At 60.6% G+C, this 180962-nt stretch carries 176 protein-coding genes, 1 tRNA gene and 1 other RNA gene (1 of these 178 only partly in view); 74 read left to right on the top strand and 104 right to left on the bottom strand.

What is annotated here, in order from left to right:
- The 7 genes from CHEJ32_RS0105515 to CHEJ32_RS0105485 all read right to left on the bottom strand — a co-directional run.
- Window positions 1-795, bottom strand: a 795-nt coding sequence (locus CHEJ32_RS0105515) for an elongation factor Tu (RefSeq protein WP_028032971.1), incomplete at its 3' end; no start/stop codon positions are given.
- A 60-nt stretch (window positions 796-855) separates the two neighbouring features.
- Window positions 856-2946, bottom strand: a complete 2091-nt coding sequence (gene fusA, locus CHEJ32_RS0105510; protein WP_028032970.1) for an elongation factor G — start codon at window positions 2944-2946, stop codon at window positions 856-858.
- 27 nt (window positions 2947-2973) lie between these two features.
- Entirely contained in the window at window positions 2974-3444 is a 471-nt protein-coding gene (gene rpsG / locus CHEJ32_RS0105505; RefSeq protein ID WP_028032969.1) for a 30S ribosomal protein S7, read from the bottom strand.
- A gap of 58 nt (window positions 3445-3502) precedes the next feature.
- Window positions 3503-3874, bottom strand: coding sequence for a 30S ribosomal protein S12 (gene rpsL, locus CHEJ32_RS0105500; protein ID WP_028032968.1), 372 nt, complete (start codon window positions 3872-3874; stop codon window positions 3503-3505).
- Window positions 3875-4324: 450 nt separating this feature from the next.
- The gene (locus CHEJ32_RS0105495) at window positions 4325-4630 is read right to left on the bottom strand and encodes a hypothetical protein (protein WP_028032967.1); all 306 of its coding nucleotides are present in this window, start codon (window positions 4628-4630) and stop codon (window positions 4325-4327) included.
- A 62-nt stretch (window positions 4631-4692) separates the two neighbouring features.
- A complete protein-coding gene (locus CHEJ32_RS0105490) occupies window positions 4693-4908 on the bottom strand; it encodes a hypothetical protein (RefSeq protein ID WP_028032966.1) in 216 nt (71 codons plus the stop codon).
- A 17-nt stretch (window positions 4909-4925) separates the two neighbouring features.
- A complete protein-coding gene (locus CHEJ32_RS0105485) occupies window positions 4926-5312 on the bottom strand; it encodes a DUF2188 domain-containing protein (protein ID WP_245260979.1) in 387 nt (128 codons plus the stop codon).
- 134 nt (window positions 5313-5446) lie between these two features.
- Here CHEJ32_RS0105485 and xth point away from each other — a divergent pair, with 134 nt between their 5' ends.
- A complete protein-coding gene (xth, locus tag CHEJ32_RS0105480) occupies window positions 5447-6235 on the top strand; it encodes an exodeoxyribonuclease III (protein WP_028032964.1) in 789 nt (262 codons plus the stop codon).
- A 24-nt stretch (window positions 6236-6259) separates the two neighbouring features.
- Here the strand turns inward: xth and CHEJ32_RS0105475 are convergent, their stop codons facing one another.
- From CHEJ32_RS0105475 to pcsA, 9 genes are all read right to left on the bottom strand, one after another.
- Window positions 6260-7039, bottom strand: a complete 780-nt coding sequence (locus CHEJ32_RS0105475) for a tetratricopeptide repeat protein (protein ID WP_156936615.1) — start codon at window positions 7037-7039, stop codon at window positions 6260-6262.
- A 4-nt stretch (window positions 7040-7043) separates the two neighbouring features.
- Window positions 7044-8768, bottom strand: coding sequence for a dihydroxy-acid dehydratase (gene ilvD, locus CHEJ32_RS0105470; RefSeq protein WP_028032962.1), 1725 nt, complete (start codon window positions 8766-8768; stop codon window positions 7044-7046).
- 292 nt (window positions 8769-9060) lie between these two features.
- Window positions 9061-9702 carry a glutathione S-transferase family protein gene (locus CHEJ32_RS0105465; RefSeq protein ID WP_028032961.1) on the bottom strand — a complete coding sequence of 214 codons (642 nt, stop codon included), beginning with the start codon at window positions 9700-9702 and terminating at the stop codon, window positions 9061-9063.
- A gap of 138 nt (window positions 9703-9840) precedes the next feature.
- Window positions 9841-10914 carry a BMP family ABC transporter substrate-binding protein gene (locus CHEJ32_RS0105460; protein WP_028032960.1) on the bottom strand — a complete coding sequence of 358 codons (1074 nt, stop codon included), beginning with the start codon at window positions 10912-10914 and terminating at the stop codon, window positions 9841-9843.
- Window positions 10915-10993: 79 nt separating this feature from the next.
- Window positions 10994-11908, bottom strand: a complete 915-nt coding sequence (locus CHEJ32_RS0105455) for an ABC transporter permease (protein WP_028032959.1) — start codon at window positions 11906-11908, stop codon at window positions 10994-10996.
- Entirely contained in the window at window positions 11901-13013 is a 1113-nt protein-coding gene (locus CHEJ32_RS23970; RefSeq protein ID WP_034657879.1) for an ABC transporter permease, read from the bottom strand. Before CHEJ32_RS23970 ends, CHEJ32_RS0105455 begins: the two co-directional genes overlap by 8 nt.
- Complete coding sequence (locus CHEJ32_RS0105445; protein WP_034657878.1) at window positions 13013-14593, bottom strand: ABC transporter ATP-binding protein; 1581 nt, start codon at window positions 14591-14593, stop codon at window positions 13013-13015. The genes CHEJ32_RS23970 and CHEJ32_RS0105445 overlap by 1 nt, the downstream gene beginning before the upstream one ends.
- Before the next feature lie 84 nt (window positions 14594-14677).
- Entirely contained in the window at window positions 14678-15655 is a 978-nt protein-coding gene (locus tag CHEJ32_RS0105440) for a quinone oxidoreductase (protein ID WP_028032957.1), read from the bottom strand.
- Window positions 15656-15657: 2 nt separating this feature from the next.
- Window positions 15658-16389, bottom strand: a complete 732-nt coding sequence (pcsA, locus tag CHEJ32_RS0105435; protein ID WP_028032956.1) for a phosphatidylcholine synthase — start codon at window positions 16387-16389, stop codon at window positions 15658-15660.
- 293 nt (window positions 16390-16682) lie between these two features.
- Here pcsA and CHEJ32_RS0105430 point away from each other — a divergent pair, with 293 nt between their 5' ends.
- Together CHEJ32_RS0105430 and hspQ are read left to right on the top strand one after the other, a co-directional pair.
- Window positions 16683-17876: a UbiH/UbiF family hydroxylase gene (locus CHEJ32_RS0105430; protein WP_034657926.1), complete on the top strand. Its 1194-nt coding sequence runs from the start codon at window positions 16683-16685 to the stop codon at window positions 17874-17876.
- Between the two features lie 83 nt (window positions 17877-17959).
- Complete coding sequence (gene hspQ / locus CHEJ32_RS0105425; protein ID WP_198023818.1) at window positions 17960-18292, top strand: heat shock protein HspQ; 333 nt, start codon at window positions 17960-17962, stop codon at window positions 18290-18292.
- Between the two features lie 79 nt (window positions 18293-18371).
- On the opposite strand, the gene CHEJ32_RS0105420 is transcribed toward hspQ, so the two are convergent.
- Window positions 18372-18989, bottom strand: coding sequence for an invasion associated locus B family protein (locus CHEJ32_RS0105420; protein ID WP_028032953.1), 618 nt, complete (start codon window positions 18987-18989; stop codon window positions 18372-18374).
- A gap of 348 nt (window positions 18990-19337) precedes the next feature.
- On the opposite strand from CHEJ32_RS0105420, the gene CHEJ32_RS0105415 reads away from it, so the two are divergent.
- Entirely contained in the window at window positions 19338-21080 is a 1743-nt protein-coding gene (locus tag CHEJ32_RS0105415; protein WP_245260995.1) for an extracellular solute-binding protein, read from the top strand.
- An 8-nt stretch (window positions 21081-21088) separates the two neighbouring features.
- A complete protein-coding gene (locus CHEJ32_RS0105410; protein WP_028032951.1) occupies window positions 21089-21769 on the top strand; it encodes a DsbA family oxidoreductase in 681 nt (226 codons plus the stop codon).
- 70 nt (window positions 21770-21839) lie between these two features.
- Here CHEJ32_RS0105410 and mfd read toward each other — a convergent pair whose 3' ends face one another.
- Window positions 21840-25349 carry a transcription-repair coupling factor gene (gene mfd, locus CHEJ32_RS0105405; RefSeq protein WP_028032950.1) on the bottom strand — a complete coding sequence of 1170 codons (3510 nt, stop codon included), beginning with the start codon at window positions 25347-25349 and terminating at the stop codon, window positions 21840-21842.
- Window positions 25350-25359: 10 nt separating this feature from the next.
- A complete protein-coding gene (locus CHEJ32_RS0105400; protein ID WP_028032949.1) occupies window positions 25360-25647 on the bottom strand; it encodes a succinate dehydrogenase assembly factor 2 in 288 nt (95 codons plus the stop codon).
- A 104-nt stretch (window positions 25648-25751) separates the two neighbouring features.
- On the opposite strand from CHEJ32_RS0105400, the gene recG reads away from it, so the two are divergent.
- Window positions 25752-27860, top strand: a complete 2109-nt coding sequence (recG, locus tag CHEJ32_RS0105395; RefSeq protein ID WP_028032948.1) for an ATP-dependent DNA helicase RecG — start codon at window positions 25752-25754, stop codon at window positions 27858-27860.
- Window positions 27861-27866: 6 nt separating this feature from the next.
- Here recG and CHEJ32_RS0105390 read toward each other — a convergent pair whose 3' ends face one another.
- The 6 genes from CHEJ32_RS0105390 to CHEJ32_RS0105365 all read right to left on the bottom strand — a co-directional run bounded on the left by CHEJ32_RS0105390 (window position 27867) and on the right by CHEJ32_RS0105365 (window position 36342).
- Entirely contained in the window at window positions 27867-28571 is a 705-nt protein-coding gene (locus CHEJ32_RS0105390) for a DUF502 domain-containing protein (RefSeq protein WP_028032947.1), read from the bottom strand.
- A 110-nt stretch (window positions 28572-28681) separates the two neighbouring features.
- Window positions 28682-30505 carry a glutamine--fructose-6-phosphate transaminase (isomerizing) gene (gene glmS / locus CHEJ32_RS0105385; protein WP_028032946.1) on the bottom strand — a complete coding sequence of 608 codons (1824 nt, stop codon included), beginning with the start codon at window positions 30503-30505 and terminating at the stop codon, window positions 28682-28684.
- Window positions 30506-30654: 149 nt separating this feature from the next.
- Window positions 30655-31786, bottom strand: a protein-coding gene (gene prfB, locus CHEJ32_RS0105380; RefSeq protein ID WP_156936613.1) for a peptide chain release factor 2 whose coding sequence is annotated in 2 segments (ribosomal slippage) — window positions 30655-31719 and window positions 31721-31786 — 1131 coding nt in all. Because the reading frame shifts where the segments join, the coding sequence is not laid out codon by codon here.
- Window positions 31787-31903: 117 nt separating this feature from the next.
- Entirely contained in the window at window positions 31904-32338 is a 435-nt protein-coding gene (locus CHEJ32_RS0105375) for a cupin domain-containing protein (RefSeq protein WP_028032944.1), read from the bottom strand.
- Window positions 32339-32425: 87 nt separating this feature from the next.
- Complete coding sequence (locus CHEJ32_RS0105370) at window positions 32426-34882, bottom strand: penicillin-binding protein 1A (protein WP_028032943.1); 2457 nt, start codon at window positions 34880-34882, stop codon at window positions 32426-32428.
- A 197-nt stretch (window positions 34883-35079) separates the two neighbouring features.
- Entirely contained in the window at window positions 35080-36342 is a 1263-nt protein-coding gene (locus CHEJ32_RS0105365; RefSeq protein WP_084032689.1) for an N-acetylmuramoyl-L-alanine amidase, read from the bottom strand.
- Window positions 36343-36897: 555 nt separating this feature from the next.
- Between CHEJ32_RS0105365 and CHEJ32_RS0105360 the strand changes: the two genes are divergently transcribed.
- The 7 genes from CHEJ32_RS0105360 to aat all read left to right on the top strand — a co-directional run bounded on the left by CHEJ32_RS0105360 (window position 36898) and on the right by aat (window position 45003).
- Window positions 36898-39564, top strand: coding sequence for a ribonuclease E/G (locus CHEJ32_RS0105360; RefSeq protein ID WP_028032941.1), 2667 nt, complete (start codon window positions 36898-36900; stop codon window positions 39562-39564).
- A gap of 169 nt (window positions 39565-39733) precedes the next feature.
- On the top strand, window positions 39734-41122 hold the full coding sequence (locus CHEJ32_RS0105355) for a M48 family metalloprotease (protein WP_034657924.1): 1389 nt from the start codon (window positions 39734-39736) through the stop codon (window positions 41120-41122).
- A gap of 70 nt (window positions 41123-41192) precedes the next feature.
- Window positions 41193-41948: a DsbA family protein gene (locus tag CHEJ32_RS0105350; protein ID WP_028032939.1), complete on the top strand. Its 756-nt coding sequence runs from the start codon at window positions 41193-41195 to the stop codon at window positions 41946-41948.
- A gap of 120 nt (window positions 41949-42068) precedes the next feature.
- Entirely contained in the window at window positions 42069-42506 is a 438-nt protein-coding gene (aroQ, locus tag CHEJ32_RS0105345; protein ID WP_028032938.1) for a type II 3-dehydroquinate dehydratase, read from the top strand.
- Between the two features lie 26 nt (window positions 42507-42532).
- On the top strand, window positions 42533-43012 hold the full coding sequence (accB, locus tag CHEJ32_RS0105340) for an acetyl-CoA carboxylase biotin carboxyl carrier protein (RefSeq protein ID WP_028032937.1): 480 nt from the start codon (window positions 42533-42535) through the stop codon (window positions 43010-43012).
- Between the two features lie 20 nt (window positions 43013-43032).
- Complete coding sequence (accC, locus tag CHEJ32_RS0105335) at window positions 43033-44376, top strand: acetyl-CoA carboxylase biotin carboxylase subunit (RefSeq protein WP_028032936.1); 1344 nt, start codon at window positions 43033-43035, stop codon at window positions 44374-44376.
- A gap of 15 nt (window positions 44377-44391) precedes the next feature.
- Window positions 44392-45003, top strand: a complete 612-nt coding sequence (gene aat, locus CHEJ32_RS0105330; RefSeq protein ID WP_028032935.1) for a leucyl/phenylalanyl-tRNA--protein transferase — start codon at window positions 44392-44394, stop codon at window positions 45001-45003.
- 80 nt (window positions 45004-45083) lie between these two features.
- Here aat and CHEJ32_RS23965 read toward each other — a convergent pair whose 3' ends face one another.
- The 4 genes from CHEJ32_RS23965 to gatB all read right to left on the bottom strand — a co-directional run bounded on the left by CHEJ32_RS23965 (window position 45084) and on the right by gatB (window position 48047).
- On the bottom strand, window positions 45084-45506 hold the full coding sequence (locus CHEJ32_RS23965; protein WP_034657873.1) for a DUF2155 domain-containing protein: 423 nt from the start codon (window positions 45504-45506) through the stop codon (window positions 45084-45086).
- A 75-nt stretch (window positions 45507-45581) separates the two neighbouring features.
- Window positions 45582-45980, bottom strand: coding sequence for an NADH:ubiquinone oxidoreductase subunit NDUFA12 (locus tag CHEJ32_RS0105320; protein ID WP_028032934.1), 399 nt, complete (start codon window positions 45978-45980; stop codon window positions 45582-45584).
- Window positions 45981-46066: 86 nt separating this feature from the next.
- A complete protein-coding gene (locus tag CHEJ32_RS0105315; RefSeq protein ID WP_245260976.1) occupies window positions 46067-46555 on the bottom strand; it encodes a GNAT family N-acetyltransferase in 489 nt (162 codons plus the stop codon).
- Window positions 46548-48047 carry an Asp-tRNA(Asn)/Glu-tRNA(Gln) amidotransferase subunit GatB gene (gatB, locus tag CHEJ32_RS0105310; RefSeq protein WP_028032932.1) on the bottom strand — a complete coding sequence of 500 codons (1500 nt, stop codon included), beginning with the start codon at window positions 48045-48047 and terminating at the stop codon, window positions 46548-46550. Before gatB ends, CHEJ32_RS0105315 begins: the two co-directional genes overlap by 8 nt.
- A gap of 280 nt (window positions 48048-48327) precedes the next feature.
- Between gatB and CHEJ32_RS0105305 the strand changes: the two genes are divergently transcribed.
- Window positions 48328-48585, top strand: coding sequence for a YjhX family toxin (locus CHEJ32_RS0105305; protein WP_028032931.1), 258 nt, complete (start codon window positions 48328-48330; stop codon window positions 48583-48585).
- Between the two features lie 36 nt (window positions 48586-48621).
- On the opposite strand, the gene CHEJ32_RS0105300 is transcribed toward CHEJ32_RS0105305, so the two are convergent.
- Together CHEJ32_RS0105300 and CHEJ32_RS0105295 are read right to left on the bottom strand one after the other, a co-directional pair.
- Window positions 48622-49053, bottom strand: coding sequence for a CBS domain-containing protein (locus CHEJ32_RS0105300; RefSeq protein ID WP_028032930.1), 432 nt, complete (start codon window positions 49051-49053; stop codon window positions 48622-48624).
- A gap of 87 nt (window positions 49054-49140) precedes the next feature.
- Entirely contained in the window at window positions 49141-49872 is a 732-nt protein-coding gene (locus CHEJ32_RS0105295) for a rhomboid family intramembrane serine protease (protein WP_028032929.1), read from the bottom strand.
- 366 nt (window positions 49873-50238) lie between these two features.
- On the opposite strand from CHEJ32_RS0105295, the gene CHEJ32_RS0105290 reads away from it, so the two are divergent.
- Window positions 50239-50871: a PAS domain-containing protein gene (locus CHEJ32_RS0105290; RefSeq protein ID WP_028032928.1), complete on the top strand. Its 633-nt coding sequence runs from the start codon at window positions 50239-50241 to the stop codon at window positions 50869-50871.
- On the opposite strand, the gene CHEJ32_RS23960 is transcribed toward CHEJ32_RS0105290, so the two are convergent.
- Window positions 50868-51449 carry a hypothetical protein gene (locus CHEJ32_RS23960; protein ID WP_156936612.1) on the bottom strand — a complete coding sequence of 194 codons (582 nt, stop codon included), beginning with the start codon at window positions 51447-51449 and terminating at the stop codon, window positions 50868-50870. The genes CHEJ32_RS0105290 and CHEJ32_RS23960 overlap by 4 nt on opposite strands.
- A gap of 189 nt (window positions 51450-51638) precedes the next feature.
- Between CHEJ32_RS23960 and CHEJ32_RS0105280 the strand changes: the two genes are divergently transcribed.
- Both CHEJ32_RS0105280 and CHEJ32_RS0105275 read left to right on the top strand, forming a co-directional pair.
- The gene (locus tag CHEJ32_RS0105280) at window positions 51639-52241 is read left to right on the top strand and encodes a PilZ domain-containing protein (RefSeq protein ID WP_051469484.1); all 603 of its coding nucleotides are present in this window, start codon (window positions 51639-51641) and stop codon (window positions 52239-52241) included.
- 261 nt (window positions 52242-52502) lie between these two features.
- A complete protein-coding gene (locus tag CHEJ32_RS0105275) occupies window positions 52503-53117 on the top strand; it encodes a transglutaminase-like cysteine peptidase (protein ID WP_028032926.1) in 615 nt (204 codons plus the stop codon).
- Window positions 53118-53290: 173 nt separating this feature from the next.
- Here CHEJ32_RS0105275 and CHEJ32_RS0105270 read toward each other — a convergent pair whose 3' ends face one another.
- From CHEJ32_RS0105270 to CHEJ32_RS0105240, 7 genes are all read right to left on the bottom strand, one after another.
- On the bottom strand, window positions 53291-53836 hold the full coding sequence (locus tag CHEJ32_RS0105270; RefSeq protein WP_028032925.1) for a gamma carbonic anhydrase family protein: 546 nt from the start codon (window positions 53834-53836) through the stop codon (window positions 53291-53293).
- A gap of 53 nt (window positions 53837-53889) precedes the next feature.
- The gene (locus tag CHEJ32_RS0105265) at window positions 53890-54099 is read right to left on the bottom strand and encodes a DUF3126 family protein (RefSeq protein WP_028032924.1); all 210 of its coding nucleotides are present in this window, start codon (window positions 54097-54099) and stop codon (window positions 53890-53892) included.
- Window positions 54100-54188: 89 nt separating this feature from the next.
- A complete protein-coding gene (gene cysE / locus CHEJ32_RS0105260) occupies window positions 54189-55007 on the bottom strand; it encodes a serine O-acetyltransferase (RefSeq protein WP_028032923.1) in 819 nt (272 codons plus the stop codon).
- Between the two features lie 135 nt (window positions 55008-55142).
- Entirely contained in the window at window positions 55143-55943 is an 801-nt protein-coding gene (locus tag CHEJ32_RS0105255; RefSeq protein WP_051469463.1) for an aspartyl/asparaginyl beta-hydroxylase domain-containing protein, read from the bottom strand.
- Between the two features lie 96 nt (window positions 55944-56039).
- Window positions 56040-56807 (bottom strand): alpha/beta fold hydrolase, encoded by a 768-nt coding sequence (locus CHEJ32_RS0105250; RefSeq protein WP_028032921.1) that lies wholly within the window; start codon window positions 56805-56807, stop codon window positions 56040-56042.
- Window positions 56808-56824: 17 nt separating this feature from the next.
- Window positions 56825-57310, bottom strand: coding sequence for a DUF192 domain-containing protein (locus tag CHEJ32_RS0105245; RefSeq protein WP_028032920.1), 486 nt, complete (start codon window positions 57308-57310; stop codon window positions 56825-56827).
- A gap of 38 nt (window positions 57311-57348) precedes the next feature.
- Complete coding sequence (locus CHEJ32_RS0105240; protein WP_028032919.1) at window positions 57349-57942, bottom strand: cold-shock protein; 594 nt, start codon at window positions 57940-57942, stop codon at window positions 57349-57351.
- A 217-nt stretch (window positions 57943-58159) separates the two neighbouring features.
- Between CHEJ32_RS0105240 and gloA the strand changes: the two genes are divergently transcribed.
- Complete coding sequence (gloA, locus tag CHEJ32_RS0105235) at window positions 58160-58600, top strand: lactoylglutathione lyase (protein WP_028032918.1); 441 nt, start codon at window positions 58160-58162, stop codon at window positions 58598-58600.
- 68 nt (window positions 58601-58668) lie between these two features.
- Window positions 58669-60201, top strand: coding sequence for an acyl-CoA carboxylase subunit beta (locus CHEJ32_RS0105230; protein WP_028032917.1), 1533 nt, complete (start codon window positions 58669-58671; stop codon window positions 60199-60201).
- Between the two features lie 10 nt (window positions 60202-60211).
- Here CHEJ32_RS0105230 and CHEJ32_RS23955 read toward each other — a convergent pair whose 3' ends face one another.
- Entirely contained in the window at window positions 60212-60475 is a 264-nt protein-coding gene (locus tag CHEJ32_RS23955) for a hypothetical protein (RefSeq protein WP_156936611.1), read from the bottom strand.
- Window positions 60476-60733: 258 nt separating this feature from the next.
- Between CHEJ32_RS23955 and CHEJ32_RS0105220 the strand changes: the two genes are divergently transcribed.
- On the top strand, window positions 60734-61009 hold the full coding sequence (locus tag CHEJ32_RS0105220) for a hypothetical protein (RefSeq protein ID WP_028032916.1): 276 nt from the start codon (window positions 60734-60736) through the stop codon (window positions 61007-61009).
- Window positions 61010-61025: 16 nt separating this feature from the next.
- Here the strand turns inward: CHEJ32_RS0105220 and CHEJ32_RS27655 are convergent, their stop codons facing one another.
- Window positions 61026-61361, bottom strand: coding sequence for a hypothetical protein (locus tag CHEJ32_RS27655; RefSeq protein ID WP_051469461.1), 336 nt, complete (start codon window positions 61359-61361; stop codon window positions 61026-61028).
- A gap of 275 nt (window positions 61362-61636) precedes the next feature.
- Between CHEJ32_RS27655 and pncB the strand changes: the two genes are divergently transcribed.
- On the top strand, window positions 61637-62941 hold the full coding sequence (pncB, locus tag CHEJ32_RS0105210; RefSeq protein ID WP_028032914.1) for a nicotinate phosphoribosyltransferase: 1305 nt from the start codon (window positions 61637-61639) through the stop codon (window positions 62939-62941).
- A 155-nt stretch (window positions 62942-63096) separates the two neighbouring features.
- Here pncB and cckA read toward each other — a convergent pair whose 3' ends face one another.
- Window positions 63097-65697, bottom strand: coding sequence for a cell cycle histidine kinase CckA (gene cckA, locus CHEJ32_RS0105205; RefSeq protein ID WP_028032913.1), 2601 nt, complete (start codon window positions 65695-65697; stop codon window positions 63097-63099).
- A 191-nt stretch (window positions 65698-65888) separates the two neighbouring features.
- Between cckA and CHEJ32_RS0105200 the strand changes: the two genes are divergently transcribed.
- Window positions 65889-66743 carry a flagellar biosynthetic protein FliO gene (locus tag CHEJ32_RS0105200; protein ID WP_028032912.1) on the top strand — a complete coding sequence of 285 codons (855 nt, stop codon included), beginning with the start codon at window positions 65889-65891 and terminating at the stop codon, window positions 66741-66743.
- Window positions 66744-66819: 76 nt separating this feature from the next.
- Here CHEJ32_RS0105200 and CHEJ32_RS0105195 read toward each other — a convergent pair whose 3' ends face one another.
- Window positions 66820-67599, bottom strand: coding sequence for a GGDEF domain-containing protein (locus CHEJ32_RS0105195; protein WP_028032911.1), 780 nt, complete (start codon window positions 67597-67599; stop codon window positions 66820-66822).
- 113 nt (window positions 67600-67712) lie between these two features.
- The gene (gene miaA / locus CHEJ32_RS0105190) at window positions 67713-68591 is read right to left on the bottom strand and encodes a tRNA (adenosine(37)-N6)-dimethylallyltransferase MiaA (RefSeq protein ID WP_028032910.1); all 879 of its coding nucleotides are present in this window, start codon (window positions 68589-68591) and stop codon (window positions 67713-67715) included.
- A 27-nt stretch (window positions 68592-68618) separates the two neighbouring features.
- Here miaA and serB point away from each other — a divergent pair, with 27 nt between their 5' ends.
- Window positions 68619-69506: a phosphoserine phosphatase SerB gene (gene serB, locus CHEJ32_RS0105185; protein WP_028032909.1), complete on the top strand. Its 888-nt coding sequence runs from the start codon at window positions 68619-68621 to the stop codon at window positions 69504-69506.
- 119 nt (window positions 69507-69625) lie between these two features.
- Here serB and CHEJ32_RS0105180 read toward each other — a convergent pair whose 3' ends face one another.
- From CHEJ32_RS0105180 to CHEJ32_RS0105150, 7 genes are all read right to left on the bottom strand, one after another.
- Complete coding sequence (locus CHEJ32_RS0105180; RefSeq protein WP_028032908.1) at window positions 69626-71041, bottom strand: DegQ family serine endoprotease; 1416 nt, start codon at window positions 71039-71041, stop codon at window positions 69626-69628.
- A 366-nt stretch (window positions 71042-71407) separates the two neighbouring features.
- Window positions 71408-71593 (bottom strand): DUF2065 family protein, encoded by a 186-nt coding sequence (locus tag CHEJ32_RS0105175; protein ID WP_028032907.1) that lies wholly within the window; start codon window positions 71591-71593, stop codon window positions 71408-71410.
- Between the two features lie 47 nt (window positions 71594-71640).
- Window positions 71641-72627: a protease modulator HflC gene (hflC, locus tag CHEJ32_RS0105170; RefSeq protein WP_028032906.1), complete on the bottom strand. Its 987-nt coding sequence runs from the start codon at window positions 72625-72627 to the stop codon at window positions 71641-71643.
- Window positions 72627-73751: an FtsH protease activity modulator HflK gene (gene hflK / locus CHEJ32_RS0105165; protein WP_028032905.1), complete on the bottom strand. Its 1125-nt coding sequence runs from the start codon at window positions 73749-73751 to the stop codon at window positions 72627-72629. Before hflK ends, hflC begins: the two co-directional genes overlap by 1 nt.
- A 139-nt stretch (window positions 73752-73890) precedes the next feature.
- Window positions 73891-74394: a dihydrofolate reductase gene (locus tag CHEJ32_RS0105160; protein WP_028032904.1), complete on the bottom strand. Its 504-nt coding sequence runs from the start codon at window positions 74392-74394 to the stop codon at window positions 73891-73893.
- Window positions 74395-74420: 26 nt separating this feature from the next.
- Window positions 74421-75215, bottom strand: coding sequence for a thymidylate synthase (locus CHEJ32_RS0105155; protein ID WP_028032903.1), 795 nt, complete (start codon window positions 75213-75215; stop codon window positions 74421-74423).
- 87 nt (window positions 75216-75302) lie between these two features.
- Complete coding sequence (locus tag CHEJ32_RS0105150) at window positions 75303-75614, bottom strand: DUF2853 family protein (protein ID WP_028032902.1); 312 nt, start codon at window positions 75612-75614, stop codon at window positions 75303-75305.
- A gap of 123 nt (window positions 75615-75737) precedes the next feature.
- On the opposite strand from CHEJ32_RS0105150, the gene ssrA reads away from it, so the two are divergent.
- Both ssrA and CHEJ32_RS0105145 read left to right on the top strand, forming a co-directional pair.
- Window positions 75738-76102, top strand: a transfer-messenger RNA (tmRNA) gene (gene ssrA, locus CHEJ32_RS26595).
- An 80-nt stretch (window positions 76103-76182) separates the two neighbouring features.
- Window positions 76183-78696: an ATP-binding cassette domain-containing protein gene (locus CHEJ32_RS0105145; RefSeq protein ID WP_084032680.1), complete on the top strand. Its 2514-nt coding sequence runs from the start codon at window positions 76183-76185 to the stop codon at window positions 78694-78696.
- A 196-nt stretch (window positions 78697-78892) separates the two neighbouring features.
- Here the strand turns inward: CHEJ32_RS0105145 and CHEJ32_RS0105140 are convergent, their stop codons facing one another.
- Together CHEJ32_RS0105140 and CHEJ32_RS0105135 are read right to left on the bottom strand one after the other, a co-directional pair.
- The gene (locus CHEJ32_RS0105140; protein WP_028032900.1) at window positions 78893-79339 is read right to left on the bottom strand and encodes a DNA polymerase III subunit chi; all 447 of its coding nucleotides are present in this window, start codon (window positions 79337-79339) and stop codon (window positions 78893-78895) included.
- A complete protein-coding gene (locus CHEJ32_RS0105135) occupies window positions 79340-80827 on the bottom strand; it encodes a leucyl aminopeptidase (protein WP_028032899.1) in 1488 nt (495 codons plus the stop codon).
- Between the two features lie 300 nt (window positions 80828-81127).
- Between CHEJ32_RS0105135 and lptF the strand changes: the two genes are divergently transcribed.
- The 6 genes from lptF to rsmA all read left to right on the top strand — a co-directional run bounded on the left by lptF (window position 81128) and on the right by rsmA (window position 88667).
- Window positions 81128-82309 carry an LPS export ABC transporter permease LptF gene (lptF, locus tag CHEJ32_RS0105130; protein ID WP_028032898.1) on the top strand — a complete coding sequence of 394 codons (1182 nt, stop codon included), beginning with the start codon at window positions 81128-81130 and terminating at the stop codon, window positions 82307-82309.
- Window positions 82306-83388, top strand: a complete 1083-nt coding sequence (gene lptG, locus CHEJ32_RS0105125) for an LPS export ABC transporter permease LptG (protein ID WP_028032897.1) — start codon at window positions 82306-82308, stop codon at window positions 83386-83388. Before lptF ends, lptG begins: the two co-directional genes overlap by 4 nt.
- On the top strand, window positions 83388-85751 hold the full coding sequence (locus CHEJ32_RS0105120) for an LPS-assembly protein LptD (RefSeq protein ID WP_028032896.1): 2364 nt from the start codon (window positions 83388-83390) through the stop codon (window positions 85749-85751). Before lptG ends, CHEJ32_RS0105120 begins: the two co-directional genes overlap by 1 nt.
- Before the next feature lie 90 nt (window positions 85752-85841).
- A complete protein-coding gene (locus CHEJ32_RS0105115; RefSeq protein ID WP_051469460.1) occupies window positions 85842-86780 on the top strand; it encodes a SurA N-terminal domain-containing protein in 939 nt (312 codons plus the stop codon).
- Between the two features lie 52 nt (window positions 86781-86832).
- Window positions 86833-87843 (top strand): 4-hydroxythreonine-4-phosphate dehydrogenase PdxA, encoded by a 1011-nt coding sequence (gene pdxA / locus CHEJ32_RS0105110; RefSeq protein WP_034657868.1) that lies wholly within the window; start codon window positions 86833-86835, stop codon window positions 87841-87843.
- Entirely contained in the window at window positions 87840-88667 is an 828-nt protein-coding gene (rsmA, locus tag CHEJ32_RS0105105) for a 16S rRNA (adenine(1518)-N(6)/adenine(1519)-N(6))-dimethyltransferase RsmA (RefSeq protein WP_028032893.1), read from the top strand. Before pdxA ends, rsmA begins: the two co-directional genes overlap by 4 nt.
- A 28-nt stretch (window positions 88668-88695) precedes the next feature.
- Here rsmA and gmk read toward each other — a convergent pair whose 3' ends face one another.
- From gmk to fabD, 7 genes are all read right to left on the bottom strand, one after another.
- The gene (gene gmk / locus CHEJ32_RS0105100) at window positions 88696-89352 is read right to left on the bottom strand and encodes a guanylate kinase (RefSeq protein ID WP_028032892.1); all 657 of its coding nucleotides are present in this window, start codon (window positions 89350-89352) and stop codon (window positions 88696-88698) included.
- A 2-nt stretch (window positions 89353-89354) separates the two neighbouring features.
- A complete protein-coding gene (locus CHEJ32_RS0105095) occupies window positions 89355-90242 on the bottom strand; it encodes a YicC/YloC family endoribonuclease (RefSeq protein WP_028032891.1) in 888 nt (295 codons plus the stop codon).
- A gap of 31 nt (window positions 90243-90273) precedes the next feature.
- The gene (gene mltG / locus CHEJ32_RS23950; RefSeq protein WP_034657866.1) at window positions 90274-91461 is read right to left on the bottom strand and encodes an endolytic transglycosylase MltG; all 1188 of its coding nucleotides are present in this window, start codon (window positions 91459-91461) and stop codon (window positions 90274-90276) included.
- Window positions 91462-91562: 101 nt separating this feature from the next.
- Complete coding sequence (gene fabF, locus CHEJ32_RS0105085; protein WP_028032890.1) at window positions 91563-92819, bottom strand: beta-ketoacyl-ACP synthase II; 1257 nt, start codon at window positions 92817-92819, stop codon at window positions 91563-91565.
- A 47-nt stretch (window positions 92820-92866) separates the two neighbouring features.
- On the bottom strand, window positions 92867-93103 hold the full coding sequence (locus CHEJ32_RS0105080; protein WP_011581104.1) for an acyl carrier protein: 237 nt from the start codon (window positions 93101-93103) through the stop codon (window positions 92867-92869).
- A gap of 175 nt (window positions 93104-93278) precedes the next feature.
- Window positions 93279-94016: a 3-oxoacyl-[acyl-carrier-protein] reductase gene (gene fabG / locus CHEJ32_RS0105075; RefSeq protein ID WP_028032889.1), complete on the bottom strand. Its 738-nt coding sequence runs from the start codon at window positions 94014-94016 to the stop codon at window positions 93279-93281.
- Between the two features lie 28 nt (window positions 94017-94044).
- Window positions 94045-94983 (bottom strand): ACP S-malonyltransferase, encoded by a 939-nt coding sequence (fabD, locus tag CHEJ32_RS0105070; RefSeq protein WP_028032888.1) that lies wholly within the window; start codon window positions 94981-94983, stop codon window positions 94045-94047.
- A gap of 342 nt (window positions 94984-95325) precedes the next feature.
- On the opposite strand from fabD, the gene CHEJ32_RS0105060 reads away from it, so the two are divergent.
- From CHEJ32_RS0105060 to CHEJ32_RS0105045, 4 genes are all read left to right on the top strand, one after another.
- On the top strand, window positions 95326-96252 hold the full coding sequence (locus tag CHEJ32_RS0105060; RefSeq protein WP_028032887.1) for an ABC transporter ATP-binding protein: 927 nt from the start codon (window positions 95326-95328) through the stop codon (window positions 96250-96252).
- Window positions 96249-97010 (top strand): ABC transporter permease, encoded by a 762-nt coding sequence (locus CHEJ32_RS0105055; RefSeq protein WP_028032886.1) that lies wholly within the window; start codon window positions 96249-96251, stop codon window positions 97008-97010. Before CHEJ32_RS0105060 ends, CHEJ32_RS0105055 begins: the two co-directional genes overlap by 4 nt.
- Window positions 97011-97278: 268 nt before the next feature.
- Window positions 97279-97638 carry a nuclear transport factor 2 family protein gene (locus tag CHEJ32_RS0105050; protein WP_028032885.1) on the top strand — a complete coding sequence of 120 codons (360 nt, stop codon included), beginning with the start codon at window positions 97279-97281 and terminating at the stop codon, window positions 97636-97638.
- Window positions 97639-97657: 19 nt separating this feature from the next.
- Complete coding sequence (locus CHEJ32_RS0105045; RefSeq protein ID WP_028032884.1) at window positions 97658-97969, top strand: hypothetical protein; 312 nt, start codon at window positions 97658-97660, stop codon at window positions 97967-97969.
- 36 nt (window positions 97970-98005) lie between these two features.
- Here the strand turns inward: CHEJ32_RS0105045 and CHEJ32_RS0105040 are convergent, their stop codons facing one another.
- The gene (locus tag CHEJ32_RS0105040) at window positions 98006-98806 is read right to left on the bottom strand and encodes a class I SAM-dependent methyltransferase (protein WP_034657862.1); all 801 of its coding nucleotides are present in this window, start codon (window positions 98804-98806) and stop codon (window positions 98006-98008) included.
- A gap of 321 nt (window positions 98807-99127) precedes the next feature.
- Here CHEJ32_RS0105040 and rpsF point away from each other — a divergent pair, with 321 nt between their 5' ends.
- The 3 genes from rpsF to rplI all read left to right on the top strand — a co-directional run bounded on the left by rpsF (window position 99128) and on the right by rplI (window position 100612).
- Complete coding sequence (gene rpsF / locus CHEJ32_RS0105030) at window positions 99128-99574, top strand: 30S ribosomal protein S6 (RefSeq protein ID WP_028032882.1); 447 nt, start codon at window positions 99128-99130, stop codon at window positions 99572-99574.
- Complete coding sequence (gene rpsR, locus CHEJ32_RS0105025; protein WP_011581252.1) at window positions 99574-99822, top strand: 30S ribosomal protein S18; 249 nt, start codon at window positions 99574-99576, stop codon at window positions 99820-99822. Before rpsF ends, rpsR begins: the two co-directional genes overlap by 1 nt.
- A 202-nt stretch (window positions 99823-100024) precedes the next feature.
- Window positions 100025-100612, top strand: a complete 588-nt coding sequence (gene rplI / locus CHEJ32_RS0105020) for a 50S ribosomal protein L9 (protein ID WP_028032881.1) — start codon at window positions 100025-100027, stop codon at window positions 100610-100612.
- 58 nt (window positions 100613-100670) lie between these two features.
- Here rplI and CHEJ32_RS0105015 read toward each other — a convergent pair whose 3' ends face one another.
- From CHEJ32_RS0105015 to CHEJ32_RS0104990, 6 genes are all read right to left on the bottom strand, one after another.
- Window positions 100671-102212 carry a DHA2 family efflux MFS transporter permease subunit gene (locus CHEJ32_RS0105015; RefSeq protein WP_028032880.1) on the bottom strand — a complete coding sequence of 514 codons (1542 nt, stop codon included), beginning with the start codon at window positions 102210-102212 and terminating at the stop codon, window positions 100671-100673.
- 33 nt (window positions 102213-102245) lie between these two features.
- Window positions 102246-103394 (bottom strand): HlyD family secretion protein, encoded by a 1149-nt coding sequence (locus tag CHEJ32_RS0105010; protein ID WP_028032879.1) that lies wholly within the window; start codon window positions 103392-103394, stop codon window positions 102246-102248.
- A gap of 15 nt (window positions 103395-103409) precedes the next feature.
- Complete coding sequence (locus CHEJ32_RS0105005) at window positions 103410-103892, bottom strand: MarR family winged helix-turn-helix transcriptional regulator (RefSeq protein WP_028032878.1); 483 nt, start codon at window positions 103890-103892, stop codon at window positions 103410-103412.
- Between the two features lie 268 nt (window positions 103893-104160).
- Window positions 104161-105471 carry a homoserine dehydrogenase gene (locus CHEJ32_RS0105000; RefSeq protein WP_028032877.1) on the bottom strand — a complete coding sequence of 437 codons (1311 nt, stop codon included), beginning with the start codon at window positions 105469-105471 and terminating at the stop codon, window positions 104161-104163.
- Between the two features lie 38 nt (window positions 105472-105509).
- Window positions 105510-106727 (bottom strand): LL-diaminopimelate aminotransferase, encoded by a 1218-nt coding sequence (locus tag CHEJ32_RS0104995; protein WP_028032876.1) that lies wholly within the window; start codon window positions 106725-106727, stop codon window positions 105510-105512.
- A 71-nt stretch (window positions 106728-106798) separates the two neighbouring features.
- Entirely contained in the window at window positions 106799-107137 is a 339-nt protein-coding gene (locus CHEJ32_RS0104990) for a hypothetical protein (RefSeq protein ID WP_028032875.1), read from the bottom strand.
- Window positions 107138-107214: 77 nt separating this feature from the next.
- Between CHEJ32_RS0104990 and CHEJ32_RS0104985 the strand changes: the two genes are divergently transcribed.
- The 3 genes from CHEJ32_RS0104985 to CHEJ32_RS0104975 all read left to right on the top strand — a co-directional run bounded on the left by CHEJ32_RS0104985 (window position 107215) and on the right by CHEJ32_RS0104975 (window position 110800).
- Complete coding sequence (locus tag CHEJ32_RS0104985; RefSeq protein WP_028032874.1) at window positions 107215-109041, top strand: alpha/beta hydrolase; 1827 nt, start codon at window positions 107215-107217, stop codon at window positions 109039-109041.
- A gap of 686 nt (window positions 109042-109727) precedes the next feature.
- The gene (locus CHEJ32_RS27035; protein ID WP_245260974.1) at window positions 109728-110582 is read left to right on the top strand and encodes a D-Ala-D-Ala carboxypeptidase family metallohydrolase; all 855 of its coding nucleotides are present in this window, start codon (window positions 109728-109730) and stop codon (window positions 110580-110582) included.
- A gap of 142 nt (window positions 110583-110724) precedes the next feature.
- Window positions 110725-110800: transfer RNA gene (locus tag CHEJ32_RS0104975), tRNA-Glu, on the top strand.
- Here CHEJ32_RS0104975 and CHEJ32_RS27995 read toward each other — a convergent pair.
- From CHEJ32_RS27995 to CHEJ32_RS27030, 4 genes are all read right to left on the bottom strand, one after another.
- On the bottom strand, window positions 110760-111536 hold the full coding sequence (locus CHEJ32_RS27995) for a tyrosine-type recombinase/integrase (protein WP_371179786.1): 777 nt from the start codon (window positions 111534-111536) through the stop codon (window positions 110760-110762). The two genes, CHEJ32_RS0104975 and CHEJ32_RS27995, sit on opposite strands and share 41 nt — an antisense overlap.
- A gap of 332 nt (window positions 111537-111868) precedes the next feature.
- Window positions 111869-112126, bottom strand: a complete 258-nt coding sequence (locus CHEJ32_RS26580) for a hypothetical protein (protein ID WP_084032678.1) — start codon at window positions 112124-112126, stop codon at window positions 111869-111871.
- Between the two features lie 135 nt (window positions 112127-112261).
- Window positions 112262-112537 carry an HNH endonuclease gene (locus CHEJ32_RS27990; RefSeq protein WP_028032871.1) on the bottom strand — a complete coding sequence of 92 codons (276 nt, stop codon included), beginning with the start codon at window positions 112535-112537 and terminating at the stop codon, window positions 112262-112264.
- A gap of 623 nt (window positions 112538-113160) precedes the next feature.
- Window positions 113161-113469 carry a hypothetical protein gene (locus CHEJ32_RS27030; RefSeq protein ID WP_028032868.1) on the bottom strand — a complete coding sequence of 103 codons (309 nt, stop codon included), beginning with the start codon at window positions 113467-113469 and terminating at the stop codon, window positions 113161-113163.
- Window positions 113470-113882: 413 nt separating this feature from the next.
- Here CHEJ32_RS27030 and CHEJ32_RS0104935 point away from each other — a divergent pair, with 413 nt between their 5' ends.
- Together CHEJ32_RS0104935 and CHEJ32_RS0104930 are read left to right on the top strand one after the other, a co-directional pair.
- Complete coding sequence (locus CHEJ32_RS0104935; RefSeq protein WP_198023817.1) at window positions 113883-114089, top strand: hypothetical protein; 207 nt, start codon at window positions 113883-113885, stop codon at window positions 114087-114089.
- Between the two features lie 105 nt (window positions 114090-114194).
- Window positions 114195-114800: a BRCT domain-containing protein gene (locus tag CHEJ32_RS0104930; protein ID WP_034657852.1), complete on the top strand. Its 606-nt coding sequence runs from the start codon at window positions 114195-114197 to the stop codon at window positions 114798-114800.
- Window positions 114801-115348: 548 nt separating this feature from the next.
- Here the strand turns inward: CHEJ32_RS0104930 and CHEJ32_RS0104925 are convergent.
- Window positions 115349-115798, bottom strand: a complete 450-nt coding sequence (locus CHEJ32_RS0104925) for a hypothetical protein (protein ID WP_028032864.1) — start codon at window positions 115796-115798, stop codon at window positions 115349-115351.
- A gap of 102 nt (window positions 115799-115900) precedes the next feature.
- Here CHEJ32_RS0104925 and CHEJ32_RS23930 point away from each other — a divergent pair, with 102 nt between their 5' ends.
- From CHEJ32_RS23930 to CHEJ32_RS0104910, 3 genes are all read left to right on the top strand, one after another.
- On the top strand, window positions 115901-116137 hold the full coding sequence (locus CHEJ32_RS23930) for a hypothetical protein (RefSeq protein ID WP_034657851.1): 237 nt from the start codon (window positions 115901-115903) through the stop codon (window positions 116135-116137).
- Window positions 116138-116390: 253 nt separating this feature from the next.
- On the top strand, window positions 116391-117095 hold the full coding sequence (locus CHEJ32_RS23925) for an SOS response-associated peptidase (RefSeq protein WP_051469454.1): 705 nt from the start codon (window positions 116391-116393) through the stop codon (window positions 117093-117095).
- The gene (locus CHEJ32_RS0104910) at window positions 117092-117331 is read left to right on the top strand and encodes a hypothetical protein (protein WP_034657848.1); all 240 of its coding nucleotides are present in this window, start codon (window positions 117092-117094) and stop codon (window positions 117329-117331) included. The genes CHEJ32_RS23925 and CHEJ32_RS0104910 overlap by 4 nt, the downstream gene beginning before the upstream one ends.
- 222 nt (window positions 117332-117553) lie before the next feature.
- On the opposite strand, the gene CHEJ32_RS23920 is transcribed toward CHEJ32_RS0104910, so the two are convergent.
- Complete coding sequence (locus tag CHEJ32_RS23920) at window positions 117554-118150, bottom strand: GntR family transcriptional regulator (protein WP_156936609.1); 597 nt, start codon at window positions 118148-118150, stop codon at window positions 117554-117556.
- 176 nt (window positions 118151-118326) lie between these two features.
- Window positions 118327-118656: a hypothetical protein gene (locus CHEJ32_RS0104895; RefSeq protein WP_028032862.1), complete on the bottom strand. Its 330-nt coding sequence runs from the start codon at window positions 118654-118656 to the stop codon at window positions 118327-118329.
- A gap of 203 nt (window positions 118657-118859) precedes the next feature.
- Between CHEJ32_RS0104895 and CHEJ32_RS0104890 the strand changes: the two genes are divergently transcribed.
- From CHEJ32_RS0104890 to CHEJ32_RS0104860, 7 genes are all read left to right on the top strand, one after another.
- On the top strand, window positions 118860-119246 hold the full coding sequence (locus CHEJ32_RS0104890; RefSeq protein WP_028032861.1) for a rhodanese-like domain-containing protein: 387 nt from the start codon (window positions 118860-118862) through the stop codon (window positions 119244-119246).
- A 479-nt stretch (window positions 119247-119725) separates the two neighbouring features.
- Window positions 119726-121120, top strand: a complete 1395-nt coding sequence (locus CHEJ32_RS26125; RefSeq protein WP_028032860.1) for a hypothetical protein — start codon at window positions 119726-119728, stop codon at window positions 121118-121120.
- On the top strand, window positions 121120-122382 hold the full coding sequence (locus CHEJ32_RS0104880; RefSeq protein ID WP_028032859.1) for a glycosyltransferase: 1263 nt from the start codon (window positions 121120-121122) through the stop codon (window positions 122380-122382). Before CHEJ32_RS26125 ends, CHEJ32_RS0104880 begins: the two co-directional genes overlap by 1 nt.
- Window positions 122383-122441: 59 nt before the next feature.
- Window positions 122442-123692: a glycosyltransferase gene (locus tag CHEJ32_RS0104875; RefSeq protein ID WP_028032858.1), complete on the top strand. Its 1251-nt coding sequence runs from the start codon at window positions 122442-122444 to the stop codon at window positions 123690-123692.
- Window positions 123692-124867, top strand: a complete 1176-nt coding sequence (locus CHEJ32_RS0104870; protein ID WP_028032857.1) for an HlyD family secretion protein — start codon at window positions 123692-123694, stop codon at window positions 124865-124867. Before CHEJ32_RS0104875 ends, CHEJ32_RS0104870 begins: the two co-directional genes overlap by 1 nt.
- Window positions 124864-125874, top strand: coding sequence for an NAD-dependent epimerase/dehydratase family protein (locus CHEJ32_RS0104865; protein ID WP_028032856.1), 1011 nt, complete (start codon window positions 124864-124866; stop codon window positions 125872-125874). Before CHEJ32_RS0104870 ends, CHEJ32_RS0104865 begins: the two co-directional genes overlap by 4 nt.
- Window positions 125875-125945: 71 nt before the next feature.
- Window positions 125946-127325 carry a nucleotide sugar dehydrogenase gene (locus CHEJ32_RS0104860; protein WP_051469450.1) on the top strand — a complete coding sequence of 460 codons (1380 nt, stop codon included), beginning with the start codon at window positions 125946-125948 and terminating at the stop codon, window positions 127323-127325.
- 19 nt (window positions 127326-127344) lie between these two features.
- Here CHEJ32_RS0104860 and CHEJ32_RS0104855 read toward each other — a convergent pair whose 3' ends face one another.
- Window positions 127345-128433 (bottom strand): AbrB family transcriptional regulator, encoded by a 1089-nt coding sequence (locus CHEJ32_RS0104855; RefSeq protein ID WP_028032854.1) that lies wholly within the window; start codon window positions 128431-128433, stop codon window positions 127345-127347.
- A gap of 253 nt (window positions 128434-128686) precedes the next feature.
- On the opposite strand from CHEJ32_RS0104855, the gene CHEJ32_RS27645 reads away from it, so the two are divergent.
- Entirely contained in the window at window positions 128687-129058 is a 372-nt protein-coding gene (locus CHEJ32_RS27645; protein ID WP_245260971.1) for a hypothetical protein, read from the top strand.
- A gap of 334 nt (window positions 129059-129392) precedes the next feature.
- Here CHEJ32_RS27645 and hdaA read toward each other — a convergent pair whose 3' ends face one another.
- From hdaA to CHEJ32_RS0104830, 3 genes are read right to left on the bottom strand one after another with little or no spacing between them, the layout of a single operon-like run.
- Entirely contained in the window at window positions 129393-130097 is a 705-nt protein-coding gene (gene hdaA, locus CHEJ32_RS0104840) for a DnaA regulatory inactivator HdaA (protein WP_028032852.1), read from the bottom strand.
- Complete coding sequence (locus CHEJ32_RS0104835; protein WP_028032851.1) at window positions 130097-131233, bottom strand: AI-2E family transporter; 1137 nt, start codon at window positions 131231-131233, stop codon at window positions 130097-130099. Before CHEJ32_RS0104835 ends, hdaA begins: the two co-directional genes overlap by 1 nt.
- A complete protein-coding gene (locus CHEJ32_RS0104830; protein ID WP_028032850.1) occupies window positions 131205-131762 on the bottom strand; it encodes a CDP-alcohol phosphatidyltransferase family protein in 558 nt (185 codons plus the stop codon). Before CHEJ32_RS0104830 ends, CHEJ32_RS0104835 begins: the two co-directional genes overlap by 29 nt.
- A 190-nt stretch (window positions 131763-131952) precedes the next feature.
- Between CHEJ32_RS0104830 and purM the strand changes: the two genes are divergently transcribed.
- The gene (gene purM / locus CHEJ32_RS0104825) at window positions 131953-133017 is read left to right on the top strand and encodes a phosphoribosylformylglycinamidine cyclo-ligase (protein ID WP_028032849.1); all 1065 of its coding nucleotides are present in this window, start codon (window positions 131953-131955) and stop codon (window positions 133015-133017) included.
- Entirely contained in the window at window positions 133014-133718 is a 705-nt protein-coding gene (gene purN, locus CHEJ32_RS0104820) for a phosphoribosylglycinamide formyltransferase (RefSeq protein WP_028032848.1), read from the top strand. Before purM ends, purN begins: the two co-directional genes overlap by 4 nt.
- Before the next feature lie 71 nt (window positions 133719-133789).
- On the opposite strand, the gene CHEJ32_RS0104815 is transcribed toward purN, so the two are convergent.
- Complete coding sequence (locus tag CHEJ32_RS0104815) at window positions 133790-135892, bottom strand: molybdopterin oxidoreductase family protein (RefSeq protein WP_028032847.1); 2103 nt, start codon at window positions 135890-135892, stop codon at window positions 133790-133792.
- A 77-nt stretch (window positions 135893-135969) separates the two neighbouring features.
- On the opposite strand from CHEJ32_RS0104815, the gene CHEJ32_RS0104810 reads away from it, so the two are divergent.
- The 3 genes from CHEJ32_RS0104810 to CHEJ32_RS0104800 all read left to right on the top strand — a co-directional run bounded on the left by CHEJ32_RS0104810 (window position 135970) and on the right by CHEJ32_RS0104800 (window position 138248).
- Complete coding sequence (locus CHEJ32_RS0104810; RefSeq protein WP_028032846.1) at window positions 135970-136818, top strand: 23S rRNA (adenine(2030)-N(6))-methyltransferase RlmJ; 849 nt, start codon at window positions 135970-135972, stop codon at window positions 136816-136818.
- Window positions 136819-136906: 88 nt separating this feature from the next.
- The gene (locus tag CHEJ32_RS0104805) at window positions 136907-137344 is read left to right on the top strand and encodes a hypothetical protein (RefSeq protein ID WP_028032845.1); all 438 of its coding nucleotides are present in this window, start codon (window positions 136907-136909) and stop codon (window positions 137342-137344) included.
- Window positions 137345-137597: 253 nt separating this feature from the next.
- Window positions 137598-138248 (top strand): ribonuclease T2, encoded by a 651-nt coding sequence (locus CHEJ32_RS0104800; protein ID WP_028032844.1) that lies wholly within the window; start codon window positions 137598-137600, stop codon window positions 138246-138248.
- Between the two features lie 73 nt (window positions 138249-138321).
- Here the strand turns inward: CHEJ32_RS0104800 and CHEJ32_RS0104795 are convergent, their stop codons facing one another.
- Window positions 138322-139014 carry an outer membrane protein gene (locus CHEJ32_RS0104795; protein WP_371179780.1) on the bottom strand — a complete coding sequence of 231 codons (693 nt, stop codon included), beginning with the start codon at window positions 139012-139014 and terminating at the stop codon, window positions 138322-138324.
- A 359-nt stretch (window positions 139015-139373) separates the two neighbouring features.
- On the opposite strand from CHEJ32_RS0104795, the gene CHEJ32_RS0104790 reads away from it, so the two are divergent.
- The 5 genes from CHEJ32_RS0104790 (at window position 139374) to CHEJ32_RS0104770 (ending at window position 143484) form a co-directional block, all read left to right on the top strand.
- The gene (locus tag CHEJ32_RS0104790; RefSeq protein WP_028032842.1) at window positions 139374-140129 is read left to right on the top strand and encodes an SDR family oxidoreductase; all 756 of its coding nucleotides are present in this window, start codon (window positions 139374-139376) and stop codon (window positions 140127-140129) included.
- Window positions 140130-140155: 26 nt separating this feature from the next.
- Entirely contained in the window at window positions 140156-142090 is a 1935-nt protein-coding gene (gene uvrC / locus CHEJ32_RS0104785; RefSeq protein WP_245260991.1) for an excinuclease ABC subunit UvrC, read from the top strand.
- A 63-nt stretch (window positions 142091-142153) separates the two neighbouring features.
- Window positions 142154-142762: a CDP-diacylglycerol--glycerol-3-phosphate 3-phosphatidyltransferase gene (gene pgsA, locus CHEJ32_RS0104780; RefSeq protein WP_371179779.1), complete on the top strand. Its 609-nt coding sequence runs from the start codon at window positions 142154-142156 to the stop codon at window positions 142760-142762.
- Window position 142763: 1 nt separating this feature from the next.
- Window positions 142764-143015: a molybdopterin converting factor subunit 1 gene (gene moaD, locus CHEJ32_RS0104775; RefSeq protein WP_028032839.1), complete on the top strand. Its 252-nt coding sequence runs from the start codon at window positions 142764-142766 to the stop codon at window positions 143013-143015.
- Between the two features lies 1 nt (window position 143016).
- Window positions 143017-143484: a molybdenum cofactor biosynthesis protein MoaE gene (locus tag CHEJ32_RS0104770; protein WP_028032838.1), complete on the top strand. Its 468-nt coding sequence runs from the start codon at window positions 143017-143019 to the stop codon at window positions 143482-143484.
- Between the two features lie 50 nt (window positions 143485-143534).
- On the opposite strand, the gene ndk is transcribed toward CHEJ32_RS0104770, so the two are convergent.
- Window positions 143535-143957, bottom strand: a complete 423-nt coding sequence (ndk, locus tag CHEJ32_RS0104765) for a nucleoside-diphosphate kinase (RefSeq protein ID WP_028032837.1) — start codon at window positions 143955-143957, stop codon at window positions 143535-143537.
- A 212-nt stretch (window positions 143958-144169) separates the two neighbouring features.
- Between ndk and CHEJ32_RS0104760 the strand changes: the two genes are divergently transcribed.
- The 5 genes from CHEJ32_RS0104760 (at window position 144170) to CHEJ32_RS0104740 (ending at window position 146649) form a co-directional block, all read left to right on the top strand.
- On the top strand, window positions 144170-144682 hold the full coding sequence (locus CHEJ32_RS0104760) for a DinB family protein (RefSeq protein WP_028032836.1): 513 nt from the start codon (window positions 144170-144172) through the stop codon (window positions 144680-144682).
- 197 nt (window positions 144683-144879) lie between these two features.
- Window positions 144880-145560, top strand: coding sequence for a TetR/AcrR family transcriptional regulator (locus tag CHEJ32_RS0104755; RefSeq protein WP_084032675.1), 681 nt, complete (start codon window positions 144880-144882; stop codon window positions 145558-145560).
- A 121-nt stretch (window positions 145561-145681) separates the two neighbouring features.
- Window positions 145682-146218 carry an SspB family protein gene (locus CHEJ32_RS0104750; protein WP_028032834.1) on the top strand — a complete coding sequence of 179 codons (537 nt, stop codon included), beginning with the start codon at window positions 145682-145684 and terminating at the stop codon, window positions 146216-146218.
- A gap of 3 nt (window positions 146219-146221) precedes the next feature.
- A complete protein-coding gene (locus tag CHEJ32_RS0104745; protein WP_028032833.1) occupies window positions 146222-146416 on the top strand; it encodes a DUF4169 family protein in 195 nt (64 codons plus the stop codon).
- Complete coding sequence (locus CHEJ32_RS0104740; RefSeq protein WP_028032832.1) at window positions 146413-146649, top strand: ribbon-helix-helix domain-containing protein; 237 nt, start codon at window positions 146413-146415, stop codon at window positions 146647-146649. The genes CHEJ32_RS0104745 and CHEJ32_RS0104740 overlap by 4 nt, the downstream gene beginning before the upstream one ends.
- Before the next feature lie 5 nt (window positions 146650-146654).
- Here the strand turns inward: CHEJ32_RS0104740 and CHEJ32_RS23910 are convergent, their stop codons facing one another.
- A complete protein-coding gene (locus CHEJ32_RS23910; protein ID WP_051469448.1) occupies window positions 146655-150539 on the bottom strand; it encodes an AsmA family protein in 3885 nt (1294 codons plus the stop codon).
- 79 nt (window positions 150540-150618) lie between these two features.
- On the bottom strand, window positions 150619-152028 hold the full coding sequence (locus CHEJ32_RS0104730; RefSeq protein ID WP_028032831.1) for an FAD-binding oxidoreductase: 1410 nt from the start codon (window positions 152026-152028) through the stop codon (window positions 150619-150621).
- Between the two features lie 225 nt (window positions 152029-152253).
- Between CHEJ32_RS0104730 and CHEJ32_RS26570 the strand changes: the two genes are divergently transcribed.
- A complete protein-coding gene (locus CHEJ32_RS26570; RefSeq protein ID WP_245260988.1) occupies window positions 152254-152445 on the top strand; it encodes a hypothetical protein in 192 nt (63 codons plus the stop codon).
- Between the two features lie 14 nt (window positions 152446-152459).
- Here CHEJ32_RS26570 and CHEJ32_RS0104720 read toward each other — a convergent pair whose 3' ends face one another.
- Window positions 152460-153335 carry a dienelactone hydrolase family protein gene (locus tag CHEJ32_RS0104720; protein WP_028032829.1) on the bottom strand — a complete coding sequence of 292 codons (876 nt, stop codon included), beginning with the start codon at window positions 153333-153335 and terminating at the stop codon, window positions 152460-152462.
- A gap of 196 nt (window positions 153336-153531) precedes the next feature.
- Here CHEJ32_RS0104720 and CHEJ32_RS0104715 point away from each other — a divergent pair, with 196 nt between their 5' ends.
- Entirely contained in the window at window positions 153532-156087 is a 2556-nt protein-coding gene (locus CHEJ32_RS0104715; protein ID WP_028032828.1) for an ATP-dependent helicase, read from the top strand.
- Window positions 156088-156134: 47 nt separating this feature from the next.
- On the opposite strand, the gene CHEJ32_RS0104710 is transcribed toward CHEJ32_RS0104715, so the two are convergent.
- From CHEJ32_RS0104710 to CHEJ32_RS0104700, 3 genes are all read right to left on the bottom strand, one after another.
- Window positions 156135-156608: a hypothetical protein gene (locus tag CHEJ32_RS0104710; RefSeq protein ID WP_028032827.1), complete on the bottom strand. Its 474-nt coding sequence runs from the start codon at window positions 156606-156608 to the stop codon at window positions 156135-156137.
- A gap of 169 nt (window positions 156609-156777) precedes the next feature.
- Window positions 156778-157230 (bottom strand): hypothetical protein, encoded by a 453-nt coding sequence (locus CHEJ32_RS0104705; protein WP_028032826.1) that lies wholly within the window; start codon window positions 157228-157230, stop codon window positions 156778-156780.
- A gap of 75 nt (window positions 157231-157305) precedes the next feature.
- The gene (locus tag CHEJ32_RS0104700) at window positions 157306-157929 is read right to left on the bottom strand and encodes a DapH/DapD/GlmU-related protein (protein ID WP_034657844.1); all 624 of its coding nucleotides are present in this window, start codon (window positions 157927-157929) and stop codon (window positions 157306-157308) included.
- Between the two features lie 281 nt (window positions 157930-158210).
- Here CHEJ32_RS0104700 and CHEJ32_RS0104690 point away from each other — a divergent pair, with 281 nt between their 5' ends.
- Window positions 158211-158789, top strand: coding sequence for an SCO family protein (locus CHEJ32_RS0104690; RefSeq protein WP_028032824.1), 579 nt, complete (start codon window positions 158211-158213; stop codon window positions 158787-158789).
- Between the two features lie 22 nt (window positions 158790-158811).
- Window positions 158812-159684, top strand: a complete 873-nt coding sequence (locus CHEJ32_RS0104685) for a 50S ribosomal protein L11 methyltransferase (protein WP_028032823.1) — start codon at window positions 158812-158814, stop codon at window positions 159682-159684.
- 58 nt (window positions 159685-159742) lie between these two features.
- On the opposite strand, the gene CHEJ32_RS0104680 is transcribed toward CHEJ32_RS0104685, so the two are convergent.
- Window positions 159743-159925, bottom strand: a complete 183-nt coding sequence (locus CHEJ32_RS0104680; protein WP_028032822.1) for a hypothetical protein — start codon at window positions 159923-159925, stop codon at window positions 159743-159745.
- 218 nt (window positions 159926-160143) lie between these two features.
- Between CHEJ32_RS0104680 and CHEJ32_RS0104675 the strand changes: the two genes are divergently transcribed.
- Window positions 160144-161970, top strand: coding sequence for an aminopeptidase P family protein (locus tag CHEJ32_RS0104675; protein WP_028032821.1), 1827 nt, complete (start codon window positions 160144-160146; stop codon window positions 161968-161970).
- On the opposite strand, the gene CHEJ32_RS0104670 is transcribed toward CHEJ32_RS0104675, so the two are convergent.
- From CHEJ32_RS0104670 to mraY, 16 genes are all read right to left on the bottom strand, one after another.
- Complete coding sequence (locus CHEJ32_RS0104670) at window positions 161967-162272, bottom strand: AzlD family protein (protein ID WP_028032820.1); 306 nt, start codon at window positions 162270-162272, stop codon at window positions 161967-161969. The genes CHEJ32_RS0104675 and CHEJ32_RS0104670 overlap by 4 nt on opposite strands.
- A complete protein-coding gene (locus tag CHEJ32_RS0104665; protein WP_028032819.1) occupies window positions 162269-162994 on the bottom strand; it encodes an AzlC family ABC transporter permease in 726 nt (241 codons plus the stop codon). The genes CHEJ32_RS0104670 and CHEJ32_RS0104665 overlap by 4 nt, the downstream gene beginning before the upstream one ends.
- 90 nt (window positions 162995-163084) lie before the next feature.
- Window positions 163085-165196, bottom strand: a complete 2112-nt coding sequence (gene ligA / locus CHEJ32_RS0104660) for an NAD-dependent DNA ligase LigA (RefSeq protein WP_028032818.1) — start codon at window positions 165194-165196, stop codon at window positions 163085-163087.
- A 136-nt stretch (window positions 165197-165332) separates the two neighbouring features.
- Window positions 165333-167009, bottom strand: coding sequence for a DNA repair protein RecN (recN, locus tag CHEJ32_RS0104655; RefSeq protein ID WP_028032817.1), 1677 nt, complete (start codon window positions 167007-167009; stop codon window positions 165333-165335).
- An 11-nt stretch (window positions 167010-167020) separates the two neighbouring features.
- Window positions 167021-167887 (bottom strand): outer membrane protein assembly factor BamD, encoded by an 867-nt coding sequence (locus tag CHEJ32_RS0104650; protein ID WP_034657841.1) that lies wholly within the window; start codon window positions 167885-167887, stop codon window positions 167021-167023.
- 173 nt (window positions 167888-168060) lie between these two features.
- Window positions 168061-169044 (bottom strand): UDP-3-O-acyl-N-acetylglucosamine deacetylase, encoded by a 984-nt coding sequence (gene lpxC / locus CHEJ32_RS0104645; RefSeq protein WP_371179777.1) that lies wholly within the window; start codon window positions 169042-169044, stop codon window positions 168061-168063.
- A 228-nt stretch (window positions 169045-169272) separates the two neighbouring features.
- A complete protein-coding gene (gene ftsZ / locus CHEJ32_RS0104640; RefSeq protein WP_028032814.1) occupies window positions 169273-170937 on the bottom strand; it encodes a cell division protein FtsZ in 1665 nt (554 codons plus the stop codon).
- A gap of 63 nt (window positions 170938-171000) precedes the next feature.
- Window positions 171001-172314, bottom strand: a complete 1314-nt coding sequence (gene ftsA / locus CHEJ32_RS0104635) for a cell division protein FtsA (protein WP_028032813.1) — start codon at window positions 172312-172314, stop codon at window positions 171001-171003.
- Entirely contained in the window at window positions 172311-173210 is a 900-nt protein-coding gene (locus CHEJ32_RS0104630) for a cell division protein FtsQ/DivIB (protein WP_084032673.1), read from the bottom strand. Before CHEJ32_RS0104630 ends, ftsA begins: the two co-directional genes overlap by 4 nt.
- Window positions 173198-174124: a D-alanine--D-alanine ligase gene (locus CHEJ32_RS0104625; RefSeq protein ID WP_028032811.1), complete on the bottom strand. Its 927-nt coding sequence runs from the start codon at window positions 174122-174124 to the stop codon at window positions 173198-173200. The genes CHEJ32_RS0104630 and CHEJ32_RS0104625 overlap by 13 nt, the downstream gene beginning before the upstream one ends.
- Window positions 174125-174450: 326 nt before the next feature.
- Window positions 174451-175416, bottom strand: a complete 966-nt coding sequence (murB, locus tag CHEJ32_RS0104620) for a UDP-N-acetylmuramate dehydrogenase (protein WP_028032810.1) — start codon at window positions 175414-175416, stop codon at window positions 174451-174453.
- Window positions 175413-176810, bottom strand: a complete 1398-nt coding sequence (gene murC, locus CHEJ32_RS0104615) for a UDP-N-acetylmuramate--L-alanine ligase (RefSeq protein WP_028032809.1) — start codon at window positions 176808-176810, stop codon at window positions 175413-175415. The genes murB and murC overlap by 4 nt, the downstream gene beginning before the upstream one ends.
- Window positions 176807-177934, bottom strand: a complete 1128-nt coding sequence (gene murG, locus CHEJ32_RS0104610; protein ID WP_028032808.1) for an undecaprenyldiphospho-muramoylpentapeptide beta-N-acetylglucosaminyltransferase — start codon at window positions 177932-177934, stop codon at window positions 176807-176809. The genes murC and murG overlap by 4 nt, the downstream gene beginning before the upstream one ends.
- Window position 177935: 1 nt before the next feature.
- Window positions 177936-179090 carry a putative lipid II flippase FtsW gene (ftsW, locus tag CHEJ32_RS0104605; RefSeq protein WP_028032807.1) on the bottom strand — a complete coding sequence of 385 codons (1155 nt, stop codon included), beginning with the start codon at window positions 179088-179090 and terminating at the stop codon, window positions 177936-177938.
- Window positions 179087-180490 carry a UDP-N-acetylmuramoyl-L-alanine--D-glutamate ligase gene (murD, locus tag CHEJ32_RS0104600; protein WP_028032806.1) on the bottom strand — a complete coding sequence of 468 codons (1404 nt, stop codon included), beginning with the start codon at window positions 180488-180490 and terminating at the stop codon, window positions 179087-179089. The genes ftsW and murD overlap by 4 nt, the downstream gene beginning before the upstream one ends.
- Window positions 180491-180495: 5 nt before the next feature.
- On the bottom strand, window positions 180496-180962 hold the end of the coding sequence (gene mraY / locus CHEJ32_RS0104595; protein WP_028032805.1) for a phospho-N-acetylmuramoyl-pentapeptide-transferase. The gene runs 616 nt beyond the window's last position; the window shows 467 of its 1083 coding nt (coding positions 617-1083); its start codon lies beyond the right edge, outside the window; its stop codon occupies window positions 180496-180498.

The following is a 180962-nucleotide window of genomic DNA, read 5'->3' as shown; positions in this document are numbered from 1 at the left end:
CTGGTCGAGCAGCTTGCGGAACATCTCGACGCCCGTCACCGTCGTCTTCGAGGTCGGACGGATGCCGACGATCTCGACTTCCTCACCGACCTTGACAACACCGCGCTCAACGCGACCCGTCACCACCGTGCCGCGGCCGGAGATCGAGAACACGTCCTCGATCGGCATCAGGAACGGCTGGTCGATCGGGCGCTCCGGCGTCGGGATGTAGGCGTCCACTTCCGCCATCAGCTGGCGGACCGCATTCTCGCCGATCTCCTTGTTGGAGTCCTCGAGCGCCGCAAGCGCCGAGCCCTTGATGATCGGAATGTCGTCGCCCGGGAACTCGTATTTCGACAGAAGCTCGCGAACCTCAAGCTCAACCAGATCCAGAAGCTCCGGATCGTCAACCTGGTCGACCTTGTTCAGGAACACAACGATCGCCGGAACGCCGACCTGGCGGGCCAGAAGAATGTGCTCGCGCGTCTGCGGCATCGGGCCGTCGGCCGCCGAAACCACCAGGATCGCGCCGTCCATCTGCGCCGCCCCCGTGATCATGTTCTTCACATAGTCGGCGTGGCCAGGGCAGTCCACGTGGGCGTAGTGACGGTTCTCCGTCTCGTACTCCACATGCGACGTCGAGATCGTGATGCCGCGTGCCTTCTCCTCAGGCGCCGCGTCGATCTGCTCATACGCCTTGAACTCGCCGAAAAACTTCGTGATCGCTGCCGTCAGAGACGTCTTGCCATGGTCGACGTGACCAATCGTCCCGATGTTCACATGCGGCTTCGTACGCTCAAATTTACCTTTGGCCATGTGAGGTCTCCGTTACTTTCCTGCCTGGTCAGGCCTTCTTTTGGTGAGCCCTTCGGGCGATCACGCGAATTTCTTCTGGATCTCCTGCGCAACCGCGCTGGGGACCGGCTCATAGTGGTCGAACTGCATCGTGTACTGGGCGCGGCCCTGCGACATCGAACGCAGATTGTCGACATATTTGAACATGTTCGCCAGTGGCACCATGGCATTCACGACAACGGCATTGCCGCGCGCCTCCTGCCCCTGGATCTGACCGCGCCGCGAATTCAGATCGCCGATCACGCTACCGACATACTCTTCCGGCGTGACCACCTCGACCTTCATGATCGGCTCGAGGAGCTGCGCACCGGCCTTCTGGGCGCCTTCGCGGAATGCCGCACGAGCAGCGATTTCGAAGGCGAGCACCGACGAGTCGACGTCGTGATAAGCACCGTCCACGAGCGTGGCCTTCACGCCAAGCATCGGGAAGCCGGCAATCGGACCGGAGGAAAGAACGCTTTCCAGCCCCTTCTGAACGCCGGGAATGTACTCTTTCGGCACCGAACCACCGACGATCTTGGATTCGAACACGAAATCCTCGCCCTCGGGATTGGGCTCGAAAATGATCTTGACGCGGGCGAATTGACCCGAGCCGCCGGTCTGCTTCTTGTGCGTGTAGTCGATCTCGGCAACCTTGGTGATCGTCTCACGATAGGCCACCTGTGGGGCACCGACATTCGCCTCGACCTTGAACTCGCGCCGCATGCGGTCGACGATAATGTCCAGGTGAAGCTCACCCATGCCGGCGATGATGGTCTGCCCGCTCTCCTCGTCGGTCTTGACACGGAAGGACGGATCCTCGGCGGCGAGACGATTGAGCGCGAGGCCCATCTTCTCCTGGTCGCCCTTGGTCTTCGGCTCGATCGCGATCTGGATGACCGGCTCGGGGAATTCCATGCGCTCCAGAATGACCGGCTTCAGCGGATCACAGAGCGTATCGCCCGTGGTGGTCTCCTTAAGACCGGCAAGCGCCACGATATCGCCGGCGAACGCCTCTTCGATGTCCTCACGGGAGTTGGAGTGCATCTGCAGCATGCGACCGATGCGCTCGCGCTTGCTCTTAACGGTGTTCTCGAGGGACACGCCCTTCTTGAGCACACCGGAATAAATGCGGCAGAAGGTAAGCGAGCCGACGAAGGGGTCGTTCATGATCTTGAAGGCGAGCATAGAAAGCGGCTCGCTGTCATCGGCATGACGCTCGATCGGCTCTTCCGTCTTGGCGTCCACGCCCTTGATGGAAGGAATATCCACCGGCGACGGCAGGAAATCCACCACGCCATCAAGAAGCGGCTGCACACCCTTGTTCTTAAAGGCGGTACCGCAGAACACCGGATGGAATTTCACTCCGATGGTGCCGATACGGATCAGGCGACGCAGCTCGTCATTCGACGGGATCGTGCCCTCGAGATAGGCCTCGAGCGCAGCCTCGTCCATTTCGACAGCGGCCTCGATCAGCTTCTCGCGATATTCTTCGGCCTTAGCCTGCAGGTCGGCCGGGATATCGACGACATCCCAGGACGCGCCAAGCGACTCTTCGTGCCAGATCAGCGCCTTCATCTCAATGAGATCGACGACGCCCTTAAACTCGGTCTCCGCACCGATCGGAAGCTGCATCGCCACCGGAAGGGCGCCGAGGCGCGACTTGATCATGTCGAGGCAGCGATAGAAATCAGCGCCGACCTTGTCCATCTTGTTGCAGAAGATCATGCGCGGAACATGATACTTCTCAGCCTGCCGCCAGACAGTCTCGGTCTGCGGCTCGACGCCCGCATTGGAATCGAGCAGCGCGATGGCGCCGTCCAGCACCCGAAGCGAACGCTCCACTTCGATGGTGAAATCCACGTGGCCCGGCGTATCGATGATGTTGAACCGACGCTGCCTGCCATCACGACCCTTCCAGAAGGTCGTCGTCGCGGCCGACGTGATCGTGATCCCGCGCTCCTGCTCCTGCTCCATCCAGTCCATGGTAGCAGCGCCGTCGTGGGTTTCGCCGACCTTGTGCGACTTACCCGTGTAGTACAGGATGCGCTCCGTCGTCGTCGTCTTACCGGCGTCGATATGCGCCATGATACCGAAATTTCGGTAGTCTTCGATCTTATATTCGCGGGCCATCGTGGGGTCCTCTTCTTCTTACCCGCCTTACCAGCGGTAATGCGAGAATGCGCGGTTGGCCTCGGCCATCTTGTGCGTATCTTCGCGCTTCTTCACGGCAGTGCCACGATTGTTGGAAGCATCCATGAGCTCGCCGGAAAGGCGTTCGACCATGGTCTTCTCGTTGCGGCCGCGCGCAGCCGAAATCAGCCAGCGGATGGCGAGCGCCTGGCGGCGCTCCGGACGTACATCCACCGGAACCTGATAGGTGGCACCACCCACGCGACGGGAGCGGACCTCCACATGCGGCGCAACATTGTCGAGGGCCTGATGGAAGATCGCCACCGGCTCTTGCTTCGTCTTGTCGCGCACCTGATCGAGCGCGCCATAGACGATTTTCTCGGCAACGGACTTCTTGCCCTCGTACATGATGGCGTTCATGAACTTGGTCACAACCACGTCGCCGAATTTCGGATCCGGGTTGATCTCGCGCTTTTCTGCACGGTGACGTCGGGACATCTTCTTCGTCTCTCACCTTCGAGGCCTGGCGCCAATAAGCGCCGAAGCCGGGTAACCCTTACTTCGGACGCTTCGCGCCGTATTTGGAGCGACGCTGCTTACGGCTCTTCACACCCTGCGTATCGAGCACGCCACGGATGATGTGATAGCGCACACCAGGAAGGTCCTTCACGCGCCCGCCGCGGATCATCACCACGGAGTGCTCTTGCAGGTTGTGACCCTCACCCGGAATGTAGCCGATCACCTCAAAGCCGTTGGCGAGCCGAATTTTCGCCACCTTGCGCATGGCCGAGTTCGGCTTCTTCGGCGACGTCGTATAGACGCGCGTGCACACACCGCGCTTTTGCGGGTTCGCCTCCATGGCGGGCACTTTGTTGCGCTTCACCGGCGCTTGGCGCGGCTTGCGGATCAGCTGGCTTACGGTCGGCATCAAACCTTCCCTTGTTACAATCTCGTGTCCTGAGCGAGTTCGGGTTCCGTCCTGGACGAAACATCGTTCCTAACGCAAATTCGGGCATCAAACCGCAGTCATGCGGTCCGGCCCGAATATATGCAGAGGAAGCGTACTCCGCTTCTTGCCCCGGAAGTCTGTCGCTCGTTAAAACGAACCCTGTTTGAGACTCAAGCTCCGGAACGCGTCGTTCCGAAAAGAAAGGCCTCACATCGGCTCAGACGAGGCGGGTAATACGCGCAACAGGCCCACCCGTCAAGCCCAGGTCGCAATTATCTTGCGCCGATATCGATATGGGCCACGATGAGGAGCGCGCAGTAGAACGACCGCCGCGCTTATCCATATGGGGAGTCCGCAGACGGCTTTCCAGCCCTCGCGGGATGATGAGTCTAATGGATTACGAAGCGATGAACGATATCGGGCGGCCGGTCAGTCCTCGGACCAGCTTCCAACGGCTTCCGGGACAACAGCAGGCCTTTCAGCAGGCACACCGAAGCGCCCACGATGCGGAGACCAGCCCCTTTCTCCCAGCATGTTGAAGCTGTCGCAGCTTATTAAATTCCGCAGCAGGATCGTTGCCTGCTTGATTATATAGTTGCGACCGACATCGTTGCCGGTGGGAATCGTACAGGGAACCCGCACCGACACCGATTCGCCTTGGTCTCCCAGGAACACCACATTCACCCATGCGCTGTTCTTGTTTTCCCGGCAAACAACGGTGTCGATTATGTGCAACTGCCTTCCTCCGCTGTTGTGCGACAACGGATGAGAGGCGAATTGGTTCCGTGATTCTGCTGTCAGCGCGGGCTTTGGGGAGTTGTCGGCGCGGTTTCCTCAGTCTGCGTAGGCGCGGCGTCCTGGTCAGGGCCGCCGGACGGACTGTCCGAGGCCGTCCGAAACCCACCATCGTAAAGCAGGAACAAAGCCAGCACCACGACAACGATTGCAGCGGTGATCAGAATCGCCCGCTTATCGCTGCGCCTCCCGCTCGGCTCCCGTTTATTATCTGCCATGCTTATATCGATCCTGTTCAGTGGCGGGCGGCCTGCTGATCGACCTCTGTTTCCGGCCTGCTATCGCCGGTTTCCAGCTCTTCGTGCCAGCGTCCAGCCCCATCCTGGTACTGGATCATCTCGTCGCTGCCAGCGGCCTGATGGGCGGCGGCGGCCCGCTCGGCGGCTTCCGTGGCCTCCTGCACCGTGGGATAGGTCTCGGAAAAGACGTCGCCCACTTTGTAGGCCCAGCCACCATCATGCTCCACCACCTCGTACACCACCTTCCTTGGGCGCGATTCCGGCCTCTCTCGGCCTCGCCGGTCCCGGCGCATATCCTGGAGCAGCGCACGGGGGCGCGTGGAGCGGGACCGCCACAAGCGATAGATGCCGTAAATTCCGAGGGCTGCGATCAGAGCGCGCATTGAGATCTCCGTTTGTCGAATCTCGCCCCCAACCATTGCCTCCGGCAGTTGTTCCGCGGTACGCAGCCTTACCGAGATATCCCTATGATGACGTTCTCTAGTCTGAACTCCGACCAAGCTTGGACCTCCCGCTCATGAAGATCGCCACCTGGAACATCAACGGTGTCAAGGCGCGCATAGAGAATCTCCTGCATTGGCTGCAGGAGGCTTCGCCAGACATCGTCTGCCTGCAAGAGATCAAGTCAGTCGACGAACAGTTTCCCCGCGAACCCGTGGAGGCGCTGGGCTATCACGTCGAAACGAACGGTCAGAAGGGCTTCAACGGCGTTGCGATTCTTTCTCGGATCCGGTTCGACGAGGTGAACCGCGGCTTGCCGGGAAATGATGGCGACGAGCAGGCAAGGTTCATCGAAGGTGTCTTCTCGACAAACGCAGGCGTGCTGCGAGTCGCGTCGCTCTACCTTCCCAACGGCAATCCTGTTGCCAGCGAGAAGTTCGCTTATAAGCTCGCCTGGATGGACCGGCTGGAACGCTGGACGAGGGCGCGCCTCATGCTTGAAGAGCCGCTGGTGCTCGCCGGCGATTACAACGTGATTCCCGAACCCGCTGATGCGAAGAACCCGGAAAATTGGCTGGGAGACGCACTTTATCAGCCAGAGAGCAGGCAGGCCTTTCGTCGGCTCTGTAATCTCGGGCTAACCGATGCGCTGCGTGCGGCAACCGACGAATCCGGCACCTTCACATTTTGGGACTATCAGGCCGGAGCTTGGCAAAAGAACAACGGTATCCGCATCGATCATCTGATGTTGTCCCCGGAAGCGGCGGATCGGCTCGTCTCCGTTTCCGTGCAGAAGCACACGCGTGCTTGGGAAAAACCGTCCGACCACGTTCCCGTCGTCGCCGAACTAGAGATCGCGGCATAGCCGAGAGCAGCGTCTGCTCTCGGCTTATTCCATCCCGTTTGCAAGATAATCCTCGGCCAGCGCAATCGCTGTGCGGCGGTCCGATTCGCCGGCCAGCGCGAAAGCCTCTTCCTGCATCGCGCGAATCCAACCGACATCGCCGGGCGCCGCCTGCTCCAGCGCTGCAGTCATCAAGGCCAAGCCACGCACGACCTTTCCGCTCTGAAAAAGAAGGTTGCCCAATGTCGCCCGCGCCCCGACATGCCCCTTCTCCGCCGCCAGCTGCAGCCATCTTGCAGCTTGCTGGACGCTCTTCGCGCCTCCCTCGCCCGTGAGGAACATGCGGCCGAGTTCGAACTGAGCATCTGCATTCCGATATGTCGCCGCCGCGCGCATATAGTATTCGAGCGCGACAGCCGGGTTTGGCGTCACCGGCGTGCCGGGAATGCCACGGCGCAGGTAATTGCCGACTGCCAAAAGCGCGTCTGAAACATAGCTCTCGTCTCGGCTTCCCGGCTGGACATCCTGCTGGGCAACGGCTGCGAAGAACTTGAACGCTTCGTAATCGTTGCGCGCTACGCCATCGCCTTCGGCATACATACGGGCGAGCTTCCAGCGTGCACCCACCTGGCCGTTTTCAGCGGCATAGCGATAGGCCTCGACCGCCTCTTGCTTCTCGCCACGCTTATAGGCCGAGAAGCCGAAGCGGAACATCGCCAGCGGATTGCGCGATGGCGGCTGCACCACGAGTTTCTCGTCGAGGGCGAGCGCCGGGCCAAGCGTCCCGAACAAGACCAGGGCTCCGGCAAATAACCGGGCCGTCATATGCCTATATGTCCGCATAGCAGTGCGTTTCTTTCCCGGCGCCGGGATGTGTGACCGCGCCATAGCGCGCTGACCCCACGGTCTGCGCATATTTCCAGATCGCGCCGGACTGGTAATCAGTCTCGCGCGGCCTCCAGGCAGCGCGGCGCTCATCGAGTTCCGCCTCGCCTAGAGCAACGTCGATTGTACCCGCGACCGCATCGATGGTGATGATATCGCCATCTTCAAGAAGCCCGATCGGCCCGCCTACGGCTGCTTCCGGGCCCACATGGCCGATGCAGAAACCCCTGGTCGCACCCGAAAAGCGGCCATCCGTGATTAGTGCCACCTTGTCGCCCATCCCCTGCCCATAGAGGGCGGCCGTGGTGGCAAGCATTTCGCGCATGCCAGGGCCGCCCTTGGGACCCTCGTAACGGATAACCAGCACCTCGCCTTCCCTGTAACGGCGCTCGGACACGGCGGCAAAACATGCCTCTTCCGAATCAAAGCAGCGCGCCGGGCCGGAGAAGCGCAGATTCTTCATCCCGGCCACCTTCACGATGGCTCCCTCGGGCGCAAGATTGCCCCGCAGCCCGACCACGCCGCCGGTAGGGCTCAATGGCTGGTCGGCGGGATACACGACATCCTGCGCTTCGTTCCACTCGACCCGCTCCATGTTCTCCGCGAGGGTCCGGCCGGTGACCGTCAGGCAATCACCATGCAGATAGCCGTGCTCAAGCAGCGTCTTCATGAGCAGCGGAATACCCCCAGCCTCGAACATGTCCTTGGCCACGTATTTGCCGCCGGGCTTCAAATCGGCGACGTAAGGAGTTCTCTTGAAGACCTCCGCGACATCGAACAGGTCGAACTCGATCCCGGCTTCATGCGCGATGGCCGGCAAATGCAACGCCGCGTTCGTCGATCCGCCGGAGGCGGCCACGACGGCTGCCGCATTCTCCAGCGCCTTCCGGGTGACGATGTCGCGCGGGCGGATTTGGCGTGCGACCAGTTCCACCACCTTTTCGCCGGCGGCGTAATTGAAACGGTCCCGCATCTCGTACGGAGCCGGGGCGCCGCAGGAATATGGCAGGGCGAGCCCGATCGCCTCCGCGACCGTCGCCATGGTATTTGCCGTGAACTGGGCGCCGCAGGACCCGGCCGAAGGACAGGCCGCCTGCTCGATCTCTGTCAGTTCTTCGTCGGAGATGGAGCCCACCGAGTGCTGGCCGACGGCCTCGAAGACGTCCTGCACGGTAATCTGCCGCCCGCGATAAGTGCCCGGAAGGATCGAACCGCCATAGATGAAGATCGACGGCACGTTGAGCCGCACCATGGCCATCATCATGCCCGGCAGCGACTTGTCGCAACCGGCAAGCCCCACCAGGGCGTCATAGCAATGGCCGCGCATGGTGAGTTCCACCGAATCGGCGATGACCTCGCGCGATGCCAGCGAGGCCTTCATCCCTTGGTGGCCCATGGCAATACCGTCGGTGACGGTGATCGTGGTGAATTCACGCGGCGTGCCCTTCGCCGCTGCCACCCCCTTCTTGACCACCTGCGCTTGGCGCATCAGGGAAATGTTGCACGGGGCGGCCTCGTTCCAGCAGGTTGCCACCCCCACGAGCGGCTGAGCGATCTCCTCCGCCGACAATCCCATCGCATAGAGATAAGACCTGTGCGGTGCGCGCTCGGGCCCTACAGTGACGTAGCGGCTGGGCAGCTTTTCCTTCGAGATCGCACGAGCGTCCATTATCACCTTTGCCGCCTCGCGGCCTCTTCTCTAAACGCACAGTTACGCAAGGTGCAGTCGAGAGCTTTCTCGGTGCGCCTGTTTTATGGCGGGAAGTTGACGACCAGTCCCCGCTTCCTTTTAGCCTAATGCATCTTGAGAAAGTGTTGCCGGAGCGCAACAGAAAGTTAATGGTTACATAATCCTTAATGCAGCAGAGCGCGCCCTTGAACGGGCGCGCCCCTATCCCGGGCGACATCCCATTACAGGGGGCGCGCTGCGCAATCCGCTGTTGGAGCTCGATCGATGTGGCCTAAGGCGTATTCCCCTGGAACAACGCCTGGAAGGCTGGAACCTGCGCCGCCAGCTCGGCATCTCTTTCCTGACTGCGCTTGAAGGCAGGTCGATCCGTCACACGGGACACATAGTCCTTGAACACCGGTTTTTCCGGTAGCCCCTTAAGGATGTTCATCGTGTAATTGATCCCCATGCCCAGGATCACGTCGGCAGCGGTGAACCGCTCACCTGCCGCGAATGGCGCCGCCGACAGCTTGCGCTCCAGGTAGGAGACCGCGTCATCGTACAGGCCAAAGGAATAATCGTTGCTGATATAGCTCAGCCCGTGGACCTTGGCAGAGACTGCCGGATCAAACACCGCGTCATGATAGACGAGTGTCGTGAGATAAGCCGCCCTGCTTGGATCGTTGATCGGCGGTGCAAGGCCGGCCTGGGGAAACTGATCGCTCAAATAAATGGTGATGGCGGCGCGTTCGGTGACGATGGTTCCGTCATGATCGATTGCCGGAACCTTCTTGCTGGGCTGGATCAGACGATAGTCCTCAGGCGCGCCAGCGCGAATGTCCACGAGTTCCATCCTATAGTCGGTGCCTAGTTCCTCCAGGAGCCAAAAGATGGCGGAAGAGCGGGACCAGGGAGCGTGATAGAAGGTCAGCATGTTACTCTCCTTCGGGTGACGGCCATCACCCTATCAAAGATCTGCTGACATCTTACTGTCAGGACATCATCGATGCGGGCAAGAAAAAAGGGGCAGCACAAGCTGCCCCTTTCTTACGCCTGCTGCGAACAAATGTACTCAGTTCGGCAGCTTGTCGTCGATTCCTTCGACATAGAAATTCATGCCGAGCAGGGTGGGATCATCGGCCACCTCGCCTTCGGCAAGCCAAGGCGAACCATCCTGCCTGTTGATCGGACCCGTGAACGGATTGAAGCCCGAGCGGATCTTGTCTTCAGTCTCCTGGGCCAAGGCCTTCACATCGTCGGGCATGTTCTGATAGGGCGCCATCACCACATGGCCCTCCTTGAAGCCGCCCCAGACGTCCACCTGCTCCCAGGTCCCGTCCTGCACGGCCTTTACGCGCTTGACGTAGTACGGGCCCCATTCGTCCACGATCGAGGTGAGCTGGGTCTCGGGGCCGAACTTGATCATGTCGGAGGCCTGACCGAACGCCTTGATGCCGCGCTCCGCCGCTACCTGCATAGGCGCCGTTGAGTCGGTGTGTTGGGTGATGATGTCGACGCCCTGATCGATCAGAGCCTTTGCGGCGTCAGCCTCCTTGCCGGGATCGAACCAGGTGTTCGCCCAGACGACCTTGACCTTGAAGTCCGGATTGACCGACTGTGCTCCCAGCATAAAGGCATTGATGCCCATCACGACTTCGGGAATGGGGAAGGAAGCGATGTAGCCCGCTACATTCGCCTTCGACATCTTCGCGGCAATGACGCCTTGTACGTAGCGGCCCTCATAGAAGCGCGAATTATAGGTGGAGACGTTCGGATGATCGCGCTTGTAACCGGTCGCGTGCTCGAATTTTACATCCGGGAAGCGTCCGGCGACCTTGTTGGTTGCGTCCATGTATCCGAAGGACGTCGTAAAGATGATATCACAGCCGGAACGTGCGAAGCGCTCGATCGCGCGCTCCGCATCCGCGCCTTCCGGCACGCTTTCCAAATACGCAGTTTCCACCGTGTCGCCCAGCTCCTTCTCGAGCTGGAGCACCCCTTGATGGTGTTGGTACGACCAGCCGAAATCGCCGATCGGGCCGACATAAATGAAGCATGCCTTGGTGGGGTCCTGCGCTTGGGCGGTCCCTGCGGCGGCGAAGCCGAGCACGGCGGCTGCGGCAAATGCCTTCATTGATGTTTTCATTTCCTCATCCTCTCTGATGGTTGCCTGTGGCGCCTTCTACGCCCTGTTGCATCAAACAGCCCGGTCCATGCGGAGACACTCAGCGATCGGGCACAAAGGCCCGCCCCAAAGATGCCGGTGTGTTCATCATGGTCAGTCGCCGATTCCTGGAGATCAAGACAAGTACGACAATCGTCGCGAGATAGGGAAGCGCAGACAGAAGCTGCGATGGAATTCCGACGCCGAGCGCCTGCGCGTGTAGCTGGCCGATCGTGACGCCGCCGAAAAGATAAGCCCCAGCCACGATGCGCCAGGGCCGCCAGGATGCGAAGACCACAAGCGCCAGCGCGATCCAACCGCGCCCCGCCGTCATGTTCTCCACCCATTGCGGCGTGTAGACGATCGAAAGATAAGCTCCCGCGAGACCAGCGCAGGCGCCCCCGAACAGAACCGCGAGATAGCGGATGCCGATTACGTTTATGCCCTGAGCATGGGCAGATACATGATTGTCGCCGACCGCGCGCAGCATCAATCCGGCGCGTGTGGAGAACAGGAAATATGCCACGCCGACGGTGAGCAGGATTGACACATAGAATAGCGGATCCTGCCCGAACAGAAGCCTGCCGACAAAAGGCAGGTCCGAAAGGCCCGGAATATAGATCGGGTCCAACTTTACGCCCGGCAGGCCGACGAAGCTCTCGCCCAGCATGCCGGAAAGGCCGAGCCCGAACAAGGTAAGGGCCAATCCCGTTGCCACCTGGTTCGTTACAAGCGTCAGCGCAAGGAAGCCAAAGAGCAGGGCGAAGGCCGCCCCTACAAGAATCGCGGCAAAAACGCCGAGCCAGGCAGACCCTGTCATGGCAGCGACCGCGAATCCGGTCACCGCCCCCATGATCATCATGCCCTCCACGCCGAGATTGAGCACGCCGGAGCGCTCTACCACCAATTCACCCATCGCTGCGATCAAAAGCGGCGTGGCTGCGGTGGCGATCGTGATCAAAACCGATTCAAGCATGCGCGGGCTCCTCGGCAGCGCGCTCCGCTTTGGTCGCGAGAGCGGGCCTCGTGACGCGGATGCGATAGTGAATAAGCATGTCGCAGGCGAGGACGAAGAAGAGCAGCATGCCCTGGAATGACCGTGCCACCTTATCGGTCACACCGAGGGATATCTGCGCCGCCTCGCCGCCCAGATAGGTAAGCGCCAAAATCAGACCGGCGGCTATGATGCCGAGCGGATTGAGCCGGCCAAGGAAAGCCACGATGATCGCCGTAAAACCATAGCCTGGCGAAATCGACGGTCGAAGCTGACCGATCGCGCCCGAGACCTCGCTGATGCCCGCCAGGCCCGCGAGCCCGCCTGAGACGAGGAAGGCGAAGATCACCATGCGATTGCGCGAAAAGCCGGCGAAGCGCCCTGCCCGCGGACTCTGGCCGATCACCTTCACCTCGAACCCCTTGAGCGTACGGGAAAGGAGAAACCAGAGTGCAAGAGCTGCTAGGAGAGCAAAGACGAAACCCCAGTGAGCGCGCCCGGAGGCGGGCCAGATCTCAGGCAGAATTGCATAGTCGTGGAATGTGCGGGTCTCCGGGAAATTGAAGCCCGCCGGGTTCCGCCATGGTCCCCGTACGATCCAGTCCAGGAACAGCTGAGCGACATAGACCAGCATCAAACTGGTCAGGATCTCATTCGTGTTGAACCTCACCTTGAGAAAAGCGGGGATGGCGGCATAGGCAGCACCACCCAAAATTCCCATGAGAAGCATCAGAGGCAGCACGATCCAGGACTGGAGATCCGGATACATCACCGGCAAGATCGCGCCCACGATTGCGCCGATGATGAACTGGCCCTCCGCACCGATATTCCAGTTGTTGGAAAGATAGCAGATCGAAAGGCCGACCCCGATCAGGATCAGAGGCGCGGCTTTCACCGCCAGTTCGTGCAGCGACCAAGTTTCCCGCAGGGGGTCGATGAAGAAATAGTACAGCGCTTCGACTGGGTTCTTGCCAAGGAACATGAAGACGATCGCGCCCGCGACCAGCGTCAGCGCCAGCGCGATAAACGGCGAAAGGGCACTGAAGAGCGCCGAATGCTGAGGTCGTTTGACAAGCTCAAGGCGCATCAGACGGCCTCCGCCAGCGGGGTTGCGGCATGGCCGGGCTCCGCGCCTCCCATGAGCAACCCGACCTTCTCATAGGTGGCTTCGGCAATCGGGATGGGCGCCGACAGGCTTCCTCCATGCATCACGGCGATGGCATCGCATATCTCGAAAAGCTCATCGAGATCCTGGCTTATGACAAGCACCGCCGAGCCGTTTCTGGCGAGATCAATGAGGCCCTGGCGAATACGAGCCGCAGCTCCGGCGTCTACACCCCAAGTGGGCTGGTTGACGATCATTACGAGGGGCTGCCGATCGAGCTCGCGCCCGATCACGAATTTCTGTAGGTTTCCGCCGGAAAGGGCCGAAGCCTCGGGATCCTCTGCGCTCTTGCGCACGTCCATCGCCGCCGAAATACGCTTGGCCGCCTGCGCTACCAAGCCATTGCGAATGATGCCGAAGCGAGAAAGAAACGCCCTGGCATCGGTGCGGTATCTGGACAGAAGCAGGTTCTGCGACAATGTCATGGCCGGTGCCGCTGCATGCCCCAGCCGCTCTTCCGGAACGAAGGCCGCACCCATCAACCTCCGGCCGGAAATATCCAACTTCCCGGCGTCCTTGCCACGTATTCGGACAGTGTCCGGCCGGTCCTGGATGACTTCGCCGGAGACTGCCTCGAACAATTCGCCCTGGCCGTTGCCAGCGACACCGGCGATGCCGAGTATCTCTCCCGCATGAACCGACAGATTGATCCCGGAGAGCGGGACGGCGAAGGGATGGCTCGCCTTCCGGCTCAGATTGCTGACCTCCAAAAGCACCTCGCGCTGCGCGGCAGGCTTGTCGCGGACGACCGGCTGAACCTCGTCGCCCACCATCATTCTTGCGAGCGAAGAAGCGGTTTCCTTGCGCGGATCGCATTCGGCCACCACCCTGCCTTGGCGCAGCACCGTGGCCCGGTCGCAGATCCGCTTTACCTCTTCAAGCCGGTGGGAGATGTAGAGGATCGATCGGCCCTCGAGCTTCAGCTTTTCCAGGGTCTCGAACAGCTTGTCGGCCTCCTGGGGGGTAAGGACCGATGTCGGCTCGTCGAGAATGATCAGTTCCGGGTTCTGCAGCAGGCAGCGGATGATCTCGATACGCTGGCGCTCGCCTACTGAAAGGTCACCCACGTGAGCATCGGGATCGATGGGAAGACCATACGCTTTGGAGAGCTCGCGCGCACGCGTGGTCACCGCACTGGCCGGCGCTGGATCATCCAGTGAAAGCATGATGTTCTCGGCCGCCGTGAGCGCGTCGAACAGCGAGAAGTGCTGGAACACCATACCGATGCCCAAGCGTCTCGCCTCGCGCGGACTGCTGATCGCGGCTGGCTTGCCCTGCCAGAGGATCACGCCCTCGGCCGGCTCGAGGGCGCCAAAGAGCATCTTGACGAGTGTCGATTTTCCGGCGCCGTTCTCGCCCAGAAGGGCATGGATCTCCCCGCGGCTGATCTTCAGGTCGACCTGGTCACATGCCCTCAGCGTCCCGAAAATCTTGGTCAGTCCGCGCGCCTCGAGAAGCGGCGCCACCGGATCCTCAAGTGTTGCTTGCACAACACCTCCCATTCATTTTCTTGTTCCCGTGTTTATCGTAGGCGCGCATTCTTGCGATGCAATAGCTTTCGCTGGGGTCGGAAAGAGATTCAAGCCTCACGAAGGGATCAGTACAGTCGTACCTGTAGTGCGACGTGCTTCGAGATCCTCATGCGCCCTTCCCACGTCGGAAAGCGGATAGCGTTGGTTCACGACGACCTGAACGGCCCCGCCTTCTATGGCCGAGAAAAGCTCTCGGGCTCCCTCCTCGAGGTCTTTCCTCGCGGCAATATAGGTGAAGAGGCTGGGCCGGGTGGCGAAGAGCGAGCCCTTCTGGGCCAGGAGATTGACGCTGAAGGGCGGCACCACGCCTGAGGATTGGCCGAAGCTCACGAACATGCCCAGAGGCCGCAGGCAGTCGAGCGAACCAGGGAAAGTATCTTTGCCGACGGAGTCATAGACCACATCGCACTTGCGTTCCTGCGTCAGCTCGCGAACGGCGGCGACGAAATCGTCTTTGCTGTAATCGATGACATGATCGTATCCATGAGCCAAGGCAAGTTCCACCTTCTCCTTCGAACCCGCCGTACCGATCACGGTGGCGCCCAAATGCTTGGCCCACTGTCCCAGGATGAGGCCGACCCCGCCGGCGGCCGCATGGCATAAGATCGTGTCGCCCGCCTTTACGGGGAAAGTACGCCGCAGGAGATACCAGGCCGTGAGCCCCTTCAGCATGACGCTTGCAGCCTGCTCGTCCGAGATCGCGTCCGGCACGCGCACAAGCCGGTCCGCCGCAATCAGCCGCCGCTCGGCATAAGCTCCACCGGTCGAGACACAATAAGCGACGCGTTCGCCGGGCTCCAGGTGCTCAACTCCTGCCCCCACCTCCAGCACGATTCCCGCGGCCTCGCTGCCCGGAGTAAAAGGCTTGTCGGTTGGGTACAGACCTGTGCGGTGATAGATATCGATGAAGTTGAGACCTATCGCCTTGTGCTCGATCAGGGCTTCGCCTGGTCCGGGCTTCCCGGGATCGAAATCCTCCAGTCGCAGAACTTCCGGGCCGCCGGTCTCGCGCAAACGGATCGCTTTCGCCACAATCACGCTCCCTTTCTTCCAAGTTGCGGCATCGCCTGCATGACAGCGCCGATGCAATAGAGATAGAGCCCGGTAGCACCGATCCCGACCTTCACCCATCCGGCTGCCTTCATGTCCTGGAGGAGCGCCACTGCGCCGAAAGCACACCAGGCGAGGAAGATGCCGAGATTGAAAATCCTGAGTCGCGCCACCCGGACCGGATGAAGAAAATGGATCGGCAGGAATGTCAGGATAGCGGATATCACCACCACGCCAAAGGAAACATATTCGCCTGGCGCGATGACGAACAGGGTGAAGACGACCATGTTCCAGACGACGGGAAATCCCTTGAAGAAGTTTTCCTTCGTCTTCATTCCGGTGTCGGCGTAATAGATCGCGCTCGACACGACGATGAGCGCGGCGGAGAGGAAAGAGAGGCCCTCGCCCATGAAGCCGCTCTGGTAAAGTGCGAAAGCAGGGATCAGGACATAGGTCACATAGTCGATCACATTGTCCAGGAGATCGCCTGACCAGGTAGGCAGCACGTCCTTGACCTGGAGTTTCCGTGCGATCGGGCCGTCGATTCCGTCAACGAGCAACGCAAGACCCAGCCACCAGAACATGGCCGTCCATCGCTCCTCGCTCGCAGCGACGAGCGACAGGAACGCCAGGAAAGAGCCGGACGCCGTCAGAAGATGTACAGAAAAGGCCTTGGCCTGTGGTGCAGTGACCTTCTTTTTCCTCGTCGGCGCCATCAATCGAAGCCTCGGACAGTTTCGGGCGCGCTGGACAGCAAGAGACTCAGGGGGCCAGGCCGACCGGCCTTATGCCGCCATATCACTTGCCGCCTTCTTTTCATCCCTGCCCCTCCAGCGCCGATTTGCCATCTAGCACGCTCATGCAAGAACGCGCAGTATATTCCAGCAAAGCATGTGGAAAACAGCGTCAGGTTCTCCGCCCGGCAATAGCAGCCGGCTCTACATTGATCTGCCCGAATGGCTCCTATATCTGGCGTGCTATGGATGAGCCGCAGGTGAAAGAAGAAGGCATGGACATGATATTGGTTGCGGGAACGGGGCCTGTCGGCCTGGCTGCAGCGTTGGCCTTGGCCGATCTGGGCTGCGACGTGATCCTGGCCGGTCCCCCGCCTTCCTCCATAGATCGGCGTACGACGGCACTGATGAGACCGGCAATTGCCTTTCTCGAGGAACTCGGCTTCGCGGAAACGCTCGCGGAAATTGCCGCCCCGCTCTCCACGATGCGGATCGTGGACGGGACGAACCGCCTGATCCGCAGTCCAGCAGTTACCTTCCGCGCCGCCGAAATCGGCGAGGATTATTTCGGCCTCAACATTCCCAACGCAGCGCTGAACAAGGCGCTTTCCGACGCGGTCAGGGAAAGGAGGAACATCCGCTGGCACGAAGAGATCGTCACGGCCTGGCGGACGGATTCCGATTATGTCGAGGCTCTACTGGGCGACGGTACCGCCATCCGCGCCAGCCTTGCCGTGGCCGGCGACGGGCGCAACTCGCCCGCCCGCGAGGCTGCCGGGATCAGGACAAAGCGCCGCGAATTGAACCAAAGCGCGCTCGTCCTCAATTTCGCGCATGCCAGGCATCATGGTTTCAGTTCCACGGAATTCCATACCGAGCACGGTCCCTGCACGCAGGTGCCCCTGCCGGGCGGCTTCCGCTCAAGCCTCGTCTGGGTGATGCGCCCCAAACAGGCGGAGGAGATGATGGCGCTGGACGACCGCGCGCTTTCCGAACGCATTGAAGAGCGCCAACAATCTTTCCTTGGCGAAGTAACGGTTGAATCGGGTCGCCAGGTCTTCCCGCTCGTGTCGGCTCTGCCCACCCGCTTCGCGGCCCACCGCATCGCGCTTGTCGGCGAGGCCGCCCATGTCTTCCCGCCGATCACGGCCCAGGGCCTCAATCTCGGCCTGCGCGACGTGGCGGATCTGGTGGAAATGGTGCGCAAGCATCCCGATGATCCGGGTTCGTCCCTTGCCTTGGCCTCCTACGAGGCGCGCCGCCGTCCGGACATCGTAGCCCGGTCCAGTGCCGTCAATCTGATCAACGCCTCTCTCCTGTCGGACCTCCTTCCGGCTCAATTGCTGAGAAGCGCCGGATTAAGCCTGCTCGGCGGAATACCCGCTTTGAGGGGTTTCTTCATGCGCGAGGGTATGCAGCCCGGCAGCGGCTTTGCCGCTCTCCTACCCCGCCTGCCGCGGCGTGCTTAGGCCGGAGGAAGGAGAGGACCATCCCCAAGCCGGGATTGAATTGCAATCAAAGCTGGGCCACATAGTGGGAAAGGCTTTGTGCAATGCAGAAAATCAAAACGGCGAAATTCTCTATCGGTCAGGTGGTCCGCCACCGGCTTTTCCCCTTCCGGGGTGTCATCTTCGACATCGATCCGCAGTTCAACAACACTGAGGAATGGTACCAATCCATTCCCGCAGAAGTTCGCCCATCGAAGGATCAGCCCTTTTACCATCTTCTCGCCGAAAACGAGGAGACGGAATACGTGGCCTATGTGTCCGAACAGAATCTGCTCGAGGATGAATCGGGCGAGCCTGTACGCCATCCGCAGCTTTCGGAATTCTTCATCCAGACAGCGGACGGAAGATACACGCCTCGAATGCGATACAGCCATTAGCACGTGGGCTGTCGAACTCTGCGGTGCTAAACGAAAACAGGGCCTCTAGGGCCCTGTTTGTTTTTCCTGGTCTTGCCGCTTATTGCGCCTGCTTGGCCTGTTCCTGAGCCTGCTTCAGCTTCTCGGCGAATTCCTGATTGTTCTTGCTGACGAATTCCTCGAGCTTCTTCTGCCGCTCGTCGAGATCGGCCTGCTGGAGCGGTTCGCCGTCAAAGGCGCCCGTGAAGCCCTTGAGCGTCACCTTCATCGGGTTGGGCTGATTCTGGAAGTTCACGGAAGTGAGCGTGAGTTCGGAACCGCGCTTGAAGGAGTTGACGATCTCGTCCGTCAGCTGGGCCTCGGCCACGCAGCGATCCGGCACACAGATCGCGTAGTCGATCTTCTGGGTCGTGCCCGTATCGATCTGCAGTCCGACACCTGGCGGAATGAGGCGACCGGTCGGGACCGCGATCTGAAGCACCCGGCGGTTCACCTTCCCTTTGACCTCGATGAGATTGACGCTCGTCAGCAGCTGCCCGGAATCGGCACGCAGCAGATACTGGACGTTGCAGACATCAATATCTTCCTGCTTGGTGCAGGCCTTGAACCAACCATCCGGCGGCTGCTGCTGCGCAAGAGCCGTGTTTGCGTAGCCGATACCAGCCAGCATACCAACCACTGCGGCCAAGCCATACGCTTTCGCTCTAAGGCTCATCATTCTTTCCCGTTTCCTCTCGAATCCAGCCCGGGCAGCTGCCCTTGGCCTCCTACTGTTGGCCGAATGCGGCGACAGCAAGGCTTGCGCGCGTGTTACAACGCCTCTCGGCACGAATCCAGTGCTCAAATCCACATTCCCATAATACCGCCACCTCTGTCTGGTATTCAAAAAAGAAGGCACGGTAATGGACAAGTGTTGTCCGCCACGCCAAGGATTTGAATAACCAAAAGGACGTTTTGAGGTCTCTTGATGAATTTTAGCAGTTTGGTCCGTTTTTCGGCCTTCCTCCTCCTCGCCTTGCTGTCTACCCAGGCGAGCGCGGAGAACAAGCCGGCCCATGGTGTCGCGATGTACGGAGAGCCCGCGCTGCCGGCTGATTTCACGCATTTTCCATATGCCAATCCCGATGCGCCGAAAGGCGGCGAGATTACCTATTGCGTGGTCGGGACTTTCGACAATCTCAATCCCTTCATCTTGAAGAGCATGCGCACGACCGCCCGAGGCGTGATCGACACGATTTTCGGCAATCTGGTGTTCGAGTCCCTGATGCGCCGGAACGCCTCGGAACCTTTTTCGCTCTACGGCCTACTTGCCGAATCGATCGAGATGGATCCGGGCCGGACCTATGCACAATTCAATCTCGATCCAAATGCGAAGTGGTCCGATGGCAAGCCTGTCACGCCTGACGATGTGATCTTCACCTATGAGACCTTTGCCAAGAAGGCGCGCCCGCCCTATTCCAGCCGCATGTCCAAGATCGAGAAGATCGAGAAAGTCGGAGAGCATGGTGTGCGCTTCACCTTCAACGACCAATCGGACCGTGAATTCCCGTTGGTCGTTGCGCTAACCCCGGTTATTCCCGCCCATGCGTTCGACAAAGCCACATTTGACCAAGCGACGCTGAAACCCGTGGTCGGCAGCGGCCCCTATCTCATCGATGAGGTCGTGCCGGGTCAGCGGATCGTCTTCAAACGCAACCCTGACTATTGGGGCACGGATGTGCCTTCCATGCGCGGCTTCCAGAACTATGACCGCATCACGATCGAATATTTCCTGAACGGCAACGCCCAGTTTGAGGCCTTCAAAAAAGGCCTGTGTTCAGCCTATGCCGGTTCCAGTTATACCGGCCTGGACCCGAACACCATCGCGCGGGACTTCAATTTTCCGGCGGCCCAGAATGGGCAAGTGATCGTCAAATCCTTCGAATCGAAAATTCCGCCGGCCGTCAGCGGCTTCTTCTTCAACACAAGACGCGAGAAGTTTGCGGATCCGCGCGTGCGTCGCGCCCTGTCGATGCTCTACGATTTCGGCTGGATCAACAAGAACGTCTATAACGGCCAATACCATCGGACGCTGAGCTATTGGCAGGGATCGGAGCTTTCCGCGCTCGGTTCTCCGGCCACCGAGAAGGAGAAGGAGCTTTTGGCGCCTTATCTTGACGAGGTGCCGGCTGACGTCATGGATGGCACCTATGGCAAGGATGTCGACAAGACAGGCGAGATCAGCCGCGACACGATGCGGCAGGCTTTGAACCTGCTCCAGGAGGCCGGCTTCAAGCTGGACGGGGGCGTACTGGAGGATCCTCAGGGCAATCCCTTCGGGTTCGAGATCCTTATCGTCTCCGCCGAGCAGGAGCGTCTTGCCGCTGTATTCCAGCGCGCTCTTTCCCGGCTGGGTATCGACGTGTCGCTGCGCATGCTTGACGACGCGCAGATCCAGCAGCGCAAGCAGACCTACGATTTCGACATGCTGATTTCCTCGGTGGGCTTTTCGGGAACGCTCTCGCCCGGCATCGAGCAGATCGGCCGGTGGGGCTCCGAGGCTGCAAAGGTCGAAGGTTCGTTCAATCTTGCCGGCGTCGCCAATCCCGGCGTGGATGCAATGATAGACGCTATGCTCAATGCGCGCGACCGGGAGTCCTATGTGGCTGCCGTGCGCGCCCTCGACCGGTTGCTGATTTCAGGGGCCTATGTGATCCCCACACAGTACAGCAGTGATGTATGGGTCTCCTACTGGAATTATCTCGAACATCCGGAGACTTCGCCGCTGAACGGCTTCGATCTCTCTGCCTGGTGGCGCAAGCCGGAATAGGATCTTGTATGAGCAACAAACCAGCCCTCACGGTCGACGTCGTTTCGGACGTGGTGTGCCCCTGGTGTTTTCTGGGCATGCGTAATCTCCAGCGGGCACAGGCGGCCGTAACCGATATCGACGTGACAATTCGCTGGCGGCCCTACCAGCTCGACCCGGCAATCCCGCCGGAGGGCCTCGACCGCACGACCTATATGGTCCAGAAATTCGGCAGCCCGGAACGCATCAAAGCAGCGCATGACCGGCTCCGCGAGATGGGAGCGGCGGCGGGAATCGCGTTCGATTTCGAAGCCATCACGATCTCGCCCAATACGCTCGATGCTCATCGTGTCATCCGTTGGGCGGCGGTCGAGGGGAACGGCATGCAGACGCCCGTCGTCGAACGGCTTTTCCAGCTCTATTTCGAGGAGGGGCAGAATATCGGCGATCATGCCGTTCTGGTTGCGGCTGCACGCGCTTCAGGCATGGACGCGGCGGTGGTCCAGACCCTCCTTCCTACCACGGCGGATCGGGACGAGGTCAAAGCCGAGGTGGAAACCGCTCAGCAGATGGGAATCACGGGTGTTCCGTGCTTCCTCCTTGAGGGCCGCTACGCTCTTATGGGCGCCCAGCCACCGGAAGCCTTGGCGGATGCGATCGCCAAGGTATCAGAAGCGAAAGAACGCGGCGAACTGGACGCCGCCGGTTAACGCAATCACCCTTCATCCCCCGGAAGCCGATGCGAAGAAGCGAAGGCTACCGGGACTTATACTGCCTGCCCTAGGCAGCAGCCTTCTTCTCGGCCAGCCTTACGAGCTGCGTCATGATGGTGGCGGAGCCGGCAAGCCGCTTTTCGGGCGTGGGCCAGTCGCGGATGAAGACGACGCTCTGGTCCTGCCGGATTTTCGCCAACTGGCCCTGTTCGCCGATGAAGCGAACAAGACCTGCCGGCTCCGGAAATTCCTTGTTGCGGAAATGGAGCACCACTCCCTTTGGTCCCGCATCCAGCTTTTCAACATTCGCTCGCCGGCAGAGGGCCTTGATGTAGACGATCTTGAGCAGGTGCTGCACTTCCTGCGGCATGGGTCCGAAACGGTCGATGAGTTCCGCACCAAAGGAATCGATCTCCTCCGGTGTCTCCAGTTCGCCGAGTCGTCGGTAGAGCCCGAGACGCAATTGCAGATCCGGCACATAGTCTTCCGGGATCATCACCGCGGTTCCAACGGTGATCTGCGGCGACCAGCCGGTATCGGCAACCTCCACACCGCCGCGCAGCTCGGCAACCGCCTCTTCCAGCATCTGCTGATAGAGTTCGTAACCGACCTCCTTGATATGGCCGGACTGTTCCTCGCCCAAGAGATTGCCGGCACCTCGGATATCCAGATCGTGGCTCGCAAGCTGGAAACCCGCGCCGAGCGTATCCAGCGACTGTAACACCTTGAGCCTTCTTTCCGCGGTGGAGGTGAGCGTCCGGTTCGCCGGCAGGGTGAAAAGCGCATAGGCCCGCACCTTGGAACGGCCGACACGCCCGCGCAATTGATAAAGCTGCGCCAGGCCGAACATGTCGGCGCGGTGCACGATCAATGTGTTGGCGGTTGGGATATCGAGCCCCGACTCAACGATCGTGGTCGAGAGCAGCACGTCATATTTGCCGTCATAGAAGGCGTTCATGATGTCGTCGAGCTCGCCTGCCGGAAGCTGGCCGTGGGCGGTCGCAACCTTCAGTTCAGGCACTTGCTCGGACAGGAATTCTTGCACCTCCGCCAGGTCGGAAATGCGCGGAACGACATAGAAGCTCTGACCGCCGCGATAACGCTCACGCAGAAGCGTCTCGCGAATGATGAGCGGGTCGAAGGGTGAGATGAAGGTGCGCACCGCCATGCGGTCCACGGGGGGTGTAGCGATCAGCGACAGCTCGCGGACACCAGTCAGGGCGAGCTGTAGTGTGCGAGGTATTGGAGTTGCCGAGAGCGTGAGCACATGCACGTCGGATTTGAGCTCCTTCAGCCGCTCCTTGTGCTTGACTCCGAAATGTTGCTCCTCATCGATGATCAGCAATCCCAGATTCTTGAACTGAACCGTCGAGCCGAGAAGCGCATGCGTGCCGACCACGATATCGACGCTGCCATCGGCAAGCCCCTTCTTGGTCTCGGCAAGCTCCTTGGCGGTGACGAGCCGCGAGGCTTGCCGGACTTTCACCGGTAGGCCTGCGAAGCGGTCGCGGAAGGTTTTGAAATGTTGCCGCGCAAGAAGCGTCGTCGGCACGACGACCGCCACCTGGAAACCCTCCATGGCCGTGACGAAGGCGGCACGCAACGCCACTTCCGTCTTGCCGAACCCGACATCCCCGCACACGAGCCGATCCATTGGGCGGCCCGAGGAAAGATCCTCGAGCACCGCGTCGATGGCATTCTGCTGGTCGTCCGTCTCGTCATAGGGAAAGCGGGCCGAGAACTCCCCGTAGAGACCCTCGGGCGAGACAAGTTTCGCCGCCGGCCGCATCTGCCGTTCGGCGGCAAGCTTGATGAGTTGCCCCGCCATCTCCAGCAGGCGCTTCTTGAGCTTGGCCTTGCGCGACTGCCACGCGCCGCCGCCGAGCTTGTCCAGCGTCGCCTCGACGGAATCGGACCCGTAGCGCGATAGGAGATCGATATTCTCGACCGGCAGAAAGAGCCGGTCATCTCCGGCATAGTGGATCTCAAGGCATTCATGCGGGGCGCCGGCCGCCTCGATGGTCTTGAGGCCTACAAATCGCCCGATGCCATGGTCGGCGTGAACGACGACATCGCCCGCCGAAAGAGAGCTTGCTTCCGAAATGAAGTCCGCGGCCTTCTTGCGTCTCTTGGAGCGGCGCACGAGCCGGTCGCCCAAGATATCCTGCTCGGCAACCACGGTGAAACGCGATGTGTCGAATCCCGCTTCCAGCGGTAGAACACCGAGCCCCGCCTGCCCTTTCGGCAGGTTTGCCAGTTCACCGAGATTTTCCACCCGCGTAACGCCGCCAAGCCCGTGCTCGGCCAGGATCTGCCCTAAACGGTCGGCGGAACCTTCGCTCCAACCCGCGATGAGGACATTCTTTCCGCGCGCCCGCACCGTGCCGATATGCTTCACCACATGGTCGAAGACATTGGCATTGGGATCCGCCCTCTCCTCCGCGAAGCTCCGGCCCGAAGAGGCGCCGGCGTGGAACACCTTGGCGCTCCCCGCCTCGGGCGTGGCGAACGGCGTCAGCCGGACGAAGACGCGCTCTTCCTCTGCGGCTGAAACCTCCTGCGGGTCGAGATAGAGTCTCTTGGGCTCGATGGGCTTGTAGGGAACCGAGTCGCCGAGGCCGGCTCCTTCGGCAAGCTGGCGCTTGCGTGCCTCATAATGATCAGTAACGAGCGCGTGCCGTTCGTTGATCGCCTCCTGGGCCAAGTGGTCGAAGACGATAGGCGCGTCGGGCAAATAATCGAAAACCGTTTCCAACTCATCGTAGAAGAGCGGCAGCCAGTGCTCCATGCCCGAGAAGCGCCTGCCCTCGGAAATCGCGGCATAGAGTGCGTCGTCGCGCGAAGGCGCCCCGAACGCCTCGATATAGTTGCGGCGAAAGCGGCTTACGGTATCCGGCGTCAGCGTCACTTCACTCATAGCTTGCAGCACCACTTCGGTGCGCTGCCCGGTGGTACGCTGCGTGGCTACGTCGAAGGTCCGGACCGATTCCAGCGTGTCCCCGAAGAAGTCGAGGCGCAGCGCCTCCTCCCACCCGGGGGCGAAGAGGTCGAGGATCCCGCCGCGCACGGCATATTGACCCATATCGCGCACCGTGGGAACACGCTCGAAACCTGCCGTCTCCAGGCGCGCGATCAGGGCCTCCATGTCCACCTGGTTTCCAGGCCGGGCTCGGAACCCCTGTGCCGCGATATGCTTCGCCGGCGGCATGCGCTGCAAGAGCGCGTTGGCGCTGACAAGCACAACCGCGCGATGGGGTTTCTTCTTCAGCGCGGCCATGGCGGAAAGCGCGTCAAGCCGGCGGGCAGCGGCATCCGCGCCAGGAGAAACACGGTCATAGGGCAAGCAGTCCCAGGCGGGAAGCGTCATGACCGGTAATCCGGGGGAGGCAAATTGCAGTGCCTCCGCGATCAACGGCAGGCGCTGACCGTCGCGGACCACGAAGATCAGCGGCCCATCCGGCGCCAACTCGGCGGAAATCTGGGCGAGCGCGAAGGGCTCGTATCCATCCGCGACCCCGTCGACAATCGCCGGTGTCGAGCGGCGCGATAGCCCGATTGGTTCGATGAGATCGGTCATGGGAGTTCTATCAGAGGGTGGGAGCACCGCAGGCGGCGCGAATGCGCTTGAAAAGCGCCGTGTCATAGGTTTCCTCCACCGGCAGTTCGCCGGTGACCCACTTGAGCAAAGTGGTATCCGAAACGTCTAGAAGTTCTTCGAACTGCACGAGTTCGGCTTCCGAAAGCGTCGCGATCTCTGCATCGGCGAATTGGCCGAGCACGAGATCCATCTCGCGCATACCGCGCCTCCAGGCGCGCACGAGGGCGCGGCGACGGCGCGGGTCGAGATCTGCGCTTGAACGCTTTGTTCCGGTCATGGAAATGCCTTTCGCGATGAGAAAGGGCATATAGCGTTTCATCTGTGGAAAGTCAGCCTCTCACAAGCATTTCCTCATCCGCTTCCTGCCATTAAGTTCTAGCCATGCGCCCTTCCCTCCTCGATCCGCTCTTTGCACCCGCGACAACCCTCGAAGGCATCGGCAACCGCATGGCGGGTCTGATCGCCAATGTGGTTCCGGCCGACCTGACCAACCGTCCCTTGCGCGTTGGCGATCTCCTGTTTGTGCTGCCGCACTCCCTTGTCGATCGCACGAACCGGCCGGAAGTGGCCGACGCCCCGCAGGGCGCAATCGTGACATTGAAGCTCACCGTTGATCGTCACCAGCCGCCGCCACGTGGCAAGAAGAATGTGCCGTACCGCGTCTTCGCTTTCGACGAGACGGGACAGATCGCGCTCACCTTTTTCCACGCCCATCAGGCTTATCTGGAAAAACAGCTTCCCGTAGGAGAAGAGGTGCTCGTCTCGGGCCGGATGGAATGGTTCAATGGCCGGCCCTCAATGGTCCATCCCGATTATATCGTGCCCGTTTCCGAGGCCGACAACCTGCCTCCCCTCGAGCCTGTTTATCCGCTCACCGCCGGCCTCTCGCCGAAGGTGCTGCGCCGCGCCATCGCGCAAGCCGTAGCCCGCGTACCAGACATGCCGGAATGGCTCGATGAAGCGCTGAAGGCCCGGTTACACCTTTCCTCCTTCCGCGCGGCGCTGGAACGTCTCCATAACCCTGCAAGCATCGAAGACATTTCCCCCGAAAGCCCCTCATGGCGGAGACTTGCCTATGACGAGCTTCTGGCAAGCCAGCTTTCGCTCGCGCTGGTCCGCGCCCGAACGCGAAAACTTGCCGGCCGGCCTCTTATGGGTGACGGGACAATCGCGGCAAAGATAAAGCACGCCCTGCCCTATTCGCTGACGGCCTCTCAGGAACGCGCGGTGGCCGACATCTTCTCAGACCTTGCAAAGGAGCAACGCATGCTGCGTCTCCTGCAGGGAGACGTGGGCGCCGGCAAGACGGTGGTGGCGCTGCTTGCCATGGCGCGCGCTGCCGAGGCTGGGGGACAGTCGGCCCTCATGGCTCCTACGGAACTGCTCGCCCGCCAGCATTTCGGTACGATTGCACCCCTTGCCCAAAAAGCCGGCCTCAACGCGGCCCTCCTGACAGGGCGCGAGAAGGGCCGCGAACGTCAAGCGATCCTCGACGGCATCGCCTCGGGCGAGGTCGCCTTTGTCATCGGAACCCATGCGCTTTTCCAGGAAACGGTGCAGTTCCACGATCTCGTTCTTACGATTATCGACGAGCAGCATCGCTTTGGCGTGCATCAGCGGCTTGCCATCAACGCCAAAGGCGATGCGCCCGATATGCTGGTCATGACAGCAACACCCATCCCGCGCACCCTCGTCCTTTCCGCCTTTGGCGATATGGATGTCTCGCGGCTTACTGAAAAGCCGGCGGGCCGCAAGCCCATCCGTACCGTCACCATGCCTACCGATCGTCTCGAGGAATTGGTGGAGCGCCTGCAGAGCGCAATCGCGGAAGGACAGAAGGTCTATTGGATCTGCCCTCTTGTCGAAGAATCGGAAGCAATCGAGCTCACCTCAGCCGAAGATCGGTTCGCCTCCCTGAAGCATGTTTTCGGGGCTGCGGTCGGCCTCGTTCATGGTCGCATCGCCTCCAGGGAGAAAGACGAATCCATGCGCGCCTTCAAGGAAGGCCGCACACGTATCCTTGTCGGCACGACTGTGGTGGAAGTCGGGGTGGACGTGCCCGACGCGACCATCATCGTGATTGAGCATGCCGAGCGCTTCGGGCTGGCTCAGCTCCACCAGCTCCGTGGCCGGGTTGGTCGGGGCGACAAGCCTTCCTCTTGCGTGCTCCTCTACAAGCCGCCCTTGGGTGAGGTTGCAAAGCGCCGGCTCGCGGTGCTGCGGGAAACGGAGGATGGCTTCGTTATCGCCGAAGAAGATCTGAAGCTGCGCGGCGAAGGCGATCTTCTTGGGACACGTCAATCAGGAACGCCGGGTTTTCAGGTAGCACGCCTGGAATTCCATTCTGAACTCCTGGCCATGGCGCGCGATGACGCTCGGCTCATCCTCTCGCGTGATGCCGAGTTGGCGGGTGAACGCGGCCGAGCATTGCGCGTGCTGCTTTACCTCTTCGGCAAAGACGAGGCGGTACGGCTGCTGCGGGCAGGCTAGCCTGGGTTACTTCCCGAGCGAAGCCTCTTCGTTTCCAGAGCGTTTGCGCCGGCTCTTCTGCTCCAGCGCCTCTTCGGCAAGGACCTTGGTCTTCTGCTGCTGATATTCGGGCGAAATCAGGCCGGCAGAAATAATCAGTTTGGCGCCGTCCTCTATCGACATCTCAAGTTCGATGACGTCGCTTTTAGGCACATAGAGCAGAAAGCCGGAAGTTGGGTTGGGTGTCGTGGGCAGGAAGACCGCCATGAGCGGATTCCCGGCGCCTCCAACGGATGATTGCAGTTCGCCACGCGCTTCGGTGGCGATGAAGACGAGCGACCAAACTCCCTTGCGCGGATATTCGATCAGGCCAACCTTCTTGAACGTGTCCGAACGCTCCTGCAGCACGGTTTCCAAGATATTCTTCAGCGTCTTGTAGACACTGCGAACAAAAGGCATCCGGTCGAGAATATGCTCGCCGAAGGAGACGATGCTGCGGCCAATGAAATTGGCAGTCAGGAACCCAATCAGCGTGATCAGGACGACCGCGACGATAAGACCGAAGCCCGGCACGGCGAAGGGTAAATAGCTGTCGGGATTGTATCGCGCCGGGATATAGGGTTTGACCCAGGAATCCACCCAGCGGATAAAACCCCAGACGAGATAGGCCGTGATCGCCAGCGGCGCGGCCACCACGAAACCGGTCAGGAAATAGTTGCGCAGGCGCGTCATTACCGGGCTTTACCTTTGTTCCGGCTGTGCAAGGGAAATCAAACATGACATACCGTAACTTTACGTGACGGCTTTGTTGCCCGTCCAGAGGAAACCCGGTCGCGTCCCGGTCACTCCACCGTTACCGATTTGGCAAGGTTGCGCGGCTGATCCACATCGGTGCCCAGCGCCACCGCGGTGTGATAAGCAAGCATCTGCACGGGAAGCGCATAGATGATCGGTGCGATGAACTCCGGAACCCTTGGCATGACGATCGTCTCGAACTTGTCGAGCGATGCCCGGGACGCACCTTCCTCGTCCGTGATCAGGATGATACGTCCGCCGCGCGCCGCCACCTCCTGCATGTTGGAGACGGTCTTTTCAAAGATGCGATCGTAAGGCGCGATCACGATCACCGGCATATGCTCGTCGATCAACGCGATCGGCCCGTGCTTCAACTCTCCAGCGGCATATCCCTCGGCATGAATGTAGGAGAGCTCCTTGAGCTTCAGCGCACCTTCCAAGGCGAGCGGATAGCTTGTGTCGCGCCCCAGATAGAGCACATGGTTCACCCGTGACAGCTCGCGCGCCACTTGTTCGATGCGCCCCTCAAGCCTCAAGGCCTGGGCCGCAAAACCGGGGGTTTCGGACAAAGCCTGCACCAACAGACCCGCCTCGTCCTTTGAAAGCGTTCCGCGCTCCAGACCGGCTCGTACCGCAAGCGCAGCGAAAATCGCGAGCTGGCAGGTGAAGGCTTTTGTCGAAGCCACGCCGATTTCCGGCCCGGCAAGCGTTGGAAAGATCCCGTCGCTTTCACGTGCCATTGTGGAGTCGCGAACATTGACGATCGATGCGATCGGCACGCCCTCTCGCCGGCAATAGCGCAGCGACGCGAGCGTGTCGGCGGTCTCGCCGGACTGCGAAACGAAAAGCGCAGCACTTCCTTTGGAAAGCGGCATCTCGCGGTAGCGGAACTCCGACGCGATATCGATGTCCACGGGTAGCCGGGCATAGCGCTCCAGCCAGTATTTGCCGACAAGGCCTGCAAGATAGGCGGTGCCACAGGCCGAAACCGCCATTCGGTCGATTCTGGCGAAGTCGAAGGGCGTTTCGAAGGGTTTCACGCCGCCATTCGCAAAATCGAGATAGTGGGCGAGCGTATGGGATATCACCTCCGGCTGTTCATGGATCTCCTTTTCCATGAAATGACGGTGATTGCCCTTGTCGACCAGGAAGCTCGTGCCGATCGACTGCTGCCGCTTCCGCTCGACGGGCTTGCCCTCCATGTCGAAGATCTTCATCCCCGAGCGCCGCACGACAACCCAATCGCCGTCTTCGAGATAGGTAATGGCATCGGTGAAGGGCGCAAGCGCAATCGCGTCCGAGCCGAGAAACATTTCTCCCTCGCCATGGCCGACGGCCAGCGGCGGACCGTTCCGCGCCCCGACGATCAGATTCTCGTCGCCGCGGAACAAAACGGCGAGCGCGAATGCCCCCCGAAGCCGCCTGAGAGCGGCGAAAGCCGCCTCCTCGGGTAGCTTGCCGCTGCGCAACTCACGCTCCACAAGATGTGCCACCACTTCGGTGTCTGTCTGGGACGAAAAGGTGAACCCATCCGCGGTGAGTTCATCGCGCAATTCGGAAAAATTCTCGATGATGCCATTATGGACCACGGCCACATCGCCGGAAAAATGCGGATGCGCGTTGGTTTCGTTGGGGACGCCATGCGTGGCCCACCGCGTATGGCCGATCCCGATCAACCCATCGAGCGGATCCTCCTCGAGGCGCTTCTCCAGGTTGACCAGCTTACCTTCCGCGCGGCGGCGCGCCAGTTTTCCGTTTTCGACGGTCGCCACCCCTGCCGAATCGTAGCCGCGATATTCGAGCCGCTTCAGCGCATCGACGATAAGTGGCGCGACGGGCGTTTGCCCGATTATCCCCACAATGCCACACATTCCCATCCCCTTCGGAATACCGCGCAGTGAACGGTCGGAGCCCACTTCCCGTTGGCTCCGACCAGCTATACAGCACCGTCACGACAGCTACAGGCCTGAAATCGAATTATGGTTTTCGAGGCCTTCACACACACTTACGGCGTAGGTCTTCAGTCAATATCCGCAACATCCGCCGGCGAGCCCCCGCTGACCCGCTGGGAAAGCGAAGCCTTCATGAACTCGTCCAATTCGCCGTCGAGCACGTCCTGCGGACTGGGGCTTTCGACGCCGGTGCGCAGATCCTTCACAAGCTGGTAAGGTTGCAGCACATAGGAACGGATCTGATGTCCCCACCCGATCTCGCCCTTTGTGGCTTCCGTGGCGTTCGCCGCCTCCTCGCGCTTCTGGAGCTCAAGTTCGTAGAGCCTCGCACGCAGCATCTCCCACGCCTTCGCGCGATTCTTATGCTGCGATCGCTCCTGCTGGCAGGCGACGGCGATGCCGGTCGGTATATGGGTAATGCGCACAGCCGAGTCGGTCGTGTTCACATGCTGGCCGCCTGCGCCCGAGGAGCGATAGGTATCGATCCGCACCTCTGACTCAGGAATCTCGATCTCGATCGAATCATCGATGACTGGATAGACCCAGACGCTTGCGAAGGAGGTGTGCCGGCGCGCATTGCTGTCGAAGGGCGAGATGCGCACGAGCCTATGCACGCCTGATTCCGTCTTCAACCAGCCATAGGCGTTGTGGCCGTGAACGAGGATGGTCGCCGATTTGATGCCGGCTTCTTCCCCGTCATGAACCTCCAGCACCTCGACCTTCATGCCCCGCCGCTCCGCCCAGCGCGTGTACATGCGCAGCAGCATGGAAGCCCAGTCCTGGCTTTCCGTACCGCCCGCGCCGGCGTGGATCTCAAGATAGGTATCGTTCGCGTCAGCCTCGCCCGAAAGAAGCGTCTCGATCTGCCGCGCCGCGATCTCGCCCCGCAGGGAGCGGATGGATGCTTCCGCCTCCTCGACGATCGCCTCGTCGCCCTCTTCCTCGCCCAGCTTGATCAGCTCGACATTATCGTCAAGAGCTCGCGAAAGCCCGTTGATCGCATTGATGTTTTCTTCGAGGGACTGGCGTTCGCGCATCAGCTTCTGGGCCTCCTGCGGATCGTTCCACAGTTGACCATCCTCGGCACGCGAATTGAGGTAATCGAGTCGTTTTACCGCCTCGTCCCAGTCAAAGATACCTCCTCAGCAGGCTTATGGCCTGCCTGATTTCGTCGATTAGATTTGCGGTTTCCGCACGCATGATGTCTTCTTTCTTTAATTGTCGCACGGCCTCTCAGCCGTGCCCGGCCGGAACTTATGGATGAAGACCTCGCCTGTAAAGTGACGGAGCGTCGGCGATCAGGGACTTGCCCGCCTATTATTGCGGAGGTACCGGCTCGGTGTTCGATACGCCTTCCGCACCCATGAACACGGCGAGAATCTTGACCGGGGCATTTGTCTTGTTCACCTCGTTATGCGGCCAATCAACCGCCTCCATCACGGCATCTCCGGCCTTATAGACACGAACGCCCTTCTCTCCGTAATCGACCGTGAGTTCGCCCTCGACCATATACCCAAAGACAGGAACCCTATGGATATGCATCCCCGTTTCTTGCCCCGGCTCGAGCGTGAGGAGAACGCTTGTTATCCTCGCCTGGCCTTCGGGATAACGGATCGGCTGCTCCAGAACCGTCTGCTCGCTCTTTAAGATCTCCGTGGCCTGGATCCGCGTCTCTTCCTTGGCAAGCAGTGGAAGCGCGGCACAGGCTGAGAAAACGACGGCAGAAGCTGCGATGAAAATATGATTGGACATAGCTTAACCCACTAAAATTAAACTAAAAATATCTAATGCACCCGGCCCCCTTTTGGGAGCCGGTTTTTGAAAAGAGGTTGTAGGCGGTCAGAAGAGGCCGCCAGCTCCCGTGGTAATCGCTCGATTCGCCTCAGGCGAGATATTGCTTGCGCCTGTGCTCACCTGGCTGCTTTCCATGCCGATAACCCAATAGCTGTCCGCAGGCCCGGTCCCAGGCTTGAAGGCTTCCAAGATGGTACCCGGTGCCCCTTCCGGGGCGCGCATGCCAGTCTTGCGATCGATGGCGACAAGTTGCATCCCCTCGGGGACCTGGAAATCGACAGGGCGCATGTCCTTCAGCGCATCCGCCATGAATTCCTTGAAGATCGGCGCAGCCAGACCGCTTCCGGTCGCCCCTTTGCCCATGGGCCGCGGCTGGTCGTAACCCATGAAGACGCCCACGACCAGATCAGGCGTATAGCCGATGAACCAGGCATCCTTCTCATCATTGGTGGTGCCGGTCTTGCCCGCGATAGGGCGGCCCAGCTCGGCAATCGTTCTCGCCGTGCCCCGCTCCACCACTCCCTCCATCATGGAGGTGATCTGATAGGCCGTCATCGGGTCGAGCACCTGCTCGCGATTGTCTACCAGCTGCGCCTCGGGCTGATTGCGCCATTCGTCGGCCGTGCAGCCCTCGCATTCGCGCCGGTCGTGCTTGAAGACCGTCTTTCCGTAGCGATCTTGGATGCGGTCCACCAGGGAAGGCTGGATGTGCTTGCCTCCATTGGCCATGATCGCATAGGCGGTGACCATCCGCATGACCGTGGTCTCACCCGAACCCAGGGACATGGCGATGTGTTCGGGCATGTCGTCATAGACACCGAAACGCTCGGCATATTCGGCAACCAGATCCATGCCCATATCCTGGGCGAGCCGCACCGTCATCAGATTGCGGGAGCGCTCGATGCCGGTGCGCAGGGTCGAAGGTCCCCCGAACTCGCCGCCATAATTCTTCGGCTCCCAAACCTGATTGCCGATATGAATGGTAAGCGGCCCGTCCATTACCACCGAGGCAGGCGTGTAGCCATTGTCGAGCGCGGCGGCATAGATGATCGGCTTGAAGGCGGAACCCGGCTGGCGATAAGCCTGCGTGGCGCGATTGAACTCCGACGCCGCATAGGAGAACCCGCCGGCCATAGCGAGAACGCGCCCCGTATGCGGGTCCATCGCGACCAGCGCGCCACCAATCGCCGGCGCCTGCCGCACCAGCCATTTGTCGCTCTCCTCGGCTGCCCGTTCGACGTAAATGACATCGCCGGGCTTGAACACGCCCTCCAGAGACTTCGCCTTCAGCAGCTTGCCGTCCACCAGGTGACGAAGGACCCAACCGATATCCTTCGTATCGATGGTGCCGGTCTCGCGCTCCTTGGACAGTTCGCCGGAAATCTCACGGCCGGGCTGCAAACCGATCTTCACATCATTGCCGTTCGCTTCGAGCACCACAGCCAGATGCCATTCTTGCACATCGCTCAAGCCGGATACTTTGGACAGAGCCTCGCCCCAGTCGCCGGAAACGTCGATCTGATCCACCGGCCCGCGATAACCGCGCAAATTATCGTATTTCATGAGCCCGTGCCGGAGCGCCTCCTGCGCGAAAATCTGCAGCTTGGGATCGAGCGTCGTGCGCACATAGAGGCCGCCCTCGTAAAGTGCGTCCTCGCCATACCGGGAGATGAGTTCGCGCCGAACCTCTTCCGTGAAATATTCCGAACCGGCAAGATAGTTTCCACGCTGACGCGGCCTTACATCAAGCCCGGTCGCCTTCGCCTCTTCAGCCTCCCTTGCCGTGATGTAGCCGTTGACCCGCATCTGATCGATCACCCAGTTGCGGCGTTCGAGGGCGCGGTCGGTATGTCGGAAGGGATGGTAGTTGGAAGGGCCCTTCGGCAGGGCGGCGAGATATGCGGCCTCAGCGATGGTAAGCTCCGACACCGGCTTGTCGTAATAGGCAAGCGCAGCTCCGGCGATGCCGTAAGATCCGAGACCGAAGAAAATCTCGTTGAGATAGAGTTCGAGGATACGGTCCTTCGAATAGGCCTGCTCGATGCGGAAGGAGAGAATCATCTCCTTGATCTTCCGGTCGATCGTCTGGTCGGAAGTGAGAAGGAAATTCTTGGCCACCTGCTGGGTGATGGTCGACGCGCCGACCGGCCTGCGTCCGGAACCGAAATTCTGCACATTGGTTACGACAGCCCTGAACAGGCCCGAAACGTCTATGCCGGGATGGGAGTAGAAGCTCTTGTCTTCAGCCGACAGGAATGCGGCCTTCACCCGGTCCGGAATGGCCTTGATCGGAAGGTAGAGGCGCCGCTCCCGCGCGAACTCCGCCATCAGCGAGCCGTCGGACGCGTGGACGCGGGTCATCACGGGCGGTTCGTATTTTGCCAGCACCTCATAGTCGGGCAGATCCTTCGCAAGGTCGCCGACATAAAGTGCCACGCCGGCAGCAGCAATAAGCGCGAAGACAATGCCAATACCGAAAAAATATCCTAAGAGACGTAACATGCTCGCTCCAGTGTGACCGGCTTTGCCCGGCTACTCCTCGCCTTGCGATGATACCACCATAAGCACCGGGAGGTGAAATCACGACAACAGCGTTCATCCCCTGCCGGGGTCTTGTGAGCAAAATTGGGCAAGGGGCCAGTCATTATCATCTATCGATGCGAAAAGAATCGAGAGCGTTGTCTGATTGCAACGATCCACTACCCTCCCGCTCGTGCAGCTGCGAATATATTGATCGCGTCAAATATGGATTCCACGGCCTTCGCCCGCCAGGCAGGATCCTGCATCTGCTTCTCGTCTTCCGCATTCGAGAGATAGCCGAGTTCCACGAGAACGGAAGGCACGTCCGGTGCCTTGAGGACGAGAAACCCGGCGGAACGAAGCGGATTGCCGACGAGATGCACCGTGTCACTCAGCTCATCGAGCAGGGTGCGGGCGAAGTGAATCGAAAAAGCATGGGTTTCGCGGCGAATGAGGTCGAAAAGGATGTCGGTAACGTGGTCCTGCTCCTCCTCGACCGTCAGCCCGGCGATTTCGTCCGATAGGTTTTCGCGGGCGGCCGTCGCGGCCGCTTCCGCGTCCGAAGCCCGGTCCGAAAGCGTATAGATGGTGGCTCCGCGAAAATTGCGCATCGAAATCGCATCGGCATGGATCGATATCAAAAGGTCGGCTTCGTTCTCGCGCGCGATTCGTACACGCTCGTCCAACCTCAGGAAGACGTCCTCGCTTCTGGTAAGCACGACATTATACTTACCGGTTTCCTCCAATCGGTCCTTGAGTTCCTTGGCGAAGGAGAGCGTGATCGTCTTCTCGAAGGTTCCGCTGACGCCGCGCGCACCGCCGTCGATGCCCCCATGGCCGGGATCGAGGGCGATGGTGAACCGATCCTCCTTGGGTTTGCGCGCCGGGGCATTCGTTGCCGTTCCCGCCTCGGGAGCAATATTGAGACGTTCGCGCATGGCCGCTTCGAAAGCGCTTTCCGAGGCAGAGACGATGTCGACGATCAGCCGATGTCCCGGCGAGCTTTCGTTCTTCAGAACAGAAACCTCTTCGACCTTGAACGGACCCGGCATTGTATAGATCATTCGGGAATGGCCTTGCGTCATCCGGCCATAACGCACTCGAGAGATCAAGCCTCTAGGCTCTGCTTCCTGCTCCTCTATGCTGAACTCCGTCTCGGGAAGGTCTACGACAAGGCGGTGCGGCGCGCGAAGAAGAAACCAGCTTACTTTTGGCTCCCGGTCGAAATTGAGCACGATTCGCACGCGATTCTCATCTCCGGCGATCGTATATTCGTAAGCCACGAGCGGCTGGGGTGCCTGCGCGCGGGCCGAAACGCTAAAGAACACCAGCACCGAGAAGATGGCGAAGAGAACAAGACGGCCGCAAGCGAACTGCCTGCGCAGTGCTTCCTGCCGGGCGCCAAGCGCTGGCACGCTTATCGGTGTCGATTGTTCCGCCACGTAAGTCCCCACTCGTTGGCAGTCGGAAAGATGCGCGTTAGCCGAGGCTTTGGGCCGCTTCAAGGCAAGGATGCCCTATGTGATTTCAGGGTTGCCATGGACGGTGTCAAATCATAAAAGCGATTTTGAACCATCGTGGCGTCTTATCCACGGAGTCGCCCCCTGAAAGAATAGGGTTGGCGGTGAGTTTCCGTAGCGCAATGCCGGCGCGGATGATGGCTCAAAGGATTTCTCAAGGTGTTTGCGGCTTGGCCGGAACCCTTAAGCGAGGAAACGGCCGGGAATGTTCCCGTGCCGGCTCAAAACGAGCAAAAGGCGGCCCGGCGATCCGGGTCTTGGTTGAAACGGTCCTGCCAGGCGATGCTATGGCGTTGAGCGCAGTGAGGAGTAGCCCCGGGAGAATCCGCAGCGATTTGGCGGCGGTCCGGCATTCTTCTGCTCCAAAGCCGGGACCGGCAGGCATCAAATTATCCGGCATAGGATCCCAGAGCGGCGCGGCGGGGAGGTTGAATGCCCCCGCCCGGCGGAGGATTCCTGCCGGGGAGAAAAGACTTTATGGCAAACAAAATGCTGATGGACGCCTCCCACCCGGAGGAAACCCGCGTTGTCGTCCTGCGCGGTAATCGTATCGAAGAGTTCGATTTCGAATCACAAGACAAGAAGCAGCTCAGAGGAAATATTTATCTGGCGCGGGTGACCCGCGTAGAACCTTCGTTACAGGCTGCGTTCGTTGAATATGGAGGAAACCGGCACGGGTTCCTCGCCTTCAGCGAAATCCACCCCGACTACTACCAGATCCCCGTCGCTGACCGGCAGGCGCTGCTGCAGGCAGAAGCTGAGGAAGCGCGCGCTGCAGACGAGGCGGAGGAAGGTGAAGCACAGGGCGGGCGCGGTAAGAAGCGTCGCCGCGGGGATCGCCGTGACGCGAAGGCCGAGGAAGCTTCCGCCGACAACAAGGAACGGGCGCAGGCCGAAGTCGTCAAGGGCGATGCGGTTTCCGAGCCGCACGCGTCAGACAATGGGTCCGAGGAGCTGAACGGCAACGGTTCAGACGAATCGAATGGAAACGGCTCGGAGGAATCCAACGGTTCGGACGAAGTCGACACGGTCGGTGCAGAGGATGCGCTTGATGAAGCGCAGAATCGCCGCCACCCCGTGCGCCGCAACTACAAGATCCAGGAAGTCATCAAGCGCCGCCAGATCATGCTGGTTCAGGTGGTCAAGGAGGAGCGCGGCAGCAAGGGCGCAGCCCTGACCACTTATCTCTCGCTTGCAGGCCGTTATTCCGTGCTGATGCCGAACACGGCGCGCGGCGGCGGCATCTCGCGCAAGATCACCAATCCGCAGGATCGCAAGCGGCTCAAGGAAGTGGTGAAAAGCCTGGACGTGCCGGAAGGCATGGGAGTCATCCTGCGTACAGCGGGCGCCAACCGGACCAAGGCCGAGATCAAGCGCGACTACGAGTACCTGATGCGGCTCTGGGAACGCGTCCGCACGCTGACGCTCGAATCCACTGCACCCGCGCTTGTCTATGAGGAAGGCAGCCTCATCAAGCGCGCGGTACGCGACCTCTACAACAAGGACATCGACGAGATCCTGGTGGCGGGCGAGGAAGCCTATCGTGAGGCCAAGGATTTCATGCGGATGCTGATGCCCAGCCACGCCAAGGTCGTGCAGCCTTATCGTGACAGCGTCCCCATCTTTGCGCGCAACGGCATTGAGGCGCAGCTCGACAAGATGCTGCAGCCGCAGGTGACCTTGAAGTCGGGCGGCTATATCATCATCAATCAGACCGAAGCACTCGTCTCCATCGACGTGAACTCCGGCCGCTCCACCAAGGAGCATTCGATCGAGGACACCGCGCTCCAGACCAATCTCGAGGCGGCGGAAGAGGTTGCCCGCCAGCTTCGCTTGCGTGACCTTGCCGGCCTGATCGTCATCGATTTCATCGATATGGAGGAGAACCGGAACAACCGGGCGGTCGAAAAGCGACTCAAAGAATGTCTGAAGAGCGATCGCGCCCGCATTCAGGTGGGACGTATTTCGCATTTCGGCCTGCTGGAAATGTCGCGCCAGCGCATCCGCTCGAGCGTTCTGGAAAGCACGATGCAGATATGCCCGCATTGCGGCGGTGCCGGCCATGTGCGCTCCGATTCGTCGGTTGCTCTCATGGTGGTCCGCGCAATCGAGGAATATCTGTTGAAGGACGGGCGCCACGACATCACCGTGCGCACGCCCACCTCCACGGCGCTTTACCTTCTCAACCACAAACGCACGACGCTTGTCGAACTGGAAACCCGCTTCGGCGTCAATATCACTATCGAGACCGACGAGGAGTTGGGCACCCAGCACTATGCGATCGTGAAGGGCCAGCCCTCTACCCGCACCCCCGCCCCCAAAGCCGCCGTACAGACGGTGCCGGAGGAGGAACCCGACGTGGAGGAGACGGCCTACGCCGAAGAGGCGGAGGAGCAGGAGCAGGAGGAAAGGCATGCCAGCGCCGAGGAATCCGGCGCGCCCGGACGCAAGCGCCGCCGCCGGCGCCGCCGTCGTGGCGGAAAGGACCGCGCTGTCGAGCAGGCCATGCCGCACGCCGCGGTAACGGACGAATCGAGCGAAGGCTCCGAAGAAGGAGAAGAGACGGAAGCCGAAGCCGAGGCAATTGCCACGGCTGAGGCGGAAGCTGAAACCACCGCCGAAGACGGAGAAGCTGAGCCACGCAAGAAGCGGCACCGCGGGAAGCGCGGAGGCAAGCGGAACCGCCGCGATGAGGACGCTGAAGTCAAGCAGGAAGATGACGGGGAAGAAGCCGTAGCGGCTGCCCCTGCGGAAGAGCCTGCCGCAGCGCCCGAGCCGGCGCCGGCGGGCCCTGTGGAGGCGGTTTCAACCGACGCAGAGCCTGCCGTCGAAGAGCCTGCGGCTGAGGAGAAACCGGCCAAGAAGCCGCGCCGGAAGCCGCGCGCCAAAAAGGAAGCGGTAGCCGAGGAAAACGTGCAAACTGCCGAAGTCCCGGCTGTAGAGGAAGCCGCTCCTGCGGCCGAAACACTGGCCGAACCTGCGTTCGAAGAGAAGACCGAGGAAGTTCGGCCCAAGCCTTCGCGCCGGAATGCTGCCAATACATCCGAAAAGCAGGAACCCGTCGTCACTTCGACGGGAGAAGGCGGCGGTGAGGCAGCTCCTCCGCGTAAAACCGGGTGGTGGCAGCGTAAGAGCTTCTTCTGATTGTAAGGCCGGGCGGATGCCCCGCCTTTCTTCAATCGGCACTCTGGACTCTTCTTGGTAAGTCCTGCAGTTTTCTTTCAAACCGGTTCGGAAGATGATTGGTGTTGCGGAAACTGAGACGGGCGCAACGCCTTCTCCTTGCCATGATAATCAAATATCGGTGTCGGCGATGGTGACCTTGCCCCGATTTGTTACTGTGCACTTCTACCGGACAATCGCCGCACTTCTGGCCGCGGCATATATATTCGTAAGCGTATCGCCGGCTGCCGCGCAGCGCGGCGTTCCCATCGTCCGCGATGCCGAGATCGAAGCGCTCGTAGCCGATTATGCAGGGCCGATCCTTCAAGCCGCGGGCCTTAGCCGATCCAGTATCGAGATCGTGCTCGTCAATGACCATCGCTTCAATGCGTTCGTGGCCGGACGGCGCATCTTCATTCATACCGGCGCGCTGCTTACAGCGGAAACGCCGAATGAGATTATCGGGGTCATCGCTCACGAGGTCGCGCATCTTGCCGGGGGCCACCAGCACAGGCTTCGCGAGCAGTTGGCCCGCTCCCAGACCATGGCCGTCGTTGCGACGCTGCTCGGCATCGGCGCAGGCGTGGCGGCCGCGGCAAGCAACCAAGGCGATCTTGCGCAAGCCGGCGTCGGGCTGGCCATGGGCGGTTCAGAAGCAGCCCGCCGCAGTCTTCTTGCCTATCAGCGCACGGAAGAAATCACGGCTGACCGCTCGGCGGTCGCCTATCTGGAGCGCACCGGCCAGTCGGGTCGGGGAATGCTGATCACCTTCCAGCGCATGGCCGGCGATTTGGCGCTGGCCGGCGTGAATGTGGATCCTTATCAGGTCAGCCATCCCATGCCGCGCGACCGGATCGCCAATCTCGAAGCGCTCGTCAAGAAGAGCCGCTTCTATGACCGGACCGATCCGCCGGCCCTGCAGCTGCGCCATGATTTGGCGCGTGCGAAGATAGCGGCTTACACGGCGGGACGGAATGCTATCCCCCGTGTCTTCCGCAAGGATGCGGGCGGTCTGCCAGTTCTATATGCGGATGCGATCACCAGCTATCTCAGCGGCAATCCTCGCAATGCTCTTTCCAAGGTCGATCAGCTCATCGCCAGCCAGCCGCGCAACGGGTATTTCCACGAGCTTCGCGGCGAAATCCTGGTGAAGGCCAATCGGCCGCGCGAGGCGGCGGAAGCTTACGCGACCGCGATGAAGCTGGCGCCGCGCTCGGGTCTGCTCGAAGTGGGCTACGGCCAGGCGCTCCTCGCAACGGGACAGCCCGACCTGGTACGCCGCGCTGCCACCCAGCTGGAATCGGGATTGACGCGCGAGCCCAGCTACGTCAACGGCTATCGCTTCCTCGCCCAAGCCTATGGACAATTGGGGGAGATCGGACCAGCCGAACTGGCCACCGCTGAAGGTTATTTCCATTCAGGTGCCTATCGTGATGCAAAGGTCATGGCGGCACGGGCACAAATGAAATTGAAACGTGGTTCGCCGGAATGGGTCCGTGCGCAGGATATTATCGAATTTCGCGAACCAGGCCGAAAGTGATACTAGAATGAACTGACATTCGGTTCGGCGGCCGTGACCGGCAGGCCATCCGGCCCACAAGGGAAAGATCATGAAAAAACTGCTTTTCGCTGCGTCCTTTGCCTCGGTTCTCGCCATCACGGGCACGAATCAACTCCAGGCGCAGGAGCAGGCCGCCGGGCAAAGCGCGCTCACCAAGCCTCAGATCGAGGGAATCGTCCGCGAATATCTCCTCGCCAATCCGGAAATCCTGCTGGAGGTGCAGTCCGCCCTCGAAGAGAAGATGAAAGCGCAGCAGGCGGCCGCCAGCCAGCAGGTGATAACCGATGCGGCCGATCAGATCTTCCATCAGGCGAGCGATGGCTTCATCGGCAATCCCGACGGCGACGTCACGATCGTAGAATTCTTCGATTATAACTGCGGCTATTGCAAACGGGCGCTGAACGATATGGAAGCGCTGCTTGCCAAGGACAACAACCTGCGCTTCGTGCTGAAGGAGTTTCCGATCCTCGGTCCCGATTCCCATGCGGCCCATGTGGTATCGAAGGCTTTCCAGAAGCTTCAACCGGCAAAATACGGCGACTTCCACCGCCGGCTCCTCGGCAACCAGGGCCGGGCCAATGAGGAGACCGCAATCCGCATCGCTGTCGAGCTGGGAGCGGATGAGGCAGCGTTGCGTGAGGCGATGAAGGACCCGGCGATCGAGGCAAGCTTTGCCGAGACCTACAATCTCGCGAGCCGCCTGCAGATCAGCGGCACGCCCTCCTATGTGGTGGGTCAGGAGGTTGTCTACGGCGCTTTGGGCGCCGATCACCTGAGCGAAAAGATTGAAGCGACGCGGCAGTAGGGTGTTGCCGCTTTTTACCCATCATCCCCCTTCTGGAACGGGGAAAGAGCGCATTTGCGCTCTTTCCGCAGCCGCCGAAGCCGATTATAGAGGGCCGGCGGGATGCCCTTGGGATAGATGATGGCGAAACTGGTATATGTTCTCAACGGACCGAACCTGAACATGCTCGGCAAGCGCGAGCCCGGCATTTATGGGGGCGCGACTCTTGCCGATATAGAAGCTGAGTGCCGCGCTGCGGGCGCTGATCTTGGGCTTGAGATCGAGTTCCGTCAGTCCAATCATGAGGGCGTGCTGGTCGACTGGATCCAGGAAGCCGGGGAACGCGGAGTTGGCATCGTCCTTAATCCTGGTGCATATGGGCACACCTCGATTGCGCTGCATGATGCGATCCGCTCCGTGAGCCCAATGCCGGCGATCGAGGTGCATTTGTCGAATATCCACGCGCGCGAGCCTTTCCGGCATAAGACCATGACGGCTCCCGTGGTTGTGGGCGTGATATGCGGGCTAGGACCGATCGGGTACAGGCTGGCGCTCGAAGCGCTGGCGGCAAGACAATAATTGGCTGCACGGGCCAAAAGGAAAAGATATCGATGAAGAAGAACGGTGTGGATCAGCAGCTCATCCGTGAATTGGCAAATATTCTTGATGAGACCCGCCTCACGGAAATCGAGGTGGAAGACAATGGAATGCGCATCCGCGTCGCACGACAGTCGTCCGTGATCCAGACTACCGTTCCGGCCTTTGCATCGGGCCAAGCCCCGGCTGGGCCGGCTGCCGCCGGGCAAGCGCCCATCCAGGAGCAAGCCTCCGCTCAGGCATTGGAGGACGCGAAGAACGCGGTTCCGTCTCCCATGGTCGGCACTGCTTACCGCGCGCCCGCCCCAGGAGCGCAGCCATTCATCGAGGTTGGGCAGTCGGTGGAGAAGGGGCAGACCCTGCTGATCATCGAAGCTATGAAGACGATGAACCAGATCCCCTCGCCTCGCGCCGGCGTGGTCAAATCCATCCTGGTCGAGGATGGGCAGCCCGTCGAATATGGCGAGCCTCTGGTCGTAATCGAATAGCTCCCGGGACCGACACCGCAATGTTCCAGAAGATCCTCATCGCCAATCGCGGCGAAATCGCGCTCCGGGTGCTTCGCGCCTGCAAGGAGCTCGGAATCCAGACGGTGGCGGTGCATTCCACGGCGGATGCCGATGCCATGCATGTACGCCTGGCGGACGAGAGTGTCTGCATCGGCCCGCCGGCTTCACGCGAAAGCTACCTGAACATCCATCAGATTCTCGCTGCCTGTGAGATCACAGGCGCCGATGCGGTGCATCCGGGCTATGGCTTCCTCTCCGAGAACGCCAAATTCGCGGAAATACTGGCCGCCCACAACGTGACCTTCATCGGTCCGTCGGCCGAGCATATCCGCATCATGGGCGACAAGATCGAAGCCAAACGGACAGCAAAGCGCTTGGGCATACCGGTTGTGCCCGGATCGGAAGGCGCCGTTACCGACGAGCGGGAGGCAAAGCGCATCGCTGCCGAGATCGGCTACCCGGTGCTTATTAAGGCATCCGCCGGCGGTGGTGGCCGTGGCATGAAGGTCGCGCGCTCCGAAGCCGGGCTCGCGGAGGCGCTGGCTACCGCGCGCACGGAAGCCGGTGCCGCTTTCGGCGACGACGCGGTCTATATCGAGAAATATCTGGAGAAACCTCGTCATATCGAGGTGCAGGTGGTGGGCGATGGCGCCCACAATGCGATCCATCTCGGCGAACGCGACTGCTCGCTTCAACGGCGCCATCAGAAGGTTTGGGAAGAGGCGAACTCCCCCGCGCTCAATGTGGAACAGCGCACGCGCATCGGCGAGACGGTCGCAAACGCGATGGCTGAGCTCGGTTATTCCGGCGCCGGCACCATCGAGTTCCTGTACGAGAACGGCGAGTTCTATTTCATCGAAATGAACACGCGGCTGCAGGTCGAGCACCCGGTGACGGAAGCGATCACCGGCATCGACCTTGTGCACGAGCAGATCCGGGTTGCCTCGGGCGCCGGCTTGTCTGTCCGCCAGCAGGATGTCCGCTTCCATGGTCACGCCATAGAATGCCGCATCAATGCGGAAGACCCGCGTACCTTCGTCCCCTCGCCCGGCACGATCACTCATTTCCATACCCCGGGGGGCTTGGGCGTGCGCGTGGATTCGGGCGTCTATTCCGGCTATCGGATTCCGCCCTATTACGACAGCCTCATCGGCAAGCTGATCGTGCATGGTCGCAACCGGGTAGAATGTATGATGCGTCTTCGCCGTGCTCTTGACGAATTCGTCGTCGACGGCATCAATTCCACATTGCCGCTCTTTCGGGAGCTCGTGGGCAATGTCGATGTGGCAAACGGCGATTATGACATCCATTGGCTGGAGAACCATCTCGCGGCCAGCGAATAGTTTCCGGGCGCTGCAATGACGCGCCCCCTCGCCCCCGGTTTTCATATCCCGCCGGATCTCTTGTTGCGTGCCTATGCGACAGGGGTCTTTCCCATGGCCGAGCACGCGGACGATCCCGAGGTTTTCTGGGTTCGTCCGGAAACGCGCGGCATCATTCCGCTGGACAGCTTCCATATACCGAAAAGCCTGAAGAAGCTGATGCGGCGGGAGCCTTTCGATATCCGCTATGACACGGACTTCCTAGGCGTCATCACGGCCTGTGCGGAACCCTCCCCGGAGCGCTCCGATACATGGATCAACGAGCCGATCCGTGAAGCCTATACGGAGCTCTTCAAGCGCGGGCATTGCCACACCGTGGAAGCATGGCGCGACGGCAAACTGGTCGGCGGCCTCTACGGCGTGTCTCTCGGCCGTGCCTTCTTCGGCGAAAGCATGTTCTCACGCGAGCCCAACGCCTCGAAGATATGCCTTGTACATCTGGTCGAGCGCTTGCGGGAGCACGGGTTTCTTTTGCTCGATACCCAATTCACCACCGAGCATCTGAGGCGCTTTGGAGCAATTGATGTGCCCCGCCGCCTTTATGAACAGATGCTTGCCGAAGCGCTGGAGGAAACGGCGAGGTTCTAAAGAGGGAGAGGCACACCGCCCCCCAACGCTTTCAGCGTGGTTCCGCGCCGGAGAAAATCACGAGCCGCCCCACCCGCCTCTCAATTGGTCGCGGGAGCAGGCACGTCGGACGTCTGCTTGCAGCTCTTCAGCCATACATCATAGACGGCATGCTCGATGGCATTGATGCCGGGGCTCTCGGCGAACATCCATCCGGTAAAGATGCGTCGGATCTGCCGGTCGAGCGTGATTTCGTTCACTTCAACGAAGGCATCCGTCTTCGGCTCCTCAGTCTCAGGTGAGCTGTAGCAGACGCGCGGCGTCACCTGAAGCGCACCGAACTGGACCGTCTCGTCCATATAGACGTCGAAATTGGTGATACGACCGGTGATCTTGTCGATGCCGCTGAATTCCGCAACGGGGTTCGTGATCCGCTCGGCCTGGGCGGGAAAGGTGAGGAAAACCGCCATTGCTGCCGCGGCCGCCCATATTGCATTTCGGGAGATATGCGTTGATTCCCTCATATGCTTCCCGTCCTCTGCCCGGTTTCCAAATCGATCGTCACCGGGGTTATTGCGCAATTGTGGCGAGAAATATGCCTAACCACCCGGTGTCCAGGCGTCATAATCGCCGGTAACCCGCGGACGTCCCTCATTCGTGAGCACTGAACCCCGCGGACGATAAGCCGCCGGAGTGCCGGTCAGGTTGGGCAGATGCGGCTTCTGCCATTCGAAGGGCTTGTAGTTCTCCTGGGAAGGCGGCGTGTCCACCTTGTGGTGCAACCAGCCGTGCCAGCCGGGGGGCACGGCGGAGGCCTCCGCATAGCCATTATAAATCACCCAGCGCCGCGTGCGGCCTTCGGAGTCCGTTCCGCCCTGATAATAGACATTCCCGAACTCATCCTCGCCCACACGCTCGCCTTTGCGCCATGTGTGAAAGCGCGTACCGAGTGTCTGACCATTCCACCAGGTGAAGAACTGGAGCAGGAACTTTTTCATCGCATTCCTTCGCGAGCAATCACTGGCCGTTTCCCTGCTTATGGCGGTGCGACGAACCGAAGGCAAGAGCCCGCGCGCATTCGACGCTATTGCCATAACCTCATTTTGAAGCCCACATGGCTCTTCTGAAAGCCGAGCCGTTCATAAAAGCGGTGAGCGTCTACGCGCACCGCATTGGAGGTAAGCTGCACCTGCCGCGCACCGGCTTCGCGCGCCAGGTCAATGGCAAAGCGGATCATCGCTGCACCGATGCCTCGTCCCCGAAGGTCGGATCGCGTCTGAACAGCCTCGATTGTCATGTTGGTGGCACCCCGGCCGGAGAGCGTGGCGGTAAGAGTTGTCTGGAAAGTGCCGACCACCTCACCATCGAGCTCGGCGATGTAAAGGCTGTCATTGGGACTCGCCGAAATAGCCTCGAATGCCCTCAGATAATCGTCCGCAGCGGCGGGATCAGTCGTATCGCCATGTCCGCCCAGCTCGTCGGCGGCAAAGAGAGCCACAATGTGGGGCAGATCATCCGCCCGCGCAGAGCGGATGATGAGGCTTTCCAGCAGCGACCTGCTCAGCCTACTCAATCCCGAGCTTCTGTTTGACCAGATCGTTCACGGCCTGCGGATTGGCCTTTCCGCCGGTCGCCTTCATGACCTGGCCAACAAACCAGCCTGCCAGTGTCGGCTTGGCCTTCGCCTGCTCCACCTTATCCGGGTTGGCCGCGATCACCTCGTCCACAGCCTTCTCGATAGCGCCGGTATCCGTCACCTGTTTCAGGCCGCGATCCTCGACGATCTTCACCGGGTCGCCACCCTCGTTCCAGACGATCTCGAACAGATCCTTCGCGATCTTGCCGGAAATCGTTCCGTCCTTGATCAAGTCGATGATTGCGCCGAGCTGGTCAGGCGATACGGGCGTATTCTCAATGTCCTGGCCCGTCCTGTTCAAAGCACCGAGCAGATCGTTGATTACCCAATTGGCCGCTGTCTTGCCATCGCGACCGGTCGCGAGCTTCTCGAAATATTCGGCGATCGCCTTTTCCGAGACGAGCACCGAAGCGTCATATTCCGACAGGCCGAGATCCCGGATGAAACGCGCCCGCTTCTCATCGGGCAGTTCCGGCAGCTCCGCTGCAAGCGCATCCACATAGGCCTGGTCGAAAACGAGCGGCACCAGGTCCGGATCGGGGAAGTAGCGGTAGTCGTGCGCTTCCTCCTTGGAGCGCATGGAACGCGTCTCACCCTTGCTCGGATCGAAGAGCCGGGTCTCCTGGTCGATCTTGCGGCCATCCTCCAGGATCGCGATTTGACGCCGTGCTTCCGATTCGATCGCCTGTCCGACGAAGCGAATCGAGTTCACGTTCTTGATCTCGCAACGCGTGCCAAAAGGCTCGCCCGGCCGGCGCACAGACACGTTTACGTCGGCGCGCATAGAACCCTCGTCCATGTTCCCGTCGCAGGTGCCCAGATAGCGCAGGATGGTGCGCAGCTTCGTCAGGAACGCTTTCGCCTCATCCGCCGAACGCATGTCGGGCTTCGACACGATCTCCATCAGCGCCACGCCCGACCGGTTCAGGTCCACATAGGACATGGTCGGATGCTGGTCGTGCAGCGATTTTCCGGCGTCCTGCTCCAGGTGCAGGCGCTCGATGCCGACCTCGATCTCCTCGAAGCTTCCGTCTTTGGCGGGACCGACGGAGACGGTCACCACACCCTCTCCAACGATCGGCTGCTTGTATTGGGAGATCTGGTAGCCCTGCGGCAGGTCCGGATAGAAGTAGTTCTTGCGATCGAAGACCGAGCGATGATTGATCGTGGCCTTGAGTCCGAGGCCCGTGCGAATCGCCTGCTTCACGCATTCCTCGTTGATCACGGGAAGCATGCCGGGCATGGCCGCGTCGACAAGGCTGACATTGGCGTTGGGCTCGGCCCCGAATTCCGTCGAGGCGCCTGAAAAGAGCTTTGCGCGCGACGTTACCTGGGCATGGATCTCCATGCCGATGATCACTTCCCAGTCGCCGGTGGCGCCGGAGATGAGCCGCTTGGGATCGGGCGTGCGCGTATCGATAATCGTCATGGTGCCGTGTTGTCGAATTGCAGAAAGGGAAATTGCGATTTTCGCAACTGCGGTCTTCGCTAGAACAATCGCGGCAGCGTGGCAAGCGGAAGGACTTCCGTCATGCCATAAGTTGCGCTATGAGCGCATTTCGCAGATGGAGTTTTGATGTCTACCCAACTGGAGACCTGCTGAAGCCCTGCGCCCCTCGGGCCAGGGCTGACCTGAACCACCGCACGCCCGCGGGTGATGCGGCAGTGAGGTATGGCGCGCATGCGCCACAGGTTTTCCAGGATCAGAAATGGACATCTCGCGTGCAGAACAGCGCATCCTTCATATTTTGGCGCAAGGCGGCCGCATTCAGATCGAAAAGGACGAGAACGGCCGCATCATCGAACTCTCCTGTTTTACCCGCGACGGGTGGCACTTTCCCGGCCTTGACCTTGCGCTCTTCCGCAAGGTGAAGCGCAAGCGCGCCATCGCGTCGGTAAACGGTGGACCTTACCGCATCACGCGGCGCGGTCTGGAGCTCGTCCGGTCGCAACCCGATAATCGCTGAAGAAGCTGAGGCTGCCGGCATTGCGGCAGCCTCTCCTCACGCTGTCGCAATATAGGTCCGGATCTCTTCCGCCTCGCGCTCCACATCCTCGATGCGCCGTTTCACCACGTCGCCAATCGAGACGATGCCAACGAGGCTTCCACCCTCCTCCACGGGCAAGTGGCGGAAGCGGCCTTGCGTCATGATCTGCATGACTTCATTGACCGTATGGCTCTCGCGGCAGGTCCTCACCTTCGCCGTCATCGCCACGGAAACGGCCATATCAAGAGCGGACGCTCCATCTCTGGCAACTGCGCGGACGATGTCACGTTCGGAAAGAATGCCCCCGATCCGGCCGCTCCCATCCAACACCACCACGGCGCCGATCCGCCGTTCCGCAAGAAGCTCCGCCGCCTCCCTTAATGTCCGTTCCGACGCGATGCTCACAACATCGCGTCCCTTCGCATCGAGTATAGCCTTGACCGTCACGTGATCTCCTCCTCGCTCAATAGATCCATGAACCTCCCTCAGATCGAATGTTGCCCCCGATGTTCCTCCTTTGCAAGCCGACGCGCTTTAAGCCGCCTGCTCCTTCGGCGGGTGCCGGTCAAAGAAGCGGATCGCCAGCAGGCCGAACAGAAAGCCGCCGATATGGGCGATCCAGGCAATCTGCGGCTCTCCGTTACTTCCGGACGTCACACCGACCGCGATATTGGTGATGAACCAGGCTGTGATGAAAACAAGGGCCATGCGCGACCGGAAGACCGCCGATAGCGGCAGAACCGGCCCGAAGAAGCCGGGCTTTCGTGCCCTCCGGTCGACCCGGAAATCGAACCTGGCGGCTGCCCCCCACATCCCCGAAATGGCGCCGGATGCACCGACCAGCGGTGATGCATCGTTTGGATAGAAGCAGAAATGAAGAAGTGCGGCAGCCAGCGTCGCGGCAACCCAGAACAGCAAGAACCGAGCCGCGCCTATGCGGTTTGCCAGCGGCGAGCCGAAAGCGGCGAGCGCGATCATATTCACCGCGAGATGCGCGAAACTGCCGTGCAAAAACGAATAGGTCAGAGGGCTGATCAGGGCGAAGATGTCGATGGGGTAGTCGCCATTATACCGCAGGGGCAGGAAAGCGAAGTGCAGGATGAGCCGGTCGTCCGCCTCGGGCGCGAGCACATATACCCGCAGAGCGTGAATACCGGTGCAAAGGAGGATAATGGCGACCACAACGCCCGCCAGATTGAAGATCGGCTCGCGCCGCGGTCCTTCTTCCCTGGTTTCCGGCTGCTCTTCGGTGATGATCTCGTTCATGTCCTGAATGGTCGGCTGTTTCGGTGTGCCTACCAGACATAGCGGAAAAACAGAAGCCGCCCAGCGTCTCCGCTGGACGGCTCCCGGTCGAGTCCCCTGTCCCCAATTTCCTGAGGTGCAAGGGGCATGCCAGAGCCGCCAAAGAAAGCGTTACTTCGGTTGCGATTCCGGCCTGAGGGAAAGCCCTTCCAGGAAAAGCGGTTTTGAATCAAACGAGTAAGGAACCGTCAACCATAATGAACCCCTCCCGTTAAGAACCTTTCCCGGGGCTGGCACGCAACCTGCTTGTTCTGCATTGAGGGGTGTGGGGGCTCGCTTCTGTTCACCTCTGGGACAAAAGAAATCTCAAAACGGGACGGCTCAAAAATGTTTCAGGATGGATCGATCGCTTTGTTCCAATATTGGAATCGGTTGCGTGCAGGTCGGCCCGCGCCGCTACGAACGGAGATCGCTCCCAGCGAGATCAAGTCGCTCCTGCCGGACACTTTCATTCTGGAACGCAATGCGCGTGGGGCGATCCTCTTCCGCCTTGCCGGCACCCGCATCTGCGCAATCTACGGCAAGGAGTTGAGGGGAACGGCCTTCACATCATTATGGACCGGCGGTGACCAGCAGGCGGTCACGCGTATCATGCGGCGCTTTCTGGCCGATAAATCCGCCCTCTATATCACGTTCGAAGGTGCGACCGGGGACGGCCGACTGAATGGCTTCGAACTCCTGCTTCTTCCACTTGGAAGTGATGACGATCACACCCGCGTCCTGGGCACGCTCCAGCCGGTCCACAAGCCTTTTTGGCTCGGCGCGGACCCGGTCTGTGAAAACCGACTGGAAAGCTTCCGGCTCATCGATCCGGATCGCGAGCCGCTGTTGCTTTCAAACCGCAAGACGGTCTCCGTTCCTCCCCTTCTTCCGGATGGCCAGGCCCTGGTGGAAGCTTTCGGCAGCAACGTGCGCCGTATTCGCCACCTGCTGGTATTCGAAGGCGGCCGCCGCAGCTAGACGGCGCTTGAACCCGCTTCCTGTTTCTTATTTCGCAAGAACGTTTCGAAACGCCGGACATCGGCAGGCGAGCGAAGGATATGGACGTCGAGCAGCTCTCGGCTCTCCTCCGCGAGACGGACCGCGCGGGGCCGCGTCACGCGATTCCAGTTCCAGCTGTAGCGCAGGAATTCAGGCGCAAGCCGCTCCCGGCAATTTTCCGGCAGGTCGGGCCGCGTCGTACCGCGATGTTGAATCCAGCGGCGGATGATTCGGCTCATCCGCAACCAGCGCGGCATATCCAGGAAAATCAGAGTGTCGGCGCGCGCCGCCCGCATCTCGAAGGAGCGTGAGTGATTGCCTTCCAGCACCCAAGCGTCACCTGCGATGATCTGTTCGATCAACGGAAGCTTTTCCTCATCCGGGCGCGGCGTCCACCCCGGCTTCCAATGTATATGATCGAAATGAAATACGGGAAGGCCGAGGATATCGCCAGTATTGCGGGCAAGGGTTGATTTGCCCGACCCTGGTCCGCCAATGATGAGGATACGCCTCATCGTGCGGGCCGAACCGCCCGCTTCGGAAGCGTTCTTATTCATGATGCCCATCCGGAATGCTCAAATCAGGCGGAGTGCCAAAGGAGCTTGCCGGATCTATGGCAGCAGCGTGCGCATATGCACAAGGCAAGCTCGCTTTCGGCCTAGCACAGGAGCTACACGCTATCTTAACCATCTGTCCTAAAATGAAGCCGTTTGCCGGCCGCTCGGTTACCGGCACAGTGGGTGACCATGGTCGTTGCAACAAGCCAGATAGCCTCGCATCCCGAAAGGCGCAGTTTTCAGCGCGTAAAGATCATCCTATCTGGCCGCTACATGCTCCAGGATCGCTCCGAGCATTCCTGCCAGGTGATAGACATATCGCCGGGCGATGTCGCGCTGAAGGCAGAACGTATCGGCCGAATGGGTGAGCGGGTCGTCGTCTATCTCGAGCATATTGGTCGGATCGAAGGCCGCATTACGCGCGTGTTCGCGGACGGGTTTGCGATGACGATCAAAGCCTCGCAAAGGAAGCGCGACAAGCTTGCGTCCCAATTGACGTGGCTCGCGAACCGGCATGAACTGGATCTACCGGAGGAGCGTCGTTACGAGCGGGTGACTCCGGCGAACCCGATGAGCACAGTCCGCTCCCCCGACGGGCATGAGCATCCATGCCGTATCGTCGATCTTTCGGTTTCCGGTGCCGCGGTGGAGACTGCCGTGAAACCGCCCATCGGCTCGACGATCTTTCTGGCAAATCTGCGGGGCATCGTGGTACGCCACTTCGAACATGGCTTCGCCCTGGAATTTTTTATGATCCAGGACCTAACGGCGCTTCTCGCCAATTTCGAGTAGAACTGCCACCTTCCACACCCTCAAGCTGTACGCATGATCTCGGCCCGGGGGGCGACTTTCCCCTCGGCACTCCCATAAGCCTGCGCGAATCCCACTCAGATTAAGGAATGTTATCCTTAATCATCCCTATCTCTGACGTTAACTTATTTATACATAGACGTTTCAAAGTAGTTTAAACATTAGTCTTATTTCTACTGCTTCTTTTTGCGCGACATCAATTCGAGCCTGCCATTGTGTCTCCCAATGACGGGGAGACGAAGAATGCAATTGAAGAAGGGAATGCCGCTTTTCGCGGCGCTTGCGATTTTGCTTGCATCATTAACGGCAGAAGCTCATTCGGCCGCAGACTTCATGCCCACGGGGGGGGCTACCTCCCAGCCCATCGGACATTTCGAATTCTGTCGCCGTGAGCCGGCGGAGTGCAACCTCAAGAGCGCCAGCACAGGGCCGGTGGAACTGACCCGCGATCTTTGGGCGCTGCTGGTCGAGGTGAACGACACCGTGAACACCTCGGTGATGCCCAGCACCGATGCTGAGATCTGGGGTGTCGAAGAATTCTGGTCTTATCCCGACATCTACGGCGACTGCGAGGATTACGTGCTCGAGAAGCGCCGGCTATTGATGAAGGCCGGAGTGCCGGCGGCAAATCTGCTCATCACCGTCGTTCGTCAGCCCAATGGCGATGGCCACGCCGTCCTTACGGTCAACACCAGCATGGGCGACTTCATTCTCGACAATATGGAGCCGCGCATCCTGTCCTGGTCTGAGACCGAATACCAGTTCCTGAAGCGCCAGTCGGCGCGCGATGCCTCTCGCTGGGTATCGATCTCGGATGGCCGCGCAACCGCGGTGGGCAGCATCTCCCCCAATCGCTGAAGTTTCCGGGAAACCCGGTCGAGTCCCCACCTCCCCGTCCCCATCGACCGGGTTAGGAGCCGGCCCCCTCCCCTGGGGCCGGCTCCGCTTTTTTGGCAGGACGGCAAAGGGCCCGAACAGACGAAGCGGCAGCCGAACGGCTGCCGCTTCGTGTGAAGTTTTAGAGGGTATCTTTAGAGGGCGCCGAGAGGCGGTGCAGGCTCGAGGCCGTGTCGAAAACGCATGGCGTTCTCGACATAATGCGCGGCTGACGCATGCAACCGGGCCACCGTCTTCTCATCAAGTTCGCGGACCGCTTTTGCAGGCGCGCCCACGATGAGGCAGCGATCCGGAAATACCTTGCCTTCGGTGACGAGGGCGCCGGCCCCGACAAGGCATTCACTGCCGATCCGTGCCCCGTTAAGCACCGTCGCCCCCATGCCGATGAGCGTATGGTCGCCGATGGTGCAACCGTGCAGTGTCGCCCGATGCCCGATGGTACAGCCACGCCCGATGGTCAGCGGGAAATCCATATCGGTGTGCATGACCGTGTGCTCCTGCACATTCGTGTCATCACCGATCTCGATGGGTTCATTGTCCCCACGCAAGACCGCTCCAAACCAGATCCCGACATTGCGACCAATGATGAGATTGCCGATCAGGGAAGCATCAGGCGCGATCCAGCCCGTCCTGTGGTCCGCAAATTGGGGAACATGTCCATCAAGCGAATAGATCGGCACCGGCTTCCTCCCGCACCTCGTGCAACCGCGCCAATGGCGCTCAATCTCCAAGATTAGTCGAGGTCGACGTCCAGAATAGCCATCGAGAAATTGTAGGACAACTCTCCCTCTTCCTCATCTTTGAAGATGATGCCGAGGAACTCGTCGCCGAGATAGAGTTCGCATGAATCCTCCTTGCGCGGACGTGCTTTCACCTGCAAGGACGGGTTTTGGAAGGTGCGCTTGAAATAGGCGTCGAGCTTCCTGATCTCTTCCGGCTTCAATAAACTTCTCCGTTCTGGGATGTTGCCCGCTTCTGACACGGGCACAACGCCGCTGTAAACCCCTCTCCCGGGCTATACCGAGAAAGCTGCTATTCCTCGCGCAGGAGCTGATCCATGGCCCGCGAGGGTTCGTTACAGCCGGTTTCTCCAATGACCCGGGCAGGAACTCCTGCGACTGTCTTTTTCGGCGGAACCGACTTTACCACCACGGAACCCGCCGCCACTTTCGCGCAATGGCCGATCTCGATATTGCCGAGGATCTTTGCGCCGGCCCCGATCAGCACACCGCGCCGGATCTTCGGATGCCGGTCGCCGCCCTCCTTGCCCGTACCGCCCAGCGTCACGTCCTGCAGGAGAGAGACATCGTCCTCAATCACGGCCGTTTCGCCGACAACGAGCCCGGTCGCGTGATCGAGGAAAATGCCGCGCCCGATCTGGGCTGCGGGATTTATATCCGTCTGGAACACCGCCGAGGAGCGGCTCTGCAGGTAGAGCGCGAAATCCCTGCGGCCCTTCTTCCAGAGCCAGTGGGCGAGCCGGTGCGTCTGGATGGCGTGAAAACCCTTGAAATAAAGGATCGGCATAAGGAAGCGATCGCAGGCCGGGTCTCGATCATAGTAGGCCTGGATGTCGACACGCAGGATGTCGCTCCACTCCGGCTGATCCTCCCACATGGCGAGAAAGGTCTGCTGCAGAAGGTCGGCGCCGATATCGGCATGGTCCAGCCGCTGCGAGATGCGATGGATCGCGGCTTCTTCCAATGTCTGCTGATTGAGGATTGTCGAGTAAAGAAACGCGGCAAGCAGGGGATCATTCTCGACGGCCGCTTGAGCCTCGGCACGAATCTCGGACCAAATCGGATCGATCTGCTGCGGCGCTTTCGAGCGGACCGCTTGTCTAGCCGTCATAACCAACTCCGTCTCCGGCAGGGTGCGTTGCCCATATCTAGGGTACTACACAGCGATGTTAAATCGCAAAATCCTGTATTTGTGCTTCAAGTGGAGTTGAACGCGCTTAGCTGCGGTTCGGATGAGAATGTTTTCTCAGCTTCCGCCTCCAGCAAAGAACAGCTTTTCCCACCGTTTCTGCGCCTTGTAACCCTCGCGGACGAAAGGCGTGAACGGGGCGAGGTTGAGGAGAAGCCAGTTTACGACGCTGGCCGGAAAGCGCGTTGGCTTCACGAAATCGACGAAAAGGACGACCCGGGTTTCACCGGAATGGTTCCACGCCTCGTGTTCGAAGGCATCGTCGAAAATCAGAACCTTACCTTCTTCCCAATGGCAGACCTGGTCTGCCACGCGGATCGCGACCTTATCGCGTTCAGCCGGCACCTTGAGGCCCAGATGCAGCCTCAGCACGCCATTATACGGGCCGCGGTGCGGCTTCAAATGCTTGCCGGGCTCGAAAATGGAGAACATCGCCGCCTTCAAGCCGGGGATCTTCTGCAGGATGCGCCAAGTCTCCGGACAGGTTCTCACGGCCTCTTCCGACACGGAACCATACCCGCAGAAGACAAAGGATTTCCAGTCGCGGTCGGTGGAAATGGAACGCACTTCCGAAACGATCTCATGGAAGCCCGGCAGTTCGTCCTTGCGGGCAAGAACCCGATCGAGCTCCGCCCGGATAAGCATCCATTCGCGCTCGACGTCAGCCGCCCAGGGAAAGGTTGCGTTGTCATGCACCGGCGGACTGCCAACTGTGGCATATCTGAGGTTGAGCCGCTCCGCCCAATCGACGATCGCTTGCCCGATCCGATAACCGAGCCCCGGGCGGGCCATCAGATCGTCCACGCCTTGGGTGCGTTTTTGCTGAACGATATGCGTTCCTGCAGCTTTCTGGCTCATGACCTCTCCCGACGCGACGAGTTCAGCGCGACGCCCGCCTATGCTTCGACAACCGGGCGCATTGTCAAGTTCGCCCTAACGGTGGCCTGTGGACAGCTACCGTGTGCCCTCCAACGGATGGTCCGCAAGGAACTCGAGTGCACGCTTCTTGAATGTCTTGTCGCCGACGGAGAGCATGTGGTCGCGCCCCTCGATCGAGAAGGCTTCGCCTTGCGGCATCATGGCCGCGAGAGGCTCCGGTCTCCCCGCGATGTCATCCCTTGTGCCCACCGCCACCAGCCCGGGCTGACGGATCTTCGCCATGTCGCGCGGAGTGAGCAGCGCGCGGGACGTGGAGATGCAGGCCGCCAGCGCAAGCCGGTCGCTTTTCGTCTGATCCGCAAAATTGCGGAACATCTTGCCGCGCGGATGCGTGATACCCTCCGGGTCTCCCGCCAGAAGTGCATCCGCGATGATGTCCCATTCGCCGACGCCTTCGACCATACCGCTGCCGAGCCCTCCTAGGACAAGCGTTGCCACCTGCTCAGGATGCGCGAGCGCCAGGAAGGCGGCAATGCGGGCACCCATGGAATACCCCATTACATGTGCCCGCCCGATGCCTAGATGCTCGAGCAGGACGGCGGCATCGCCGGCCATCTTCTCCGGCGTGTAATCCTGGGGATCGTGGCTCTTGGTCGAGCGGCCGTGACCGCGATTATCGAGCGCGATTACGCGATATCCGGCATCTCTGAGCGTCTTCACCCAGCCCGGAGCCACCCAGTTGACGAAATGCGTCGAAGCAAACCCATGGATGAGAAGGATCGGATCACCCTCGCCTTCATCAATAAAGGCAAGTTCGAAACCGTCATGATTGAAAAACCGCATCTACGTGAAACGCCTTGCTACGAGCCCCGTCCGGCCACCGCGTCTATGATCGGGTGACGGAGAACGTCGCCGACCGCGATGCCCGACTTTTCAGCGGTGCCGGCTTTGAGTTCAAGCACGAATTGCGCGTCGACCGAAGGGGAAATGCTGTCGGTCGAAAATGGCACGCCCTGTTCGATGGCCCGCACCTTGCCATCCTCTCCGATAAAGAGGAGATCGAGCGGCATGGGCGTGTTCTGCATCCAAAAGCCGAGTTGCTGGCTTACGGGAAAGACGAAGAGCATGCCGCGATCGTCATCCATTGTCTCGCGGAACATCAGCCCGCGCTGACGTTCGTAATTGTCATCCGCCACTTCTATGGAAAAGCTCTTCTTGCCGGTGGCGGTTTCAGCCACGAGGCGGTCGGGATGAACTTGCAGCAGCATCGGCTGTTCCGCGCGTGCGGGGGCGCTGGTACTCAAGGCTAATGGAACGAGGAGCAGGATGAGCAAAAGGAGACGCATCAGGTTTTCCTTCAGGCGGTCTGCCTGCCCCTGTGAAATCAGTGCGAGACTGGCAGAGTACCTATATCCGGATGGATTTCGGCAGCCATAAGGCCCTTGTCTCCCCGCCCGAAGCGCACCAGGACAACCTGCCCCGGCCTCAACTCCGTCACGCCATACCGACGCAGCGTCTCCATATGGACGAAGATATCTTCCGTTCCCTCTCCGCGGGTAAGGAACCCGAACCCTTTCGTCCGGTTGAACCATTTCACCAGGGCCCGTTCGAGCCCGCTCTCCGGCGTAACGGTGACGCGCGTGCGCGGTGCCTGGTCCTCCGCCGGATGCACGGCGGTGGATATATCCATGGACACAACCTTGAAGGCCTGCAGGCCTTTGTCACCCCGCTTAGCCAGGCAGACGATACGGGCTCCGCTCAATGCAGTCTGGAAACCGTCACGCCGCAGGCAGGACACATGCAGGAGAACATCGCCGAGTTCGGCCGTATCTGGGAGGATGAAGCCAAATCCCTTGGCGACATCGAACCACTTTATTGCGCCCGCAACCTCGATTGCTTCGGACACATCTTCACTGTTGCCCGCCCCCCGGGCTTCGTTCTCTGCAAGCCCTCGATCGGTCGAGGATTTATCCTCCATTTCGTCTTGCCTTCCCAAGTCCGGTGGATTGATTCTGTCCTCATCAAGATAGCATCCTCCATTCCGGGCTTAGCAAGGCCCGCTCGGGATTTTCAACAGCACCCCGAAATACTGGGTTCCGGTGTAATACCACCATAAAAGATTACCGAGTCTCCCCCATTGCCCGTAGAGCCGGCCACGCCCTATCCTCTCCGCAGCACAGAAGAAAGGAAAGCCAATGCGTTACCTGCACACGATGGTTCGCGTCCGCGATCTCGACCAATCGCTGGACTTCTATTGCAATAAGCTCGGGCTCAAAGAAGTGCGCCGGTCCGAAAACGAAGCAGGACGATATACCCTCGTCTTTTTGGCAGCGCCGGAGGATATCGAAGCAGCTGAACGTCACCAGGCTCCGCTCGTGGAACTCACCTACAACTGGGACCCGGAAGACTACCATGGTGGCCGGAATTTCGGCCATCTGGCCTATGAGGTGGACGACATCTACGCATTCTGCCAGCGCATGATGGATGCGGGCATCGCGATCAATCGCCCTCCGCGCGACGGCAGAATGGCCTTTGTCCGCTCGCCCGACGGCATCTCGATCGAAATCCTGCAAAAGGGCGAATCCAAGCCCAAAGCCGAACCGTGGGCGTCGATGCCGAACACGGGTACGTGGTAGGATAATTGCGAAATAGCAGAGGCAGCGGAGTTACGGCCCCGCTGCCTCCTCTGCCCTGGGAGGAGCGCATGAAGGAAATCCTCGAGGAGCTCGAAAGGCGGCGCGCGGTCGCGCGCGCGGGCGGCGGCAAAGGCCGAATCGAGCATCAGCACGCCAAGGGAAAGCTCACCGCCCGGGAACGCTTGGAGATCTTTCTCGATGAAGGTTCCTTTGAGGAGTTCGACATGTTCGTCGAACATCGCTCTACCGATTTCGGCATGGAGAAGACGAGGATAGCTGGGGATGGCGTCGTCACCGGCTGGGGAACCGTCAATGGCCGTACGGTCTTCGTCTTCGCCAAGGACTTCACCGTCTTCGGCGGTTCTCTTTCAGAGGCGCACGCCGAAAAGGTGATGAAGATTCAGGACATGGCTCTGAAGAACCGGGCGCCGATCATCGGATTCTACGATGCAGGCGGCGCCCGCATCCAGGAGGGCGTCGCCGCACTCGGCGGTTATGCCGAGATATTCCAGCGCAATGTCCTGGCATCCGGCGTGATCCCGCAGATCTCGGTGATCATGGGCCCGTGCGCGGGTGGCGACGTCTATTCGCCGGCGATGACCGATTTCATCTTCATGGTTCGCGACACGTCCTACATGTTCGTCACCGGACCGGACGTGGTGAAGACCGTCACGAACGAGAACGTGACCGCTGAGCAATTGGGCGGGGCCCATATCCATACCACGAAATCCTCGATCGCCGATGGAGCCTACGACAACGACGTAGAGGCGCTACTTCAGATGCGTCGACTGATCGATTTCCTGCCCTCTTCCAACACGGCGGAAATTCCTGAGATCGATTGCTATCAGAGCGCCGGTGAACCCGATTACTCCCTTGACCGGCTTGTTCCGGCGAACGCGAACAAACCCTACGATATCAGGGAGTTGATCCTGAAGACCGCCGATGAAGGCGATTTCTTCGAGATCCAGGAGGGATTCGCCAAGAATATCGTCACAGGCTTCGGCCGCATTGAAGGGCGCACCGTCGGATTCGTCGCCAATCAACCCATGGTTCTCGCTGGCGTTCTCGATTCGGATGCCTCGCGCAAGGCGGCCCGTTTCGTGCGCTTCTGCGATTGCTTCAACATCCCCCTGGTCACCTTTGTCGACGTTCCCGGCTTTCTGCCGGGTACTGCGCAGGAATATGGCGGGCTCATCAAGCATGGTGCCAAGCTTTTGTTCGCCTATGCTGAGGCCACCGTGCCGAAGATTACCGTCATCACGCGCAAGGCATTCGGCGGCGCCTATGACGTGATGGCCTCAAAACATCTGCGAGGCGACATCAACTATGCCTGGCCGACGGCGCAAATCGCCGTGATGGGTGCCAAGGGCGCTGTCGAGATTATTTTCCGCAAGGACATCGCGGATACCGAAAAGATCGCCGAGCATACCCGACGCTATGAAGAGCGCTTTCTCTCTCCCTTCGTCGCAGCTGAACGGGGCTATGTAGACGAGGTGATCATGCCACACTCGACGCGGCGCCGCGTGGCCCGTTCGTTACGCATGCTACGCCACAAGGATTTGCAAAATCCCTGGAAGAAGCACGACAATATCCCGCTTTAAGGCGCCGATTCTAGTGGAGGGTCGTCCCGTCGGCCCCGCAGCGCAGCTGGCATGCTGGCATTACTTCTGGCCGATGAAAGAGCATTGCCGCATTCATGACCATGCCCATGGCCATGACTTCAGCCTCTAACTCGCCAAGGGTTGCTCGCTCGGCCGGAAAACGCGACTTCACCTCCCAAGCAACTGCGGGCACGTTAAGCAAACCATCGCGCTCCAACGCCCGACGAACCGTCGCCTGCAGCTCCTGCCGCAACTCGGTGGAAAATCGGGACACGAGCACCTCCTGGCAATTACAGCGGCCAAAGAGCCACTCGAACGAGAATAACAGCTCCATGGGGGCTTGCAATCATTTTTTCCTTTCAAATCAATAAGTTAGTATAATCCACTCATTACAACACATACAGTTACGGCAGACATCGCTGCACTTACTCATTCTTAGATCTTGACTACTCGCCCGCCTGAACCATCTCCTTGAAAATGGCAGCGAATCCTGAATCTAATTGCCCGGCTGTATGGATTGAGGAGTATCTAAGTGGCCGCGCTTGAGCGACCAGAACGTTTGCAGATCATGCTGAGCGCCGAAGAGCTTAAGGCGCTTGAGGATTTTCGTTTTGAGAACCGGATGCCGAGCCGGGCGGCCGCTGTGCGGGAACTGCTCCGGCGCGGCTTGGCTTCGGGTGGTTTCCTCCGGATTGCGACGGGAGCGAAATCCCAGGATTTCGGCGTCATCGACAAACCGTCCCGAATCGCCAAGAGGCCACGCGATGGCTCCTCCAACGGATCCGAGGACCCACACGAGGGAGCCTGACTAACAGCCAACGGGTCTAGAATGACTTCGGTGGGACGAAGAGGCAGATGGTGCGGGTTGTATCTGCGCCGGCCACCGAGCACCAATGGTAGACGCCATCGGGCGATTGCCGTACGCGTCTGTCGGTGTAGGCCACGACTTCGCCGGTGAGCTTGATCACGTATCCTTCCGGCCGCTCGGATACGACGCTGGCCGGGACTTCGCGGCAATCATTGTTTGAGCAACAGGCATATGGATAAGTCCATCCGGATTTGGCTTCATGCGCAATGACGCTCGAAGGCAATATCGAAAGGCAAAACAGAAGGCCGGCGGCGACGCCGCTCTTTGGGAGGATTGAGTGCAAGCCGTCCATGACTGGTCCTCAAGATCACCCCCCGGTTGAATTTCGCCCAGTATGGTCACCAGTCTCGTTGCAATGCTTTAACGACCAACGCGGTGTTTTAACGACCAATGCGGGCAACCCTATGCCGGCATGGAACGCCAACCAGCAGTGATTGTTCCCGCTACGAACACCCAAGCGCCAGATTGACTTTTGCCGCGTAGCGGTGTGGGTTGCGCACGAGTGTGCATGGGCGGAGGGAGGTTGCCGACCCTGCCGCTCGACGATTTGCAAGCGCGAAGGGCGCCATGACCGTTACCGATATTGCACGCCGGGTCTACAACCATACCTGGAAGCTTGATCCGATCTCCCGTAGCCTGCTCGACACGGATTTCTATAAGCTTCTGATGCTGCAGATGATCTGGGGCCTCTACCCGGACGTGAACGCCACTTTCACCCTTAAGAATCGCACCCGGCAGGTGCGCCTTGCCGACGAGATCGACGAAGGAGAACTGCGTGCACAGCTCGACCACGCCCGCACGATCAGATTCTCCAAAAAGGAGATGATCTGGCTCGCCGGCAACACCTTCTACGGCCGCAAGCAGATCTTCAGCCCCGAATTCCTCGATTGGCTCGCCGGCTTCCAGCTACCGGAATACGAACTAAGCCGGCGTGATGGTCAGTTCGAGCTCCATTTTCACGGCCGCTGGATGGAAACAACCATGTGGGAAATTCCAGCGCTTGCCATCATCAATGAATTGCGGTCTCGCGCTGCAATGCGCTCGCTCGGTCCTTTCGCGCTAGACGTGCTCTATGCCCGGGCAAAGGCGAAGGTGTGGGAAAAGGTTGAGCGCCTAAGAAAGTACCCGGACATTCGCATCTCCGACTTTGGCACGCGTCGTCGCCATTCTTTCCTCTGGCAGCGCTGGTGCGTGGAGGCTTTGAAGGAAGGAATAGGCGAATCCTTCACCGGCACCTCCAATGTCCTGCTCGCCATGGATCTCGACTTGGAGGCGCTTGGAACCAACGCCCATGAGCTACCCATGGTGCTTGCCGCCCTGACCGAAACTGAAAACGCGTTGAAAGCCGCGCCTTATCAGGTGCTCAAGGATTGGCAGAGCTATTATGGCGGCAATCTGTTGATCGTCTTGCCGGACACGTTCGGTACTGAAGCCTTTCTCGACAACGCCCCCGACTGGGTCGCAGACTGGACAGGTTTCCGCCCCGACAGCGCGCCCCCGATCGAGGGGGGCGAACGCATCATCTCCTGGTGGAGAGAGCACGGCCGCGATCCCCGCGAGAAGCTGCTGATCTTTTCCGATGCACTGGATGTGGACACGATCGAGCGCGTGTATCGTCACTTCGAAGGGCGAGTGCGTATGGCCTTCGGTTGGGGAACCAATCTCACGAATGACTTCGAGGGCTGCGCGCCCGACAAGATCGACAGTTTGAAGGCCATTTCGCTTGTCTGCAAGGTAAGCGAGGCGAATGGGCGCCCGGCCGTAAAGTTGGCGGACAATCCCGAGAAGGCCACCGGCGAACCGGACGAGATCCAGCGCTATCTAGACGTTTTCGGCAGCCGCAATCGCGTGCGACAGCCCGTGGAAGTGTAGGATTGTTCAGCCGAAGGCATACGCCTTCGAAAGCCCTTTCTGTGCAGGGTCTGTGCGCGGCGCACCTGATCGCCGTTCAGGCCTGGATGATACATTCCCGTGCCGCAGCATTGCGCAACGCGGCGAGAGCAACATGCTGGCTCGAGCGCTATGGCTTACCCCTGCTGTTCCAGCATTTCCTTCACAGTCGTTGCCAACTGCTTGAGCGAGAACGGTTTCGGCAAGAAACCGAAAATGGCATCCTCTGGCAGGTTTTTGGCAAAAGCATCCTCGGCATAGCCCGAGACGAAAATGAACTTTATCCCCGGCTGAACCTTACGCAGTTCGCAGAGCAAGGTCGGCCCATCCATTTCCGGCATGACGACATCGGAAACGACGATATCGACCTTGCCCTCGAGCGCGTTGAAGATCTCCAGCGCTTCGGTGCCGGAGCTTGCCTCATGCACTTCATAGCCCCGCGAGGTCAAAGCGCGCACGCTGCCCATCCTGACGGCGTCTTCGTCCTCGACCAGCAGCACGCGTGCGGAACCGGAGAGGTCCCGGTTTGCCTCCTTGGGCTTCTGAGGCGATTCGGCGACACCGTTCGATGCGGCCGCCGCGGCAGCCTTTTCCTGTGCGACCTCGGCCAAGGCGGGTATGTGGCGCGGCAAGAAAATGCGGAACGTCGTTCCCTTCCCGACCTCCGAATCGCAGTAGATGAAGCCCCCGGTCTGCTTGACTATGCCATAGACCATGGAGAGCCCCAGGCCAGTGCCCTTTCCAACCTCTTTCGTGGTGAAAAACGGCTCAAAGATCTTTTTCTGCACCTCGGGCGGAATGCCGGTGCCCGTATCCTCAACCTCGACTATCACATAATCCGCCGGCTGCAGTTCCCGGTAGGGATAGCGCGCGCATTCCTCAGCCGAAACGTTCTTGGTGCGAATGGTGAGCTGGCCGCCTTCGGGCATTGCATCGCGAGCGTTCACCGCCAAGTTCACGATCACCTGCTCGAACTGGCCTATATCGGCCTTCACGGGCCAAAGATCATGCCCGTGCTCCACCGCCAGCGTGATGTCGTTGCCCACCAAACGCGACAGAAGCATGCGAATATCGGCAAGCACATCGGTAAGGTTCAGGACCTCGGGCCTCAGCGTCTGGCGCCGCGAGAAGGCCAGAAGCTGGCGCACCAGCGATGCCGCGCGGTTGGCGTTCTGCTTGATATTCATGATGTCCGGGAAGGACGGGTCGGACGGCCGGTGATTCGTCAAAAGCAGATCCGACGCCATGATGATCGCCGTCAGCACGTTGTTGAAGTCGTGCGCAATCCCCCCTGCGAGCTGGCCCACCGCCTGCATCTTCTGGCTTTGAGCCATTTGCGCCTCAAGCGCCTTCTGCTCGGTCGTCTCCACCGCATAGACGATAGCGGCCTCCTCGGCTGCCTCGCTGCCGGGATCTGCGACGGCATTCACATAAAACCGCAGATGCCGCTCCTCATTGTCCGGCAAAACCGTGTCGATGGGCGTGATGTCGGCCTGGCGCTGTTTCGCCTTCTCAAGCGCCAGCGCGAAAGCCTCCCGATCCCGTTGGTGCATTGCCATATCCAGCCGGATGCGACGGTCCACCGCGTCGCGATCGACCACACTGGAGAACAGGGAAAGGAACGGTGCGTTTGTCCGCAGTATCCGCCCCTCCTGATCAACGCTGGCGATAGCCATGGGCGTTGAATTGAAGAAGCGGGTGAAGCGCACCTCCGAAGCACGCAAATCGGCCGAAGAATCTTCGCCAAGGGTGCGGTTGAGGACAATTGTGCGTGTCGGGCCTGGCGCGCTTTCCCGGGAAGCGGCAACCCTGTGCAGGAATCTCACGGGCAGAACTTCGCCGCGTGTGGTTGCAAGATCGAGATCGATGACGGCACTGCGAGACTGGCCATGCTCAGCCTTAACGGCCTGGATGAGCGCCATGCCATCTCCCGCCACGAGCTCGCGGAGCGCAATCTGACCCGGAATGAAATTGGCAAGATCTATTCCGAGCCACTCCGCCAGGGTGGCATTGAGATATGTGATGCGTCCGTCCGCGTCGGCGGCGAAGAACCCCGCAGGCGCTTGGTCGAGATGATCGATCGCCTTCTGAAGGTCCAGGAAGAAGCGCTCCTGTTCAGCGCGTTCCTCGGAAATATCCGTTATCAGCCATGCCGAAAGCGGCATACGGTGGCCGGGCACCTTGAAAACGCGTGCCCACAGGCGGTACCAGCGCGCTCCCAGATCGGCGCCCGGGCGGATCGGCCGGGAAAGCCTGAATTCCCCATCTCCAGCTCGCCCATCTCGCAGGCCTGCTACCAGACGTTCCACTGTGGGAGCAGCCTCGGGATTGTCCGATAAAAGTGCCTCGACCGTCTTAACATCGGAGGCCGAACCGGCTCCCGTCAATTCCGCATAGGAGCGGTTCGCATAGAGGATGCGCCCTTTGGCGTCGGCGACCAGCAGTCCTTCGGACATGGAATCGATGTAAGAGCGCGAAAGCTCGTCGCCCGACGATCGCCGCGCGATCTGAATGAGGCCAATGGCGCTGGCAAAGAGATAGCCAACGCCGATCATGGCGAGGACGCCGAGAATGCCCAGCAGAACACTGTCGCCCAGGTGTTCCTGGAAAAGCCCGATAACCAGAGCCGAGCCGATCAGAACGATAATGAATATGATCAGCCGCGTCAGGATGCCCGGCCTTAACCCCTGGTCGATGATGGGTGCCGACTCTGTTTCTGTGCCATTCTGTTTGGCCATCCCTTCCCTCGCGCCGGGTTCCACGCGGCCCCCATCCATTCTTCCGCATATATCAGGGCCGCGCGCCGGCGCAAGCTCGCCGAAACGCTTGGCTCGTCATTCCCCCATGGAATGGGCAATTTCGGGTTGCCGCCTCCCACTTCAGCGCCTAGTTATAAATCCTTGAAGATCAACGTACCTGGAGAATTTGGATGAGCGAGTCGGTTGGCGGTTTGATGAATGGAGGATTTCTCTCCGCGGTTCTCTGGGTTCTTGCCGCCCTTGTTCTCCTGGTCATCGTGCTCTTCGTCGTCCGCGCCATCCGCAATCGCGGATCGGGAACCTTCGTTCTTGGCGGCCGCCACCGTGTGCCGCGGCTTGCTGTCATCGATGCCACCGCAGTCGATGAAAGGCGTCGCCTGGTCCTGGTCCGGCGTGACGAGATCGAGCACCTGATCCTGATCGGCGGGCCCACCGATATCGTGGTCGAGCAGAATATCCGGCCGTTCTCCAACACCACCACCGCCGCCGCCCCCCGGCGCGAGCCGCAGCCGGTCTCGGCGCCTACCACCGCCCCCTCACCTGCGCCTGCTCCTTCACCTGCGCCGGTCGCCCCATCCGCGCAGCGTCCTGTAGAAGCCGCAACGCCGAGGGCACAACCGGCCCCCGTTCGAACGACAACACCTCGACCCGAGACCGTTCCTGCACGTCCTGACCGTGTCGCCGCTCCCGAATATCAGCAGCGCCGCGAAGCGCCGGTTGCACCTCCTCCCCCGAGTGAGCAGCGCGCACGCCCGGTAGCGCAGGCGCCAGCAATGCGCCAGGAGCAGTTCCGCACGCCACCATCCGCACCAGCCGGGGAATGGCAAGAAGTGGGGCATCGCGAAGTCACGCGCGAAAATGAGATCGACGCGGCATTCCTCGAGGAGATCAGGCCAGCAGCTGAGGCGCCTCGCCCCCAGCCAACGGCCGCCGAACCGCCGCCCGCACGCCATGAGCCCTCGATCGAGGAAGAAATGAGCCGCCTGCTCGACGATCTCGTGGAAGACGAGAAGAGCCGCCGCTGAATGGTAGCCCGGTTCCTCGGCGGAGCAGCGCTTGCGCTAGCGGGAATGCAAAGGTTGGGGCTGCTTGTGGCCCCCTTCAAGCACAGACCCGGTTCCGTCCCTCACGCTTGGCTTGATAAAGCATCCGATCGGCGCGGCGATAGAAGCTTTCCGCGCTCTCATCGCCGTTCCACACGGCAATTCCCACACTGGCAGAGATTCTAAGCCTGACATTGCCGACATCGAGCGCCAGGCTGGAGATGGCTCGGCGAGCGCGTTCGCCGAGCCTGTTCAGCCCCTGCTCGTCCATATTGGGGACAAGGACCGCAAATTCCTCGCCACCGAGGCGCGCCACCACGTCGTGAGGTCGCGTCAGTTCCCGCAGACTGCGTGCCACTTGGCGCAACACCTCGTCCCCGGTATCGTGGCCATGGGCATCGTTGATCTGTTTGAAATGATCCAGATCGAGAACCATGAGCCCGACGGGCTTCCGGATACGCCCGAACTCCCGCAGATATTCAGCCAGCGCATCATCGAAATAGCGGCGGTTGTGGGCCCCGGTCAGACTATCGGTGAAAGCTGCATATTCGAGGGATTCGGAACGAGCGCTGAGCGTTTCTGTCATCGCGCGCAGCTTTCCTTCCTCCATGACCTGTGTCCGGATGAGAGGATAGATAAAGAAAAGCCCCGAAATTATCGCGATGGCGAGAAAAATACCGGTTATCATCAACAGCAAACGGAAATCTTCAAGCTCTCCTGAATGCTGAATATGGCTGTTCGCGCTCATAAGGCTGTAGGCCGCCACAAGCGTGACACCAGCCCCCATGATCAGCGCGATCAGGATAAAAAATGCGGATTCCGCCTTATGGAAACGCATGCCCACCCACGCACATACATCTGCAAGTTGTTCCCGCAGACACGCTTACATGAAGTTGGTTGGAAACTGAAGCGCCAGGTCGGTTCCTTCCACCGGCTAGCGCTCGGTGGCCGTCACACGGCCATGCGCTCCCAATCTTCGCCTAGTTGGTGGCGAAACCAGGTCATTTGCCGCTTGGCATATTGCCTGGTTGCTGCCTTGGCGCGAGAAGCCGCTTCCTCCAGGCTGATTTCCCCCGCCATAGCCGTCGCGATTTCGCGTACGCCGATTGCTTTCATTGCCGGCATTGAGGGAGGCAGATCAAATGCGAGCAGCTCCTCCACCTCTTCGATAGCCCCACTCTGCATCATCTGATCGAAGCGGCGTTCGATCCGGCCCGCAAGCGCCGCCCGTTCCGGCATAAGCACGATTTTCCGGGCCGATGGGAGATCCACCAGGGGAAGCGAAGACTGCGCCTGCCAATAGCTGATGGGCTTGCCCGAGGTTTCATGAACCTCCAAGGCGCGCAGGATCCGCTGTCCATCAGACGGTCGGATGCGACTGGCGGAAACGGGATCCACCTCAGCAAGCAGCCGATGCAGCGCCTCCTCCCCTTCGTCAGCCAGCCTGCTCCGCCAATAGGTGCGAACCTCCTCGTGGACGTCCGGTATTGGCGCAAGCCCCTGCGTCAGCGCACGGAAATATAACCCTGTGCCGCCGACGAAGATGACGCGCTTGCCACGCAACCCCTCCGCTTCGATCAGTTCTTCCACATCGCGCACCCAGTTGCCGGTGGAATAAGGCTCGTTCGGAGGGACATGGCCGTAAAGCCGATGCGGTGCCTTGGCAAGTTCATCCGGGCCTGGCCGTGCCGTCAGCACCCGCAGCACCGAATAGACCTGCATGGAATCCGTGTTGACGATGATGGCGTCATGATCTGCAGCCATGCGGAGCGCCAAGGCCGACTTGCCGCTGGCCGTCGGCCCGGCTATCAGGATGGCTTCCTTCAGCATGGTTTTCCACTTGTAGCGGATTTTCGCATGGCCATCATCGCAACACTCATCTCGAATCCGCACGCTCCCGCGGTGAGCCGATCCCTCGCGAATATGGCGAGCCGCACGGTCGGCGCAAGCGAGATGATGTGGCTGGCCGAATCCGTCGCCTGCGATCTGATCTTGCCGGCAGGTGCAAAGCAGGGGGAAGCGGAAGAAGCCCTGCGCGAGGTGCTGGCCGGCAGTCCTGTGGATATCGCGGTACAGGCCTCGGAAGGCCGCCGCAAGAGAATGCTTATTGCCGACATGGATTCCACCATGATCGACCAGGAATGCATTGACGAACTGGCGGATGAGATCGGCATCAAGGCCCATGTCGCGGCGATCACGGCGCGCGCAATGAATGGAGAGATCGCGTTCGAACCGGCGCTTCGGGAGCGCGTGGCGCTGCTTGAAGGGCTTGAGCTTGCAGTGATAGAGCGCGTCATAACGGGCCGCATCACGCTCGCTTCGGGCGGCCGCGAACTGATCGCCACCATGCGCAAAGCGGGAGCCTACACAGCGTTGGTTTCCGGTGGTTTCGACATCTTTACCGGACGAATAGCCGCCCAGCTCGGTTTCCACGAGCATCGGGCGAACCGACTCATCGAAGCGCACGGAAAGCTCACGGGCAAGGTTGTGGAGCCAATTCTTGGTCGTCAGGCGAAGGCGGATGCGCTTATGGAGATCGCTGCCCGCCTCGATCTCGACCTGGGCGAGGTGATGGCCGTCGGCGACGGCGCGAACGACCTCGATATGCTCCGACTTGCGGGCGCCGGGGTGGCGATTCATGCCAAACCTTCCGTCGCTGCCGAAGCACGCATCCGCATCGATCATGGCGATCTGACCGCGCTGCTTTATCTGCAGGGATACAAGCGGGAGGAGTTTGCAGTCTAGACAGTAGCGCAGATCAGCTTTTGTATTGTCGGTGATGTAGAACGACAAACCACGGGGCGCCGGTGCTCCTTCGCTGGACCGACCTACTGCCCTACCGTTTTTCCCTACGGCCCTGCCCTTCAGCTCATTCGCAGCGTGACGAACCGAAGTTCGCCGGATTTCGAAGACAGCATCAGAAGCGCGTTCTTGCGCCCCTGCTGTTTGAGTTCTTCAACCTGGTCGAGCACGTCCTGAGCCGAGGAAACGGACTGAAGCGCAATTTCCACGATCACGTCGCCAGGCTGGACGCCTTGTTCGGCCGCAGGTGAATTGGGCTCCACCTCAGTGACGAGGACACCTGCCAGATCATCCGGCAGGTTGAACTGACCGCGCCCCTCCTCATCCAGTTCTCTAATGGTCATGCCGAGCAAAGTGGCGGTTGCCAGCGGCGTCTGTTGCTCGGTGTCTTTTTCTTGGGTCTTCGACGCGGATTTGTTCTCCTCTTCCTCTAGGCGCCCGAGCGTCACGGTCACTGTTTCCCGCTTCCCCTTGCGCAGAATCTCGAGCCGCACCGCCTTCCCCACGCCGGCTTCTGCCACCAGTCGCCGCAACTGCCGATCGTCGGTGATGGTGCTGTCATCGAGCCCGACAATGATATCGCCCGCCTGAAGCTGGCCATTGTCGGCAGGCCCGTCCTTCTCAATTCCGCTCACCAGAACGCCAGCAGCCTTTTCCAAACCGAGGCTTTCGGCGATTTCCTCGGTGACGGGCTGGATGCGAACGCCAAGCCACCCGCGGCGCGTCTCGCCATATTCGCGAAGCTGGCCGACGACATTGAGCGCGAGATTGGAGGGAATGGCAAAGCCAATACCGATGGACCCGCCTGACGGAGAGATGATGGCAGTATTGATTCCGATCACCTCCCCCGCCATGTTGAACAGCGGACCGCCGGAATTGCCGCGATTTATCGCGGCATCGGTCTGAATATAATCGTCATAGGGCCCCGAACCGATCTGTCGGTTGCGCGCCGAGACGATACCGACTGTAACGGAGCCGCCGAAGCCGAACGGGTTTCCGATCGCCATCACCCAATCGCCGATCCTCATCCCGTCGGAATCGCCGAAATGAACCTCTGTTAGCGTCTCGCCTTCGGGATCCACCTTCAAGACGGCAAGGTCGGTTTTCGTATCGACACCTACGAGTTCGGCCTTGCGCGCCGAGCCGTCCGAAAAGTTTACGGTGATCTCGTCGGCATCCACGATCACGTGATTGTTGGTGACGATAATGCCTTCCTTGCCGTCGATTACGAAACCGGAACCCAGGGAGGAGCCGGGTCCGGGAGCGCGCGGCTGGCGTTCTTCGTTTCCGAAGAAATCACCGAAATATTCCTCGAAAGGAGAGCCTTCGGGAAGACGCGGCATCGGCACCCGCTCGCCCCTCGAACCGCCATTCTGAGAAGTGGAGATGTTGACGACCGCCTTCAGCAGGTTTTCGGCGAGATCCGCGACGGAATCAGGCCCGTGCTGGGGCCGGATTCCGGTCTGCGGCGCACGCATTCCCTGCGTTCCGGTATCCGGTGCCGGTAGAAGTTCCGTTTCCGCTCCGGGGGCCGGCGCCTGATTTGTCTCGCCCCCAGGCTGGGAAGGTGGTTGATCAGGCCTCGCTCCTGGCTGCTGCTGAACCGGGGCTTGTTGCTGCTGCGCCAGTTGCGCACCCGCACTATCAGGCTGCGCCCATCCGGCCGCAGGCATTGCCACCATGGCGGCCGGCAACGCGGCCATTAGGATTCGGCAGGCGGCGCGAGGCAGTTCACGAGGCATGGGCAAGTCTCCGATGGCCAGACGCAGGCATATTCGAGCGCGAATGCGGCACGCTTGCGACCAGTTATATAGCTTCGAGAGCGCTTCGCGCCAGCGCAGAAGTCAGCCGCGTACCAGCCAGACGACGAAGACGCCGGCCGCCATGACGGCCAGCCCCACTGCGCGCATCATCCCTTCCGGCATATGGACCACATCCGCGGCCATGCGCTTGGCAAGCCGCGGAAGTGCCCCATAGAGAAGCCCCTCGAAGACAAGGACAAGCCCCAGCGCGGCAAGAAAATCACTCACCGCGCCACTCCTTGAAAATGTGCCCCTTCCTCAAGCGGAGGCTCTGCCTATTGAGGAGGGACAGGCGCGCTTTGGCGCGGTGCCGCCTCGCCTTGTGCAGGCGGTACCGAACCGGTCAGGGGCCCCCCAGAGTCGCCGTTGGTCCCGCCACCGGCTCTCCCGTCGGGAGAGCTGAAGAAGCGGAAGAACTCCGATTCCGGCGAAAGGAGCATGGTCGTGCCAGAGGGAGAAAGCGCTTCCCGATAGGCCGCCATGGAGCGGTAGAACTCGAAGAACGCCGGGTCTTGCTGGAACGCTTCGGCAAAAATGGCGTTGCGCTCGGCCTCGCCCTCACCTCGCAGGATCTCCGCTTCGCGCTGTGCAGCCGCAAGGATCTCAACCACCTCACGGTCGGCACGGGCGCGGATGCGGGCGGCCGCCTCGCGCCCACGGGCACGCAGACGCTCTGCTTCCGCCAGGCGTTCCGCCTTCATGCGGTCGTAGGTTTGCTGCGATACCTCCGCCGTCAGATCGGTGCGGCGGATACGGACATCCCTGATCTCGATGCCAAGCGATGCCGCATCCGGGCGCAGTTGCTCGGCTACCTCCCGCATCATCGAGCCGCGCTCCTCGGAAAGTGCAGCTTCAAAGCCGCGAAGACCGTAGACGCGGCGCAGCGCCGCATCGAGACGCGTACGCAACCGCTGCTCGGCAAGCTGAATGCTGCCGGAGACCGCCTGCCGGAAACGCATGGGATCATTGATCGAATAGGCGACGAAGGCGTCCACTTCGTAAAACTTGCCGCCGGATACCTGCACGCGGATGTCATCCAGATCGAACCGCAGGATCCGATCTTCGATGATCTGCACGTTATCGGCGCCGGCAAAGGCGAAGGGCAGCTTGAAATAGAGCCCCGGCTGGCGCTCGACCCGCACGATTTCGCCGAAGCGAAGCACGATCGCCTGTTGGCGCTCATTCACCACAAACACGGACGAATAGAGCAGGAACAAGACGATGGCGGCAAGGACAACGATGAAGGGAAGACGATTCTGCATCAGTTGTTCCCCCCTTGCGCCTGAACGCCAACCTGGTTCGTATTTTGCGCCGTGGCCGGCGGCGTTGTTCGCCTGAGTTCAGGCAAGGGTAAATACGGCAACACGTTCTGTCCTGTTCCCGGCTCTACGAGTACCTTGTTGGAGCCGCGGAGCACGTTCTCCATCGTCTCCAGATAGAGGCGCTTCCGGGTCACGTCGGGCGCCTTGGCATATTCCGCATAGACGGAGAGGAAGCGTTGCGCCTCACCTTCCGCCTCCAAAACCACGCGATTCTTGTAAGCGGCAGCTTCCTCGCGGATCTGCGCCGCTTCGCCCCTTGACTGGCCAAGCTGCTGGTTCGCGTACTGATTTGATTCCTCGACGAACCGGTCCTCGTCCTGCTCTGCCCGCTGCACTTCATCGAACGCATCGGCGACCTCGCGTGGAGGTGCGGCGTCTTCGATGGAAAGCGCGTTGATTCGGATTCCTGCGCCATAATCATCGAGCGTCTGCTGGATGATGCTCTGCACATCCAGCGCAATGCCCTGACGATCGTCGCGGAAAATGTCCTGGGCAGGGCGGCGGCCTACAACCTCGCGCATCGCACTCTCGGCCACCTGGCGCACCATTCCATCCGGATCATCGACATTAAAGAGATAAGCCGAGGGATCGGCCACCTGATAGGCGACAGAAAACTTCACATCGACGATGTTCTGATCGCCAGAAAGCATCAGGCCGGATGAAGCACCACTTCGGATTTCGCCGATATCGACAAGCCGCTCGGCTATGGAGACTGTGTCGACCGTTTCGATCGGCCACCAATGGAAGTGCAGTCCCGGCTCCGAAAGTTCTTCCTTCGGCTTCCCGAAACGCAGCTCCACGGCAATTTCGTCAGGCTGAACGGTATAAATGGACTTGAAGAGCCATAGGCCTACGAGCACCAGCACGATGAGCAAGACCATGGCCGGGCTTCCGCCGCCGCCTGGAAGCGCGCTACGCAACCGATCCTGACCGCGCCGGATGATCTCTTCCAGATCGGGGGGCGAGGATTGCGGTCCGGTCGGTCCACGTGGACCCTGGTCCCAAGGTCCCCCCCCGTTTCCTCCGCCCCAAGGGCCACCGCCACCTTGATTGTTCCAGGGCATTATTGTTCCTTTTCCTGCGCCTCGGCCCTGAAGCCGCGACATTGCCGTTCGGCCTGTTATAGGTGTCGGAAAGCATCCTTTCAACGCAGGCGCTTAGCGTTCTGCCGTCGCACCTGCCCTGCGCCTCCTAAAAAACCGTTCAGACCGCCTCTCGCCGCTCGTAAATCACGTAGCGCGTGGGGTAAATATCCTTTTCGCCGGCAGGCACGGCTTCACTGTGCACCGGATGCCAGACTTTCGGATCGATCTTCGGAAAAAAGGCGTCGCCCTCGATCTCCGCATCGACATGCGTGACATAGAGCAGATCCGCTCGCGAAAGCGCCTGGCGATAGATTTCACCGCCGCCGATCACGCAGATTTCCTCGGCCTCGCTTTCCGCCCTCGCCTTTTCAAGAGCTTCGTCAAAGGAGCGGGCCGTCAATGCTCCTTCCGCGGCGAAAGCGGGATTGCGGCTTACCACGATATTGAGACGGCCTGGCAGCGGCTTGCCGATGCTTTCCCAGGTCTTGCGGCCCATAATCACGGGTTTGCCCATGGTCACAGCCTTGAAGCGCTTAAGGTCTGTGGAAAGCCGCCAGGGCAGGCCGCCATCGCGGCCGATCACGCCATTCCTTGCAATGGCCACCACGAAGGCAAGCTTCATTCAAGCTCCTATGAAAACTTGCGGACTTAAACCGCGATCGGTGCGCGGATCGTCGGGTCCGCCACATAGCCTTCCAGCTGGAAATCCTCATAGCGGAAGGCGAAGAGGTCATCCACTTCCGGATTGATCCACATTCTGGGCAGCGGCTTGGGGCTGCGGGTCAGCTGTTCCTTTGCCTGGTCGAAATGATTCCGGTACAGATGCGCGTCACCCAGCGTATGCACGAACTCGCCCGCTTGCAGCCCCGTCACCTGGGCAATCATCATGGTAAGCAGCGCGTAGGAGGCGATGTTGAAGGGAACGCCGAGGAAGATGTCGGCCGACCGCTGATAAAGCTGGCAAGAGAGCCGCCCCTCCGCCACATGGAACTGAAACAGGCAGTGGCACGGCGGCAACGCCATCTGGTCCACCTCCGCAGGGTTCCAGGCCGTTACAATGTGACGTCTTGAATAAGGATTTTGCTTCAAGCTTCTGAGAAGATTCGCGATCTGATCGATATGCCGTCCATCCGGCGCCGGCCAGGAACGCCACTGCGCGCCATAGACCGGGCCGAGGTCGCCATTCTCGTCCGCCCACTCATCCCAGATCGTGACGCCGTTCTCCCGAAGGTAGCGGATATTGGTATCCCCCTTCAGGAACCACAGCAGCTCATGGATGATGGATTTGAGATGCAACTTCTTGGTGGTCAGTACCGGGAAACCGTCGGAAAGGTCGAAGCGCATCTGATAGCCAAACACGCCCCGCGTGCCGGTACCGGTCCGGTCTTCACGGTCGACGCCGTTCTCAAGAACATGGGCTAGCAGATCGAGATATTGGCGCATTGGGAAAAAACCGAATCAGACCTCATCAGCGGTCTAGCATAAGCCGAACCGGCAGGCAGAAGAATGCCCGCCGGCAGGCGCATCACCTCAAAGCTCGGCGATTTTGCCGAGTTGCTTCGCAACCAGGTAATAGAAGGTAACACGGCTCTTGGTGTTGTCGGCGGACATGGTCTCGCAGACCTTCTCGATCACCGAATCGCAGCGCGCCTCATCCGTCTCGCCGAGCTTCTTGATGCACCATTTTTCCCGCACACGGGCCAGCTCTTCCGGATCGGAACAGGAAACCAGCGAGGCGTCGCGGCTGCGCAAGGCGATGCCGAGATGCTTCACGATCTTGTCCACCGCCGCCGCATCGGCCGTGGCATCATATTTCTGTACGTCTGCCAGATAATTGGACATGCTTAATCCTTCCTCTCCTCTGCCGTCCCTGTCAGCGCCCAACCCCCGGACGCTTCCCGCGGCTGACCTTCGATGCAAGCCCGCGGCAAGTCAACGAAAAATGCCATGGCAGTTGCACTGTCCCCTCTTTCATCAAACGACTTCCGCCCCTATATTGTCGCTGTCGGCCTCGTGCCGACTATGGCGATAAACGGCCGATGGAATAAGCCATTCGGACCCGGGGGCGGTACCCGGCGCCTCCACCAGAAACCGCCGGCCCAGATGAAGGGCGGCTTCTGATGGGGGCGAAATAGGATCGACGAGGGTGTAAAGATCGGACTTTCGCTCGGCATGGTACCACCGTTATCGGACCGAACTTATAGTTGCCAACGACAACTATGCGGAAGCACGTCTCGCTGCTTAATGCAGCGCGATAGCTTCAATTCAAGTCTCAGGCCGTCGCAGGTCTGAGCGGGGTCCGGAGGCACCTGGCAACAGAAGCCTCCACTTCTCCTCCCCTTCCATTTTCCCTGACCAATCGTCTTCCGCGCGACACTTCTCCGCGCGCCATTTCCCATGGGAGCTTTTCATGTCGTCTGCAGGGCTGCAGCAACGCAGCAATTTTTTCGTCGTTACCGGAGGCCCGGGCGCAGGCAAGACAACCTTGCTTGAAAGCCTCGAGAACATTGGTTTGGCAATCGCCCCCGAAGCCGGCCGCTCCATCATCAGGATACAGCGTATGATCGGCGGCACCGGCCTGCCCGATCAGGATCCAGTGCTCTTTGCCGAGCTGATGCTCAACTGGGACCTGCGCTCCTACCATGCGGCAGCTCCGTCAATGCTCACCTTCTTCGACCGCGGCATCCCCGACACAATCGGTTATCTGCGTCTCACAGGCCTTCCTGTACCGAGGCACATGCTGACGGCCGCCCAGAGCCTCCGGTATAACGAGTGCGTCTTCATCATGCCTCCCTGGCCGGAGATCTTCTCGACGGACTCCGAACGAAAACAGTCGCTTGAGGAAGCCGAGCGGACATTTGAGGCCATTCGCGCGACCTATCTGGAACTCGATTACAAGCTGGTCACGGTCCCGCGACTTTCCGTGGAGGGCCGCCGCGCGTTCATCCTGAGCCGCATCAGCAAGAATGAGCGGTCCGAAATTCGGGCTCCGAAATCTCGTTCCGGTCTTGCAAGCGCCGGCGGTCTCCGCCAAAACCGCGCAACCATGCTTACGATCAACGATCTCTCACTGCGCGTCGCCGGACGGCTCCTCATCGAGCACGCCTCCCTCACGCTGCCCGCCGGCACCAAGGCAGGTCTCGTCGGCCGCAACGGCGCTGGCAAGACCACGCTTTTCCGCGCCATCACCGGCGAACTCTCCCCGGAAACGGGCTCGATCAGCTTTCCCAAGGGCACGCGCATCGGCCAGGTGGCGCAAGAGGCTCCGGGAACGGAGGAGTCCCTCATCGAAATTGTGCTCAAGGCCGATACCGAACGGGACCGGCTGATGCGCGAAGCGGAGACCGCCGAGGATCCACATCGCATTGCGGAGATCCAGACCCGCCTTGCCGATATCGACGCCCATTCGGCGGAAGCGCGGGCAGCCGCCATCCTGTCAGGCCTCGGCTTCGACCAGGAGGCGCAAAAGCGCCCGGCTTCGTCCTTTTCGGGCGGCTGGCGCATGCGCGTCGCGCTTGCGGCCGTTCTCTTCGCAGAACCCGACCTGCTGCTGCTGGACGAGCCGACCAACTATCTGGACCTCGAAGGTACGCTCTGGCTCGAAAGCTATCTGGCCCGCTACCCTTACACGGTGCTGCTCATCAGCCATGATCGTGACCTCCTGAACCGGGCGGTCAACAATATCGTGCACCTGGAAAACAGGAAGCTCACTTTCTGGCGCGGCGGCTACGACCAGTTTGCCCGGCAATACGCCGAAAAAGCCGAGTTGCAAGAGAAACTGCGGGTAAAGCAGGAAGCGCAGAAGAAGCACATGGAAGCCTTTGTCGAGCGCTTTCGCTACAAGGCGTCCAAGGCCCGCCAGGCACAGTCGCGCCTGAAGGCCATCGCGCGGCTTCAGCCCATCGCGACGGTGATGCAGGAAAGCGTGATGCCCTTCCGCTTTCCCAACCCTGCCAAAGCCGTCGCTTCGCCCATCGTGGCCATAGAAGGCGGTGCAGTGGGGTATCAGCCGGGGAAGCCGGTGCTGAAGCACCTGAACCTGCGGATCGACAATGACGACCGCATTGCCTTGCTTGGCTCAAACGGAAACGGCAAATCCACTTTTGCCAAGCTGATCGCCGGCAGGCTCGATCTTGAGGCCGGTCGCATGACGCTCGCGCCGGGGCTTAAGGTTTCCATTTTCGCCCAGCACCAGCTTGACGACCTCCGGCCCGAAGAAAATGCGCATCAGCATGTGCGCCGACTGATGCCGGAAGCACCGGAATCGAAGGTGCGCGCGCGGGTCGCCCAGTTCGGCCTTTCGACGGAAAAGATGGATACGCCCGCCAAAGAGCTTTCGGGTGGCGAGAAGGCGCGCCTCCTGATGGGCTTGGCATCCTTCGATGCGCCAAATCTCTTCATTCTGGACGAGCCGACGAACCATCTCGATATCGATAGCCGCGAGGCCTTGGTCGATGCGCTGAACACCTATGAAGGTGCGGTCATCCTCATCAGCCATGACCGTCACCTGATCGAGGCTTGCGCCGATCGTCTCTGGCTGGTCAACAACGGCACGGTGCAGCCTTTCGACGGCGATATGGAGGATTATCGCGCCCTGATGACAGGGGGGACGAGCCGTTCACGCGAGAAGCGCGAGGCAGACAAGGCGTCGAAGGCGGATCGCCGCAGGGAGGCCGCCAAGCGTCGAGCAGCACTGGAGCCGCTCGCCAAGGAGATCAAGGCTACGGAGGGCCTGATCGAACGCATGCGCAAGCGGCTCGAAGCGATCGAGGCGCAGATGGCGGATCCGAAGCTTTACGAACGCGAGCCCGGCAAGGCGACGACACTGGCCAAGGAACGAGCGGACCTGGCGCAGTCGATCGCGCGCCAGGAAGAAAAGTGGCTGGAGCTTTCGGCTGAATATGAAGAGGGAATGGCGGAATAGTTTGGGGAATTGGAGATGGAGCGGCAAACCAGCCTCTCCCTTCCAACTCTCCGCACCATCCTTCCCGCCGATGGCCCGGTCATCTTCAGAGGCGGAACTTTCGGCCTGAATACCTCCGCTCGGCGAGACGCCCAGCAATGAAGCAGTCTTCCCCTTACTGCCTTACTGCCTTACTGCCTTACTGCCCTGCCCTCCCTCACGCCTTCCGCTGCCAGCGCCTGTCGGGCCCCTGCTGCCAATAAGTCACATCGTGGCCGGCTGCTTTCATGGCCTTCCAATGCCCGCGCGCGGCGTCAAGCTGGACCGCATCATGCCCGTCAAAAAGAAAGACGGCGCGCTGGTAGCCGTCGAGGGTTCCCGGCTCTGCGCCCTCCACGAGAAAGCGGATCACCGCACCATTGGGGTTGGCAGGCGCCGTTGTGAGGATCACCGGCTGCTCTGCCGAATGGGGCTCGCGGTCCGTTCCATGGGGCACGAAGCTATCGTCTCGGAACGTCCATAAGCAGGCGTCGAGCGCGTCGCGGCGTTCTTCGCTCACGGTCTGGATCCCCACGCGCCAACCCCGCTCGAGGCTCTTTTCCACCAGCGGCGGCAGGGCTTCCTCGAGCGTGGACTCCGTCAAATGATAGAAAAGGACTTCCACCTATCCCTCGTAATGATCGGCGACCAGGCGATCGAGTAGCCGCACGCCGAAGCCGGAGGCCCAGGACTGGTTGATCTCCGAGGACGGCGAGCCCATCGCCGTACCCGCTACATCCAGATGGGCCCACGGGGTGTCGTCCACGAAGCGCTTCAGAAATTGCGCCGCAGTGATCGAGCCGGCGCTGCGCCCGCCCGTGTTCTTCATATCAGCATTCTTCGTATCGATCAGCTTGTCGTATTCGCTGCCGAGCGGCATGCGCCAGACCTTCTCGCCCGTCGCGGCGCCGGCCGCCGCGAGGCGTTCCGATAAAGTGTCATCGTTCGAGAAGAGACCCGCATGGGTATTGCCAAGCGCGACGATGATCGCGCCGGTAAGCGTTGCCAGGTTCACCATGAACTGCGGCTGGAACTGCTCCTTGCAGTACCAGAGCGCATCCGCAAGGACGAGGCGGCCTTCCGCATCGGTGTTGATGATCTCGATCGTCTGGCCCGACATGGAGGTGACGATATCACCGGGACGCTGGGCATTCCCGTCCGGCATGTTCTCAACCAGTCCCATGATGCCGACAACGTTTGCCTTCGCCTTGCGCGCGGCCAGTGCGTGCATGAGGCCGATCACCGCTGCGGCGCCCGCCATGTCGCCTTTCATATCCTCCATGCTGGCGGCAGGCTTGATCGAGATTCCGCCGGTATCGAACACGACGCCTTTTCCGACAAACGCGACTGGCTTGTGCTTGGACTTACCGCCGTTCCACTGCATGACCACCAGGCGCGGCGGGCGAACAGAGCCTTGTGCGACACCAAGAAGCGCGCCCATTCCCAGCCGCCGCATCTCCTTCTCGGTGAGTATGTCCACCTTCACGCCAAGCGCTTCCAGCTCCTTGGCGCGTGCTGCGAATTCCACCGGACCGAGCACGTTGGATGGTTCGTTCACGAGGTCGCGCGCGAGATACACACCCTCGGCAACGGCCGAGGCTTCCGCGAAAGCCTTCTTCGCCGCGTTCGGGTCCGCGCATTGGATCGTGAATTTCTTGTCCTTGGCCTTGGTGCCGTTGTCGTCCTTACGCGTCTTGTATTTGTCGAAGACATAAGCGCGCAGCAGGATACCGAGACCGATATTGGCGATATCGCGGGCGGACGGCTCCGTCCCCGCCACGTCCACGATCACCGTCACATCCGCCGCGTTCTTGGCGGCGGCCGCCACGGCACCTCCGATCTGGGCCCAGGCCTGCTCGGAGAGCGCATCGAGCTTGCCCAATCCGACGACCGCCAGCCTGTCGTAAGTCGTTCCCTGCGGCGCGAGCACCTCCACCGTAGACGCAAGCTTGCCCTTGAACTCGGCGGCAGCGAATACTTTCGGCAAAACGCCGGCCGGGTCGGCGACGGCTGCTGTCTGGCCGAGATTGCACCCTTCCGGCGCGAGCAAAATCACACTGCCTTTCTTCGGCGCGGCAAATTTGGCGAATGCGACGGTCGGTTTCTCGGTCATTGGATGTCCTGTTTGCGTGGAAAATCGAGGGTGGCGCGATCTTGGCGCTTTTGAAACGTTTGACAAGGGGTGGAAGCAACGGCCAAACCCGTATAAAAGGAAAGTGATTTTCAGTGTTGTGCGTAAGTTTCTATTAACCTCGTTCTTTTCCGGTTCCTTAGGCCTGTCAGCTTCAAATTGGTATCGGGGGACGATCGCCCGCCGCTTCAGCCGAGGCGGCTTACCCGTGTTGTATCCATCGGCACGGGTACATTTTTATACGCCCTATTGTGGCCCCAACATAAGGCTTCATGTCGGCCGATGAAGGTGATTGAGCGCTATATCCTGAGACGCACGCTGGCGATTTCTGCCGCAGCGCTGTCGTGGCTGCTCATCATCGTCTGGACCACCCAAGTGCTCAACCGCCTCGACCTGGTCACCTCGAGCGGCCAATCTGCGGCGACGTTTTTCTCCGTGGCCTTCCTGACGCTCCCCTCCGTCATTCCGGTGATCATGCCTTTCGTCATCGGCATTGCCGCCGCACAGACGCTTGCGACGATGAATGCCGATTCGGAATTGGCAGTGATCAGTGCGGCGGGAAGCCCGCGCTCGACGATCATACGTCCGATTCTCCTGATCGCCATCATCGCGAGCCTCGCGGCCTTCGCCATCAACAACACGCTGGAACCCTATTCCCGGCAGAAGATGCGGGTCATTCTCGCCAACGCCAATGCGGATCTGATCACCACCGTCCTTCGAGAGGGTTCTTTCCAAAAGGTGGTGGACGGCATCTTCGTGCAGATTTCGGAACGCCGGCCAAATGGTGAGCTCGGGGGCATTTTCGTTGTGGATTCCCGCGATCCAAGCCTGAAGCTCGTCTATCGGGCAAACCGGGGCGCCACGCTGCAGCGCCAGAGCGGCAATGTTCTCGTCCTGCTGGATGGTGAGGTGCAAAGACAGGCGGCAAATGGTGACGTCTCCGTCATTCGGTTCGATTCATACGCCTTCGACCTGTCGCAATTCACCAATGGCGACGGCGTTCCCACGCTCTATCCCAAGGATCGCTATCTCAGCGAACTGCTGAACCCAGATCCAAATGACAGGTTCTATGCCAGCAATCCGCAGAGTTTCCGGGCGGAGCTGCACACGCGGTTCTCCGAATGGCTTTACTCGATCGTCTTCGCCCTGATCGCCATCGCCGTGGCGGGGGACGCACGCTCGTTCCGCGAAGCGCGTCTTCACCCGATCGTCGCTACGATGACAATCGGGCTCCTTATTCGTTGGGTGGGTTTCTATGCGAGCAACGAGGCCGAAACGGCGCCATTTTACGTCTATCTTCTCTATGCTGCCCCCATCGGGATGATCGCACTCTGCTGCTGGTTCATTGCAACGCATCGGATCATGGAACTGCCGACAAGCTGGACCGAGAGACTGGTCTCGCAGGTTCAGAAACTGACCGATTCGCTGAGCCGCCTGCGCCTCACTGCGGGTAAACGCGCATGATCGGCCCCACGCTCGGCAGATACTTCTTCCGCCGCTATGCCGCGATCACGGCATGGATTTTCGTGGGCGTCGCGGCCCTGGTATATATCGTTACCTTCACCGAGATCACCGGTCGCGCAGGAAGTCTCGAAGGCTTCACCGCGACTTGGGCACTGGGCCTCGCGGCTCTGCAGCTTCCCATTATCATGCAGCAGGCGGTGCCCTTCATCGGCCTCGTCGCCGCGATGGCAACGCTCATCAGCCTCAACCGCAAATACGAACTGGTGATCGCGCGGGCCGCCGGGATCTCGGCCTGGCAGTTCCTCACTCCGATTGCGTTCGGCGCCTTCGTCTTCGGACTTTTGACCGTGCTGATCTTAAACCCCATCGCGGCAACGGCATTTTCCCGTGCGCAGACTTTGGAGGCGACGGTTCGCGGTGCCGATGCATCTGCGAGTGCGGCAAACGAAAGATGGATCAAGCAGCGCACCGACGAAGGAGAAACGGTGATCGGCGCCGAGGCGGCCCTTGCGGGCGGGACGGAACTGGTGCGGCCTGTGTTCTTCATCGTCCACGACGATGGAATCAGTGAGCGCCTCGATGCGGCGTCCGCGTTCCTGCGAGACGGTTACTGGGAGCTCGTCGACGTGGTGCGCCGGCGTGGCGGCAACGCGCCCGAAAAGCTCGAATCGGCTCGGGTGCCGACAAATCTAAAGCCGGAATTCGTTGGTCAGGAGCTGACCGACCCGGAGGCGGTCTCCATCTTTACCCTGCCCCGCATGATCGAAACCGCGCACTCTTTTGGTTTGCGCGCCAATTCTTTCGCCATGCAGCTCCAGTCGCTCATTACGCTCCCGCCGCTGCTGGTAGCAATGACTCTCATAGCTGCGACCGTTTCGATGAGATTTACGCGGATGGGGCAGTCCGCCACGGTGATTCTAGGTGGCGTCATCGCCGGCTTTCTGCTTTATGTGGTCTCCGTATTGGTGAGGGCGTTTGGTGACGCCGGATTCGTACCGCCGTCAGTCGCGGCATGGACTCCGGTCATGGTGGCAATGTTCTTTGGGGTGACTTTTCTTTTATTCCGGGAGGACGGTTAGTGACGGTCGCGGTCAGAAAAACCCGCGCAGCCGGCCGTCCGGTTCGTTTGCGCCTGAAAACGGGCGTGGCAGCGATTGCGCTCCTGGCATTCGCTTCTACAGCCGTGGCCCAGGTAGCCGGCCTGGACGAGAGCGATCTGCCGCAGGACGCGCAGATGCTGCTCGCTGCGGATACGCTTGTTTATGATAATGACAGGAACACGATCACCGCGGTCGGCGGAGTGCAGATCGAATATGGCGGCTATCGCGTGGTGGCCCAGCGTATCACCTATGACCGCAACACCTCCCGCGTTATCGGCAGCGGCAATGTCGAGATCATAGACCGGGACGGCAACCGCTTCCATGCCGAGGAGATCGACCTGACCGACGATCTCGGCGAGGGCTTCGTGCGGGCGCTCAGGGTCGAGACTGTGGACCGGACTTATTTCGGTGCCGAGAGCGCCGAACGTGAAGGGGGCCGCATCACCACCTTCAACAGGGGCGTCTATACGGCCTGCGAGCCCTGCGAAGAGAATCCCGACCGGCCGCCGCTCTGGCAGATCAAGGCTCAGAAAATCATCTGGAACGGGCAGGCCAAGACGGTTCGCTTCCAGAACGCGCGGTTCGAATTCTTCGGCTTGCCAATCGCCTATCTGCCCTTTTTCGAGGTGGCGGATCCCACGGTAAAGCGGAAATCAGGCTTCCTGATGCCGAGCGTCCTTGGAGGCAGCGAGCGGGGCTACGGGCTCAAGGTTCCCTATTACTTCGCGCTTTCCCCCACCTACGATCTCACCGTCGCGGTAACGGGCTATAGCAAGCAGGGCTTCCTGGGCGAGGCCGAATGGCGGCAGAAATTCAACAACGGGGAGTACAATCTCCGCATAGCGGGCATCCATCAGCAGCGGCCGGAAGAATGGGGGCCGAGCGAGGTTGATGCGCTGCAAACCGATCGCGGCATGATCGCTTCGAAAGGTGATTTCCGGATCAACCCGCGCTGGTCTGCCGGCTGGAACGTCATGGTCCAGTCGGACCAGAATTTTGCCCGCACCTACGAGATCGAAGACTATGCGAATTTCGTGCAGCGGGATGAGGTCTATCTGACTGGTCTGGACGACCGGAACTATTTCGACCTCAGGGGATATCGGTTCCAGATCCAGGAAACAGCAGTCAACAGCAACCGCAACGAATCGCAGCCGCTCGTCCTTCCCAATCTCGATTATACCTACACCCCCGACAGGGAGATCGCTGGGGGTGAGCTTACCGTCGATGTGAACGCCCAGGCGCTTTATCGCGATGAGGGCATGTACACGTCCTCGGACGGCTCTCGGAAGTTGCAGGGGCTTCAAGGCAATTCCGGGCGCCTGACCACCGAGGCCGAGTGGCGGCGCTCCTTCATCACAAGCGCAGGGCTTGTCCTCACACCGATCCTGCATGCGCGCGGCGATTCCATTTTCACGGACTACTCCCAGAATGCAGCCGCGGAGATACAAAGCTTCGCCAGCGCCGCAGGTGCCGAGGCCGATATCCAGTCCGCTTATTATCGCTCCATGGCAACAGCAGGCCTGGAGGCGCGCTGGCCCATCCTTTTCGCCGCCGCCGGTTCGGCGCATGTCATCGAGCCCATGGCCCAGCTCTTCGCGAGGCCGGATGAGCCATATCGCGACAGGTTGGGCATCCCCAATGAGGATGCTCAGTCGCTCGTGTTCGACGCCACCACGCTCTTCGAGCGCGATAAGTTCTCCGGCTACGACCGCATCGAAGGCGGCACACGTGCCAATCTCGGCATCCGATATTCCGGTAGCTTCGCGAATGGCTGGACGGCGCATGGTCTCTTTGGCCAGTCCTATCATTTGGCAGGCGACAATCCCTACGCTTCCCCTGATCTGGTCCATGTCGGCGCGTTTTCCGGGCTGGAGACCGACAGATCCGATTATGTCGGTCTGATCGGTGTCACGCTCCCCAACGGCATGGCCTTCTCGACGGGCGCTCGGCTCGACGAGGAGACCTTCGAGCTTCGGCGCGCGGACGTCAGGGCCGCCGGCACTGTGGGTGCCGTAACTGCCGGCCTGCAATATGCCTTTATCGACGCGCAACCCGGCTACGGCTTTACCGAAGATCGCCAGGAAGTGACGGCTCAGGGGTCGATCCGCTTTCATGAGAACTGGCGCGGTTTCGGATCGGGAACCTACGACCTGCAGAGCAACACGCTGGTGCGGAATTCGTTCGGCTTCGCCTATGACGACGAGTGCTTCACATATCTCATGACCTTCTCGCAGGAGCGCGATATTGATAGTGGGGAGCGCAAGAACAGCTTCGCCTTCAATATTTCGCTGCGAACGTTAGGCGATTTCGGCAGTTCGTCCGGTGCATTCGGCTCTGATTAATGTGAAAACGTCACAGTTTCGCCTATGAGGAAAGCGATGCTAGGACGTAGTTACTGAGCTTTACGTGATACGATGAAGGAAAGAGGGAAGATGTCGGTGCTGAGCATAAGCCGATCCACGGCCGTGATTGCGCTGGCGGCGATGCTCGCGCTCGGATCAGGCGTGGCAGTTGTTTCCCCCGCAGCGGCCACGGATATCCGTTACGTCGTGAACAATCGGCCGATCACGAGCTATGACATCGAGCGACGTGCAGCATTGCTGAGGCTGATGCAGCGCAAGGGCAATGTCAACGAGCTCGCCGCAGAAGAGATGGTCGACCAGACGCTGCGGCAGCAGGAAATGGCGCGCATGGGCGTGAACATCACGCAGGCCATGGTCGATCAGTCCTACGGCAACTTCGCGGCATCCAACAATATGACGGCCGCGCAGCTGGACCAGATTTTATCCCAAGCCGGAGTGGGGAAGGATCATTTCAAGGAATTCATCCGCACCCAGATCGGATGGGGACGCGTGATGCAGAGCCGCTCCCGTTCCGGTGCCGTGCTTTCCGAGCAGGATGTGGTTCAGAAGATGCTGCAGCAAGGCGGTCAGAAGCCTACGGCAACCGAATATATGCTGCAGCAGGTCATTTTCGTCGTACCTTCCGCGCAACGCGGTCAGCTTATGGCCAAGCGAAAGAGGGAAGCGCAGGCGATGCGTGACCGTTTCAACGGCTGTGAGAATACGGTCCAGTTCGCCAAAGGTCTGATCGACGTCACAGTCCGCGACATGGGCCGGGTTCTGGCTCCGGAGCTTCCGCCGGAATGGAAGGATCAGATCGCCGGCACGCGGCCGGGGGCCGCAACGCCTATTCGCGAGACCGAACGCGGCGTCGAATTCATCGGCGTCTGCAGCTCGCGTGAGGTCTCGGACGATCACGTCGCCAGAATGGTCTTCCAGAGCCAGGAAACGGGCGACGAGTCTTTTGAAAAGGCGTCAAAGGACTATATGACGGAATTGCGAGAGAAGGCGCGCATCGTCCGCCGCTGAGACACGTCAAATTACTAATCATGCCGTCCAACAAGGTCAGCGCGAAATTCCAATGTCTCCACTCGCGCTGACAATTGGTGACCCCTCCGGAATTGGTCCGGAAATCCTGCTTTTTGCCTGGCAAAAGCGGAGTGACAAGCTGCCGCCTTTCTACGTTTTGGGCGATCCTGCGCTCCTTGCCGCCCGTGCACGGCAATTGGGACTCGATATTCCCATAGTGGAAGCGGAGCCGGAGGCCGCTTCAGCGCTCTTTGCGACGTCTCTTCCCGTCGCGCCGCTCGAAAATGGCCTTGTCGACATGCCAGGGGTGCCGTCGGTCATCAATGCTGCCGGCGTGATCGAGGCGATCCAGCGCGCGGTCGAGGATACGCTTTCCGGCCGCGCCTCCGGAATCGTTACCTGCCCCATCGCCAAAAAACCCCTTTATGACGCCGGGTTTAGTTTCCCCGGGCATACCGAATTTCTCGGGCATCTGTCCAACGAGATCACGGGAGAGACCGTCATTCCCGTAATGATGCTGGCGGGACCGGAGCTACGCACGGTTCCCGTTACCGTGCATCAGCCCCTCGCCGATGTTCCTAAGAGCCTCACAAAGGACCTCGTCGAGAGGACCGGGGAGATCACCGCACGAGATCTCAAGGAGCGTTTTGGCGTTCCTTCCCCGCGTCTGGCCGTTTCCGGCCTGAACCCCCATGCGGGCGAAGGCGGTTCGATGGGGCGTGAAGACATTCAGATCATCGCACCGGCGATTGCAGCCCTTCGCGACAAGGGCATCGACGCGTTCGGTCCACTGCCGGCGGACACGATGTTCCACCCGTCTGCGCGACAGAAATATGATGCCGCGCTTTGCATGTATCACGACCAGGCACTAATTCCGGTTAAGACCATCGGCTTCGACGACACGGTGAATGTCACGCTCGGTCTGCCCTTCATCCGAACCTCGCCCGATCATGGCACGGCATTCGATATCGCCGGTCAGGGGATTGCGAGGCCGGATAGCCTGCTTGCGGCGATCCAGCTCGCGCGCACGCTCGCCGACAACGCGGCAAAGCATAGCGCATGAGTATGGATGGGTTGCCGCCGCTGCGCGAGGTGATCGAGCGGCATGGGCTTTTCGCCAAGAAAGCGCTTGGGCAGAATTTCCTTCTCGATCTCAATCTCACGCGGCGCATCGCGCGCACCGCCGGACGCCTCGACAATGCAACGGTGCTCGAGGTCGGCCCGGGTCCTGGAGGTCTCACGCGTGCGCTTCTCATGGAAGGAGCGCAACGGGTTGTGGCTATCGAGCGCGACGAGCGATGCCTGGCCGCCCTTGCGGAAATCGCTGCGCATTATCCCGGCCGCCTGGAGATCGTTGCCGGTGATGCTCTCAAGACTGATTTTTCTGCGCTTGCTGCCAATGCCGAGAATGTGAAGATTGTCGCCAACCTTCCCTACAACATCGGCACGGAGCTGCTCATCCGCTGGCTGACGCCAAGCGTCTGGCCGCCCTTCTATCAATCCATGACACTCATGTTTCAGCGCGAGGTGGCGGAGCGGATCGTAGCCAAGCCCGGCAGCAGCCACTATGGGCGCTTGGGCGTGCTTGCAGGTTGGCGAACTGATGCGCGGATAGCCTTCGACGTGCCGCCACAAGCCTTCACACCTCCTCCCAAAGTGACCTCCTCGGTGGTGCAGATCAGCCCTATAGAGGAGCCCCTCCCCGTTGATGCAGGCAAGCTGGCCAGGACGACCGAGGCAGCATTCGGGCAGCGGCGGAAGATGCTGCGCCAGAGCTTGCGGCCTCTTGGCGGCGAGGCACTGCTGGCAAAGGCGGGTATAGATGGTACCCGCCGAGCCGAAACGCTTTCGGTGGAGGAGTTCGTGAGCCTTGCGCGGGAGCTGTGAATTGCAGTCCAGGGAGAGCTAGTGCTCCCTAATCCGGGTTCTCCGCCAGGAGGCCGGCAACGAAGTCCTCGAGGCCCGGCCGACGCTCACGCCGCAAACGCTCCGCTGCCACAATGGCGCGGACAGAGGCGAAGGCACGATCAAGATCGTCGTTCACCACCACGTAGTCGTAATCGCGCCACTGCTCAATTTCGTGGCGGGCGTTCTTCAACCGCCGCTCGATGATCTCGGAGGTGTCTTCCGCGCGCCGGGTGAGGCGCGCCAGCAACTCCTTCATGGTCGGCGGCAGGATGAACACCGAGACGATATCGTCCGGCATCTTTTCACGCAGCTGCGCCGCTCCCTGCCAATCGATATCGAACAGCATGTCGCGCCCGCCGGCTATCGCCTCCTCAACGGGCTTGCGAGGCGTGCCGTAGCAATTTCCGTGCACTTCCGCCCATTCCAGAAGCTCGCCTCCATCGCGCAGCATCTCGAATTCACGCATGGACTTGAAGTGGTAATGCACCCCTTCGATCTCGCTCGGACGGCGCGGACGCGTCGTGACGCTCACCGAAAGCTCGAACTCATGATCGTTTTCGAGCAAGCTGCGCGCGATGGTCGATTTGCCGGCACCCGAAGGCGAGGAGAGGACCAGCATCACTCCCCTGCGGCGGATGGCGGCGGATGGCGAGGCGGCTTCCATTCCTACTCCAGATTCTGCACCTGCTCCCGAAACTGATCGACGACCACCTTTAATTCAAGGCCGATTGCCGTAAGCGAGGAAGCATTGGATTTCGAGCAGAGCGTATTCGATTCCCGGTTAAATTCCTGTGCCAGAAAATCGAGCTTTCGCCCCATCGGGCCGCCGGCTTCGATGAGCGCGCGCGCCGCCGCGACATGGGTCTTCAACCGGTCGATTTCCTCACGAATATCGGCCTTGGTGGCAAGGAAAGCAGCCTCTTGGTGCAGTCGCGCTTCATCGAGGGCCGGTGCCGCCTCAAGCAAGAGCTGCACCTGCTCGTGTAGGCGCTGGCGGATACTGGCAGGCTCGCGAGACGGATCCGCTTCGGCACTGAGTGTGAGCGCATCGATCGCCGAGAGCTGGTCCAAGAGAACTGCCCGCAGCGATGCCCCCTCGTCACGCCGTGCAGCTAGAAGTTCGTCCAGCGCCTGATCGAGCGCTGAAAGCGCCAGCTCGTCCAGGCGTTCGCCGGTCTCCCCATCTAGGCCGGTCTCCGGCAGATCCATCACGCCACGCAGTGCGAGAAGACCATCCGCCCGTGCAGGAGCTGCACCGTAATCTTCCACGAGGCGGCGGCTCAAGCGCGCGAGCTCGGAAAGAAGCTCCTCGTCTATCACGGGCTGGCGCAGCGCCGCTCCGCGGGAAATGGAAAGGCTGGCTTGAATATTGCCGCGAGCAAAGCGTTTCGCGATCCGCTGCTTGGCCGGCTGTTCCAGGCGCTCGAATCCAGCCGGGAGGCGCAGCTTTGCCTCCAGCCCGCGACCGTTCACCGAGCGCAGCTCCCAGGTCACCGACGCGATCTCGTTCATAAGGGAGGCACGGGCGAAGCCCGTCATGCTTTGTATGGTCATTTCCCGCCGCAGCTTTGCCCGAAGGCGCCCGTTAGTTGCTCTCGCTGGTCTCGCCGCCTTCCGCCGCGGCCGGTTCGGCTGCCGGCGTCGCTTGTGCCGCTGCAGCCGCGGCTGCAGCTCTCTCGCGCTCGATCTTGCGCCAGCGAGCCACATTCGCGTTGTGCTCATCGAGCGAGGTGGCGAACGCATGGCCACCATTGCCATCCGCGACGAAATACAATTCTTCGGTGCGCGATGGGTTCGCGACCGCTTCAAGCGCCGCCCGGCCCGGGTTTGCGATCGGGGTCGGCGGCAGCCCGTTGACCAGGTAGGTGTTGTACGGCGTCATCTTGTCGAGGTCGGAGCGATAGATCGGCCTGTCCGCCGGTTTTCCTTCGCCGCCGAAAATACCATAGACTACGGTCGGATCCGACTGGAGACGCATGCCCCGTTCCAGACGATTGAGGAAGACTGCGGCGACCCGCGAGCGCTCGTCCGAACGGCCGGTCTCCTTCTCCACGATCGAGGCGAGCGTCACGAACTCGCTGATATCATTGAGCGGGAGATCTTCGGCGCGACGTGCCCAGATGTCCTTTACCAGCTCTTCCTGTTGCGCCCGCAGGCGCGCAACGACTTCCTTGCGGGAAAGGCCGCGCGTGAAACGCAGCGTATCAGCAGCAAGGCTTCCCTCCGGCGGCAGTTCTTCCGGCAGTTCCCCCGACAGTTCCTCGGTCTTGGCGATCCGTTCGAAGACCTGTGCGACCGTCAATCCTTCCGGAATGGTCAACGAGTAGAGGACCGACTTTCCACTTTCCAGCAATTCCATGATGTCGCGCATGGAAGCGTGGGCCTTGATCTCGTACTCGCCGGCCTTCAGCTTGCTGTCGGCACCGTGGACACGTAGCCCGATCAGGAAAATGCGGGCATCGCTGATCAGGCCCTCGCTTTCGAGAATGCTCGCAATCTCACGCACGCCCGTGTTGGGCTTGATCATCACGGTCTCGGTGGTGGTAGAAGGACCCGGTCCGTCAAAAGCGCTTTTGCCGAAGTAGAATGCAATGCCGGCAACCACCAGCACGAAGACGACCGAAGAGACGACGAAATTCAGGAACACGATAAATTGGTTGCGCGAATGGCGCGACCGTTTCGGCGGCGGCGGCGTCGCCACCTCGGGACGGAGTGTCTCACGTCCCGACCTGAACAAGAAGGTCCTCGAAGACTGGTCTTTCCTGTCAGTCACCTCGGCGGAATCTCCCTAACGAACGGTGCGTTTCGTCTTGCAGAATCAATAGACGACTTGAAGCAAAATAGCGTCATTTTTCCGGCATCTAAGCCGAAAAGTCAGGCTTCATACCGCCGGAAGACCAATGATGCATTCGTGCCGCCGAAGCCGAACGAGTTGGAAAGCGCGACATTGATTTGGCGTTCGCGCGGCTTGTTCGGTACCAGATCGATCGGCGTCTCGACCTCGGGATTGTCGAGATTGATCGTGGGGGGAGCCACATTGTCGCGGATAGCGAGAATGGAGAAGATCGCCTCGGCCGCGCCGGCAGCACCCAAGAGATGACCGATCGACGACTTTGTCGAAGACATGGAGACCCTGCTGGCGGCGTTCCCCACCAGCCGCTCCACGGCCTTGAGCTCGATCGTGTCGGCCATGGTGGAGGTGCCATGTGCGTTGATATAGTCGATATCGGCCGGGGTAAGCCCGGCACGCTTGACGGCCGCCGCCATGCAGCGGAAGGCCCCGTCGCCATCCTCCGATGGCGCTGTGATGTGATAGGCGTCGCCCGAGAGCCCGTAGCCCACTATCTCGGCGTAGATCTTCGCACCGCGCGCCTTGGCGTGCTCCAGTTCCTCGAGAACGAGGACGCCGGCCCCCTCGCCCATCACGAAACCATCGCGGTCGCGATCATAGGGACGAGACGCCTTCTCCGGCGTATCGTTGAAACTGGTGGAAAGCGCCTTGCAGGCCGAGAACCCGGCGATCGACAGCCGGGTGATCGGAGACTCCGCCCCGCCTGCCAGCATCACATCCGCGTCGCCGAACATGATCAGCCGGGAGGCGTCACCAATGGCATGCGCACCGGTTGAGCAGGCCGTGACGACGGCGTGATTGGGACCCTTCAGCCCATGCCGGATCGAAACCTGCCCCGACACCATGTTGATGATATTTCCGGGGATGAAGAACGGGCTGATGCGCCTTGGACCGCGTTCCTGCAGGAGCAGCGCGTTCTCGGCGATTCCATCGATCCCGCCTATTCCCGAACCGATGAGGACGCCGGTCGCGCAGCGCTCCTCCTCAGTCTTCGGTTCCCAGCCCGAATCAGCCAGCGCCTGGTCGGCCGCAGCGATTCCGTAGGTGACGAAATCAGCGATCTTCCGCAGATCGCGAGGCTCCAGGAAAGCCTCCGCATCGAATGCTCCTTCCCCCTCGCGGGGGATGGCATTGGCGATCTTGCAGGGAAGGTCATCGACTTCAAACGTGTCGATGCGCTTAGCCCCGCTTGCGCCGGCAAGAAGCCTCTTCCAGCTGTGCTCCGCGCCGAGACCGAGCGGCGAAAGAAGTCCTACGCCGGTGACGACGACGCGTCTCATCTTCTGGATTGCCCCGAGATCGTTGGCTGCGCGCAGAAGGCTGCGCGTCAGGCCGTCGCCTTTTCGATGTACTTAACAGCGTCGCCGACCGTCAGGATGGTCTCGGCCGCGTCGTCCGGGATTTCAACGCCGAATTCTTCCTCGAACGCCATCACCAGTTCAACGGTGTCGAGGCTGTCCGCGCCCAGATCGTCGATGAAGCTGGCCTGTTCGGTCACCTTGTCGGCGTCTACGCCAAGATGCTCTACAACGATCTTCTTGACGCGCTCTGCAGTATCACTCATCTGTGAACCCTCGACTTCATGAATTTCCGGTCTTCGTTAGCGGCAGGTTTCACGCTAATCAAGCTGAAAAGAGGGCCGGTCCAACGGCTTTCCAAGCTCTTTCTCGCTTACACATCGAATCCTGCCGGATTTCGGCGCGCCATAACACGGATTGGGCGTGGCGGCAAAGCCGTGTTCAAACCATCAGCATTCCGCCGTTCACGTGGATCGTCTGACCCGTGACATAAGCCGCCTCGCTGGAGGCGAGATAAACGACGGATGCGGCAATCTCCTCGCCCGAGCCCATCCGCTTCATGGGAATGCTGCTCAGGATGGATTCGCGCTGTTTCTCGTTCAGTTTGTCCGTCATGGCGGTTTCGATGAAGCCAGGCGCCACACAATTGACGGTGATGTTACGGCTGGCGATCTCCTGCGCCAGCGACTTGGAGAAACCGATCAGCCCCGCCTTTGAGGCGCAGTAATTCGCCTGGCCGGGATTGCCTGCCACGCCGACGACCGAGGAGATGTTGATGATGCGGCCCCAGCGGCGGCGCATCATCGGGTGCGTCAGCTCGCGTGTCAGCCTGAAAACAGCGGTAAGATTGGTCTCTATGACCGCATCCCAGTCTTCGTCGCTCATGCGTACGAACAAGCCGTCGCGGGTGATTCCCGCATTGTTGACCAGGATGTCGACGCCTTCGAGCTCAGCCTCCGCCTTCGCGGCGAGGTCCTTCACCTCTTCCCGGCTTGAAAGATTCGCGGGAAATACCTTCGCGCGGTCTCCAAGTTCGCCAGCGAGCGCCTCCAGCTTTTCCACTCGCGTCCCGTGCAGGCCAACAGTGGCGCCTTGCTTGTGGAGCGCGCGCGCGATGGCTTCGCCGATGCCTCCGGTCGCTCCGGTAACGAGGGCCTTGCGGCCGCTGAGATCGAACATTGCTTGGTCCTTTCCAGGATTGGAAGTCTTACAGCGCCTTCAGCACCGCTTCGATGTCTGCCGGTGTGTTGACGGCAACGGCATTGAGATCGCGGTTGATGCGACGGGCGAGTCCCGTCAGCACCTTGCCAGAGCCAACCTCATATAGCGTATGCACGCCGTTTCCGCCGAACCATTCGACTGTCTCGCGCCAGCGCACCCGCCCGGTCACCTGTTCGACCAGCCTCGCAGCGATCTCTTCCGGATCGGTGAGTGGGCTGACGGTCACATTGGCAATGACCGGCACAGCAGGCGCGTTCTTCTGCACCTCCGCAAGAGCCTCGCGCATGCGTTCGGCCGCCGGGCCCATGAGCGCCGAGTGGAAGGGCGCCGATACCGGCAGCATGATCGCGCGCTTGGCGCCGCGCTCGCTCGCCAGCCGCGCAGCTTCTTCCACCGCGGACCTGGCTCCGGAAATGACCAGCTGGCCGCCACCATTGTCGTTCGCGATCTGGCAAATCGCGCCTTTGGCCGCGCTGGCGCACACCTCTTCCACGTCAGCGGCCTCAAGGCCGATAATGGCTGCCATGGCACCCTCGCCCACCGGCACGGCCGCCTGCATGGCATTGCCGCGAATGCGCAGGAGCCGGGCCGTATCGGAAAGAGAAAACGTGCCGGCGGCGGCAAGCGCGGAATATTCGCCGAGCGAATGGCCGGCGACATAGGCGACCTTGTCCTGCAGCCGGAAACCCTCTTTTTCCATCACCCGTATCGCGGCGAGGGAAACCGCCATCAGCGCCGGCTGAGCATTTGCCGTGAGCGTCAGCTCGTCCTCGGGGCCCTCCCACATCAGCTTGGAAAGCGGCTGGTTCAACGCCTCGTCCACCTCCTGGAATACGGCGCGCGCCTCCGGAAACGCCTCCGCCAGATCGCGGCCCATCCCAACGGCCTGGCTTCCCTGGCCGGGAAAGGTGAAGGCGATGCTCATCGGCGGTTCTCCTTGATCCATGCTTTTGGGGCGCAGGTGGTGGCGCAAGAGCCGGCGCGCGTCAAGCCCTTTGCACCTGCTGCTCGGAATGCAGCGGATCTGTTCGATCCTTCAAAAAGGAACGCGGGGACGACCCGCGGCAGGATCGTCCTGCCGCGTGCTTGCAATTAGAAGCCCGCGAGCAACTATTGACACTTTGTCAGGAAATGTCAGCCTGTCACCTAGCCTCTATGGCAAGTGTTGCGCAACTTGCCTATATCTGGCGCGCCTTGGCCGGGTTTCGCTCTGATGCATTCTTCCAGCGCGTGACCCGTATCCTCTCCGTTCCGCAGCGAAGATCTCATGCAGCACGCTATTTCCATCTCCGGTCTTTCCAAGGTCTATGATTCGGGCTTTACCGCCTTGCACGGGGTCGATCTCGATGTCCGTACGGGTGAGATCCTGGCCCTTCTAGGCCCGAACGGAGCCGGCAAGACGACGTTGATTTCGATCGTCTGCGGTATCGTCAATCCGTCCGGCGGCAGCGTCACCGTGCAAGGGCACGACATCATCAGAGACTATCGCGCGGCCCGTCAGCTCATCGGGCTCGTGCCGCAGGAACTCCACGTCGAGACGTTCGAGACCGTTTGGGACACTGTGAATTACAGCCGTGGGCTCTTCGGCAAGAGCCCCAATCGGGCCCTGTGCGAACAGATCCTGAAGGACCTCTCCCTATGGGAGAAGAAGGACAACAAGATCCTGCAGCTTTCCGGCGGGATGAAGCGCCGCGTGATGATCGCCAAGGCGCTGGCGCATGAACCGAAGATCCTTTTCCTCGACGAACCCACCGCAGGCGTCGACGTCGAATTGCGCAAGGACATGTGGCAACTCGTGCGCCGGCTGCGCGAGAACGGCGTGACCATCATCCTGACGACGCATTATATCGAGGAAGCCGAGGAGATCGCCGACCGGGTGGCCGTCATCAACAAGGGCCGCCTGATCGTCGTCGAGGAGAAAACGGAATTAATGCGCAAGCTCGGCAAGAAGCAACTCACGCTGGAACTCAGCGAAAACATCGGTCCGCTGCCTGAGGCTCTCGCCGTCTACGATCTGGAGGTGGAGGACGGCGGGCGCCGGCTTGTCTACCACTATGACACACAAGCGGGACGCACGGGCATTGGCTCGCTCCTGGCCGATCTCAATCGGTCCGGCATCGCCGTGAAGGATCTCGATACCGAGCAGAGTTCGCTGGAGGACATTTTCGTGAGCCTGGTGGAGGAAGCGCGGTGAATTTTCAAGCGATCAAAGCCATTTACCTGTTCGAGATGGCGCGCATGCGGCGCACGCTCCTTCAGAGCGTCGTTTCGCCCGTCCTGTCGACCTCCCTCTATTTCGTCGTTTTCGGGGCTGCGATCGGCGGCCGAATCCAGGAAGTTGAAGGAGTCGCCTACGGCGCCTTCATCGTCCCAGGCCTGATCATGCTGACGCTGCTTCAGAACTCGATTTCCAACGCCTCGTTCGGCATCTATTTCCCGAAATTCGTGGGCACGATCTACGAGGTGCTTTCAGCCCCCATCTCTTTCATTGAGATTGTCATTGGCTATGTCGGGGCCGCCGCTTCCAAATCGCTGATCCTGGGCATCATCATCCTGGCGACAGCCCATCTCTTCGTGCCGCTTGAGATCCGTCATCCTTTCTGGATGCTCTTCTTCCTGGTGCTGACGGCAGTCACCTTCAGCCTGTTCGGCTTCATCATCGGTATCTGGGCCGACAATTTCGAGAAACTGCAGCTCATCCCGCTTCTCATCGTAACACCGCTCGTGTTCCTCGGCGGTTCGTTCTATTCGATTCAGATGCTGCCGGAATTCTGGCGTGACGTGACGCTTTTCAACCCGGTGCTTTATCTCATCAGCGGCTTCCGCTGGAGTTTCTTCGAAACGGCCGATGTGAGCGTCGGGGTCAGCATCACGATGATCTGTGTCTTCCTCGCAATCTGCATCTCGCTGGTGTGGTGGATTTTTCGGACGGGATACCGGCTCAAAGCTTAGGAACAAGGATTAAGCCAAATCTCCAGTGCCGTGCGCGGCGCCCGGTGATATAATGAAACGTCGCAGGGCGTAACCGCGCCCCAGGTGCGATGTGATGCAACGGTGATGCCGCACCTGGCCAGTGGTGCGGAAGGGAGCTCACGCTTTCCTCATCCCGGACCTTCTCGAATTCGACTTTTATTCGACGAGCCCGGCTGCGGCTTTCCCGGTCTGAAAAAGGCAATCAGCCTTGGCCGGCGTACGCACCGTTCGATAAGAGGAGGAGACAATGCTCACAACAGAGGCGGTCACAGGCTCATCCCTGAAAAAGGCAATCGAGAACCGCGATGGCCGGACGCTTTCGAGCTTCTACGCCGATGACGCACTGATGCGCATCATCGATCGCAACAATCCACCAAGCAGGCCACGCGAAGTACAGGGACGAGAGGCGATCACGGCCTTTTGGGACGATATTTGCGGCCGCGCGATGACGCATGAAGTCGATACGAGCATCTCGGACGGCAACCTGATGGCCTTCACCGAGAACTGCGCCTATCCCGACGGCACCAAAGTCTTCTGCATGGCGACGCTGGAACTGAAGGACGGCAAGATCGCCCGGCAGACGGTTGTGCAGGCCTGGGACGAATAGAGGCAGAGGAGGATGACAGATGTTCGTCGCACGTTGGCACGTCGAGGCTCGTTTTGGCCACAAGCAGAATGTCGTGGACCTGATGCGCCGCTGGATGGAGGAAATCGGTAGCCAGGTAGGAACCGACAAGATGAATGTTCAGCTGCTGACGGGTTCCATTGGCGCGAAGGAAGCGGTGGTGGAGGTCAATCACTCCGTAGAGAGCCTCGCGGAATTGGAACAGTTCTTCGATTCGATCAGCAAAATCGAAGCACACAAGCAGTGGGGCAAGGACCTTGAGCCCTATGTGGTCTCCGGGTCCACCTACTGGAATATCTACCGCATCTTGTAATCAGGCGAAACGATGCCGCCCCTTCCGGGCGGCATTTCACGCGACTGCCTTGACGGCCCAGGCCCGGGCTTTCATCCGGATCGAGCCATCCTGCTCCGGGGAAATCGTCTGATGCAGTTTCTCCCTCAGGCGCTCTCTGACGTCCGGTTCGAGGCTGACGCAATAGCCCGGAGCCGGCCCGGCACCAAGGGTGAAGGGCTTCCAGAAATCCTCGAAGTCTCTGAAGATTGTTGGGACTTCGATCGGAATGCATTCGATCGACCGCAGACCGCCCTCACGCGCCATCTCGATCAATCCATCCGAGGTGCAGAATGGAAACCGACGGTCCTCGGTAAGATCCCGCGCACCGGGATCGAGAGCCACCGCGGCGGTCCAGAACGCACGCATGAACTCAATCCCGCCCCCCGGATAGTCCCAGACATAGAAGGCGACCATGCCTTCCGGCCTGACGACCCGCTTCATCTCTCGGACGGCTTTCATCCTGTCGGGAACGAAGTTGAGCACGAGCGCCGATGCAGCCACGTCGCAGCTTGCGGAAGGCAAACCTAATGCCTGTGCATCCTCAACCCGGAATTCCACTCGCGGATCAGTGACATTGACAAGCGCCTTTCGGATGAAGCCTTCGGAAGCATCGGTCGCGATCAGGCTTTCGGGATCGCAGAGATCGAGGATGGAAGCCGTCAGCGCACCGGTGCCGCAGCCGACCTCGAGCCAGCTGAGCCTGCTGCGGCAATCGAGCCATTGAAGGAATAGGGGCGCCACCTTTCGGCTCCAGCGACCCATATAGCCGTCGTAGCTGTCGCCCGCTTGCCAGGCGTCATGACGTTCAGCTGTCATGATGCACCTCCTGATGAGGTCGCTATGAAGGACAAGTGTTACGCCTATCCCGGCCCCGTGGCTAGCAACCACAAAGCAGTAGGGAAACCTTGCATCTGCGGCAAAACACTGTATAAGCGCGCGATCTGCCGGTCCCAGCCGGGGGCTGAACGGAGGGCCAGGTGTTATCGCCTGTTGCGAAGCAGAAGGCTTCCGCCTCCCGTGTCTCCGCTCTCGACCGTCTTGAATGCGCCTTTCTTCGGCCGGGCTTTGCCCGGCAAGAGAAGTCGCTGAGGCTTTAGCCGCTGGAACAGGCAGGAAAAGAAGGAGAAAGGCAAGAGAATGGCTCTCTACGAACATGTGTTTCTTGCCCGGCAGGACCTCTCCCCGCAGCAGGTCGACGCACTTGTGGAACAGTACAAGGGCGTGATCGAAAGCGGCGGCGGCAAGGTTGGCCGGATCGAGAATTGGGGCCTCAAGTCCCTCGCATACCGCATCAAGAAAAACCGCAAGGCCTATTTCGCGCTCTTGGATCTCGACGCACCGGCGGAAGCCGTGAAGGAGATGGAGCGTCAGATGGGCATTTCGGAAGACATCCTGCGCTTTATGACGATCCGTGTCGACGCGCATGAGGAAGGCCCATCCGCGATGATGCAGCGCCGTGACGATCGCGACCGCGGAGATCGCGGTGATCGTGGCCCGCGCCGCGACTTCGACGATCGCGGCCCACGCCGCCCGCGTGAGGATGACCGCCCGCGCCGCGCGCGCGAGGATGAGGGAGACGAATAATGGTCGACATCAACCAGATCCCGACGCGGCGCCCCTTTCACCGCCGCCGCAAGACCTGCCCGTTCTCGGGCGCCAATGCGCCGAAGATCGACTATAAGGACGTGAAGCTCCTGCAGCGCTACATTTCCGAGCGCGGCAAGATCGTTCCGTCCCGCATCACGGCAGTGAGCCAGAAGAAGCAGCGCGAGCTCGCCCGTGCGATCAAGCGCGCCCGCTTCCTGGGCCTCCTGCCCTACGTGGTGAAGTAATCCCGGCAGCGGGCACCTTTCGACAGGTGCCCGCTCCCCTCTCCGCTTCGGGCGCGGAAGAGCGGAAGTAAGTCCCGAGTTGGGGCAGCTTGCCCCTAACTGCCAACAAAACCGGCAGGACAGCGAACCAGCCTCACGGCCCCGTTTTCCTGCCCTGCCCTCGATTTTCAGCCCTGTATGGGCGACGAGAAGGAAACGGACAATGGAAGTCATTCTTCTGGAACGCATCCCCCGCCTGGGTCAAATGGGCGATGTCGTGCGCGTCAAGGACGGTTACGCACGCAATTTCCTGTTGCCGCAGAACAAGGCGCTGCGCGCCAACGAAGCAAATCGCAAGAAGTTCGAATCGCAGCGTGTCGAGCTCGAGGCGCGTAATCTGGAGCGCAAGAGCGAAGCCGAAGCCGTGTCCGAAAAGCTCGACGGCAAGAGCTTCGTGATCGTTCGCTCCGCTGCCGAAACCGGTCAGCTCTATGGTTCCGTTTCGGCGCGCGACATCGCCGAGGTCCTCGCTTCGGAAGGTTTCAAGATCGGCCGCAACCAAGTTGACATCAATCATCCGATCAAGACCATCGGTCTGACGAATGTGGCGATCGCCCTGCATCCCGAGGTGATTGCAACCGTCACGCTGAACATCGCCCGCTCTGCAGAAGAGGCCGAGCGTCAGGCGCGTGGCGAGACGCTCGATTCCGCCGAGGCCATCTATGGCGACGAGATCAACGAGAGCGCCCGACCGGACGCATTCTTCGATCCGGAAGCGGAAGGCGAAGAAGAAGGCGAAGAGAACACCTGATCTTCCGACTATGAAAACAAAGGGGCCGGTCCAAGGACCGGCCCTTTTTCTTTGTGCTTTATTCCATTGCCGCGGCTACCGCACCGCCGCCATCCGGCTGCTGCTTTGGCACCCGAAGCAGCAGGACCAGCGGGATGGCACAGAGCGTGATGATCATCATGAACTTGAAGTCGTTGACGTAGGAGATCATCAAGGCCTGCTGGTTCACGAGTTGGTCCATGATCGAGAGCGAGGTCGGATCGCCCTGCGCCGCGCTCGGCATGGTGGCCCAAAGGTTTGGATTGTAGGGCGTGATATGCGTGGCGAGTTCTGCATGATTGACCTGAGTGCTGTTCGTGAGCAGCACCGTGACGACCGATATGCCGATGCTTGAACCGATATTACGCGTCAGGCTGAACAGACTCGTTCCATCGGTGCGGTACTGCGGCTTGAGGGTCGCAAACGTGATGGTCGACAACGGCACGAAGACCAGACCAAGCCCCATGCCCTGGACAATGCCCGAGATGATGATCAGCCGGCCGTCCATTTGCGGTGTGAAGCCGGTCATCATGTGGAGCGACCAGGCCGTCAGAGACAAACCGGTAACGACGAGAATGCGCGGATCGATAATGCGGACGAGCCGGCCGACAACGATCATCGATATCATCGTGCCCACGCCGCGCGGCGCCATGATGAGCCCTGTAAGCATGGTCGTATAGCCGAAAATCCGCGCGAGCATCGGCGGCAGGAGCGCAAGGCTTGCAAGCAGGATGACACCCACGACGAAGATGAAGACCAAACCGGTCACCAGATTGCGGTCGCGAAAGATGTGCTTGTCGATAAACGTATTCTCGCCCATGAGCGTATGGACCGCAAAGACCCAGAACCCCGTGATCGACAGGCCGAGCTCGATCCAGATCTCGACGGAGGAGAACCAGTCGACCTCGGCGCCGCGGTCGAGCATGAGCTGCAGCGCCCCAACGCCGAGCGAAAGCATGGCAAAGCCGAAGAAATCGAACCCGCGCAGGCGCCGCGGCGCGCGCGGCAGATAAGCGGCCGCGCCGAGTAGACAGAGAATACCAACGGGCAGATTGATGAAGAACACCCAGCGCCAGTTCAGCGTTTCAGTGAGCCAGCCGCCGAGCGTCGGCCCGATGATGGGGCCGACCATGATACCGGCGCCGAACACCGCCATGGCTTGCCCGTGATTCTCCTTTGGATTGATGTCGAGGAGAAAGGTCTGCGCGAGCGGCACGATCGCAGCGCCGAACACACCCTGTAACAGGCGGAAGAGGACCATCACCTCCAGGTTCCACGCAATGCCGCAGAGCATTGAGAAGATGGTGAAGCCGGCGATCGAAAGCAGGAAAAATTCGCGGCGCCCGATGCGATCGGAAATCCAGCCGGTCACCGGCGTCATGATGGCAGCGGCGACGATATAGGAGGTCAGAACCCAGTTGATCGTGTCGGGCGACGCTCCAAGGTCGCCCGTCATCGAAGGCAGCGCCACATTCGCAATCGTCGTGTCCAGCACCTGCATGATGGTGCCAAGCATGATCGCGACGGTAATCAACCCGCGATGTGGGACCGCCTCGTGCGTTGTTGAGGCAGCTTCAGCCATAATGTTGTTCCACTTCTGCGAAACGCAACCTGACTACTCGGTCGCGTGCGCCGTGCCGAAACCCGGTATGCCGTTGGCCACTTCCGTATCGACGGTCACGGTGGCGCTCATTCCGGTGCGCAGCGGCAAATCCACGCCGTCCGCCTGCAGCTTCAGCCGGACAGGAATTCGTTGTGTGACCTTCACCCAATTGCCCGTAGCGTTCTGAGGAGGCAACAGAGAGAATTCCGCGCCGGTACCAGCGCTGATGTCCTCAACGGTCGCTTCGACCGGGCGATCCGGATAGGTATCGAACACGATCTCGGCCTTCTGGCCAGGTTTCATATGGGTGAGCTGCGTTTCCTTGAAATTCGCCTCGACCCAGATGCTCTGCGTTTCCACCAGGGTGAACAGCGGGGTGCCGGCGCTCACGAACTGGCCATTTCGGAAATTCGAGGCTTGGGCGATCACGCCATCGGCGGGCGCCTTCACCGTCGTCTGCTCCAGCTCATAGGCAGCTTTATCTCGTGCCGCGAGGGCGGAAAGGACGGTTGGATGCTTGTCGGTTTCGATGTCCGGATTGCCACCCAGTGCCGCAAGCGCGCTTGCAACGGCCTGACGCGCTGAGCTCAAGCTCTCCTTCGCTTTCTGCAGGTTGCGTCGGGCTTCGTCCAGCGACGACTGGGATGCCACACCCTTGCTCGAAAGGTCCTGCTGGCGGTTCAGCTGCGTTTCGAGATACGCAACTTCGCTCTCGGCGTCCCGCTCCTGCGCCTTGGCCTGGCTATAGGCAGCCCGCAACTGCTCGACCTGCAGACGCGCGCCCTCTAGGGCAGCCTCCGCCTGGGCAAAGGCGATGCGATACGGCTGCTGATCCACCTGGAAAAGAACCGCGCCGGCCTCCACACGCATATTGTCGGCCACATTGCTCTCCACGATGCGACCGGCGATCTGCGACGCAATGGCAACCTTCGGCTGCTGCAGATAAGCATCGTCCGTTTCCTGGTAGCGGCCGCCGGTGATCCACCACCAGCCTCCGCCTATCGCAAGCGCGAGCGGGACGATGAGCATGAGGGCCAGACGCAGCCCCTTTTTCTTCTTGGGTTTGGAGGGGGCGGGCTGCGGCGATGCCGGCGAACCCGCCCTCGCCTGCTCGATTTCGATGGGTTCCGCTTTTTCCTGCGCTTTTGATATCGCGTTCATTAGATACGACCTCTATTACGATCCTTGCTGCGAGGCGGGGTCGCCCTCGGAAAGATTCTCGGCAATTTTTTCGAGCGCGCAGATCAGACTGACACACTGCTCGTCATCCAACCCGGCCAGCGCCTCCTGATAGACTTGCCCGACCAGTTTCTTGATTTCCTTGTGGGCTTCCCGCGCCTTCGGAGTGGCGAAGACCATGCGAACCCGCCGATCCTCCAACCCCTGCCGTCGTTCAACCCAGCCCCCTTCCACCATCCTGTCAATGAGGCGTGATACGCTGATGGGCTCGATCTCCAGAAGTTCTGCGAGTCTTGCCTGCGTCGCGCCATCCTCCTTCAGGATCCAGGAGAGGAGCCGCCATTGGGCAACCGACAACCCGTGCTCGTTCCCACGGCCTTCGAAGCGCTTACGCATCAGCCGCGGAATGTTGTGAAGCAGGAAGCCGAGGCGCTCGACGCCTGTCGTGTTAAGGGGACCTGACAAATTCATAAGCGGCATATATTGTAAGCATGCTTATGAAACAAGGGCGCGTATGCTGCAGTGCAAAAAAAATTTCGTGAACGGACTTGTTGCTGCACGGCGGTGATGCCAGCACGGTTCAGCCGTAGCTTCTCCGGAAAGCCGGGAGGACGATGAAGTAGACAGTTGTCGGAACTCAGGTTGATGCCTACGGAATACCGCGGGAAGACTTGGCCCCGAGAAGCCACGCCCTAACCCGGCACCTGCGGTCAAATCAGGGTCACCTCGTCAGCCGCGAAGAAACGGCTCAGGCGGCCCGTTCGATCCGAATAACTTGAGGCTTGTCCACGAGATGCCCGTCCTTGGTGATGCCATCGACGGCTTTGCGGACCGCCGCTTCCGTGGTCTCGTGCGTGACGAGGATCACGGTCTTTTGTTCAGCCTGCGTAACGTCTCCGTGCTGAACGATCGATTCCAGAGAAATCGCATTGTCGGCCATACGCCGCGCAATGGCGGCAAAGACGCCAAGCCGGTCCTGCACCGTAAGACGGATGAAATAGCCGCCGGCGTGGGAGCGCATCGCGGCGCGCCTGTAGGGAGCGAGTTCCTTGGCAGGACGGCCAAAAACAGGTCCGTGCTGGAAGCCGGGGCGGCTTTTCGCGATATCGGCAAGGTCGCCGATCACTGCGGAAGCCGTTGCATTGCCGCCGGCACCCGGTCCGGAGAGAAGCAATTCGCCCAACATGTCCGTTTCTATGGCAACAGCGTTGGTGACGCCATGAACCTGGGCGATGACGGAACTCGTGGGCACCATGGTTGGGTGTACACGTTGCTCGATGCCGTTTTCGGATTTCTGCGCCACGCCCAGGAGCTTGATGCGATATCCAAGTTCGCCGGCCGCGCGAATATCCGCCTGGCTGATGTTGGAGATCCCTTCCAGGTAAATGTCATCGGCCGAGATGCGGCAGCCAAAGGCCAGGCTGGTAAGGATCGAAAGCTTGTGGGCGGTATCGTGCCCCTCGATATCGAACGTGGGATCTGCCTCCGCATAGCCGAGACGCTGGGCTTCACGTAGACATTCCTCGAAGGAAAGCCCTTCCGCTTCCATCCTGGTGAGGATGTAATTGCAGGTGCCGTTCAGGATCCCGAAAACGCGCGTGACCTGATTGCCGGCGAGCGCCTCGCGCATCGTCTTGATGACGGGAATCCCCCCGGCTACAGCGGCTTCGTAGTTGAGGAGTACGCCGTTCCTCTCGGCTATCGCCGCCAGTTCCACACCACGTTTCGACAGCAGAGCCTTGTTTGCCGTCACCACATGCCTGCCCGCTTCGAGCGCCGCGCGTACGGATTCGAAGGCCGGACCATCTTCACCGCCGATCAGTTCGACATAGACGTCGATCTCCGCGGAGGATGCCAGTTCGACCGGATCGTCGAACCATTGCGTGTTGCCAAGATCGATGCCCCGGTCGCGAGCTCGGTCACGCGCTGACACGGCCACCGGGGCAATCTCGCGGCCGCACTGACGTGTGAGTTCCGCACCTTTATCACCCAGCATGCGGACTACGCTTGCGCCCACGGTGCCAAGACCTGCAATTCCTATGCGCAGGGCGTCGGCCATGTCTGCTGCCTTCCTCTAATTCTTATGATTTTGGCTGTTCAGCGGCTCGCTGCAAACGGAACGACATTCGTCGTCGCTTCGGCTGCCGTCGTAAGGAAGCGCTTGATATTGCGCGCGGCCTGGCGAATGCGATGCTCATTCTCCACCAGCGCGATGCGCACATAATCGTCGCCGTGCTCGCCGAAGCCCACCCCCGGCGCCACCGCCACATCGGCCTTCTCGACCAAGAGCTTCGAAAATTCCAGAGAGCCAAGATGGCGGAACGGCTCCGGAATGGGTGCCCAGGCGAACATGGTCGCCGGCGGAGGAGGAACATGCCAACCCGCACGCCCAAAAGCATCCACCAGCACATCGCGGCGGCGGTGATAGACACTGCGGACTTCTTCGATTTCCGAACCATCGGAATTGAGCGCGGCGGTCGCCGCCACCTGGATGGGCGTGAAGGCACCATAATCGAGATAGGATTTCACGCGGGAGAGGGCCGCTATCAGACGCTCATTGCCAACGGCAAAGCCCATGCGCCAGCCCGGCATGGAGAAGGTCTTCGACATGGAAGTGAACTCGACCGCGACATCCATCGCGCCCGGCACCTGCAACACAGAAGGCGGCGGAGCCGTGTCGAAATAAATCTCCGAATAGGCCAGATCCGACAGGATGATGATGTCGTGCTTGCGCGCGAAGGCCACCACATCCTTGTAGAAGTCAAGAGTGGCGAGGCAGGCGGTCGGATTGGACGGGTAGTTCAGAATGAGCGCTAGCGGTTTCGGGATCGAATGCCTGACAGCGCGCTCCAACACCGGAATGAAATTGTGGTCAGGCTCGGCAGGAATCGAGCGGATCACGCCGCCGGACATGATGAAGCCGAAGCTGTGGATCGGATAGGTCGGGTCGGGGCAGAGCACGACGTCGCCCGGCGCGGTGATCGCCTGCGCCATATTGGCGAAGCCTTCCTTGGACCCCAAGGTGGCAATCACCTGCCTCTCGGGGTCGAGCTTCACGCCGAAGCGGCGTGCATAGTAGGCAGCCTGGGCGCGGCGCAGACCCGGAATGCCGCGCGACGACGAGTATCGATGTGTGCGGGGATCGCGCACGACATCGCAGAGCTTGTCCACGATCGCCTTAGGCGTCGGAAGGTCCGGATTGCCCATTCCAAGGTCGATGATATCGGCGCCGCGAGCTCGGGCGGAGGCCTTCAGCCTGTTGACCTGCTCGAACACATATGGCGGAAGCCGGCGGACCTTGTGAAATTCTTCCATGGCATTGTTCCGGATTGGTGATTGCGCCCTCATACACCTGTTCGCCGGAACGGTCGATAGTCTGTTGAAGGTTACTGATCGGCGGAGGTCTCGATCTGCTTCAAGGTCTGTTGTTGACGCTGCTGGGCAAGGCTGCGCATCCGCTCGACCTCGGCGGAAGACGCCTGACCACCCTGAGGCCTCTGACGCTTTGCGGAAAGCTCGCCGGTCATACGCACCCTCTCCTCTTCCGTAATCTGGGGGGCGGCAGCCTCTATAGGAACATTGAGATTGGGGTAGCCGTCGGGCTGGGTCCTCGACCCTGCTTGAGAGGCCGTCCCCGCGCAGCCCGAGACGAGCAGCAGCGGGATGAGACACGGGGCCGCAAGGCCGATTGCGAAAAATTCTCGTATGCGGACCGCGATTTTCATATGTTCCCGTGAACATGGACGTGGTTTGAATCAGCGCTATTTGAGCATAGTGCCCTTCGGGAGGTCCAGCACGAAGAATGGCCGGCGAGGGAAATCAGGACAGCCGCGATAAATCGAACCCGACCGAAGCCTACACGGTGCGGGATCCAGAGCGGTTTGCGCTCAACCTCGCCCGCGCCCTGGAGGAAGCAGGAAAGGCGGCCGCTGTTTGGGTGCGCGCCCGGGAAGCAGGCGCGGGCTTGACCGGGGTTCCCGAGCCCTTTGGCGAGGCGGTGCGCACGCTTTCTAAACTGACGGAGTACTGGCTGTCGGATTCAGGCCGAGCCCTCGAGGCCCAAACGAAGCTTCTGTCCGCCTACATGATGATCTGGGCCAATTCCATCCGACGCCTGAGCGGCGAACAGCCCAGTGCCTCGGTTATAGAACCAGAACGGGGTGACAGGCGTTTCGAAGATCCCGAATGGGCTCGGAATGCCTTTTTTGATTTCCTCAAGCAGGTCTACCTGGTGACTGCGCGATGGGCCGCGGATCTGGTGGAGAGCGCGGAAGGACTTGATGAAAACGCCCGGCAAAAAGCGCGTTTTTATGTGAGGCAGTTGAGCGAGGCACTTTCGCCATCCAACTTCATCTTCACGAACCCTCAGCTCCTGCGCGAGACGCTCGAATCCGACGGCGACAACCTGGTGCGCGGGATGCGGATGCTGACGGAAGATCTCATTGCCGGCAAAGGCGAGCTGAAGCTGCGCCAATCCGACCACTCCAAATTCGAGCTGGGCAGGAACATCGCCACTACCCCGGGCAAGGTTGTGGCGCGCAACGATCTCGCCGAGATCATCCAGTACGAGCCTTCGACAGAGACGGTGTCACGTCGACCGCTCATGATCGTGCCGCCATGGATCAACAAGTTCTACGTGCTCGATCTCAACCCGGAGCGCTCGTTCATCCGATGGGCCATCGACCAGGGCCACACCGTCTTCGTTATTTCCTGGGTCAACCCGGATGAACGGCACGCCGCCTATGGATGGGACGAATATGTAAGAGACGGTATTGAATTCGCGCTCGACACCATAGCCCGACAGACGGGGGAGAGGCAGGTCAATGCCATCGGCTATTGCGTCGGGGGCACTTTGCTTGCCGCCGCACTTGCTCTCATGGCCCAGGAACAAGACGACCGGATCACATCGGCCACCTTCTTCGCCAGCCAAGTGGACTTCACCTTTGCGGGCGACTTGAAGGTATTCGTCGATGAGGGCCAGATCGCAGCGCTCGAGAAGGCGATGCAGGAAAGGGGTTTCCTGGAAGGGAACCGGATGGCGAGCGCGTTTAACATGCTGCGCGCGCGCGACCTCATCTGGTCCTATGTCGTCAACAACTATTTGCGCGGACGTGAGCCCCTGCCCTTCGACCTTCTCTACTGGAATGCGGATGCCACCCGTTTGACGGCGGCGAACCACTCCTACTACCTGCGCAACTGCTACTTGGAAAACAATCTGGCCAAGGGGTTCGCCACACTGCGAGGACGGCGACTTTCGCTCGCCGATGTCAAGGTTCCCGTCTACAACCTCGCCACCTTGGAAGACCATATCGCCCCGGCCAAATCCGTTCTGTTCGGCAGTCGGCTTTTGGGCGGACCGGTGGAACTGGTGATTGCAGGCTCCGGCCACATCGCTGGCGTCGTCAATCCACCCGCCATGGGGAAGTACCGGTTCTGGACCGCACAAGGCTTGGCCGATAGCCTCGACGAATGGATGAGCAAAGCCCAAGAACATCCTGGGTCATGGTGGCCCCATTGGCAGTCCTGGATCGCGGATTTCTCTGGTGGTCGGGTGAAAGCCCGCAAACTCGGTCGCCGTAAAAAATGGCTGGGTGACGCCCCCGGAGAATATGTCAGGATCAGCCAATAATATGTTTGCGACAGGCTGGAACATCATTTGAACAAAGCAAACGCTTCGTGTCGGGCGAGCCTGGGCACCAAGTATATTGCTATGAAGATATAATTTCGTTACCACTGGCGCCGCTTCGTGCTTGGAGGGACCTGCACGAATCGTGAGGGGGGGTTCCCCAGAATTGCCCGGAAGGAAGGCTGTTGGCTGCCAGTAAGCCGGCATCGGCTGCGAAGATTCGATACTTGCGCGCGCGCAATCTGTTGGGCGGCACCATAGTTTGTATCCTGGTTGCCTCCTGCTCCGCCTCGGATGCCGAACCCGAGTTAAGTCTCGCGCCAGCATCCGATTATGAGACGTCTGCGCCGGCTGGCGGAGATCGTGAGGCAACCGGTGTGGGCGAAGGAACGACGGCTCTGCCGCAAGTCCGCCCGCAGCAGATCGCAAACCAGCAAACATCCGATATCCCTACCGCTTCTGGCGAAGCGGAATCGGTTGCTGCCAGGGGTGGTACCGGAGAAGCGAAAACCGCCGGTGCTCAAGACGGCCAACAGAGCGAGCAGCCGTCCGAGGCGACCGCCTCAGCCGAAAGTCCCGAAGGCGGGCCGGCCAAACGTAGTTTGCTTCCAAGGCTTTTTGCCTCGGCGCCTACTCAGCCCTCTTCACGGCAACAGGCCTCGGGCCCAAACCGGGACACTGCAGGCAGCGTGACGGCCGCCTCCGAGCTTGCAGATGAGAGGGAATCCAAGACGTCGGCGAAATCAGAGGCGAAGACGGAAAGTGCTGCGGAGCCGGAAGACGCCGAAGATCAGATCGCGGTCGCCGAATCCAGAGCACCGAATCAGCCCGCTTCGCAGAAGCGCAATTTCCTCTCGGCATTCTTCTCACCTTCCTCTACGAAACCCGAAGTTCCCTTTCCGGACGAGAAAGCGGAGCTGGAGAAGAGCAATCCCATCTCCTCCGAGCAAACAAAGCCCTTGATAGAAGCGGCGACCGCCAAGGAGGAGCCCGCCAAGCCGATCATTTCGCTTGCTTCCACTTCACCAACGCAGGCAGCGATGTACAGCATGGACGCGCTGCCGGGCGTGCGGCCGGGCGATCAGCTGTTCGAGATTCGGCTGGGTTCGCAGAGCGACGATGGTGATGTTGACGTTTATGAGCAGGAAGAGGGTTTCTACCAGGTTGCGTCGGCCGCAGGTCTCGCGCGCCTCGCGCCAAATGGTCTCCTCAAGCAGCGCGACAGCGTCAACGTCTCCTGCTTCAAGCCGGGCCTTGTGAATATACTGAAAACGATCGAGCGCCGTTTCGGAAAGCGGGTCGTAGTGACATCGGGTTACCGCAGCCCGGAGCATAACAAGCGTGTACGCGGCGCCCCGAGATCCCAGCACATGAATTGCGCGGCGGCGGACATCGTGGTTGAGGGTGTGAGCAAATGGGAGCTCGCCCGGTTTGCGCGTTCCCTCCCGAATCGAGGCGGTGTCGGTACCTACTGCCACACCAATGCAGTGCATGTGGATGTCGGCCCCGAACGCGACTGGAACTGGCGTTGCCGTGGAAGATGAGCTCAGCAACCGGCGCTTAAACGCGTTCCAGTGCGGCAGCTTGTCATCATCCCGGCATTATGGCGAAAAAATCTTTGCGATCTGAGCATCGACAGGGTTGCCCCAACACAGGAAGCTCACTATAACCCGCCTCGTCTGGAGCGCGCCCATCGTCTAGCGGTCTAGGACGCCGCCCTTTCACGGCGGAAACACGGGTTCGAGTCCCGTTGGGCGTACCACTTCTCCTACTAATGCTAATGTTTCCAACGAGTTGTCGGCAGTTTTGCCTAACCGGGTATCGGGGTTAGGCAATTTGATGTCAAAGACACTCGCCATCTTGACCATGGCGGCTTGCGAAAGTCGTTTCTGTTCTGCCGCCTTGGTGTAGGTCAGAATCTCCTCAATCTTGGTGTGGCCAGTAATTGCCATGATCTCATGCGCGGAGGCACCAGCGTCTGCGAGTCGGCGGCACGCGGCCTTCCTGAGTCCATGAGGCGATGCCTGCCCCTCAATCCCCGCATCTCGCGCCGCGTCGGTGATGAAGCCGGTGAAAGCCTTCTCCGAACGAGACTGCCCGTAGGCGGTGATTATGAAGGTGGGATCGGTGCGCGGTCTGTCCTTAATGAACCGCCACAGCTCCTCATGTATGGGAATGCTAAGGTTGACGCCGGTTTTGCTGGCGACGATCTCGATACGGTCGTCAACGACATGCTTCCACCCGACGCGCACAGCGTCGGCCCGCCGCAGGCCGGTATAAAGCAGTATCTCCATAGCAATTCGCTGCGGCGTCTGATCATCCCAATACGCACGATATGCGGCAATATCTGCCTCGCTCCATGTGCGATACCCGACCGTCCTCTTTCGGATGCGTTTGGCATCCTTAACGGGGTTGCCAGTTGTTAAACCGATGGCACTCGCAAACTCGAATAGCTGGTTAAGCCTCTTGCGCAGATGCACAGCCGCTCCCGGCGACATACCGGCCAGAATGCGATTGACATCTTGCGTCCGCATCCCCGCCAAAGGAAGGGCGCCATATTCCTTGCGGAAGCGTTCGAGCGTGTTGCGGTAGGTGCTCTGCGTGGTCTTCGCCAGCGACTTGAATTCGGAACTTCCATAGTACGCGGCGATGGCCGCTGAGACTGAACCTGCCGTCTTCCCCTCCGGCATGATAACAGGCTCGCCTTCTATGGCTTTGTGGTACGCGGTCCAGAAGGCTTCGCTATATAGCGGGCCAGGAAGCGCCACCTGCGGCTTTCCGGGTCTCCGCAAGTAAATGCGCAGCTTCCCGTGCCGATCGGCGTAAGCATTCACGTATCGCGGTTTGCGGTGCCTTGCCAATGTTCGTCCCATGCGTTCGATACATTGTCATTTGCGGCCGAAGGTTCACTCACCTTGCCGTCGAAAAGCAAGTCAAGGTCCACGCGGTCCCAAATCTGCACGCCGAACATCATGCGCGGCGGCGGTATGGTTCCAGCCACCCTTTCCTTGTCAAACTGTGATGTCGATATGCCCAAATAGGCCGCCGCGGCGGCTCGTCGCAAACCTCTTGGCTGGAGCTGTTGCATCCACCCTCCCCTGAAACGAAAAATCGCCCGCGGCTGGAACCACGAGCGATGGTTCCAATAAGCGTTTTAACCTGTTTTTGTCAAGGAGAATCTCACTTTCAACTTGACTTTTCGAAAAAACATGATCTCGCACCGTCACACCATCCGCCGGTCCAAACGCTGCAGCCGGTAGGTCTCTGGATCCCGCTCCCCGCGGCGAACATTGCATTCGAGGCATGCAAGCACGAGGTTCGCGCGATTATTCCCGCCACCATCCACCCGACGATGCAGATGCTCAAGCGTGGCGCTACGTGGCCAGATGTTATCGCGTCTCGCAAAGCTTAGCGACATCAGTTCCCCGCAATAATAGCAGCGGCCTTCCTGCTCACCGAAGAGCTGCCATCGAAGGAATCGCCTCCGCTGCTTGTTCATGCCGCCTCCGCTCGATACAAGCCATACCGCTCGCCGCGCAGGGCCATGGCCCGGATAAAGAGCCGAGCTAACTTTCGGCTTGGTGCAGTGAAGAACTGCACAGGTCTGCCTTCATCGTCCATGCGTGCCAGGAGACACCCGCTGTTATTCACCATGCTCCAAATCCCATCCTTGCCATTGTCTGCGTGAATCGTTATCAACATAAAATATCGATCCATCCAGAGTGTCAACAGAAAATGTTGATAGAGATATGACGCCTTCACAATGTCGTGCCGCCAGGGCGCTTATTAAGCTGACACAGCCGAAGCTCGCCGAAGCTGCGGGATTAGGGCTATCAACGGTCGTCGACTTCGAAAAGCAGCGGCGCGCTAGCGTCTCTGAAGAAGCGGTATCTGCGATGCGGGCGGCCCTAGAATCTGCTGGCGTGATTTTTCTCTCCCCCGGCGAGAACGTTGACGGTGGCGAGGGTCTCCGCCTGCGACACAGAAAATAGGCGAAAACGCATTATTTCCAGGTACTTGCTTATGCGCGCGTCATGTGGAAGTCATGGCGCCGATGAAGAAACCGCCACCTCTCCCCCGCAATCTGCCGCCTCGAGGGCTGTCCAGAACAGAGGCTGCGGCCTACATCGGGGTGTCGCCTGCACTGTTCGACTTGATGGTAAGAGATGGCAGAATGCCGAAGCCAAAGCAGATCAACAGCAGAACGGTTTGGATATTCGTCGCATAGACAAGTTCTTCGATGAGCTTCCCAGTGATGATGAGCTGGAGAACAACTCGGAGTTTGGGGACGAGTGGGCGGTAAACTAGAACCAGCACGGATGTCCCCGCATGTCTTTTCCACTCGATAAAATCCACACTGCCGACGAAGCTGCAGAACGCTTGCGGCTCACTCCCCGCGGATTGATCAAAATCGCCAGAAAGCACGGCCATTGTTCTCGGGTCGGGCGCAGCTACCTTTTCTCAGATGCCGACCTGCTGGCGATATGGCAGGACATGAGGGAGCCTGCAGTAATCCGGCACTCGCCAAAAAAGGCAGCGCCCCCGCCTAGCAGCCATGACGTTCTAGAAGAGTTGAAGTGGCTTTCGTACCGCCCACCAACCGCCGTCGATGGGCGCGTATTGGGTATCCTGAGATGGCTCGAAGGGCAGCGGGAGCCAAAGACGTATAAGCAGATCGAGCGGGCAGGCCCAAGAACAATCGATCTGCTTCTAAATAAGGGCATGGTCACAAACTGTGGGACGAGCAGTGAGGGATTGACGATGGTGCGGATCGCCCCCGCGGGAAAAGACCAGATCAGAATTGCCGAGCGCTGGAAGCGCAAGAGGATTGCAAGAGCGAGCGAGTGAATATGACCAAGCCTACTTACGAAGAATTAGATGCCAAGCTCGGACAAGCCTATCAGATTATCGGCTGGCTCCTCAACGAGTGCGGTCTGTTTCACACCGAGGAAGGCCAGGATACGCTGACCTACTTCTCCCGCGACATCTATGATGACGATTTTCTGCCGTGGCCAAAGGATCCTGAGAGGATGCTAGCCGGCAAGGATTGACTCACCTCCCTGCCGCACAATTTGCCCAGCGTTGAGCTCAGCCATGGATTGACCACTCGCCCAAGTTGCGGCACGTTTTGCGTGGGCTAAATGGGAGGGGCGGATATGGATCCGGAACTAATTCTGCACGTCAGCCACGAACGGTTGAGCGGCCGTCAAATTGACGAGCTAATCGGGCTGGCGCGGGGTCTCGCTGCCGATGGCAAGATCAATCAGCAGGAAGTCGAATTTCTCCAGAAGTGGCTTGCAGCCCATCTTCATATCAGCGGCCAGCCGCTAATTCATACCCTTTACAGGCGCATCAACGAGATACTCGCAGACGGAATAGTTGATGAAGACGAGAAAATTGAGCTTCTGGATACGCTAAATCGGTTCTCAAACCGCGATTTTGAACTCGGTGAAACGCTGAAGTCATCAACATTGCCACTCTGTAACCCTGCGCCACACATCGAATTCGAAGGTCAACGGTTCTGCTTTACCGGAACGTTCAACTATGGCCAGCGCAAAGACTGCGAGCGTGCTGTAGAAGAGCGCGGCGGTGTTCCAGGCAGCATCACGCAGAAGACCAACTATTTGGTGATAGGGGTTTATGCCACGGACTCGTGGAAGCATTCGGCGTTCGGCAACAAGATCCTGAAAGCGGCTGAATTTAGAGACGCCGGCCACCCGGTCAGGATTGTCAGCGAGGAGCACTGGGTTAGGCATCTATAGAGTGCAGCCATGACGGACGCCGAACGCTAGGGAGTTAGGGGTTTCAGAACTAGATGCACGCAGAGCAACCAAGGACGCTTCCCTTTCCGATGAGGCGAAAGAGGCCGCCAAGGAAGCCGACCTAGATGACAATCGAACGGCGCTGCTGGAGGCGGCATCAAGGGTTGTGGTGAGGTGCCATGGCGCGATACAGAACTCCTCAGACACGATTTTCGCCGCAGCCCACCATCCTCGTCGGAAGGCGATTCCGAGTGGGAAAAAGTGGGCGGGAATATGTGTTTTTTGCGATTGACCGCCAGATTACCAAGATTGGAAATCGGTCGTTCGTTAAATACGACGGCGGATTGTATCTCCTCCATCCACCTGAGGCGCTCACGAAATTTGTTCAGCGTGCGCGATCGAGAGGCATCGAAGTTCGATTAGGAACTCTCGGCGAGGCTTCGCCTGGTAGCGATTCGACGCCCCAAATACACTTTATTAAGGAATGGCTTGGCCCCATACGTTCTTACTAATGGCTGATCGCCCACCGCCGTTGGTCGGCCTAGGCCCTACGACGGCTCGTCCCGCCAAACCGGTCGCCGCAGTATTTTGATCGCCACCAACCTACGCACAGTCTGTCCCTGTAGTTCCGCGGCCCACCGCCCGCCATTTAGCTGGATTTCCAAAAGGCCGGTGGGCTCCAAATGGAAACGGAACTTCCCTTGGATGCTTTCCCCCGATTTTGGCGGCCGCAGCTTGATTTTTTGCAGTTCGGCCGCACTAGGATCCACGATCGTCAGATCGATCATGTTCCGCTGACCACATTTCGTGCATCGCCAGTTGTTCCGATAGGGAACATCGTCGCATTCGATGTTGCCGAAGGCGACTCTCAATTCCTCAATCAGGTAGTAGCGCTCTGTTTTGCAGAAGCGACAGCGCAGCATAGCGTACCGGCTCACTTTGGCCGCGTCCGCCAGCGTGTATGATTGTTTCCTTTTCGGCCAATGCGGTTCGGGCATGCTCCATGAAAGAGGAATTAATTCCTCTCCAGTCAAGAGCCTCTTGACTCTTTTGTTCTTATTTCGTTCACTAGAACAATGTGAGAACAAGAGGAGGCGGCGATGGTTGCCTCCAAGCCACAACCAATGGAACAGATGCAACCTGCTAAAGCCGATCCCGACCCCGTTCAGGAGTCGATGGACACCCTCTTGACTGAATGCGGCGGCAACATGCGTGCCGCGTTGCGCGCCGCCGTAGATGCAAACATGAGATTGCAGGCGGAGTTGACGCTAACTCGGGCGGCAGTTTCGTCCGGCTATTCGCGGCAATGGCATCATCAAAGGGCCAAGGAGGTTTGAATGGCCTCTCGACGCAAAAAGCCGTCCACGTTGAGCGGGACTGAGCAGGAAGACTTTCTAGCCGCAGCGACAAGGCTGCATGAGGCCTGTTGCCGACCGCTGCTACGCACTGACAGCGATCATTACCGGGCGCTTCGTGACCTGAACCAATCGATATGTCATTCTATCCGGGTCATTACAGGGCATGATCCAGAATGGATGAGGCTTCCGCCCCCAGAGGCGAGGGCCAGATTTGGTGCCAAGGAGTAGCGCGGTGTGCAATCTCTATAACGCCACGACCAACCACGAAGCTATCCGGCAGTTCACGCTGTTTCTGCGACTGCGGGAGGCTTGGAATGAGCAGTCGCTGCAGGTCTACCCCAATTACCGTGCTCCCGTGGTGCGGAACGCGCCCGATGGAGTGAGGGAACTGGCGATGCTTAATTGGGGCATGCCTACGCCTCCCCAATTCGTGAAGGGGAAAGCTGATCGCGGTGTGACCAACATCCGCAACGTCAACTCTCCTCATTGGCGACGCTGGCTGGGGATAGAGAGCCGGTGCGTTGTGCCGTTCACGAGCTTCGCTGAGCCAGATCCTGCCCGTGCAAATGGCGGCCCGATCCCAAACGCCTGGTTCGCGCTCAACGAAGAATGCCCCCTCGCCTTTTTTGCGGGCTTCTGGACGGCATGGCGCGGCGTGCGCCGGGTACGTGACGGGGAGCAGGATTTCGAGCTCTACGGCTTCTTGACCACGCAGCCGAACGGCGTGGTAGCGCCCATCCATGAGAAAGCAATGCCGGCAATTTTGACCACGCGCGAGGAGGTCGAAACGTGGATGACCGCGCCCTGGGAAGAAGCCAAGGCGCTACAGCGCCCCCTACCCGACGAGATGCTGACGACCGTTAACGCGCCACCTGAGCCGGATAATGAGCCCGAACCGGTAATGCCGGCCGGCATCGAACAGCCGAGATTGCTATGAGCGACGAACTTACGCGCACCGGCTATGAGAAAGGAAGCGTCATGTTGAAACATGAGCCCTATGTGCCGACCGCAATTCAGGTCGGTGAGGTGAAGGACGAATACGGCACCACCCTCGGAGTGCTAACCTTTGGCACGGAGGACGGTGAAATCAGCGTCTATATCAACAAACAGGCCGCTGACGTTTTGGAAAAGGCGGTCGACCGATTACAGCACGCCCTTGGGAATGGGAAGTGAAAGCGTTCCTACCAGCACTGGGTGCGTCGGAGCGGGCTGAAAGAGGTGATCTATGCGAACGAGTACGGGCCGGTGATCGATCTGGACAAGCACGAAGCTCGCGAGCTCGCAGAGCTCCTGAACAACCCCGAATCGTTTTACGGGCGGGATGTGGTGGATGCATAGCGAAGAAGAAGGAGCGGCACAGCTGATCTGCCGCGTGATCATCCGCAAGGAATGGTATCAAGCCACCGAGGCTGAAAAGAAAAGGTGCCGCAAGGTCTGGCGGGAAGTCGACGCTATCGCGCACAACAGGTTTCCATCGGCCCCTAGCGCTTCTATGAGTTGCACCAGAGCCGTCGCGCCTGAAGCACGATAGATGATGAAGTGGAACTCCTGGTTCTTCTGCAGCATGATCGGGATACGCCCTTCGATGCCCGCAGCGATATGGTCGGCAAGCGCGTGCTCCAGCGCCCGCAGCAAAGGCGGATCGATATTTCCTATGCTGCGCTCTACCGCAGCACGTTCCACCACCACCCGCGCCTCGCAAATGTCGTCAAGGCGGGCTCGCGTGACGAGCGGAACGCGGGAGGAACCGGTCGTCGTGGTCTCCAGCGCATTCTCCGCCGTCAGCCGCCGCAACGCCTCGCGCACCGGCATGTGGCTGGTGCCAAAAAGCTCTGACAAGTAGGAGATGGTCAGGGTTGCGCCCGGGTCGAACTGGCCGGTCATCAGAGCATAACTCAGCCGCTGGTACACCACTTCCTGTATGGTGCGGCGCGCTGTCAGCGGTCCGCTCAAAATCGAGTCCGCATCCTTGCCCGCGGCGGCGATGCTCATGATCAAATCCCGTTTCCAGTTTCCGGCGCCTCCTCCGCGGGCTGCCGGCAGTAGTTGCACTCTCTGCCCTTATCAGAACCTGTCATGTTCCATTCTCCCCCTCGATGCAACCTTGCCTGACGCCTGCACGGCAACGCGCAGCACACGCGCTGTCCAACCTAAAGTTGGGGAATTCGTCAAGTAACGAGCCCGATGAAGTCCACCACAATGGCTGAAAATACCCCTGCGCTGGTCATGACGACGCCGCGCTCGAAGAGGCGATGGGCACCGTCATAGACGCGGCGCTGCAAGGAATCGTGATGAAGCAACTTCCTCAATGCGAGGCCTTGATGCACGATCCCAGCCGTCAACAGCATCAATGTGGGCACGTCTGCGAGTTGCCACGGAATCGGATTGTTGACCCACTGGATAACGAAGGTGAGAGAAAACGAAAGCAGAATGCCAACGACGGTTATAGTGCCGTTGCGAAACAGAATTTCTACGAGTTGCTCATCATCCGGATTCATTGGGCCCTCCATTCGGCGAGCGGAAATGCAATGCCTCAGCAATAAGCCGCAAACAACACGCAGCATAATAGAGGCCGTTCCTCCACTACGATGTACTCGGCGGAGAGGACCATCGACAGGATAATGTCCCGGTCATTACAACGAGTGCATAGCCCTATCACTTCCAAGCGAGTATTCTCTCTTCATATGTGAGGGAGGATCGAATGGCGACCAGCGTCAAAGAATTGCTTGCAACCGCAAACGCAGCCGTCCCGAAAATCACGCCTGACGAAGCTCGGAGGTTGATTGCTCAAGAGGACGCCCTCGTCGTGGATGTGAGGGATGCTCCAGAGCTTCAAGCCGGCGGCAAGGTAAAGGGCGCGCTGAACGTCTCGCGCGGGATGCTGGAATTTCGCGCCGACGCGGACACGCCCTATCACGACAAATCCTTCAGCAAGGACCGGCCAATAATTCTCTACTGCGCATCCGGTGGTCGTTCTGCCCTGAGCGGGAAGGTCCTGAAGGATATGGGCTATGAACAGGTCTACAATCTGGGGGCCTTCAAGGACTGGGAAGCCGCGGGCGGCGAGGTCGAGAAACCGTCGGCTTAAAAATTCTTCGGTAACCATTGTCCAAGCGCGCGAGGCTCGATCGTGACTGACGCGGCTTCGCGTTCGTCGGAGGCAAAGCGGAAGAAGACGTCTGCTTTCCTACGCTACAGCAGGTGAATATGATGCGCTGACTAATCCGGAAGGGGGAGAGAACTCCTGCCCCGGGGGCACTTGGCCATCCAGTTTGCGCTGGATGCGGCTCCACTACCCTCTCCACCCAGCCTTTTAGATTACAAACAGCCGGAAGGTGCATAGAACTTTTCGCAGCATAGCCCCCCATTTATACCGAAATAGTTTTCTTGCGTTATGCGCGCATAAATATAACATATACATCTCTCAGAAAAACTAACTAAAGACACCGAACAATAGAGTATTGCGCCAGAATGCGCAAAATAAATACTGATTTCTTCCAGTAATCCACAGCAATCGACACGTCACTGGCGGCCGGGGATTGGAAGCAGAGTCTGAGGAGAGCCTCATTGACGATTTGGAAAGCCGACATCGCGGGCGAGCGGCTGGGAGTGATAACCGGCCCTGGCGCGCCTTTGCTTTTGAGATCACCTAGCAATGCGGCCGGCAAAAGCTGGCGAATTTTATGTCTGCTGGATGACGAACAACGGAAAAACCTTCGATCGACGGCTAGGATAGAATTCGTCCTGGACCCTGAGAGCGACTTTGATTTCTTCATCGCTTTAAGCCCTGCGGCAAAGGACGTCTTTGAGGAACTGCTGCCTCGCTGCGGAAATCCTGCAGCCCCGCTGATCTCCGTTACGGATGTGTTCGCTTCACGCGCTGATGCCGTAGTCGAGCAGCCCACCGCGTCAGCAATCGCGGGGGCGATCTCATCGCTCACACCTCTTGCAGCCAGGGTTGGGGCACTCCCATCCATTCCCCCAGGAGCCGACCGAAACGGATTGCTCGCCCTTGCGCTTGCCTATACCCGCAGCACCGCGATCAAGGCGCGGTGGCAACCATGTTCGCCCGAATTGGTCGGCTACCCTCTGCTATTTGGGGTCGAAAACCCCCGCACGGTTCTAGAGGACCTGGCAAATGGCGGCTTTCTCCGGCGCCGTTTCCACGAAAGGCTGCATGTTTGCGGGCAATGCGATTCGTCTCAACTTCATGCGCGGGAAACCTGCATCAACTGCCGCTCGAGCCATCTGGCCGAGCATGCACTCATCCACCACTATTCCTGCGGCTTTCAGGCTGCCCAAACGGCCTTCGAGCACAGAGACGGCTATGTCTGTCCGAAATGTCACAAGCTGCTGCGCCACTACGGTGTTGATTACGACAAGCCTGGCTTCGTGACGGAATGCCTGGCCTGCGGGGGCACGATGGCCGAGCCTGAGGTGGGGTTCATCTGCACGCGATGCGGCACCTACACCGCAGGAGATCATGCCGCCAAACGAGATTGGTATCATTACGAATTGCTGGCCGACGGATTGGCTGCCCTGCGTGCAGGTGCGTTGCCTCACGCGGACATATGGCCCGGGACCGGTTATTCACTTCGCGATTTTTGTCTGGTCGTGACCCACGCCTTGTCGGTGGCGGAGCAGCACCAGCGGCCGTTGACGGCTTGGACCATGACGGTCGATACCGATGCGCTCACGCAGGAAGTCGGACGCCGCGGCGTCGTTGAGATCTGCCAGTTCCTGCTCGAATTGGTGAAGCAAAATCTCGGGGACAGCGATGTCGTTTCCGCACTTCCCACCGGCGTCGTCGCCTGCATGAGCGAAACGGAGCGGACGGAGGCAGAGGCGAAACTTCAGCGGATCCGTGAGCAGATCGGCAGTACTTTGAAATCAAAACCCGAACTCAAATTCGAACTTTTTGGGCGCGAAGAGATCGGCACGCTGTTGCGGGATTTGAACTAATGCCCGGCGACAGCATCCATTTTGTCGATCAACTGGATCTGCCGACTTTCCTGTCGATGTTCTGGCATATGCTGGTCTTTGAGGTGCCGCGCTTCCTCATAGCCATATTCGCCGTGGGAGCGGTCGAGGCCGTCCGTTCCAGCCATCGCAGGGACAGCGCCCCTGCCCTTTCGATAAGTGTCCTCATGCCCGGGCACAACGAGGCCGCATCGCTGCGCCAAACCGTCGTCGGCCTTCGTGATCAGACGCGCGGAGCACTGCAGATCGTCGTCGTCGACGATGGGTCGACCGACAACATGATGGCGGTTGGTCAGCGACTGAAGGCCGAAGGTCTCGTCGACGTTTTCCTCTCGACCGGTCTCCGGGGAGGCAAAAGCGCAGCCGCTAATCTTGGCCTGAATTATTGCACGGGCGACGTCGTTATCATCGCGGATATCGACACCAGCTTCGATCGCGACGCATTGGAGCGCGTAACCGAGCCCTTTCGTGATCCCACGGTTGGTGCGGTTGCCGGCAATATAGCTGTCCGCAACCCCGATGCATCCATCATTGCCAGATTCCAGGCGATCCAGTACCTGCTCTCGATCTCATTGGGTCGCCGCATAACCAACATGCTCGACGTGGTCTTCATCGTGTCGGGTGCATTTGGGGCATTCCGGCGCGAAGCCCTGCTCTCGGTCGGTGGCTGGGAAGTGGGTCCCGGCGAGGATGCCGACATCACGGTAAAGCTGCGCCGTGCCGGCTGGAAAGTGCGTTTCCAGCCCGATGCATGGGCATTGACTGACGTGCCCGACACGCTCCTAGGGTTGGTTCGCCAGCGTCTGCGCTGGAACCGTACGCTGGTTCGCGTGCGGGTGCGCAAATTTGCGCGGATGTTCGATCTCTCAAGGCGCAACTTTTCCGCCGGCAATGCCCTCGGCACGCTGGACATTATCTATTTCCAAGCGATCCTGCCGGCCAGCTTCTTCATCTATATAATCTGGCTCTTCGCCTATTTTGGCGCATTCGCATGGGTCGTCCTCGGCACGGTCACCATCATCTATATGCTGAGCGCCCTCATCTCCTTCATCATCGCAGCCTCGGTATCTGAGCACTACGGGCGCTTGCATCTGCTGCCCTACGTTCCCGGCTATGCTCTCTTCAACGCCTACATCCTGCGCGCCGTCGCGGTTTACGCCTATCTCGACGAGCTGCTTTTCCGCCGCTCCTACAGCGACACCTACGTGCCCAGCAGGGTCCTCAATCAGGCGGAGCGCTTCTGATGCTGGCCGATCCCCTAGCGCCGATGGCGTCAGAAAAGCATGAACGGGAGAGATGACAAATGCTGTCGTTTCTTACGAGCCTTGACGCAGCGAGCTTTGCCGCAATGTTCTGGTTCCTCATCTTCTTCGAGGGGCCGCGGTATCTGATCGCAAACCTCACGGCGGGTTTCGCGCGACCGGAACCACTCAGGATAGCCGCCGGCCCTCGCAAGGCATTGTCCGTTAGCATCGTGCTACCCTGCCATAACGGCGCCGAGGGTATCGCCAAGACCGTCGCCTCTTTGCGCGAACAGACCTGGCCGAAACTGCAGATCGTGCTGGTGGATGACGGTTCCACGGACAACACCCCCCGCGTAGCACAGGAATTGCAGAGACGCGGGCAGATCGACGTCGTCATTTCGACGGGTCTGCGCGGTGGCAAGAGCGCTGCCCTCAATCTTGGATCGCATTACTGCACCGGTGAAATCATCATTGCCGCCGATGTCGATACGACCTTCGATCGCGATGCGATCGAAGCACTGCTTGTTCCCTTCATCGACCCGGGCGTAGGCGCCGTGGGCGGTAATATCGGCGTTCGCAATTCGGCCGGGTCCATTCTCGCGACGATGCAGGCGATCGAATACGCGATCGGAATTTCGCTCGGTCGCCGGGTCAGCGTTATGCTTTCCATCCTGCCCGTCGTGTCAGGAGCCTTTGCGGCATTCAGGCGGGAAGCTCTTGCCTCGGTCGGAGGCTGGGATGCAGGCCCTGGCGAAGACGCCGATCTTACCCTCAAGCTTCGGCGTGCAGGATGGAAGCTGGACTTTGCCCCGCATGCGTGGGCGCTGACGGATGCTCCGGCGACGATGCAGGGGCTGATACAGCAGCGCCTGCGCTGGGAAGGCGATCTCGCCCGGCTGCATTTGCGCAAGTTCCTGATGCTCCTCTCCCCGCTTGCTTCTCGCCTATCGCTGCGCGACATCGTCAGCACGTTCGACATCCTAATATTTTCGATCGCTCTTCCCTTCGCTTTTGTCGTTTATGTCCTATGGCTGCTTGCTGCCTACGGACCCTTCGCGATTCCGGTCCTCCTGGCAGCCGGATTAATTTACGCATTGGTGGGCGTCCTCACCTTCGTGGTGACGCTGGCGATCTCCAGAAATTCCTCATTTCTGCGCTTGCTGCCCTACACATTCGGCTACGGCGTTTATTGCGCCTATGTGCTCAATCCGATCCGTGTCTGGGCCTTCGTCCAAGAACTTGGATTCGACCGGTCCTATCGCTCCACCTTCGTTCCCACGAAGGTTCTGAGCCAGATGTGGAGGTTCTGATGAGGCTTCGTCGTCGACCACGCTATGACACACTTCAGAATGAGGTCCGTCGCCGCGGCCGTTCCTGGGGCCGCTGGATCTATCTGGGTCTGTTGTGCGGATTGCTTCTATGGATCGCCGACATGTTCATTGGTGATCTCGTCTATTTCCGAGCCGAAGGCCTGGTAATGCGCAATCGCGTCGTCCTCGCCACCCAGTATCCGGCCGAGGTCAGCAAGCTCAATGTCGAGGAAGGCTCTCCGATCGAGACCGGGGAGATCCTGGCCCAGGTTCGTTCGCAAAAGATCGAAGAGACGCTGGCGCAGCTCTATTCCGACATGGTCAACGGCATCAGCCGCGCCACGGATCTGGAGGTGCGCAATCAGGTCTACAAGGCGATCTATCCCATGACGCAGCGCCGTTACACCGAAGCGCACGCCGCCCGGCGGGCGAGCGAGACTTTGCGCGACCAGGGCCTGATCGACAATGTCAGACGCGCGGATTTGCTGAAGAGCGAGATCGAAAGTGCTCTCGAGCAAATGAAGATTGAAGCCGAGCAGAAGACGATTGACGACAACATGCCGGAGCTGAACGCTGCCGTGACTGCCTCCAAAGAGGCGATAAAGCGGCTGCGGGACGTTTATGCCGACGGTGTCCTGAAGGCACCCGATAACGGTGTGGTCGGCTACCTGCATGTCGCTCAGGGAAGCGTCGTGCAGCCGGGCGAGCCGCTGATGGAGCTGTTCACCGGTGATTCCTACATCCTCGCCTATGTGCCCGAAGGAGCGCTCTATTCCCTCCAACCAGGCGATCCGATCAAGATAAAGGTCGGTCTGAACACTTATTTCGGCAAGGTCGGCCGGCTTTATCCGGTGGCAGGTCAACTGCCCGAAGAGTTCCAGAATACGTTCCAGCCGGTGTCGCGCGCGCAGATCGTGCGGGTCGAGTTCGACCCGGGCCAGGGGCGCCCCGCCCTTTTCGCGAAGACGAAGCTGAGCGCCGTTGGGTGGCCTCCGGCATGGCTGAAGCGCCTGCTCACCGCGACGTACGAACGCGTGACAGGCGGAGCCAGCGAGGAACAGGGCATCTCCGCTGGATCCACCGCCTCTCACCATGACGATGCGGGCGAGAGCGTGTCCGGCATTCGGGGAGCACGGCTGGTACGGCAGACAGATACGGGAGTGCAGATCAGATGACCACGATCGTGACCGGAGCGGCCGGCTTCATCGGCTCGCATGTGGCAGCTGCCCTGATGGCTCGTGGGGAGGACGTCATCGGCATCGACAACCTCAACCACTATTACGACCCCGCCCTGAAGCGGGCACGCCTGAGCTTGCTCGAAGAAAATCCGCAGTTCACCTTTGTCAAACTCGATATCGCGGATCGGGAATCCATCATGGCTCTGGCCGACCGCTATCCCGCCATCGAGGCCATCGTTCATCTTGCGGCCCAGGCCGGCGTCCGTCATTCGCTTACCGCACCATTCGCCTATACCGAAAGCAATGTGACCGGCCATCTGGCCATTCTGGAACTCGGCCGCCGGCTTCCCCGTCTGCAGCACCTCGTCTATGCGAGCTCGAGCTCGGTCTATGGTGCCAATTCAAAACTGCCATTTGCCGTCGAAGACCGAGTCGATACGCCGGTTTCGCTTTATGCCGCCACAAAACGTGCCGGAGAGTTGATCTCCTATGCCTACAGCCACCTTTACCGGATCCCGACCACGGGACTGCGCTTCTTTACCGTCTATGGGCCGTGGGGAAGACCGGACATGGCGGCCTATCTCTTCACCGAGGCGATCCTGGCTGGTCAGCCGATCCGCGTCTTCAACAACGGGGATATGCGGCGAGACTTCACCTATATCGACGATATCGTCAGCGGCGTGCTCGGCGTTCTGGACAATCCTCCGGCGGCGGCGCGCGGTGAAGTTCCCGCACGCGTCTTCAATATCGGCAATCATCGCGCCGAGCCGCTGTTGAGATTCGTTTCCGTTCTGGAAAGCGCGATCGGGCGTAAGGCTCAACTGATCTTCGAGCCCATGCAGCCGGGCGACGTGAAGGAAACCTTCGCCGACATTGAGGCCATAAATCGCTGCTGCGGCTTCGAGCCGCGCGTGAGCATCGACGACGGTCTCCCGAGATTCGTCTCCTGGTTCCGCTCTTATCACGGCACGGACGAGCGCGTTCCCATGGCTTCGGCGGGGTAAGGCTGCTCCTGAGAACCGGAAGCAGGCCGGCCCATTCCCAACAGCTCTTCAGAGGTAAGGAAACTGCACCCATGAACATCATCGGCAACGTTCTCCTCTCCAATATCGATGTCCACGAGCAAAGTCTTGCCGGCGTGTTGCGCGAACGCATCGAAACATGCAGTGCCCGCATCGGCGTCCTCGGGCTCGGTTATGTCGGGCTGCCGCTCGTTCCGGCGATAGCAAGCGCCGGCTATGACGTGGTGGGTTTCGACATCGATCCCCTCAAGATCAGCGAGCTTATGGAAGGTCGGTCCTATATTCGCCACATCCCCAATGAGATGGTCGCGCCCCTCGTGGCGGACGGCAGGTTCGTACCGACCTCAGATTTGAGCCGGATCCGCGATGTGGATGTGGCGCTGATCTGCGTACCCACGCCGCTGACGCGTCAGAGAGAGCCCGACCTTTCATTCGTCGTCTCGACGGCGGAGGCGATCGCGGCGAATCTTCGGCCCGGTCAATTGATCGTTCTCGAATCCACCACCTATCCAGGCACAACGCGCGAAGTCCTGCGTCCAATCCTGGAACAAAGCGGGCTCCGCTCCGGAGACGATTTCTTCCTGGCCTACTCTCCGGAACGGGAGGATCCCGGCAATTCGAGCTTCACGACCACAACGATCCCGAAAGTCGTCGGCGGTGACGGCGCCGATGCCCTTGAACTGGCCTGCAAGTTCTACTCGCGCATTATCGCAAGAACCGTTCCCGTCTCTTCCGCCGAAACCGCCGAGGCGGTCAAGCTTACCGAAAACATATTCCGCACGGTGAACATCGCGCTGGTCAATGAGTTGAAGCTTCTCTTCGAGCGGATGGGCATCGATATCTGGGAGGTGATCGAGGCGGCAAAGACGAAGCCCTTCGGCTACATGCCTTTCTATCCCGGCCCGGGTCTGGGAGGACATTGTCTTCCGATCGACCCCTTCTATCTCACCTGGAAAGCGCGTGAATACGGCATCGCGACGCGCTTCATAGAACTTGCAGGTGAAATCAACACGGCCATGCCGGGTCACGTGGTCGACAGGCTGGCACATGCACTCAACCAGCAATCGGGGCGCGGGTTGAAGGATACAAGAGTGCTGATATTGGGCGTCGCCTATAAAAAGGACGTCGACGATACCCGGGAAAGTCCGGCATTCAGGATAATGGAACTTTTGGAGGAGCGCGGGGCGATTGTGGATTATCACGACCCATATGTGCCCTCCCTGCCCAGCAGCCGCGCTCATCCGGCATTGGTGGGAAGATCCTCGGTGCCGCTGGATCCCAAGATTCTGGAGAGCTATGCCGCCGCGGTGATCTGCGTCGACCACTCGAATGTCGACTATGGTCTCGTGGTAAATGAGGTTCCCATTATCATCGACACCAGAAACGCCTGTCGCGCAGGGGCACCGGCCAGTCATATCCTCCTGCGGGCCTAGGCAGTGGCAGGGCAGAGGCTCAGACCTTCACGGTCCGGGCAACGAACCTTGCTATCGCGGGGCCGAACAGAAGGACGAAAAGGAAACGCGCCATCTGCATGGCCATGATGAAGGACATGTTCACGTCCTTGGAAGCAGCGGCGATGATAGCGACGGAATCCATGCCGCCTGGGCTGGTTGCGAGATAGGCACTGAGCAGGTCAATGCCGAGCGACTGGTTGAGCAGGAGCGCGAGGCCGCAGCAGAACGCCATCAGAATCAGGATTGCTCCGAGGATCTGAGGCAGCGCGCGGAATGCGTGCTTGACGATCGCTCGAGTGAAGTTGAGGCCGATCGCCCAGCCGATAAGGGCGTAGCTGGCAGCGAGAAGCCAAGGTGGAAGCTGGAATTCGACGCCCGCGCCCAGATGCAGCGCCACGCCCAATATCATTGAACCTAGAAAGAAGGGCGATGGCAAGCGAAGCAGCCGCCCCACTACACTTCCCGCCAGCACCACGGCGAGCGTGACGGCAAACTCCGGCCAGTGAAGAGCAGGAAACCACGCCGCCTGCTCACTTGCTCCAGCATCCGGGCTTGCCCCGATGACGCTTGCGATCATCGCCGCGGCGAGCGCCACCATCATGACCCGTAGATATTGCATGAAGGCAACCAGTCTCTGGTCTGCCCCAAAGGCGGCTGCCATGAGCACCATTGCCGTTGCCGCGCCCGGGGCAGAGCCCCACACGGCGGTACTGCCGGGAAGGATTCCCCAGCGGCTGATCAGCCAGCCGAGAAAGCTGGAGGCAGCAACCGTGCTCACCACGATCGACAGGACGAGAGGCCATTCATTGGCAAGGGCAGCCAAAATCGGCAGCTCGATCGCCATGGCAATGAGTATCCCGATCACGCACTGCGATGTGCCAAACGCTGGCCGCGGGACCCTTATGGTGGCGCCGTGCATGCCGAGGATGGCGGCCGAGAGCATTGGTCCAAGCAGCATGGCAGCCGGGAGCTGCAAGATTTCGAGAAGGCCAGAGAGCACCGCGGATAAAACCAGAAGAAGCAGCCATTGGAAGGCTGGCGAAGCCCTTTCCAGTTTTTCCTGAGTTTGCGGTGTGGGAGAATCCATGTTCTGGTCATAGACGTCCCAACTCAAAAGACAAGGCAGCGAGAATACTTCCCGTGACGTTTTGGGAAGCCGTTCTCATCAATAAATATAAAAAAGAAACCCGCCGCTGGAGCGGCGGGTTTTTGACGGCAAATGCGCGCCTTACTGGGCTCCGCCCGTGCCGGACTGCTGGTTGATCGCCTCGGAAAGGCTTGCATCCGGGCTGCTTTGGCAGAAACTCATTACGCTCTGGACAGGTATCTCGTGGATCCCCATGCTGCTCAGACTGGATCCGCCACTGCTGGTGGAAGTGCCGGCGGTCGTGGTTGTGTCGGTGCCCGGTGCACGCGTGCTGGTGGATGCGGTTGTGTCCGCACCCCCGGCTGTGCTTCCAGGAGTGGTCGTGCTCGAGCCTGCGGCACCCGTATCTGCGGAGGCAGTCGTGTTGGTGGAACCTGACGTGCTGCCCGGGGTCGTGCTGGAACCGGCAGCGCCTGTATCTGCAGAAGCAGTAGTATTGGGCGAGCCAGAGGTCGTGCTGGAGCCGGACATGCCGGTGTCGGCAGCGGCCGACCTATCGCTGGAGCCAGGCATAGCACTGCTGCCCGCACTCGCCGAGGTTCCGGAGGTACCCTCAGCCGCCTGATAGCCGGCCATGAAATAGAGAGCGCGCTCCTGCTGGTCCGAGTCGAGCGCCGCAAACTGTTGGCAGGTGATGTTCGGCGCGGACGCCATTCCCGGCGTTGCAGTACTGCTGGTGCTGGACTGCGCCGAGGCGAAGCCGACTGTCGCCGCTGTCAGCGCGAGGGCGCCCACGGAGCTCAAAAGAAGCCTGTTCATGTTGTAACTCTCCCGAATCGATGTTTTCACGTGCTTTGGACGCACGGCCACCCAACCGAGAACGATCTTCGGTGTTCCCTCCAGAGAGCGATTTGCCTTCACAAAGGCAGGGGCATTGAAAAAATGGGAGAGCTATTCGGTCAAAGATCCAGCCTGCCCTGCTGGCCCCAATCCATTTCATCGAGAATCTCGGAAGCAAGGGCCCGCGAGATCCGGATCTTGCGTTCAAGCGCTACCCGGTCAAGACGCTCCACGATGCGCTGGGCTGCGGAGAGAGAGCGCTCCATGCGGCGGAGAATGAACTGCACGACATGCGGCTCCACGCTCACCTGGCGGTCGGCGAACAGCTTTACGATGACGCCGGCAAGCAGCATCTCGTCAGGTTCCCGCATCTCCACCGCAGCAGCGGCCCGCAACCGGGAAAGGAGGTCGGGAAGCTTCACACCCCAGGCCGATGGCAGGTGACGCGCGGTGAGTAACAAATGCGTATGGCTGCTGCGAACCGTATTGATCAGGTGGAACAGACCGGTCTCGTCGAGGAGCGGACTATCAGCATCGTCGATGAACACGGGACCATGCTCGGCCGCCGCCATCGCCTCGGCTTCTATCGCAGTCGCCGAAACGGAAAAGGCACCGCACTGATCGCACCATATCTCGCCGAGATGCGTTTTTCCCGATCCCATCGGCCCGGCGAGCACCACCACCGCTGCCGGCCAATCCGGCCAGCTTTCCACCAGGCCCACGGCAACCTCGTTGGCAGGCGTAACCACAAGATCGTCCCGCGAACGTCCCTCCTCATAGGCCAAGTCGAGCGGCAATTGCCGCGGCGAAAGAGCCCGTGCCATCAGCGGTCACGGCCCTTCTGCTCGGGGGCAAGTGGCTCATGGCCGTTATAGAGGGGCGAATCGAGATAGCGTGAAAGCGCAAACCGCACGAGCACAGCGACGGCAGCAGAGGCCGGCACAGCAACCAGCAGGCCCACAAAGCCGAAGAGGTAGCCGAATGCGTAAAGGGCGAACATCAGCCAGACGGGATGCAAACCGACGCTCCGGCCGACAAGTTTAGGCTGCAGTATATTGCCTTCCACGAACTGTCCGGCGAAAAAGATCGCTGCTACCGCCAGCACCCAGTACCACTCCGGCCAGAATTGGACGACCGCAACCCCTATCGATAGCGCCAGCCCGACAAGGGAGCCAACGAACGGAATAAAGCTGATCACTCCCGCAAAAAAGCCGATGAGAAGGCCAAAATTGAGCCCCACCAAAGTCAGCCCGACGGCGTAAAAGCAGCCCAGGATGAGACAGATCGTTCCCTGGCCGCGCACGAAACCGGCCGTGGCGACATTGATGTCGCGCGCGATTTGACGGACGGTCTCCACATGCTCACGCGGCACCCAGCTGTCGACTCGGGATATCATGTGATCCCAGTCGAGCAGCATGTAGAAGGCCACGACCGGCGTGACCACGAAGAGGCTCGCGAGATTCACCAGCGCCACGCCCGAACTCCAGATGGATTTGAACAGCGTTGCGACGAACCCCGCGCCCTGCGTCAAGAGCGTGCTCAATCCCTCCTGCAGGGACTGCGGATTGACCCCGATCGTCTCCTCGAACCAGCCCGGGTCGATATTCGTGATGAGGGCCTGAAGCCGCGTCAGATATTCGGGAAGCCGGACCGTGAAATCAGCAAGCTGATTGCCGAGAACGGGTATGATCACCATCAACGCGATGACGAGCACTATGATGAAGGCGCATAGGATGAAAATCGTGGCGGCCAGCCGCGACAGGCCCAGGCGTTCCAGCCGATCGGCGATCGGATCCAGGAAATAGGCGAGCACCATCCCGGCCAGGAAGGGCAGCAGGATGGAACTGAAGACATAAAGAAACAGAATCAGGATGGCGGCCGCTATGAGCCAGAAAGTGACCTGCCGGACGAGCGCCCCGCGCGGCGCCGCCTCACTGTCCCGAGGTGCCGGTATCGACATAACCGCCCATATGCTTGATCCAGCCAACGAGATAGGCCGCGCCCGACGCCACGGTCAAGAGGCCTGAGAAATAGACGAGCGCGGGAAAAATCGGTCCGAGCGAAAAGTCGAAGGTAAGCCCCGCGAGCACGAGGGCGGCAAGAAGCAGCTGCACCAGCGTGTTGGCCTTGGAGACGAGGAGCGGCTTCATCGCCACTGGCTGGTCCATAACGGCCGAGAGGAGTACTCCGCCCACAATGAGCCCGTCGCGCGAAACGGCAGCCACGACGAGCCAGAGCGGCAAATTGCCCATATAACCCAGCACGACGAAGACGCTCACGAGCAACAGCTTGTCGGCCATCGGGTCGAGATAGGCGCCAAGCTCGCTACGCTGGTTGAATTGGCGGGCGATGAACCCGTCTACCCCGTCCGAGACGGCCGCGAAGACGAAACCGGCGAAGGCCCACTCCACCTCGCCTGTGAGAAGCGCGAAAATAACTCCGGGTACGAGCAGAAAGCGCAACAGCGTAATGAGATTGGGTATGGTCAATCCGGTTCCTCTCCGACGGCCGCTATACTATCCTTCAAACGCAGCGCGCGTGCCCGCATAAATGGCTGCGCCCACGCGCCACCGCAAGAGAGATTTGGTCAAACGCTGTGCGCACCTTGCCAGGCTCCTTGCGATGCCCTCCCCTTCCGTGCCAATAGCCGGGGAACGACAAGCGCGACTGGAAGATGCCATGATCCAGAAAGAAAAAGGCCTCAGCTACGCCGATGCCGGCGTGGACATCGATGCGGGCAACGCGCTCGTGGACAAGATCAAACCCCTGGTGCGATCAACGCGCCGGCCGGGAGCCGACGGCGAAATCGGTGGCTTCGGCGGGCTTTTCGACCTGAAGGCGGCAGGGTTCACAGATCCCGTCCTGGTGGCTGCCAATGATGGCGTCGGAACGAAACTCAAAGTGGCGATCGAATCGGGCAGACATGACACCGTGGGCATCGATCTGGTGGCGATGTGTGTCAACGACCTCGTGGTGCAGGGCGCCGAACCCCTCTTCTTCCTCGACTATTTCGCGACCGGCAAACTCGATCCCGAACAGGGAGCAGCGATCATTGCGGGCATTGCCGAGGGATGCCGTCAGGCGGGCTGCGCGCTCATAGGCGGCGAAACGGCGGAGATGCCGGGCATGTACCGCGACGGCGATTATGATCTGGCCGGCTTTGCCGTCGGTGCGGCCGAACGTGGCCAACTCCTGCCGACGAACGATATCCTCGAAGGCGACGTCATCCTGGGTCTTGCGTCCTCCGGTCTGCATTCGAACGGCTTTTCGCTGGTGCGCAGGATCGTCGAACTGAGCGGCCTGGGCTGGAACGATGCCGCCCCCTTTGAGGCAGAACATTCCTTGGCTGAGGCCCTGCTCACCCCTACCCGCATCTATGTGAAATCCGTTCTCTCGGCCATTGCCGGGACGCATGGCATCAAGGCGCTGGCTCACATCACCGGCGGCGGTTTTCCGGAAAACATTCCCCGCGTTCTGCCGTCTTCCTACGCTGCCGAAATCAACCTGGACGCGGTCAACGTTCCCCCGGTCTTCTCCTGGCTCGCTGCCCAGGGTGGGGTCGCCGCCGAGGAAATGCTGCGTACCTTCAACTGCGGTATCGGTATGATTGCCGTCGTCGCTGCCGGCCAGGCCGCACAGGTGGCGGCTGTCCTCCAGAAGGCCGGAGAGCAGGTCGAGATCCTTGGCGGCGTCGTGCCGCGCAGGGACAAGGGCGTGATCTACCAAGGAGCCCTGGCGCTGTGAGAAAGAAGACAGCAATCCTCATTTCTGGCCGCGGCTCCAACATGTCGGCGCTGATCCGCGCCGCCGCGGAAACCGATTTCCCCGCGGAGATCGCCTGCATCCTAAGCGACAAGGCAGACGCGCCCGGCCTCTCGGCGGCTAGGGCGGCGGGCATACCGGCCGTCGCCGTGGTTCGCAGCGAGTTCGCGGACAAGGAAGCGCATGAGCAGGCGATCGATGAGGCGCTCGGTCAATACCGGGTGGAACTGATCTGTCTGGCCGGCTTCATGCGCATGCTGAGCGAAGCGTTCGTCAAACGCTGGGAAGGCCGGATGATCAATATCCATCCTTCACTGCTTCCCCTCTTCAAAGGCCTCGACACGCATCGGAAGGCTTTTGATGCTGGGATGCGCATCCATGGCTGCACGGTGCATTTCGTCACGCATGAGATGGATTCCGGCCCGATCATTGCGCAGGCCGCAGTACCGGTCCTGCCGGACGACACCGAGGATAGCCTCGCAGAGCGGGTGCTGAAGGTGGAGCACCGGATCTACCCATTGGCACTTTCTCTCGTCGCTTCCGGGCGTGCATGGATGAAGGATGGCAGGACGGCCTTCGCTTCCACCGCCGATATCGGCTGGGGCGCTCACGCGAGCCTGATGGCCCCTTCGTCCGTAGAGCAGGTTGCCGGTCTCGAAGACCTCGCCCGCCTCACGCCATAAGGCTCGCCGGCCATCCGCATCAAAGAGATTTTGATCCAGAACGGCACCTGCTAGCGGTGCCGCCGATCCGCTTAGGCCGGCCGAACCCACACTTTCGTGTCGTGAACGGCCGCCCCTCCGTAGGGGGCAACGGCATCGGCGCCCGTCAGCACATTGATGCCCTCCCCTCGTTCATGAGCGCTGTTCGGCCAGATGCCTTCAGCGATGACGACACCACGGCGCACGCCATCGAACAGTTTGGCGTGCAGCACGACCTCGCCGCGCCCATTGCCGATCTCCACCCGATCGCCCTCGGCTATCCCCATCAGGGCAGCGTCTTCGGGATGCAGAATCAGTTCTGGCCTGCCCTCCCGCTTTTTGGACCCCGGTGTTTCCGTGAAGCTGGAATTCAGGAAGCTGCGCGCCGGCGAGGTGGCCAGCCGGAACGGATGCTCCGCATCCGTCTCTTCGATAAAATCCACATGATCTGGAAAGGCCGGCAGACGCTCATGCGGGCCCTGGAAGCCGATCGATCGAGGCGGATGGTTGGGGCCCGGTGTTCCCGTCCATTTCGGGCTAAAGCGAAATTTTCCGTCCGGATGCCCGAAACCGTTCAGGAAATGGGCTGTCTCGAAATCCGGCTGCACATCTGCCCACCGTTCGTGACGGAAGCTGTCGAATGTGCCAAGCCCCCGCTGTGCCAGCATCCAGTCGAGATGCTCCCGCGCGGACAAGCCGAAGCCGGGCAGATGGGCAACCCCCAAGCGCTTCGCCAGCTCGTCGATTACATAGATATTCTCGCGTGCCTCCGCAGGCGGGTCGATGAGCTTCGGGCCAAGCAGGATGTGCTGGTGGCCGCCCCCGCGATAAATGTCATCGTGCTCGATGAACATCGTCGCGGGCAGCACGACATCGGCGAGCTTGGCCGTGTCTGTCATGAACTGCTCGTGCACGCAGACAAAAAGGTCATCGCGCAGGAAACCGCGCTTCACCAGCCGCTGTTCCGGAGCCACATTGGCCGGATTGGTGTTCTGGATGAGCATTGCCGTCACCGGAGGTCCCCCGTGCAACGCCTGGGGATCCCCGGTCAGCACCCGGCCGATCTGGGACTGGTCGAGGGATCTTATCGAGGGATCGGCAAACGCCGTCCCCTCGATAAGCGACTTGTCCAGCCCGAAAATGCCGGAGTTCGAATGGAAGGCCCCGCCGCCTTCATATTGCCATGCACCCGTCACCGCCGCGATGGAGAGCGCGGCATGCATGTTCACCGCGCCGTTGCGGTTGCGCGTGAAGCCATAGCCCAGTCGGAAATAGGTGCGCTTGGTTTGGCCCACCAGGCGGGCAAAGGTTTCGATCTCAGATGCCGGAACGCCAGTAATCGCCTCCGCCCACTCCGGCGTGCGGGTGGCCAGATGGGCCTCCAGCCCTCGCGGGTCATCCGTATATTTTTCGAGATAAGGCCAATCGGCAAAACCGTCCCGGAAGAGAACATGCATCACGGCACAGGCAAGTGCGCCGTCCGTCCCGGGACGAACTATAATGCCGAGATCCGCCTGCTTCATTGTCGCATTGTCGTAGACATCGACGACAACGATCCTGGCGCCCCGCTCTTTCCGGGCGCGAACGGCATGCGTCATGACATTGACCTGGGTCGCAACCGCGTTGGTCCCCCAGATCACGACACAATCGGCCTTGGCCATCTCGCGGGGATCCGCCCCATGCAGTGCGCCCGTCCCCATTACGTAACCAGCCCAGGCCGGGTTCGTGCAAATCGTGTCGAACTGCTTGGAATAGCGCTTGGCGTGACGAACCCGATGAATCGAGTCGCGCTGTACCAGTCCCATCGTGCCCGCATAATGATAAGGCCAGACGGTTTCGCTTCCGTATTTTTCTTCCGCCCGAAGGAACGCCTCGGCGACGCGGTCTAGCGCGGCCTCCCAACTCGCCTCCTTCCAGGCTCCCTCCCCTTTGGCGCCGGCGCGCACCAGCGGTTTCAGGAGGCGCTCGGGATGATATACCCGCTCGGCATAGCGGGCGACCTTGGCGCAGATGACGCCGGCGGTGTAGCTGTTGTCCCTGGCACCGTGCACACGGCCCAGACGGCCGTCGACGATCTCGACATCGAGCGCACAGGTGGAGGGGCAATCATGCGGGCAGGCCGAGTGGCCTATGCGGGTTTGCACATGTGTGTTCATGGCGCGGAGACTAGCGGCGTCGCCTTCTTCGGAGTAGGGCCAAAGCGGTCAGAAGCTTTCATGCAGCCCGAGGAAAAATGAATTATCGCCACGCCTATCATGCCGGGAATTTCGCCGATGTGATGAAGCACGCGATCCTTGTGCGTGTCATAGAATATCTCAAGCGGAAGGAAAAACCCTTTCGCGTGATCGACACGCACGCAGGTGTGGGACTCTACAGCCTTTTCTCGGAGGAGGCGCAAAAGACCGGCGAATGGCAGAACGGCATCGGCAGGCTTCTGGCGGCCTCGCCGGGCAGCGAGGCCGGCAACCTCCTGCAGCCGCTGCTTGAGGTCGTTCGTGCTGTAAACACTGCAGGCGAAATGGGCTTCTATCCCGGCTCGCCGCTGATCGCCCGCCACCTCCTGCGCAAACAGGACCGCCTGACCGCGATAGAGCTTCATCCGGAAGACGTTCAGCTGCTGAAGCAAAACTTCGGGGGAGATCACCAGGTCCGGGTGATCGAACTCGACGGGTGGCTGGCGCTCGGGGCTCACCTTCCGCCCAAGGAGCGGCGCGGCTTGGTGCTGACAGACCCTCCCTTTGAGAAGGAGGGGGAGTTCACCCGCATGGTCGACAGCCTCAAGAAGGCCCACCGGCGCTGGCCGACCGGAATTTATGCGTTCTGGTATCCAGTGAAAGATCGCAAAGCGGTCGATCGGTTCCGACAGGCATTAGCTGAGAGCGGCGTTCCCGATATCCTCGATGTCGCGCTCACCATTCGTCCTCCTGCACCCGAGGCGCGGCTGGACGGCTCCGGCATGATCGTCGTCAATCCGCCTTATGTGCTGAAAGAGGAACTCCGCGTTCTCCTTCCCGTTCTTGCGGAAAGATTGGGAGAGGATGGAAAGGGGGATTTCTCCCTGACACAGCTTACAAAGGAATAATGACGATCGCCGCCAGATGCTCTTCATCTTGACCAGCATCAACGGCTGACAGAAACTAATCATATCGGGCCTCATCAGGAGAGAATTCATGGCACGCCTTGCAGCTCTTGCAGCCAGTCTAGCTCTGTCGTTTTCCGCGTTGATGCAGGCAACTGCCGTACAGGCAGCGGATTTCATCGGCGTCTATGCCGGCGAAGATACGATCTGCGGCCATCAAAGCGTACGCGGCACGATCCAGAATCGCTTTCGCTACCAGGTCACCCATGTGCCGAACCTGCCCAATGTCGATATCGTCGATTTCTACGGTGCGCGGCTGACCCGCTATGAGCCTGCGACCTTCAACAGCCCGATCGAGCGGCGGTATTGCCAGGCCACCGCGCGGCTTTCCGACGGCCAGGATCGGCCAATCTGGTACCTGATCGAATATGGTCAGGGTTTCGCCGGCATTGGTGACAATGTGGAATTCTGCGTGCTCGGTTTCGATCGCTGGAATGTCTACAACGCATCCTGCCGTGTTCTGCGCTGAGGGAGAGCCGCAGCGGACTCACCAGCAGGGTGAAATTTAGCGAGAATTTGAGAACATGCGTAAACGGGATGTTCTCTTCTATCCTGTCCTATAGGCGTATTGTTTTCTCCTAATACCGCTACGATATAGGACTTATGATGGATATATCGTTTTTGTTTTACATCCCCCTGCTGATCCCGACCCTGATGCTTCCGATCTGGTGGCATCGCACCCGGCTGCAGCCGGTACGGGCTAAAGCCAAACGGAGATAGGCATGCGCCGATGGGCGGGAGCGCTCATTTTCGTCGCAACCAGCATCTGCCCCGCTCTCTCAGGCGAGCGGGGGGCCGAGGCCGGGGTCTTCGACTTCTACGTGCTCTCGCTCTCATGGTCGCCGAGCTACTGCGCGGCGGCAGGCGCCGATGCAAACGAGGAACAGTGCATCGCGACACACCCCTATAGCTTCGTCGTGCACGGTCTTTGGCCGCAATATGAGAACGGGTATCCCGAATTCTGCCGGACGCGGCAGCCCGGTCGTGTACCTCGAAAAATGGTGGAAGCCTACCGGGATCTGGTGCCCTCCGCCGGCCTGATGGGTCATCAATGGCGCAAGCACGGGTCCTGTTCCGGCCTCGATCAGGGCAGTTATTTCGCCCTCCTGCGGCAGGCGTGGGAACGGATCAAAGTCCCCGGTGACTTTTCCGGACTTGAGGAGCCCCGTGCCGTTTCACCTGCTGATGTGGAAGAAAAATTCCTGGCCGCCAACCCGGATCTGCCAGCGTCTGGAATAGCGGTAACCTGCGACAGGCGTTATTTGCGAGAGGTTCGGATTTGCCTCACGCGGGACCTGGAATTCCGCTCCTGCGAAGAGGTGGACGAGGATTCTTGTCGGAAAGCTGACGTGGCTATGCCCCCGGCGCGATAATCCTGCGGCCGCCACGCTGAAAAAGAAAAAGCCGGGCTCGCGCCCGGCCTTTCCGATGGCATTGCTGCCGTTCTTAGAACTGCATACCGACGCCGAGCAGCACCTTGTTGCTCGTCGCATCGACATCGTGATCGACACCACCAATGGTGAAGGTCTCGCTGCCGAGATCGGTGTAGCGGTACTCGAGACGGGCGAAGGCCTTCGGCGTCAGCTTCACGTCGACACCGGCACCAGCGGTCCAGCCCCACATGGTCTGGGAGTCGGAGCCGAGGGCGTTGGAAACCTCGTGGCGACCAACTGCACCACCACCCGTGGCGTAGAGCAGAACGTTGTCGGTCGCAGCGTAGCCGAGACGCGCACGCAGCGTGCCGTCCACACCAGCCTCGGTGGAGAAGCCGCTGTCGTCACCGTCCATGCCGTTGTAGCCGACGTCACCCTCAACGCCGTATACGAACTGGCCGGACTGGCCCTGCCAACCGCCGAACACGTTACCGACGAAGCCGTCCGTGTCGATGTCGGTGGACGGCAGACCCGCCGGGCTTACCTCGGTGCTGCCCGAGAAGCCGTAGCCGAGCGCGATACCGGCATAAGGACCGGCCCAGGTCGCGACCGGAGCCACTTCCATCGGAGCGGCAGGCGGTGCCGGCGGCTGCTCCATGATAACGTCCGCAGCATTGGCAGGCATCGCACCGGCGATAATCGCGGCAGCGGCTGCAAAGCCTAGCATCGAGTTCTTGTTGACCTTCATTGTGATCTCCTTAGCCACATGAGCAAAATTCCGGGAAAGGACGCGTCTCGCGCAGACACCCGCCCTCAGACCCCAACCGTGCGCCTTATAACGAATTCAGGACCGCTCGGTTCCGCCGGCTTGATGGAAAAGCGGTGAAAGATGGCTACAAGATGGCCGCAAAATGGCCAAACGGCAGAACGTGTATTCGCTCCTCGGAAGGACGTAGCAGGTGTGGCTTCGCAGCAACAAATTTGATCAGCCCATGTTGTTCGCTTAATCATCTGCTAACCATACTGGCCACTCACCAAGTCCGTCGCAGCCCGGAGGCGGATTTGGTGCTGGAGCAGTAAAGTATATTTTTGCCTCGATGGAAATAATACAAAATGGTTATGCAGATGCGCCCGACTGAAACGACCGTTCTCGTCACCGGCGGAGCTAGGCGAATCGGGCATGCGATAGCGCTCGATCTGGCAACGCACGGCTTTACGGTGGCCATCCATTGCGACAGGTCTCGAGAGGAAGCCGAAGAACTTTCGTCAACCATCGCAAAAGGGGGAGGCCGCGCCTATATTCTGCAGGCGGACCTTACTGAATCCACGCAGGCAAGATCTTTGATCGAGAAGGCGAGAGACATCCTTGGCCCCGTCCATCTCCTCGTCAATAATGCCTCCGTTTTCGAAGAGGATTCGCTTGCCGACTTCTCCGAGGAAATTTGGGATCGGCATTTTGCTCTTCATGTGAAGGCACCAGCAATTCTCGCCCAGGAATTTGCCCGGGCGCTACCGCAGGATCGTGAAGGCCTGATAGTGAACATGATCGACCAGCGCGTTTGGAGGCCGACCCCGCGCCACTTCAGCTACACGCTTTCGAAAGCGGCATTGTGGATGGCGACGCGGACCATGGCCCAGGCGCTGGCGCCCCGCATCCGGGTAAACGCCATCGGCCCGGGCCCTACCCTGCCCGACATGGACGAAGACGAAGCAAATTTTCAGCGGCAGACCGATGCGCTCCTGTTGCGTCGCGGGCCGGATCTGGCTGAATTCGGCGCCACGATTCGCTATCTATGGGAGGCACCTTCCATTACGGGGCAGATGATTGCCCTTGATGGCGGGAAACATCTCACATGGAATCCGACTGGAGACGCGTCGTGACCACGGCCGACCTCAACAACGCGATGATGGGCATAGAGGACGCCGCCCTGGAATGGGACAGCGCCGGCACCGAGGTCACCACCACCACGGGAGCGGAGGTGATTCAGGCGGTCGTGAAGCGCCTTCCGAACGCTCCCGGCGTTTACCGCATGATGAACGCGGAAGGTGACGTTCTCTATGTAGGGAAGGCCCGCAGCCTCAAAAAGCGCGTCACCAATTACGCCCAGGGCCGGGGGCATTCGAACCGCATCGAGCGCATGATCCGCGAGACGGCCTCGATGGAATTCGTGGTCACCCGCACAGAGACAGAGGCGCTTCTCCTCGAGGCAAATCTGATCAAGCGTTTGCGGCCACGCTTTAACGTGCTGCTGCGGGACGATAAGTCCTTTCCCTACATCCTGCTCACGGGCGACCATCCCGCTCCCGGCATTTTCAAGCATCGTGGCGCGCGGTCGCGGAAGGGCGACTATTTTGGACCTTTCGCATCTGCCGGTGCGGTGGGGCGCACGATAAATTCGCTGCAAAGGGCGTTTCTCCTGCGCACCTGCACCGATTCCGTCTTCGAAAGCCGGACGCGGCCCTGCCTGCTCTACCAGATCAAGCGCTGCTCCGGCCCCTGCACGGGCGAGATCAGTCCGGAGGACTATGCCACTCTGGTTGCCGAGGCGAAGGATTTCCTGTCCGGACGCTCGACCAAGGTGAAGGGCGAGATCGCCACGGCCATGCAGGAAGCCTCGGCAGCCCTCGATTTCGAACGGGCCGCGATCTATCGCGACCGCCTTGCCGCTCTCAGCCACGTGCAGAGTCACCAGGGGATCAACCCGCAAGGCATCGAAGAGGCAGACGTGTTCGCAATCCATCAGGAAGGTGGGCAGAACTGCATCCAGGTCTTCTTCTTTCGCACGGGCCAGAACTGGGGCAATCGCGCCTATTTCCCGAAAGCCGATCCCGCACTTGGTCCGGCCGAGGTCCTTGGCTCCTTCCTGGCGCAGTTCTACGACGACAAGCCCTGCCCCCGCCTGATCCTGCTTTCCCACCCCGTCGAGGATCAGGAACTCCTGACGGAGGCGCTTTCGGCGCGCGCCGGCCGAAGGATACAGGTCTCGGTGCCGATGCGCGGCGAGAAAAAGGATTTGACCGACCACGCGCTGCAAAACGCGCGCGAGGCGCTCGGTAGGCGGCTTGCGGAAACATCGTCGCAGACGCGGCTGCTGGAGGGCTTCGCCGAGACTTTTGGTCTAGAGGCTACGCCGCGACGTATCGAAGTCTACGACAACTCGCACATCATGGGCACCAATGCTGTGGGCGCGATGATCGTGGCGGGTCCGGAAGGTTTCGTGAAAAACCAATACCGGAAGTTCAATATCCGCTCGACCGAGATCACCCCGGGTGACGATTTCGGCATGATGCGCGAGGTGATGCAGCGCCGCTTCGCCCGTCTCATCCGCGAACAGGGGCTGCCCGGTAACGGCAATGGAGTTGACGAAGGCGATGCTCCCTTTCCTGCCTGGCCTGACGTCATCCTGATCGATGGCGGCCAAGGGCAGATGTCGGCCGTGCGGCAGATTCTGGACGACCTCGGCATTTCCGAGCTCGTGATCGCCATCGGTGTGGCGAAAGGCGTCGACCGCGACGCGGGACGCGAGCGCTTCTTCATGGAGGGCAAACCTCCTTTTACGCTGCCGCCGCGGGACCCTGTCCTTTACTTCGTGCAACGCCTGCGGGATGAAGCACATCGTTTCGCGATAGGATCGCATCGCGCCCGCCGCAAAAAGGAGATGGTCAAGAACCCTCTGGACGAGATCGCCGGGATCGGCCCGGGCCGCAAGCGCTCCCTTCTGCACCACTTCGGCACCGCCAAGGCGGTGAGCCGTGCGGCGGTCGAGGATCTGATGGCGGTGGATGGCATCTCGGAATCCATCGCCCGGCAGATCTACAATCATTTCCACGAGAGCGGCTAGACGCCGCTGTGCTGACCGGGCGCTTGACCACGGCCCACCTGGTCTGATTTGAGTAAGCCTACGATGAGCCAGCAATCCATGTCGCAGCGACGCGCCTTCAACCTGCCCAATCTCCTTACATACGCGCGCATCATGGCCGTGCCGTTGATCGTGCTCTGTTTCTTCCTGGAAGGGCGGCTGCAGTCGAGCGACTTCGCCCGCTGGTCCGCCCTCGGGCTTTTCCTGGCTGCCAGCATTACCGATTATTTCGACGGCTACCTCGCGCGGAGCTGGAAGCAGACTTCCAATATCGGCAGGATGCTCGACCCCATTGCCGATAAGCTTTTGGTCGCAACTTGCCTTCTCCTGCTCGCGGCCGATACGGACCGCACGATTGCAGGATGGACCCTCTGGGCAGCTATCATCATCTTGTGCCGCGAAATACTGGTGTCCGGCCTGAGAGAATATCTCGCCGCGCTGAAGGTGAGTGTGCCGGTGACGCAGCTGGCCAAGTGGAAGACGGCCATCCAGATGGTCGCCATCGGCTTCCTCCTCGCCGGCCCGGCCGGCGACAAGATCGTTCCCTATGTGACGGAAACGGGGATTGCGCTGTTGTGGTTTTCCGCGCTCGTCACGCTCTACACCGGCTACGATTATTTCCGTGCCGGCCTGAAGCATATTATCGAGGAATGAGATGAAGCTCGTCTATTTCGCGTGGGTGCGGGAGCGTATCGGCAGGGAAGCCGAGGACGTCGATCCGCCCGGCGAGGTGAAGACAGTGGCCGATCTTCTCCAATGGCTGAAGGACCGGGGCGAAGGTTACGCTGCAGCGCTCGAACATCCGAAAGTGATCCGCGTCGCCATCAATCACGAGCATGTGGACCATCAAACGACGCTGCCTCGGGACGGCGAGATCGCCCTCTTCCCGCCCATGACGGGGGGCTGATTTGGACTGCGCGCCACATATCCGCGTGCAGGCAGGGGATTTCGATCTCGCTGCCGAGGTGAACCGATTGTCGGCTGGCCGGAAAGATGTGGGTGCAGTCGTGACCTTCACCGGACGCTGCCGCGATGAAGATGGCCGGCTCGCCGCGCTCGAACTTGAGCACTATCCCGGCATGGCTGAGGCTGAAATCGCGCGCATCGCGCGCGAGGCTGCCGATCGCTGGTCGCTTTCCGGCTTAACCGTGATCCACCGCTACGGCAGGATTGAACCGGGCGAAAACATTGTGCTTGTCGTAACTGCCTCCTCGCACCGGAAAGCTGCGCTGGAGGCGGCCGACTTCCTGATGGATTATCTCAAATCGAGAGCACCCTTCTGGAAGAAGGAACATCCGGCGACGGCAGCCGAACCCGGTCGATGGGTAGAGGCCAAGGCCGAGGACGAGGACGCACTCGCAAGGTGGAAGAAATAAAAAGCCGGGTCAGTGCCCGGCTTTTTCTTCGTGCAGCTCGTGAGAACCGATCAGCCGACGATCTCCGTGTCCGAGAACCAATAGCGGATTTCCTGTTCGGCGGTTTCCGGGGCATCGGAGCCGTGAACCGAATTTTCCCCGATCGACAGAGCGAAGACCTTGCGGATGGTGCCTTCGTCAGCATTGGCGGGATTTGTGGCCCCCATGATCTCGCGGTTCTTGGCGATTGCGTTCTCGCCTTCGAGCACCTGCACGACTGTCGGGCCGGAGGACATGAACTCGCAAAGCTCGTCGAAGAAGGGACGGTCCTTATGCACCGCGTAGAACCCTTCGGCTTGGCGGCGGCTCATCCACACCCGCTTGGAAGCCACAACCCGGAGGCCTGCGTCTTCCAGCATCTTGGTGATGGCGCCGGTCAGGTTCCGCTTGGTCGCGTCCGGCTTGATCATGGAAAAAGTGCGTTCGATCGCCATTTCACATCCTTCGTATGAGGAAATCAAAGATGGCGGGTCTATAACGGCGGCGGCGTCCCCTGTGAAGAGCTTGAAGCTCATTCTGCGAAACCGGGCGATCGCAGCCTCATCGGTCCCATCATTTTTTCCCGCGGGAAGAATGTGCCGAATTCATGAGTGTCCGCCAAATGCATCGAGTAAAATGGCGGGCATTCTGGAAAGCGGAGATGGGCATGACGCAGCATTTCAAAATGATGGCGGCGTATAACGGCTGGGCGAACCGGGTTCTCTACGACGCGGCAGCCGAACTGACCGAGGAGGAATTCACGCGGGATGTCGGCGCCTTCTTCGGATCGATGATGGGCACCCTCAATCACATCCTGGTCGCTGACCGCATCTGGATGAAGCGGTTCACCGGCGAAGGCGATGCGCCGAACCGCCTCGACGCCATTATCCATTCGACGATGCCCGCCTTGCGCCTCGAAAGGGAGGCCGAAGACAACCGCATTGTGGAATGGATCAGCGGCTTGGACGATGCCGCGCTCGAGGGCTTCTTCACATACGTTACCGTTGTTGAAACCAAAACGATCTCGCAGCGGCTCGCTCCCGCTTTATCACATCTTTTCAACCATCAAACGCATCATCGCGGGCAAGCGCACACGATCTTGTCGCTGCTGAATAAAAGGCCGCCTTCGCTCGACCTCATCTATTTTCAACGGACGGACGAGGGGCAGAAATACACTTGACCAGGAAAACCATCACGGAACGGCAATAGAATTCCCCGCCAGACGGGAACTTCCTTTAAATCTTTTCACACGACGAACCTGATGGGTTGGATGTTCGATGCCAGCGGGCGAACAACGACCCCACATCTACCGCGGGCTGGGGCATCGCCATTTTGGACAACCTTGTCTAAATCCTCAATCAGTTCTATATATCGGGCATGATGGAAAAGAAGTGCTCTGAGATCCTGAGACGGGGACATGCAGAAAAACGCCGGTCGGTCATCGATGCGGCGGCGGTTGTGTTTTGTCGTGAGGGTTTTGCCGGAGCCAACATCGATCTTATCGCAGCAGAAGCCGGCGTGTCCCGCCAAACGATCTACAATCATCACGGCGACAAGGACAAGCTGTTCGCAACTGTTCTGCGCGACATCATCGAGCGGATGAATGTCCGCGCCTTCGCCATCCTCGATACTTTCCCCAACCAGCCGGACGATCTTGAAGCCGATCTGGTCGCCTTCGCGCTACGGTTCAACAAGAACTGCATTTGGGGACAGGAAGGCAAGCTCGTCCGCAAGATGCTCGTGGCCGAAGGCGAACGCTATCCCGAACTGTTCGAGATGTGGCGCAAGGAAGGTCCCGGCAAGATCGAATCCGCGCTTGCCGCCCGTCTCGCTAGGCTCGCGCATTCGGGCTATCTAGACATAGACGATCCGGATGTGGCTGCGCGTCAGTTCATGGCGCTCAACGACGCAGAACTGAATCTGCCTTCGACATTCGGCAAATCGCTTTCGGACGAAGAAGTTTTGGTTGCGGTCCGTCGCGCCGTCCGCACCTTCCTTCGTGCTTTCGGCAGGCCGGCCGGAAGCCCCCTGGCGGCGGCAGCCACACAAGAAGCCTAATAAACTCTGGGGTTGCTGCCCCCTTTTTGCCCTCTCCTCGCTTTATCTGATTTACGATCGCGCCAAGCTTCTTTAGAGCTAGCGGGAAAGACCGCCTTCGATTCAGGAATTTTTGCTACCCATGCCCGAGGACCGCATTCGCTACGATATTCTCGTTCAGGAGGCTTTGCGCGGCGTCGTGCGCAAGGTGCTTCAGGAGGTGGCGCAAGCCGGGCTGCCCGGCAATCATCATTTTTTCATCCGGTTCGTCACCAATGCACCGGGCGTGCGCATATCGAGCCGCCTGAAGGAGCGCTATCCGGAAGAGATGACGATCGTCATCCAGTACCAGTACTGGGACCTCAAGGTGAGTGAAAAGGGCTTCGAGGTCGTTCTATCCTTCTCCGATGTGCCTGAGAAACTGGAAATCCCCTTCGCCGCCGTAAGGGGTTTCTACGACCCTTCGGCAAGCTTCGAGGTCGAATTCGAAGTAAGGACGGAGCCACAGCCGCACGCCGAACCCGAGGAGCCGACTCCGCTCAAGGAAGAAGCAAGGCAGGCAACCAAGCGCAAGCCGGCAGCGGAGCGCAAGTCCGACGGCAAGGAAGAGCCGGTGCAGGAAAAGGTCGAGGGCAAGGGTGCAGAAGTCGTCTCGCTCGACGCATTTCGCAAGAAATAATCCATGGGCGATATCGTCAATCTCCGCCTCCAGCGCAAACGAAAGCTTCGGGCCGAGAAAGAGCAGCTGGCGTCTGAAAATCGTGTACGCTTTGGCCGGACACGCGCCCAACGCGAGGCGGACCGCCTCTCCGAGGCGCGCGAGAGTGCGAAGCTTGACGCACATCGGCGCTCCTCTTCCGACAACGAAGAGCAATGAGTGCGCCGAAGAAGCGCTCGGTTACGATCCACGGCCATCGCACGAGCTTTTCGCTTGAAGACGCATTCTATGCAGAGCTTGAGCGGATCGCGGCCGCCCGCGGAAAGACCATTGCTTCGCTGATCGCGGAGATCGACCGGTCGGAAACCCGCGCCACGAACCTGTCCTCCGCGCTCCGCCTTTACGTTCTCGAGGACCTCAAGCGCCAGGCTGCCGCGGACGGACGCGGCTGATCGCATCACTGCTCCAACAATTCGAGCAGGCGTTCGACGCTGAGCCCGTCAGCCTCTAGCACCGGCTGCGGTCCCAGAGAAGGCAGCTCCGCATTTCCCTGCGTGGTGCTCGATCGATGCTCATTTCCCTGTACTGGCGGCGGCAATGGCTGCCGCTCGACCGGCGAGTCCGGGTTCATCTGCATGGGTTCCACGGGAGGTTCCACTGGCGCCGTTCGGCCAGGCTCCAGTTGGGAAGGCGCAGGAGGCTCCGACAAGATGCCGGCTCCTTCTTCCTCACGCCTGCGGCGGACTTCCTCCTCCGCCTGCCTGCGAGCCTCTTCCTGCCTGGCCCTCGCCTCCGCTTCATGCCGGCGGCGCTCTTCCTCGGCTTGCCGCTGCCGTTCGGCTTCTGCCTCCAGCCGCACCCGTTCGGCTTCTGCCTCCAGCCGCACCCGTTCGGCTTCCTTTGCCTCGCGTTCTGCCTGCAAGGTGCGAAAATGAGCCGCCTCGCGCCGTAGACGCTGCCGCTCCAGGAGGATCGATTGCATGTGCTCGACACGCGCCTGCTCGCGTTCAAGCGCCCGCTGGGTCAGAAATTGTGCCAGAGGATCGGTATTGAGAAGAAGCTGGCCCTCTCCGATAGCCCCTTGGTAGGCGAAGCGCACCACCGGCTCGGAGCCTGCCACCGCCTCCAGGCCGGGATCGTATGTGACGCTTCCATTGGTGGAAACCGTTCGGTTGCGCAGATCGGCGGAAGCTTCGACGCTCATGCGTGTATTTCGGTTTTCAAGCTGAACCGGCGGCATGCGCACGACGCCATTCGCGACGGTGAAAGCCAGATCTATGTCACCCGCCGGGAAGCTTTCTCTTCTGATCAGTTCGGGCGCGAAAGCTCCGACCTTTTCGCCGTTGATCTCGACGCCGATCTTGTCCGCTTCCGCAAGGAGCGGGGCGATCGCTGTTGGATCAATACCGGCGATGGTCAGGTTCTCGAGAGAGGCCGACCCGGAGCCGGACAGAGCGGCCACGAGCGCCTCGACCGATTTGCCGCTTGCCGTGACGCTTGCGCTGATATCGGAATGCCCCGAAAGCCCGCTATCAGGCAGGATTGTCTCGATGGGAGCCCCGTTCAACGAAAGCTGTGCGGAGAGCAAACCGGTTCCCGCATCGTTCCTGAATTCTGCCAATCCCTTCGCCGTGCCACCGAACAAATGGCTGGTGAAATCGGACACGGCAAAGCCTCGTGGATCGATTTTCAGCCGCAGTTGCGCGCCCTCTGCGGTGATCGACTTCCCGAGCCAAAGCTGGTCGGCTGTGACCTCCACATCGGCAGTGAACGGCGCGCTGCCGCTTTCAGTGAATGGCTGTTGCGGCCAGATTCCGCTGCCGGATTGGAAGGCCGACCCACCCGCAACCATCTCCGCCGCGAGGCCGAGATCCAGTCCCGCGATAGCAAGGGAGCCGGTCAGATGAGGCACGCCGTCTCGAAGTTCGGCATTGAGATCGCCATTTACCGCTTTATCGGCCACGTTTCCTTGCAGGCCATTGACGACGACCAGACCATCGCCGGCATCAAGTTCGGCGGATAAGGTCACCGGAAGGCCGTAACCAAAGCCGGGGAGCGAGATTCCCGCCTCGGCCAGCCAGGGCTCCAAGTCCGCGCTCTCAAGCCGGGCAGCGCCCTTGAGCGCGAACTTTCCGTCCGCGCGTGCGATCTGCCCGTCGAAATTCGCTTCGACCCCGGTACCCGAGAAGCTGAACCTCGTCTGCATTCCCTGCGTCAGGGTGCCATTGCTGGCAAGCTCGACCTGTGCGGCCCCCGTGAGGCCGAGCGGCAATGCGGGAAGGCCGAGAAGCGCATAAATGGCGGAAGCCGCCTCGTTGCGGGCGCTGAAATTAGCCGTGAGTTCGGCATTGGCCAGGTCGGCGGGGGAGCCATTGCCGAGGACAGAGAAATCCAGGGCGGTTCCTCCCAAGGTTCCGCGGACGCTGGCGGAAAGACCGTCTTCGGTGCTTGCGATGATGTCGAGCCGGCTATCGGACAACAACCCGGGATAGGCCGATGCATTCCTGTCGAGCGCCGAAACCAGCGGATCGTTCGGAAACCGCTCGCGAAGGAGTGCCACGAGAGGCGCGAGGTCAACCGCGATCACCGCGGCATCGAGCTTTCCCCTCGGATCGGAACCGAGATTGCTGAGGGTGCCCGTTGCGCTGATGCTCGCTTCCGCAAGTCCCGTCAGCGTGAAACGGTCGATCTCAAGCGTTCCCTCACGCAGACGCAGCGCCGTATCGAGGTGTCCGGCAGTCAATCCGAGCGCTGAAACGGGGCCGGCGGCGATCTCCAGATCCACATTGTGATCATTGAGCCTGTTCTGGCCCGCGTCACTGATGAACAGGGATGTGAATGCCTTCATCCCCTCGAAATCCAGCCGGTCTCCATCCAGCTTGAGCATCAGCGACGGGCGCGTCCCTTCCGGGCTCTCACGGTCTATAGCGCCACGAAACCGTGCATCGCCGAGAATAAGCTCGAGATTTTCAAACCGCTGCCGCTCCTTTGCCAACACCACATCCGCGCTGAAACCGGCGGCGGGGAGCCGGCGGATCACCTCGTCCACATCGCGGGCCACCCAGGCAGCGAACCCAGAAGGCTGGCCGACCGCCAAGATTATCTTTCCGGTAAACGAGGGCGCCTCGCCGGTTGCCAGCAGTCCGTCGCCTTCGAAGCGGGTACGGCCCGGCAGCGTTGCTGCCATGGAACCGATATTCCATCCCTCTTCAACGGGTTGTGCCCGGATGTGAATGTCCCTGATTGTGGTGTCGCCTGCGACGATTGCCGGCAAGTTCAGAGCGACGGTCCCGGGGATCGCAGGTTTCGGCAGGTTTGTGATAAAAGCCGTCAAGGCGGCAAAGCGTTCGTCTGCCGAAAGACCGCGGATGACGCCCGCCTCCGCATCGGGGCCGTCGAGCCGGATTTGCGCGCCTTCGGCCGTGATGGAAAAGGAGGGATCGGCGCCGAGTTCGACCACTGCTTTCCCGTCGGCCGTATAAGGCGCTTCCTCCGTGCCGGTCTGGAACCGGAATTCGTCGATCGCAAGACGCAGATGGTCGAGCGAGAAGCGACCTGTCACGCGGTTGATGCTCTTGTTCTTCTCCGTCGCTTGCTGTGCCCTGCCCTCGTTCGGGTTTTCAATCGTCGCGAAGCGAAAGGTGCCGGAATAGATCCCCTGCTCCCCTTCGAACCGCGCTTCGCCATCCGTTTCGATCTGAACTGGATAGCTTTGCGGCTGTGCGGCGATGCGCACGCGCATAGCCCCACTCGAGGCGATTCCGGTCGAAGCGGTAAGCGAAATCGGCAACCCGTCCATCTGCAGAGCCCCCGCCAGACGCCAGGGACCGGCCAGGCTCTTTGCGGAGATTTCGGTGTCGATATCGGTAAGCGTAACGGTGCGTCCGCTCACCTGCTGATGAATGGTGATGCTGCCATCAGAAATCGTGACCTTTTCAAGGGTGATCTGCCGTGGATCAAACGGAGAAGAAGGCCGCACAGCCCAATCGATCTGGCCGGAAGGAGCGATCTCGATGCTTGCGCTCGGCCGAACAAGGCGCATATCGAATATCAGCAGCTCTCCCCTCAGGAAAGGCGCGAGTTCCGCGTCCATCGAAAACTCATCGACCGTCATCGCCTCATCGCCGGGTTTCGAGCCGGCCACCACCACATCGGTGAAGGTGACGGAAGGAAACGGAAGAAGGCGCGCCCTTGCGGAGCCCTGCACCTGCACCTCGCGCCCGAGGATGCGGCCGGCTTCCCGCTCAAAAGCCGCTCGATAGGATGTCCAATCGATGAAATAGGGTGCGACCAGTGCTGCCGTCAGCACCAGCACCAGCAGTCCACCGACAATGACGAACACCCGCGCCAGCCCTACCTCCCTTTTCCCGCCTCGTTTTCAGCAAAGAGTGCAGCACCCATCTCATCACCCGACTTACATGTTATGTGCCACTCAAGGCCAGGATTTTTCCAGGGTTGAGGATGCCCAGCGGATCGAGCGCCTGCTTTATGGTTCGCATGACATCAACCCCCTCCCCGTGCTCCTGTTCCAGATAGCGCATTTTGCCCTGGCCGATGCCATGCTCACCGGTGCAGGTTCCATCCATCGCCAGCGCGCGTGCGTTCAGCCGGGCGACGAACGCTTCCGCGCGCTTGATCTCTGTCGGGTCATCTATATCCATCAGGACGGAGACGTGAAAATTGCCGTCCCCCACATGGCCTACGATCGGGGCGATCAGTCCGCTTTCGGCAATATCCGCCTCGGTTTCGACAATGCATTGCGCCAGCCGCGAGATCGGCACACATACATCCGTCGAAAGTGCCTTGCATCCGGGTCTGAGCACGAAGCCTGCCCAGTAAAAGTCATGGCGGGCCTTCCAGAGCTTCTGCCGCTCCTCGGCGGCGGTCGCCCAGACGAAAGGTCCGCCGGAAAATTCGCCTGCGATTTCGCCGAACATCTCCGCCTGCTCCCGAACGCCGGCCTCCGTGCCGTGAAATTCCACGAAGAGGCACGGGCCCTCTGGATAATCGCGTTTGGAATAGGCATTGATGGCACGCATGCCGAGGGTATTGACCAATTCGATCCGTGCGACGAGTATTCCCATCTGAATTGTCATGATCACAGCGTTGCAAGCGGCCTCCACGCTCGGGAACGGGCAAAGGCCGCCGGAGATCGCAGGGGGTATGCCGTAAAGCTTCACTGTCAACGAGGTGATGACGCCGAGCGTGCCTTCCGATCCCACCAGAAGCCGGGTGAGGTCGTACCCCGCCGAGGATTTGCGCGCCCTCCGCGCCGTCTTGATCGCCCGCCCGTCGGCCAAAACCGCCGTCAAGGACAGAACGTTCTCGCGCATCGTGCCATAGCGCACGGCGTTGGTTCCCGACGCGCGCGTGGCCGCCATCCCTCCAAGGCTCGCATTGGCGCCCGGATCGATCGGAAAGAAAAGTCCGGTATCGCGCAGATACTGATTCAGCTCCTCCCGCGTCAGCCCCGCTTCTACCGTGCAGTCGAGATCCTCCTGATTGACTGCCAGAACCCGTTTCATGCGCGACATGTCGAAGGAGATGCCGCCTGCCGGAGCGTTCACGTGCCCTTCCAGCGATGAGCCCGTTCCGAAGGGAATGATCGGCACGCGAAACTCGGCGCAGAGCCGCACCGCCTCCTGCACCTCCTCAAGGCTTTCCGGATAAAACACGCCATCCGGCGCCTGGTTGGGAATGTAGGTGGTCGTGTGGCCATGCTGCTCGCGCACCGCTTTTCCGGCCTGCAGCCTCGGCCCGAAGCGCAGGCTGAGCCGTTCCAGCGCAGCGGCAATTCGGGCGTCATCGCGGGGCGGTATGGCTGTGTTCATGTCTTCCTCCGGCTAGAGGCTTTTCTTCAATGTTCAGCAAACGACCGGCTTGTCCAGTACCATCCGGAAAGGCTCGTTAACCCATCTTTTACCATAAGGTTCTTTGCACAGCTTACCACCTCCCCCTTCCTTGAAGCAGGGGCGCGCGCCCGCACAATTGGGCCGTCTTCAGGGGACGATTCGCCGGCCTGCTATCGGTCCTGCTCAGGAGGGCTCTTGTTGAGAGTGGATATCCATCAAATGTCGGACCGGCTGGCACGCGACGCCAGCATCAGCGACTATGACTTTTGGCGTGCCCTGCAGTCGCTTGAGGACGAACTCCACCGCATCAGGGTTTCAGGAGACCCGATCCCGATCGACCTTATCTTCGCGCGCGCCATACTGAGGCGCGCGCGGCAGGAGCGGGAGCGCATCTAAGCGGGCTGCCTCGCCTAGCCGAGTTTTTCCTTAAAGAAATCCACGGTGCGCCTCCAGGCAAGGTCCGCGGCTTCTTTATCGTAGCGGGCTTCGGAGGTGTCGTTGTTGAACGCGTGGTTCACGCCTTCGTAGATGTGGATCGTGTACTCTTTTCCGGCCGCATCCAAGGCGTTGCGGAACGCGTCGATACCCGCATTGATACGCTCGTCCAACCCGGCATAATGCAACAGCAGCGGTGCTCTGATGTCTTCCACCTGCTCCGGGTCGGGCTGCGAACCGTAATATGCTACCGCAGCGTCCAGCGTTTCCGCGCTGACGGCCAATTGATTGACCGTGCCGCCGCCCCAGCAGAAGCCGATGGCGCCCACCTTGCCGTTCGTACCCTCATACCCTTCCAGGAAGGTGACCGTGGCAACGCCGTTGGCCACCGTCTGCTGACGATCGAGCTGGCCTATCCGCTGCCGCGCCTCGTCCTCGTTTTCCGGAGTACCGCCGAGCGGCGACAGGAAGTCCGGCGCGAGAGCCACAAAACCTTCAAGCGCCATTCGCCGCGCCACATCGCGGATATGCGGGTTGAGGCCGCGGTTTTCATGAATGACGATGACCGCGCCCAGAGTCTCCTGCGCGTCGGCGGGCCGCGCGAGATATCCCTTCATCTCGCCGTCCGCTCCGGGATAAGTGATGTCCTCCGCATGAAGCCTGCTATCGTCCTCCGGCACGATCGCCGCCCGGGCCGCATTGGCGGCCAATAAAGGTGCGATGGCCGCGGCGGCTGCGCTCGACCCCGCCAGCTTCGTAAGCTTTTCCATGAAGCCTCGGCGGTCGAGGGTCAGATGTGTATATTCGTCATAGGCGTTGATCATCGCCTGTGTGATCCGGGGCCTGGACATCGCTTCTCCTCCCGATGTTGACTTCGTCTCTTTCCCAGGCAAGAGAATGCGCGAAAGCACCGGATCTGGTCCAATCAAGCCCCTGTGAGCGCTCAGACGCGCTAATTCTCGCCGCCGGCCTTGGCCCACGCACCGCGAACCGGTACAAAAAGAAAACACTTGGGGCTCGGCCCACGAATCACCATATGCGAAGGTAATGTCAGGCTTCCCAGACGATCTGCCCTTTTTCGGCGATGATGAACCACCCCGTCCTGCCCCGCGCGAAGGTGGCATCGCCGCTCGCGCCATGGCCGCACGCCACTCCCAGGCGCCGCGCTATCTCGAAGGCTTGAACCCGGAACAGCGCCTCGCCGTAGAGACGACGGAGGGTCCTGTCCTCGTGCTTGCGGGAGCGGGCACCGGCAAGACAAGGGTGCTCACAACGCGCATCGCGCACATTCTCGCCACCGGGCGCGCCTATCCATCCCAGATCCTCGCAGTCACCTTCACCAACAAGGCGGCGCGCGAGATGAAGACGCGCGTCGGCGTTCTTGTCGGCCAGGCGGTCGAGGGTATGCCGTGGCTCGGCACCTTCCATTCCATCGGCGTGAAGTTGCTGCGCCGCCATGCCGAGCTCGTCGGCCTCACCTCCTCCTTCACCATTCTCGATACCGACGATCAGGTGCGGCTTCTCAAGCAGCTCATCCAGGCAGAGGGGCTGGACGACAAACGCTGGCCGGCCCGGCAGCTCGCCATGATGATCGATGGCTGGAAGAACAAGGGTCTAGGCCCTGCCGACATACCCGAAGGCGACGCCCGCGCCTTTGGCAATGGCAAGGGCCGCGCACTCTACAGCGCCTATCAAGCGCGGCTGAAGACACTCAATGCGAGCGATTTCGGCGACCTGCTGCTGCATCCCATCCGCATCTTCCGGGAGCACCCGGACGTGCTGCGCGAATACCACGCCAAGTTCAAGTATATCCTCGTTGACGAGTATCAGGACACGAACACCGCCCAATATATGTGGTTGCGGCTGTTGGCCCAGAAACGCGACCCCAATCCGAGAGATGGCAGTTCCCAGCCCTCCGCAAGGGAAGAGATCGGGCGGACGACCGTCAATATCTGCTGCGTGGGTGACGACGATCAGTCCATCTATGGCTGGCGCGGGGCGGAGGTGGACAACATTCTCCGCTTCGAGAAGGATTTTCCCGGGGCGACCGTTATCCGGCTCGAACGCAATTACCGCTCGACCGCTCACATATTGGGTGCTGCCTCCCATCTCATCGCCCATAATGAAGGCCGGCTGGGCAAGACCCTCTTCACCGAGCACGCGGATCCCGACGCTCCCAAGGTGAAGGTACATGCCGCCTGGGATTCCGAGGAGGAGGCACGGGCCGTCGGCGGGGAGATCGAGGCGCTTCAGGTCAAGGGCCATGCTTTGAATGACATGGCCATCCTGGTCCGCGCCTCCTTTCAGATGCGCGAATTCGAGGATCGCTTCGTCACGCTCGGCCTGAATTACAGGGTCATCGGAGGCCCCCGCTTTTATGAGCGGCAGGAAGTCCGCGACGCCCTCGCCTATTTCCGTGTTGTGGCCCAAGGGGCCGACGATCTCGCCTTCGAGCGTATCGTAAATGTGCCCAAGCGCGGCCTCGGCGAATCCGCCGTACGACAGATCCATGACGTGGCGCGCCTGCGGGGCGCGCCCCTCCTCCAGGCAGCTCGCGACTTGGTCGGCACCGAGGAGATGAAACCGAAGCCACGCGCGGCGCTCCGCACGCTGGTGGAGAGTTTTGAGCGCTGGCAAGGCCTTCTCGACCGCACCAAACATACCGAGCTTGCCGAGCTTATCCTGGAGGAGTCGGGCTATACCGACATGTGGAAGAACGACCGCTCCCCCGAAGCGCCCGGGCGGCTTGAAAACCTCAAGGAGCTGATCCGCTCCATGGAGGAATATGAGAGCTTGCGCGCTTTCCTCGAGCATGTGGCGTTGGTGATGGACGCCGAGCGCGACGAGGGGATGGATGCCGTCAGCCTGATGACGCTTCACTCGGCCAAGGGGCTGGAATTCGACACGGTCTTCCTGCCGGGGTGGGAAGAAGGGCTTTTTCCCCACCAGCGTTCACTCGACGAAGGTGGGCGAGCGGGGCTCGAAGAAGAGCGCCGCCTTGCTTATGTCGGCGTTACCCGGGCAAAGAAGAACCTGCATATCTGGTTCACCTCCAATCGCCGTATCCACGGCCTGTGGCAATCCACCATTCCCTCACGCTTTCTGGACGAACTGCCGGAAGCGCATGTAGAGGTGGTTGATGACGGAGGCGGTTACGGAGGCTATGGACGACCGATTGCCGACCGGCAGCCGGGCCGTCCCAATCCCTATGGCTCCTCCCGTTTTGACAATATGGGAGAAGTGTTTTCCAGCAGCTATGCCACACCCGGCTGGCAGCGCGCGCAGAAGAACCGCACTGAGGCGACCGCGAGAAATTGGGGCACGCGCTCAGGCCATCAGGTTGAACGGATCGGTTATGGAGAACCGGACTCGGGCTATGGCATGGGCCGCGGCTCGGTCAAAGGCCGCACGATCGAGGGTGAGCTTGTCGCGAAATCCGTGTCCGACAGTCCCTCGGCGTTCAAAGTGGGCGACCGGGTATTTCACCTGAAATTCGGCAATGGCAATGTCGCGGCCGTGGACGGCAACAAGCTCACCGTCGACTTCGACAAAGCGGGACAGAAACGCGTCCTGGACGGATTCGTGGAGCGTCTCCCGAATTGACGACGAAAGGCCTGAAGCAGGCCTTTCGTTGCAGCGTTCCTTCTACGCTATTTGAAGTAAACGTAGTTGCCTTCGCTGCTCTTCTCGCGCTTCAGCGCACCCTTCTTGGCAAGGCGCGATAGCGGGCCGGAAAAGGCGTTCGACTTATACTGGACGCCATATTCTTCCTGGCACTGCTTGACGATATCGCCGATCGTGCGCTTCTTGGAAAAGTAATCGCTATCGACCAGCTTCGCGAGGGCAGCGACTGCGCCGCTGGCGCTGGGAAGGCTGTCTGCGCCGCGTTGCTTGGCTGCCCTGGACGTCGCCGGGCGCGGCTTCTCCGCGCCCTCGCTGCGCCTGCTCCGGCTCGGGCCCGGCTCATAAGCCGCGGCCCCCTCCTCGAGCGCAAGCTTCGTGTCACGGGTTTGGTCGAACAGGAGCTCCACAATCCGAAGCTGCACCGCCTCGGACTCGAACTTGTTGATCGTCTCCGAAAGCTCGGCGAGCTGCCTCTTCAGTTCCTGGAAATTCTTTTGCATGTAGTCGCCCCATCTGCAACCGCGCCGCGGCACGGTAAAGCATTTTGTATATGGCAATACAAACCGCATAAAAGTCAATACAATGTGAAGATATGTTTGCCTAACGACGCATGAACCTTAAACACCCGGCCGCAATCCATACAGTTGGATCCGATGCACTTACAGCAGCTTAGCGGATATAGACGACGAGCTGACCACCCGTTTCCGTTGCAGCCACCGCATCGTCGGCTTGGATACCTTCCTGTTGCAGGTGTTCGAACAGGATAGTGTTCTCTTTCATAGCGGAGCGCAATTCCTCCACCTGTCGTAGATTTTGCCTGATCGCGTTTTCGAGCGCCGGTGCGCTTGCCGCATTCGCGATATCGCTTACGCGGACGATCCTCAGATTCGAGACGTCACCGAGCGTCCTGATCTGGCGAGCGATCTCGCCGCTGTTCTGGATTGCGGAGATTACCGTACCGAAATCGGCAGCTGCGCCCACGCCCGCGGTCGTGTTCTGCTCGACTGGATCGTGCTGCGAAAGAGTGTCCGCGTTCGACCTTGCAGAATCCTGAGCGGACGATGATAGCGGGGTCACCGCGATTGCCAGCGCAAAAACTGAAGCTGCAAGAAAGCGCGTCATGGCTGCATCCTTGCTCCGGGTTACACCGGGCCCAACTTCTGGCGCGAGCAAGTGTTCCGATCCCGAAATAGGGCGTTATCCGCCCCATTTGCGCAGGAATTCCCCAACTGAAAGCGTCTGCATGTCCGGGACCGCTTCGAACAGGCGGTCAAGGGGCCAATCCCACCATGTAAGCGACTGAAGCATTTCCGCCACCTCCGCCTCGAACCGCCGGCGAATGACCCGCGCTGGCGCACCGGCCACAATCGTGTACGGCTCCACATCGCGGGTCACCACTGCATTGGCGCCGATTACCGCGCCGTCGCCCACACGAACACCCGGCAGGACTACGGCTCCATGTCCAATCCAGACGTCGTTACCGATCGTAACGTGCTTTGCGCGGCGGCGCTCGAGAAAGGCTGCGTCGATGCCGCGATAGCGGAAATATTCATTCGGACGATAGCTCAGTTTATGGGTTGTGATGCGCTCCACCGGGTGCTCCAGGGCATTGATGCGGGTGTTCGCCGCGATCGAGCAAAACTTGCCGATGGTGGCGTAGATGCCCTCCGCATGCCGCTCGAAATAGGTGAAGTCACCCACCTTGACCTCGCGCAGGATAACGCGCTCGGCAATCGCGGTATATTGGCCGAGCCGGCAGGATTTCAGCTCCGCTGTCGGATGAATGCGAGGCTTGGGATCGGTGAAACGCAGATCGTCCATGTCCCTCTCTAGGAAGGCTTGCGGCCGCAGGCAAGCCTCCGCAGATTTGCGACAGTTTGCGTCTTTGCTACGGTGCTTCCAGGGACTATGTTCGTCTCATGAAGCCAGCACCCGGAAATTACCCGGTTTTTTTCAAGTTTGCCGCGGCGAGCATGCTTTTGGCCGGCCTTGGCGGGCTTGGAGTTGCCATGTGGGTAGAGAATGGGGCGGCACTTTTCCTCTCCCTTGCAGAAGCTGGCATGGCCTGGTGCTTCTAGAATTCTCTTTTCTCGGGTGATCCCATGATGCGCTATATTCTGGTCGGCATTCTCGCGATGATGGCTGTTGCCGCCGGTCTTCTGTCCTTCGAATGGTATCGCGGCCAGAACCAGACGGTTGCCTTCGGCGCGCCCTTCGAACTCACCGATCATAATGGTCAGCCGATCACGGAAGCGGCGTTCCAGGGCCGCCCCACCGCCCTCTTCTTCGGTTTCACCCATTGCCCGGATGTTTGCCCGACCACCCTTTTCGAAATGCAGGGCTGGCTCGATCAGCTCGGTGAAGAAGGGAAGGACCTTCAGGCCTTTTTTGTCACGGTCGATCCGGAGCGAGACACGCCCGAGGTGATGAAGACCTATCTGAGCAATTTTTCGGATCGCGTCACGGGCATAACAGGCGATCCTGAAAAGGTTGCGGCCATGGCCAAGGCGTTCCGCATCTACTTTCGCAAGGTCGAACTGGAGGATGGCGGCTATACGATGGACCACACGGCTTCGGTGATGCTCCTCAACCGCAAGGGCGATTTCTTCGGCACGATTTCGTATGAAGAGAATTCGGAGACCGCTATCGCCAAGCTGCGTCGGCTGATAAACGAGGGCTGATCCGCCCTCGAACCGTTTTCCAATGCCTCAGACACGCCTCTTTTTTCGCTCGAGCGGTGCGCTCGCCAGAGAAGCCTACTCCCGCCTCGAAACCGAATTCGAAGAGGATGGGCTTCCCCTCGCCTTGATCGAGATCGATGAAGCGCAGGACATACACGAAATCTCCGTCTATGCCCCGGAACACCCGGACAAGGCGATGTCGCGTATGCGCGCGGTCATGTCCTTCATGGCCGATGCACCGAAGATCGCGGTGGAAGAACTGCCGGAGATCGACTGGGTTTCTTATTCGCTTGCCGGCCTGCGGGCCGTGCGGTCCGGCCGTTTCTTCGTTCATGGCTCACATGAACGAGGGGAGCAACGGCCAGGCGAGATCCCCATCGAGATCGAAGCAAGCCTCGCCTTCGGCACCGGCCACCACGGCACCACTTCGGGCTGTCTCGAAATGATCAGCCGCATCATCCCGCGAGAGCGCCCGCGAAATGCGCTCGACCTCGGCACCGGAAGCGCGGTGCTCGCGATTGCGATTGCGCGATTGGCCCGGATTCCCGTTCTTGCCACCGATATCGACCCGGTCGCGGTGCGCGTTGCGCGGGAGAACATCAGGCTGAACAGAGCGGGAGAATGGGTCGAGGCGGTTACCGCGCCCGGCTTTCATCATCCCATCTTCGCACACCGGAGGCCGTTCGATCTCATTGTCGCCAATATTCTAGCCCGGCCGCTGATCCGGTTGGCCCCGGCGATGGCGCACCATCTCTCACCAGGCGGTTCGCTGATCCTGTCCGGCATTCTGGACCGCCAGCGGCGTCAGGTGATCGCGGGCTATGTCGGCCAGGGTTTCCGGCACATCACAACGCTTCATCGAGAGGAATGGGTGACCATCCATATGAAGCGGTGAACAAAAAAAGGCGGCCAGATAGCCGCCTTTGTCTCAGGAGACCTCGCCGCTTTGCGGCCTAGTAACTAAAGGGCATGGCATTGCGCCGCAGCGTCTCGCGGTCGTAGCCGTGCGCCTTCAGGGTCTCGTCATCGAGCTTCAACAATGCATGATTGACGTAGCGGGCGGCCTGCCGCTCCCGGGCCGCAATGAATGCATCGAGGGCGCTGCGAAAATAACCGCGCCGACCAACCTGTGCCATCTAAATCTCCTATGGGCCTGCAGTCGCCTCCACATCCCATAGGTAAGCGGCCGCGGCATCTCCAGCCAGCGCGCCCTGCGCATGACTGCCATTCGGTTTTTGCATATGCGAAGAGAATGCTGCGTCGCACAAATGCCGGGTGTAGTGTTCATGTCCGGCTGGTTGCCTGTGTCACAAAGGCCGTTTAGGGTCCCGAACATTCGACGACAGGATCAGACATGTTCCAATCTTTTGAAAGCAAATCCGAACCTGATCAAGCGGGAGCGAGATTGCATCGCCTGCGCGCCCTGATGGCAGAGGCCGGCCTTGATGCGCTTCTTGTTCCCCACAGCGACGAGTATCAAAGCGAGTATCTGCCGCCGAGCGCCGAGCGACTGGCATGGCTGACCGGCTTTACCGGCTCTGCAGGCGCAGCCATTGTCCTGCGGGATCGAGCCATCCTCTTTGTGGACGGCCGTTACACCCTTCAGGCGCGTGAACAGACAGACCCGGCCTTGTTCGAAATCGACAGCTTGATCGACAACCCGCCGCGCGAATGGCTGAAAGCGAGTGCTTCGCGGGGGGCGCGCGTGGGCTTCGACCCTTGGCTGCATACGGTTGAAGAAGTCCGCAGCCTGAGAAAGGCCGTGGAAAAGATCGGCGTCGAAATGGTGGCGCTCGATCGCAACCTGGTCGATGCCGCATGGGAAGACCGTCCCGCCCCACCGGCAGAGCCCGTTCGCATCCACCCGCTGAAATTTGCCGGCGAAGCGGCGGAAGGAAAGCTCAAACGCCTCGCGGGCAAACTGGCGGACGAGGCGGTTGACCATACGGTCTTGACCAATGCGGCATCGCTCGCCTGGACCTTCAATATCCGCGGGAGCGACGTTGCGCACACCCCGCTCACGCTTGGCTTCGCCATTCTCTCGGCAAAAGGCAGGCCGAAGCTGTTTCTTGATGCAAGAAAGCTCATGGGAGAGGCCAAGATCTATCTCGCCCGCCTCGCCGACCTCCACCCACTGGACGAGCTTGAGCCTGCTCTGTCCGCGCTTTCAGCGAACGATGCAAAGGTGGGGCTCGATTTCGGACTTGCTGCAGAGCGCCTTCGCATGCTCATCGAGGAAAGCGGTGGCTCGGTTATCGAACTCACCGACCCGGCCACTCTTCCCCGCGCCGTGAAGAATGAGACGGAACTGAAGGGCGCGCGCACCGCGCATCTGCGGGACGGCGCGGCCCTCGCCCGTTTTCTCGCCTGGGTCGACGCGCAAAAGCCCGAAGCCCTGGATGAAATCACTGTCGTGAAACACTTGGAGGAGTTTCGTCGTCTCGCGGGAGAGGAAGCGCAAATGCCGCTCCGCGACATCTCCTTCGACACGATCTCCGGCTCCGGGCCGAATGGCGCGATCGTGCACTACCGCGTCACCGAGAAAACCAACCGCCGGCTTTCCTCCGGAGAGCTTCTTCTGGTCGATTCGGGTGCCCAGTACGAGGATGGGACGACCGACGTGACACGGACGGTTGCGCTCGGCTCGCCAAGCGAAGAGATGCGCAATCGCTTCACCCTGGTGCTTAAGGGGATGATCGCTATCTCCATGCTTCGTTTCCCTCCCGGTACCCGCGGCATGGATATCGACGCATTCGCCCGCGTGAATCTTTGGAAAGCCGGCCTCGACTACGGGCACGGGACGGGCCACGGCGTCGGGTCCTATCTCGGCGTGCATGAAGGGCCGCAGCGGATCGCCAAGACCGGCAAGGAGAAACTGCTGCCCGGCATGATCCTCTCCAACGAGCCGGGCTACTACCGACAGGGGCATTACGGCATCCGCATCGAAAACCTGATCGTCGTCTCGCCGCCAGAGCCCATCCCTGGCGGAGAGATCGAGATGCACAGCTTTGAAACCTTGACGCTGGTTCCAATCGATCGCCGGCTGATCGAGCCTGATCTCCTTTCGCCGGAGGAACGGGATTGGCTGAACGCCTACCACCGGCGGGTGCTCGAGGAGATCGGCCCATTGCTCGACGGCCAGACAGCCGCCTGGCTGGAGCAGGCGACAGCGCCGCTCTAGCCGAGAAGGTGCCGCAAGGCGATCAGCACGGCGGCGCCAGAGAAGAAGATCGACATGACGCCGCCGCCCAGAAGCGAGACGATTGCGCCGGCGACAAGAGCCGCGATCTCCGCCGGGCCGCCTTCCATGGCGGCCGGCGCGACGAGCGTCGTCAGCACCGCCGCAGGCACTGCGTTGAGGCCCGCCTCGACACGCGGGTGAACCCGATCGAAGCGGGACAGCACGAAATGGCCCCCCGCCCGCGTGAGATAAGTAAAGATCGCGCCCGCGATGATGATCCAGAAGATGGTTGTGGCACTCAATGCCGATCCTCCTCCGTGGCGGCCGGGACAACGGCAGCTCCGAGCATCACGCCGGCAAGTGCGCCGATCGGAACGTGCCATGGGGAGCCAATTGTCCGGTAGGAGACAATTGAAGCAATGGCGCTGACCCCGACGACCGCCAGCCACAGAGGACGCTTGCGAAAGCTCATGACCATCGCAAGAAAATAGATGGGCAGGATGAAATCGAGACCGAATTCGCGGGCATCCGGGATAAAGCGCCCAAAGACTGCCCCTAGCCAAGTCTCGATCACCCAGCAAGCATAAACCGGCAGGGCAACGCCCATATACCAGGCGAACGTGAGCGGCCTGTGGGTCTCAGCCCGGCGCTCGGTTTCCGCAAATTGAGGGTCGACGAGGAAAAAGAAGCCAAGGCCGCGCTGCAGTGGTGTCCAGTGGCCGAGATATCGTCCAATGGTCGCGGAATATAGAACATGGCGAAAATTTACCGAGACGATCGATAAGACGACCACCCAGGGCGCCACGTTAGCGTTGAACAATTCTATGCCGACCATCTGGCTGGCGCCGGCATAAATCGTGGCGCTCATCAATACGGCCTGGAAAAGGGAAAGCCCGTGCTCCACCGCGAGCGCGCCAAAGAGCAGCCCGAACGGCACGACCGCCAGGACGATTGGGACACTCTCCCTTACCCCGGTGAGGAATTCGCTCGACGGTCGCGGCTCGGCAAGACTCTCTGCGCTCATGGGGACCTCCCGCGCAGAAAATAGGTCAGCCAGATTGACCCGTCACATCAATTCCATTGAGGCATCGATGAGATGCGCTGATAAAACAGCCTATCCGCCAATCCTCTGGAACCAGGTATCCTCGTCGATAACCTCGACACCGAGTTCAGCCGCTTTCTTCAGTTTGGAACCCGCGCCCGGGCCTGCCACAACGAGATCCGTCTTGGAGGAAACGGAGCCCGCGACCTTCGCCCCCAGCCGTTCGGCCATGTTCTTCGCTTCGTCCCGGGACATGCGTTCGAGCGCTCCGGTAAACACGATGGTCTTGCCCGCAACCGGCGAGTCGGCGACCGGCCGTTCCGCTTCCAGCACGTTCACCTGCGCCGCAAGCGCCTCCACGAGCCGGCGATTGTGCTCCTCGGCAAAATAAGTGGCGATTGCATCGATCACGGCATCGCCGATATCTTCGAGCGCATCCATTTCGTCGCGTGCGGCAATGTCTCCACCGGCGATTGCGAGAGCCGCGTCGTGGAATTCCTTCCAGGAACCGTAACCGCGCGCCAGCGTCACCGCCGTACGCTCGCCCACATGGCGGATACCGAGCCCATAGATCATGCGGTCGAGCGAAATGGTGCGGCGCGCCTCTATGGCTGAGAAGAGATTGCTGGCAGAGACAGCGCCCCACCCCTCCTTGTCCTTGAGTTTCTTGAAGTTTGTCGCATCGCGTTCTGCAAGCGTGAAGATATCCGCGGGGCTTTTGACCGGCAGGTCGGGATCGTGGAAGAAAAACTCGATCTGCTTCTCGCCCAGCCCCTCGATGTCGAAGGCACGGCGCGAAACGAAGTGGCGCAAGTGCTCGATACGCTGGAAGGGGCACGCAAACTCGCCCGAGCAGCGCCTGACCACTCCCTCCCCTCCGCCGGCCGTCGCGTCACGCACCACCGGCGTCTTGAGTTCGCACGGGCAGACCGTGGGAAAAACGAAATCTTTTGCATCCGCGGGGCGGCGGTCTTCCGCATAGCCAAGGATCTGCGGGATGACATCACCCGCCCGCTGGACCTGAACGGTGTCCCCGATCTTGATCCCCAGCCGCTCGATCTCCTCCGCATTATGCAGCGTGGCATTGGTGACCACCACCCCGCCCACGGTGACGGGCTCCAGCCGGGCGACGGGCGTCAGCGCACCGGTTCGGCCTACCTGAATGTCGATCCCACGCAGGATGGTGAATGCCTTTTCCGCCGGAAACTTGTGCGCGACAGCCCAGCGCGGGCTGCGCGAGACGAAGCCCAGCCGCTGCTGCAAAGCCAGATCGTTGATCTTGTAAACCACGCCGTCGATGTCATAGCCGAGCGTGGCACGCCGTTCCTCGATGGCATGGTAGTGCTCGAGCAATTCGCGCGCAGTCTCGCACAGGCACATCAACTCGTTGGTCCTGAAGCCGTAGCTCTTCAGCGCCTCGACCATGCCCATCTGCGTTTGGGCCGGCATCTCGCTCACCTCTCCCCAGGCATATGCGAAGAATTTGAGCGGGCGTGCCGCAGTGATGGAGGGATCGAGCTGGCGCAGCGAGCCGGCTGCCGTGTTGCGCGGATTTACATAAGTCTGCTTGCCTTCCGCACGCTGGCGCTCATTGAGCGCTAGGAAGTCGCGATGGGTCATGTAGACCTCGCCGCGCACCTCCAGGACCTCGGGAATATCCCCCGCGAGCACTGTCGGGATATCGGCGACGACGCGGGCATTGGCCGTGACATTCTCGCCAACCTGTCCATCCCCGCGGGTCGCAGCGGAGACGAGCCGCCCGTTCTCGTAGCGAATCGAAAGTGACAGGCCGTCGATCTTGGGTTCGGCCGTCATTGCTATCGGCGCATGTGCTTCCATCTTCAGGAAGCGGCGAATTCGCGCAACGAAGTCGATGACATCCTCGTCGCTGAAGGCATTGTCCAGCGAGAGCATCGGCACCTTGTGCCTTACCTTCTCGAACTTTCCCGATACCGGAGCGCCGACGCGGCGGGAGGGCGAATCCTCTCTGATGAGATGCGGGAAGAACTGCTCGATGGCCAGATTGCGCCGCTGCAGCGCGTCGTACTCGGCATCGGAAATGGTCGGCGCATCCTCGGCATGATAGCGCCGGTCATGCTCGGCGATTTCCTTGGCGAGGTGGGCGAGTTCGTCCTTGGCTTGGTCCTCCGTCAATTGTTCGACGGGGATCTTGGCTGTGGTCATGGGCAGCGATCCGGATTCGTTGGGCCGCTACCATATGGCTTTTGACGCGAGTGGCTCAAGCGCTTACGAAACCCAACCAACCGCTCCTGCCATTCTCGATCGATCTCCACAGATTGACCGGTTCGATGCGGTTGGCCTACCCCGCCAGTGCCGCGTTCTCGCGCAGGAGGCGTTCGGCGGCGGCGCGGGCCTCGTCGGTGACCGTGGCGCCGGCGAGCATGCGCGCGATCTCCTCCTGTCGCTGGGCAGCGTTCATGACGGCAACCCCGGTGGTCACCCGGTCATGGCCGCCATTCTTGGCGATCAGATAGTGGGTGCTCGCACGGGCGGCCACCTGCGGCGCATGGGTGACGGAAAGCACCTGGATTCGCTCTGCCAGACGTGCAAGGCGCTGGCCGATGGCATCCGCCACTGCGCCCCCCACGCCCGTATCGATCTCATCGAAGACCAGCGTCGGGGCTGAACCCCGATCGGCAAGGGCCACCTTGAGTGCAAGCAGGAAACGCGAGAGCTCACCGCCCGAGGCTACTTTCATGATCGGGCCCGGCCGCGTGCCGGGGTTGGTCTGAACCCAGAACTCGGCATGATCGATGCCCTCCTCCATGCGATCGTCAGGCTCGCTCTGGATTTCCACGATAAAGCGCGCTCGCTCCAGCTTCAGCGCCGGCAACTCGGCCATCACCGCATCAGCCAGCACTTCGGCAGTGCGCCTTCGTTCTTCCGACAAAAGCGCCGCAAGATCGTCGTAAGCGGCACGGCGAGCCTTCGCCTCCTTTTCCAGGAGAATGAGCCTTTCACCACCGGCGTCGAGATCGGCAAGATCGGCATCCATCCGGTCGCGCAAAGCTGCTAGGTCGTCCACCTGCACATTGTGCTTCCGGGCGACCGCGCGCAGCGCGAACAGCCGCTCCTCCACTTTTTCCAGACGGTCGGGATCATATTCGCTTGCCCGCATCGCGGCATCGACGGCGCTTTGGGCGGCATCGAGCGACAAGAGGGCCTCGTCGAGCGACGTGACGATCTCTTCGAGCAGGCCCGGCGCCTCCTGGGACTTGCGCTGAAGCCGACGCAGGAGGCTTGCGAGTGCCGGAACGGGCGAATTGTTCCCCGACAAGACTTCCTGCGCGTCCGATATATCGGCCGCGATCTTCTCCGCGCGCATCATGCGCGCGCGCTCGTCGGCGAGCTCCGTCTCCTCGCCCGGTTCCGGATCGAGCTTGGACAATTCCTCCACTGACGCCCGAAGGAAATCGGCCTCGCGTGCCGCTGCCTCCACGCGGGCACGGTGGCGTGCAAGCTCCTGCTCCGCCTGCCGCCAATCACGCCAAGCCGTGCGCACGGCGTTCACACGAGAGCCGAGCCCCCCGAACGCATCCAGGAGTTCCCGGTGCGCGGAGGCATCCACCAAAGCGCGTTCGTCGTGCTGTCCGTGAATTTCCACCAAAGCCCGGCCCACTTGGCGCATGAGAGCCACGCTCGCCGGCTGATCATTGATGAAGACACGCGTACGGCCGTCCACCGCCTGGGTGCGTCTTAGAATGATATCGCCTTCGTCATCAATGGCATTCTCTCGCAGGATTTCGCGCGCCGGATGGATCACCGGCACGTCGAAAATGGCAGTCACCTGCCCCTGCTCCGCCCCGTGCCGCACAAGCGATGCATCGCCCCGAGCTCCCAGGGCGAGCGAGAGAGAATCAAGCAGGATCGACTTGCCGGCGCCGGTTTCACCGGTAAGCACCGAGAGACCGGCCGAAAAATCGATGTCGAGCCGTTCGATCAGGACGATATCGCGGATCGAAAGGTGCGACAGCATGGGCGCCGGCGCTAGCCCCCCGTAATGACCGAAGCGGCTCTGGAGATCCAGGAGCCCTTGTCTTCCCGCGGCTCAAGGCCACCGGATTGCAGAAGCGCGTAGGAATCCTTGTACCACTGGCTGTCCGGGAAATTGTGGCCGAGGACAGCGGCCGCGGTCTGCGCTTCGGAAGCGATGCCCATGGCGAGATAGGCTTCTACCAGGCGTGCCAAAGCTTCTTCGACGTGACGCGTATTGCCGTAATTCTCGACCACGCCGCGGAAGCGGCGGATCGCAGCGATATATTCGCGCCGCTCAAGATAATAGCGGCCAACTTGCATCTCCTTGCCGGCAAGCTGGTCGCGCGCGAAGCGGATCTTCGCCTGTGCGTCCGCCACATATTCCGAGTCAGGCCAGACATCGACCACCTGCTGCATGGTCTCGATCGTCAGGCGCGCCTCACGCTGATCCTGCGTCACGTCCTTGATCTGGCGGAAATAGCTCAGGCCGACGAGATATTGAGCATAGGCCGCATCTTCGCTGGTGGGATAGAGCGTTACGTAACGCTTACCGGCGTTGATCGCATCCGTGTACTTGCCTTGCCGATAATTGGCAAAGGTGTTCATGATGAGCGCCTTGCGGGCGAACTCCGAATAGGGATGCTGCCGATCGACCGCCTCGAACTTGGCAACGGCCTCTCTCATGCGGCCGGCATTCAGATTTGCCAAGCCTTGGTTGTAAAGCACGTCGGCAGGCTCGGTCTGCTCGACATAGGTCGAGAGATCCAAATCCTTCTCCGCGTTGCAACCAGCCAGCAAAAGGGGAGCGGCGATCGCCGCAAAAGCCAGCGCATGAGGCCGGGGCCGGCGGAAACTGCTGGCAGGGCGTGTCAAAAACATTCGCAGTCCGTTCCTTTGGATGGCGGAACCAAGATGTGCAGTCATATGCAGAAAGCAAAGACGCGGCAACGCTATCAGGCGCTATTGGCACATTTTTGTGGCGAAATACCAGACAGTTCGCCCATGCCTGTGAATTGAAACCCGATTATGCGCACAATCCACAGGAGAACGGTCTACAGCACCCAGGGTGCGTAGAGCGGCGCGTTGACTGCGATCATCTCTGCGCCGCGCCCGCGGCCTCGCCGGGTGGCCTCCACGATTTCGAACGCCGAACGGTCCGTGAGCAGAAGGCGAAGTGCCGCCGCATTGACGCGGTGGCCCCCGCGGTAAGAGCGGAAACAGCCGATAAAGCGCGCACCGGCCAACGCCAGGTCGCCCACCGCGTCCAGCATCTTATGGCGGACGAATTCGTTGGGATAGCGCAGGCCCTCCATGTTGATGACCCGATGATCCTCACCGATCACCACGGAGTTCTCGAGCGAGGAACCGAGTGCATAGCCAGCGGCCCAGAGACGCTCGACATCCTTGATGAAGCCGAAGGTGCGGGCGCGCGCGATTTCACGGGCGAAGATCTCCGGCGTGAAATCCGTGGCAAAGGATTGCCGTCCGATGGCCGGGCTTTCGAAATCGATCTCCACCTCGAAGCGCGTGCCGTCATAGGGCTGAAACTCGGCCCACGAACTGCCTGATTCGAAACGAACGGGCTTTACGATGCGGATATAGCGGCGCTTCTCGGAAAGCTGGGCGATGCCAGCCTGAGCGAAAGCCTCGACAAAGGCGGAGGCACTGCCGTCCATGATGGGCACTTCAGGACCATCGATCTCTATGGCGACATTGTCGATGCCCATGCCGAGCAGGGCCGCCATGAGATGCTCGACGGTTGCGACATGGTCACCCGCCACGTCTCCTAGGCCGGTGCAAAGATCCGTGGCACCCACTTCCGACGCCAAGGCGCGGATGAGCTTCCCGGAGGCCCCTTTATCGGTGCGCTGGAAGACGACACCGGTGTCGGCATCAGCCGGGCTGAAATGGATGGAGACTGCCTTGCCCGTATGGACACCCACACCGGACAGCATAAGTCGCGACTTGAGAGTCGTCTGATATTCCAACAAATCTACCCCCAGCAAGCTTGCCCACAGCCTTTGCCTGTTGTTCATCTCTTCGGCCGGCTCTGTACGTCGGCAGGCCTGCTATAGGCACCCTGCCCGGAATCAGCAGGAAGATAGTGATGCGGCAGGCGCAGGCCAAATCACGGTTTTTTACCCTTTGTTACCGGTCAGACGATTCGCCCACCAGCACCAATCCTTTGTTTCCAAAGCTTTTTCTGAGACGAAAACGGGCGCTTGAGCGCCCGTTCTCTCCCACGCTGTTACAATGCGTTATCTTCAGTTCGCCTGTCGGCGCAGGAAGGCAGGGATCTCAAGCTGATCGTCTTCCTGGGCCGGCCGCTGCTGCATCACACGGCCCTGATCGTCAAGCTGCCCCCTGCGCGGCGCGTAAATGTTGCTTTCCGCGGCGGCGCGGCGCGGATCGGGCTGGCGCAAACGCGGCTCCGGGGCCTGAGCGGAATGGCTGTCGTCCTCACGGCGTGACAGACCCGTGGTCAGGCGCTTGAGCAAACCCATCGGACCACGGTCCTCCTGCTCCGGGACGGCGCGCGCAGCACCGGCCTGAAGCTCGGCCTGAACCACCGGCGGGAAGTCTTCCACGCGCGGCATACGCGGTGCAGGAGCGGGTTCGACATGTGCGACCGGCTGCGGCTGTGGCTGAGGTTGTGCGACGGGTACTGGCCGCACGACGGCTTCCGGCGCCGGAGCCGCCGGCTTGAAGAGCCTGCTCTGCGGCTGGAAAGCCATGGCATGCGCCGTCGCCGCACCTCCGCCGCCCTGCGCCACGCGAAGAGCGTCGGCAACCATCTCGTGATGGGCGTCCGCGTGGGCTTCGGGCTGGGTCTCGCGCGCGACCTGGGCAACCGGCTGCGGCGCAGGAGCGCGGGTCTCGAAACCGGCCGAAGGCTTCGTCTGAACCTGGACGGGCCGCTGCGGCTGGCGGATCGCGGAAGGCGGCGACGAGATATCATGCGCTGACTTGTCGATTCCGGTGGCCACGACCGAGACACGGATGACGCCTTCCAGCTCCTCGTCGAAGGTGGCGCCCAGGATGATGTTGGCATCCTGATCGACTTCCTCGCGAATGCGGGTCGCAGCCTCGTCCACCTCGAACAGGGTGAGGTCGCGACCGCCGGTGATGGAGATCAGCAGGCCCCTCGCGCCCTTCATGGAGGTCTCGTCCAGAAGCGGGTTGGCGATTGCAGCCTCTGCGGCCGCCATCGCGCGGCCCTCGCCGGAAGCCTCGCCCGTGCCCATCATTGCCTTTCCCATCTCGCGCATGACCGAGCGGACGTCCGCGAAATCGAGGTTGATCAGGCCTTCCTTCACCATGAGATCCGTGATGCAGGCCACGCCCGAATAGAGCACTTGGTCCGCCATCGCGAAGGCGTCGGCGAAAGTGGTCTTGTCGTTGGCGATCCGGAAGAGGTTCTGGTTGGGGATCACGATCAGCGTATCGACGCACTTCTGGAGCTCTTCGATACCGGAATCGGCGATCCGCATGCGGCGCTGCCCTTCGAAGTGGAACGGCTTCGTCACCACGCCGACGGTCAGGATACCCTTCTCACGTGCCGCGCGCGCAACGACCGGAGCTGCGCCCGTGCCCGTGCCGCCACCCATGCCGGCAGTGACGAAGCACATATGCGTGTTCGAGAGATGGTCCAGGATCTCGTCGATGCATTCCTCGGCAGCGGCCTGGCCGACTTCGGGCTGGGACCCGGCGCCCAGCCCCTCGGTGACATGCGCACCAAGCTGGATGATCCGCTCGGCCTTCGACATGGTCAGCGCCTGCGCGTCGGTATTCGCCACGACGAACTCCACCCCGCGAAGCCCCGAGGTGATCATGTTGTTGACTGCGTTACCGCCTCCGCCCCCAACGCCGAAGACGGTGATTCTCGGCTTAAGCTCGGTAATGTCCGGCTTTTTCAGATTGATGGTCATAATCCTGGTCCTTTCCGCCTTGCCCGCTGCCTCGCCGCTGCGGTGTTAATGGCTCTTCCCCCGTCAAAAACTATCTCGCAACCACTGTCCGACACGCTGGAACCTGCCCCCGGTCCCTGTGGAGCGCATGAATAGGCCGCCCTTTGCCGCCGCCCGACTCTCGAATTCCGCAACCTGCGGATAGATCAAGAGGCCGACGGGAGCCGCGAAAGCTGCCCCCTTTGCCGCCTCAGGCAGGCCGGCAACACCAAGAGGCCGACCGAGGCGAACATTCCGTCCCAGAAGCCGCCGGGCGGCCTCCGGCAAACCCGCGAGCTGGCTTGCGCCGCCCGTGAGCACCACGCGGCGCCCGACAAGGGCGCCATAACCTGAACGATTGAGCCGATCCCGCACCAGCTCCAAGGTCTCCTCGACCCGCGCCCGAACAACGCGGGTCATCACCGAACGCGGGACCTGCAACGGCTCGTCCATTTCGTCGCCACCGATGGGCTGGACCGACACCATTTCGCGATCATCGGCAGCGCTGGCCGGCAGCGCCGAGCCATGCATCACCTTAAGGCGCTCCGCATCATCGAGCCGAATGGAAAGGCCGCGTGCCAGATCCATGGTCACGTGATTGCCGCCCACCGGAATCGCGTCGGCATGGACGAACTTTCCTTCGACGAAGACCGACATGGTCGTCGTGCCGCCGCCCATGTCGATGCAGGCAGCGCCCATTTCCGCTTCGTCGTCCACCAGGGCTGCCAGCCCGCTGGCATAGGGCGTCGCGACCATGCGCTCGACCGAGAGATGCGCACGGTTGATGCACAATTCGAGATTTCTGAGCGGCACCGCGTCGGCAGTAACGACGTGCATGTCGACTCCGAGCGTATCGCCCATCATGCCCCGCGGATCGCGGATGCCGCGCTCGAGATCGAGCGAGAAGCCGACCGCGAGGGAGTGCACCACCTCACGCTCGGCGCGCAAGGCCTGACGCGCTCCTGCAAGCAGGACACGCGCGATATCGGCATTCGCCACCTCGTGGCCGCCGAGATTGATCGTCGCCGTAGAGGTCTCGCTACGAATACGCCCTGCCGATACGTTGACGATGAGCGAATCCACCGTCAGCCCGGCCATTCTCTCGGCGGCATCTACGGCAAGCCGGATGGCCTGCTCCGCGCGATCAAGGTCGACAACCACGCCGGACTTGACGCCTTGGGACTTCTGATGGCCGATGCCCACAACCCTGATGCGGTGCGTGCGATGGGGCAGCGCGCGCATATTTTCGTCGGGCAGCAGTTTGGCGATGATGCACGACACTTTGCTCGATCCCACATCGAGCACCGTGATGATGCCTGAGCGCTGGGCCGCCCCGCGATTGCCAAGGAGCCAACTCATGTGCGGGCTCCCTTCTTGCGCTTCCGCTCCATCTCTTCGAACTCTTTCTTGCGCATCTCGGCAGCCTCCGGGGCGAGCGCCACCGTCAACCGGTCCGACAGTCTGAGATCAACCGCTGTAATATCGCGGGAAAGGAGCGAATATTCCGCATCGAGCCGTGAGACTTCAGCCAGCGCCGTCTCCACGCCCTTCTCCGGCAATTTGATCGTGACGCCGTTGTCGAGCCGCAGATCCCACCGCCGGTCGGCCACGCGGATATAAGCCTTCACGCGCCCTTGAAGTCCCCGCACCCTCTCGACTTGCGAAATGAATTGCGGGCCAGTCTTGTCGGCGCCCTCGCCAATGACGAGCGGGAGCGACGCATGACGACCACCGGAGAAGGGAGCGATCACCTCGCCATCTTCTTCGATGATGGAAATCTGGCTGCCCTGCTGCCAAAGGGCGAATGGCTTCTTCTCGACCATCTCGATCGCAAGCGTCGAGGGATAAACCTTGCGGACGGCTACGCTCTCGACCCAGGGAAGCTCGGATATGCGCTGCCTGGCCTCGCGCACGTCGAAGCCCACCATCGACGTCCAACCATCGAGGCCCACTTGCTGAAGCACATCGATCTCGGAGGATTCCCGATTTCCGGCGACCTCCACATCATTGATCGCAAAGCCGACCCGGGAGGTGACCGCCTTCAGCACCTCTTCCGAATGACCACCCTCGATAACACCGTAGATGCCGGTCGCCATGAACAGAGCCAGACTTACCCCGGTCGCAGCAAATGGCGGAAGCCGCTTCTCGCCCAACCGCAGACGCTGCATCATGCGCGCAGGCTTGCGCAGCCACCGCGGCAGCACGATGCCAGCCTCGCCGAAGCGCCCTTTCCCTACCGAGGTCAACGCGAACAAGACGCGTCCTCCACCATCCAACTCAACAGTGCCCCAAAATCGATCCCCGCCTGGGCGGCGATGTCGGGCACCAAGGAGGTCGGCGTCATACCGGGTTGCGTATTGATCTCCAGCCAGACAACCCCTTCCTCCCCGGGAAGCCGGTCGTCATAACGGAAATCGGAACGACTAACACCCCGGCAGCCAATCGCCTGGTGTGCCCTAAGCGCTAATGTTTCTATTTTTTGGTAAATATTCGGTGAAAGTTCCGCAGGACAAATGTGCTTTGAGCCGCCCGGCTCGTATTTCGAGTCATAATCGTAGAAATTATGCCCGAGCGGGACGATCTCACAGACCCCGAGAGCGCGATCGCCCATGACCGCACAGGTAAGCTCGCGACCGGGAACATAGCGCTCAACCATAACCCGGTCGCCATAGACCCACTCGGCAGACCCAAGAATCTGCGGAGGATTCGCCTGCCCCTCGCGAACGATCACGACGCCGAAGCTCGACCCTTCGGCAACCGGCTTCACCACATAAGGCGGCTCCATCGGATGTTCGTTGCCGATCTCGAACCGGCTCAAGACCAGAGATGGAGCAACAGGAACACCCGCAGACATGGCAACGATCTTGGCCAGATCCTTATCCATGGCCAGCGCAGAGGCAAGCACGCCCGAGTGAGTGTAAGGAATGCCGAGATATTCCAGCACCCCCTGGATCGCACCATCCTCACCGAAAGGACCATGCAAAGCGTTGAACGCCACATCAGGTTTCAACTCGGCAAGCACACGCCCAACGTCGCGCGCGACGTCCACGCGCGTAACGCGGTAGCCCTCCGCCTCCAGAGCAGCAGCGCAGGCATTACCCGAAGACAGCGAGACGGGCCTTTCGGACGAAAAACCGCCCATAAGCACGGCCACATGCTTCTTCTTCATTTATCCATGCCCTTCTCCAGCCGCGACACGCGCGGCGCCCTCGCTACTCAAAAACTGCCACTTGGATGAAAGCCCCCGGCAACGAACGCGCCGACTCAAATCAGGAAACACTTCTAGCTAAAGAATCAGAGAGTTGATTCCGTGGCAAGGCCTTGAGATTCCGTGGGATTCAATTTTTCCTAAATTTTGCCAAAAGTGATCGTCGCGTGCGCCATTTTCCGCCCCCGATCCTAGGGGTGGCTGCAGCCAATTTTAAGGCAGCAACAACGCGTTTGCCGCAAGCTCCGTCCCACGCCTGCGCTGGCTGACCAATACGTTATGAGAAGCTAAAGCAACTGCCCGAGGAACGGATCGATTTCATGGCCCGGCTTGAAATCACCGAGGCGCTTGATCTCCCATTCCAGCTTGATGCCGGAATTCTCCAACACCCGTGCGCGCACCGTCTCACCCAGATATTCGAGATCGTGGCCCGTCGCGGTGCCGGTATTGATCATGAAATTGCAATGCATGGGCGACATCTGCGCGCCGCCAATCATCAAGCCTCGACAGCCGGCCTTGTCGACTTCCTTCCAGGCGGAAGTGCCTTCCGGGTTTTTGAAGGTCGAACCGCCCGTCTTCTCCCGGATGGGCTGCACGGTTTCGCGGTGATGTTGCACCGCGTCCATCGCGGTGCGGATCGCCATGCGATCTTCCGCATATCCTTCCAGCACCGCCGAGGTGAAGATCAGCCCCTGGGGGATATTCGACGAGCGGTAGGAGTACCCCATATCGGCATTTGAAAACACGTGCTGCTCACCCCTGCGGTCCAGCGCGTGCACCTCGACCACGCGCTCGCGCGTCTCCACGCCGTTGGCGCCCGCGTTCATGCGAAGGGCTCCGCCGAGCCCGCCGGGAATGCCATGGTAGAAATGGAAGCCGCCAATGCCCGCTTCCAGCGCCACAGCAGCAAGACGCTTGTCGGGGATCGCCGCGCCCGCCCGGATTCGCGTGGGAGAGATCACCTCGGCATTGCCGAAGCCCTTGGCGGAGAGCCGCACGACAAAGCCGCGGATCCCACCATCCCTCACTAGAAGATTGGAGCCGATCCCGACAATCGTGATCGGGATTTCTTCAGGCACCGCCTTTAGAAAAGCGGCGAGATCCTCCTCGTCCTGCGGCTGGAAAAGCACGTCCGCCTCCCCGCCCGCGCGGAACCAGGTGATCTTGTCCATTCCGGCATCCGGCGTGAGTCTGCCGCGCAGGGCCGATAACCGGTCGCCAAGCTTATCGATGAGCGCCGAGCCGCGTGTCACGAACCGAGCTCCTTGGGCAGGGCGTATGCCCACTGCGTTATGTTACCCGCGCCGAGAAAGACGACGAAGTCGCCTTCCCTGGCCGCCTCGCGCACGATGGGCGCAATGGCCTCCGGGCCTTGGATGAACCGCGCATCGCGGTGTCCGGCCGCGCGAAGGCTCGCCACCAGCGCCTCCGACGAGATACCGTCGATCGGCGCCTCACCGGCCGCATAGACCGGCGCCACCATTACCGTGTCGGCATCGTTGAAGCAGGCGGAGAATTCGTCGAAAAGGTCACGCAGCCGCGTATAGCGGTGCGGCTGCGCAATGGCGATGATGCGGCCGGTTGCCGCCTCGCGTGCCGCCCTGAGCACGGCGCGGATCTCCACCGGGTGATGGCCGTAGTCGTCGAAGATGCTGACGCCGTTCCAGCTGCCAGTCAGCGTGAATCGCCGCTTGACGCCGCTGAAAGCGGAAAGGCCTTTACGGATCGCCTCCTCGCCGATGCCGAGCTCATGAGCCACTGCCACTGCGGCGGTCGCGTTGGAGACATTGTGGCGCCCGGGCATTGGAAGCCGAAGCCCCCTGATCTCCTTCACCGCATCTCCCTTGCGCGCACGGATGACGACGTCGAAGACGGAATGCCCCTCCTCCATGCGGTGGTTTTCGAAGCGCACATCAGCTTGCAGGTTCTCACCGTAGGTGATGACGCGCCGGTCCTCGATGCGCGCGACCAGGGCTTGCACCTCGGGATGATCGATGCACATGACGCCGAACCCATAGAACGGTACGTTTTCCACGAACTGGCGGAACGCGTCGCGCACCTTGTCGAAGGAGCCATAATGGTCGAGATGCTCGGGGTCGATATTGGTGATGACCGCTATATCGGCCGGGAGCTTGAGGAAGGTACCGTCGCTTTCATCGGCCTCGACCACCATCCAGTCGCCCTTCCCCATCCGGGCGTTGGTTCCATAGGCGTTGATGATGCCGCCATTGATGACGGTCGGATCGAGCCCGCCCGCCTCCAGCAGGGCGGCAACCATGGATGTCGTCGTGGTCTTGCCGTGTGTGCCGCCGATCGCGACGGCCTGGCGAAATCGCATGAGCTCCGCGAGCATTTCCGCGCGGCGCACGATGGGAAGGTGCTTCTCGCGCGCGGCAACGTATTCAGGGTTGTCGCGCTTGATGGCGCTGGAGATCACCACCACCTCGGCCTCGCCCAAATTCTCTTCCGCATGGCCGATGAAGGTTCTGATGCCCTTCTCGCGCAGGCGCAGGACATTGGCGTTCTCAGACTGGTCGGAGCCCTGGACCCGATAGCCGAGCGTATGCAGAGCTTCGGCGATGCCGCTCATGCCGATGCCGCCGATGCCGATGAAATGCACCATCCCGATTGTCTGCGGCATCTTCATGCGCTTCTTCTCCGTTTGAACTCTCCGACTGTTTCACCCGTCGCAATAGCTTCCGCAAGGTCCGCAAGCAATCTCGATGCATCCGGCTTGCCGACGCTTCTCGCCGCAGCAGCCATGACGGCGAGCTTTTCCGGCGCGCCCATGGCGACTTCCAGGAGCCCGCGAAGCCGCTCGGCCGAAAGCTTTTCCTGCGGTACGATTTCGGCACCGCCCTCGCGTTCGAGCGCAGCCGCGTTGGCGGCCTGGTCATGATCGAGTGCGTGGGGGTATGGAACGAGGAACGCGGGGCGGCCGATAACTGCGATTTCCGATACTGTGGAAGCCCCTGAACGGGAAATAATCAGGTGAGCGTCGGAAATCCGGCGTGCGAGATCGGTGAAAAATGGCGAGACCTCGGCCTTCACGCCGAGCTCCGCATAGGCGGCCTGCACCGCTTTTTCGTCCTCCGGCCGCGCCTGCTGCACGATACGAAGGCGAGTGCGCAGCGCCTCGGGCAACAGGCGGACCGCCTCGGGCACCACCCGGGAGAAATATTGCGCGCCCTGGCTGCCTCCGAAGACGAGCAGGCGGAAAACGCTCCGCCCCGCCGCGGGTGCATAGGGTGTGGCCGCCGCTTCAATGACCGCTGGGCGGACCGGATTGCCCGTCACGACCGTCTTTGACGCATAGGGGCCGTTCCCTTCAGGGAGGAAGCCGCCTGCGACTGCAGTGACGCGTTGTGCAAGCGCCTTGTTGGCGCGGCCCATTACCGCGTTCTGCTCATGAATAAGGGTGGGGACCCGTCGCCTTGTCGCGGCGTAAAGCGGCGGCAAGGTAGGATAGCCGCCAAAGCCCACCACGGCGGCTGGTTTCAGGCGATTGATCAAGGCCGTGGATTGCTTGAATCCACGCCAGATGGAAAGACCGCTCTTCAAGAGAGCAAGCGGATTGCGCGAGCCGAAAGTCGCCGATTCGATGGCGTGGATCTCATCGGCGGGGAACGTAGCGGCGAAGCGCGCGGCACGCCGGTCGGTAGCGAGGTGCACCGACCACCCGCGCGCCCGCAATTCATGCGCCAGAGCTTCGGCAGGAAACAGATGCCCACCCGTGCCGCCGGCGGAGAGAAGAATCGCCCGTCCAGCCATCTCAGCCCGCTGCCGCGGCCCTACCGGAAATGGCCGAGAAGCTCACGGGGCGGCGCTTTTCGGGGCGTCTGCGCGCAAGCGCCAGAACGAAGCCCATGGAGATCGCCATCGCCACGAGCGAGGAGCCGCCATAGGAGATGAACGGCAGCGTCATGCCCTTGGCCGGCATCATCCGCACATTCACGGCCATGTTGATGATGGATTGAAGACCGAACAGCACCACCAGCCCGGAGAGAGCGTAGCGGGTGAAATCATCCTCCTGCTTGCGCGCGATCGAAAGCCCCCTGAGGACGACGAAGGCAAAGAGGGCGAGGATGAGCAGACACATGATCAAGCCGAATTCCTCGCCCGCAACCGCGAAGACGAAGTCGGTGTGGCTGTCCGGCAGGATGCGCTTCACGGAACCCTCGCCCGGCCCCTGGCCGAGCCAGCCCCCGCGCGTCATCGCCTCAAGGCTCATGTCGACCTGATATGTGTCGCCCTCGCCGGTGATGAACCGATCGATCCGCTCCGCCACGTGCGGAAAGACGGAGTAGGCGCCGACCGCCCCGACCGCACCCAATGCGCCGAGCACGATGATCCATAGCCACGGCATTCCGGCGATGAAGAACATGGCGCCCCAGGTGCTGAGGACGAGCATGGTCTGACCGAGATCCGGCTGGGCGACGAGCAAGGCCAAGACCAGGCCCAGAAGCAGCATGGCGAAGAGATTGCCGGGTATCTCCGGTTGCCGCGCATGTTCGGCGAAGAGCCACGCGCAGATGACCACGAATGCAGGCTTCATATATTCGGAAGGCTGGATCGATAGGCCGAAGACATGGATCCAGCGCCTGGATCCTTTGACCTCCATCCCGAAGAAGAGCGTCGCAACCATCAGAATAAGCGCAACGCAGAGCATCACCAGGGCGAGCCTGCGAACCTGGCGCGGATCGAGGAAGGAAACGCCGATCAGCACGATCAATGCAGGGATCATGAACACGATCTGGCGCGTCACGAAATGGTAGCTCTCAAGGCCGATGCGTTCGGCAACCGCCGGACTTGCCGCGAAGGAGAGCACGATGCCGAGCCCCATGAGAAAGAGGAAGGCAGCGAGGAACCATCGGTCGACGGTCCACCACCAGTTCGCCACCATGCTGCGGTCGGTACGGCTGATCATGCCCTCTTCTCCCCAATGAGTTCGATGCCCGGCAGGGCGCGCACCGCATCACGGAACGCTTCTCCCCTGACCTCGAAATTCCTGAATTGATCGAAACTCGCACAGGCCGGCGATAACAGGACCACCACGTCGCCCGCAGGATCATCGGCCGCATCCCGCGCGGCGTGCTCGACAGCGGCGGCGATGGTACCCGAGATCTCGTAGCTTGTCGCCTCTCCGATCGTGGCCGCGAAGGCGGGTGCTGCTTCGCCGATGAGGTAAGCTTTGGCTATGCGCGGAAAGAACGGCCTCAGGCTTTCGATGCCGCCCGTCTTGGGTAGCCCGCCAGCTATCCAGTAGATCCGCGGAAAGGACGAAAGCGCCGGCGCGGCGGCATCGGCATTGGTGGCCTTTGAATCGTTGAGGAACAGAACATGGCCGAGCCGGCCCACCTGCTCCATACGGTGCGCGAGCCCCGGGAAGCTCGCAAAACCCGCCTGGATTTCCGCAGGCGAGAGGCCGCAGGAAAGGCATGCGGCCGCAGCGGCAAGCGCGTTCTGGGCGTTGTGCCGTCCTCGCAGCGATCCAATGCCTTCAAGCGAGAAAAGCGGCTCTGCCCTGCCCCCCTCGGCACGCATCAGCTGCGCGCCTTCAGAAAAAAATCCGTTTTCAAGCGTTCTGGTGACGGAGATCCGCAGCACCTTACCGCCCGCCTTCTCGAGCCGGTCGGCAATGGCGCGGCAATATTCGTCGTCCACACCGATGATCGCCGTGTCGCTGCCTGCCACCAGGCGCTCCTTCACCGCGGCGTAATGCTCCATCGTGCCGTGGCGGTCGAGATGGTCTGGTGTGATATTGAGCAGAACGCCGGCCGTCGGATCCAGGGTCGGTGCAAGATCGATCTGATACGAAGAACACTCCACCACGTAATGGCGACCGGGCGCAGGTGGGTCGAGCGTCATCACCGCACGGCCAATATTGCCGCCCATCTGCGTATCGCGCCCGGCATTCCTGAGAATGTGGGCCGTGAGCGCCGTGGTCGTCGATTTTCCATTAGTGCCGGTGATCGCCACCAGCGGAGCCTGCGGGGCATGCGCCCGCCGCTCCCGCACGAAAAGCTCCACGTCGCCGATGATCTCGGCGCCGGCCGCCTCGGCCAATTCGACGCTCCAATGCGGGCGGGGATGGGTAAGCGGCACGCCAGGAGCAAGAAGGAGGGTGTGGATCGAGTGCCAATCCGCTTCGCGGAGATCTCCCGTTGCGACTCCTTCCGCCTCGGCCTTGGCCACGCTTTCCGGATTGTCGTCCCAGGCAAGCACCTCGGCCCCGCCGGCAACCAGCGCATGGGCAGTCGCCAGACCCGAGCCGCCGAGCCCGAAAAGCGCTACTTTCCTGCCATGGAAGGTGGTGGCGGGGATCATTCGCGTCACCGCAGCTTCAAGGTGGAAAGCCCGATCAGCGCCAGAACGACGGCGATGATCCAGAAGCGGATGACGACCTGGCTCTCGGTCCAGCCAAGCTTTTCGAAATGGTGATGGATGGGTGCCATGAGGAAGACGCGCTTGCCCGTCATCTTGAAAACGGCCACCTGGATGACGACCGAGAGGATCTCGATCACGAAGAGACCGCCGATGATGGCCAGCACGATCTCGTGCTTGGTTGCTACCGCCACCGTGCCGATCAGGCCACCGAGCGCAAGCGAGCCGGTATCCCCCATGAAGATCGCGGCAGGCGGTGCGTTGAACCAGAGGAAGCCGAGACCCGCACCGATAACGGCGCCGAGAATGACCGAAAGCTCGCCCGTCCCAGGCACGAAGTGGATCTGCAGATAATCCGCGAAAATCGCGTTGCCCGAGAGATAGGCGATCACGCCGAAGGAGGCCGCCGCCACCA

Source organism: Chelativorans sp. J32, assembly GCF_000518985.1.
Classification (GTDB): Bacteria; Pseudomonadota; Alphaproteobacteria; order Rhizobiales; family Rhizobiaceae; genus Chelativorans.
The sequence above is the reverse complement of the archived record's forward strand: the minus strand, read 5'-3'. Positions and strand labels throughout refer to the sequence as shown.

Bases quoted from the DNA above. Each gene is read 5' to 3' on its own strand.
- fusA (WP_028032970.1), bottom strand. From the start codon at position 2,946: ATGGCCCGCGAATATAAGATCGAAGACTACCGAAATTTCGGTATCATG.
- rpsG (WP_028032969.1), bottom strand. From the start codon at position 3,444: ATGTCCCGACGTCACCGTGCAGAAAAGCGCGAGATCAACCCGGATCCG.
- rpsL (WP_028032968.1), bottom strand. From the start codon at position 3,874: ATGCCGACCGTAAGCCAGCTGATCCGCAAGCCGCGCCAAGCGCCGGTG.
- CHEJ32_RS0105490 (WP_028032966.1), bottom strand. From the start codon at position 4,908: ATGGCAGATAATAAACGGGAGCCGAGCGGGAGGCGCAGCGATAAGCGG.
- CHEJ32_RS0105485 (WP_245260979.1), bottom strand. From the start codon at position 5,312: ATGCGCGCTCTGATCGCAGCCCTCGGAATTTACGGCATCTATCGCTTG.
- xth (WP_028032964.1), top strand. From the start codon at position 5,447: ATGAAGATCGCCACCTGGAACATCAACGGTGTCAAGGCGCGCATAGAG.
- CHEJ32_RS0105475 (WP_156936615.1), bottom strand. From the start codon at position 7,039: ATGACGGCCCGGTTATTTGCCGGAGCCCTGGTCTTGTTCGGGACGCTT.
- ilvD (WP_028032962.1), bottom strand. From the start codon at position 8,768: ATGGACGCTCGTGCGATCTCGAAGGAAAAGCTGCCCAGCCGCTACGTC.
- CHEJ32_RS0105465 (WP_028032961.1), bottom strand. From the start codon at position 9,702: ATGCTGACCTTCTATCACGCTCCCTGGTCCCGCTCTTCCGCCATCTTT.
- CHEJ32_RS0105460 (WP_028032960.1), bottom strand. From the start codon at position 10,914: ATGAAAACATCAATGAAGGCATTTGCCGCAGCCGCCGTGCTCGGCTTC.
- CHEJ32_RS0105455 (WP_028032959.1), bottom strand. From the start codon at position 11,908: ATGCTTGAATCGGTTTTGATCACGATCGCCACCGCAGCCACGCCGCTT.
- CHEJ32_RS23970 (WP_034657879.1), bottom strand. From the start codon at position 13,013: ATGCGCCTTGAGCTTGTCAAACGACCTCAGCATTCGGCGCTCTTCAGT.
- CHEJ32_RS0105445 (WP_034657878.1), bottom strand. From the start codon at position 14,593: ATGGGAGGTGTTGTGCAAGCAACACTTGAGGATCCGGTGGCGCCGCTT.
- pcsA (WP_028032956.1), bottom strand. From the start codon at position 16,389: ATGGCGCCGACGAGGAAAAAGAAGGTCACTGCACCACAGGCCAAGGCC.
- CHEJ32_RS0105430 (WP_034657926.1), top strand. From the start codon at position 16,683: ATGGACATGATATTGGTTGCGGGAACGGGGCCTGTCGGCCTGGCTGCA.
- hspQ (WP_198023818.1), top strand. From the start codon at position 17,960: ATGCAGAAAATCAAAACGGCGAAATTCTCTATCGGTCAGGTGGTCCGC.
- CHEJ32_RS0105420 (WP_028032953.1), bottom strand. From the start codon at position 18,989: ATGATGAGCCTTAGAGCGAAAGCGTATGGCTTGGCCGCAGTGGTTGGT.
- CHEJ32_RS0105415 (WP_245260995.1), top strand. From the start codon at position 19,338: ATGTACGGAGAGCCCGCGCTGCCGGCTGATTTCACGCATTTTCCATAT.
- CHEJ32_RS0105410 (WP_028032951.1), top strand. From the start codon at position 21,089: ATGAGCAACAAACCAGCCCTCACGGTCGACGTCGTTTCGGACGTGGTG.
- mfd (WP_028032950.1), bottom strand. From the start codon at position 25,349: ATGACCGATCTCATCGAACCAATCGGGCTATCGCGCCGCTCGACACCG.
- CHEJ32_RS0105400 (WP_028032949.1), bottom strand. From the start codon at position 25,647: ATGACCGGAACAAAGCGTTCAAGCGCAGATCTCGACCCGCGCCGTCGC.
- recG (WP_028032948.1), top strand. From the start codon at position 25,752: ATGCGCCCTTCCCTCCTCGATCCGCTCTTTGCACCCGCGACAACCCTC.
- CHEJ32_RS0105390 (WP_028032947.1), bottom strand. From the start codon at position 28,571: ATGACGCGCCTGCGCAACTATTTCCTGACCGGTTTCGTGGTGGCCGCG.
- glmS (WP_028032946.1), bottom strand. From the start codon at position 30,505: ATGTGTGGCATTGTGGGGATAATCGGGCAAACGCCCGTCGCGCCACTT.
- CHEJ32_RS0105375 (WP_028032944.1), bottom strand. From the start codon at position 32,338: ATGTCCAATCATATTTTCATCGCAGCTTCTGCCGTCGTTTTCTCAGCC.
- CHEJ32_RS0105370 (WP_028032943.1), bottom strand. From the start codon at position 34,882: ATGTTACGTCTCTTAGGATATTTTTTCGGTATTGGCATTGTCTTCGCG.
- CHEJ32_RS0105360 (WP_028032941.1), top strand. From the start codon at position 36,898: ATGGCAAACAAAATGCTGATGGACGCCTCCCACCCGGAGGAAACCCGC.
- CHEJ32_RS0105355 (WP_034657924.1), top strand. From the start codon at position 39,734: ATGGTGACCTTGCCCCGATTTGTTACTGTGCACTTCTACCGGACAATC.
- CHEJ32_RS0105350 (WP_028032939.1), top strand. From the start codon at position 41,193: ATGAAAAAACTGCTTTTCGCTGCGTCCTTTGCCTCGGTTCTCGCCATC.
- aroQ (WP_028032938.1), top strand. From the start codon at position 42,069: ATGGCGAAACTGGTATATGTTCTCAACGGACCGAACCTGAACATGCTC.
- accC (WP_028032936.1), top strand. From the start codon at position 43,033: ATGTTCCAGAAGATCCTCATCGCCAATCGCGGCGAAATCGCGCTCCGG.
- aat (WP_028032935.1), top strand. From the start codon at position 44,392: ATGACGCGCCCCCTCGCCCCCGGTTTTCATATCCCGCCGGATCTCTTG.
- CHEJ32_RS23965 (WP_034657873.1), bottom strand. From the start codon at position 45,506: ATGAGGGAATCAACGCATATCTCCCGAAATGCAATATGGGCGGCCGCG.
- CHEJ32_RS0105320 (WP_028032934.1), bottom strand. From the start codon at position 45,980: ATGAAAAAGTTCCTGCTCCAGTTCTTCACCTGGTGGAATGGTCAGACA.
- gatB (WP_028032932.1), bottom strand. From the start codon at position 48,047: ATGACGATTATCGATACGCGCACGCCCGATCCCAAGCGGCTCATCTCC.
- CHEJ32_RS0105305 (WP_028032931.1), top strand. From the start codon at position 48,328: ATGGACATCTCGCGTGCAGAACAGCGCATCCTTCATATTTTGGCGCAA.
- CHEJ32_RS0105295 (WP_028032929.1), bottom strand. From the start codon at position 49,872: ATGAACGAGATCATCACCGAAGAGCAGCCGGAAACCAGGGAAGAAGGA.
- CHEJ32_RS0105290 (WP_028032928.1), top strand. From the start codon at position 50,239: ATGTTTCAGGATGGATCGATCGCTTTGTTCCAATATTGGAATCGGTTG.
- CHEJ32_RS23960 (WP_156936612.1), bottom strand. From the start codon at position 51,449: ATGAATAAGAACGCTTCCGAAGCGGGCGGTTCGGCCCGCACGATGAGG.
- CHEJ32_RS0105280 (WP_051469484.1), top strand. From the start codon at position 51,639: ATGGTCGTTGCAACAAGCCAGATAGCCTCGCATCCCGAAAGGCGCAGT.
- CHEJ32_RS0105275 (WP_028032926.1), top strand. From the start codon at position 52,503: ATGCAATTGAAGAAGGGAATGCCGCTTTTCGCGGCGCTTGCGATTTTG.
- cysE (WP_028032923.1), bottom strand. From the start codon at position 55,007: ATGACGGCTAGACAAGCGGTCCGCTCGAAAGCGCCGCAGCAGATCGAT.
- CHEJ32_RS0105255 (WP_051469463.1), bottom strand. From the start codon at position 55,943: ATGAGCCAGAAAGCTGCAGGAACGCATATCGTTCAGCAAAAACGCACC.
- CHEJ32_RS0105250 (WP_028032921.1), bottom strand. From the start codon at position 56,807: ATGCGGTTTTTCAATCATGACGGTTTCGAACTTGCCTTTATTGATGAA.
- CHEJ32_RS0105245 (WP_028032920.1), bottom strand. From the start codon at position 57,310: ATGCGTCTCCTTTTGCTCATCCTGCTCCTCGTTCCATTAGCCTTGAGT.
- CHEJ32_RS0105240 (WP_028032919.1), bottom strand. From the start codon at position 57,942: ATGGAGGATAAATCCTCGACCGATCGAGGGCTTGCAGAGAACGAAGCC.
- gloA (WP_028032918.1), top strand. From the start codon at position 58,160: ATGCGTTACCTGCACACGATGGTTCGCGTCCGCGATCTCGACCAATCG.
- CHEJ32_RS0105230 (WP_028032917.1), top strand. From the start codon at position 58,669: ATGAAGGAAATCCTCGAGGAGCTCGAAAGGCGGCGCGCGGTCGCGCGC.
- CHEJ32_RS27655 (WP_051469461.1), bottom strand. From the start codon at position 61,361: ATGGACGGCTTGCACTCAATCCTCCCAAAGAGCGGCGTCGCCGCCGGC.
- pncB (WP_028032914.1), top strand. From the start codon at position 61,637: ATGACCGTTACCGATATTGCACGCCGGGTCTACAACCATACCTGGAAG.
- cckA (WP_028032913.1), bottom strand. From the start codon at position 65,697: ATGGCCAAACAGAATGGCACAGAAACAGAGTCGGCACCCATCATCGAC.
- CHEJ32_RS0105200 (WP_028032912.1), top strand. From the start codon at position 65,889: ATGAGCGAGTCGGTTGGCGGTTTGATGAATGGAGGATTTCTCTCCGCG.
- CHEJ32_RS0105195 (WP_028032911.1), bottom strand. From the start codon at position 67,599: ATGCGTTTCCATAAGGCGGAATCCGCATTTTTTATCCTGATCGCGCTG.
- miaA (WP_028032910.1), bottom strand. From the start codon at position 68,591: ATGCTGAAGGAAGCCATCCTGATAGCCGGGCCGACGGCCAGCGGCAAG.
- serB (WP_028032909.1), top strand. From the start codon at position 68,619: ATGGCCATCATCGCAACACTCATCTCGAATCCGCACGCTCCCGCGGTG.
- CHEJ32_RS0105180 (WP_028032908.1), bottom strand. From the start codon at position 71,041: ATGCGTGCGCCGCAGACCGGAATCCGGCCCCAGCACGGGCCTGATTCC.
- hflC (WP_028032906.1), bottom strand. From the start codon at position 72,627: ATGCAGAATCGTCTTCCCTTCATCGTTGTCCTTGCCGCCATCGTCTTG.
- hflK (WP_028032905.1), bottom strand. From the start codon at position 73,751: ATGCCCTGGAACAATCAAGGTGGCGGTGGCCCTTGGGGCGGAGGAAAC.
- CHEJ32_RS0105160 (WP_028032904.1), bottom strand. From the start codon at position 74,394: ATGAAGCTTGCCTTCGTGGTGGCCATTGCAAGGAATGGCGTGATCGGC.
- CHEJ32_RS0105155 (WP_028032903.1), bottom strand. From the start codon at position 75,215: ATGCGCCAATATCTCGATCTGCTAGCCCATGTTCTTGAGAACGGCGTC.
- CHEJ32_RS0105150 (WP_028032902.1), bottom strand. From the start codon at position 75,614: ATGTCCAATTATCTGGCAGACGTACAGAAATATGATGCCACGGCCGAT.
- CHEJ32_RS0105145 (WP_084032680.1), top strand. From the start codon at position 76,183: ATGTCGTCTGCAGGGCTGCAGCAACGCAGCAATTTTTTCGTCGTTACC.
- CHEJ32_RS0105135 (WP_028032899.1), bottom strand. From the start codon at position 80,827: ATGACCGAGAAACCGACCGTCGCATTCGCCAAATTTGCCGCGCCGAAG.
- lptF (WP_028032898.1), top strand. From the start codon at position 81,128: ATGAAGGTGATTGAGCGCTATATCCTGAGACGCACGCTGGCGATTTCT.
- lptG (WP_028032897.1), top strand. From the start codon at position 82,306: ATGATCGGCCCCACGCTCGGCAGATACTTCTTCCGCCGCTATGCCGCG.
- CHEJ32_RS0105115 (WP_051469460.1), top strand. From the start codon at position 85,842: ATGTCGGTGCTGAGCATAAGCCGATCCACGGCCGTGATTGCGCTGGCG.
- pdxA (WP_034657868.1), top strand. From the start codon at position 86,833: ATGTCTCCACTCGCGCTGACAATTGGTGACCCCTCCGGAATTGGTCCG.
- rsmA (WP_028032893.1), top strand. From the start codon at position 87,840: ATGAGTATGGATGGGTTGCCGCCGCTGCGCGAGGTGATCGAGCGGCAT.
- gmk (WP_028032892.1), bottom strand. From the start codon at position 89,352: ATGGAAGCCGCCTCGCCATCCGCCGCCATCCGCCGCAGGGGAGTGATG.
- CHEJ32_RS0105095 (WP_028032891.1), bottom strand. From the start codon at position 90,242: ATGACCATACAAAGCATGACGGGCTTCGCCCGTGCCTCCCTTATGAAC.
- fabF (WP_028032890.1), bottom strand. From the start codon at position 92,819: ATGAGACGCGTCGTCGTCACCGGCGTAGGACTTCTTTCGCCGCTCGGT.
- CHEJ32_RS0105080 (WP_011581104.1), bottom strand. From the start codon at position 93,103: ATGAGTGATACTGCAGAGCGCGTCAAGAAGATCGTTGTAGAGCATCTT.
- fabG (WP_028032889.1), bottom strand. From the start codon at position 94,016: ATGTTCGATCTCAGCGGCCGCAAGGCCCTCGTTACCGGAGCGACCGGA.
- fabD (WP_028032888.1), bottom strand. From the start codon at position 94,983: ATGAGCATCGCCTTCACCTTTCCCGGCCAGGGAAGCCAGGCCGTTGGG.
- CHEJ32_RS0105060 (WP_028032887.1), top strand. From the start codon at position 95,326: ATGCAGCACGCTATTTCCATCTCCGGTCTTTCCAAGGTCTATGATTCG.
- CHEJ32_RS0105050 (WP_028032885.1), top strand. From the start codon at position 97,279: ATGCTCACAACAGAGGCGGTCACAGGCTCATCCCTGAAAAAGGCAATC.
- CHEJ32_RS0105045 (WP_028032884.1), top strand. From the start codon at position 97,658: ATGTTCGTCGCACGTTGGCACGTCGAGGCTCGTTTTGGCCACAAGCAG.
- CHEJ32_RS0105040 (WP_034657862.1), bottom strand. From the start codon at position 98,806: ATGACAGCTGAACGTCATGACGCCTGGCAAGCGGGCGACAGCTACGAC.
- rpsF (WP_028032882.1), top strand. From the start codon at position 99,128: ATGGCTCTCTACGAACATGTGTTTCTTGCCCGGCAGGACCTCTCCCCG.
- rpsR (WP_011581252.1), top strand. From the start codon at position 99,574: ATGGTCGACATCAACCAGATCCCGACGCGGCGCCCCTTTCACCGCCGC.
- rplI (WP_028032881.1), top strand. From the start codon at position 100,025: ATGGAAGTCATTCTTCTGGAACGCATCCCCCGCCTGGGTCAAATGGGC.
- CHEJ32_RS0105015 (WP_028032880.1), bottom strand. From the start codon at position 102,212: ATGGCTGAAGCTGCCTCAACAACGCACGAGGCGGTCCCACATCGCGGG.
- CHEJ32_RS0105010 (WP_028032879.1), bottom strand. From the start codon at position 103,394: ATGAACGCGATATCAAAAGCGCAGGAAAAAGCGGAACCCATCGAAATC.
- CHEJ32_RS0105005 (WP_028032878.1), bottom strand. From the start codon at position 103,892: ATGCCGCTTATGAATTTGTCAGGTCCCCTTAACACGACAGGCGTCGAG.
- CHEJ32_RS0105000 (WP_028032877.1), bottom strand. From the start codon at position 105,471: ATGGCCGACGCCCTGCGCATAGGAATTGCAGGTCTTGGCACCGTGGGC.
- CHEJ32_RS0104995 (WP_028032876.1), bottom strand. From the start codon at position 106,727: ATGGAAGAATTTCACAAGGTCCGCCGGCTTCCGCCATATGTGTTCGAG.
- CHEJ32_RS0104990 (WP_028032875.1), bottom strand. From the start codon at position 107,137: ATGAAAATCGCGGTCCGCATACGAGAATTTTTCGCAATCGGCCTTGCG.
- CHEJ32_RS0104985 (WP_028032874.1), top strand. From the start codon at position 107,215: ATGGCCGGCGAGGGAAATCAGGACAGCCGCGATAAATCGAACCCGACC.
- CHEJ32_RS27995 (WP_371179786.1), bottom strand. From the start codon at position 111,536: ATGTCGCCGGGAGCGGCTGTGCATCTGCGCAAGAGGCTTAACCAGCTA.
- CHEJ32_RS26580 (WP_084032678.1), bottom strand. From the start codon at position 112,126: ATGCAACAGCTCCAGCCAAGAGGTTTGCGACGAGCCGCCGCGGCGGCC.
- CHEJ32_RS27990 (WP_028032871.1), bottom strand. From the start codon at position 112,537: ATGAACAAGCAGCGGAGGCGATTCCTTCGATGGCAGCTCTTCGGTGAG.
- CHEJ32_RS27030 (WP_028032868.1), bottom strand. From the start codon at position 113,469: ATGGCCGTGCTTTCTGGCGATTTTGATCAATCCGCGGGGAGTGAGCCG.
- CHEJ32_RS0104930 (WP_034657852.1), top strand. From the start codon at position 114,195: ATGGATCCGGAACTAATTCTGCACGTCAGCCACGAACGGTTGAGCGGC.
- CHEJ32_RS0104925 (WP_028032864.1), bottom strand. From the start codon at position 115,798: ATGCCCGAACCGCATTGGCCGAAAAGGAAACAATCATACACGCTGGCG.
- CHEJ32_RS23930 (WP_034657851.1), top strand. From the start codon at position 115,901: ATGGTTGCCTCCAAGCCACAACCAATGGAACAGATGCAACCTGCTAAA.
- CHEJ32_RS0104910 (WP_034657848.1), top strand. From the start codon at position 117,092: ATGAGCGACGAACTTACGCGCACCGGCTATGAGAAAGGAAGCGTCATG.
- CHEJ32_RS23920 (WP_156936609.1), bottom strand. From the start codon at position 118,150: ATGAGCATCGCCGCCGCGGGCAAGGATGCGGACTCGATTTTGAGCGGA.
- CHEJ32_RS0104895 (WP_028032862.1), bottom strand. From the start codon at position 118,656: ATGAATCCGGATGATGAGCAACTCGTAGAAATTCTGTTTCGCAACGGC.
- CHEJ32_RS0104890 (WP_028032861.1), top strand. From the start codon at position 118,860: ATGGCGACCAGCGTCAAAGAATTGCTTGCAACCGCAAACGCAGCCGTC.
- CHEJ32_RS0104880 (WP_028032859.1), top strand. From the start codon at position 121,120: ATGCCCGGCGACAGCATCCATTTTGTCGATCAACTGGATCTGCCGACT.
- CHEJ32_RS0104875 (WP_028032858.1), top strand. From the start codon at position 122,442: ATGCTGTCGTTTCTTACGAGCCTTGACGCAGCGAGCTTTGCCGCAATG.
- CHEJ32_RS0104870 (WP_028032857.1), top strand. From the start codon at position 123,692: ATGAGGCTTCGTCGTCGACCACGCTATGACACACTTCAGAATGAGGTC.
- CHEJ32_RS0104865 (WP_028032856.1), top strand. From the start codon at position 124,864: ATGACCACGATCGTGACCGGAGCGGCCGGCTTCATCGGCTCGCATGTG.
- CHEJ32_RS0104860 (WP_051469450.1), top strand. From the start codon at position 125,946: ATGAACATCATCGGCAACGTTCTCCTCTCCAATATCGATGTCCACGAG.
- CHEJ32_RS0104855 (WP_028032854.1), bottom strand. From the start codon at position 128,433: ATGGATTCTCCCACACCGCAAACTCAGGAAAAACTGGAAAGGGCTTCG.
- CHEJ32_RS27645 (WP_245260971.1), top strand. From the start codon at position 128,687: ATGCTGCTCAGACTGGATCCGCCACTGCTGGTGGAAGTGCCGGCGGTC.
- hdaA (WP_028032852.1), bottom strand. From the start codon at position 130,097: ATGGCACGGGCTCTTTCGCCGCGGCAATTGCCGCTCGACTTGGCCTAT.
- CHEJ32_RS0104835 (WP_028032851.1), bottom strand. From the start codon at position 131,233: ATGTCGATACCGGCACCTCGGGACAGTGAGGCGGCGCCGCGCGGGGCG.
- purM (WP_028032849.1), top strand. From the start codon at position 131,953: ATGATCCAGAAAGAAAAAGGCCTCAGCTACGCCGATGCCGGCGTGGAC.
- CHEJ32_RS0104815 (WP_028032847.1), bottom strand. From the start codon at position 135,892: ATGAACACACATGTGCAAACCCGCATAGGCCACTCGGCCTGCCCGCAT.
- CHEJ32_RS0104810 (WP_028032846.1), top strand. From the start codon at position 135,970: ATGAATTATCGCCACGCCTATCATGCCGGGAATTTCGCCGATGTGATG.
- CHEJ32_RS0104805 (WP_028032845.1), top strand. From the start codon at position 136,907: ATGGCACGCCTTGCAGCTCTTGCAGCCAGTCTAGCTCTGTCGTTTTCC.
- CHEJ32_RS0104800 (WP_028032844.1), top strand. From the start codon at position 137,598: ATGCGCCGATGGGCGGGAGCGCTCATTTTCGTCGCAACCAGCATCTGC.
- CHEJ32_RS0104790 (WP_028032842.1), top strand. From the start codon at position 139,374: ATGCGCCCGACTGAAACGACCGTTCTCGTCACCGGCGGAGCTAGGCGA.
- uvrC (WP_245260991.1), top strand. From the start codon at position 140,156: ATGGGCATAGAGGACGCCGCCCTGGAATGGGACAGCGCCGGCACCGAG.
- pgsA (WP_371179779.1), top strand. From the start codon at position 142,154: ATGAGCCAGCAATCCATGTCGCAGCGACGCGCCTTCAACCTGCCCAAT.
- moaD (WP_028032839.1), top strand. From the start codon at position 142,764: ATGAAGCTCGTCTATTTCGCGTGGGTGCGGGAGCGTATCGGCAGGGAA.
- ndk (WP_028032837.1), bottom strand. From the start codon at position 143,957: ATGGCGATCGAACGCACTTTTTCCATGATCAAGCCGGACGCGACCAAG.
- CHEJ32_RS0104760 (WP_028032836.1), top strand. From the start codon at position 144,170: ATGACGCAGCATTTCAAAATGATGGCGGCGTATAACGGCTGGGCGAAC.
- CHEJ32_RS0104755 (WP_084032675.1), top strand. From the start codon at position 144,880: ATGATGGAAAAGAAGTGCTCTGAGATCCTGAGACGGGGACATGCAGAA.
- CHEJ32_RS0104750 (WP_028032834.1), top strand. From the start codon at position 145,682: ATGCCCGAGGACCGCATTCGCTACGATATTCTCGTTCAGGAGGCTTTG.
- CHEJ32_RS0104745 (WP_028032833.1), top strand. From the start codon at position 146,222: ATGGGCGATATCGTCAATCTCCGCCTCCAGCGCAAACGAAAGCTTCGG.
- CHEJ32_RS0104740 (WP_028032832.1), top strand. From the start codon at position 146,413: ATGAGTGCGCCGAAGAAGCGCTCGGTTACGATCCACGGCCATCGCACG.
- CHEJ32_RS0104730 (WP_028032831.1), bottom strand. From the start codon at position 152,028: ATGAACACAGCCATACCGCCCCGCGATGACGCCCGAATTGCCGCTGCG.
- CHEJ32_RS0104720 (WP_028032829.1), bottom strand. From the start codon at position 153,335: ATGTCCAGGCCCCGGATCACACAGGCGATGATCAACGCCTATGACGAA.
- CHEJ32_RS0104715 (WP_028032828.1), top strand. From the start codon at position 153,532: ATGTCAGGCTTCCCAGACGATCTGCCCTTTTTCGGCGATGATGAACCA.
- CHEJ32_RS0104710 (WP_028032827.1), bottom strand. From the start codon at position 156,608: ATGCAAAAGAATTTCCAGGAACTGAAGAGGCAGCTCGCCGAGCTTTCG.
- CHEJ32_RS0104705 (WP_028032826.1), bottom strand. From the start codon at position 157,230: ATGACGCGCTTTCTTGCAGCTTCAGTTTTTGCGCTGGCAATCGCGGTG.
- CHEJ32_RS0104700 (WP_034657844.1), bottom strand. From the start codon at position 157,929: ATGGACGATCTGCGTTTCACCGATCCCAAGCCTCGCATTCATCCGACA.
- CHEJ32_RS0104690 (WP_028032824.1), top strand. From the start codon at position 158,211: ATGATGCGCTATATTCTGGTCGGCATTCTCGCGATGATGGCTGTTGCC.
- CHEJ32_RS0104685 (WP_028032823.1), top strand. From the start codon at position 158,812: ATGCCTCAGACACGCCTCTTTTTTCGCTCGAGCGGTGCGCTCGCCAGA.
- CHEJ32_RS0104680 (WP_028032822.1), bottom strand. From the start codon at position 159,925: ATGGCACAGGTTGGTCGGCGCGGTTATTTTCGCAGCGCCCTCGATGCA.
- CHEJ32_RS0104675 (WP_028032821.1), top strand. From the start codon at position 160,144: ATGTTCCAATCTTTTGAAAGCAAATCCGAACCTGATCAAGCGGGAGCG.
- CHEJ32_RS0104665 (WP_028032819.1), bottom strand. From the start codon at position 162,994: ATGAGCGCAGAGAGTCTTGCCGAGCCGCGACCGTCGAGCGAATTCCTC.
- ligA (WP_028032818.1), bottom strand. From the start codon at position 165,196: ATGACCACAGCCAAGATCCCCGTCGAACAATTGACGGAGGACCAAGCC.
- recN (WP_028032817.1), bottom strand. From the start codon at position 167,009: ATGCTGTCGCACCTTTCGATCCGCGATATCGTCCTGATCGAACGGCTC.
- CHEJ32_RS0104650 (WP_034657841.1), bottom strand. From the start codon at position 167,887: ATGTTTTTGACACGCCCTGCCAGCAGTTTCCGCCGGCCCCGGCCTCAT.
- lpxC (WP_371179777.1), bottom strand. From the start codon at position 169,044: ATGAACAACAGGCAAAGGCTGTGGGCAAGCTTGCTGGGGGTAGATTTG.
- ftsZ (WP_028032814.1), bottom strand. From the start codon at position 170,937: ATGACCATCAATCTGAAAAAGCCGGACATTACCGAGCTTAAGCCGAGA.
- ftsA (WP_028032813.1), bottom strand. From the start codon at position 172,314: ATGAGTTGGCTCCTTGGCAATCGCGGGGCGGCCCAGCGCTCAGGCATC.
- CHEJ32_RS0104625 (WP_028032811.1), bottom strand. From the start codon at position 174,124: ATGAAGAAGAAGCATGTGGCCGTGCTTATGGGCGGTTTTTCGTCCGAA.
- murC (WP_028032809.1), bottom strand. From the start codon at position 176,810: ATGAAGATGCCGCAGACAATCGGGATGGTGCATTTCATCGGCATCGGC.
- murG (WP_028032808.1), bottom strand. From the start codon at position 177,934: ATGGCTGGACGGGCGATTCTTCTCTCCGCCGGCGGCACGGGTGGGCAT.
- ftsW (WP_028032807.1), bottom strand. From the start codon at position 179,090: ATGATCAGCCGTACCGACCGCAGCATGGTGGCGAACTGGTGGTGGACC.
- murD (WP_028032806.1), bottom strand. From the start codon at position 180,490: ATGATCCCCGCCACCACCTTCCATGGCAGGAAAGTAGCGCTTTTCGGG.